We start from the raw sequence: 230,686 nt of genomic DNA, 5'->3' as shown, positions 1-230,686 counted from the left end.
TTCAGCATCCGGGCGACCGTGTCGACCTTGCTGCGGATGGCCTCCTTGCCGATCCGCAGGGTTTCGAGCGCGAAACCGATATTCCGCTCGACGCTCATATGCGGATAGAGCGCATAGGACTGGAAGACGAAGGCGACGCCGCGCTTGGATGCGGGCACGTCCGTCACGTCCTCGCCGTCGATGAGCACCTGTCCGCCGGAGGCGGGAACGAGCCCCGCGACGATCCGAAGCAGGGTCGATTTCCCGCAGCCGGACGGACCGACGAAGACCACGAACTCGCCGTTGGCGATTTCGAGATCGACGCCGCGAATGACCTTGTGCGTGCCATAGGCTTTGGTGACGGAGGAAAGGGCGATGGATGCCATGGCAGGTCCGATCAGAATAACGAAGATACGCCGACGCACCTGCGCCGCTGCAGGCCCGCGGTCATGCGCAAAGGTGGACATACGGGGGAAAGCGGATGATAGCGCTGTCGCGCTTCCGTTCCCGGCTCGCGAGGCGCCGGGAACGGAGGCCGTCTTGGGAGACTTAGCGACTTTCCTTCAGCTTCTCCAGCCGGGCCGCCAGATCCTTCAGGCCGCTCTCGACCTCCTTGCCGCCGGACAGCATGTCGTGGACGCTGCGATAGAAGGCCTGGGAGACGCGGTTGTAGCTCGTGCCGGTATAGCCGGACGGCCGGATGGCGCTGTCGGCAAAGGCCTGCTGATTGTCCTTCAGGAACGGGATTTTCTTCAACACATCGGCGTCGGTGTAGAGCGCCGTGATCGACGGGTTGAAAGCGGCATCGACGGCGCGCATCTTCTGCATCTCGGGGCCGGTGATGAAATCGACGAAGTTCGCCGCCACATCGGGCTTGGTCGAGAATTTCGAGACGCCGTAATACATCGGACCCAGGCAGCCGGACGATTTCTCTCCGGCCTTGCCGACCGGAAGCGGCATCATGCCGACCTTGTCGATCACGGCGCTGCCGGTGGTCTGCGACGTGCCCCAGACATAGGGCCAGTTGCGGTGAAAGACGGCGTTGCCGGACTCGAAGACCGCGCGCGACGCCTCTTCGTCATAGTTCAAGACGCCTTCGGGGCTGATCGTGCCGATCCAGCTTTTTGCCAGCGTCAGGGCGCCGGCCGCGGCCGGATTGTCGATCGTCACCTTGCCATCGTCGGAGATGATGCTGCCGCCGCCGCTGGAGCTGATCAGCTCGAGCGCATCGCAGGTCAGGCCCTCGAAACTCTTGGCCTGCCAGGCATAGCCCCACATGTCGGCCTTGCCGCCGGCGCGCTCCTTGTCCTGGATCTCCTTTGCGGTCGCCGTCAGCTCTTCCCAGGTCTTGGGCGCCGGCTTGCCGTATTTCTCCAGAAGATCCTTGCGATAGAACATCAGCCCGACATCCATATAGGCGGGCATGGCCACCAGCTTGCCATCGAGCTTTGCGGCGTTCAGCGTGGAGGCGAAATGCTGGTCCTGGTCGGGCTTGGGCACGAGCGTCGAAAGGTCGAGCAGGTTGTTCTTGAACATGCCGAGCCAGATGACGTCGAGGAAGAGAACGTCGACATCGGTAGATTTGGCCGCAAGCAGCTGCTGATAGAGCGGGATCGCGTCATCCAGAAGGGCGGGCATCTTGTTGATCTTCGCCTCGTTCCCGGTCTTCTCCTTCCAGGCGGCGGCGGCCTTGGTGCAGAGCTCGAATTCGGTCGATGCGCAGAAGACCGATACCGTCTCGGCATGGGCCGCACCGGCGCCAAGAAGCGCGAGAAGTGGAAGGCTGAAGGCAAGTTTTCGATTGAACATGACGGTCGTTCCCCTGTTCGAATTTTCCTCTGACGGCCTCTACCTTTTGGTTTTTGTCGGCCGTTGGGGGCGATTGGACTGGATATGACCAGTTATGTCAATTGGCCTCCACTTTTATATTTCAGGCGTGTGACATTCTCTGTAGTGTTGCGGGAAGCAGGAAGGGAATCCGGTTGGGCGACAGTGCGGCAGCAGAGATATCGGTGGAAGGACTTGTCGGTTCTCAGGGCGACGCGCTGCTCGCAGCCGTGGTGCGCCACGACGATCCGCGGCCGCTTCACCAGCAGGTCAAGGAAGCGCTGCTCCGTGCGATAGAGGACGGCCGCCTGCCGCACAACGGAAAGCTGCCCTCGGAGCGCAAGCTCGTGGAAGCCTTCGGCGTCAGCCGGATCACGGTGCGGCATGCCATCCAGGATCTCATCCGCCAGGGCATGGTGAAGAGCCAGCCCGGCAAGGGCCTCTACGTGACGCTGAGCCCGCGCGGCTACGAGCTGCAGGTGCTGGAGAGCTTTACGGCAACAGCCCTGTCCACCCATCGCCAGCCCGGCAGCATGCTGGTGGAGGTCCAGGTCTACAAGCCGGCGGCCGACATCACCCGACCCTTGTTCCTGCCGGAAGGCGCCGAAGTGGTGATCCTCAAACGAATCCGGCTGATCGACGGCGTGCCTGTCGCCATCCAGACGGACTGGTTGCCCGCAGCCCAGGTGCCGGGGCTGGCCGATCTCGACTGGACGGGCGCCAACCGCTCGCTCTACGCCGAACTTCGGGATCGCTACCATATCCAGCCCGGGCGCGGGCATACGACGCTCAGCGCCCGCATGGCGACCGCATGGGAGGCCGAGCGGCTGGAACTGGTGAGCCCCGCAGCCGTCCTCACCGTCGACCAGATCGTCTTCGACCGGCGGAACCGGCCAATCAACATGACGGCGCTGGTGCACCATCCGGAGCGCTATCCGCTGACCTTGACGCAGTCTTGAGGCTGGCGCGTCGATGGGTCGATCTCTCGGGCGAACTGCGCTAGAAGCCGGCGGTCACACCGGAATGCCATCGTGGAAACCACGCTCTATCTGCCCGTCAAAACGTTTCTCGAAAGCTTCGGCTTCGAGGTGAAGGGCGAGGTCGCGAGTTGCGATCTCGTCGGCGTGCGGGCGGGCGAGCCGGACATCGTGGTCGTTTGCGAGCTGAAGCTGACCTTCAATCTCGAACTGATCCTCCAGGCCGTGGATCGCGCAGCGGCCTGCGACGAAGTCTGGATCGCCGCGCGGGTTTCGGCCAGGGGACGCGGCCGCGAGGCGGACAAGCGCTACCGCGATCTCTGCCGGCGGCTCGGCATCGGCATGCTGGGCGTTGCGGATACCGGCACCGTCAGCGTCATCGTCAGTGCCGTCTCGCCGATGCCGCGCACCAATCCGAAGCGCCGGGCGCGATTGGTGAAGGAACATCGCGCGCGCCATGGCGACCCCACCGCCGGTGGCGGCGCCCGTGCCCCGATCATGACCGCCTATCGGCAGCAGGCGCTTCTCTGTGCCGCCGCGATCCGCGCCGGCCGCGTGCGGCCGGTCGAGATGCGGCCGAGGGCGCCAAAGGCGGCCGCCATTCTTCAGGACAATGTCTATGGCTGGTTCGAACGTGTCGAGCGTGGGGTCTATCGGCTGACGGACGCCGGTGCAAAGGCGCTGGAGCGATGGCCGCAGATCGACGACGCAGCGGAGTGACGGGATCATCGACCGGGGCACCGACGGGGCGGAAACTGTCATAAAATGGTGATAGACCGACGGCGACAGGAGATTGGGACATATCATGACGACCATCCGCACGATCGAACAGCTTGCCGAAATCTATGACGGCGTCTCCGAAGCCTCCACCGCGAAGGTAACCGTTGCGCTGACGCCGGGTTACCGCGCGATGATCGAGGCTTCGCCGTTTCTGGCGCTCGCCACGATCGGCCCCGAGGGCATGGACTGCTCGCCACGCGGCGATGCGCAAAGCGTCGTGCGGGTGCTGGACGAGAAGACGGTGCTTTTGCCCGACTGGCGCGGCAACAACCGCATCGATTCACTGCAAAACATCGTGCGCGATCCGCGCGTCGCTCTCATGTTCCTCATTCCCGGCTCCAACACGACCATGCGGATCAATGGCACGGCAGCGGTGTCGATCGATCCCGAGCTGCTCGAAAGCTTCGAGATGGATGGCAAGCATCCGCGCAGCGTCATCATGGTCGAGATCAACGAGGTCTATTTCCAGTGCGCCCGCGCCTTGATGCGGTCCGAACTCTGGAACCCCGCGCGCTTTCAGGATCCGGCGATGCTGCCGAGCGCAGGCGAGCTGTTGAGACAGGCGAAAGCGAGCTTCGACAAGGAAACCTATGATCGCGAATGGGCGGCCCGCGCCGCCCGGACGATGTGGTAGGCTGCTCTCAAAGAGACCGCGTGATGCCGCCGTCGACGCGGATGCTCTGGCCGGTGATATAGCCCGCCCCCTCGGAGGCGAGGAAGGAAACGGTCGCGGCGATCTCCTCGCTTCGGCCGTAGCGGCCCATGGGAACGCGGTCGCGAAACACCTCCTTCTCCGGAAGGCTGTCGATGAAACCGGGAAGCACATTGTTCATCCGCACGTTGTCGGCCGCGAACTGGTCGGCAAAGAGCTTGGTATAGGCGGCAAGACCGGCGCGGAAGACGGAGGATGTCGGGAAGACCGGATCGGGCTCGACGGCACTGAAGCTCGATATGTTGATGACGACGCCGGATTTCTGCGCCCGCATGATGGGAGCGACCAGCCGGACCGGGCGGACCACGTTCATGAAATACACGTCCATGCCGCGCACCCAGTCCTCGTCGGTGATATCCGCCACGGGCGCACGCGGTCCGTGGCCCGCGCTGTTGACGAGAACGTCGATGCGGCCCCAGCGCTCCATGGTGCGATCGACCAGCGTTTTTAGATCCGCGTTCGACTGGTTGGAGCCGGTGACGCCGAGACCGCCGAGCTCCGTGGCCAGCGCTTCGCCCTTGCCCGAGGACGAGAGAATGGCGACCTTGAACCCATCGGCGGCAAGCCGGCGGGCAGCGTCCGCGCCCATGCCGCTTCCACCGGCGGTGATGATGGCGATCTTGTCGGTCATGGCGTCTGCCTTTCGGTTTCGAAGCGTTTTCAAGGTTTATGCCACTCCGCCCGCATGTGGCGAAGTGGTTTTTTCAGCCTCGGCTCCTCGGCGTGAGATCAGGCAGGCTGTTGCAGGCGAGCCCGTCCGGCAAAGACGATGACGAGCGCGCCGAGCACGGCCGAGAGGCTGGTGAAGCCGAAGACCGCGGTCGCGCCGTGGGTATCGACCAGCAGCCCGCCGAGGACGGCGCCGCTGGAGATCGCGATCTGGAACGTGCTGAGCATCAGCGCCCCTGCGCTTTCCGCCTCGTCGCCGGCCGCCCGCGTCACAAAGCTCTGCACGCTGACCGGCAAGGCGCCGAAGGCAAAGCCCCAGAGCGCGGTGGTGACGGCGGCGATGACGGGCGACGCGCCGGCAAGCGCCAGAACCAGCGCCGTGACGGCGATACCGCCTGCGGCAAGCGTGATCGACAGCGACGTATTCCGCTCCGAGACGAAGCCACCGAAGATGTTTCCGAGGAATCCGCCGATGCCATAGGCGAGCAGGATCGCCGACAGGGCTTCCACGCCGAAGCCCGGAACGGTTTCGAGGTAGTAGCGGATGAAGGTAAAGCCAGCGAAATGTCCGGCGACGACCAGAAGCACGGTCAACAGCCCGACGCGGATGGCCGGGCGGCGCAGGACAGCGAGCAGCGTCGAAAGCCCGGCGACGCCCTTGGACGGCATGGCCGGAAGGCTTGCCGCCTGCATGATGATGGCGACGACGCCGAGTGCGGCGGAGATGCCGAAGGCGGTTCGCCAGCCATAGGCCTCGCCGATCCAGGCACCGAGCGGCGCCGCACAGACGGTGGCCAGCGACACGCCGGTCATGATGATGGCCATGGCGCGCGGCATCAGGCGGCCAGGAACGAGACGCATGGCGAGCGCCAGCGACATGGCCCAGAAGCCGCCAAGTCCGATGCCGAGAAGGGCGCGCGACAGCAGGAGCATCGGAAGGCCGCTGGCAACGGCCGCCATCAGGCTCGAGACGATCAGCAGCGCGGTGAGAACGAGCAGCGTGGCGCGACGATCCCAACGGCTCGTTCCGATGACGACTGCCGGTCCGGCAACCGCACCGACGATAGCCGTCATCGTCACCGATTGTCCCGCGGCGCCGACACTAACACCGAGATCGACCGACATCGGGGTCAGCAGGCTGGCGGGAAGAAATTCGGCCGTCACCAGCGCAAAGACGCCGAGGGACAGTGAGACGACGCCGGCCCATGCCGCCTGTTTGACGTCCCCGCTTTCGGGCACGGACGGGATGTCGTCTTCGATATAACTGTTCATGAGAAAGGTCTCCGGGAGGGATATGACCTATGGTTAAGCGCGACAGGCTGGGGAATCTATGCTAGGAAATCCATAACACATGACCATTCGTCCAAAACGAGGCGCCTCACCATGAGCGATCCGCTGACAGAAATGTTAAAAGGGCTTCGCCTCGATGGCGTCGATTATTGCCGTTGCCAGCCGAATGCGCCGTGGGCCACGGCCTTTCCGAAGCGGGATGCCGCCCAGTTTCATTTTCTTGCCGCCGGCTCCGCCTACTTTCAGGAGCCCTCCGGCGCGTGGAGCGAGCTCTTTCCCGGCGATGCCGTGCTTCTGCCGCGCGGCGATGCGCATGTCATCGCCAGTGGCTCCGACGTGCCGGCCACGCCCGTGGCCGCCCTGCCCCGCAAACCGCTTTGCGACGGCATCGTCGAGCTGGAATGCCGTGGCTCCGACAGTCGGAATGTCCTTTTCTATGCCGTGATGCGCTTCAATGTCGATACGCTTCACCCGCTGCTGCAACTGATGCCGGACGTGATGCGCGCCAGCGATCTCGCGGCAAGCGAGCCGTCCATTCGTCCGCTGCTCGATGCCATGCAGCGCGAGGTCGAGATGAACCGGGTCGGTGCGGGCGGCATCCTGTCGCGTCTGGCCGATGTTCTCACGGCGACCCTGATCCGCACCTGGGTAGAGCATGGCTGCGGTGATTCGACCGGTTGGCTTGCTGCCTTGCGCAATCCCGAGATCGGCCGGGTGCTGGCGGCGATCCATCTCGACCCTGCCCATGACTGGAGCGTCGAGGAACTTGCCCGCCATATGGGTGCCTCACGCTCGGCCTTTGCCCAGCGCTTCGCCGATGTGGTCGGCGAGACCCCTGCCCGTTACGTCGCCCGCATGCGCATGCATCAGGCCCACCAGTGGCTTGGCGAGGGCCAGCGCGTGGCAGCGGTGGCCGAACGGCTCGGCTACGAGTCGGAAGCCTCCTTCAGTCGCGCCTTCAAGCGCATCACCGGCAGCCCGCCGAGTCACGTTCGGGATGTGGCGAAACGCCAGCCACGGTTGTCTGAGGCGCAAAGTCTCGCGATGCGGCAAGAGGCCTGATCGGCGCAACGTTCGGCCTGCGTTCGATCAGACGTCGGTGACCGGCCGCTCAGCGTTGCCCGCCGTCCAAAATCTTCGCGACCGTCTCGGCGCAGAGCGCCAGCGAAACCGCACCGGCATCGCGGTGGCCGATGCTGCGCTCGGCAAGGGGACGCGCCCGGCCGAGGCGGGGGGTCAGGGCCCGCGTTTGTTCCGCGGCCGTCGTCGCGGCGGCTGCGGCGCTGTTCCAGGCGCGCGGCAACGATCGTGTTTCGGCAAACGCCGCCTCGAGCGTATCGACGAAGGGCACGAAGGCATCGACCAGAGTCTTGTCGCCGACCTTCGCGCCGCCGAGCCGCGTCACAGCAGTCAGCGCCAGCCGCGCGCCGGCAACGACCGCCGCTTCATCGCGGGCTTCGGTGTCCGAGAGTGCCGTGCTCCAGGCACGCAGCAGCACGCCCCAGATCACGCCCGAGGTGCCTCCGGCGCGGTCGGCCCAGGCGTCTGCGGCAGCGGCGAGCACGCTGTGTGCACCGGCGCCTGCCGCAACGGCGGCGTCTGCGGCGGATCGCGCGGCTGTGACGCCGCGCACCATGCCCTGCCCGTGATCGCCGTCCCCGGCCTGCGCGTCGATCCGTCCGAGTTCGGTCTCCGCCGTGTGGAGCACCTCGGCCATTTTCCCGAGGATCCCGGCAAGGCAGCGCCCGGTCTCGCGCGACGCGTCGGATGCTTCCGGGAAGGTGAGCATTTCCTCGGCCTCCTCCGGGATCGGTTCGGCCAGTTCAGGCTCTTCGCGGCGAACGAGGACGGCGGTTTCGCAGGGCGCGCACCAGAGGCGTTCGAGGTCGTCATCGAGCCAGAGCACGCTCAGCGAGCAACCACGCATATCGAGGCTCGTCACGAACTCGCCGACCTCGGGCCGCACGATCTCCAGTCCCGCTGCCGTGAGCCGCGCCGCGATCTGGGGCCAGAGAACGAAAAGCTCCTCATACTTCGTGGCGCCGAGACCGTTGAGCAGCGCGGCGACGCGGGTGCAGTCGGCTGGCCGCTCCGCTAGAAGCCGATGCGTCAGGAGATCGGCCAGGGCCGAGGCCGGAAGGATCTCGGTCTCGCTGATCCCCGGCTCGCCATGAATGCCGAGTCCGAGCGCCATCCGGCCCTTCGGCACCGTGAACAGCGGCTCGTCCGAGCCCGGAAGGGTGCAGCCGCCGAACGCCACACCGAAGGATACGGTGCGGGCATTGGCATGCTTTGCCACGGCCTCGACGGCGTCGAGCGAGCGCCCCTCTTCGGCCGCCGCACCGGCAATCTTGAAGACGACGAGATCGCCGGCGATCCCGCGGCGGCTCAAATGATCGTCGGCCGGGCCGCTTGCCACGTCGTCGGTGACGGGGAGTACGCGCACGTCCAGACCCTCGGCCCGCAGTCGCTCGGCTGCAGCGCCGAAGTTCAGGACGTCGCCGGCATAATTGCCATAGCCGAGAAGGACGCCACCGCCACGATGCGCCAGACGGCAGACACGCGCCACGGCGGCGGTCGATGGAGAGGCGAAGACATCGCCCGCGACCGCCGCATCGGCAAGGCCCGGACCGACATAGCCGGCAAAAGCGGGGTAGTGCCCCGATCCCCCGCCGACGACGACCGCCACCTTGCCCTCGACGCGCGGCGTCGATCGCACCACGCCACCTTTCACCGCGCGCACGAAGCGTCCGTAGACGGCGGCATAGCCTTCAAGCGCACTTGCCGCGAACTCTTCCGGTTGATCGTAAATCGTCGTCATGCAGGTCTTCTCCTCCGGCCAAATGCTTTCCCGGTATCCTGGGCCTTGCTCATCTCAATGAGCGAAAACGCCCTCGAAATCCTTGAATCCCTTGACCTCGATCGGGTTCCCGCTCGGGTCGAAGAAGAACATCGTGCGCTGCTCGCCCGGTTCGCCCTCGAAGCGGACGACCGGTGGAATGTCGAAGGCGATGCCGGCTTTTTCGATGCGGCTTGCCAGTTCGAACCAATCGTCCAGCGCCAACACGACGCCCAGATGCGGCATCATCACCATGTGATCGCCGACCTTTCCGGTGCGCGTGACCGCGAAAGGCGTGCCGAGATGCAGCGAGATCTGGTGGCCGAAGAAGTCGAAATCGACCCAGGTCTCCGTCGATCGGCCTTCCGCGCAACCAAGGACATCGCCGTAGAATCGCCGCGCTGCGTCGAGATCGGTGACGTGATAGGCGAGATGGAAGAGAGAGCGCATGGGGTGTCGGTCCTGTCCGTCTATCGGGGCGGCGCGCGACTCGGGCGCCGCATATCGGCAATATGGACCGGCTTCGCCATAGGCGGCAACATGCGTGCGGGTCCATACAGCCCGGTGGCTTGACAGACAGGGGGCGGCAAAGGCATCGCTGCCGGCAGGCGCCTTTCATCAACGCGGCGCCGGCAAGGAACCGGAACCGTGAAGGTGAACGTGAACAGGATCGTCTATCTCGACGGCGCGTGGCTTGAAGAGGCCGAGGCCAAGGTTTCGGTCTTCGACCGCGGCTTTCTCTTTGCCGATGCCGTTTACGAAGTGACCGCCGTCATCGGCGGCAAGCTGATCGATTATGCCGGCCATGCCGCGCGGCTACAGCGCTCGCTCGACGAACTTGCCCTTGCCTGCCCGATGGCCCCAGAAGACCTCCTCGCCATCCACCGCGAAATCGTGGCGCGCAATGCGCTCGACGAAGGCCTGATCTATCTGCAGATTTCGCGCGGCCCGGCAGATCGCGACTTCGCGTTCCCGGGCACGGCGAGCCCGACGCTCGTGCTCTTTACGCAGGCGAAAGCCGTGCTCGACAACCCTTACAACCAGACCGGCATCAAGGTGATCACCGTGCCCGACCAGCGCTGGGCACGCCGCGATATCAAGACGGTGCAGCTGCTTTACCCCTCCATGGCGAAGATGGAAGCCTTGCGGCAGGGCGCGCAGGATGCCTGGCTGGTGGAAGACGGCTTCGTCACGGAGGCGACCTCGGCCAATGCGCATATCGTGACCGTCGAGGGTCGCCTCGTCACGCGACCGCTGTCGCATGCGATCCTCCCCGGCATCACCCGCGCGACCATCGTCGCGCTGGCACGCGCGGCCGGCATTCCGGTCGAGGAGCGCGCCTTCACGCCGGAAGAGGCGAAACAGGCGAGCGAGGCCTTCGTGACGTCGGCCACGAACTTCGCCCTGCCGGTCGTCTCGATCGACGGCGCAGAGGTCGGCAACGGGCGGCCGGGTCCGATCACGGGACGCATGCGCGCGCTTTACATCGCCGAGCGCCTGTCGCTGGCCGAACCTGTCACCTGACAAGGAAGGCCCGGTGTTCCGCGCGTCCTACACGTGGCGCTCAGCGATGGGTCAGGCAGCGCGCGACGCAGTCTTTCCACCCGTCGATGCCCGCCTGACGCGCGCCATCGTCATCGCCCGGCTTGAACCGGCGGTCGCATTGCCAGGCTTCTGCAAAGCCGGCCCGATCCGGCCAGAGCCCGGCGCGCGAACCGGCGAGCCAGGCCGCACCGAGGATCGTCGTTTCCAGGATCACCGGGCGATCGACGGGGGCCGCGAGAATGTCGGCGAGGCGCTGCATCGTCCAGTCTGACGCAACCATGCCGCCATCGACCCGCAGCACGGTGCGTTCGCCCTTATCGCCCCAGTCTTTCTTCATTGCCTCCAGAAGATCGTGGGTCTGGTAGGCAACGCTCTCCAAAGCTGCCCGTGCGAATTCGGCGGGTCCTGTCGCGCGCGTGAGCCCGAAGACGGCGCCACGGGCATCGGGGTCCCAATGCGGCGCGCCCAGGCCGGTGAAGGCCGGCACGAGGTAGACATGCTGGTTCGGGTCGGCGGTCTTTGCCAGTTCCTCGGCCTCCGAGGACTTCGAGATGAAGCCCATCTCGTCGCGAAGCCACTGCACGGCGGCGCCGGCGATGAAAATGGAGCCTTCCAGCGCATAGGTCGTCTTGCCGTCGAGCCGGTAGGCGATCGTCGTCAGGAGGCGGTTGGAGGAGACGACGCGATCCTCGCCCGTGTTCAGAAGCGCGAAACAGCCCGTTCCATAGGTCGATTTCAGCATGCCGGGCTCGAAGCAGGCATTGCCGATGACGGCGGCCTGCTGGTCGCCGGCCACGCCGAGGATCGGAATTTCGGCACCGAAGATCGCGGGATCGGTGATGCCGAAATCGGCGGCGCAATCCTTCACCTCCGGCAGCATGGCGCGGGGAACGGACAGGATGTCTAGAAGCTCGTCGTCGAAGCGGTTCTCGGAGATATCGTAGAGCAGCGTGCGCGAGGCGTTGGTGGCGTCGGTCACATGGACGCGGCCACCGGTGAGCTTGTAGATCAGCCAGCTGTCGATGGTGCCGAAGCATACCTCGCCCTTTTCGGCGCGGGCGCGCAGGCCCTCCACCGTATCGAGCAGCCAGGCGAGTTTCGTGCCGGAAAAATAGGGATCGATCAGAAGGCCGGTCTTTTCCGTGAACAACGGCTCAAGCCCGCGCGCCTTCAAGTCGTCGCAGAAGCGCGCCGTGCGGCGGTCCTGCCAGACGATGGCGCGATGGACGGGCTTGCCGGTCTCGCGGTCCCAGACGACGATCGTCTCGCGCTGATTGGTGATGCCGATCGCCTTGATGCCGGCGGCGGTAATGCCGGCCTTCTCGATCGCCTTGCGGCTGGTCGAGAGCACGCTCTCCCAGATCTCGTCGGCATCGTGTTCGACCCAGCCGGAATCGGGAAAGAACTGCTGGAATTCCTGGCCCGAAACCCCGGCAATCGTCATGTTCGCGTCGAAGATCATCGATCGGGTGGATGTCGTGCCCTGGTCGATCGCCAAGATGTAACCGCTCATTCGTCCTCGTCTCCCCATCGACCCTGCAGGTGCCTGTACCGTCGCCTGCAATAAGAGGCCGGGGCGCATGGTGCGCCCCGGCCCTTTTCTACCGTTTCAGGCCTACTTCTGCCAGCTCTTGACGAGCTCGTCATAGTTGACCGTGATCGGCTTTTCCTTTTCGTTCTCGATCTTCAGCTGCGGTGCAAGGTTGCCCTTTTCTGCCGCATCCTTGTTCCAGTATTCGATATCGTGTTCCTCGGCGAGGTTCGGACCGATATCGCCCTGGACGCCGGCACGCTGCAGGCGCTGGAGAACCTTTTCCTGTTCGGCGCAGAGCGAGTCCATCGCTTCCTGCGGCGTCTTGTTGCCGGCGGCGGCATCGCCGATCGCCTGCCACCAGAGCTGTGCCAGCTTCGGATAGTCCGGAACGTTGGTGCCGGTCGGCGACCACTGGACACGGGCCGGCGAGCGATAGAATTCGACGAGACCGCCGAGTTCGGGCGCACGCTTCGTGAAGCTCTTGTCCTGGATGGTCGATTCGCGGATGAAGGTTAGGCCGACATGGCTCTTCTTCACGTCCACAGTCTTCGAGGTCACGAACTGGGCGTAGAGCCAGGCGGCCTGCGCGTTCTTTTCCGGCGTGGACTTCATCAGCGTCCAGGAACCCACGTCCTGATAGCCGAGCTTCATGCCGTCCTTCCAGTAGACGCCATGCGGCGACGGTGCCATGCGCCACTTCGGCGTGCCGTCCTCGTTGACGACGGGCAGGCCCTTCTTGACGGCATCGGCGGTGAAGGCCGTGTACCAGAAGATCTGCTGGGCAACGGTGCCCTGTGCGGGAACCGGGCCGGCTTCGCCAAAAGTCATGCCCTGGGCTTCCGGCGGTGCGTAGGCCTTCAACCAGTCGAGGTACTTGACGATGGAGTAGACGGCGGCCGGGCCGTTGGTATCGCCGCCGCGCGCGACGCAGGAGCCGACCGGCTGGGACTTCTCGTTGACCTTGATGCCCCATTCGTCGACGGGCAGACCGTTCGGCAGGCCCTTGTCGCCGTTGCCGGCCATGGACAGCCAGGCATCGGTGAAGCGCCAGCCGAGCGACGGGTCCTTCTTGCCGTAGTCCATGTGGCCATAGACTTTCTTGCCGTCGATTTCGCGACCGGTGAAGAACTCGGCGATATCCTCGTATGCAGACCAGTTGACGGGAACGCCGAGGTCGTAGCCGTACTTCGCCTTGAAGTCCGCCTTGTTCTTCTCGTCGTTGAACCAGTCGTACCGGAACCAGTAGAGGTTGGCGAACTGCTGGGTCGGCAGCTGATAGAGCTTCTTGTCCGGCGCGGTCGTGAACGAGGTGCCGATGAAGTCCTTGATGTCGAGCGTCGGGGACGTCACGTCCTTGCCTTCGCCGGCCATCCAGTCGGTCAGGTTGCGCACCTGCTGGTAGCGCCAATGCGTGCCGATGAGGTCGCTGTCGTTGACGTAGGCGTCGTAGATGTTTTCGCCGGACTGCATCTGCGTCTGCAGTTTTTCGACGACGTCCCCTTCGCCGATCAGGTCGTGCGTGACCTTGATGCCGGTGATGTCGGTGAAGGCCTTGGCGAGCGTCTTCGACTCGTATTCATGCGTCGTCAGGGTTTCGGAAACGACCTTGATCTCCATGCCGGCGAAAGGCTTCGCCGCATCGATGAACCACTGCATTTCCTTTTCCTGGTCGGCGCGCGAGAGCGTCGAGAGATCGCCGATCTCGGCGTCCAGGAACGTCTTTGCCTCGTCCATGCCCGCATAAGCGGAGCCTGTCAGAGCCAGCAGCATGGCTGCCGTCGATGTTAAAAGGTGCCGTCGCATGCGTAGTCCTCCCTTTGAGATATCTGCGATTGCTGTCACGGGCGCCCCGGACCTCCCCTGGGCTTGCCCGTCTCGTTCACGTGCCTCAGACCAGCTTGAAAACGCCGACGGCGTAGACAACGGACAGGGCAAGAGCCCACCACACGTTGGGGCCGATGAGCCCCAGCCATGCCAGGTGAATGAAGGCGCTGCCGAGCAGCGACACGAAGAGGCGGTCCCCCCGTGTCGTCTCGAAGCGCAGGATGCCGACGCGCGGATTGCCGCCGGGCGAAAGGAATTCCCAGACGCCCATGCCGATGAGCAGCACAAGGATCGTCACGAAGAACAGGACCGTCGGCAGCGTCCACGCCATCCAGGAGAAGTTCATGTCGGTCTCCTTACACGCGGCCGAGGGCAAAGCCCTTGGCGATGTAGTTGCGGACGAAGTAGATGACGATGGCGCCGGGGATGATGGTGAGCACGCCGGCTGCGGCCAGCACGCCCCAGTCCATGCCCGAGGCGGACACGGTGCGCGTCATGATCGCGGCGATCGGCTTTGCGTCCGTCGTCGTCAGCGTCCGGGCGATCAGAAGCTCGACCCAGGAGAACATGAAGCAGAAGAACGCGGCGACACCGATGCCGGAGGCGATTAGCGGAATGTAGATCTTCACGAAGAAGCGGGGGAACGAGTAACCGTCGATATAGGCGGTCTCGTCGATCTCCTTCGGCACGCCGGACATGAAGCCTTCGAGGATCCAGACGGCGAGCGGCACGTTGAACAGGCAATGGGCCAGCGCCACGGCGATGTGCGTATCGATGAGGCCGAAGGCCGAATAGAGCTGGAAGAACGGCAGAGCGAAAACGGCCGGCGGCGCCATGCGGTTGGTGAGCAGCCAGAAGAACAGGTGCTTGTCGCCAAGGAACCGATAGCGCGAGAAGGCGTAGGCTGCGGGAAGCGCCGCAAGCACCGAGATCACCGTGTTCATGACGACATAGATGATCGAGTTGATATAGCCCTTGTACCAGGACGGATCGGTGAAGATCACCGCATAGTTCCGCAAGGTCGGCTGGTGCGGATAGAGCGAAAAGGTGCTGGTGATCTCCATGTTCGTCTTGAAGCTCATATTGACGAGCCAGTAGATCGGCAGCAGCAGGAAGACGATGTAGAGCGTCGGCACCAGCCAGGACAGGCGTATGCCCGTCGACTGTGCCGCGGCGCGGCTTTCCGTCGTTGAGGTCGGCGCGTTGATGGCCGGATCGGTCATTGCGGTGGTCATGGTTTCTCCTCCCTCCCCGGATCAGTTCTGCGCGTCGCTGGTGGTCATCACGGTGTAGAAGATCCAGGAGAGCAGCAGGATGATGAGGAAGTAGATGAGCGAGAGGGCGGCGGCCGGCCCGAGGTCGAACTGCCCGATGGCGGTCTTGACGAGGTCGATCGACAGGAAGGTCGTGGAGTTGCCGGGGCCGCCGCCGGTGATGACGAAGGGCTCGGTGTAGATCATGAAGCTGTCCATGAAGCGGAGCAGGAAGGCGATCAGCAGCACGCGCTTCATCTTCGGCAGCTGGATGTAGCGGAACACGGACCAGCGCGAGGCGCCGTCGATCTTCGCTGCCTGATAATAGGCGTCCGGGATCGACACGAGGCCGGCATAGCAGAGCAGCACGACGAGGCTCGTCCAGTGCCACACATCCATGACGATCAGCGTGACCCAGGCATCGAAGACGTTGTTGACGTAGTTATAGGGGATGCCGAGGGCTGCGAGCGTGTAGCCGAGCAGGCCGATATCGACGCGTCCGAAGACCTGCCAGATCGTGCCGACCACGTTCCACGGAATGAGCAGCGGCAGCGACATCAGGATGAGGCAAACCGGCACGCCGAAGCCCTTTTTCGGCATGTTCAGCGCGATCAGGATGCCGAGCGGGATCTCGATCGACAGGATGATGACCGAGAACAAGAGGTTGCGCTGCAGTGCATCCCAGAAGCGGGACGAATGCAGCACCTGGATGAACCAGTCCGTGCCGGCCCAGAAGAATTCGTTGTTTCCGAACGTATCCTGAACCGAATAGTTGACGACTGTCATCAGCGGGATGACGGCGGAGAAGGCGACCAGCACCAGCACCGGCAGCACCATGAACCAGGCCTTGTTGTTCCAGGTCTTTTCCATGGCTCAGGCCCTCCCGTTGGCGATTGACGGATCGGAGACCCGCCAGCTGTCGGCATAGATATTGACGGCTGCGGGATCGAAGGTGATGCGCGGCTCCGACGGGATCTCGCCGTTTTCCCCGAGCACGATCGCCATCGGCCGGTCGGCGAACAGCGCGCGGACGATCTTGTGGCGGCCGATATCCTCGACCTTGGAGATCGTCACCGGCATGCCCTCGCGGCCGAGCCGCACGAATTCCGGACGAATGCCGAGCTCGACCTTGGCGCCGCTCGCGATCTCGGGCCTGAAGCCCAGCGCGACCTGTCCGCCGCCGAGATCGGCGGTCGTGCCGTCGATGCGCGCCGGAATGACGTTCATGCCCGGCGAGCCGATGAAGTAACCGACGAAGGTGTGGCGCGGCCGCTCGAACAGCTCCGCCGGCGTTCCGATCTGCACGATCTCGCCGTCATACATCACCACCACCTTGTCGGCGAAGGTGAGTGCTTCCGTCTGATCGTGCGTGACATAGACCATGGTGAAGCCGAACTGCTTGTGCAGACGCTTCAGCTGCGAGCGCAGCACCCACTTCATATGCGGATCGATGACGGTCAACGGCTCGTCGAAAAGGATGGCGCTGACATCGTTGCGCACGAGGCCGCGACCGAGCGAGATCTTCTGCTTCTGGTCGGCCGTCAGCCCGCGGGCGGTCTTCTTCGCCCAGGAGGAAAGATCGATCATCTCGAGGATTTCCTTGACCCGGCGATCGACCTCGGGTTCCGGAACGCGGCGGTTGCGCAAGGGGAAGGCCAGATTGTCGTAGACGGTCATCGTGTCGTAGATCACCGGGAACTGGAACACCTGCGCGATGTTGCGGTCCTGCGTCGGCAGATTGGTGACGTCGCGCCCATCGAACAGGATGCGGCCTTCCGACGGCGAGACGAGGCCGGAAATGATGTTGAGCAGCGTGGTCTTGCCGCAGCCGGAGGGGCCGAGCAGCGCGTAGGCGCCGCCGTCGTCCCAGTCGTGATGGACTTCCTTCAGCGAGTAGTCGGCCGGCGATTTCGGGTTCGGGCCGTAGGCGTGGCGGATATGGTCGAGGCTGATGCGGGCCATGTCTGTCTCCTCACGCCGCTCTGTCGAGACGGCCGTCGATGGCGCGTCCGTCGGTGGAAAAGGCCATGAGATGGCGCGTGTCGAGCATCAGGTTCACGGCCGTTTCCGGCTCGATCATGCGAATGCCGGGCTCCAGCATCACCCACCGGGCGCCGGCGCACTCCACATGCACGAAGCTTTCCGAACCGGCGATCTCGCTGATGATGATGCGGGCCGGAAGCACGGCCGCGGCTTGCGAGCTTGCGTCCAGCGACAGATGATAGGGGTGGAAGCCGATGGTGCACGGGCCGTCGGCGATGCTCCGGAGATGGGCGGGAACCGGCAGCAGCGGCGTGCCGTCCTGCAGGAAGCTTTCGCCGGATTTCACCACGGCCAGCGTGTTGAGCGGTGGATCGGCAAAGGTCTTGGCCGTGACGAGATCGGCCGGCCGGCGGTAGACCTCGATGGTCGGGCCGAACTGGCTGATCGTGCCCTGGTGCATGGTGGCGGTATGGCCGCCGAGCAGCAGTGCCTCGCCCGGCTCGGTCGTCGCATAGACGAAGATGGCGCCGGAGGCTGCGAAAATTTTCGGCAGTTCTTCGCGCAGTTCCTCGCGCAGCTTGTAATCGAGGTTGGCGAGCGGCTCGTCGAGAAGGACGAGGCTCGCATTCTTGACGATCGCCCGGGCGAGCGCCGTGCGCTGCTGCTGGCCACCGGACAGATTGAGCGGCGTGCGGCCGAGATAAGGCGTAAGCTTCATCAGCTCGGCGGCCTTCTTCACCTCGCGGTCGATGGTGGCCGCATCCTTGCCGGCGATCCGCATCGGCGAGGCGATGTTTTCATAGACCGTCATGGCGGGATAGTTGATGAACTGCTGGTAGACCATGGCGACCGAGCGATCCTGCACGCGAATGCCGGTCACGTCCTTGCCATCGAAGCGGATCGTGCCGGATGTCGGCTTGTCGAGCCCTGCCATCAACCGCATCAGGGAGGTCTTGCCGGACAAGGTCGGCCCGAGCAGTACGTTCAGCGAACCGCGCTGCAGCACGAGGTTCGTCGGGTGGATATGCGTATCCGCTCCCACGACCTTGGTGATATCGGTCAGTTCCAGCATGTCTTTCCTCCCAGCCCTCGCTTCCCCACCTTCGACGCTCCCTCCTTGGAGCAGCCTCAGGCGACGCAGCGCGCCGTCAATTCCTGCATATCGTCCGCGAGCGCGCTCGCCTCGGTCTTCGTGAGATTCAGCCCGAGCTTCGTGCGGCGCCAGAGGATATCCTCCGCCGTGCGCGCCCACTCCTGCTCGATCAGATAGCGAACCTCGGCTTCGTAGAGATCCGCGCCATAATGCCGCCCGAGCGCCTCGATCGACGGAGCCTCCCCGACAATCTTCCGGGCCAGCGTTCCGTAGAGCCGGACCAGCCGCCTTGCGTGGCGATCGGTGAGAAAGGCGGCTCGGGATTTCAGGTCCGCCACCTGGGCCTCGTACCCCGTCGGCGCGAAATCGCCACCCGGAAGCGTGCTCTTGCCCGTCCAGGGCGAGCCCTTGCTGCCTATCGCCTCGCCGATCTTTTCGAGTGCATGCTCGGCAAGGCGGCGATAGGTGGTGAGCTTGCCGCCGAAGACGTTGAGCAAAGGCGCCGCGCCATCCTCGCCCTCGACCTTCAGCACGTAGTCGCGCGTTGCTTCCTGCGCCTTCGAGGCGCCGTCGTCGAACAGGGGGCGCACACCGGAATAGCTCCAGACGATGTCCTCGCGACGCACCGGCTCGGCGAAATACTCGCTCGCCGCCTTGCACAGATAGTCCGTTTCGGCGTCGGTAATGCGGATATCCTTGGGGTCGCCTGTGAAATCCTGGTCCGTGGTGCCGATCAGCGTGAAATCGCGCTCGTAGGGGATGGCGAAGATGATGCGGCCGTCGGGGTTCTGGAAGAAATAAGCCCTCGGATCGTTGAATTTCTGGCGAATGACGATGTGGCTGCCCTGGACGAGACGGACATTGTGGACCTGATTCTTGCCGACCGCATTGGACAGAACCCGATCGACCCAGGGACCGGCCGCGTTGATCAGCATACGGGACGTGACGCGCCGCACCGGGCCGCCCTTGCCGTCCTGAATATCGATGGCCCAGAGCGCGCCCTCTCGGCGGGCCGAGATGACGCGGCTGCGCGACAGGATCTCGGCGCCACGATTGGCGGCGTCGCGGGCGTTCAACACCACGAGGCGGGCATCATCCACCCAGCCGTCCGAATATTCGAAGGCCTTGGTGAACAGCGGCTTCAGCGGCTTTCCCGCGGGATCGCGCCGCATGTCGAGCGTCTTCGTCGCCGGCAGAAGCTTGCGCCCGCCGATATGGTCGTAGAGGAAGAGGCCGAGGCGGATGAGCCAGGCCGGACGAATGCCGCCCTTGTGGAACGGCAAAACGAAGCGCATCGGCCAGATGATGTGCGGGGCCATGGCCCAGAGCACTTCGCGCTCCATCAGGGATTCGCGGACGAGCCGGAACTCGTAGTGCTCGAGGTAGCGCAGGCCACCATGGATGAGCTTGGTGGCACCGGACGAGGTGCCCGAAGCGAAATCGTTCATCTCGGCAAGGCCGACCGAATATCCGCGACCGATGGCATCACGCGCGATGCCGCAGCCGTTGATCCCGCCACCGATGACGAAGATATCGAATGGTTCCTGCCCTGCCATACTTCTCCACCCCTTTCGCAATGCAGCATAGGAGCGCATCTGCGAAACAAGATCATCTAAAACGAAATCGAAACGAATGTCAAATGAAAGTGAATGTAAATTGATGCTTTCGGACTGGAAAAGGCGTCAAGCCGTCTCCATCAGCTCGACTTTGTGCTCGCGACAGATGGCGCGGACGCTGTCGGAGGGGCAGCGGTCGGTGATGAACGTATCGACCTGGGAGATATGGCCGATGCGGACCGGCGCCGTGCGATCGAACTTGGACGAATCGGACACCAGAATCACGTGGCGTGCATTGGCGATGATGGCCTGCGCGACTTTGACCTCGCGAAAGTCGTAGTCGAGCAAGGCGCCATCCTCATCAATGGCGGAAACGCCGATGATCGCGAAATCGACCTTGAACTGGCGGATGAAATCGACCGCAGCCTCGCCGACGATGCCGCCGTCCGAACCACGGACCACGCCCCCGGCAATCACCACCTCGATCTGTGGATAGACCCGCAATCGATTGGCAACATTGATATTATTGGTGATCACCATCAGCGATGCATGGTCGACCAGCGCGTCGCCCACCGTTTCGGTCGTCGTGCCGATATTGATGAAGAGCGAGGCGTTGTCGGGAATGAGGGCTGCGGCGGCCCGGCCGATCGCCTGCTTCTCCAGCGCGGCCATCGACCGACGCTCTTCATACTCGACGTTTTCATTGCCCCGCGGGAAGACCGCGCCGCCATGAATGCGGTTCAACGTTCGCCCGTCACAGAGGTCGTTCAGATCCTTTCGGATCGTCTGGGGCGACACGGAAAAACGGAGCGCAAGATCCTCGACCAGAACGCGGCCCTGCTCGCGTGCAATCGACACGATCTCGCTCTGGCGCGATGATAGCAGCACGGTTTCCTCCTCTTTCGTTTTCTTCAGTCTAGGCAGAAAACGAAAGGAGCACAATCGGCCGCGTCAGCCGCGTGCGAGAACAGCTTCGATCTCGTCGAGAGACGGCATCGCTGGCGCCGTTCCGCGCCGAGTGACCGAGATGCCGGCCGTTGCGCAGCCGAAGCGCACGGCGTCCAGGGGATCGCGCCCGACGGACAATGCAGCCGAGAAGCCGCCGACGAAAGCATCGCCGGCACCCGTCGTATCGATGACGGGCCCGACGCTGAAAACCGGGAGGTGAACCGACTGCGCTGACGTGTGCAGTAGCACGCCGCGACCGCCGAGCGTGATCACAGCCGCCCGCGCACCGCGCTTCATCAAGGCGTCGCCCGCGCGCCGCGCATCGTCGAGCGTTTCGATGCCAAAGCCGACGAGGGCCGCCGCCTCGGTTTCGTTCGGTATGATGTAGTCGCTCAAACCATAGAGCGCGTCGGGAAAGGTCTCGGCCGGCGCAGGATTGAACAGGGTGACGACACCGGCGCCGCGCGCGATTTCCAGCGCCCGCTGCGCGGCCGCCACCGGCTGCTCCAACTGGGTGACGAAAACGGTGGAACCCTCGATCGTCGCGCGCGCCGCCTCGACATCCTCGACGGCGATCGTGCCGGCCGCGCCGGGATAGACGATGATCGCATTGTCGCCGTTGCTGTCATTGACGTAGATGAAGGCCGCACCGGTCGGTTCCGTCTCCATGACGGTCAGAACCGGCGTGACGCCAGCCTCCGCATAGGTTTTTTGCGCGAGATCGCCGAAAGTATCGCGACCGATCTTCGAGATGAAGGACACAGCAGCACCAGCACGCGCTGCCGCGACTGCCTGGTTGGAGCCTTTTCCGCCCGGCCCGACGGCAAATCCGCTGCCGCGGATCGTCTCGCCGATCACCGGCATGCGGGCCGCGAGGTAGGCCGTGTCGGCCACGAAAATACCGAGAATGGATACGCCGTTCTTCACTTCAGTCTCCTCACCCTATCGTCCCAACCAGCGACGCGCCCAAGCGATCGGGCGTCTCCTCTCCCGATCGCTCTCGCCCGCCAGTCTGCGGGGTCCGTCGACCCACGCCGCTGCAGAACCTATTCCTTGTTCTTCGCTGCAGCGTCCTTCATCTCTGCGCGGAGCGTCGCATTGACCCGCTCCTGCCAGCCCGGACCGCCCGCCTGGAAGTGTGCGAGAACATCGCTATCGATTTTCAGCGTGACCATCTCCCGGGTCTTCGGAACGAGCTGACGCTCGACGGCCGGCGCGACCGGCTTCTTGACGGGTTTGAACAGCGCTTCGGCTGCATCCTTGGCGCTCATGGGCCGGCGGGGGGTGATCGCCATCAATCATGTCCTCGTGTGGAATGTAAAACGCGACACTAGCAGCAATTCCGCATTGCGGTCATGGAATCGACGGCGTTTCGAAAACGTCCACAAGCGATTTCGCGGACACGCTCACCGACAGGTTGCGTCCGTTTCGCAGTTCTATGACAGTATTTCGGAGCCTCCTCTTTGTTATTCTGTGTGCGCCCTCCCGCATTTTTGCCTGCCGCGTTTGACAAACCGTGTCTTCTGCCGTACACGGTGTTCATCGATACTTTGTTTGCAGATCGTTTTTTTGCTGCGCCTCGCGCCTCGTGATAAAATCCCCTCTCAAAAGTCGACAGAAATCCTGCCATGCGTCGTATGGTGGGCAACGAATATTGCACTGAAAGGGTTTGTCATGACCACAGGCACCGTAAAATGGTTCAACGCCACCAAGGGCTTCGGCTTCATCCAGCCGGACGACGGCTCTGCTGACGTTTTCGTCCACATCTCGGCCGTCGAACGCGCTGGCATGCGCGAAATCGTCGAAGGCCAGAAGCTCGGCTTCGAGCTCGAGAAGGACCGCAAGTCGGGCAAGATGTCCGCCGGTTCGCTCCAGGCGGCTTAAGTCTTTCGCTCCCCCTGACCGCGGATGTACCGGCAGTGGAAGCATGAGATGATGAAAGGTCAGGCGGATGCCTGGCCTTTTTGCGTCGGCTGACAATCACGATTGGCAGCGTTTCCGGCACGCGCCGACGACGCACGTTCTTTCGGTCGGCGCGGATTTGAGGCATGATGCGACGGCTGGCTACATGAGGGCCGGCAGGTCGCCGACCCGCTAAGCGTGGGATGCCACGGATCCGGTCCGTGACGGAAGACGCGGCAGCTCGGCTGCCATCGAGAAAGTAGAACAAGGAAGACACGTTGAGACACCCGAACGACAATGGCTTCAACGAACGCCGGAAGACGGCGATCGAAGCCAAGAAGCAGCTTCTCGCAAAATTTGCTGCAGCCCCCAAGCCGACCGATCCTGAAATGCAGGCACAGCTTGCGGCCCGCGAAGCGACCGCAAAGGCGCGCGAGGCGCGTCGCGCCGAACGTGACGCTCTCAAGAAGGCAGAGAACGACCGGCTGATGGCGGAAGCGGCGGAAGCGGCTGCGGCGGCGGAAGCCAACGAGCGCGCGGAAGCCGAAGCCAAGCAGGCGGAAGTCAACGACCGCGTTGCGCGCGTCGTGGCCGACGAGGCAGCCCGCAAGGCCGAACGCGACCGCCGCTATGCGGCCCGCAAGGCCCGCCAGGGCTGATTGCCCGACAATCGGTCGATGGCGGTGCCTGTCGCCGCCATCCCGTTGTCTGATAGAATGAACACAAGTGCCGAACACTCTAAGGTCGGCATTGGCAAGGGCAAGGTGCCGCATCTCCTCTGATCGATCGCGGTTATCGGAGCTCGGGCCTCGCCCGACCGACGATCCGGCGGGCTTCCCCGCCGAAGCCCCGACGTTCGGTGCAGCACGTTAAATCGCTGTATCAAGCGACAGATCCGACGGCGTTTCGCAAGGCCCGCCTGCTCTACCCTTTCCATTGGCGGGCAACCGCTGGCAGACTGCCGTGCCCGTGAGATCGCGAGATCGTGGCCCATAGATGTGGGATGGGCGCATATCCCACTTGAAGGACCAGACATGACCACTCTTACACTGACGCCGACCCAGATCCGGGGATTGAAGCTTGCCAAGGACGGCAATCTCTTCCCGCAGGAGGCCAAGAAGTGGACGCATGAGAACGCCACCATCACCTATGCGAAGACCGACCGGTTCAAGGAACGCCCGCAGAAGATTAAGTTCGTGACGACCACGACGCTCGACGAACTGCGTGGCATGGGCCTTCTCCGCGCTATCGAGGCCGACAGCGCGCCGTTGGAAACCCCGCATGAAATCACGATGGCCGGCAAAATCTGGTTGCTCCAGAACAAGTAACCGGCGTCTCGCCATTTCGTCGCCTCTCGACTTGTCTCCACTGCGACGTCGATTGCGACATCAGGGCTTGCAGGCACGCGTCGGTCGTTCATATAGGGATGGGATGCACGGCGTGGCCGTGCATCTGCCCGATGGACTCACGAACACCAGCACCGAAGGCCCGGCCATGATATCGCTCACCTTTGTTCGGACGCGGCTTTGACGGCCTTCGGCGAAACGGACCGCCTGCGCCTGATGGGCTGGTCCGACGCGTTTTCCGAACAATTGTCGTCTGACGAGATCGATCTGCGGGTTCTCCGCGTGTCCTCGGTTCATCGCTCGCGCATCGATGTCATCGATGCGTACGGCCCTGCCGATGTCAACCTTCCGCCGAATACGAACACGGCCGATTTCGCCGTTGGAGACTGGGTGCTCTCGTCGCCGCTGACCGGCGATTTCGTGCGGCGGCTGGAGCGCAAGACCGTGCTGCAGCGCCGGACCGAGGGGAGCCACGGACAGCAGCTTGCCGCCGCCAATGTCGATACGCTCTTTATCGTCACGTCCTGCAATGCGGATTTCAACCCCGCGCGGCTCGAACGCTACCTCATCATGGCGAACCAGGCGGGAACCCGACCCGTGATCGTGCTGACGAAGGCCGATACCGTAGAGGATGCCGCGACCTTCGAGATGCAGGCGCGCGCGCTGCAGCGAGAGCTTCCGGTCGTGGTCCTCAATGCCCGCTCGCCGGATGCCCTGGAGAAGCTCTCGCCCTGGTGTGGCCCGGGCGAAACCGTCGCCCTCGTCGGCTCCTCGGGCGTCGGCAAATCGACGCTCGTGAACACGCTGGCCGGTTCCGGGGTCGAGGCCCAGCAGAGGACCGGCGAAATCCGCCAGCACGATGCGAAAGGCCGCCATACCACGACCGCCCGCTCTCTTCATCCGATTGCCGGCGGCGGATGGGTGATCGACACACCCGGCATCCGGACGCTCTACGTCAGCGACGTCACGGATGGCATCGATACGCTGTTTGCGGAGATCATCGAGCTCGCACCGCTGTGCCGTTTCCGCGATTGCACCCACCAGCACGAGCCGGGCTGTGCCGTGCAGGCTGCCATTGCCGCGGGCACGCTGGACGCCGGGCGCCTGGAACGCTGGCGCGGGCTCCTTGCCGAAAATCGCGAAAAGACGCCTGTTTCGACCGGGCCGAAGGGCAACAAGATCTTCCGGAAGAAGAAGTACTGACGCACGGCGGAAACACCCGGGAAGCCCGTCCCGTCAGGCCCTCCTGACCGCGCAACCCATTGCCAAGTCACCGATTTAGGCGCAAGATGATGCCTTCGGCAGCATATGATGCGGGCGCTGCCGCTTCGGGGTGATGACACCCTGGCCCCAAGCTAAGGGGGACATCATGTCTTCCACGTCGACCGCATTCGTTCCGACTGTCACATCCCAGACGGCGCTCTTCCTCGTGAAGGTAACGCCCGCTCTGTCGCTGATCTTCATCACCTACTGCACGCTCATGGGCTTTGTCTGGTAAGCCAGCCGAAGCCCCAATCACTTTCGGAGGACACCATGGCCAAAGGTCAAGTTCGCGGCAACAAGGAAACCCGCAAGCCCAAGAAGGACAAGGCAGCCGCAGCCCCTGCACCGACGCTGGGTTCGCAGGTCAAGGCCGCCACTTCGGGCAAGAAGGGCTAATACGCTGACGACCGTGCCGGATGCGCCAGGCGCAGCGGCACGGTCACCCGATCTCTGACGGATCACCAACGCGACGGCCGCTGCATGGCGACGCTGCCGGATCCCCTCCCCGCAGAGCGCTGGGACCGCAAGACGGGCCCGCTGCGCACCGCACGCCACCTCTGTGCTTGAAGCCGGAACGACGTGGCACACTCCCCTCGACGAAATTTCCGAATGGCCCTTGCTGGCCTCGATCTTTGCGAACCGTGCTCTGAGCGGCCTGTAGACCGCGTCTCCTGAAGCGCCGATGGTCCTCTGCGAGAGGCAGAATTGCCCATGGTTTATGCGTGTGCAGGTCAAATTTTCAGCACGCTGCCAACAGGTTACGCATAATTTTACCGGACGATAAAAATTTTACCTTTTGATAAATTTATCGCTGGTGCCTTCGTTTTTTTCGGTGCAGGTTTGTCGCGGAAACCGAGCCCAGAGGCCGGATTCAGGCGGACAACGAGAGGATCGCACCTTGGAAATTGGCATCTTCATCCCGATCGGCAACAATGGCTGGCTGCTCTCGGAGAATGCTCCGCAGTACAAGCCCACCTTCGAGCTGAACAAGGAAATCACGCTGAAGGCCGAGAAATACGGTCTCGATTTCGTGCTCTCCATGATCAAGCTGCGCGGCTTCGGCGGCAAGACCGAGTTCTGGGACCACAATCTGGAATCCTTCACGCTGATGGCGGGCCTTGCCGCCGTCACCACGCGCATCAAGCTGTTTGCGACGGCCGCCAGCCTCGTCATGCCGCCGGCCATCGTGGCGCGCATGGCCTCCACCATCGACAGCATTTCCCATGGCCGCTTCGGCCTCAACCTCGTCACGGGCTGGCAGCGTCCGGAATATTCCCAGATGGGACTGTGGCCGGGCGACGAGTATTTTTCGAAGCGGTATGAATATCTGGCCGAATACGCGACCGTCCTGCGCGATCTGTGGGAAACCGGAACGAGCGACCTCAAGGGCGAGTTCTTCCAGATGGAGGATTGCCGCCTGTCTCCCCGCCCCCAGGCCGACATGAAGATCATCTGCGCCGGCTCGTCCACGGCCGGAATGGATTTCTCGGCGCAGTATGCCGATTACAATTTCTGCTTCGGCGTCGGCGTCAACACGCCCAAGGCCTTTGCGCCCGCCGCCGAACGGTTGATCGCCGCGACGGAAAAGACAGGCCGGGAGGTCTCGTCCTTCGTCCTCTTCATGATCATCGCCGACGAGACCGACGAGGCCGCCCGCGCCAAGTGGGAACACTACAAGGCCGGCGCCGATCAGGAGGCAATCCAGTGGCTCGGCATCCAGGGCGCTGCCGATACGCGCTCCGGCACGGACACCAACGTCCGCCAGATGGCCGATCCGGTCTCGGCCGTGAACATCAACATGGGAACGCTGGTCGGCTCCTTCGAAACGGTGGCCCGCCTTCTCGACGAGGTGCCGACGGTTCCCGGCACGGGCGGCGTGCTGCTCACCTTCGACGACTTCCTCAAGGGCGTCGAGGATTTCGGAACGCGCATCCAGCCGCTGATGGCCTGCCGCCAACATGTGCGCACGATGACACTGGAGGCCGCACAATGAGCGACACCGTCACCGCCGGCTACCAGTTGCCTCGCCGCCACGTGCAGAGCGTGACCCTGCCGGCGCGGCCAGAGCCGATCAGCCTGAAGCCGAACGAAACGGCCGTGGTGGTCGTGGATATGCAGAACGCCTACTCGACCGAGGGCGGCTATGTCGATCTCGCCGGCTTCGACATCGCCGGCGCCAAGGGCACGATCGCCAACATCAAGAAGACGCTGGATGCGGCCCGCGCGGCCGGCGTGCTCGTCGTCTATTTTCAGAACGGCTGGGACAAGGATTATGTGGAGGCCGGCGGCCCGGGTTCACCGAACTGGCACAAGTCGAATGCGCTGAAGACGATGCGCGCGCGCCCGGAATTGCAGGGGCAGCTCCTCGCCAAGGGCACCTGGGATTATGCGATCGTGGACGAGCTGCAGCCCCAGCCGGGCGATATCCTCGTGCCGAAGACGCGCTATAGCGGGTTTTTCAACACCAATATGGACAGCGTGTTGCGTGCGCGCGGCATTCGCAATCTCGTCTTCGTCGGCATCGCCACCAATGTCTGCGTGGAAAGCTCGCTGCGCGATGCCTTCCATCTCGAATATTTCGGGATCATGCTGGAGGATGCGACGCATCATCTCGGCCCGGATTTCATCCAGCAGGCCACGGTCTACAATGTCGAAAAGTTTTTCGGCTGGGTATCGACCGTCAACGATTTCTGCGGCGCGATCTCGCAGGTCGCACCCGACAAGATCTGAACCCGGAAACCACAATACACAACGTCCGTTCAAGGAGACACCATGCCGAAGTCCATCATCGTCCCGGAAGGCACGCACAAGCCGATCGCCCCGTTTTCGCCAGGCACCCTTGCGGATGGCGTCGTCTATGTCTCGGGCACCCTGCCCTTCGACAAGAACAACGACGTGGTCCACATCGGCGACGCCGGCGCGCAAACGCGCCATGTGCTCGAAACCATCAAGTCGGTGATCGAGACCGCCGGCGGCACGATGGACGACGTGACCATGAACCACATCTTCCTCACCGATTGGGCGAACTATCAGGCCGTGAATGCCGTCTATGCCGAATACTTCCCGGGCGACAAGCCGGCCCGGTTCTGCATCCAGTGCGGCCTCGTCAAGCCCGACGCGCTGATCGAGATCGCGACCATCGCCCATATCCGTTGACGGCACGCCCAGAAAACGTGCGACGCGTTTTCGCGGTTCGAGGACAAGCAGAAACGCTCTGGAAGGGCCAGGACATGCATTTCGAACTCCACGGCCGGACGGATCCGGCCGCCCGCACCCTCCTGCTGTCCTCCGGCCTCGGCGGGTCTGGCACCTATTGGGCGGAGCAGATTCCGGCATTGGCGGATGATTTCCGCATAGTGACCTATGATCATCGCGGCACGGGGCGAACGGGCGGCGAAGTGCCGGAGACCGGCGGCATCGCGGCGATGGCGGATGACGTGCTGGATCTTCTCGATAGGCTGGAGATCGACCAGGTCGATTTCGTCGGTCACGCGCTGGGCGGGCTCATCGGTCTCGATCTCGCGCTGCGCCAACCGGGCCGCGTCGGCCGTCTGGTGCTCATCAATGCCTGGAGCAAGGCCGATCCGCATTCGGGCCGCTGCTTCGACATCCGCATCGAACTTCTGGAAAAATCCGGCGTGCCCGCCTTCGTCAAGGCGCAGCCGCTGTTTCTCTACCCAGCGGTCTGGATGGCGGAACATGCCGACCGGATTGCGGCGGACGAAGCGCATGGTATCGCGCATTTTCAAGGCAAAACGAACGTCCTGCGCCGCATCGCCGCGCTCCGCGCGTTCGACGTCGATGCCAGGCTTTCCGACATCCCCCACGAGACGCTGGTGATCGCGACCAAGGACGATCTTCTCGTTCCCTGGACACGCTCGCAAAGGCTGGCAGATGGGCTACCGAATGCCGCACTGGATCTCGTCGATCACGGCGGCCATGCCGTCAACGTGGTCGATCCCAGCCTCTTCAATCTCCGGCTGCAGCGGTTTCTCACGGGTTCGAACCACACGAAGGTCAACGCTTCATGAATATTGCCGCTTCCATTCGAACGGATCTTGCGGAGATCACAGACAGCGATGCACGGCGTGCGGCTTTCCGCGGCGCGATGGCGAAGCTTGGCGCCGCGGTCAACATCATCACCACGGATGGCCCGGGCGGACGGACAGGCTTTGCGGCGTCCGCCGTCTGCAGCGTCACCGACGACCCGCCGACCCTCCTCGTCTGCCTCAACCGCTCGGCCTCGGTCTACGGCGCCGTAACGTCCAACAAGGTGCTCTGCGTCAACACGCTGACCGCCGGGCATCAGGCGCTGTCGCAGCTCTTCGGGGGAAAGACCCCGGCGGATGAGCGCTTCGCGGCCGCCGACTGGTCTGTCCTCTCAACGGGCGCCCCGGCACTGGACGACGCGCTCGTCTCCTTCGACTGCGTGATCGAAAGTACGGTCGCGCAGGGCACGCACGACGTTCTGTTCTGCCGCGTGGTCTCCACCGCGTCCCGCGCGGAGGGCAAGGCGCTGTTCTACTTCGACCGCGCCTATCACGCGGTGTAGACGCCGACCGCCGATACCCCTGGGGCACCGGCGGTCGGGATGCTTTTGATGTCTAGAAGGCCAATGAAGCATTTTCGGCCGAAGCGGGATCGCTTCGGTGTCGCACAATGCTTTCACAAGAAAGAACTAGAGCGATCGGACGCCTACCATTCGGCAACGCTGCCGTCGGAATGACGCCACAGCGGGTTGCGCCAGCGGTGACCCTCGGCGGCGCGGGCGATCACATAGTCCTCGTCCACTTCGATGCCGAGGCCCGGTCCCTGCGGAATGGAAACGAAGCCGTCCTCGTAGTGGAAGACCTCCTTGTTGGAGATGTAGTCGAGGATATCGTTGCCCTTGTTGTAGTGGATGCCGAGGCTCTGCTCCTGGATGAATGCGTTGTAGCTGACGGCATCGACCTGCAGGCAGGCGGCCAGCGCGATGGGTCCGAGCGGGCAATGCGGCGCCAGCGCCACATCATAGGCTTCGGCCATCGCGGCGATCTTGCGGCATTCCGTGATGCCGCCGGCATGCGACAGATCCGGCTGGAGAATATCGACATAGCCGTCGGAGAGCACCTGCTTGAAATCCCAGCGCGAATAGAGCCGCTCTCCGAGCGCGATCGGCGTCGAGCAATGATTGGCGATTTCCTTCAGCGCCTCGCGGTTTTCCGAAAGCACGGGCTCTTCGATGAACATCAGATTGTAGGGCTGCAGCTCCTTTGCCAACACCTTGGCCATCGGCCGGTGCACGCGGCCGTGGAAATCGACGCCGATGCCGATATGCGGACCGATCGCCTCGCGGATGATGGCGATCGTCTCGACGGCACGCTCGACCTTGTCCCAGCTATCGACGATCTGCATTTCCTCGCAGCCGTTCAGCTTGATGGCCTTGAAGCCGCGTGCGACGACCTCACGGGCATTGTTCGCGACATCGCTCGGACGATCGCCGCCGATCCAGGAATAGACCTTGATCTTGTCGCGGACCTGGCCGCCCAGCAGCGAGTGGATCGGCTGGCCGAGCGCCTTGCCCTTGATGTCCCACAGCGCCTGGTCGATGCCGGCGATGGCGCTCATGTGGATCGCGCCGCCGCGGTAGAAGCCGCCGCGATACATCACGTTCCAGTGGTCCTCGATCAGGAACGGGTCCTTGCCGATCAGGTAGTCTTCAAGCTCGTGGACGGCCGCCTGCACGGTCAGCGCCCGGCCCTCGACCACGGGCTCGCCCCAGCCCGTGATGCCCTCGTCGGTCTCGATCTTGAGGAACATCCACCGCGGCGGCACGATGTAGGTGGTCAGTTTCGTGATTTTCATGAGGGTTGTCTCTAGGTTGGCGTTTGACGGTGACGGGGTCGGTTTCAGGACGAGGGATGGCGCGGATGTTTTCGCAGTGCGGTTGCGAGATCGCGAGCCGCAAGATCCAGCATCTGCAACGACGAGGCCCGAGCGGCGGCCTTGTCCCGCACCCTCAAGGCTTCGATCAAGGCGCGATGGATCTCCACCGCCTCGTCCCTGGCATCGACAGCCTCGTTGGAGGCGTGAAGGGAAAATTCGAGCGCGGCCTGGATGATGCTCGACAGTTGCATGAAGACCTGGTTGTGGCTCGCCTTCATCAGATTGGTGTGAAACGCGACATCGGCCGCCGTAAAGGCTTCGACATCACCTTCGGCCTCTTTCATGCGCTGCCACGCGCTCTCGATGTCCGCGATCTCCTGCACGGTCGCGCGCTCGGCAGCCAGTTCCGCGGCATAGGGCTCCGTCGCGCGGCGCGCGTCGAGGATGCTCTGGAGAAGATCGAGATCGAAGATTCGGGGGCCGATCCATTCCAGCACCTGCCGGTCGAGGAGGTTCCAGTCCTCACGCGGGCAGATCTGGGTGCCGATGCGCGAGCGCCCGCGCACCATACCCTTGGATTCGAGAATCTTGAGCGATTCCCGGATCACCGTGCGGCTGACACCGTAGCGGATACAAAGCTCGCCTTCCGTCGGCAACATGCCGTTGGGCGGAAAGAGATCGTTGCAGATATCGGTGGCCAGAGACCGCGTCACGTTCTTCTGCACGCGCGGACGCTTGACCGCGGCGTCGCTGCTGGGCGTCTCCGTCAGAAATACGACACGATCCCGCGGTCTTCTCATCAACGCCTCCAACTGGGTTCGATCCGATCCCGCCGCACCGCGGCAAGTCTGCTTCACGACGCGGGGGTCTGCGTTCGCCGATCACCGCGCTTGGCGACGATAACAGCAGATATCCAATCATCATACAAGACGATTTATGAATATGATGATATCGACAGTGTGTCTGGGACGGCCGTCATGCCTGCCAGCCGCAGCTTGCGGGCCAAACCTGCGTTAAAACGCATCCGTCGATGGTGACCGAGCCGCCGGCCGCGCGGAAAAGACGTCCCTCTGGACGGACAGTCGTATATATAAGGTATTTCTTAAAGAAACGTGGTGGAATGTCGATGAGGGTAACACACGCCTGGATCGGCACGAAGGCGCCGCGATTGCACATCATCGTCCAAACGCCGGGAGGCGTGCGTCCACGAATGGCTCGTCTATGATGATTTTACAGGATGATAATAACTTCAGATAGAAAAGCGCGACACATGCAAGGAAAGGGGGCTCGACAGTTAACGGCCCATTAGACAATTAAGCGCAAACTTACGATTGACCGAGGGGGCTTGGTTGAACGGCAACTTTGAGGTTTGGGGATGTTGAACATGTCACGTCTTTTGCGTGACGCCGCAGCGCCTGCTGCGGTCAGACCCGCCATTGGCGCGGGCCTCGCGTTTCGAGACATTGCTTGGCATATCCCGACTGACCGACCGCGACGGTCTCTGCAGATCACTCAGGGACGGCGGTCGTCCATGGGGTTTCATTCTTCGAACGGCAGCAACTGAAATCGGCGACGGTCTGCGGCGCGCGGGAGCTTCGCGTCGACAGAGTGACGAACCTTTGAGAAACGAGTGGGGCACATGTTTGGATTGAACCAGGCCGCGGGACAGGGATCCGATATCTCGGATGCGCTCTCCAAATCTCAGGCGATCATCGAATTCGACCTTGAGGGGAACATCCTGCGGGCGAACGAGAATTTCTGCCGGGCGCTTGGCTATACGATGGGGGAGATCGTCGGCCAGCATCATCGTCTCTTCTGCGATCCTCAGACGACGGCCTCCTTCGAATACGTGGCATTCTGGAAGCGGCTGGGCAGCGGCACCTTCGACGCCGGAGCCTACAAGCGCATCGGCAAAGGCGGTCGCGAGATCTGGATCCAGGCGACCTACAATCCCGTGATGAAGAACGGAAAGCCTTACAAGGTGGTGAAATTCGCCGCTGACATCACCGCGGCGAAGGAAAAGGCCATCGAGGATGCCGGCAAGCTCGATGCCATCTCGCGCTCTCAGGCCGTCATCGAATTCCACCCGACCGGCGAGATCATCACGGCAAACGAGAATTTCTGCAAGACGCTCGGCTACGCGCTGAGCGAGATCGCCGGACGGCACCACAGCATGTTCTGCCGAAAGGATCATGTCTCCACGCCGGAATATAAGAGCTTCTGGACCAGGCTGGCCGGCGGAGAGTTCATCGCGAACGAATTCGTGCGTATCGGCAAGGGTGGCAAGGAAATCTGGATTCAAGCCGCTTACAATCCGATTCTGGATTCCCGCGGTAAGGTCTGCAAGGTCGTCAAGTTCGCGACCGACGTGACCGAGCGCATGAGCGCCATCGCCGAGATCGGCAGCGCGATGAAGGCCATGTCCGATGGCGACCTGACCCACACGCTGGACAGGTCGTTCGTCCCCTCGATGGAGGACCTCCGCCATCACTTCAATGCGACGATGGCGCAGTTGCGCAGCACGATGGAGAATATCGGCATCAGCGTCGCTGCCATCGCAGACGGATCGAACGAGATCAGCCAGAACGCCGGCAGCCTGTCGCGCCGTACCGAACAAAATGCGGCAAGCCTCGAAGAGACGGCCGCAGCACTCGAAGAGATCACCACCACCGTCAACGACACGAGCGCCCGTGCGCAGGAAGCCGGCAGCCTCGTCAACCAGACGCGCAGCGGCGCCGAGCGTTCCGGCGCCGTGGTCGAGCGCGCCGTCTCCGCCATGGCCGAAATCGCCTCTTCGTCGCAATCGATCACGAGCATCATCGGCGTCATCGACGAGATCGCGTTCCAGACGAACCTGCTCGCACTCAACGCCGGCATCGAAGCCGCACGTGCCGGCGAGGCGGGCCGAGGGTTCGCCGTCGTGGCGCAGGAAGTTCGCGAACTGGCGCAACGTTCGGCGCAGGCAGCCAAGGAGATCGGCGCCCTGATCGCCGCTTCGAACGGCATCGTGCGCAACGGCGTCGATCTGGTCGGCCAGACCGGGCGCGCGCTGGAGGACATCGTCAGCAAGGTCGGCCTGATCGACGTCAACATTACAGCGATCGTCCAGGCGGGTCGGGAGCAGGCGGTCGGCCTTCGCGAGATCAACATCGCGGTCAACGCCATGGACCAGGCGACGCAACAGAATGCCGCCATGGCGGAAGAGAGCACGGCTGCAAGCGTGGAACTGGCGGCGCAGACGACGGCGCTTCGCCAGCTTCTCGCAGCCTTCACCTATAGCGAACCGCGACTGCGCCGCGTCGCCTGACGGCCGGACATCACGCCCGGAGGGACCCCGCCGGCGTAATGGCGGTTGTGGCGCGAACAGAGGATCGCGCCATGCCACCCAGACAGAACACCGATCCACCGCTCGACCGACCGAAGCAGGTCGCCGCGAATGTCTGGATCGTCGACAGCGGCCCGATGATGGCCATGGGCATTCTTCCCCTGCCGGTGCGGATGACGATCGCTCGATTGGCAGACGGTGGGCTCTGGGTGCATTCGCCGACCCGGTTTTTCGCCATGCTTCTCCGGCAACGGGAAGAGCTCGGACCGATCCGCCATTTCGTCGCGCCGAACAGTGCACATCGGACCTTTCTTGGGGAATGGCAGACCTACGTCCCCGGCGCCACGACCTGGCACGATGACATCGAACGGATCGTCGTCGATGGCGGTGGCTTCTATGAAATGTGCTTCTTCCACCGCCCGTACGCGGCGTTCCTTCCGCGCACGAAAAAGCCGGGCTGCGAACAGCCCGGCTTCGGAAACTCACGAGAAGCAGAGCCCTCGATCAGCCCTTGAACGTATAATCCGCGATCGACTGCGCCTTCATCTCGATGGAGAATCCCGGCTGGGTCGGGGGCATGTAGGCGGCGTTTTCGATCACGCAGGGCTCGAGGAAATGCTCGTGCAGATGATCGACATATTCGATGACGCGGTCGGTCTTCGTGCCGGACACGGCGATATAGTCGATCATCGAGAGATGCTGGACATATTCGCACAGCCCGACGCCGCCGGCATGCGGCCAGACCGGCAGCTCGTATTTCGCGGCGACGAGCAGGACGGCGAGAACCTCGTTCAGCCCGCCCATGCGGCAGCTGTCGATCTGCACGATGTCGATCGCGCCCTCGGCGATGAACTGCTTGAACATGATGCGGTTCTGGCACATCTCGCCGGTTGCGACCTTGACCGGCGCGATCGCCTGCCGGATCTTGCGGTGGCCGGCAACATCGTCGGGGCTCGTCGGCTCCTCGATGAAGAAGGGTTTGCAGAAGGCGAGTTGTTTGACCCAGTCGATCGCCTCGCCGACCTCCCAGACCTGGTTGGCGTCGATCATCAGATAGCGATCGGGGCCGATCACCTCACGCGCGATCGTCAGGCGACGGATATCGTCCTCGAGATCGCGGCCCACCTTCATCTTGACGTGGTTGAACCCCGCATCGATCGCCTCCTGGCAGAGCCGGCGCAGCTTGTCGTCGTCATAGCCGAGCCAGCCGGCCGACGTCGTGTAGCAGGTGTAGCCTTCCTTCCGCAGCACGGCCATGCGCTCGGCCTTGCCGGGCTCGGCGCGCGTGAGGATGCCGATCGCCTCGTCGCGGGTCAGCACGTCGGTGAGATAGCGGTAATCGACGATGTCGGCGATCTCTTCGGGCGACATCTCGCCGACCATCTGCCACACCGGCTTGCCGGCTTGCTTGGCGAGCAGGTCCCAGACGGCATTGACGACCGCGCCGGTTGCCAGGTGCATTGCGCCTTTCTCAGGCCCGATCCAGCGCAACTGGCTGTCGCTCGTCAGATGCCGCCAGTAGCGGCCGGGGTTTTCCAGAACCTTGGAAAGCTCGGTGCCCACGACGAGATGCCGCATCGCCTGGATGGCCATGCAGCAGATCTCGTTGCCGCGGCCGATGGTGAAGGTCAGGCCATGACCCGAGAGACCGGGCGTGTCCGTGTCGAGAATGACATAGGCTGCCGAGTAATCCGGATCGGGATTCATGGCATCCGAGCCGTCGAGGCTCTGGGACGTCGGAAAGCGCAGGTCGAACACGCGCAGGTCTGTAATGCGGGTCATGGGGGCTCCGGAGAGGGTTGAGGGAGATCAGGCGTCGGCGCGGGCGGTCTGGCGCTGCGAACCGAGACCGTCGATCCCCAGTTCGATCACGTCGCCGGGCTTGAGGTAGCGCGGCGGCTTCATGCCCATGCCGACGCCGGGCGGCGTGCCCGTCGAGATGATATCGCCCGGTTGCAGCGACATGAACTGCGAAAGATAGGACACGAGATAGGCCGCGCCGTAGACCATGGTCTTCGTCGTGCCGTCCTGCATCGTCTCGCCGTTGACCGTCAGCCAGAGGCGCAGATCCTGCGGATCGGGAACCTCGTCCTTCGTCACCAGCCAGGGCCCGGTCGGCCCGAACGTGTCGCAGGACTTGCCCTTGGTCCACTGGCCCGAGCGTTCCGTCTGGAAGGCGCGCTCGCTGACATCGTGGATCGTGCAATAGCCCGCGACATAGTCGAGCGCTTCCGCCTCGCTCACATATTTCGCCTTGCGGCCGATGACGATGCCGAGTTCGACCTCCCAGTCGGTCTTCTCCGAGCCGCGCGGGATGAGGAGATCGTCGTTCGGGCCTGAGATCGCCGAGGTCGCCTTCATGAAGATGATCGGCTCGGGCGGCACGGTCGCGCCGGTTTCGGCGGCGTGGTCGGAATAGTTGAGGCCGATGCAGATGAACTTGCCCGTGCCGGCCACGCAGGCGCCGAGCCGCTCGTCGGCAGAGACCAGCGGCAGCGATGCCGGATCGACCGAGGAAAGTTTCGCCAGCGCATCGGGATCGATGGCGGCGCCGGAGAGATCGGAGATATGACCTGAGAGGTCGCGAATGGCGCCGGCTGCGTCGATCAGGCCGGGCTTCTCGGCGCCCTCGGCACCGTAACGAACGAATTTCATGGAATTATCCTTGCAGTTCTTTGAAAGGGCGGGCGGGCGGTCAGATCGACCAGCCACCGTCGATGGCATAGGCCTGGCCGGTCGTATAGGTGGCGCCGGCGAGATAGACGGCGAGATCGGCGATCTCCTCCGCCGTGCCGAGCCGGCCCATCGGCTGGCGGGCGATGAAGGCGGCGCGCGCCGTCTCGTAGTCGCCCTGGGCGCGCATGCGTCCTTCGAGCGAGGGGCTTTCGACCGTGCCCGGGCAGATCGCATTGCACCGGATGCCGGCCGAGACGTAATCGGCGGCAACCGCCTTGGTGAGGCCGATGACGGCGGCCTTCGTCGTGCCATAGGCGAAGCGGTTCGGCACGCCCTTGATGCTGGAGGCGACGGAGGCCATGTTGATGATGGCGCCGTCCTTGCGCTCCATCATGGCCGGCAGGACCGCCCGGATGGTGCGGATCATCGCCTTGACGTTGAGGTCGAAGGCGAAGTCGAGATCCTTGTCCGGCATATCGAGGATCGAGCCGGAGTGAACGACGCCGGCGCAATTGAAGAGCACGTCCACGGCACCGATCTCGGCGACGATCGCCTTGACCGCGGCTTCGTCGAGGACGTCGAGCTTGTGCGTGAGGATGCCCGGCTCATTGGCGATTTCGGACAGGATGTCGAGGTTGATGTCGGTCGCGTGAACGGTCGCGCCCGCCTTGGCGAAAGCGAGAGCCGTCGCCCGGCCGATCCCCTGGGCCGCGGCGGTGATCAACACCGTCCTGCCCGTCATTGTCGTCGTCATGGGTTTCTCCTACTTCTGTTTTCGTTCGACGAGCAGAATATGGTCTGCGGCCAGCACCACCTCGTTGCGCTGGTTCAGCACCTCGCAGCGTTCGATGACCCGGCCCCTGTCCGCCCGCTTGGGATCGTCCTCCTTGGCGCAGATCGTCACCCGGGTCCTGATCGTATCGCCGATATGCACCGGGCGCACGAACCTCAACCTATCGTAACCGTAGGAAAAGGCGACCGGATTGATGAGCGATGCCGTCATTCCGATGCCGATCGAGAAGATCATCGTGCCATGCGCGATCCGCTGTCCGCCGGGCAGCGTCTTTGCGAATTCGCTGTCCATGTGATGCGGAAAGAAATCGCCGGTATGGCCGGCATGCACGACGAAATCCGTCTCGGTGATGGTCCGCCCCGTCGTCAGCCGGGCGTGGCCGAGGTCGTAATCTTCGAAATACAGCGTCTGCTCGATCATCTCAGGCCTCCGGCAGCGGACGTACGGGCGTCGCCGGCTGTGCGCTCGATTGATAGGCGGCGTCCACCAGTGCCATGGTCCGCCAGGCGTCGTCCACCGCGCCGACCAGCGTCTCGTCCTCGCCGAGCGCGAAGCGCTGCAAATTCGCCATCCGGCCGATGAAGGCGTCGGGAAACCAGGTGCCTTCAAGCGGGATCTCGACCCAGCCATCACCGCCGGCGGGAAAGATCCAGAGTTCGTCCGGCTCGCCCCTGGGATAGTCGAGATTGACCCCGAGCTTCACATAGGCCGCACCGTTGGTGCCGCAGATGCGGAATTCGCTGGCCTGAAACGTCCGTCCGAAATCCTGGTCGTGATTGATCGACAGGGCGCAGCGCACGTGGTCGCCATAGTCGAGGATCGCGCTCGTGCGCGTCTGCGCGACATCGTGGTTGGGATGGCCGATGGTCTTTGCGTGAATGCCTTGGGGATCGCCGAGCAGACCGCGGATGAGATCGAGATAGTGGATCGAATGCATGGCGATCTCGATGCGTGGCAGGCCTTTGAGAAACGGCCACAGGCCCCATGGCGTTGCGAGCGCGAGATGCGCATCGAAATCGACGACCTCGCCGAGCCATCCAGACTGGATGGCATCGCGCAGCGCCAGCATCATCGGCGCGAAGCGGAGCTGGAAGTTCACGGCGGCCTGCAACTTGCGCCGCCGGCAAAGATCGAGGATCTCGGTCGCAGCATTCAGATCCGCACCCATCGGCTTCTGGATGAGGACATAAGCGCCTTCAGGGAGCAGAGCGAGACTGCGCGCATGTGCTGCGGGCGGTGTCGCCAGATCGAAGATCGCGCCCTCGACGGCGGCGGCCTCCTCGGCGGAGGCGAAGACCTCGACCCCAAAGCGGGCGGCCATCGCACGGGCCTTCTCCAGGTCCGGATCGTAGATCCCGGCGACGGGGAAGCCTGCCTTCCGGTAAGCAGGCAAATGTGCATCGCCGACGATGCTGCCGGCGCCGAAAATGACGATCGGACGCGGCCGGCTCGGCTGCGGCCACCATTGCTGCAAGCTCGCGGGATCGAAGTCCGGGCTGCGTTCAACCTCATCCGTCATGATGGAAGACCTCGTCCATCATTGCCCATTCGCGAATGCGTGGGTCGCACGGCTGCGTCTTCATGAGGCGTTCTCCACCGAATGCCTCCTCGGAAGCCGTTCCTCCCATCCACGAGAAGTTCATTCATATACAAACGCTATTCTCACGCGGCGTCAAGCACAAGTTTGTTTTGTCGGCCTCTCGATCTTCGTATATGGAATTCGATATTCACAGGGGATCCGACATGTCGGACGCAGAAGACGATCGCTACCGCGCACCGGCGCTGGACAAGGGGCTGGATATCCTCGAGCTTCTGGCCGGTGTCGATGGTGGGCTGACACAGGCGGAGATTTCCAAAAAACTCAATCGCAGCCCCAACGAGTTCTACCGGATGCTCGATCGCCTCGTGCGGCGCGGCTACATCACCCGCATCGATGGCGACCGATTTTCGCTGACGCTCAAGCTGTTCGGGTTGGCGCAATTGCACGCGCCGACGCGTCGTCTCGCCGCCTATGCGACGCCGCTGATGCGCGATCTCGCCCAGCGGACGCGGCAGGCAAACCAGCTCGCGGTGTTCGACCGTGGCTCGGCCGTCGTCATCGCGCAACAGGAAGCCCCGGATTACTGGGGCATTTCCATTCGTGTCGGCTCGCATATCAGTCTGTTCGATACCGGCTCGGGCCATGTGCTCCTCGCCTTTCGCCCGCCGGAGGAACGGGAGATGATGATTTCCGAGCATGTGAAGAGCCGGACGGAGATCGGGCTGACGCCGGAGTTCTTCGTGCGCCTGGACGAAATCCGCGCCCGCGGCTACGAGATGATGGCGAGCGCCCAGACGGCTGGCGTGTTCAACCTGTCGGCGCCCATTCTCGGGCCGGACCGCCGCAGCATCGCCGCTCTGACCGTTCCCTATATCAGCCTCGTCAACGCACCGACGGCGCCGGACATCTCGACCACGATCTCTCTCCTGCAGAAGACCGCCGAGCAGCTCTCCCTTCTGGCAGGCTCCGATGTGCAGCACGATGCGCCGGCAGAGGCTTGAGGCTCCGCACTGTCGGCGGGCGACTGCATTCTTATTTGAAACCTCTGCCTGCCTGTGAGAGTGTTGCGCGCGCATTGCCCGGGGAGGAGCATCCATGATCATCGACACCCATCTTCATCTGATCGACAAGACGGCGCTCACCTATCCCTGGCTTTCCGCAGTGCCGGCGCTCGATCGGGACTATCTTTATGAAACCTATCGCCAGGAGGCGCTCCGTTGCGGTATCGCCGCAAGCCTGCACATGGAGGTCGATGTCGCCGCTGACGAGATCGAGGCGGAGACGCGGCATGTCGGGCAACTGGCAGCAACGCCCGAAAGCCTGATCGTCGGCGCTATCGCCGCCTGCCGGCCGGAGGATGAGACGTTTCCCGCGATGCTGGAGCGCCAGCGCGACAATCCGCTCGTCAAGGGGTTTCGCCGCGTCCTGCACGTCATGCCGGACTCGCTTTCGGAAAGCGCCGTTTTTCGTGACAACATCAAACGTCTCGGGGGTACCGGCCTCACCTTCGATCTCTGCACCCTGCCGCGGCAGCTGGGTCATGCGGCCGCGCTGGCCGACCTCGCGCCGGACGTGACGTTCATCCTCGACCATTGCGGCGTGCCCGATATCCGTTCGGGCGACATGTCGCTGTGGCGGGACGAGTTGAAGAACGTTGCACGCCGGCCGAACGTCGTTTGCAAGATCTCCGGGCTGATCGCCTATACGGATCCCGACAGCTGGTCGGTGGAAACGATCCGACCTTACGTGGAAACTGCGATCCTGCAGTTTGGCTGGGACCGGGTGGTCTGGGGCAGCGACTGGCCGGTCTGCACGCTCGCCGGCAGTCTCTCGACCTGGGTTGCCGCCACGCATGCTCTGCTGGCAACCAGCAGCGACGCCGAGCGCCACGCGCTGCTCGCCGGCAACGCCCTGAAGCTCTGGAGCCTCGACCTCCCCAGGCGGGGATGAGGACGAGGTGACTAGCGCGCCTTGAAACTCTCGCGAAAAAGGCCGTTGAGGTCGGCGACGACCGCCGAGGCCGGCCGCCTTTCCAGAAGGCCGCGATTGATCGTCTCAGACGCCGCCTGTTGGAACGCTATGTAGCCATCATGGCGTGGCCGAACCCAGGCCGCCTCCAGCGTTGCCCGCGTGGCACGATAGAAATCGGCGGTCGCGGCGTTCACCGTCTCGTCTTCCCAGGCTGCGGCGTGTCCCGGCTGCCCGCCGGAAGCCGCATAGGCGGTCTTCTGGACATCGCCGCTCGCGATCCAGTAGGCGAAATCGAGCGCCTCGCGCGGCGAGGCCGAGAAAGCGGAGACAGCGATGCCGGTGCCACCGAGGGCAGAGCCGACCGGCCCTTCGTGACCCGCGGACGGTATGTCGTGAAAATGGATTGGCTTTTCCCGGAAGCCCTTCATGGCATAGCTGACATAGCCGTAGATCAGCGGCGACAAGGCATGCGCCGAGCGGTTATCCGCCATGGCTTCGAGGACGGCGATCGGGTCCATCTCGAAACACGACGAAGGCACGAGCGCGGCAAGCTCCCGCAGCGCCTCGAACGCAGCCGCGCCGGCCTCGGGTGTGATCAACATGTCGCCATCGACAACGCACGGCGTGCCGAGGTTGGCCGCCAGCGTGTAGAAACTCATGAGGCTGTGCGGCGGACGAAGGGGCAGCAGCACGCGGCTCGCACGAGCGAGCTCCAACACCTCGCCCCATCGCTGCGGGGGTGCGGACAGGAGATCCGGCCGGAACGCCTGCACCTGCGTCGCGGCGTCGATCGGGAGCGCCCATTGCCGACCTTGCCAATGATAGCTCGGAAAGGACGCACCGACACTGCCGGCACGAAGCGCTTCGGCCTCGGCTGCCTTGCCGGGCACGTCGAGCGGCGCGAGGCAATTCTCGCGCGTGATCTGGCCGACATGCGGATGGTCGATGACGATGAGATCGTAGGCGCGCGCCAGCTCCTCGACAGGATAGGTCTCGAAATCCTGCAGGGACCGTTTGTCCCAGGTAACGGTGACACCCGTCCGTTCTTGCCAGAGACGCGCGCAGGCGACCAGGGGATCATAACCGCGCGGATGGTTCCAGGTCATGCCCTTGAGCGTGATGGATTGCGCGCTCACAGGCCGAACTCCTTGCGGATGGCGGCACTCTGCTCCCCGATCTTCGGGGCGGCACGCGCGAACGTCGGGCGCACGCCGTCGATGCGCAGCGGCGAGCGCGTGGTGTGGATGGAGACGCCATCGTCGCGCGTGACCGTCTGCAGCATGTCGAGATGCCGGAAGCCGTCGCTTTCCATCAGCTCGTTCCAGTCCATCACCTTGGCGCACCAGATATCGGCCGGCTCCAGGATGGCGAGCCATTCGTCGATGGTCTTTTCCAAGATGCGTTTGGCGATCAGCGCCTTGATCGCGTCGCGGGCGGTGAACCAGCTCGCGGGGTCGTCCCGGAACGGCGCGAGCTCGTCCATCTCCAGAAGGTCCGCGAGCTTAGGGATCGGCGTCATCGCGATGGCGAGATAACCGTCGGCTGCGGGATAGACGCCGTAGGGGGCCGAGAGATAGGCGTGCGCGCTGCGGAAATCCGAGCGCTTCGGCAAGCGACGGCCGTCGTTCAGATGCGTGGTCAGGACTTCGAACTGCAGATCGACCAGCGCTTCGAGCAGACTGGTTTCGACATGGCTGCCCTTGCCCGTGACGCCGCGGCGAACGAGTGCTGCGAGAATCCCCTGCGCTGCGGCCGCGCCGGCCAGCATGTCGCCGATGGCAAGCCCGAAGGGCACCGGCCCCTGCCCCTCGTCGCCGTTCAGCCACATGACGCCCGACCGCGACTGCGCCAGAAGATCCTGGCCCGGCCGCGATACCCATGGACCTTCAGTGCCGTAGCCGCTGATCGAGCAGAACACGATGCGGGGATTGATCGCCCTGACCTTGGGATAGTCGAGCCCCAGCCGCTCGATGACGCCGGGGCGGAAATTCTGGATGACGACGTCGGCGCGCTCCAGCAGCTTGCACAGCGCTGCAAGGTCGTCCGTGTTCTTCAGGTCGATCGCCAGGCTTTCCTTGGCACGGTTGATCGCATGGAAGATCGTGGAATCGCCGCCGATCTCGGTGTCGCTCAGATAAAGCCGCCGCGAAAGGTCGCCCCCATCGGGACGCTCGATCTTGATGACGCGGGCGCCGAGATCCATCAGCCGCAGCGAACAATACGGGCCGGACAGGAACTGGCTCATGTCCAAGACGAGCAGTCCGCTCAAGGGAAGGTCTGAACCATCTCTCTCCGCTGTGGTGGCGAAGGAGGAAACGGAGGTCGGGAGATCGGACAGGGGCATGACGCTGACTTTTCGATGACGGCGAGATCGCCGAGGTTTTCAGAGGAGCGATCGGACGGCTGGCCAGACCGTTCCAGGCGGGAGCGTGCCAGCAGCAAGGCTGCTGTACATCTCCCGATGGCCCGCCTCATGCCTTCTTATGTGAATATAGTGTTCACATATGGATGACATTTACAAGGGGTGACGATCACACAGGAGCGTGCCGCTCCGGACCGCGAGGGACTCGGAAAAACGCGGCTGAACGCGACAGTCTCTCCGTCATCTTGGACGGGCACGACATCAACGGCAATTCGGAAGGTTTTCGGCTAGGCGGAGAGCCTGACCTCGGCGTCGTCCTTCGCCAAGGAGACGGGACGACCAGACCCGCTCGGCATGCCGCCGGCGCGCGGCAGCATCACGGCGCATCATACGCGTTCAGATGATGGCAAATGGCTGCCCGCCATCGAACCGGGGCCATGACAGCATCGTCACGTTTGGCGGCGATGCCGAGACAAGCAGGCGGGCATCCGCCAAGAAGACGATCGCGAAGGACACGCCGACGCGCATCCGCTTCGCAAGATGGCTGCGAGGGGTCCGGCAGGACAGCGCCTGCCGGTCCCCTCGCACCTTCAGAAGCTTACTTGCCGTCTTTCAGTTTGCCGACCTCGTCGGCACTCAGTTCGCCCACGGTGGTGACGTCGCCATTGGTGATTTTCCACAGGCGGAACGGACCGGTGATATCGCCGTACTGGTCGAAGCTGACGGGGCCGATGACGCCTTCATATTTCACCGGCTTGCCCTCCTTGATCAGGGACAGGGCCTTGACGAACTCCTCCTTGCCCGCATGGATCGGCGTGCCGCCCGCGGCCACGACCTCGCGCATCGCGGTCTTGATGGCCGCCGCATCCGATTTGCCGGCCTTGGCAATGGCGAGGCCGACGATCGCGCCGGCGTCATAGGACCGATCGGCGGCCGGCGCCGAGGGTGCGATACCGCCGGAGAAGGCCTCATAATTGGCGTTGAAATATTCGGTCGAGGCCGTCGGGCTGGTGCCCGAGGAGGTGCCATAGGCGTTTTCGAGATATTGCGCGCCGACGCTCTCAATGAAGTCCTTGGAGTTCATGCCGTCGTTCAGGAGGAAAGTCTGTTTGCCGCCGCCGGAAATCCAGGCGCGGGCGATCGTGGCGCCGTCCACCGGCGTGCTGACGAGATAGAGCGCATCCGGTTCGCCGGCCATCGCGGCACTCGCCTCGGAGGCGTAGCTCGACTGTTTCTCGTTATAGGGGGTCGTCGTGGTGATCGTGCCGCCAAGCTTTTCGTAGGCCGTCTTGAATTCGCGCACCATGTTGACGCCGAAGTCGTTGTTGACGTTGATGATGGCGATCTTTTTCAAACCCTGGTCGATCGCGTATTTCGCCGCCGCCGTTCCCTGCAGCGCGTCCGAGGTGATGGTGCGGAAGAAGACGCCGTTGGTCTTGCCGTCGCGACCGAGCGCGGTGAGCGTCGGCGAAGAAGAGGCCGGGGACACCTGCACGACGCCGGCCGGCGCGGTCACCGAGGTCAGGATCGGAATGGAGACGGAGGAGATGATGCCGCCGATGATGACCGGCACTTTCTTGATGTTGACGAGCTGCGTCGCCTGATCGACGGCAACGTTGCCCTGGCTCTGGCTGTCGCGCGTGTCCGCCACCAGCTTGCAGCCCGCCACGCCGCCGGCCTCGTTGATGTCGCGGAAGGCCATCTCGACGGATTTCGCACCTGCCTGGCCATACTCGCCGGCCGGCCCCGTCAATTCCATCACCAGACCGACCGTGATGTCGCAATCGGCGGAAAGGGCGGGCGATGCGGATGCGGCCAGCGTCGTGAACAGGGCGGCGAGCAGATAGGACGATCTCATTTTGATTCCCCTTTGTTGAGATTGTATTTCATGATGGAACCGTGGCGACCCGTGCGGTCGCGCTCCAGCGCATAGACATCGCCGTCCAGCGGCAGCGCCTCGGCCAGCACGGCATCGAGAGCCGCATGGTCGCTGCCATCGAGCGCGATATCGGAGATGGCGAGATTGGCCGGCAGATGGCTGCGGTTACGGGCGCCGACGATCACGGCAGCGACGGCGGGCTTCGTCAGCAGGGCAGCGCTCGCAACCGTCGCGATATCGGTTCCATGGCGGTCGGCGATGCTGCGCAGCGTGGCGAGCAGGGACTGGAAGAGATCCCATCCGCCGAAATCGTCGATGATCAGCTTGTACTTCGTCAGCGATCGATTTTCGAGCGGATGCTCGGGTTCCAACTGCCCCAGCCAGCGATCGCTGAGAAAGCCGCCGGCGACCGTGCCGTAGCAGAACAGGGCAAAGCCCTTGTCGCGGGCGAGATCGACCATGCGCTTTTCCGGCCGTCGGTCGAGCAGCGAATATTGCAGCTGCAGCGAGGCGACGGGAACGCCGGCCTCGATGATGGCCGCCACGTGGTCGGTATCGAAATTGGTGAGACTCACCTTTCCGATCCGGCCTTCCTCCGAAAGCTCCCGCAGCCATCCCGCCGTCTCCAGCCAGCCGGGAACATCGAGCGCCCACCAGTGGAACTGGACCAGGTCGAGCGTTTCGAGGTTCAGCCGCTTGCGCGAGGTATCGATGACGCTCTCGACATAGGCCTTGTCGATGGTCGGGAGGACCGTGAGATCGGGTACGAACTTGGTATGGACACGAATGCGCGACAGGGCTTCCGCACCGCGCAGGCGACCATAGGCAAGCCGGAAGCGGCCGATCAGCTCTTCGACGCCGGTGTAGATATCGGCACAGTCGAACGTCGTGATGCCGGCATCGGCAAAGGCGATCATGTCGTCCACCGCCGCATCGGCATCGATGGCTCCATGGCCGCCGGCCAGCTGCCAGCCGCCGCGGATGACGCGGGAAATCTCGTAGTCGGGGGCGATGGCAAAGCGTTGCATGTCGGGAAGCCTATGTTTCGTCGGTCAGGGGGACGGCGGTGGTGGCGGCATGGCTGAAACGCCGGTGGCGCAGCCGCGTGATCCGCAGTCGGGTCGAGCAGTTGGGGTCCGGGCAGGCGATCTCCGTGTCCGTCGTCATCCAGTCGTTGCGATGCGTCGGCCTCTGCTTGGCGGCGAGGAGCGGCAGCACGGATGCGAGGGAATAGATCGAGAAACCCTGCCCCTCCGGCAGATGCAGCATCTCGCCGCGCAGCTCGAAATGGTCTCCCGGCCTCGCGCCGCAATAGACGACGCCGCCCTCGGGAATGACGATATCGACGCGCAGATCGTAGAGGTCGAAACCGTCGTCGCCAGCCTCAGCCATATCGCACCTCCGCTGTCTCCTGCGTGTCCAGCCGTCCGCGGATGAGGTTGAACGAGCGGCTGATATCATTGGTGAGCGATTGCAGCGCGGCCGCCTCGTCGCCGGCTTCCAGGGCTGCAATCAGCGCCCAGTGATGGTCCGTCGCGGCCAGCCCGCCTTGCGCGTCGTGGATCTGCGCCGCCTGCCGGATGATCGCGCCGGATTGCAGCCAGAGGCTCTCGACGATCGACAGGAGTACAGGCGAGCGCCCGACGCTGTAGAGGTGGAAATGGAAGCGCTGATTCAGCGCGGACGTAACTTGGCCGATATCCCGGCCATGTTCCTCGAAGGCCGCATCGCAATCGAGATTGGCCTGCTTCAGAACGGAGAGATCGTCGCGCGTCAGATGCGGCAGCGCCAGCGAGACCATCCGCCCTTCGATCAGGATACGGGCGCGGGCGAGATCGTCAAGCCGGGAGCGGGTGATCAACGGCACGCGAACGGAGCGGTTGGGCAGGGATTCCAGCGCCTTTTCCGAGACGAGACGCCCCAGCGCCTCGCGAACCGGCATGGTGCTCGTCTGAAGCCGTTCGGCGAGATCGACGATGCGCAGCACGTCGCCGGCATCGAACATGCCGTTGATCAGCGAATGGCGAAGCTGGGCGTAGACGCGATCCTGCAGCGTCTCGCGCCCGACCGGAGAGAGCGCGACCTCCTCCCTGCCGTCATCCGAGCGATCCGATCCCACGATGCCACGCACCTTCGTCACCACAAGCCAAGCTCCTCTAGGCAGAAAGTTTGATCAAACATCACCGATCAAAGCAAGCCGATTTCGAGGTTATGAAAGGTGAACGCTTGATCCGGAGAGACAGCAGTCCCGTATCTCGCAGACACCGCGATCAACCTTCGGGCCTGCTGGGCCACGCGGCTTCTGGAGTTCCGAGGCATGGTCGAGACCGTCACCGTCTGGTTCGATAGCAGCTGCCCGCTCTGCCAGCGCGAGATTTCGCTGATGCGACGGCTCGACCGGAGAGGTGCCATTCGCTTCGTCGATGCCTGCGACCCCCGTGCGTCCTGCCCGATCGACAGAGGCGAGATCCTCGCACGCTTCCATGCCGAAGAGAACGGCCGGCTGTTGTCGGGCGCGGCGGCCTTCGCGGCCATGTGGCGGGCGATCCCGGTGCTGCGGCCGCTTGGCATCGCCGCCGGCTGGAAACCGGTAACGCCCCTCTTCGACATGGCCTATCGGGGATTCCTTCGGGTCCGCCCGCGTCTGCAGCGCCTGTTTCGATGAAGCGTCATCCCGGCAGTTGCCGTCACGGGCGGCGGCGTTAGATCGTGGATCAGCGGCTCGCCACGTGCGCAGAGGCGCAAGAACGGATCGGGAGAAAGATGAGCAATCCGAAACGCGTGGCGATCATCGGTGCGGGAATGGCCGGGCTGACGCTCGCAAGGGTTCTCTCCAGCCACGCCTCCGTCCGTATCTTCGAGAAGAGCAAGGCTGTCGGCGGCCGGATGGCGACGAGACGGATCGGGGGCGTGTCGTTCGATCACGGGGCTCAATACTTCACCCTCCGCGACCCGCGCTTTCGCAGCCTGCTGGACGGGGCGATCGCGGACGGCGCTGCAGACCGTTGGAACGCCGACATCGTCTCTCTGCCCGCCACACCCGCAGACGGTCCTGCGACGGCAAGCGCGCCGCGGCAAAGCGAGGCGCGATATGTCGGCGCGCCATCGATGAAAGCCTTGCCGGCCTGGATGGCGAAAGACTGCGATATCGCCTTTAATGTCGAGATCGCGTCGATCACCGGGACGCCACGAAACTGGATCTTAAAGACGGAAACGGGAGACATCGGCCCCTTCGACTGGGTGATCGCAACCGCACCGGCACCACAGTCGGCCAGGCTGTTGCCATCGACCTTCGGTCATCGCGATGCTGTGCAGAAAACAGCAATGAATGCCTGCTTCACCCTGATGGTGACCCTGCGCGCCGGCGCTGACACGCCCTTTGCAGCTGCGCGCCTCGATGATCCGGTCCTCAGCTGGATCTCGCGCAACGATCGCAAACCCGGCCGTGGGGAGCCGCCGTGTCTTGTCGTGAATGCCAGTCCGCACTGGTCGGACGCGCATATCGAGGCGCCGCTGGACGGTGTGAAGGCGGAGATGATCGACGCCCTGCGTCGCTATGTGCCGCTCGATGCCGGCGAGGCTGCGGGCGCCGTCATCAAGCGCTGGCGCTATGCCAATGTCGCACGGTCTGCCGGCCGGCCGTTTCTGCTCGATCCGGAGCGCCACCTCGCCTGTTGCGGAGATTGGTGCATCGCCGGCCGCGTCGAAGCCGCCTTTCAGAGCGCCAGCCAGTTGGCGGACGCGCTCGTTCCGATGCTGAGGAAACCAGCCGAATGACGCCGATGTCGAAAGCCACATCCACCCTGCTGACCTATGCCGGCGCCCTGCCGTTCTGGTTGCTGCTCCTGGCGCCCGCGAGCCTCTTCGGCATCGATATGGTGGAGGCATTCCTTGCCTATGGCGCCGTCATCTCGGCCTTCATGGCCGGCACGCTCTGGGGTGTGGCGCAGAGGGGCGGGGCGGGGCTTGCGACCATTATCGCGAGCAATGTTCTCGCACTCCTCTCCTTCGCCACGCTGCTTCTACAGCAGCCCGCGCTCTCGGCCGGGCTTCAGCTGATCGTCTTCGGCCTCCTGCTTCTCGCCGACAGGATCGTCTTTGCAGCGGATGTCGGACAGAGATGGTATGTCAGGCTTCGCACCGGCGTGACCGTCGTCGTCGCGATTGCCTATGTTGCGATGCTCTACCGACTGGCTTAGACCCGCACCGGATAACGACAGGAGCGAGAAGACATGCTGCTACTGAACAAGCCGCGCGGAAAAGGGCCTTATCCCGATAGGGACATCGCCTGCCAGGAAGCCGTGGAGCAGACGTTCCTCGACATCGCCAAGGGTCTGACGCCGGAAAACATCGTCGAGACCGCCTCCGGCCGCCTTCCGCCGCCGTTCCAGCGCTTGGCGAAAGAGGCCGAGAAGGTCGGCTGGGGTCTCGAAGAAGCCGAGGTCGCCATCAGCGAACTCGCGCAGAACCTTCTGGACGATATGTCGGCCATGTAGTCGGCCAGGTAGTCGCCGCTGGAGACACGATACCTCAGACGGGACGCGCGCCGTCGAATGCATCGACGGCGGCGATGACGCCGCGCAGCTCGGCCAGCCCCTTGAGCCGACCGATGCAGGAATAGCCCGGATTGACGGTCTTCGCCTGATCGTCGATCAGGAGATGGCCGTGGTCGGGGCGGAAGGGGATGACGCTGTCTGTCCGTCCCGCCGCTTCGCGCCGCCGTTCTTCGCGCCGCAGCGCGGTCGCCAGTGCGACCATATCGACATCGCCATCGAGATGATCCGACTCGATGAAAGACCCGTCCGCTTCCTTGCGGACGTTGCGCAGATGCACGAAATGGATCCGGTCGGCAAACCGCGTCGCCATCTGCGTCAGGTCGTTGTCAGGTCGCGAGCCGTAGGAGCCGGCACACAGCGTCAACCCGTTGGCCTCATGATCGACACTCTCAAGGATGGCCGAGATGTCTTCGGCGGTCGAGACGACACGCGGCAGGCCGAACAGCGAGAACGGCGGGTCGTCGGGGTGGATCGCAAGGCGAACCCCGTGCTCGGCCGCAACCGGCACGACCTCTTTCAGGAACGCGATGAGATTGGCGCGCATGTCGGCCGAGGAGATCTCGTCGAAACTGGCAATCTGGGTGCGGATACCCTCGCGCGTATGCGTATCCTCCTTGCCCGGGAGGCCCGCGATAATATTGGTCTCGAGCCGCAGCAAGGCGTCGTCGGACAGAGCCTCGAAGCGCCGGCGCGCCGTTTCCACGAGATCGGGCCGGTAGCTTTCCTCAGCTCGGGCGCGCTTCAGCACGAACAGATCGTAGGCGGCAAAATCGGCCATATCGAACCGCAGGGCGAGCCCGCCGGTCGCGGTCGGATACCGCAGATCCGTACGCGTCCAATCGACCACCGGCATGAAATTGTAGCAGACGACGGGAATGCCGGCGCGGCCCAGATTGGCAAGACTCACCTTCCAGCGATCGACATAGTCGCGCCATTGCCCGTTGCGCAGCTTGATCGCGGAGTTGACCGGAATGGATTCGCAGACCGACCAGACCATGCCGGCACGCTCGATGGCAGCCTTCCGCTCGGAAACGTCCTCGAGAGACCAGGCGCGACCGTCATAGATGTGGTGCAGGGCCGTGACGATGCCCTGCGCACCGGCTTGGCGCGCATGCGACAGGGTCACCGGGTCGCTCTCGCCGAACCATCTCCAACTTTCCAGCATTGACGTCTCCTCGATTTAATGTAGGACAATAAACACATCAGAGGGATGGAAATGCAAGATCAAACCATTTCCAGGCGAAAATGCCTAACATAACGTCGAGGCCGTCGAGATGGCTGCAAGAGTGACTGCGACATCCCACATGCCGGACACGAAGGCGTCGGCCGTGGATGAAGTGGTGATCCAGATCCGCGCCATGATCCGCGACCGCCGCATGGGCATCGGCGACGTCCTGCCGGGCGAGGTCGAACTTGCCGATATGTTCGCGACCAGCCGCGGCACGATCCGCGAAGCCATCCGCACACTGAAGGCCTACGGCATTGCGGAATCCCGCCAGAAGCTCGGCGCGGTCCTCACAGACGGGCACAACACGGCCATGCAGGACCTCTTCGCCTTTGCGATGGAGGTCTCGACGGATGCGTTCCAGGACATTCAGGGCTTTCGGCGCCTGACCGAGATGAACCTCTTCGACCTGCTGATGGCGCACCTTGATGCGGAGGCTCTGGCCCGGCTGGAGGCCATCAACGCCGCCATACCCACGGCCGGCAGCGCCGACGAGGCCTCGGAGCGCGATTATGCCTTTCACATGGCGCTCGTCGCTGCGGCTGGCAATCGCACGCTGACGGAGACCTATGGCATGCTGAAACCGGTCATCCGCCGGCTGATGATGGCGGGCAAGACCAAGCGATCCACGCTGGAGCACGTCTTCATCGAGCATCAGGCGATCGTGGAGGCGCTGCGCAGCCGCGACCGGATCGGCTTTGCCTACCACATGGACCGGCACTTGAGTGCAGGGCTCGTCTTCATGCCCGGCGCTGAGACATATCGATCCGGACAGCAGCAGGAGACGGAACGTGAGTGAAGAGATGCGCGCGTTGGCGGGAAAAATCGCCGTCGTCACCGGCACGACCGGCATCGGACGGGCCGTTGCCCTTAATCTCGGCGAGAGCGGAGCGACGGTGTTTGCTCTCGGGATCGACCAGGCGGCCAATGCGGCGCTGCGCGACGACGCCGGTTCGATCGGCCTTGCGATGTCGGTGCTCGACGTCGATGTGTCCGTCCCCACAGCCGTCGAACAGGCGATCGCGACCGCTGCTGCGCCCGGCGGCGGCATCGATATCATCGTCAATGCCGCCGCGATCCATCCCTATGGTAATGCGACGCAGACGCCGTTCGAGGATTTTCTGCGCTGCATGGCGGTCAATGTCGGCTCCATCCACCTGACGGCACAGTTCGGCGTGCCCGAGATGCGCAGGCGCGGCGGCGGCGTTATCGTCAACCTGTCGAGCGTCCAGGGCCATGCCTGCCAGAGCGGCGTTTCCGCCTATGTCGCCTCCAAGGGCGCCATTCACGCGATGACCCGGGCGATGGCGCTCGATTTCGCCGCGGACCGCATCCGCGTCGTCTCGATCAGCCCCGGTTCGGTGCGCTCGCCCATTCTGGCGCTGGCGGCGCGCACATTCGAGGGACCGGACGCGGATATCGAAGAGGTTTTCCGCCGGTTCGGCGCCGCCCACCCGATCGGGCGGATCGGCGAGCCGGAAGAAGTGGCGGATCTCGTCGCCTTCCTCGTCTCCGACAAGGCCGCCTTCATCACAGGCTCCGACCACCGCATAGACGGCGGTCTCACCGCCGGCATCGGCGTGCGTTGAAACATCCGGGAGAACTGCCATGACGAACAAGCTGCTGAGAAGCGACATCAACCGCATCCTGCGTGAGGCCCAGGCCTTCATGGCCTCCCACGGTTACATCCTGCCGCCCTTCGCCAACTGGACGCCCGCCGAGATGCAGGCGCGCCGGGGCGAGATCGGCAACATCATCGATGCGGGTCTCGGCTGGGACATGACCGATTTCGGCCTCGGCGATTTCGCGCGAACCGGGCTTCTTCTGTTCACGACCCGCAACGGCCGACTGGCCGACCTGAAGCGCGGCGGCGGCATGCTCTACGCCGAAAAGGCGATGATCTCGCGGGAACATCAGGTCACGCCCAGCCACACGCATGTCCTGAAGACCGAGGACATCATCAATCGCGGCGGGGGAACGCTGGTCATCGAGCTCTTCGGCGACACCGACGGGCGCTGCGACCGGACCCGGGGCACGACCGTGCTCTGCGATGGCATCGAGCGCGTGCTGCCGCCGGGCGCAAAGCTCGCGCTTGCCCCTGGAGAGAGCGTGACGCTGCGGCCTGGCGACTGGCATGCCTTCTGGGCGGAAACGGCGGACGTCTTCGTCGCGGAGGTCTCGACCGTCAACGACGATACCGCCGACAATATCTTCGAGAACCCCGATGTGACCCGGTTTTCCGGGATCGAGGAGGACGAGGCCCCGGCCCGGCTGCTCGTTTCCGACTATGCGGCCTGGCTCTCCTGAACGCAGGATGGAGGAATAGGATGAAAGCGCTTTTTCTCGATGATGTCGGACAATTGGCCTTGCGGGAGACCGCCAGGCCCGAGCCCGGTCCGCATGACCTCCTCGTACGCGTGGAGGCCTGCGGCATTTGCGGCACGGACCGGCATCTCTATCTCGGAGAGTTTCCCGCAAAACCGCCGGTCACGCTGGGGCACGAATTCTCCGGTGTCATCGAAGCCATCGGCGAGCACGTCTCGGGTTTTGCGCCCGGCATGCGCGTGACCGGCGATCCGAACATCGCCTGCGGCCGCTGCCCGGAGTGTCACCGGGGCCGTGTCAATCTCTGCCACAACCTTCAGGCCATCGGCATTCATCGCAATGGCGGCTTTGCGGAATTCGTCATCCTGCCGGAAACGCAGGCTTTCGTCCTGCCCCAGACGCTCGATTCCCTGCATGGCGCCTTCTGCGAACCTCTCGCCTGCTGCCTGCACGGCGTCGATCTGGCGGAGATCAAACCGGGAGCCTCCGTCATCGTCATCGGCGGCGGCGTCATCGGGCTGCTCGTCGTGCAACTCGCACGGCTGGCGGGCGCAACCGATGTCGTCCTCGTCACGCGCAGCGAGAGCAAGCGCAGACTTGCCGAAAATCTCGGCGCGACGGCAACGCTCGATCCTTCTTCGGGCGATGTCATCGACCGCACCGTCGGGGCTCAGGGCGTGATAGCCGGTGGGGCGGATGTGGTGTTCGAATGCGCCGGACTGACTGAAACCGTCGAACAGGCGCCTCACCTCGCGCGACGCGGCGGAACCGTCATCCTCCTTGGCGTTCTCCCGCAGGGCACGACGGTCGCGTTCTCGCCGTTCGACCTCCTGTTTCGCGAAGTCAGGGTCATCCCCTCGTTCCTGAACCCGTTTACCCATGCCCGGGCGGCCGCCCTCATCGCCTCGGGCACGGTCAAGGTCGCCGAACTCGTCAGCCGCACGATCCGCCTCGATGATGCCGCCGAGGCCATTTCCCACCCTGCCGGAAACGGTGAGATCCGCGTCCTCGTCGTGCCCTGAGCTCCGTTGGCACGTGTCCTCAGGGCCGACGGAACCGCCGTTTGAGGAATTTTGCCGTCTTGTATTTGACACCGGCCGGCCGTTCGGGATCGGCGATATCCGACTCCGCCATCAGTTCCTCCGCCGTCGTGAGCTCCCGCATGACCACCGGCACCAGCCGCCGTCCCGTCTCGGCCGTGAGCCCCTCGATGGCCTTGATCAGCGAGCCATGCTCGGTGATGGCCGCGGCCACCTCGTGCTCGGTGCGCCCGAGATGTTCGCCGATCAGCGCGTTGCGACAGGCCAAGATCGTCTGCGCCGTCTCCGGCCGGTTTTCCGGCGCTTCGATCAGCACGTCGCATTCCGTGTCGTAGCCCATGGACCGATTGTTGAGGTTGGCGGAGCCGAGCTTGAGGATGCGGTCGTCGGCGATCATGATCTTGGCGTGGACATAGATCGGCGTACCCGCATCGTTGACCGGATAGAGGATGCGGAACCTGTCGAACCCGTCGGCATCGCGCACGAGCTTCATCAGGCGGATACGGGCGGAGTCCATGACCTGCGCCTCGAGCCAGCCGTTCGCGCCTTCCGGATTGATGACGACGATCTCTGGGCCTTCCGGCTCCGCCAGACGCCCGGCCAGGGCTTCGGCGATCCGACGCGATGCGAAATACTGGCTTTCGATATAGAGTGTCTTCTGCGCCGCGGCGATGATCGCGAGCGTTGCCGTCTCGATCTCGACCACCTGCTGGCGCTCGTCGTATTGCGGCAGAGTGCGGGCGATGCCCAGATCGATATCCCGAAAACCCACGGCGAGATCGTCCGGCCAGGCGTCCGATCCGCTCTCGACGGGCTCCAGAGTTTCCCACGTGGCCTCCTGCCAGCGGGAGCGCGCGAGTTCGGCCAGAGCCGCCGCGGCCTCACCGGAAAAGCAGGTCGTCGCGTCATGCCAGGGGTCCTGCGGAAAGCCGAGCGGCGAACGGCGGCGCTTGTCCTTTTCGATGTGATCCGTCGTGTCCCACCGTCCGACCGTCATGTCGATGCCGCCGCAGAAGGCGACCGCGTCATCGATGACCAGCAGTTTCATATGATGCGCGGACATGGCCGGGTGGGCGCTGTCGAGCTTCAGGCTGACGCGATCCGAAAACAGCCAGCCCAGCATGTAGACCGGGGTCTCGCCCCGCACGAGCGAGGCAAACAGGCCCATGTCCCATTTGAGGATGCGGATGTTCAGCGCGTCGTTGCGCTTGGCGAGCCAGTTGAAAAACCGGCCGAGCTTGTCAGGCGAACCGTCCGTGCTCTTGCCCGGCACCAGGTCGATGCGCGTGTCGAAATCCCAGCCGATCAGCACGATCGATCGTTTGGCTTTCATCATCGCCGTCCGCGCATGGCGAAAGAAGGCCTCGGCATCGACGATGACCGAAAGCCTGTCAGCGCGGGCGGTCCGCCAGCAGGTCTCACCTTCCGCCAGAATTGTCTGCATCGCACCCCGCTCCCTGAACTTTTCAGCAGCAGAGATAGGGTCGGTTCGTCGCCTGGCCATCTCCGAACCCGGAAGTTGTCCTCTTCATCCGCGACGGATTGATCCCAAGCACTTGATGGTCGAGGATACTCCGGTCAAAAACGCGAAAGAACGGAGTCGGGACGATGCAGGACGAGCGGGACGAGCTGCAGCAGCGGATGACGATCCTCGGCGACCTCGATATCGCCGCCTTCCTCCCCTGGATCAACCGGCATGCCGCCAAGCTGGGTTTGCGCCAGACGATTTCCCATGCCGATAACCGGCGGATCGAACTCGACCTGCGTGGACCGGAAGAGCTGATCGACATGCTGGAGGTCGGCTGCCTTCTGGGTCCGATCGATGTCTGGGTGGAGACGATCGACCGCCAGCCACTGGAGACGCGACGACTGGCGTGAAAACAACGGCTTGGCCGGGGCGTACAGAATCTTGTTGCCCGTTATTTGACCATGATTGCCAATGCGGTTTTTATATGCAAACCTAAGCCGGACGGAGCTGAGGGTCCGGCGGCACGAGCCGTATCGTCCCCTTGAGAGAGTTGAATCTTCCCGGGAAATGAACGCATGCGCTCCGATACGACAGGCTTTTGGACGCCAGTCGCCCTTTCTGCCGACATTCCCTCCAGAACTGTCATTCCGGCCCATGTCTCCGCCGGCACCATCGCCCTGTGGCGAAGCCAGGCCGGACAGATCGCAGCTTCGGCGGATCGCTGTCCCCATCGCGGCATGAGCCTGTCGCATGGTTTTGTCCGCGGCGAGGCGCTTTCCTGCATCTATCATGGATGGAGCTACGGGATGAGCGGACACTGTGTTCGCATTCCCGCGCATCCCGGCCTGACGCCGCCCGAGACGATCCGCGTGGCGACACATGCGGTGCGAGATGCCGGAGGTGTCGTCTGGGTCGCGGAAGGCACGCCCGCGTCGGATCCGCCATCGCTGGACGGGTTGACCCCCTTGCGCTCGCTGACAATCGAGGCCGACCGCGCAGCGATCGAGGCTGCTGCCGGTGTACCGGCAAACGCCGACGGCTTGATCGAGATTACGCGGGACGGCGAGGATCTCTGTCTGCTGCTGTCCGGTTCGCAACAAAGCCAGACCGGTGTCCGGACGGTTGTCCATGTGCTGGTGGCGACGGGAAGCCACGCGCCTCAACGCATCGCGGCTTCGCGCAACGTCGAGAGGCTGCGGCGGATGGCGGAGACGGCCTCTGCAAATGGGAACGTGCAATGACAGGATCTGATCCCGCCCCCTACCGTCAAGCCATGCTCGACGAATGGTATCCCGTCGGCCTCGTCAGCCAGCTCGACAGGGCCGGCCGGCACACGGCGCTCATGGGCGAGCCGATCGTGGTCGCCGGCGATGCCGACGGCCGTCCGATCGTCACGGGCGGCAACGGTCGCATCCTGCCGGTCAAGGTCCGCTATGGTCATGTCTGGTCGTCGGTCGGCGCACCGACGAAGGATATCTTCCCGATTCCGGAGGCCGATCAGCCGGGTCGGCGCTTTGTGGATGTCGGCGTCGTGCGGGTGCGCTGCTCGCCGCTGCGCGCGGTCGAGAATTTCCTCGACATCGCCCATTTTCCGTTCGTCCACACCGATGTGCTCGGCGCCGAACCGCATACCGAGGTCTTGAACTACACGGCCGAGATCCGGCCCGATGTGGACGAGGTCTGGGCGACCCAGGTCAAATTTTACCAGCCACAGGCCTCGAAGTCGGCCAGCGGGGGCATCACGACCGAATATATGTACCGCGTGCCCGCGCCGACCTGTTCCGTGCTCTACAAGACCTGCCCGCCGCGGCCGAGCGAATGGGATGTGATCACGCTCTTCGTCCAGCCGCTGGCCGAGGATCGGTGTGACGTCTGGCCCTGGATGGCGCTGTTCGACGATGAGACATCGATGACGGATCTCATCCATTTCCAGCAGATGATCTTCCTGCAGGATCGCTCGATCCTTGAGAACCAGATCCCCCGGCTCCTGCCGCTCGATCCCGGCATGGAAATTCCGACACGGGCCGACCTGACGTCCATCGCCTATCGGCGCTGGCTGAAGCGGCACAATTTCACCTACGGCGCTCAGCTGGTGGCGCGATAATGAAACTCTACGACTATATCCTCTCGCCCAGCTGCTACAAAGTTCGCCTGATGGCAGCGCTTGCCGGCGCGACACTCGACCTCAGGGCCGTCGATTTCCACCCCGGCGGGGAGCATCGCGGCCCGGAACTGCTTTCGCTCAACCCGGGCGGCTCCATCCCGATCCTGGTCGATGGCGACCTGATCCTCACGGAGTCCGCGGCGATCCTCGTCTATCTCGCCGCCAAAGCAGCGCCGGAATGGCTCGGGCGCGCCTCGGCGGAAGATGCTGCGCGCGAGCAGCAGTGGCTGTCCTTCTCGGGCCGGCTGACGACGAGCCTCGGTGGTGCGCGTCTGCACGAAATGTTGCTGCGTCCGGGCGATCTCGCCGCTTTGCAGGCGGCGGGCATCGCCGCACTTCGCGAACTGGAGGCGGGTCTCGTCGAGCAGCGGCTGCGGGGCCGGAATTTCCTCGTGTCCGACCGGCCGACCGTCGCCGATATCGCCTGCTTCCCTTATGTGGCGCTGGCGCCGGACGGCGGCGTGTCGCTCGATCCCTATCCGGCGATCCGCCTCTGGTCGCGCGCGCTTCGCGCGCTCCCCGGCTTCATCGAGATGCCCGGCATTCACCGCCTGCATGAGCTGAAACCCGAACCAAATCTCGAACAGAGCGAGGTCTGACATGAGCGGCTATCTCCTCAGAAATTGTGCGGCCGTGATCGTGGACGAGGGCGACGGTCCTTTCGTGCGCCGCAATGTCGATCTCCTCACGCGAGGGTCCGCCATTTCCGCCATCGGCGCCGATCTCGCGCTCGGATCTCTGCCGGCCGGCACCGTCGAGCAGGATGCCAGCGGCTGGTTCGTCTACCCCGGCCTCGTGAACACGCATCACCATTTCTTCCAGTGCTTCGTGCGCAACCGGGCCGACCTCGACTGGACGAAGCTGTCGGTGATCGAATGGCTCGATCGCATCTATCCGATCTTTTCACAGCTCAACGAGGCCTGTTTCTACCAATCGTCGCTGACCGCCATGGCCGAACTGATCAAGCACGGCTGCACCACCGCCTTCGACCACCAGTACAATTTTCCCCGCCACGCCGGAAAGCGGCTGATCGACCGTCAGTTCGAGGCTGCCGATCTCCTGGGCATGCGGTTCCACGCCGGTCGCGGCGGCAATACGCTGCCGAAATCGGAGGGATCGACGATCCCCGACGAGATGCTGGAGACGACGGACGAATTCATCGCCGATTGCGACCGCCTGATCGACACCTATCACGACGCCGGCCCGTTCAGCATGCGGCAGGTCGTCGTCGCGCCCTGCCAGCCGGTCAATTGCTACCGCGAGACCTTCGTGGAGTCCGTGGCGCTGGCGCGGGACCGCGGCGTGATGTTGCACACCCATGTCGGCGAAGGCGAAAGCCCGGTCATGCAGGCGCGGCACGGGCGGCGCACCGTCGATTATCTGGAAGACCTCGGCTTTGCCGGGCCGGACACCTTCTACGCCCATTGCTGGGAGCTGACCCATGACGAACTGCGGACGATGGCGGCGAGCGGCACGGGTGTCTCCCATTGCCCGGAACCGGTCTATCTCGTCGGCGCCGAGGTGACCGATATCCCCGCCATGTCCGCCTTCGGCCTGCGCCTCGGGCTCGGCTGCGACGGTGCGGCCTCCAACGACAATTCCAACCTGATGCACTGCCTGCACTCGGCCTACATGCTCCAGTGCCTGGTTTCGTCCACCCGCGCGCATCCCGTGCCGCCGCCGGTCGATTTCCTGCGCTATGGCACGAGCGGCGGGGCGAGCCTGCTCGGTCGCCGCGACATCGGCCGCCTCGCGCCCGGCATGGCCGCGGATCTCTTCGCCATCGACACGCGCCGCATGGACTATGTCGGCACACGGCACGACCCGCTGAGCCTGATTGCGCGCGTCGGCATCGGCGCCACGGTGGACATGACGATGATCAATGGCCGTGTCGTCTGGCAGAACGGCGAGTTTCCGGGGCTGGACGAGGCGAAACTGGCCGCCGAAGCCGAAGCCGCGCTCGCAACCGTTGAATTCTAAGAACGATAACAAAGGGAACCGACAATGGTGAACACCGAACTGACACGCCGACACATGATGAAAGCCGCTGCGGCAACCGGCCTTGCCGGTGCGCTGGGCAGCCGCCTTGCCTTTGCCGCCGACGAGCCGCTGGGCATTGCCCTCGTCATCCCCTCGCCGGTCGGCGATGTGGGCTGGGGCCACGCGCTCGCCGCCGGCCTCGAGCCGATCAAGGCCGCCTATGGCGACAAGGTGAAGGTCACTATTCTCGAAAACATCGCCGAAGGCCCCGATGCCGACCGCATCATGACCAAAACGGTTGCCGACGGGAACAAGGTGCTGATCGCCGGCTCCTTCGGATACCAGAACGGGGCGCTGCAGATCGCCCGCCGCGACCCGAGCGTCACCGTTCTGCACGCCTCCGGCTTTCAGGTTGCGCCGAACTTCTCGCCGTTTGCCGCCAAGTATTTCCAGGGCACCTACCTGCTCGGCATGGCCGCCGCCGCCCTGTCCAAGACCGGCAAGCTCGGCTCGGTCTCGGCCTTCGCCATTCCGGAACTCATCACCTCGATCAATGCCTTCACGCTCGGCGCGCAGGCGGTCAATCCTGCGATCGAGGTCTCCGTGGTCTGGGTCAATTCCTGGTTCGACCCGGCCAAGGAGCAGGAGGCCGCCAAGGCGCTGATCGCACAGACATGCGATGTGATCTTCTCCAACGCGCAGGACACGCCCTCGGTGGTCGCAGCCTGCGAAGAGGCCGGCATTTACGCCTTCAACCTGAATTCCTCGATGAAGAAATATGCCGAGAAGACCTATCTCGGCTGCGTCGCGACCGACTGGTCGCCCTTCTTCAAGGCGTCCGTCGATGCCCATGTGGCCGGCACGTTCAAGGGCGCGAACGCGTTTCTCGGCGTTGCGGAAAAGGTCGTGGAGGTCGTGGACTGGAACCCGGCCATCCCCGCCGACACCATGGCGAAGATCAAGGACCTGGAGGCCAAGATCGCGGCCGGCAGCTTCTCGCCGTTCACCGGGCCGATCGCCAAGGCGGATGGCAGCGAGGGCGTGGCAGCCGGCGCGACGATGGCGGATGCGGAAATCATCGCCATGAACTGGCACGTCAAGGGTGTCGCCACCCCCTTGCCCAAGTAAGTCATGACAGCCCCGCTTCTGTCGCTTCGCGGCATTTCGAAGAGCTATGGTCCGATCAAGGCCAATCGGGAGATCGATCTCGATGTGGGCGAAAGCTCGATCCATGCGATCCTCGGCGAAAACGGGGCCGGCAAATCGACGCTGATGAAACTCATCTACGGCGTGGAAAAGCCGGATGGCGGAGCCGCCGTCTGGCAGGGCGAACCCTTAAGCCTTGCGTCGCCGGCGGACGCGCGGCGCAAGGGCATCGGCATGGTCTTCCAGCACTTCTCGCTGTTCGAGACCCTGACGGTGGTCGACAACATCCGGCTCGTCGTGCCCGGCCGCAAGGCCGCGCTGGTCGACCGCATCCGCACGCTCGGGCGCAGCTTCGGCCTCGACGTCGATCCGCTGGCCCAGGTACATGCGCTCTCCGTGGGGGAACGCCAGCGGGTGGAGATCATCCGTTGCCTGATGACCGATCCGAAACTTCTGATCCTCGACGAACCCACCTCCGTGCTGCCGCCGCAGCTGGTGGAAAAATTGTTCGAGACGCTGCGACGCCTGCGTGACGGTGGCGTCTCCATCCTCTTCATCTCCCACAAGCTGGACGAGATCCGGGCGATCTGCGATCGGGCGACGATCCTGCGCGGCGGCCGGGTGACGGGCCACGTCGATCCGCGCGAGCACGATGCGCAGGATCTCGCGCGGATGATGATCGGCCGCGACATGCCCGAGCCGATCCCGGCCGTGCCCTTTGCGGACGGAGACAAGCAGCTGGAGATCATCGGCCTCGACCACACGCCCGATGATCCTTTCGCCGTCCCCCTCTCCCAGATCACGATGTCCGTCCGCGCCGGCGAAATCCTGGGCATTGCCGGCGTTTCCGGCAACGGCCAGAGGGAGTTGGCGGGCCTGATTTCGGGCGAGACCCGGCTCGGCCGCGAGCATCCGGACCGCATCTTCATGATGGGCCGGGATGTCGGGCCGCTGCGCCCGGCGGAGCGGCGTGCCCTTGGATTCGCTTTCGTGCCGGAAGACCGCCTGGGCCGCGGCACGGTCCCCGAAATGTCGCTGGTGCTCAACAGCCTGTTGACGGCGCATCCGCTGAACCTCCTGAAACGGGGCCTCGTCGATCGCGCCCGGGCGCGCGCGTTCACGACCGACTGCATCCGCGACTTCGACGTCCGCACGGGCGGGCCGGAAAGCGAAGCCGGCTCGCTCTCGGGCGGCAATCTCCAGAAATTTATCGTCGGACGCGAGATCATGCTGGCGCCGAAGCTGCTCTTCGTCGCGCAACCGACCTGGGGCGTGGACATCGGCGCCGCCTCGGCCATCCGCCAGCGGCTCATCGCGCTGCGCAATGCCGGCATGGCCATCCTCGTCATCTCCGAGGAACTCGAAGAGCTGTTCGAGCTCTGCGACACGATCCAGGTGCTCTACCACGGAACGCTCAGCCGGCCGTTGATCACGCGGGACACCCTGCCGGAGGAGATCGGCCGCTACATGATCGGCGCACAGGCGCAGGGCGGAAAGACCACGGCATGACACGATCTCTCCTCGATCTCTTCCCCTCCCTCGTGCGCCGCGACCGTGCGTCGCTGACCGCAACGCTCATCGCACCGCCGATCGCGCTCGCCGTTGCGATCCTTCTCAATCTGCTCCTGTCCGTGGCCATCGATCGGGATCCGGCCACGGTGCTGCACGCGATGCTTCTCGAGCCTTTTCTGTCCTGGGCCTCCTTCTCCGAGGTGCTCCTGAAGACGGGGCCCCTGCTGCTGATCGCACAGGGGCTTGCGATCGGCTTTCGCGCGCGGGTCTTCAATATCGGGGCGGAGGGCCAGTTCGTGCTCGGCGCCATTTTCGCCTCGGCCATTCCGGTCTGGTTTCCGCAGGCGACAGGCGGCTGGATCTGGCCATCGATGCTGCTGCTCGGGGCCGTCGGCGGTGCACTCTGGGCCTCGATCGCGGCCTTCTGGCGGGTCCGGCTGAATGCGAACGAGATCCTCGTCTCGCTGATGCTGAGCCTGGTGGCGATCCAGTTTCTCTATTTTCTGCTGCTCGGGCCCTGGAAGGACCCGAACGGCTTCAACTTTCCCCAATCGGTGCTGTTTCAATATGATGCGATGGTGCCGACCCTCATCCCGGGCACCCGGGTCAACGTCTCGCTGCTCCTCGCCTTCGCCGCGTCTCTCGCCGCCTGGGTGTTCATGCAGAAGAGCTTCATGGGCTACACGCTGCAGGTGGGCGGCATGGCGCCGCGCGCCGCGCGCTATGCCGGCTTCAGCGAAGGCCGCGCGATCTGGCTGTCGCTCCTGATCGGCGGCTTTGCGGCGGGTCTGGCCGGCGCGGCGGAGGTTGCCGGCCCGCTCGGGCAGTTGCAGCGCTCCATCCCCACGGGTTACGGCTATGCCGCGATCATCGTCGCCTATCTCGGGGCCCTGCATCCGCTCGGCATCATCGTTTCCTCGCTGGTCATGGCGGTCATCTATATCGGCGGCGACAATGCGATGGTGTCGGCCAACCTGCCCATTGCCGTGGTGCGGGTCTTCCAGGGTGTCCTGCTTCTGTCCTATCTGATCGCGGTGTCCTTCGTGCGCTACCGTCTCGCCTGGCCGACCGCCACAAGGAACCCGACATGAACGCGATCGAGTTCATCCTGGCCGGCATGCTGGCCGCGGCCACCCCCTTCCTGCTCGCAGCGCTCGGCGAAATGGTGGTCGAGCGCGCCGGCGTCCTCAATCTGGGGGTGGAAGGCCTCATGGCGCTCGGCGCCGTCATCGCCTTCATCACCGTCTATCACGGCGGGGGCCATATCCTCGGGTTCCTCGCGGCGGGTGCGGCGAGTGCTCTCCTCTCGCTCGTCTTCGCCTTCGTCGCTCTCGGCTTTCGGGCCAATCAGGTCGCCACCGGTCTTGCTATCGGCATTCTCGGACAGGGCCTCTCGGCGCTGTTCGGCAAAAGCTACGAGAGCCTGACGATCAAGGGCCTGCCGAAACTTGCCGTGCCCGGCCTGTCCGAAATCCCGATCGTCGGCGGTCTCTTCGTGCAGGACATGGTCGTCTGGCTGTCCCTTGCCGCGACGCTGGCGATCTGGGCCACCTTTGCCTTGACCCGGGTCGGGCTCGTCCTTCGCGCGGTCGGAGAGAACCCGAAGGCGGCCCATGCGATCGGCTATCCCGTGATCGCCGTGCGGGTCGCGGCCATCGCCTTCGGCGGCATGATGGCGGGCTTTGCCGGCGCCTATGCGGCCGCGGTCTACACGCCGCTCTGGGCCGACGGCATGATCGCCGGCCGCGGATGGATCGCGATCGCGCTCGTCGTGTTCGGCACCTGGCTCGCCGGCCGCATCTTCCTCGGCGCCTGCCTGTTCGGGGCGGTGTCGCTGATGTCGCTTGCCGCACAGGCCACAGGCCTCGACCTGCCCTCGCAACTCCTGTCCAGCCTCCCCTACCTCGTCACCATCATCGTCCTCGGCATCATCTCGGCCGACCGGCGCCTCCTCAAACTCAACGGCGTCGCCTCGCTCGGCGAGCCGTTCGAGCGGTAGAGGTAGCAACGACGTCGCAAGCGTGATTGCGTTTGGATTGCTCTCGGACGAGCAAACAGTGCTGCATCGGCGTTTGCCTCATTCAAGGCTTTGCGCTCAACTTGGACTCAAAGCATCGCCTTGATCAGTCGAAAAGTGCCCACGGCATCACCGATGTGTTCATCAGCGTGACTCACGCAAAATACCGCAGCTTCAGCGGCAGGACGGCGGCGCCGATGGCGGCGGGGTCGCCGGCGGTTTCGCTGAGCACGAGTTGCGCCTCGGGCGGCCCGATGCCGTAGCGGTGGATGCGCGCGGAGGGAAGATGGGCGCGCTCGATCATCATGCGGCCGAGGGCGGGCGGAAGCTGGCCGCCGAAGACGATGGCCTGGGGGTCGAGCACGGCGATGAGCGTTGCGATCAGGCGATCGACCTGCGGCATGGTGTCCGTCAGCCAGGCCTCGACGCCCGGCCATGATGGGTCGAAATCCCGGCGCAGCACTTCCACGCTATCGATGTCGATGCCGTTCTCCTGCAGCCGCGCCAGAAGATATTGCAACGCCGGGCGTCGTTCGGATTCGCCGGGCATGTAGATGCCGCTGAGCTCGCCGGCATTGCCATGGAAGCCGTGGAACGGCTTGCCGTCGAGGATCAGACCGCCGCCGAAGCCATAGTTGAAGGAGAGGAAGGCGAAGGTCCGGCACCAGAGGCCGACGCCCCGCATGCTCTCGCCGATCGCCGCCGTCGTCGCGTTGTTCTCCAGCCAGACCGGCAGGCCGAACGCCTGTTCCAGCTCCGGGCGCAGATTGCGCAAGGACCAGTCGGCGAGCGGTTCCGGTGCATTGAAGGCGCGATCCTCCGACACGAAGAAACCCGACATCGAAAAGCCCAGCCCGGCAAGGGTGCTTTTCGGAACCCGGTATTGCTCCAGCAGCGCGTCGAGCCGTGTGGAGATCGCCTGCAGGGTCGTTTCCCGGTCGCTCGGGTTCAGGTCCATCCTCTCGTGCACGATGATGTCGCAGGCAAGATCGGTGATGCAGAGGACGACCGAGTCCGTGTTGACGGAGAGGCCGATCGCGCTTGCCCCGCCGCGCGCCAGTTCGATCGTCGGGCTCGGCTGACCCCGCATGCCGCCGATCGGCGCCCCGGTTCGCAACAGGCCACGCTCTACCAGCCCCTCGACCAGCCGGTGGACCGACTGCTGCGTCAGGTTCGTGTGGCTCGTGATGGTCGATCGCGCCATCGCGCCGTGGCGACGCAGGACATCGAGGATCATGCGCTCGTTGTCGCTGGCCAGCGGCATCTGCGAAAGCGCGTCCCGTTCCGCTGGCATGTCCTCGTCCTCCGGCCGTCTCGGCTCTCACGTCACGGCCGCTGGATATCGCGCCGGGTCCCGCCCGGCAACGACCGGCAAGGCAAATCGTGAAATTCATCAAACCGTCATAAATATTACACTCAAGGCGTAGTATTACTCCGCCGACGTCAACGCGCATGCCTCCAGAGGCACGACAGCCCCATCACGACCCTTCCTCGGATCACAGGAGACCCCATGTTCCGGACCCTTCTTGCAGCGACTGCCTTGATGCTGACGGCAGCCACCGTGCCCGCACGTGGCGCCGAAACCAACATGAAGAACCTCAGCTTCGATCTCTCGTCGGTCACCCGCGAGAATTTCTACGACATCGTCGTGCCTGCGGCGAAGGCCGAAGGCGCGGTGACGATGTACAACTTCGCCGGCAGCTTCGGCGATACGTGGAAGGAACTCATCCGCCGCTTCGAGGAGACATACGGCATCAAGGTCACCTATAGCGACGTGAAGGGCGACCAGGCGAACCAGCAGCTCATCGCCGTGCAGGCCGCCGGCCAGGATTCTCCGGTCGATGTCTATTTCGCAGGGGGCGGCGGTTATCCGCTGCTGTCGTCCAAGGGTGTCGTCGGCAAGATCGCGTTGACGAAGATCCTGCCCAATATGGACCACTACGACCCGGTTCTGAGCGACAGCGTCTTCGGCAAGCCCCATGGCGGCAGCTTCCCGCTCGTCCATCTCAACCAGACCGCCATCGGGTATGACAGCGCCGTGGTCGCGGCTTCGGACGTGCCCGGGACCTTCGAGGATCTGCTCGTCTGGGCAGAAAAGAACCCCAAGCGCGTCGGCATCACCTCGCCGGCCAAGGGCGGTTCGGGCAGCGGGTTTCTCTATTCGTTGGCGCTCGACCGTCTCACCGGCGACTGCAAGACGCAGCTGACCGACACGCGCCAGACCGCGCAAGAGGCCGAGGACTGGGCCATGGACACGGATTGCCTCGACCCGGTCTGGGACTATTACCGTCGTCTGCTGGCCGTCGCCGAACTGACCAACGGCAATGCGGATACGCTGAACCTCATCAACAATCGCCAGCTTGCCATGGGTACGGTCTGGGAGGATCAGGTGATGACCTTCCTCGGGACGAAGCAGCTCCCGGAAACCATGCGGCTGACCCTGCTCGAAAAGGGTCAGGTCGGTTCGGGCGATGCGATGTTCGTGCCGGCCAACGCCCGGCATGTGGCCGCGGCTCTTCTCCTGATCGACCTGGCGATGAGCAAGGATTTTCAGCTCTGGAAGCTCGAGACCAAGGCCTCGCGCTCGCCGCGCACGGATGTGACGAGCGCCCAGGTGCCGGCCGACAAGCAAGCGCAGATGCTGCCGGCCAGCGTCTATCCGCGCCTCACCGTCACGCCCTTCTGGGACATGGCCACCGCGCTGTCCAACGTGCTGGATGAGAAGGTCCTCAACCAATAGCCGTTCGGCCATCCCCGGCGGCGGCATGTCGCTGCCGGGGCTGCGCAAGCCGCGATCCTCCCTCGACGCCGCCCCGATCGATCCATCAGGAAACCGCCATGAGCATGCTTGAGATCACCGATATCACCAAGGATTACGGCGCCAGCCGTGCCCTTCATCCGGTCTCGCTGTCCGTCGACGAGGGCGAGTTCGTCACCATTCTCGGCCCGTCCGGATGCGGAAAGTCCTCGCTCCTGCGGATCGTTATGGGCATCAGCCAGCAGAGCGGCGGCGAGATCCGCCTTGCCGGAAAGCGCATCGATATGCTGCCGCCGGAACGGCGCGACATCGCCATGGTGTTTCAATCCTACGCCCTCTTTCCGCATATGACCGTGGAGCAGAACCTTCGCTTCGGCCTGCGAATGAAGAACGTGGCCAAGGCGGAGCAGCAAAGGCGGATCGCACATGCCATGGAGATCTGCACGCTGACGGGCCTGTCGAGCCGCATGCCGCGCCAGCTTTCCGGCGGGCAGCAGCAGCGCGTTGCGCTGGCCCGCGCCATCGTCATGCAGCCGAACCTGCTGCTCTTCGACGAGCCGCTGTCCAATCTCGATGCGAAACTGCGCGACACGCTGCGCCACGAACTCGTTGCGCTGCACCGGCGCATCGGCGCGACCAGCCTCTACGTCACGCACGACCAGGCCGAGGCGATGGCCATGTCGGACCGGATCGTCGTCATGAATGCCGGCCGCGTGATCGAGGTCGGGACGCCGCTGGAGCTCTACCGATCGCCGCGACAGGCCTTCACGGCCGGTTTCCTCGGACAGACCAACCTTCTCGCCGTCACCGCGTCCGGCCGCAAGGCGCACCTGCCCTGGGGACAGTTGGTCGATCTGGCCGAAGACGCCGCAGGCCCGGGCCAGGTGTCCGTGCGCCCCGAAAGCATCGGCATCCGCGCCTGCGATCGCGGCGGGCGGGACACCGGCTCATGCGCGCCGGCAACGGTCGCCGGCGTTTCCTTCATGGGTGCGAGCGCGCTCTACACGGTGGCCATCGGCGATACGCTCCTGAAGGTGAGCCAGGCGGGCGGCGATGCGCTGATCGAGCCCGGCCGCACCGTCGCGCTGAGTTTTCCGGACCGCCTGCCGCTGCTCGAGGACCGCGCCCCCGACCGGGAGGCGGCATGATGTCGATGCTCCTGCGCGATCGGCGCATGCTCCTGCCGCTGCTTCTGGCGCCCGGCGTCGGCTATCTCCTCCTCTTCTTCGGCGGGCCGCTCGCCTCCGCCTTCATCGGCAGCCTGCGCCTGGAGGACGGCAGCTTCACGCTCGACTGGTACAGCCGCATCTTCACGCGGCCCTCCATGCTGCGCGGTCTCGGCACGTCCATCTATTTCGGGGTGGCGCCGGTCGTCGTCTCGCTCCTCGTCTCCGTGCCGTTGTCGCTGGCCATCCGGCGGCATTTCGTCGGGCGAAAGCTGTTCAGCGGCCTCTACAAGCTGCCACTCGCGGTGCCGGGCATCATCGTCGGCCTGATGATCATCGTGCTCTTCGAACGCGGCGGTTTTATCGATCGGGCGATCGCCCCGCTCGGTTTCGGCCTGCCGAAGCTCGTGCGGGACGATTGGGGCGTCGGCGTCATTCTCGCCAGCGTCTGGAAGCAGATCCCCTTCATGACGCTGATCATCACCAGTGCCTTCGCCGCGATCCCGGAAGATATCCGTTTTGCCGGGAGAACGCTCGGGGCGTCACGCCTTGCCACGTTCTTCTTCGTGGAGGTCCCGCTTGCGATGCCCGGTATCACGGCGGCCGTGCTCCTCACCTTCATCGGCTCCATGGGCTCCTATGCCATCCCCGATATCGTCGGCCCGCCGACCGCAAGGCCGCTGTCGGTGCTGATGGTCGAGGAATTCAACCTCGGCCGCTTTCCTCAGGTTTTCGCCATGGGCATGGTGCTCAGCGCCTTCGCGGTCGCCGTACTCGTCGCCTACTACACCCTCACATCGCGCATCGGCGATGCGCATGGACGCGGAGACGCCCGATGACCGCCCTTTCAGACCACGCGCCAGCGCTTCGCCAAGCCCGCAGCTTGCGCTTCACGAGCGACGACCGGCTCCCGGTCGCGATCAGCCTCTATGCCTCGCTGTTCCTGGCGATCGCCCTTCCGCTCGGCCTGATGTTCCTCTGGAGCATCGCCGACGGCTGGCGCCCGCCGAACCTGCTGCCGCAGGCCTATACAGCGGCGAGATGGGCGGACGTGCTCGCCGATGACGGGCTGTTGCGCGCGGCGATCAACAGCGTCGTCATCGCGATCGTCGTCACCTTCGCCACGGCGATCATCGCCTTGCCCACGGCCTGGGCCATGGCGCGGTTTCCCTTTCGGCTGAAACGGGTGGTGGAGGTCTTCATCCTCGCGCCGATCATCATCCCCGGCATCGTGGTGGCCGTCGGCATCGGGCAGATCTTCCTCGCGCTCGGGCTCGCCTATTCGGTGGCCGGAGTCATCCTCGTCCAGATCGTCGGCACCCTGCCGCTGATGATCCGCCTGATGACGGCCGCGCTCGAGACCATTCCCGACGACCTGATCCACGCCGCCCGCTCGCTCGGCGCCGGCACGCCCGGCATCGTCAGGCACATCGTGCTGCCGCTAGCCGTGCCCGGCCTTCTCGCCGGCGGTCTCATGTCCTTCGTCGGCAGCTTCGAGGAGTTCGACAAGTCGTTCATCGTCGGCGCTCCCGTGGTCGAGACCCTTCCGATCAAGCTCTACATGTATCTCGATCCCTATTCGATGCAGCTGCCGCTCGCCTCCATCGTCTCCTTCCTCCTGCTCCTGCCCGCCCTCATCGTCTTCGTCATCGCCGGCCGCGTGCTGCGCGACGACCTGATGGCCGCGGGCATGGGCAAGATCTGATGTCCACAAGCCTTCCCACCAGCCGAAAGCAAGACCTCATGCCCAACTCGCAAAGCCGCCTCGCCGCCACCCCGTCGCACCGGCCCGACGTCCTCCTCATGGCCTCGCGCGACAATCCCGGCATCCTCACCATCGCCCATCGCGGCTTCTGGAAGACGACGGCGGAGAATTCGATCGCCTCGATCGAAGCCGCCATCGCGCTTGGCGTCGAGATGGTCGAGATCGACACCCAGGCAACCGCCGACGGGCACCTCGTCGTCATCCATGACAAGACGCTGGAGCGCACGACGACCGGCTCCGGCATCGTCGCCGAATTGCCGTTCGAGATCGTCCGGAAGGCCCGACTGAAGGTCGGCGCCGGGGGCAAAAACGCCGCGCCGGCGGCCGAACCCGTGCCGACGCTGGAAGAGATCCTGGAGGCCGCACGCGGGCGCATCGCGGTCAACATCGACACGAAGTTTGAGCGCGATCTTCCGCGCGTCATGGAAACGGTGCTTCGCCTCGGCGTCGCAGCGCAGGTCCTCGTCAAGACCGATATCGACATCGACGCGACGACCTTCCCGCTGCTCGGCGAGGACTGGTTCGGCCAGATCCCGCACATGCCGATGTTCCGGGTGCGCAAGGGGCGCTTTGCCGAGGATCTCCGGCGCATCGCGCCGCTCCGCGCGCCGATGATCGAGGTCCGGTTCGACGATCTCGACGATGTGGCCGCGGCACGCGACGAACTCGACCGCCAGAACATCCGCGTCTGGATCAATACGCTCGATGTTTCCCACTGCCTCGACTACAACGACAGCCGGGCCCTTCGCGATCCACAGTCGGTCTGGGGCCGGCTGGCTCAGGCGGGCGTCGGCGCCATCCAGACCGACGAGGTCGAGGCCTTCCGGGCCTGGGCGACCCGACAGGAGGGAGCTTCGGCATGACGGAGGCAGAAAACCGCCTGGCAAGGGCGACGGGCATCGTGGAAGAGGCCCTGCACGAGGCGATGACCTTCTTTGCCGCCCGCGAGACGATCGCCACGCGGGAAAAGGGTTTCCAGGATTTCGTTTCCGAAGCCGATACCAGTATCGAGACCCTGATCCGGAAACGGCTTGCTGCAGCCTTTCCGGGAGAAGCCATCGTCGGTGAAGAGCTCGGTGGCGCGGGTGGAAACGCCTACTGGATCATCGATCCGATCGACGGCACCGCGAACTTTCTGCGCGGATCGCCGCTCTGGGGCATCTCGCTCGGGCATGTCACCGACGGGCGTCCCGATCTCGGCGTGGTCGCCCTCCCCGTGTTCGGCGAAGTCTACGGCGCCGCCGAGGGTACCGGCCTGCTGCGCAACGGCGCGCCACTTGCCCGCGGAGCGCCCCTCAGCGACGTCCGCGTCGTCTCGCTCGGCGACAGCGCAAAGGACGACATCGCGGAGATCGGGGCGCTGCACACCGGCCTGCGCGAAGCCGGATGGGTGGTCGAAGCGCTGCACACCACGTCGGTCTCGCTGGTGTTCGCCGCCCGCGGCATCTTCGACGGGCACCTCCAGAAATTGACCACCATGTGGGACATCGCCGGCGGCGCCGTGCTTGCCCGCGAGGCCGGTCTCGACGTCCGCATCGGACTGCGCACCGGCCCGGACGGCGAGACCGACATTCCCTGGATCGCGGCAGGCACCGCATCGCTTCTGGAGGCCACCGCCGCATTGTGGCCGGAGGTGACGGAGGGATAGCGGCGAGCCTTTCGCCCGGCCATCGCATCACCCCTTCGTTCGAGACGCTTCGATGTCCCGGACGAAGGCCACCCGATCGAAACCTGCAGAGCCGCCGTTGAAAACAGGCCGCGCGGATGTAGTTTTCCTGTGGGATGAGGTTGATGCGATGCGGAGGAGATCATCATGTTCAAGCTATTGCCGGGCTTTTTGGCGGCGGGTTGCGCTGCGGCCATGATCATCAGCGCGCCAGCTTTGGCAGCGGAACCTCAAGCGCCTGCGCCAGCGGGGCCCGCCTCTCCGCCGGCAGACAAGCCGCTGAAGGCGTTCGTCACCTCGGTCGAGGCGGACGGGTCGATCACCTTCCGCCTCTTCGCCCCGGCCGCGAAAACGGTTTCCGTCGTCCTCGGGCAGCGTGACCCCATGACGATGACACGGAGCGAGAACGGCGTCTGGACAGCCAAGAGCGACAGTCTCGCGCCGAACCTTTACGAATATTATTTCAACGTCGACGGTTTCCGCAGCATCGACACCGGCACAAACCAGCCGAAACCGCAGAGGCAGGTGAACACAAGCCTCGTTCTCGTGCCAGGCAGCATTCTCGACACGCGCGACGTGCCGCATGGCGATCTACGCCTAGTGACCGTGTCGTCCAAGGCCCTGAAATCGCAGCGCCAGATGCATGTCTACACGCCACCCGGCTACACCGATGCGTCCGAGCCCCTGCCCGTCGTCTACCTCTATCACGGCTTCGGAGACACGGTCGACTCCTGGGTCACACAGGGACGCGCGCCCCAGATTCTCGACAATCTGCTGGCGGAACAGAAGATCCGGCCGATGATCGTGGTCATCCCGGATACAGAAGCCGACATACCCGACGCCATCGCCGAGAATTTTCCGGCGGCCCAGCGCCGCAAGGACTTCTATCCGATCAACGCGGACGCGATCGACCGCGAGCTGATCACGGATCTCATTCCCTATATGGAGAAAACCTACCGCGTGCGCACGGATGCCGACGGGCGTGCCGTCGTCGGCCTCTCGCAGGGCGGCTATCAGGCCCTGGTCTCCGGCCTGTCGCATCTCGGCACCTTTGGCTGGGTCGCGACCTTCAGCGGCGTCTCCACCACCACGGTGCCCAACACGGCGGTCGATGCGGCGCTGAACGCACCGGACACGATCAACAAGGCGCTGCGCAACTTCACCGTGACCGTGGGATCGAAAGACATGGTGACAGGCAAGGACATTGCCGGGCTGAAGGCGAAACTGGACGAGAAGAAGATCACCCACGCGTATCACGAGTACAAGGACCTCCAGCACGAAATGGACGTCTGGAGGCCCTCGCTGATCGCCTTCCTCGAAAAAGCCTTCAAGGAATAGCCTTCAAGGAATAGCCGGGCGGCTTGTTGCCTGAAGCCTAGCGACCGCTCTTCCGAGCCATGTCCGTGCCCGTCGCGCCGCCATATTCGTCCGGCACGTACATGTCCGTCGGCACGGGCTTGCGGTAGTAATCGGCATTGCGGGTGCGATCCGGCAGTTCGATCGACGTCTTCGGCACGTCCTCGTAGGGGATCTGCTGCAGGAGATGCGAAATGCAGTTCAGGCGCGCCTTGCGCTTGTCGACGGCATCCACCACCCACCAGGGGGACTCCGGGCGGTGCGTGCGCTCCAGCATATCCTCCTTGGCCTTGGTGTAGGCCTCCCAGTGAATGCGGCTCTCCAGGTCCATCGGAGACAGCTTCCACTGCTTCAAGGGGTCGCGGATCCGCATGTTGAAGCGGAAGGCCTGCTCCTCGTCGGTGATCGAGAACCAGTATTTGATGAGGATGATGCCCGAGCGAACGAGCATGGTCTCGAACTGGGGAACGGACTGGAAGAACTCCTCCAGCTCGTCGGGCGTGCAGAAGCCCATCACGCGCTCCACGCCGGCCCGGTTGTACCAGCTGCGGTCGAACAGCACGATCTCGCCGGCGGTCGGCAGATGCTGCACGTATCGCTGGAAATACCACTGGTGACGCTCGCGCTCGGACGGCGCCGGCAGCGCGACCACGCGGCAGACGCGCGGGTTGAGCCTCTGCGTCACGCGCTTGATGGCCCCACCCTTGCCGGCGGAATCGCGTCCCTCGAACAGCACGACGACCTTCAGCTTCTTGTGCTGGACCCAATCCTGCAGACGCACCAGCTCATGCTGAAGGCGGAACAGCTCTCGGAAATAGACCTTGCGATCGAGCAGCTGCTCGGCCGTCGGCTCCACGCCATCGTCAAGAAGATCGTCCAGGCGATCCTCTTCCATCTGCATTTCCAGCTCTTCGTCGAAACTGTCGATGATTTCCGCCTTGATTCGTGCGAGCTGGGCCGGGTCGTTGATGTTCATGGAGGCTCCGGAAAGGATAAGGTCAAGCAATGCGGGACGTTACAGCCTTTCCTGTGTCAGCAGAATGACGATCGTCTCATGGCCGACGATGCAAGGCCGCATTGTCCTGATTTTTGCGGATCATCGTTCGAATGCAGAGACTTGGACGTTGACTCGAAAGCCGTCTTGCGGCCCTGTCTGCGTGCGCAGCCAATAACGCTGCACAGCGATCGAAACTGCAATTGCATTGCGATGCCAGCATGTTCCCGGGTCCGGGTCCGGCATCGGACGGGAAAGGACGTTGCGTTGGCGACAGGCTTGATAGCGCTACTGGATGACATCGCGGCCATCGCAAAGCTTGCGGCCGCCTCTCTCGACGATGTCGGGGCGCAGACCGCGAAGGCCAGCATCAAGGCCGCAGGCGTCGTCATCGACGATACCGCGGTAACACCGACCTATGTGGTCGGACTGTCGCCAAGCCGGGAACTGCCGATCATCTGGCGGATCGCCAAGGGCTCCTTGCGCAACAAGCTCGTCTTCCTGCTGCCCGCCTGTCTGCTCATGGGCAGCTTCGCGCCGTGGCTGATCACCCCGCTGCTGATGATCGGCGGCACCTATCTCTGCTTCGAGGGCGCGGAGAAAATCCATTCCGCGCTGTCGGGACACGGCCATGCCGACGCGACCGCGGCCTCGACCGTCGATCCGGCGACGCTCGAAGAGCAGAAGGTCTCCGGCGCCATTCGGACGGACTTCATTCTTTCGGCCGAAATCATGGCGCTGACGCTTGCCGGCGTCTCCGCCTCGAACCTCGTGACGCAGGTTGCGGTGCTGGCCGCCGTCGGCATCCTGATCACGGTCGCCGTCTACGGTGTCGTGGCCTTCATCGTCAAAGCCGACGATATCGGCCTGCATCTGGTCGCGACAGGCGGCGGTATCGGCCGGTCCGTCGGGCACGGCCTCGTCAAGGGCGTTCCGGTCTTCCTGCAGATCCTCGCGATCGTGGGAACCGCCGCCATGCTCTGGGTCGGCGGGAGCATCGTCATTCATGGCCTTGCCGAATTCGGCATCGCGCAGCCGGAACATATCGTCGAGGCAACCGCTGCGTTTGCGCAGACGGTCGTTCCCGTCCTGCCCGACGTCGTCCATTGGCTGGCGGCAACGCTGGTGCAAGCGGTTTTCGGCGCGATCCTTGGTGGCATCGTCGTCCTCCTGGTTTTGGCCGCCGCACCACTCTTCGCAAAGCACAAAGCCTGAGAGATCGACCCGCGCCGCGCGACATTGTGAAGTGCTGAACCGCCAGAGAATGATCTTGACCCCACAAAGCGGTCTTGCGGGATCGCGCGTCTGATCGCATAAGCCCTGCATGTCTGATTCACGAATTTTCGTCGGCCTCAAGTCGGCCAAGAAGAAGTCCAAAGCCTCTGAGGCGCCCACGGGGCCGCAGTGTCAATGGCAGGGGTGCGAGAAGACCGGGACGCATCGCGCACCGGTCGGTCTCGGCGGTGAAGGCCTGTTCCTGATGTTCTGCCTCGACCACATCAAGGAATACAACAAGGGCTACAACTTCTCACCTGATCTCTCCGACCCGGTCGTTGCGCGCTACCAGCGCGACGCGATCAGCGGCGCGCGGCCGAGCTTCGGCAAGCCGATCCAGGAAGCAACCGAACTGCCGATGCCCTTTACCGTGCGCTCGGGTTCGGCAAAGTCCCTGAACGCCCGGAAGAGTGCGGCCGAACGCCTGATGCAGAAGCGGGAGGCACAGGCGCGGAAACTGAAAGTGCTCGAAGCGAAGGCCTTCGAAACGCTCGGCCTGCCGCACGATGCCACGGCGGATCAGATCAACCGGCGCTACAAGGAGCGAATCAAGCTCCATCACCCCGATGCGAACGCCGGAAACCGCTCCTCGGAGACCGACCTTCAGGCGACGATCGAAGCCCACAAGATCCTGAAGCTCAACGGATTCTGCTGAGAACCGATCGGCTTTCCATTCTTCCCCCACGCGTCAATAGACCCGTGCGCCATGGCCGGTGCGACAGGCCCCGCCGTGCCGATGCGCATGCCTTGCTTCCGCCGCGAGACAAGCGCTTGACAGACGGGCGGCGAGCGCCCACCGTTCCGGCATCGCTAAAATAGCGATCCGGAATGGGAGGCCGCGATGGGAGGGAGGATCCACGTGACCGTGACGCCCGCAGGAGAGGTGCGATCTGCGCCATGGCGCCGAGCCCTGGCGGTCGCGTGCCGTGAGCAGGGTTGGCGGTGGAGCGCCTCTGCCGACAATCTGAAACCGTCGCTGCCGATGGTAGACGCCGTCCGGTTCTCCCGTCCGAGGAGACATTGCCGGGTCGAAATCCTGCGGCGCGCGGCATGAGCGCGGATGTTTTCGACATCATCGTGATCGGCGCGGGCCCCGGAGGTTGCGCGACGGCGGCGCGGATCTCGGAGGCCCGGCCCGACTGGCGGATCGCACTGGTCGAGACGGGGCCGGCAACGGGCAACATGCTGGTCTCCATACCGGCCGGCATCAGCGGCCTCGTCGGCCGTCGCAATCGCCACAATTATGCCTATGAGACTGTTCCGCAGCCGGAACTCAACGGTCGGCGCGGCTTCCAGCCGCGTGGCCGCGGCGTCGGGGGCAGCAGCCTCATCAATGCGATGATCTACATGCGCGGGCAGGCGGAAGACTACGATGGCTGGGCGGCCGCGGGATGCATCGGCTGGGGCTGGCGCGACGTCCTGCCGCTTTTTCTGCGCGGGGAGGACAATACCCGCGGAGCGGACGCCTTTCACGGAAAAGGCGGACCTCTGCACGTGGACGACCTGTGGACGGATGTCGCGCTGACCGGCGATTTCATCACCGCGGCAGAACAGGCGGGCTATCCGCTGAACAGCGACTTCAACGGGCCGACCCAGGAGGGGTTCGGTGCATACCAGCTGTTCCAGAAAGACGGCCGCCGCTTCGATGCCGGCCGGGCCTATATCCACACGCGGCGCGGCCCGAACCTCGCAGTGCTGTCCGATACGCAGGCCGTGCGCCTGACCTTCGAGCAGAACAGGGCCACCGGAGTGGAGGTCCGACACGGCGGACGAACCCGCACCATCACCGCACGCGGCGAAATCGTGCTGGCCGGCGGCGCCTTCGGTACACCGCAACTTCTCATGCTCTCCGGCGTCGGCCCGGCGGAAAATCTGCGCCGGCATGGGATCGCCGTCATCTCCGACAGGACGCAGGTGGGTGCCAACCTGCAGGATCATCTCGACCATATCAGCAGCAGGCTCATCCGCGGCGGCGGAGCAATCGGAACGACGCCTCTCGGATCGATTCCGCTGGTGCGCGGCATCCTGCCGTTCCTGCGGAGACGGCGGGGAAGCCTCTCCAGCAACTTTGCAGAAGCGGGCGGGTTCGTGCGATCCTCGCCCCTGGTGGATCGGCCGGATCTTCAGTTTCATTTCACCATCGGTCTGGTGGACGATCATGCGCGCCGCATCCTCCTCAAGACAGGCATCTCGCTTCACGTCTGCGTTCTGCGTCCCGCCAGCCGGGGCACCGTAACGCTGGCGAATGCCGATCCGACGCGCCCGCTCCTCATCGATCCGCGCTATCTCTCCGATGCCGGCGACCTTCGGACGCTGATCGAGGGCGTGCGCATCGCCGAGCATATCCTCCGGCAACCGGCTTTCGAGCAGCACAGGGGTCGCCCGTTCCGTGCGCTCGATCCGCAGGACGATGCAGCGATCGAGGCAAGCATTCGCAACCACGCCGATACGATCTACCACCCTGTCGGTACCTGCCGGATGGGCAGCGATCCGGCGTCCGTTGTCGATCCGGAGCTGCGCGTCCGCGGCGTCTCGGGCCTGCGTATCGCAGACGCTTCGATCATGCCGACACTCGTCAGCGGCAATACCCAAGCGCCGAGTGCCATGATCGGCGAGCGGGCCGCCGACTTGATCCTGCGCTCCGTGAACCGATAGAGTCAGCCATGACCGATCTCGACGCCCTTCTCGCCAAACAACGCCGCGCCTTCCTGACCGCCCTGCCGGAGCCGGTCTCTCTTCGCATTGATCGACTGAAGCGCGCGGCATCGATGATCCGAGACAATGCCAAAACCTTCTGCGCAGCACTCTCGGAGGATTTCGGGCATCGCAGCGTCGAGCAATCCATGCTGACCGATATCGCCGTCTCGATCGGTGCGCTCGACCACGCCGCAAAGAACCTGCACGCATGGTCGAAGCCGGAGCGGCGGCCCCTGCAGTTTCCGCTCTCACTGCTCGGCGCGCGGGCACAGGTCGAGTATCAGCCGAAGGGTGTCGTGGGGATCATCGCGCCCTGGAATTTTCCGATCAACCTCATCATGACGCCGATGGCCGGCGTTCTCGCGGCCGGCAACCGCGCGATGGTCAAGACCAGCGAATACACACCGGCAACCAATGCCGTCTTCTCGGCGGTGGCCGGTCGCTATTTCGAAGACGATGAAGTGAGCTTCGTGACAGGGGGTGCCGACGTCGGCCGGACCTTCTCGGCACTCCGCTTCGATCATCTGATCTTCACCGGGGCAACGGATATTGCCCGCCATATCCTTCATGCCGCCGCCGACAATCTTGTCCCGGTCACGCTGGAACTCGGCGGAAAATCGCCGGTCATCATCGGAAGCGGCGCCGATATCGCCCGCGCGACCGGACGCGTGGCACTGGGAAAAATGCTGAATGCCGGACAGGTGTGCCTTGCACCCGATTACATGCTGGTGCGCGATGCGGATGAAGACGCCGTCGTTGCGGGGCTGAAAGCCGCTGTCGAGAGGATGTACCCGACCATGCTCGACAATCCGGACTACACGTCGATCATCAGCGACCGGCATATCTCACGCCTGACCGGCCTGATGGACGACGCTCGCGCAAAGGGCGCCGAGATCGAGGTCGTCAATCCCGCCAAGGAGGATTTTTCCCGTGCGAACGGGCGCAAGATGCCTCTGCACATCATCCGCGGCGCGACCGACGACATGCGGGTGATGCAGGAAGAGATTTTCGGCCCGATCCTTCCGATCCGGCGCTACCACGATATGGCGGACGCGATTGCGCAGGTTCATCGACGCGCGCATCCCCTCGCCCTCTATTACTTCGGAGAGGACACCACGGAACAGCGCCACGTGGTCGAGCGCACGATTTCCGGTGGCGTGACCATCAACGACGTTCTTTTTCACGCGCTTCCGGACGACCTTCCCTTCGGTGGCATCGGCCCCTCGGGGATGGGCGCCTATCACGGACGGGACGGGTTCCGGACCTTCAGCCATGCAAGGTCGATCTACATCCAACCCCGCATGGACATTGCGAGGCTCGCTGGCATGATGCCGCCCTATGGGCGGCTCGCGCGGCTCTCTGCGTGGCACAAGATCGGCCGCCTGTCGAAAGCGCGCAAGCCGGGCCCGGACGAGGGCCGCTGAGGCCTCTCCGGGTCGGACCGCGATCCGGTCTTTTATCGCCCGATCCGCATTTCCTCTCGCGCACCACGGCAGGATGCCTATACTCCCCTCACGGATGCAACGAGCACCATTCACGGGGAGGAGAGACCGTGTCGCAACCCATCGCCTTTCTGCCGCCGCGTGCCGCAGTGTTGTCGCAGCGGGCGCGGATCATCGCCGATCTCGCCGCTCTTCTGCCGGATGGCGGACTGGTGCACGAAGCACGCGAACTGGTGCCGTTCGAGACGGATGCCTATGTCGCCTATCGCCAGCTGCCGCTCGCCGTCGCCCTGCCCCGCACGACGCAGGAAGTGTCCGCCGTACTCGCCTATTGCAACCGTCACGGCATTCCCGTCGTGCCGCGCGGCGCGGGCACCTCGCTCTGCGGCGGAGCCATTCCGCAACCGGATGCCGTGGTGCTCGGTCTGTCGCGCATGTCCGCCATCCTCGACGTCGATCTCGACAACCGGGTCGCGCGGGTGCAGGCGGGGGTCACCAACCTGTCGATTTCCGAGACGGTCGGGCCGGAGGGCTTCTTCTATGCGCCGGACCCCAGTTCCCAGCTTGCCTGCACCATCGGCGGCAATATCGGCATGAACTCGGGCGGCGCGCATTGCCTCAAATATGGCGTCACCACCAACAATCTGCTCGGCGTGACCATGGTGCTGATGGATGGTACCGTCATCACGCTCGGCGGCGCCCATCTCGATGCCGCAGGCTACGACCTGCTTGGGCTCGTCTGCGGCTCGGAAGGGCAGCTCGGCATCGTCACCGAGGCGACTGTGCGGATTCTGGCGAAAGCCGAGGGCGCCCGGCCGGTGCTGTTCGGCTTTGCCACATCGCAGGAGGCCGGCGCCTGCGTCGCCGAGATTATCGGCGCCGGCATCATTCCGGTCGCGATCGAGTTCATGGACCGCCAGGCGATCGAGATCTGCGAGGCCTTTGCCAAGGCGGGCTATCCGCTCCATGTCGGCGCGCTGCTGATCATCGAGGTCGAGGGTTCGGAGGCGGAGATGGAGGCGATGCTGGCCGCGATCGTCACCATCGCCCGCCGCCACAGCGTTATGACGGTGCGCGAAAGCCAGTCGGCAACCGAGGCCGCGCTGATCTGGAAGGGTCGCAAGTCGGCGTTCGGCGCGACCGGGCGCATCGCCGACTATATCTGCATGGACGGCACGGTGCCGCTCGGCAAGCTGTCGCACGTGCTGCAGCGGACGGAGGAAATCTGCACCGGGCTCGGCCTGCGCGTCGCCAACGTGTTCCATGCCGGCGACGGCAATATGCATCCGCTCATCCTCTTCGACGCCAACGACCCGGCGGAAGCCGCCAAGGCCGAAGATGCGGGCAACGAAATCCTCAAGGTCTGCGTGGAGGCGGGCGGCTGCCTGACCGGCGAACACGGCGTCGGCATCGAGAAGCGCGACCTGATGCGCTTTCAGTTCTCGGATGCCGATCTCGCCCAGCAGATGGCCGTGCGCTACGCCTTCGACGCGGACTGGCTGTTGAACCCGTCCAAGGTCTTCCCGCTGGAAGGACGGCCCGCAGCATGAGCGATGTCCATCGTCCGCAAACCGAGGCGGAAGCCTGCGAGGTGATCCGCCATGCGGCCGGCACGGGCACGGCCCTCTCCCTCCTCGGCGGCAACACGCGGGCGGGTCTCGGCAATCGCGTGCAAGCGCGGGCCGTGCTCTGTTCCACCGGCCTTGCCGGCATTGTCGATTACGACCCCGGCGAGATGGTGATGACGGCTCGGGCCGGAACGCCGCTGTCCGACCTAGAGGCGGTTCTTGCCGCCAACAACCAGATGCTCGCCTTCGAGCCGATCGACCATCGCGGCCTTCTGAACACGCAGGGCGCTCCGACCATCGGCGGCGTCTTCCTCTCCAACGCCTCGGGCCCGCGCCGCCTGTCGGCCGGGGCGGCGCGCGACAGCCTGCTCGGACTGCGTTTCGTCAATGGACGCGGCGAGGCGATCCGTGCCGGCGGGCGGGTGATGAAGAATGTGACGGGCCTCGATCTCGTCAAGCTCCTGGCAGGATCGCACGGCACGCTCGGCTTCGTTACCGAGGTGACCTTCCGCGTGCTGCCACGGCCGGAAACGGAAGCGACGATCCTCTTGCCGGGCCTCGATGACGCGACGGCCAGCCAGGCGATGGCGGCAGCCATGGCGCAGGCAAGCGACGTTTCCGCTGCGGCCCACATTCCGCAGGCCTTGGCGCAGCCGTTCTCCGATATCCTTGGCCGGAAGACAGTTTGGACGGCTCTGCGCCTCGAAGGCCTGTCGGCATCGGTTGCCGTGCGCGTCACCGCGCTCGCAGCGAGGCTCTCGGCTTTCGCATCCGTCGAGACGCTCGATGCCCTGGCCAGCAACACCTTATGGCGCGCCATTCGCGACGTGACGCCGTTGCAGGTGCGACAGGATCTGCCGCTGTGGCGGGTATCCGTCGCGCCGACCGCCGGCCACAGGCTGGTGGCCGCACTTCGGCAGCAAGCCGACATCGCCGCGCTCTACGACTGGCAGGGCGGTCTCGTCTGGCTGCAGATGAGCGGGCAGCCGCAGGCGGACGTCGTGCGCCGGACGATCGCGGCCGTCGGTGGCGGACACGCGACGCTGATCCGCGCATCCGATGACCAGCGATCCGGCGTTTCCGCGTTCGAGCCGCAGCCGGAGCCGATCGCGGCCCTCTCCGCGCGCATCAAGGCCAAGCTCGATCCGGCCGGCATCTTCTCACCGGGGAGGATGGCGACCGTTCTTGGCGCGAAAGCCGGGCCGATCGGAATGACGGGATAGCCAGAGATGCAAACCTCCTTCACACCCGAACAGCTGGCAGACCCGCATGTGGCGGAATCCGAAAAGATCCTGCGGCGTTGCGTCCATTGCGGCTTCTGCACCGCCACCTGCCCGACCTATGTCACGCTCGGCAACGAGCTCGACAGTCCGCGCGGTCGCATCTATCTCATCAAGGACATGCTCGAGAACGACCGGCCTGCGGATCGCGAGGTCGTGACGCATATCGATCGCTGCCTCTCCTGCCTCGCCTGCACGACGACCTGTCCGTCCGGCGTGGACTACATGCACCTGATCGACCACGCCCGTGTGCATATCGAGCAAACGTATCAACGCCCGCTCGGAGACCGGATGATCCGCGGCCTGCTGGCGGCCGTCCTCCCCTATCCCGCCCGGTTTCGCGCAGCGCTCGCACTGGCGCGAGTGGCCCGACCCCTCGCTCCGCTCCTGCGGCGGGTAAAACCTCTGGCGCCGCTTGCGGCCATGCTCGATCTGGCGCCGCGTCGCGCGGCGAAGCGCAGACCGGCGCCTGCATCAGGCGATCATCCGGCAGCCCATGGCCGCGTGATCCTGCTGGAAGGCTGTGCCCAGCCCGCGCTCGACCCCGGCATCAATGCCGCCACAGTCCGGCTGTTGACCCGGCGCGGCGTTGCCATCGCCACGCCGAAGGGCGAAGGCTGCTGCGGTGCGCTGGTGCATCACATGGGCCGCGAGCCACAAGCGCTCGATTTCGCCCGCCGCAATATCGATGCCTGGACGCGGGAGATCGAGGCGGGCGGGCTTGACGCCATCCTCATCACCGCGTCGGGCTGCGGCACCACTATCAAGGATTACGGCCACATGCTGCGCCTCGATCCGCTCTATGCGGCGAAGGCGGCACGGGTGTCGGCGCTCGCCAGGGACATCACCGAATATCTCTCGACGCTCGATCTCGAACCCCTGCCGAAACGCGATCTCGTCGTCGCCTATCATTCCGCCTGCTCGCTGCAGCACGGTCAGAAGATCACGGCCCTGCCAAAACTCCTTCTGAAGACGGCTGGGTTCACCGTTCGCGATCCGGCGGAAGGTCATCTCTGCTGCGGCTCGGCCGGAACCTACAACATCCTCCAGCCGGAGATATCGGCGACGCTGAAGCGGCGAAAGGTCAAAAACCTTGAAGCCACGAAACCCGATGTGATCGCGGCCGGAAACATCGGTTGCCTGACACAGATCGGCTCGGGAACGGCGATCCCGATCGTCCATACGGTCGAGCTCCTCGATTGGGCCTATGGCGGGCCAAGGCCTTCCAAACTGGGCGGCTGATCCGGCCAGCGACGCGCCGGGCGTCGGGTTCCCCGACCTTGTCACCGCAAGTGTGGCGCGATAGGGGAGGCTCACCTCGAACAGGCGAAAACGATGACGGATGCAAACCCGGGAACGGCCGCAGGCGGCTCCATTCACTGGAAGCGAAACCTTGCGGTCTCGCTTGTCGGCTCGTTCACCACCATCATCGCGATGACGCTGCTGCTTCCGTTCCTGCCGCTTTATGTCGAGGAGCTCGGCGTGACCGATCACGCGGCCATCGTGCAATGGTCGGGGATCGCCTATGGCGCCACCTTCTTTGCGGCCGCGCTCGTCGCGCCCCTCTGGGGACGTCTCGGCGATATCTACGGGCGCAAGCTGATGCTGGTGCGGGCAAGCCTCGGCATGACGGTCGCCATCGGGCTGATGGGCGTTGCCGAAAACGTCTGGCAGCTTGTTGCCTTGCGGCTGTTCGTCGGTCTTGCCGGTGGCTATTCCTCGGGTTCCATGGTGCTCGTGGCGACGCAGACGCCGCGGGATCGCTCGGCCTGGGCGCTCGGCATGCTGTCGTCCGGCATCATGGCCGGCAACCTCGTGGGACCGCTGATCGGCGGCGTGCTGCCGCCGCTGATCGGCATCCGCAACACCTTCCTCGCCGCAGGCGGGCTGATCTTTCTCGCCTTCCTCGCAACAACTTTTCTCATCAAGGAGGAATCCGTTCCCGGCCGCAGGCAGGCAGCCAAGGCGGGTGGCGGCTGGGCCGCCATACCGGACAAGGCGCCCGTCATCGCCATGCTCGCGACAGGCATGCTGCTGATGCTCGCCAATATGTCGATCGAGCCGATCATCACGGTCTATGTGGCGCAACTGGTCGCGAGGCCGGAAACGGTGACGATGTGGGCCGGGCTGGTCATGTCGACGGCCGCCCTCGGCAGCATCCTGTCCGCCTCCCGTCTGGGGCGGCTTGCAGACCGCATCGGCCATTGGCCGGTCATCGCCGGTGCCCTTGTTGCCGCCGGTATTCTGTTGGTGCCGCAGGCCTTCGTCACCAGCGTCTGGCAGTTGATCCTGCTGCGCTTCCTGATGGGTGTGGCGCTCGGCGGCCTCCTCCCCTGCATTGCGGCGGTCATCCGGCACGCCGTGCCGGATCGGTCCGCCGGAACCGCACTCGGTCTCTCCGTTTCCGCGCAATATGTCGGCCAGGTCGCGGGACCGTTGTTGGGCGGTTTCATCGGCGGCCATATCGGCATGCCCGTCGTCTTCATCGGCACCAGCATCCTGCTTCTTGCCGGTGCCGCACTGGTCTGGTCGGCAAAGCCGCCCCTGATGAGACAGGCAAAGCCGAAGCTTTAGCGCCCGTCGGGGTCGTGTCCGAACCGGACGATCTGTTCTGCATCAGGGATGACAGACACAGACCCGGCTGACCATCTTCCAGTCGCCCTCGATGCGGCGCACCGGACCCGTGACCTCGATTTCCCCGCGCAGATGAATGGCCGCGCTCGAGGAACCGACCATCAGTTCGAAGGTGCCCGGCTCGACGATGCGAACGCCCTCGGGCCCCGTGAAAGACAGCATATCCGTTGGCACGCGGAAGGTGACGCACGCGCTTTCGCCCGGTTCCAGATGCACGCGCCTGAACGCCTTCAACTCCTTGATCGGGCGGACGACGGAACTCTGGAGGTCCCGGACGTAGAGCTGCGGCACCTCGAACCCGGCTCTATCGCCCGTATTGCGCAGCGTGAAGGAGAGCCCGACGCTGCCGTTCTCGCTCTGGACGGTCGAGCGGTCCAGCGCCACGTCCTCGTAGGCGAAACTCGTATAGGAGAGCCCGTGGCCGAAGGGGTAGCGGCTGCCGAAATGGCGCGCGACAGGCGTGCCCGCGCTCTTGAACTTGTGGTTATAGAAATAGGGTGCGGCGCCGCCGCTGCGCGGCACGGAAACGGTCAGGCGGCCGGACGGTTCGACGGCGCCGGTGAGCACGTCGCACAAAGCGGGACCGCCCTCCTGGCCACCGAAGAAGGCCATAACCTGAGCCGCCACACGATCCTCGAGCCCGCCGAGATTGTAGGGTCGGCCGGAGGTGATGACGACGACGACGGGTGTCCCCGTCTCCACCACCGCCTGCAGCAAGGCCTGCTGGACGCCGGGCAGTGCCAGGGTGTCGGTGTCCGAGCCTTCGCCCACCGTGCCGGTCTGGAAGATGCCCGAGAGATCTCCGACGCAGACGATCGCCACATCGGCCTGTCGCGCAGCCGCGACGGCGGCAGGAATAAGATCGAGGCTGGTCGAGATCGGAGAGGTCTGCGAGAGCGTCGTCATGTCAGGAACGTCGCCCGGAAACACCGGCGCGCCGGATTGACGGGACTCCAGAATGTGGCAACCCTTGGCGTAGCGAATGCTCTCCTTGCCGAACCGCGCTTCGAAGGCTGCGCGCGGCGTGACCACGGCCGAAGCGGAATCCGCGATATCGCTGACGATCAGGTGGACAGGGAAGGAATAATCTCCAAGCAGCGCCAGCGGATCGTCCGCCGTCGGGCCGATCAGGGCGATGGTCCGTCCTTCCGCCAGCGGAAGAACACCGTCGTTCGAGAGGATGGTGATCGACTGGTCGGCCACGCGGCGCGCGACGTCGATCGCCTCCGGGGTCTGCAATGCGATCCCGCCCTCGTCCGTGTAGGGGTTTTCAAAAAGACCGAAGCGCATCTTTTCGGTGAGGATCCGCCGCACGATCGCATCGATCGTGTCGATGCCGATCAGGCCCCGTTCCAGAGCCTGCTTCAGATGACGGGCGCAGTCGTCGCCCGGGAGCTCGACGTCGAGCCCCGCATTGAAGGCAAGGGCGGCCGCTTCTGCCGGATCGGCCGCGACGCCGTGATGCTTGTAGAGCAGGCTGATGCCGATGTAGTCCGCAACGACGAGACCATCGAAACCCCAGTCCGACCGCAGGACCTTCGTCAGCAGATGATGGGAGGAATGGCACGGCTCGCCGTCGATATCGTGATAAGCGGGCATGACCGATCCGGCATCCGCAAGCCGCACGGCCATTTCGAAGGGGAGCAGGAACGTATCGTTGAGTTCCCGCCAGCCGAGATTGACTGGCGCATGGTTTCGCGCGCCCTCCGAAAGCGAGTGACCGGCATAATGCTTGAGCGTCGCCAGGAAGTCGCGGTCGCTGCCCTGCAGACCGCGGACATAGCTGGTGGCCATCAGGCCGACGAGATAGGGATCCTCGCCGAACGTCTCTTCCGTGCGACCCCAGCGGGCGTCGCGTGCCACGTCGAGAACCGGGGCAAGCCCCTGGCGACAGCCGATCGAGCGTGCCTCCTGGCCGATGACCTTACCGACCTCCTCGATCAGGAGTGGATCGAAGGTTGCGCCGAAGGCAAGCGAGGAGGGGAACAGCGTACCGCCTTGCGCCATGATGCCGGACAGACATTCCTCGTGAGAGATTACGGGGATGCCAAGCCGCGTTTCCTCGACAAGGAACTTCTGGAGGCTGTTGAGTGCCCGAACGCCGGCAGCCGGCGCGACCGGGCGGCTGCCGAGGGGCCGGGTGATCTGCCCGAGACCGAAAGAGAGCTTTTCCTTCAGTCGGTCCGCATCGGCAGCACCTGTAAATTCGTCCGCGCGCACCGCGTGCTTTCCATCTTCCGACAGAAGCAGCCAGAAGGCATGCATCTGTGCGATCTTTTCCTCGATGCTCATTCGGCCGAGAAGATCGACAACACGGTTTTCAATGGATTGGGCAGAACTCTTATACAATGCGGTCATCGTTACAGGTCCGAAGCTGGAAATGGCGGGAAGGCATTACGTGTACAAGCGTTAGCGAAAACACACGTTAAGGTCAAGCTACCATGGTAGTGTAGCACCACGGAAACAACGACTTGGCAGCCTTGGAGAGCGTGTACCACCGCGAGCAATTAACCCTAGATTAAGGGAATTTTTCCGGCTCGCTGAGGCAGGCCGTTCCATAGCGAGCCAAAAAAACAGCTAAAACTACAACCATCGCAGCGCCAGCTTTACGAGCTTCGCATAATTCGTGTGGTTTCCTCCGCGAAATTTTTTTCAGAGACAGAGTCAACACGCCGATGTCTTTTCTGCAGTTGCCCTCACGAAGGCCGCCTTATGCAAGCCATGAACCGCCGAGCCACCGGCTTCGCGGGTGCCCTTGTTAAATGATCATCGTCATATTAAAACGTCCTCACAGATGACGGGAGGAAGCGAAGCCGTGGTTCCGGCTACAGCGGTCGTGGCACCGATGTCGAGCCGATGAGGCGCCAACTCTCGAAAAGATTCCGCTTACCCTCGTCCGCGCCCGCTTCGTAATCGCTCACCGTGATGCGCCTCGCATCTTCGAACCCTCTCGATAGTCAGGAACAAGCATGGACGTCCTCAGGAACAATCAGGCGGGCCTTTCGGGTCTCGCCCAGTTGCAGGCCTTGCTGGCAACGAATACGCCGCCGCCGATCAACGAGACGATGAAGTTCGTGCTGACCGAAATCGAGGAAGGTCGAGTCGTCTTCGAAGGAAGCCCGGATCGCAGCGTCTACAATCCGATCGGTTCGGTGCATGGCGGTTATGCCGCAACGCTGCTCGACAGCGCCTGCGGCTGCGCCGTCCATTCCAAGCTATCCGCCGACCAGGGCTACACGACGCTCGAACTCAAGATCGCCTATCACCGCCCGCTGACCGAAGCGAGCGGCCCGGTTCGTGCCGAAGGTCGCATTCTGTCGATCGGGCGGCGGGCGGCGTTTGCCGAGGCGACGCTGACCGATCGCGACGGGCGGCTTTGCGCCAGCGCGACATCGACCCTCCTCGTCTTTCCGCTCGAGCGCCCGCCCTCGGCCGTCTGACGACGAAGCGGCCCTCAACCCTTCAGCGCTGCTGCGGGCGACTGCCGATAGGCGAGCACGGCCGGGACGATGGCAAGCACCGCTACAAACGCCGTGACCGAGGCCGCAAACGCGATGTCCTGCCGGTCGAACGCCACGGGCATGGTGAAGCCGTTCTGGCGCGAGACGATGCCGCCGATGATTTCGGAAACGAGGTAGCCGAGGCCGAAGCCGAGAAGAATGCCGGCCAGGCTGATTGCAAAAAGCTGCAGCCAGACGATCCGAAACACGACCGTGCGCGGCGCGCCGAAGGCGCGCAGTGCGCCGATCTGGCGCCGACGCTGCCCGACATGCATGATCGTGACCAGCAGGAGGGCTGCGGCGATCAGGATCTGCGTGCCCACCGCAACCGCCAGCAGCAAGACCTTGGCGTCTCCGAGCGTCGCATAAAGCCGCGTCAGGACCTCGCCGGGGAAGACGGCAAGCGTCGTGTCGCGGCGATAATCCTGGCGAAGCTTGTAGGCGTCCGAAATCGTCTTCGGCTTGACCAGCACGGCCGGGAGGCCGGCGGCGTGTTCCGCCCAATCCTCATCGACCGCGGCCGTCGCGTCCGCGCTGTGCTCCTGATCGCCCTCGGCGTGTGCAGGCTCCGAGTGATCCGTCTCCGTATGGCCCATCCCGTGCAGCTCCCACACGGCCTGGATGGGCACGAGGATCGCCCGGTCCCAGGGCGTGCCGGTCGGCTTCATCCGGCCGACGACGGCATAGGCAAGGCCGGTATGGGTATGGCCACCCTCCTCCGCCGTGCCATGCATCGGCTTGATCACGGCACCCAGGGTGAGATCGACCGCCGAGCCGATGACGGCGTCACCCTCCTGCCGGAAGCTTGCGCCGTCCTGCAACTGCGGTGAAAGATGCGCCACGAGCGCCGTCGAGGTGCCGACCAGGGGATAGCCCGAAAAGCTGTCTCCAAAGCCGATCGGCGCTGCGAACGCCACCCGCGGATCGGCTGCGAGCCGCTGCAGCACGGCGCCGTCCATCAGCGGCAACGGCGCTGCCTGAAGGAACACCGAGGAGAGAACCAGCTGCGTCTCGCTCCCCGCGGCGCCGATCACGAGGTCGAACGCGTTTGCCGCCCGTGCGCTGCCGAGCCGCAACGCCCGCTCCTGCAGCGTCACCGAGACGGCGAGCGCCACCGCAAAGGCGACCAGCAGCAGAATGGCGATGGTTCCAGCCTTGTGCCGGCGGATGTCTGCTAGAATGAAGCCGATCATGGCGTTACCGCCCGGCTGTCATGCGCGATCTGCCCGCTTTCAAGGGTGATCCGGCGCGGCAGGCGCGCGATCAGGCCGGGATCGTGCGAGACCACGATCAGCGTCGCCCCGGCTGCACCGGCCAGGCAGATCAGAACGTCGGCGATGACCTGTCCGCTCTCTCGATCAAGGCTTGCCGTGGGCTCGTCGGCAATGACCACGCCCGGTGCGCGAACCAGCGCGCGCGCAATGGCGACGCGCTGCATTTCGCCGCGCGACATCGTCTCCACCGCCTGCCCGGGCCGATCGAGCCCCATTTCGGCGAGGAGATCGCGTGCCCTCCGCTTCACCGCGGCCGACGCCTGCGCGGCAAGGCGCGCCGGCAACAGCACGTTATCGAGCGCCGACAGCCCGGGGAAGAGATGGAAATCCTGCATGACGAGACCGACATGCTCCCCGCGCCACCGGTCACGCCGATGCTCCGCAAGGCGCACGAGGTCGGTTCCGCTCCACTCCACCTGCCCCGTACGGACAGGCTCCAGACCCGAGATGAGATTGACGAAGGTGCTCTTGCCGGAGCCCGAGGCGCCCGTCACCGCAATACTCTCCCCCGCGTCGACCTGCAGACGCGGGACGGAGAGGACCGGTGCGACAAGCCCGGAGTAGGACACGGTAATGTCCTTGAGCGTCAGAGACAGCATCGTTCACACCGACCAGTAGTGGGCGTCGCGCAGGCGCAGGCGACTGACGAAGCCGGTCTCGGGATCCGTCCACGTGCCGACGTCCAGCGTACCGGAAACCGAGATCCGCGTGCCCGGCTGAACGAAGGTCTGTGCCGCGTCGAGATAGACGACGACGATATTGTCCGGCCAGTCGGAGTCCGACGAGCAGAAGGGGCAGATCGACATGGGGATTTCGGTGAGGACGAAGAAGGCCGCTTCGGCCTTGAGCGGCGGCGCCATGAAGCCGCTCATCGTCACGCCCTTGCCGTTCAACGCCTTCACCGTGTCGGAAAAGGTCAGGCCGAGAACGCCGACGCTGCCATAGAGATCGTCAAAGCCGATCTCGGTATCCGCGGCAGTGGCCGGCGAAAGCGCGGCCATCGCCGGCAAAGATGCGAGCAAGCCGAGGAACGTGCGGCGTCGCAGAGCGTCAATGTTTGTCATAGCGTATCCTCGATCGGACGCCGTGCACTGTGCCATCCCCATTCGAAGCGACTTCGCTTCGGTGCGGGATCCTGCGGCACAAGCCTTGAATCGAGGCACTTCCGGCGTGCCATGCGCGCCGGAAGTGCCTTATCGTGCCAGATCGATGCTTACTTCGCGCCGATCTTGTCCGGCGAGCCGAGAGCGAGACTGTCGGCCAGCACGCGGTAGATGTCGCTTTCTTCCATGTAGCCCTTGAACGCTTCCGAACCGGGACCGGTTGCCTGCAGCACGACGTCATCGACCGCGTGGACCGCGCTGTCGGACGTCTTCGGCAGGTTGCCTTCGCGCAGCACGGCGCCGGGAACGTCCTTATAGGCCGGGTTGGCGACGTATTCCTTCTTCTCGTTCTGGATGGCCGGCTCGAAGGGGCCGTCGAGCTTCGGGCGGAACGTCTCGTAGTAGTCCGGGAAGTTGCTGGAGAAAACAGCCAGGCGGCGCGTCGGATCGACCTTGTCGGGATAGCCGTCGCCGTCCTTGTCCTCATAGTTCGGGAAGCCGGCATCGGCGTAGACGCCGACCTTCTGGCGCATCTCGGTGCCCGGCTTCTCGTCGTCGATGGTGCCGATGACCGAAACGCCGTGCGTGTGGTCGCCGGTGACGACGATCAGCGTATCCGGGTTCTTGGCAGCAAACTCCCGCGCGACGCCGACGGCCTTGTCGAACTCGATCGTTTCATACATCGCCCGGTCCCAGTCCATCGGATGGGACATCTTGTCGATCGAGGCGCCCTCGACCATCAGGAAGAAGCCGTCCTGGTTCTTGGACAGTTGCGTCAGCGCGGCGTTGGTCATGTCGACCAGGCCGGGCTGGTTCGGGAACTTGGAGACCGTCCCCTTCTTCAGAATGTTGCGATCGAGGACGGTGTCCATATTGCCGGTGTTGAACAGGCCGAGCAGCTTGGCGGCGTTGGTGCCGGACGAGGCTTCGAGCTCGGTTTTGTCGGTCGCCAGCGCATAGCCGGCATCCTTGAACAGCTGGATATAGTCCTTGTCGTCCTTGCGCTTTGAGCCCGGCGTCGCCTGCGGCAGGAAATAGGCGGAGCCGCCGCCGAGGATGACGTCCGGCTGCACGGTGTAGAACATGCCGACGATATCGGCCTTGTCGGCGCGCTTGCGGGTGTGGGAAACGACGGCGGCGGGCGTCGCGTCCTCGATCTCGGCGGTGGAGACGACGCCGATCGCCTTCTTCGTGGTGCGGCGCAGAGCTTCGGCGATGGTTTCGACCTTCGGGTCGTCGAGGCTCGCCGGCGTACGGTCGGCATAGACGCCCAGCGCGTTGACGGCGGTCTTGTGGCCGGTCATGTAGGCCGACATCGTGTTGGCGCTGTCGGTCGCGATCGCGTCGGTTGCCGATGTGCCGACGAAGGCCATGTGGTCGAGATCGTCCATGGCGAGACGGCCATTGGCCTTTCCTTCGGTCATGCCCTTGGACATGATGCGGGCGCCGGTGCGGTGCGCGACGGACAGGCCGTCGCCGAGCAGGAAGATCACATTCTTCGCCTTCGGCTGCGCGGTGGTCTCGTAGACCTCCCAGGTCACCGATTTCGTCTCGCCACCGGCGGTCACGTCGACCTTGTAGCTGCCGGCCTTGAGGATCCGCGCGCCGCGCAGGATCAGGGCGGACCCGAGAACCTTGTCGTCCTTGCCCTTTTCCTCGGCGACGAATTCGGCAGTCGAGCCGAGCGTTGCGGTGTAATCCTCACCGTTGACAGTGACCTTCACATCCTCCGCCTTCACCACGGCGGGCAGCTCGATTTTGAAGTCGAACGGCGATCCGGCGAGGATCGTCGCACGGGACAGCGGGTAGACGGTCGTGGCCTGGGCCGTGCCGGCAAGGATGGTGGTCGCGACAAGCGCTGCAAGAAGGGTCCGCATGAAAACCTCGTTCGGGTGGAGAGGAGACTGGATGCGGCAGCCATAACCGCCCTGTGTGACGGTTGGATGATGGTCGTCACGCCGGTTGCAGAAAGAGGACGGTTCGTTGCTCGGTTCGGGGTGCCGCAGACGGGCTCGCCGCTACGCGTCGTCCTCGTCCTCGTACTCGTCCTCGTCGATCACGCCGGCAAGCCGCATGCCCTCGATCCAGGTTGCGCCGTCCTTGCGGATGACGCGCTTCGCGCGGATTCCGCAGCGCTGCGAAACGGCGGCGGCCAGTGCTTCGGAGTGCGTGACGATCCAGATCTGGCTGGCCGCCGCAGCCGTCGCGATCATGTCGGCGAGCGGCAGCAGCATATCTGGATGCAGGCTCGCCTCTGGCTCGTTCAGCTCGATCAGCGGCGGCTGCCGGCAGGACATGAGCGCTGCGGCCAGAGCGAGAAAGCGGATCTGCCCGTCGGAGAGTTCGCGCGGCTGGAAGACGCGTTGGGGAAAATCGGGAAAGATCAGGCCGAACGCCGCGAATTCCCCGGGCTCCGGCACGTGCAGCCTCGCGCCGCCAAGGGCTGCGGCAATCGCCCGGTCGAGTTCGACCGTGTCGCCGCGGGTGTGGACGAGCGTCGCAAAGACCGCGGCCAGATTTCCGCCATCCTCGTCGAGAAGGGGTGCCGTGACGGCAAGACATGGTCGGCGCAGTGGCGCATCCCGGTCGGTGCGAAAGCCGTGGAAGAAGCGCCAGCCATCGACCAGCCGGCTTAACGCGCCGATCTCCGAATAATGTCCGGCATCGCCGAGCATGGCGATCGCCGTCTCCGAGGTCATCGCCGGCTGCGGATATTCCTCCATCCGCCCGCGTTCGCCGCGCACCATCACGCCCGGCCCGGTGCGCTTCATCATCGTGACCGGTCTTGCGCCGGCTTCGACCGACAGCACCTCTTCCTTGATCTGCGGCTCGAAGGCGAAGCCGGCTGCGGCCTTCGGCGGCCGCAAGCCCGCCTCGACGCCGTAGCGGAACGTCACCGCCCGCTCCTCGTCCAGCACTTCGACATCGAGCTTGATGCGGAAGTTCTTCTCGATTCGTCTTGGGCCCGACCAGAGCGCGGAGGCCATCCCGCCTTCCGCCGCGATCTCGTAGGCGAGCGAGCCCTTCACGGCAGCCTGCACGAGTTGCAAAGCGCGATAGAGATTGGACTTGCCGACGCCGTTTTCGCCGATGAACATGTTGACGCTTCCCAGATCCATGCGGATCGAGCGAAGCGAACGGTCGTTCCGGGCGGACATCGAGCGGAGCATCATGATCGTTGTCTACACCGGGTCCGATGCTTGATGAAAGCGCTTGGCGTGACCAAATCCCCGGAATGCCGTCACCGTTGCAAGGCTCGATCAGGCCCCTTCCCGCGCAGTAGTCCCGGCAGCGTGCGGATCGCGGAGCAGCGCGATGACGGCGTCCTGCAACAGGACGCGATGGCGGCCGCGCATCGTGGCCTCGCCGAGATCGCGGCCGAAGATATGGCCGAAGGTATGGCGGTTGGAGATGCGGAAGAAGCAGAAGGACGAGATCAGCATATGCAGGTCGATGGGATCGACCTCGCGGCGGAACACGCCGGTTTCCTGTCCCCGCCGGAGGATCGCGGCGATGGTGTCGATGATCGACGTGTTGAGCCGGCCGAGGCTCGAGGACTGGCGCATGTGGCTGGCGCGATGGATGTTCTCGATCGTGACCAGACGGATGAAGTCGGGATTGGCCTCGTCATAGTCGAAGGTAAAGCCGATCAGGCGGCGCATGGCATCGACAGGGTCTCCATCCGCCAGCCGCAGCTCCGCCTCCACCTTGCGGATGTCGGCATAGGCATGTTCGAGCACGGCGAGGTACAGGCCCTCCTTCGAGCTGAAGTGATAGTAGATCATCCGCTTGGAGGTGCGCGTGCGCTCCGCAATGGCATCGACGCGGGCCCCCGAAAGACCGTTGGCCGCAAACTCCTCGCGCGCGACAAGCAGAATATCGTCGCGCGTTTTCGTCGTGCGATCCCGCTGCTTCACGCGCCGTTGACCGGCGCGCAGACCACTTTCCGCATCCCCGGTCTCGTCAACACGGTCCGTGTCGGCAATATCCGTCGTCATTCTCCCCGATCCCCTCCCCTGGGCGTGGCCAACCGAAAGCATCGGCCGACCTATCCTGCACGTTATCCCCTGCCGCGTCATTCATCGAGTTGAAAGCCGGAAACTTTCGCATTGACTTAACGAACCAGTTCGTACACTTTTACATCATGAGGCGCTGGCCGGGAAGTGGCCTTTGCGGTCTCGTCATCAGACGTCATGTTTGCCGGACGATCAAACGTCTTCCGGCCCAACAGAGCGACGGCTGGACATGACGACGGTGACAGAGGGTCTGGAGGGATCCGCATCGGCGATTGGGAGCAGACGAACCGGCAGGGAGTGTCGGGTCGCATGGGAGGACTTTCATGAAACGGATCGTCGATCTGTATTTTGCGCTTCTGCGCGTCTCCATTGCCCTGCTCCTGGCAGCGATGGTCATTCTCGTTTTCACCAATGTCGTCCTGCGCTATGCGCTGAACAGCGGCCTGACGATTTCGGAAGAAATGTCGCGGCTGGCCTTCGTCTGGCTGGTCTTCCTGGGCGCGGCCGTCGCGCTGCGCGAACATGCGCATATCGGCATCGACACCATGATCCGCGCCCTGCCACCGAAACTGGCGAAAGCGGCGGTGCTTCTCGGTTATCTCCTGATGCTGCTCGCCTGCGTCCTTCTTCTCCAGGGCGCCTGGGCGCAGTCGGTTCTGACCTGGAGCGCGGTCACGCCCGCGGCGGGCATCTCCATGGCCTGGTTCATGATCCCCGCCGTCGTCTTTTCGGTGACGGCCCTGCTGCATCTCGGGGCCGAGATGCTCGCAATTCTCACCGGCCGCCTCGATGTCGCAAATATCGTTCTTGTGCAGGAATCCGAGGATCTGCCGCCACCGACCGCCACGCCCGCACCGCCGCTTCCGGCGGCATCCGGCTTCGGTCGCTGAGGGGGAGACGACAATGGTCATCGCGGTTTTTCTCGGCTCGCTTCTCGGCACCATGGCATTGGGCATGCCGATCGCCTTCGCACTGATCCTTTCGGGGATCGCGCTCATGGTCCACATGGATCTTTTCGACGGGCAGATCGTCGCCCAGACGATCCTGCAGGGCGCCGACAGCTTCACGCTCATTGCCGTGCCTTTCTTCATGCTGGCCGGCGAGGTCATGAACCAGGGCGGGCTTTCCAAGCGCATCGTCAATCTCGCGATTGCGCTGGTCGGGCATAAGCGCGGCGGTCTGGGCTTCGTCTGCATCCTTGCAGCCTGCGTTCTCTCCAGCCTGTCCGGCTCGGCCGTGGCGGATGCGGCGGCGCTCGCCGCGCTCCTGATGCCGATGATGATAAAGTCCGGTCACGATCCGGCCCGTTCGGGCGGCCTCATCGCTTCCTCGGCCATCATCGGCCCGATCATCCCGCCCTCCATCGGCTTCATTCTCTACGGCGTCGTCGGCGGCGTCTCCATCACCAAGCTTTTCCTCGCGGGCATCGCGCCCGGCCTGATGATCGGCGCGGCGCTGTGCATCGCCTGGCTGGTGGTGATCCGCAAGGAGACCTTCGCCATGCCCCCGAAAGCCTCGTGGGCGGAGCGCCGGCATGCGCTGGTGTCGAGCCTCTGGGCGCTGATGCTGCCGGTCATCATCATCTTCGGACTGAAGCTCGGCGTGTTCACGCCGACCGAAGCGGGCGTCGTTGCTGCCGTCTATTCGCTGTTCGTCGCCATGGTCGTCTATCGCGAACTGACGCCCGGCATGCTGCTCGACGTCTTCATCTCGGCCGCAAAGACCACCGCCATCGTCATGTTCCTGGTGGCCGCCGCCTCGGTTTCCGCCTGGCTTATCACGATCGCCGACCTGCCGGGTGCCATGGTGGCGCTGCTGGAACCGCTGATGGGCAACCAGACCCTGCTGCTGATCGCCATCATGGTGCTGATCGTCGCGGTCGGCACCGCAATGGACATGACGCCGACCATCCTCATCCTGACGCCGGTGCTTTTGCCGGTCGTCAAGCAGGCCGGCATCGATCCCGTCTATTTCGGCGTGCTGTTCATCATCAACAATTCCATCGGCCTCATCACGCCGCCGGTCGGCACGGTGCTCAACGTCGTCTGCGGCGTCGGCAAGATCTCGATGGAAAAGCTCATCAAGGGCGTCTGGCCGTTCATGATCGCGCAGCTGATCGTGCTCATCCTGCTCGTCCTGTTCCCCGTCCTCGTCACCGGCCCGGCGGCTTTCTTCGCCGGCCGCTGACCCCACGACCTGCCGCGCCGGCGTCCAAGGGAGGGCCCGGCGGGGAAACCATAAGCAACCAAGGCGTCGGGAGGCGCCGATACCCGGAGGAAACCCCATGAGACTGACCCAAACGATCGCCGCCCTGCTGGCGGCCGCATCCATCTTCGGCGCCGCCGGCGCCCATGCCGAGATCAGCGAACGGACCATCAAGTTCGCCGCCCAGAACTCCAAGGGCCACCCCCAGGTCATGGGCATGGAGCGCTTCGCGGAAATCGTGAAGGAAAAGAGCGGCGGCAAGATCGAGGTCAAGCTGTTCCCCGGCGGCACGCTCGGTGGCGACGTCCAGACGCTCGCCTCCGTACAGGGCGGCATCGTCGAGATGAGCGTCATGAATGCCGGCATTCTCTCCGGCACCATCAAGGAATTCGGCGTGGTCGACCTGCCGTTCCTGTTCGGCACGCCCGAGGAAGCCGACGCCGTCATGGACGGGCCGATCGGCACGGATCTGGCGAACCGTCTGCCGGCCCAGCGCCTCGTTGGCCTCGGTTTCTGGGAACTCGGCTTCCGCCACCTCACCAACAATCGCCATGCCGTCAACACCGTCGAGGATGTGAAGGGCCTGAAGATCCGCACCGTCCAGTCCGCGGTGCCGCTCGCCACCTTCAACACGCTCGGCGCCAATGCCATTCCGCTCCCCTATCCCGAGCTCTACAGCGCATTGGAAACGGGCACCGTCGATGGCCAGGAAAATCCGCTTGCCAACATCGTCAACGCCAAGTTCACCGAGGTTCAGAAGTATCTGACGCTGACGGGCCACCAGTACAATCCGCAGATCGTCATCATCTCCAAGGTGTTCTGGGACAAGCTCGATCCCGAGGAACAGGCGCTGCTGCAGGATGCCGCTACCCAGGCCCGCGACTATCAGCGTAAGGCCTCGCGCGATGCCAATGCCGGCTTCCTCGCGGAGATCAAGAAGAGCGGCATGGAGGTCGTCGAACCCAATGCCGAACAGCTCGCCGGCTTTCGCAAGGCCGTCGAACCGGTGGTCGCCCAGTTCCGCGACACGATCGGTGCGGAAACCGTCGATGCCGTCTTCGCGCAGCTGAAGACCATTCGCGGCCAGTAACGCGATCAGCGGCAGGACGGGTCGATCCGTCCTGCCGCCCCATCCGCCCGATGAAGGACGTCAACATGCTCGAACGATCTACCCGCACGATCCAGGTCGGCCTCATCGGCAGCGGCATCCAGCTCTCACGCTCGCCCGCCCTTCACGTGGCGGAAGGCAGGGCAAACGGGCTGGCGCTTTCCTATGAGCTGATCGATCTCGACCTGCTTAGCGAAAAAGCGGGACATACGGTCGGCATCGAGGCGCTCGGCGACATCCTGCGCGACGCGGAGCGTCGCGGCTTTGCCGGCGTCAACGTCACGCATCCGGCAAAACAGGCCGTGATTCCGCATCTCGACAGCCTCTCTCCGGAGGCCGAAGCGCTCGGCGCCGTCAACACGGTCGTGCTTCGGGATGGCCGGCGGATCGGTCACAACACGGATTGTTCGGGATTTGCCGAGGGCTTTCGGCTTGCGCTGCCCCGGACCGACATTTCCGCCACGGTCCAGCTCGGCGCCGGCGGTGCCGGTGCGGCCGTCGCCCATGCCATGCTCCAGCTCGGCACGAAACACCTGACGATCTTCGACAACGATGCCGCCCGCGCCGAGGCGTTGACGCAAAGGCTCGCTCCGCTTTTCCCCCAGGCGCGCATCGCGCCCGGCGATGACCTTGAAGCCGCCATGGCCGGCGCGAACGGTCTCGTCCACGCGACGCCGACCGGCATGGCCGCGCATCCCGGCCTGCCGTTGCCGGCCGACCTGCTGCGCCCCGAGCATTTCGTCGCCGAAATCGTCTACTTCCCGCTCGAAACCGAGCTTCTGCGGGTCGCGCGCGCCAAAGGCTGCGCCACGGTCGACGGCGGTGGCATGGCAGTGTTTCAGGCGGTCGGCGCCTTCCGCCTCTTTACGGGGATCGAGCCCGATGCGCCGCGGATGCTCGCCCATTTCGCCGCGATGGGCACCAGCGGCACCTGAGGAGATACGACCATGACGCCGATCGCTGAACAGGGAACACGCCGATGAAAACCTCCATTGCCACCGTGTCCATCTCCGGCGATCTTTCGGAGAAACTCGCAGCCATCGCCGCTGCCGGCTTCGGCGCCGTCGAGATTTTTGAGAACGACTTCCTTGCCTTCAACCATGGTCCGCGCGATGTGGGCCGGATGGTTCGCGATGCCGGCCTGGAAATCTGCCTGTTCCAGCCGTTTCGCGATTTCGAGGGCCTGCCGGAGCCGCAGCGCAGCCGCGCTTTCGAGCGTGCGAAGCGCAAGTTCGAGACGATGAACGACCTCGGCACCGACCTTGTCCTGATCTGCTCCAACGTCTCGCCGCTCGCGCTCGGCGGCATCGATCGTGCGGCGGACGATCTGCGCGCGCTCGGCGACGTCGCCCGCGAGCACGGCGTCCGCATCGGCTACGAGGCGCTGGCCTGGGGACGCTACATCAACGATCACCGCGATGCCTGGGAGATCGTACGGCGCGCCGACCACGAACAGGTGGGGCTGATCCTCGACAGCTTCCACTCGCTCGCCCGCGGCATCGACAGCGCCTCGATCCGCTCCATCCCCAAGGACAAGATCTTCATCGTCCAGATGGCTGACGCGCCGAAGCTCGATCTCGATCTCCTGTCCTGGAGCCGGCATTACCGCAACATGCCCGGCCAGGGAGATCTTCCCGTCGCCGACTTCATGGCCGCGATCGAGGCGACGAGCTATGACGGCTACTACTCGCTCGAAATCTTCAACGACCAGTTCCGCGCCGGTTCCGCGCAGCAGACGGCGGTCGATGGCCGACGCTCGCTGATCTACATGATGGACCGGCTGAAGGCCGAAGGCCGCGCGGTCAAAGGCCCGTCCGAACCAAGCCCCCTGCCGCCGCCGGCGCGCACCGCGGGCATCTCCTTCGTCGAATTCGCCACCGACATGCAGTCCGCCGTGCCGCTGTCCACGTTGCTCGTCTCTCTCGGCTTCCGCCATGCCGGCCGTCATCGCTCGAAGGATGTGGATCTCTATACGCAGAACGATCTCCGGGTCGTGATCAACACGGAAACGGAAGGCATGGCGCATTCGGCCTATGTCGTCCACGGCACCAACGTTTCGGCGCTCGGCCTGCGCATGGCCGATGTGGAACAGGGGATGGCGCGTGCCGCCGGTCTGCTGGCGACGGTCTACACGCCGCCTGCCGGCCCCGGCGAACTGGAACTGCCCGCTTTGTTCGGAATGGGCGGCAGCCTGCTCCATCTCGTCCCCGAGGACGCGGCGCTCGATCGGCAGTGGGAAACGGACTTCGCGCTCGAACCGGGCTGGAACCGGCATTCCGGCGCAGGGCTGGCCTCGGTCGATCACATCGCCCAGACGGTGCGCTACGAGGACATTCTTTCCTGGACGCTGTTCTACCGGTCCATCTTCGACCTCAAACCGCTGCCGCCCGTCGAGGTGCCCGATCCCGGCGGTCTCGTGCTGAGCCAGGTCCTCCAGAACGACGACGCCAGCCTGCGAATCGTCCTCAACGGCTCGCAGTCCATGCGCACGCTCTCGTCGCGCTTCGTGTCGCAATTCGTCGGCCCGGGCGTGCAGCATGTGGCCTTTGCGACGGCCGACATCTTCGCGACGGTCGAAGCGCTGCGCGCCAGCGGCGTCTCGCTGCTGCCGATTTCCGGCAATTATTATGACGATCTCGATGCCAAGTTCGACATCGCCCCGGAGACGCTCGCCGCGATGCGGGCGGGCGACATTCTCTACGATCGCGACGAGGACGGCGAGTATTTCCAGATCTATCTGGGAACACTCGAAGGCGGCTTCTTTTTCGAGATCGTCGAACGGCGCGGCTATCGCGGGCTCGGCGCTGCGAACGCCGCGATCCGGCTGACGACGCAGGCGCGCCAATCCCCCGTGCCCACCTCGGCCTTATAAGTGCCGCGAGCAGGCGCCTCGCCTCAGGCAAATGTCCGTTTCAGCACCGGCACCCGTCGGATCACGAGGACGTCGAGGGCGATCATCGCGATGATCAGCAGGCCCGAAAGCGGAAACAGCACGCCGAACACCAAGGCCATGCCCCACAACGCGCCGTAGACCCTGCGGCTCGTGGGATAGGGAGGCACGCCGAGGCGACCGGCCGGCCGCCGCTTGAGCCACATGACGACGGCGGCGACCGAGGAGAGGATGATCGCCAGACACGTCGCCAGCATCAGCAGCTGGTTCGGGAGCCCGAATTCCTGCCCCATATGGACGTTGATCCCGAATTCCGTGACTTTGGCGACAGGGCCGTAATCGGCATAGCCGATATCGACCAGCGGCTTGCCGCTATATTGATCGATATGGATCGTGCGCACCTGGGAGAGATCGTCGGGGTAGACCGCCGTCGTGAAAACCCCGGTCGCATCGCTCGGAAGCGTGACCTCGAAGCCCGGCGCCATCCCGCGCTCGCGGGCGATCTCGACGATCCTGTCGATGCCGAGAGGCGCGGCTTTCGCGGCGTCGCCCATCATTCCATCGCCCATGGAATGCTGCGACATCGGCATCGGCGAGGCCTCCATCGTCCATCCCACCGTCTGCATGGCATGCTGAGCATGCTCGCCCGATGTCGGCACGTTGTCCCAGAGCGCGGCGGGATAGCCGGTGCCGGTCGCCACCGTCAGTTCCGTCAGCTTGCCGCCCCAGAAAGAAGACCAGGGCAGGCCAGAGAGCGCAAGAAAGGCAATGAAGCCGCCCGCGATCGCCCCGGTCACGGCATGCGTGTCACGCCAGAACACGCGACGCGACGGCGTTCCCCGCACGCTGAGGACGCCGCCCGTCTGCCGTCGCGGCCACCAGAGATAAAGGCCGGAGACCACGAGGATGATCGCAAATCCCGCCATCGCCTCAATCACCCGGTTGGCGTACGTGCCGAAATATTCAAGGCTGTGCAGTTTGCGCACCACCTCGTTGAACTCCTGCGTTTTCAGCATCGTCGCAAGAATGGCGCCGGAATAGGGATTGAGAAACACGTAGGCCGCGCCTGCATCGGTGTCGAGCGTCACCCGCGCCGATGCCGTCGGGCTGACGGGCGGTCGATAGGCTTCGACACGCGCGGCCGGGAAGGCCGTCTGTGCGGTGGCGATGAGAGCACTCGGCACCTGCTGCGGCGTCGTCGCCTCGGCGACGATCGTGCGGGAGGCAAAGGCCGTGCGGTCGATCTCGTCTCGGAAAAGATAGAGCGAACCGGTGACAGCCAGCAGGATCATGAAGGGCACGGCGATCAGGCCGGCGTAGAAATGCCAGCGCCAGATGGCGCGGTAGGTATCGACGGTCAGCGTCGAAACGCCTGCCTGCCGGGATACGGTGAGGTCTGTCATGGTCATTCCTGGATTGAGGGCGCAGACCGGCGCGGAAAGACGCGCGGGACCGGCCGAAAAGGCGTGGGGAGCGCAGGACATCGTCGGCGCCTGAAAGCACGCAGCCGCGATATGCTGGGCATCCATGAAACGAGCACGATGGCCCGTCAGGTGCTTTTTCGGTTCAGGCCGGAGGCCCTTGCGCGTCGTATCGCCTGACCTCCGTCGAGGCGGATCGGATCACGGCGACGTCGGTGCTGCGGTCCACGGAGACGGAGAAGCGGATCGGCAGGCCGTGAACGTCGGAAGGTGCCAGCATGGGCTGCATCTGCACGCCGGCATGGCAAAGCTTGCTGCAGGGGCAATCCTGATGCTGATGGCGATCGGCCGGGCGGTGTGCGCCAAGCTCCGAGGTGCAAATGACCGAGAGGGGATCCGGCGCCGCCATCGCAGCGCTCGACCATCCCGTCAGCAGCGTCTGGATCGCGAACGACAGGGCCAGCAGGACGCCGAGGAGTCCTCCCGATTGTCGGTCTGCGATGATCCGGCGCCAGAATGTCATGCCTCCCGAATGCCATACTTCCTCTCGCCTGTCATCGCGACATCTTGTACGCCCGTCCTTCTGCCAGGGAGCGATGGATCGCACGCCGCGGCGGCGGGACAAGCGCAACCGTTCACCTGAAGGCAGTTGACACGACACTCGTTCGTAATGTTATTACATTCATATCTTAGGAGCGACTCTCTTGTCGCACCATCGTTTTTACATCCAGGGAAAACCCGGCTAGATAACCCTACAATCGCCGCCACCGCGTTTCTTCGCCCCTGACGACGCGTTGCCTGCCGAAGCAAAAGGACATTGCGTGCACGATTCGACCCTGTCAGCGAGTGGTCTTGGATGGTCGATCCGGTCGATGCCGATCCTGCAGGATGTCTCCCTCAGGCTTGCGCATGGCAACCGGCTGGCCATCGTCGGACCCAATGGTGCCGGCAAGACGACGCTGCTTCGGCTTCTCTCCGGCATGCTGCAGCCGACGACGGGCAGCGTCTGCCTCGTCGGCCGGCCGCTGGCATCCATGACCCCACAGGAGCGGGCGCGGTTGACGGCCGTTGTCGGGCAATCCGACCAGCCGGACCACCGCATCTGCGTTCGCGACTATGTCGAACTCGGCCGCATTCCTCACGCCATGCGGACGACACGTACCGAGGGGCGCCGGCTCGTGGAAGACGCTCTTGCACGAACCGGCCTCGCCGCTCTCGCGACGCGCGCCATGGGGTCGCTTTCCGGCGGCGAGCGGCAGAGGGCACAGATCGCCCGGGCGCTGGCACAGGCGCCCCGCATCCTGTTCCTCGACGAGCCGACCAATCATCTCGATCCGCTGGCACGCCGCACCTTGCTCGCGCTGGTCGCGGATCTCGACATGACCGTCGTCGCGGTCCTGCACGATCTGCATCTCGTTCCCGATTTTGCCACCCATGTGGTGGTGTTGAAGGATGGGCGTTCAGTCGCAAGCGGGCCCGTTGCCGAAACGCTCACGAAAACCGTCGTCCGCGAGGTCTTCGGCATCGACCTCCTGCGCCTGCCGCACCCGCATGAAGACCGCGAACTGACGGTCTTCGACATCGCCGCCCCTCTCTGAACCCGGATTCTCCTCCATGAAACGCCTCCTCCTCGCTGCCGTCCTCTCGTTGACAGGCTCTGCGGCCTTCGCTTTTCCCGTCACGGTCGATAGCTGCGGACAGATGCTGACCTTCGAAAAAGCGCCGGAGCGTGCCGTCGTGCACGACATCAACATGGCGAAGATGGCCTTCGCCCTTGGTCTTCAGCCGAAGATGGTCGGCGTCACCGGCATCAGCGGCTGGTACAAGCTGGACGATGCGTTTCGAACGGAGCAAGGCGCGATCCCGGAACTGGCACCGAAATATCCGACGCTGGAAAATCTCGTTGCCGCCGAGCCCGATTTCTTCTTCGCCGGCTGGTATTACGGCATGAAGCCCGGCGGCGACGTGACGCCGGAGACGCTGGCGCCGCACGGCATCAAGACGCTCGTTCTAACCGAAAGCTGCGTGCACCTCGACAAGGCCCGCCCCGCGGCTTCCATGGATCTGCTCTATGGCGACGTTGAAAAACTCGGCGTCATCTTCGACCGGAAGACGCAGGCCGACGCCCTGATCAAGGGATGGAAAGCGGCGCTTGCGGACATCGAGGCGAAGGTCGCCTCTGACGACGGCACGCGCGTCTTTCTCTACGACAGCGGCGAGGACAAGCCGTTCACCGCCGGCAAGTTCGCCATTCCCACAGCCATGATCAAGGCGGCCGGCGGCGTCAACATCATGGCCGACATGGAAACGAGCTGGGGCACCACGGATTGGGAAACGGTCGCCATGCGCAATCCGCAATTCCTCGTGCTCCTCGATTACCAGACAGACACCGGCCACCGAAAACTCCTCGATTTCCTTAAAGCCCATCCCGCGATGAAGGAAACGGATGCCGTGAAGAACGAACGCTTCGTGGCGCTGCGATACGAGGAACTGACGCCCGGACCGGACAATATCGCGGCCGTCGGCAAGATCGCCCGTGCGCTGCATCCCGAGGCTTTCTGACGGTGCGAGCCGCATTTCCGCTCGGCGTCCTCCTGGCGTCCCTCGGCGTCGCAGCCCTTGCCTGCATCTCCATCGCCTATGGCTCGACCATCATCCCGCTGCCGCAGGTTTTCGCTGCGCTCGCCCGCGCCGCGGGCATGACCCAGATGGATCCGGCCGGCGTGGTCGACCGGATCATCGTCGATCTCCGGCTGCCGCGCGCGATCCTTGCCATCGCCGTCGGGGCGGGCCTCGGCGTCATCGGCCTGCTGCTGCAGACGGTAACGCGCAACGATCTCGCCGATCCGTTCCTGTTTGGCTTGTCGGCGGGGGCGGCCGCCGGTGCCGTCATCGTCATCACCCGGCTTGGAGACCGGCTCGGCGTGCTGACGCTGCCGATCGCGGCCTTCGTCGGCGGCATGTGCGCGACCGCGATCGTGTTGATGCTGATCCGACGTGCCCAGGGTTTCGGTCCCGAGCGGCTGATTCTCGCCGGTCTCGCGGTCTCGTTCCTGTTTACGGCACTGACCAACTATCTGGTGTTTTCGGGCGACCAGCGCGCCGCACACTCCGTGCTGTTCTGGACCATGGGCGGTCTCGGACTCGCAAGTTGGCAGAACATCGGCATCGGGATACTGGGCTCGTCGGTTGCGATCGGCTATGCGATGGCGCGCCACCGGCAGCTCGATGCTCTGCTCGGCGGCGAGCAGACGGCGGAAAGTCTGGGGATTTCCGTGCGACGACTGCGGCGGGAGACGTTTCTGGCGGCAAGCTTCGCCACCGCTCTCCTCGTCTCGATCACCGGCGTCATCGGTTTTATCGGCCTGATGATCCCGCATGTCGCACGCACACTGGTCGGCCCGCTGCACAAGCGCCTGACGATCCTCTGCGCTCTTTTCGGTGCAGGCCTGCTGCTCGGCAGCGATCTTATCGCCCGCACGCTTCTTCCGCCGCAGGAACTGCCCGTCGGCATCGTCACGAGCTCGATCGGCGCTGCCTTCGTCGTGATCGTGCTCCTGCAGAAAGGCCGGGCGGCCTGAGTTTCCAGGCCGCACCGACGTCGCAAGGGAGGCCTCAGCTTCTCGGCTTCAGGTTTTCCGGATCGTAGAGCGGCTTGTAGCCGACGGCGACGATCTCGACCGGGAAGCTCTCGTTGAAATATTCGACGTTCAGCGTCCGGCCGACCTCGCAATACGCGTGCGGGATATAGGCGAGCGCGATATTTTTGCCGATCGTCGGGCCATAGGCGATCGAGGTCGTGTAGGAGCGGCGGCCGAGCTCATCGACCAGCACGGCGCCCGTTTCCGGATCGATGACCGGCAACGATCCGACGGGATAGCGCTTGACGCCGCTCGCATCCGTGTTCTCCGTCATCACCAGCGTGCAGAGCATGGCCGGCTGATGCGCGCGCGCCTTGTATTCGAGGTGCTTGGCCTTGCCGCGGAAATCCGCCTCCTTGACCTTCGGTCGGGCGAGATCCGCCTCGATCAGATTGTACTGGGTCAGGAGGTCGCCATTCTGCAGGCGCAGGCTCTTTTCCATGCGGCGGGAGTTCGCATAGGTTTCCACGCCGAAGGCCATGACGCCGGTCGCGCGCAACGCATCCCAGACGGCCAGGCCATCCGCGTAGTTCATATGCAGTTCCCAGCCCTGCTCGCCGACATAGGAAATGCGGAAGGCGGTCACGGTCACGCCCGCGATCTCGATGGGCTTGATCGCCGCGAAGGCGAAGTTCTCAGCGTCGAGCGCTGCCGGATCGGCCACGACCTTCTTCAGCGTCTCGCGCGCGTTCGGCCCCCAGATGCCGATGGTCGTGAACTTTTCCGAGACGTCGGTAATCACGACGTCGAGGCCGCGATCCTCCGCCACCCGCTTCATGTAGTGGAAGTCGCGCGGGCCGGCATCGGCGCCGTTGATGAGACGGCAGCGGTCGGCCATGCGGATGACGGTGAAGTCGGCTCGCACCATGCCTTCGTCATCAAGGAAGTGGGTGTAGATGCCCTTGCCGATATTGCCATCGCCGCCGATCTTGGCGGCGCAGAGCCATTCGAGCAGGTCGACATGGTCCGGGCCTTCGATGTCCACCATGTGAAAATGCGAGAGATTGACGATGCCGCAATCCTCGCTCATCGCCAGATGCTCGGCATTGGAGACGCGCCAGAAATGGCGATTGTCCCATTCGTTCTCGCGCACCGGCACGCGGTCGCCATAGGTTTCCAGCAGATGCTCGTTGGCCTTGTAGCCATGGGCCCGCTCCCAGCCGCCAAGCTCCATGAAATAGCCGCCCAGCGCCTTTTCGCGCTCATGGAAGGGCGAGCGCTTGGCGCCGCGGCCCGAGGCATAGGGTTCGCGCGGATGGATTGCCGGGAAGTAGATCTTCTGCGCCGCTTCGTAGCTGCGGCTCTCGATGAACTCTTCCGTCAGCTGGTGCGGGTAGAAGCGCGCATAATCGATCGAGCTGTGATCGACCTCGGTGCGCCCGTCGGTCATCCAGTCGGCGATCAGCTTGCCGTAGCCAGGGCCGTCCTTGACCCAGATGGCGACGCAATACCAGAGGCCACGCACCTTCTGGCTCTCGCCGCAGGACGGGCCGCCGGCGGCCGAAACCTGCAGGAGGCCGTTGAACGAATGTCCCTCGTTGTAGCCGAGTTCGCCGAGAATCGGCGTCAACTCCATCGCGCGTTCGAGCGGCGCGAGGATCTGCTCCATGTCCAGATCGCGCTGGGAGGGCGACAGGCGCGCCTCGTGCTTTTCGAGGATCTCGCGCGGATGGCAGAGGCGCGGGGTCTCGGCCTCGTAATAGCCCCACTCGATCTGACCGCCCTCGGTCGTGTTCGGATCGCCGGTGTCGCGCATATAGGCGGAATTGCCCTGGTCGCGCAGCAGCGGAAAACCGATTTCTTTGCCGGTGCCGGCGAATTCGTTGTAGGGGCCGAAGAAGGTCAGCGGGTGATCGACCGGCATGACCGGCAGGTCCTCACCGACCATTTCGGCGATCAGGCGGCCCCAGATGCCGGCGCAGACGATGACGTGATCCGCGAGAATGGTGCCGCGATGCGTGACCACGCCCTTGATGTGGCCGTTCTCGACGATCAGCGAGGTCGCAGGCGTATTGCCGAAGATCTTCAGCTTGCCGGATTTCTCGGCCGCATCGATCAGCTTGCCGGCGACGGTCTGCGAGCGGGGAATGACGAGGCCGGCATCCGGATCGAAAAGGCCGCCCTGCACCTGGTCCTCCTCGATCAGCGGAAACATCTGCTTGATCTCGGACGGACTGACATAATGCGCCCGCGTACCGAAGGCCTTGGCGGAGGACAGCTTGCGCTTGATCTCCTCCATCCAGCTGTCGTCGCCGGTGCGGGCCACTTCCAGCCCGCCGATCCGGGCGTAGTGACCCATCTTCTCGTAGAAATCGATCGAGTACTGCGTGGTCCAGACCGACAGGTAATCATGGCTGGTCGTGTAGCAGAAGTCCGAGGCGTGGGCCGTCGAGCCGATATCGGTGGGGATGCCGGACTTGTCGATGCCGACGATATCGTCCCAGCCGCGCTCGATCAGATGATGCGCGATGGAGGCGCCGACGATGCCGCCCAGCCCGATGATGACGACCTTTGCTCTGCTTGGAAACTCTGCCATTGCGTGCCTCGTATCTCTGATGTCGCGCGATTGTAGAGCTTAGCCCGTGTGACGCCTGATCTGAAAGCGACAAGGACTGGCCGCGATCACAGTGCTGGACGGTGCAAATGCGACATGATGGCTGATGCCCCGCCAAGCATGAAAGCAGATCGTTGATAAACTTGCCCTTTATGAGAAACCTTTGATCACCTTGCGCGTTCCGGAGCGGAATTCTCAAACCGACATAACGTCCCAGCACAGGAACTCCTCGATGAGTACAATGGCGGCAAGCGCACATGTGGCGCCTGTACAACCTCGCTCGCGGTCGGTTAAGGCCCTCAGCGCGGTCAATTTCTTCCTCGCGGACGTCCGCGACGGGCTGGGACCTTTCCTCGGCATCTTCCTGATCGGCCAGGGCTGGAGCACGGCGACCATCGGGGTCGTCATGACGATCGGCGGAATTGCCGGCATGCTGGCGACCACGCCGCTCGGCGCGCTTGCCGACGCCTCCAAGGCCAAGCGCTTCATGGTCGGCTTCTGTGCCGCGCTCGTCATCGTCGCATCGCTCGCCATTCTGTTCGTGCCCACCCTCACCTTCGTCGCGGCCTCGCAGATCGCGACCGGCATCGCGGGCGCCGCCATCGGCCCCGCCGTTGCCGGCCTGACACTTGGGCTTGTCGGACAAAAGGGGCTTGCCCCACAGCTCGGGCGGAACGAGGCCTGGAACCACGGCGGCAACGTCTTCGCGGCGGCCGGCGCCGGCTTCTTCGGCTACGAATTCGGCCTCACCGCCGTCTTCATCCTCATGACCGCGATGGCCGCAGGGTCGATCATCGCCGTTCTCATGATCAAGCCTGAGGATATCGACCACGATGCCGCCCGCGGCATCGAGAAGAAGGAGGGCCAGGACGCCGAGGCGCCCTCGGGCTTCAGCGTCTTGTGGAAATCCACGCCGCTGCTCATCCTTGCGGCAACGCTGATGCTCTTCCATTTCGGCAATGGCGCCATGCTCCCCCTCCTCGGACAGCAGGTCGCGACGCAGGCGGAAAGTTCCGGTGCGCCCACCGACGACGGCACGGCGACGACCAACACCACGACCACCACCGGGGAGAACAACGGCACTGTCACGACGCTTCCCCCCGGACAGAGCAAGCCGGGCCAGCCCGCGGCGCAGCCGGTCAGCCAGCCCTCGTCGCTGCAGAGCCTCTTGTCGGATCCGGTCTCCTACACGGCTGCGACCGTCATCATCGCGCAGCTGACGATGATCCCGATCGCCCTTCTCGCTGCCGGTTTCGCCGGACGGCGCGGTTACTTCCTGCTTCTAGTTGCCGCTCTCGTCGCCTTGCCCGTTCGCGGCCTGATCGCGGGCCTCTGGCCGAGCCCCTATGCGCTTATTCCGGTCCAGATGCTCGACGGCGTCGGTGCCGGTCTTCTGGGCGTCGCCGTGCCCGGTCTCGTCGCGCGTATGCTCAAGGGAACAGGGCATATCAATGCCGGCCTCGGTGCCGTCATGACGGTGCAGGGCATCGGCGCTTCGCTCAGCCCCGCCATCGCCGGGGTGATCGTCTCGCACTACGGCTTCTCCGCCGCCTATCTGACGCTCGCGGGCTTTGCCGTCTGCGGATTGGTCATCTGGCTCGTCTCGATGAAGAAGGTGGCCGTTGCCTGCGCCGGCGACTGATAGAGAGCGATGCGTCGCGGATTACGAGCGCTCCGGTCAGCCGACCGGGGCGTTCACCGTTTCCGCTGCTCGCGGACCACACCAGCCTCTCCGCGCCTTGCGAGATAAAGCTCGATCGCCGCCCGCGTCAGGAACGAGGCGAGGCCGACGAGGATTGCGACGATGCGGATGCGCATCTCGTCGCGATCGACCTCTGACTGACGCGCGGAGAGAAGCGCCTTCTCGCTCTCGGTGATCGAGCCGATCGCACGACGGATGCCGTCCATCGTGGCGCGCTCCATCATCGCGATCTCCAGCTTTCGAGCCGCCTCGAAACCGTCCGTGTCGTGGACGTCGATCGATCGCTTGAGCTCGCCGAGCTTGTCGTTGATCATCCCGTTCAGCGTCTCCACCCGGGTGATCTGTTCGGGATTGTCGGAGATGTGCGCTCGGAGGGTGATGCGCAGATCCGAAAGACGGCTGAGCGCCTTGTCGTAGGGGTCGAGATAGCGGCGGTCGCCACTGAGCAGGTAGCCGCGCTGGCCCGTCTCGGCATCGTCGAGGCCGATCAGTACGTCCTTGGTGGTGTCGATCGCCTCATAGGTGTGGATGACGAGGTCCTGATGATCGCTGAGCAGCATGTGCGTCCAGGTGGTCGCGACCACACCGGCGGCAATGACAATGCCGACCGGGATGGAGCGCAACAGAACAGGTGTCGTCAGGTATCGGGCGCGCAACGCATCGAAGGAGAGGTCCACCATTCACGATTTCCCCATGGCCGGGCGGGCGGCGGGCGCCCGCGTCCCGGCAACGACGACCTATCTGCAACATATCGACCCAGCGACAGTCGATCGACCGCCGTGCCGTCCGCCATGAAGTGGGACAAGGACCGCATCGGACAAGCCCGTTCATGACCGAGGGCGAAAATATAATCTGCCCGCCCTCATGTCGCGGGGTTGTCGATCAATTCCCGCTCTTCTGCGCCTGCCGCGCAAAGTCGTTCAGCGTCGCGAGCGTTTCGTCGAAGCGCTTTTCCGCCTCGGCAAAGCGGAGGAAGCCGACCTTCTCCACCAGGATCTCGGCAGGCGTCGGCTGCTGCGAGAACAGCGCCATGACCTCGTCCATGAAGTCGTTCAGCGGCATGTAGCCGGCGCGCGTGGACTGTCCGGGCGTCAGCTCCGTCTGCACCGCAGGCGGCGCAAGCTCGATGACCTCGACCTTGCCCTTCAGCACGTCGCGCAGGCTGACCGTATAGGAATGGATCGCCGCCTTCGTCGCGGAATAGGTCGGCGTCGAGACCAGCGGCACGAAGGCGAGGCCCGAGGTGACATTGACGATGGCGGCATCCGGCCGCGTCGTCAGGTGATCGATCAGGGCATTGGTCAGCCGGATCGGGCCGAGGAGATTGGTCGCGATGGTCGCGTCCGCGTCGCTCAGGTCACGCGACCGCGTCAGATCCTCGAACATCATTACGCCGGCATTGTTGACGAGGACGTTCAGCTCCGGATGGTTGCGCACGACCGTCGCCGCGAAGGCATCGATGCTGTCGGGATCGGCGATATCGAGCGCGTAGCCGACGATGCCCTCATGGGCGGCGGCAACCTCGTCCAGGCGCTCCTGCCGGCGGCCGGCGATGATGACGGTGTTGCCCTGCGCGTAAAAGCGCTCGGCCAGTTCGCGGCCGATGCCGGACGCGCCGCCGGTGACGAGAATGGTGTTTCCGCTGGTTTTCATGTCCTGCCTCGCAAGTGATGGATGGAGTTGGCGTTGATTGTTAATCGAAGCTAACGTTGCTACTCTCCATCGAACAGAAGGCACCGAAAAGATTTATACGCACCCGAAGGAGAGTGTCGATGCCCAGCCTCCACCGTCGTCCCGCCGATGCGCCGCCGCGTATCATTCCCGAGGTCGTGGACCCGCGTGTCGAAGCGCTGGTCCACGAGCTGATCGGCCGCGTGGCGGACAAGTGGACGATGCTAATCCTGGAAACGCTGGAGGAGAAGGGCGAACTGCGGTTCACGCAGCTCAGCCGTGAGATCGGCACCATCAGCCAGAAGATGCTGACGCAGACGCTTCGGCAGATGGAGCGCGACGGGCTGATCAAGCGCACGATCCACCCCGTCGTTCCGCCCAAGGTGGAGTATCGGCTGACCGCGCTTGGCCAGAGCCTTGGCGCGGCCTTCTGTGGCGTGTGGATCTGGGCCGAAGAGAACCTTGCCAAAGTCCATGATGCGCGCGAAACCTTCGAAAAAGCCGCCAGGGCGTGAGCGCAGATGACGCGCTTGAAGACGAAACGGGAGCCGGCATGGCAGACGCACGGGACGATACGGAAGAAGGCCGGCGTGTCGCGGATGCCGAGGCCGGGGGCTGGCGGCGATGGGGGCCGTTTCTCAGCGAGAGGCAATGGGGCACGGTGCGGGAGGACTACAGCGCCGATGGCGATGCCTGGTCCTCTTTTCCGCACGACCATGCGCGCTCGCGCGCCTATCGCTGGGGCGAGGACGGGATCGCCGGCTTTTGCGACGAACACCAATATCTCTGCCTGTCGCTGGCGCTCTGGAACGGCGCGGACCCGATCATCAAGGAGCGGATGTTCGGTCTCGCCAATGATGAGGGCAATCACGGCGAGGATGTGAAGGAAGTCTGGTGGTATCTCGATGCGACACCGTCGCACAGCTACCAGACGATGCTCTACCGCTATCCGCAGGCAGCCTTCCCCTATGACGATCTCGTGGCGGAGAACGCCCACCGCAAGGGCGGCGACCTGCCGGAATACAAGCTCGAGGACACCGGCATTCTCGATGGGCACCGCTATTTCGACGTCGCGGTGAGCTATGCCAAGGCGACCGCCGACGACATTCTGATGCGCGTCTCGATCGTCAACCGGGGGCCGGACGCCGCGTCGCTCCGCGTCCTCCCGCAGCTCGTCTTCCGCAATATCTGGAGCTGGGGCGCTGCGGGCGAAAAGCCCGCGATGACGCTGGTCGAGGACAACAGCGTCGCGACCCGCCATCGCGCATTGCCACCCCGGCGCTTCCGGGCGCTGCAGCCGGCGCAGATGCTCTTCTGCGAGAACGAGACCAATATCCGGCGCCTCCCCGACGGCGGCCAGCTTTTCCAGAGCGACGACGGAACGGCTTTCAAGGACGCCATCAACGATCACCTGATCGGCGGCAAGGCGACCGCCCTGCCCGACCATGGCACCAAATGCGCAGCACTGTCGGACCATCGCATCGCCGCCGGCGACACGCTCGTGCTCCGCTATCGCCTGTCACCGGAGGAGAGCACGCCACTATCGGTCGAGGACTTCGACGCGGTCTTTGCGCAACGCTTGCGGGAGGCGGATGATTTTTACGCCTGCGTGCAGGCCGACATCTCCGACCCGGACGCCCGGCTCGTGCAGCGTCAGGCGCTGGGAAGCCTGCTCTGGTCGAAGCAGGTCTATCGCTACGACGTCAAGCGCTGGCTCGATGGCGATCCGACGCGTCCCTCACCGCCCGAGGCGCGCCGCAGCGGCCGCAATGCCGACTGGACGCATCTCGCCAATACAGATGTCGTGCTGATGCCGGACAAGTGGGAATATCCCTGGTACGCCTCCTGGGATCTCGCCTTCCACGCGATCAGCGCCGCCCTCGTCGATCCCGCCTTCGCCAAGGGCCAGCTCCTCCTCCTCACCCGCGAATGGTACATGCATCCGAGCGGGCAGCTGCCGGCCTATGAATGGGCGTTCGACGATGCCAATCCCCCGATCCATGCCTTTGCCGCCCTGCGCGTCTACAGGATGGATGCGGCGCTGACCGGCACGGCCGACCGGGCCTTTCTGGAGCGGATCTTCCACAAGCTGATGATCAATTTCACCTGGTGGGTGAACCGAAAGGATGCGGCCGGCCGCAACCTGTTCCAGGGCGGGTTTCTCGGTCTCGACAATATCGGCGTGTTCGACCGATCGAAACCGATCCCCGGCGGCGGCTACATCGAACAATCGGACGGCACCGCCTGGATGGCGATGTATGCGCTGAACCTCATGCGGATGGCGCTCGAACTTGCCCGAGAGAACGCGGTCTATGAGGATGTCGCATCGAAGTTCTTCGAGCATTTTCTGACCATCGCCTCGGCCATGACCCATGTCGGCGGCAGCGAGGCCGAGAAGGACGAGAGTGGCCGCGGCCTGTGGGATGACGACGACGGCTTCTTCTACGATGCCCTGGTGCTGCCGGACGGCAGCGAGACCACGTTGCGCGTCCGTTCGCTGGTCGGGCTGATCCCGCTCTGCGCCGTCGAGGTGCTGGATGCCGATATCGCGACGCGGCATCCAGGTTTCGCCGCACGCCTCGGCTGGATGCTGAAGCACCGGCCGGACCTCACCGGTCAGGTCTCCCGCTTTACCGAGCCCGGGCAGGACAGGCGCCTGCTGCTCTCGCTTCTGCGTCGCAGCCGCATGACCGCACTTCTGACGCGCATGCTGGACGAGACCGAGTTCCTCTCGCCCTTCGGCCTGCGGTCGCTGTCCAAAGCGCATGAGGAAGCCCCCTTCGCGCTCGATCTGGACGGCGCGCGCTTCGAGGTTCGCTACGAGCCGGGACTGTCCAAATCGGCGATGTTCGGCGGCAATTCCAACTGGCGCGGACCGGTCTGGATGCCGCTCAACGCCATGATCATCGATGCGCTGCGCGAGTTCGACCGCTTCTATGGCGACGGCTTCGCGATCGAGTTTCCCGCCGGCTCCGGCCGGATGCTAGGCCTGCCCGCCATCTGCGACGAGCTTTGCCGCCGCCTCTGCGCGCTGTTTCTGAAAGACGATGAGGGCCGGCGCCCGGCGATGATCCGTCCCGGCGACGCGAGCGACCCCGCCGATATCGACCGCATCACCTTCAACGAGTTCTTCCATGGCGACACCGGACAGGGCCTCGGCGCTTCGCACCAGACCGGGTGGACGGCGCTGGTGGCCCTGCTGTTGAAACCCGACCGGCGCACGTGACGCGCAACACTGCCGTCTGCCGCGCGGGAGGCATCAGTTGAGGATGCGGAACAGCTCCTGTCGCACATGAAGAAGGGGGTCAAGGAACCTCTCCTGGGCTTTCTCCATCGTTTCCGAGGACGCGGGAAACCCTGTATTCAGCGCGGCAACGGTCGCTCCGCGGGCGTTGACGATGGGAACGGCGATCGACCGCAGTCCGAGTTCGACCTCCTCGTCGACGACCGCATATCCCTCGGTCCGAACCCGTTCCAGCGCGCTCATCAGCCTGTCGATCTCCGTGATCGTCCGCGGTGTCCGCTGGGGGAGCGGCGCTGCGAGAAGACGGTTTCGCGCGGTCTCGGCCGGCAGGGCCGCCAGCAGCACGCGGCCCATCGAGGTGCAATAGGCCGGCAGGCGTGAACCCGGCATCAGCGCGATCGACATCACCTTCCGTTGCGCCGCCCGCGCGACATAGACGATCTCGGCCTCGTCAAGGATGGCGACCGAGGTGCTCTGGCCGATCTCTTCCGAGAGCGCGTCGAGCCATGGCTGGACGATGCGTGGCAGCGGCATTGTGGCAAGGCAGCCCGTGCCGAGTCTCAGCACCCGCGGCGTGACCGTAAAGTACTTGCCGTCATAGGCGCAGTAGCCGTGTTCCGCGAGCGTCAGCAGGCAGCGGCGGGTCGTCGCCCGGTCGAGCCCCGCAATGGCCGACGCTTCGGAAATGCTGAGGCGCGGCGTCTCGACCGTGAAGGCCTCGATGACCCGCAAACCCTTGGCGAGCCCGCCCATCATGTCGCTCTGCTTCGTCTCCACGGCTCAACTCCTTTGTGCGATATCGCAACAAATACACGATATCGCACAACGCCATTGCCGTCGATGGGCGATCGCCTTATCGTTTCGCATCGCCGGCTGATGGAAGATCCGGTTCCCCGAGGAGGACGCAGTGGACAAGACGGTCAAGAACACGGCCGACGCGGTCAAGGATATCGGCGATGGCGCCACCATCATGATCGGCGGCTTTGGCGGATCGGGCGCACCGATCGAACTCATTCATGCCCTGATCGACAGGCGCCCGACCGGGCTCACCGTGATCAACAACAATGCCGGCAACGGCCGCATCGGGATTGCCGCGATGATCGACGCCGGCATGGTGCGCAAGATGATCTGCTCGTTTCCGCGCTCGTCCGATCCCCGTGCCTTCACGGATCGCTATCTCGCCGGCGAGATCGAGCTGGAACTCGTGCCCCAGGGCACGCTGGCCGAACGCATCCGCGCAGGCGGCGCCGGCATTCCCGCCTTCTACACCCCGACCGCCTATGGCACCGAGCTTGCCGAAGGCAAGCCGATCGCCGAATTCGACGGGCGCCACTACGTGCAGGAGCGCTGGCTGAAGGCGGATTTCGCCATCGTCAAGGCGTATTTGGGCGATCGCCACGGCAATCTGACCTACAACAAGGCCGGACGGAACTTCAATCCGCTGATGTGCATGGCCGCGACGACGACGATCGCGCAGGTGTCCCGGATCGTCGCGCCCGGCGAGATCGATCCGGAGCATGTCGTCACGCCGGGCCTCTTCGTGAATCGCATCGCAGAGGTCGAACATCCGCAGCAGGAAGAAGACCTTATTCGGGCCGGAGTATCCTACGCATGAGCACCGAAAGCCTCGACGACATCAAACTTTCCAACGCCCAGATCGCCTGGCGTGCCGCGCAGGACATCGAAGACGGCGCCTATGTCAATCTCGGCATCGGCTTTCCCGAAATGGTGGCGCGCTATCAGCCGCCCGGTCGCCGGGCGATCTTCCACACAGAGAACGGCATTCTCGATTTCGGCGAGCCACCGCCGCCCGGACAGGAAGACTGGGATCTGATCAATGCCGGCAAGCGAGCCGTGACCTTGAACCCGGGCGCCGCCTTCTTCCACCATGCCGACAGCTTCGCCATGGTGCGCGGCGGACACCTCGACGTCGCCATTCTCGGCGCCTATCAGGTCGCCCAGACCGGCGATCTTGCCAATTGGCGGGTCGGCTCCAAGGGCGTTCCCGCCGTCGGCGGCGCAATGGATCTGGTACACGGCGCCAAGCAGGTCTTCGTCATCACCGAGCATGTGACGAAGGATGGCAAGCCGAAGCTGGTCGAGGCCTGCAGCTTTCCGTTGACCGGCGTCGCCTGCATCACGCGGGTCTATACCAGCCACGCCGTCATCGACATCGCGGATGGCCGCTTCTTGGTGCGCGAGAAGCTTGCGGCCCTGTCGATGGACGATCTGCAGGCCATGACGGGTGCGCCGCTCCATGTCGCCGCCCCGGTCGTCGATCTCGTCGTGCCCGAACTCTAGAAGGAGCTGAGCCCATGCCAGAGGCTTTCATCTGCGACTATATCCGCACGCCGATCGGCCGCTTCGGCGGCGCGCTCGCGTCCGTCCGCCCCGACGATCTGGGAGCCGTGCCGCTGAAAGCGCTGATGGCACGCAACGCCGCCGTCGATTGGGAGGCCGTCGATGACGTGATTTTCGGCTGCGCCAATCAGGCCGGCGAAGACAATCGCAATGTCGCCCGCATGTCGCTCCTGCTCGCCGGCCTGCCGCTCACGGTCGGCGGTACGACGATCAACCGCCTCTGCGGCTCCGGCATGGATGCGGTGATCAGCGCTGCGCGGGCAATCCGCTCGGGCGAATCCGAGCTGATGATCGCCGGCGGCGTGGAAAGCATGAGCCGCGCCCCCTTCGTCATGCCCAAGGCGGAGACGGCCTATTCCCGTCAGGCGGAAATTCATGACACGACGATCGGCTGGCGTTTCGTCAACCCGCAGATGAAAGCGCTTTACGGCGTCGATTCCATGCCGGAGACCGGCGACAACGTCGCTGCCGATTTTCACATCTCGCGAGAAGACCAGGACCTCTTCTCGGTCCGTTCGCAGGAGAAGGCCGCCGCCGCGCAGGCGAATGGTCGTCTCGAGCGCGAGATAACCCCGGTCAGCGTTCCCCAGCGCAAGGGCGATCCGCTCGTCGTCGCCAAGGACGAGCACCCCCGCGCGACGAGCCTTGCGGCGCTTGCGGGCCTGAGATCCGTCAGCAAGACGGGCACCGTCACGGCGGGCAATGCGTCCGGCGTCAACGATGGCGCGGCGGCGCTGATCATCGCGTCCGAAGCCGCGGCCAGACGTCATGGCCTGACCCCGATCGCGCGCATCCTCGGGGGTGCTGCGGCCGGCGTTCCGCCGCGGGTCATGGGCATCGGCCCCGTGCCGGCGACACAGAAGCTGACGGCACGCCTCGGCCTCTCGCCGACAGACTTCGACGTGGTGGAACTGAACGAGGCTTTCGCCTCCCAGGCCATCGCCGTCCTGCGGGGGCTCGGCATTCCGGAGGATGCCGCCCATGTGAACCGCAACGGCGGCGCCATCGCTCTCGGGCATCCCTTGGGAATGTCCGGTGCCCGCATCGCCGGAACGGCCGCACTCGAACTCTCGCTCGGAAGCCACCGCCGCGCGCTCGCGACGATGTGCATCGGCGTCGGCCAGGGTATTGCAGTGGCCTTCGAACGCGTCTGAGGCAAGAACCGCCTGCCCCGCAGCGACGATGGCGGGTCACGGTCTTCATCACATGAGACCTTTTCATCTCCGGTCCGTCGCGCTCTTCAAAAAGCGCGATCGAGAGCTATCTTGAAAAGCGATCGTTGATGGAGGGTTACATATGGCCGGGGGTTCGGGGCGCGGTGCGCGGATTTTGGGCGGCGCTGTTTGGAAGCGCTGATCTCCGCCTACGGCATCTGGGCCGTTCTCATCGGCGCGGGTGTCGAGGGGGAGGCCGTTGCCTTCCTCGGCGGCGTCCTCGCCCATCGCGGCCTGCTCGTCTATTGGCAGGTCGCAGCCGCTGCGGCGTTCGGCTCGTTCGTGGCCGACCAGCTGTTTTTCCTGATCGGTCGCCATGCCGCGCGGTTTCGCTTCGTCGCGCGGCTTGAGGCGACCCCGGCCATGCGCCGCGCGAAAGGTCTGCTGGAGCGGTATCCGGTCGGCTTCATCCTCGCCTTCCGCTTCATCTACGGCATGCGCATCATCAGCCCTCTGCTGATCAGCCGGACCAATATTTCCGCGCTGCGTTTTCTCGTGCTGAACGGCATTGCCGCCTGTCTCTGGGGCGCCGCGATCACCGCCATCGGCTTCCTCTTCGGCAATGCCGTGCAGACCCTGTTCGGCCATCTGCGCCTGCACATCCACCTTCTCATCGCGCTGGCGGCTCTGGTCCTTGCGATTGTGGCAACCACCATGGTCGTCCGCTCCCAGACCCGATAGCCGTTCCTGCCTCCGCCGCATCAACCGGAAGACCAACATGCCCGAACGCCTGAAAGCCCCGAGCCTCGACCGAGCCACCCTTCAGGAATTCCTCGGCGGCATCAGCGAAGGCGTCATCTTCCTCGATGAGAAGGGTCGCATCACCTTCGCCAACGCCGCTGCGCTCGCGATGCACCGCGTCGAGACCATTGCCGACCTCGGCGGCGACGCGAAAGGCTATCGGCGGACCTTCACCCTGCGCTACCGCAACAATCACCCGCTGGAGGAAGGAGAGTATCCGATCGAGCGTCTTCTGGCGGGCGAAACCGTCGAGGACGTGACCGTGGAGATCTCGCCGGCGAGCGATCTCGATACTGCCTGGGTGCATACGAACCGGAGCATGGCGATTGCCGGCAAAGACGCGGACGAGGCCGTTCTGGCGCTGGTCATCCGCGACGAGACGCCCCGCTTCGAAGCGGAGGAGCGGTTCGAGCGGTCCTTCAATGCCAACCCCGCCCCCGGCCTCATCTGCCGTCTGGACGACCAGCGGTTCATTCGCGTCAACCAGGGCTTTCTGGAAATGACCGGCTTCATGAAGGAAGACATCATCGGTCGCACGGTGGAGGCGATCGGGCTGTTTTCCAACTGCGAGAGCGGCGAGGACGCGCTGACGAAGCTCGGCGAGGGCCGCGTCATCCGGCATCGCGAGGCGCTGGTGCCGCTGCCGGCCGGTGGCGACCGGCTGGTGATCGTCGCCGGCGAGCCGATCGCCGTGGTGGAGGAGCCGTGCATGCTCTTCACCTTCGCCGATCTGGACGCGCGCCGGAAGGCGCAGAACGCCCTGCGCCAGAGCGAGGAGCGTTTCTCGAAATCCTTCCGCCTGTCGCCTGCCCCCGCAGCCATCTCGCGGCTGGACGATTTCGTCTTCACCGAGGCGAACGACGCCTTCCTGCAGATCTCGGGCTATGCCGCCAGCGATGTCATCGGCCGGACGGCCGGCGAGCTGCACCTGTGGGACGATGTTGTCGCGCGCCGTGGCCTGGAACAGAAGCTGCGCGACAACACCTTCGTGCGCGACGAGCCGATGCGTATGAAGCAGAAGGACGGTGCCTTCGCCGAATGCCTCGTCTCGGCCGAGCGCGTCGAGATCAACGACGAGCAATGCGTCATCTGGGCCCTCCAGGACGTGACCGAACGCCGCCGGAGCGAAGCGCAGCTGGTGGAGGCGATCGAAAGCGTGATGGCCGATACCTCCTGGCTGAGCCGCTCGATCGTCGATCGACTGGCAACGTTGAAGCAGACCTCGACGGCCGCACCGTCGGCGCAACTCGTGGCCCTGAGCGACCGGGAACGAGAAATCCTCGGCCTGGTCTGCAGTGGGCAGACCGATGCGGAGATGAGCGACACCCTGCACCTCTCCAAGAACACGATCCGCAATCACATTGCCTCGCTCTACGGCAAGATCGGCGTCAACCGCCGTGCCGCAGCGGTCATCTGGGCGCGGGAGCGCGGCTTCACCGGCCTGCCGGATGCCAAGCTCGCCAAACGGCCCGGCCGACAAAAATAGCGAAAAATCGTCGGCAACCCTGAAAAAAGGTCATTTGATACTAGGCGGACTGGTATTTTCCGCTCTGAAATCCCCGATCCAACCTCCTTATGTCCGTGTCATGACAGCGGCACCCTCGCTGCCATCTGAACCTGAACACGTGTTTCAAGGAGAACCGGAATGGACAAGAACCGTATCGAAGGCGGAGCCAAGGACGTCAAGGGCACGATCAAGGAAGCCGTCGGCAAGCTGGTCGGCAACGAGCGCCTCGAAGCCGAAGGCAAGGCCGACAAGGTCGAGGGCAAGACCCAGAGCACGATCGGCAAGGCCAAGGATGCCGTCAAGGACGCGCTGAAATAAGCCGCCATGGCTCCCGGCTCCCGCCCCCTCGGGAGCCGGGTCGCAGGCGAAACGATCTTACCTTGAGCGACCGGCCGAAAGTTCGACCAAAAGCCCGATTGAGAGGCAGAGCCATCATGTTGTTCCCCGTTCTTTCGAACGGCGTCCTGACGCCGGACCTCGGCTCGACCGAAGCGACGATCGCCTGCGTCCTTGCCTATACCTATGGGCTGGAAGAGTGCCGGATCGACGTTTCCGTCCGCGACGACCACGTCCTCCTCTCGGGCACAGCCCCAAGCTGTGAGGCGATCGAGATGGCCATCGGCATCGCGGCCGACCTGTCGCCGCGCCGCGTCGTCAGCGACATCGAGATCGTCGCGCCTACAGCGGCCTGAGACTGCGGCCCGATCACGGGCGCGTTTCGGCGCTCGGCTCCCCAACACACATCACACACGACCACAACGCACATCGTCAATATCGGAGTATCCTATGAAGAAGACCCTCATCCTCGCCCTTGCTGCAACCCTTGCCGTCGGCACCACCGCGTCGGCGGCGGACATGACGCCTGCCAAGACGCCTGCCAAGAAGCATCACAGCCGCGTCGTTGCAGACGAGCCGCGTGAGCGCCTGGGCACGCTGTCCTGCGAGGTGGCCGGCGGCATCGGTCTGCTGATCGGGTCGAGCAAGGCCGTCGATTGTACCTTCGCGCAACGCGGCGGAAAGACGGAACGGTATACGGGCACGATCGGCAAGCTCGGCATCGACGTCGGCATCACCGGCACGTCCTATCTGCGCTGGATCGTCGTCAACACGGTGCCGACCACGGTTGGTCAGGGCAGCCTCGCCGGCACCTATGTCGGCGCGTCGGCCAGTGCCGCCGTCGGCCTTGGTCTCGGCGCCAACGCCCTTGTCGGTGGCAACGCCAAGAATTTCGGCCTCCAGCCGCTGAGCACGCAGGCCGGGACCGGCCTTAACGTCGCCGCCGGCATCTCCCGCCTGCAGCTGCGTCCCGCAAGCTGAAGGCTATGATCTGACGGCGAATTGACCTGAAAGAGAACGATGGGGGTGGGGCCGAAAGGTCCCGCCCCTTTCACATGCCACGACGGAAAGAGTGCTGCCGACGGGAAAGATGCGGGGTCCCCTGCGCATCAGCGCTTGAGGTGATCGATGAAGGCCCGGAGCTTCGGCGCCATATTGTGGCGGTTCGGATAATAGAGGTAGAAGCCGGGAAACCGGGGACAGAACGGCTCCAGCAGCGGCACCAGTTCGCCGCGCGCGACGGGCGCGCGAAAACTTTCCTCCAGGCCGAACGTGATGCCCGCCCCGGCCACGGCGAGGCGGATCATCAACGCCATGTCGGTCGTCGTGATGGCATCATCGACCGCAACCGAGAACGCTTTTCCGTCTTCCTCGAACTCCCAGCGATAGGGCGCAAGATGGACGCCGGCGCGCCAGCCGATGCAGCGCCGGTCGCTCAACTCGCGCGGATGGGACGGGGTGCCATGGGCGCGAAGATAGTCCGGCGATGCGAACGGCAGCTGACGCTGCTCGGCCGAGACCGGTATCGCGATCATATCCTGCGCGATCACCTCGCCGAGCCGGACCCCCGCATCATAGCCCTCGGCCACGATGTCGAACTCCTCGTCCGTCACCGTGATATGCAGCTTCACCTGACGATGCGCCTCCGCGAAGGTCGCAAGCAGCGGCCCGGTCAGAAAGCTCTCGGCGATGGAGGAAACGGCAAGCCGCAGCCGTCCACGCGGCGGGCCGGAGGGAACGCTCGCACTTTCCATGGCCGCATGCATCTCGGCCACCGCCGGTGCCGCACTCCGATAGAGCTGCTCGCCCGCCTCGGTCAAGGTGACGCTCCGTGTCGTCCGCGTGACGAGAGCGATGCCGAGCGTCTCCTCGAGCCGGCGGATCGTCTGGCTGACGGCGGATCGGGTGACGCCCATGCGATCCGCAGCGGCGCGGAAATTTCGCTCTTCGGCAACGAGAACGAAAACGGACAGCGCGTTCAGATCGACGTTCATTGGTTAGAATTCCTTACCTTGGTAGATACGGATAAGCGGCTTCTCGCTACAATCGCCATGATCTAGTCTCTGTCCATCGAAACCTGCAACGAAAAGGCAGAGACTATGGAAAAGATCGTTCTTATCACAGGCGCTTCCAGCGGCATCGGCGCCGGCATTGCGCGTGAACTCGCGAAATCCGGCGCCACCCTGGTGCTCGGTGCCCGGCGCCTCGACCGGCTGGAAAGCCTCGCAACCGAGCTTCGGGCCGAAGGCGCCAAGGTCATGGTCCGGACACTCGACGTGACCGACCGCGCTGACGTCGCCGCCTTTGCCGAGGCCGCCAGAGACGCTTTCGGTCGCATCGATGTCATCATCAACAATGCCGGCATCATGCCGCTGTCGCTGATGGCCTCGCTGAAAGTAGAGGAATGGGATCGCATGATCGACGTCAACATCAAGGGCGTTCTCTACGGCGTCGCCGCCGTTCTGCCGGAGATGACGGCGCGCGGCTCTGGCCATATCATCAACATCGCCTCGATCGGCGCGCTGAGCGTCTCGCCGACGGCCGCCGTCTACTGCGCAACCAAGTTCGCCGTCCGGGCGATCTCCGATGGGCTGCGGCAGGAACATGACGATCTTCGCGTCACCTGCATTCATCCCGGCGTCGTGGAAAGTGAACTGGCCGCGACGATCACCGATCCGGTCGCCGTGGATGCGATGAAGGCCTACCGTGCCATCGCCCTCACCCCGGACGCCATCGGCCGCGCCGTCCGATTCGCGATCGAGCAGCCCGACGACGTGGATATCAACGAGATCGTCGTTCGCCCGACACGGTCGCCGAACTGAGGACACTCACGCCAATGGAACAATCATTCCATCCTTACCTCGGTCTTTGGCAAACGGACGACGGCCAGATTCGCCACCGGCTGCTGCCGAACGGTCGTTACGACGAAGCGCGGGGAACCCGTGAGAGCGCTTACCAGGGACGGTATGTCGTGAGCGGCGACCACATCGACTACGTGGACGATACCGGTTTCACAGCGGATGGCGATTTCGGAGACGGCAGTCTCCACCACGCCGGAATGGTGCTGCGCCGCAAGCCGTAGCGCATGACCGGCGGCTGAAGACGACGCATTGATATGGGCGGGGCGATCCTCGTGATCCCGCCGCCCATCTTCGTTATCTGTCGCCGGGAGACCGCCCGCCGCCCATGTGCCATCGCTTCTCAACAACCTGCGAAAATACAATTTGACGGCGATCCTAAAAAGTGGAATAAAAATTCCAAGAGGATTTATTTTGTATGTTTTGTACCGTTTTGGCATTGCCCGACGGACATGCCAGGACCCGTTTTGGGGAATCCGGAAAAAAAGGTGCCACCGGACACCGTCTGAGGAGGAAACATGAAAAAGGTCATTTTCAGCGCGGCTCTCGCCGTTATGCTTTCGACGGCTGCCCATGCCGAGACGATCGGCGTGTCCATCGCCAAGTTCGACGACAACTTCCTGACCGTTCTGCGCAACGGCATGAGCGATTACGCGCAGACGCTGAACGGCGTTTCGCTGCAGGTCGAAGACGCACAGAACGACGTGGCCAAGCAGCAGAGCCAGATCCAGAACTTCATCGCGGCCGGCGTCGATGCGATCATCGTCAACCCGGTGGATACCGACGCGACCGCCGCCATGTCGAAGATCGCCTCCGACGCCAAGATCCCGCTCGTCTACGTCAACCGCCAGCCGGCAAACCTCGACACCCTGCCGGACAAGCAGGCCTTCGTCGCGTCGGAAGAAACGGTCGCCGGCACGCTAGAAGCGCAGGAAGTCTGCCGTCTTCTCGGCGGCAAGGGCAAGGCCGTCGTGATGATGGGCGAACTGTCGAACCAGGGTGCCCGCATGCGCACCGCCGCCGTTCATGACGTTCTGGCGACCGACGCCTGCAAGGGCATCTCCATCGTCGAGGAACAGACCGCCAACTGGCAGCGCACCGAAGGCGCCGACCTCATCACCAACTGGCTCTCCGCCGGCACGGAATTCGACGCCGTGATCGCCAACAATGACGAAATGGCCATTGGCGCCATGCAGGCGCTGAAAGCCGCCGGCCGTCCGATGGACAAGGTCGTCATTGCCGGCGTCGATGCGACGCAGGATGCGCTTGCCGCGATGGCAGCCGGCGACCTCGATGTGACCGTGTTCCAGAACGCCGCCGGCCAGGGCAAAGGCGCCGTGGATGCCGCGCTCAAGCTGGTAAAGGGCGAGACCGTCGAGAAGAAGGTCTACATCCCGTTCGAACTCGTCACGCCTGCCAACCTCAAGGACTACCAGGCCAAGAACTGAGGCCTGAAAGGGACTGCGGGCACCGTCCGCAGTCCGGTCCACGCCCATGTCCCCCGCCCACGTCCCCCCACCAAGGCCGCAGCCTTGAGTCCGGACAGGATGGCGGTGAACTGGAGAGACGGCCCGTCCGGCGAGGTTTGGTCTTCGGACGGGCTCCACGATCTTTCGAGGAGGATAGCGATGGTCAGCCCGTCGACGATGGCCGCTGTGCGCAAGAGTGGCGCGGTTCCCAATGCCGAATTCCTGCTGACGGCCGAGGGCGTTCGCAAGGAATTTCCCGGAGTCGTCGCGCTTGACGACGTCACCTTCCGGTTGAGACGCGGCACGGTTCACGCGTTGATGGGCGAGAACGGGGCGGGCAAATCGACGCTGATGAAGATTCTCGCCGGCATCTATACGCCGGATCGCGGGCAGGTTCGCCTCAAGGGTGTCGATATCGAGTTGTCCTCGCCGCTGGACGCGCTCGAAAACGGCATTGCCATGATCCATCAGGAACTGAACCTGATGCCCTTCATGACGGTTGCCGAAAACATCTGGATCCGCCGCGAGCCCAAGGGGCGCTTCGGCCTGATCGATCACGGCGCCATGAGCCGCCAGACGGCCGACCTCTTCAAACGGCTGAACATCGCGCTCGATCCGGAGGCGCTCGTCGGCGATCTCTCGGTCGCAAACCGCCAGATGGTCGAGATCGCCAAGGCCGTCTCCTACGAATCCGACGTCCTCATCATGGACGAGCCGACATCCGCGCTGACCGAACGCGAGGTGGAGCACCTGTTCGCCATCATCCGCAGCCTGCGGGAACAGGGGATCGGCATCGTCTACATCACCCACAAGATGAACGAGCTGTTCGAGATCGCCGACGAGTTCTCCGTGTTCCGCGATGGCAAGTATATCGGCACCCACGCGTCCACGGACGTCACGCGCGACGACATCATCCGCATGATGGTCGGGCGCGAGATCACCCAGATGTTTCCGAAGGAAGATGTCCCGATCGGCGAGACCGTGCTTTCGGTCCGCAATCTGTCGCTGCGCGGGGTGTTTGCCGATATCTCGTTCGAGGTGCGCGCGGGCGAAATCCTCGGCATCGCCGGCCTTGTCGGCTCGGGCCGCTCGAATGTCGCGGAAGCCCTCTTCGGCGTGACGCCGGCCTCCTCGGGCACCATCGCCATCAACGGCCGCGACGTCGTGATCGATACGCCGACCAAGGCCATCGCCAACCGCATGGCCTTCCTCACGGAAGACCGCAAGGACACCGGCTGCCTGCTGATTCTCAACGTTCTCGAGAACATGCAGATCGCCGTTCTGCAGGACAAGTTCGTCAAGCACGGCTTCGTGCAGCAGAAGGTGCTTGCGGAAAAATGTGCGGACATGGCGCGCAAGCTGCGCGTCAAGACGCCAAATCTGGAGGAGCGGATCGAGAACCTCTCGGGCGGCAACCAGCAGAAAGCGCTGATCGGGCGGTGGATGCTGACCGATCCCCGCATTCTCATTCTCGACGAGCCGACACGCGGCATCGACGTCGGCGCAAAGGCCGAGATTCACCGCCTCGTCACCGAGATGGCCCGCAACGGCGTGGCGATCATCATGATCTCGTCGGAAATGCCGGAAGTTCTCGGCATGAGCGATCGCATCATGGTGATGCACGAAGGGCGCGTCACCGGATTTCTCGATCGTGCCGAAGCCACGCAAATCAAGGTGATGGAGCTGGCAGCGCGTTGAACGCGCCGTTCACACCGCTTTCCATCGCGTCAGGGAGGACTATCAATGACCAACAATGAAGCCTTGCACGGAACATCGCCGGTCTCGCCGCCGTCGCGGCGGAAACTGCCGTCCGAGTTCAACATCTTTCTCGTGCTGGTCGCCATTGCGCTCGTCTACGAAATTCTCGGCTGGATCTTCATCGGCCAGAGCTTCCTGATGAACACGCAGCGCCTGACGATCATGATCCTGCAGGTCTCCGTCATCGGCATCATCGCCGTCGGCGTCACCCAGGTCATCATCACCGGCGGCATCGACCTGTCCTCCGGCTCCGTCGTCGGCATGACCGCGATGATCTCGGCGAGCGTCGCGCAGGCCTCCACCTGGCCGCGCGCGGTCTATCCGTCGCTGACCGACATGCCGTTCGTGGTGCCGATCGCGCTCGGCATCGGCATCGGCCTGCTCGCCGGCTTCGTCAACGGGCAGTTGATCGCCCGCACCAAGATCCCGCCTTTCATCGCCACGCTCGGCATGATGGTCTCGGCGCGCGGCATTTCGAAATGGTACACGAAGGGCCAGCCGGTCTCCGGTCTGACCGATCAGTTCAATTTCATCGGCACGGGCATCTGGCCGGTCGTCGTCTTTCTCGTCGTCGCGCTCATCTTCCACATCACGCTGCGCTACACCCGCTACGGCAAGTTCACCTATGCGATCGGCGCCAACATGCAGGCCGCGCGGGTGTCCGGCATCAATGTCGAAGGCCATCTGATCAAGGTCTATGCCATAGCCGGCATGCTGGCGGGCCTCGCTGGCGTGGTCACCGCGGCCCGTGCCCAGACGGCACAATCCGGCATGGGCGTGATGTACGAGCTCGATGCCATCGCCGCGACCGTCATCGGCGGCACATCGCTGAATGGCGGCGTCGGCCGGATCACGGGCACCGTCATCGGCACGGTCATCCTCGGCGTCATGACCTCGGGCTTCACATTCCTCAGGGTCGACGCCTATTATCAGGAGATCGTCAAGGGTCTCATCATCGTGACGGCCGTCGTGGTCGATGTCTACCGCCAGAAGAAGCGCTCCAAGGCCTGAGGGCCGACGGCGTTATACGACCCAAAGACTTTCGCATTCAAAACGGCGGAAACGCGTACCGCCAAGACATATCGGGAGACAGACATGAAAGCTCTAGGCGTCGGCCTCATCGGAACGGGTTACATGGGCAAGTGCCATGCACTGGCCTGGAATGGCGTTCGCCAGATCTTCGGCGACGTTCCCGCGCCGCAGCTGGTCGCGCTTGCCGAGTCCAATGCCGAGATGGCGGCGAGCCGCGCCAGCGCCTTCGGCTTTCGCAAGTCCACCGGCAACTGGCGCGATCTTCTGGCCGACCCGGAGGTCGATGTGATCTCGGTCACGACGCCGAATGCCTTCCATCCGGAAATGGCGATTGCCGCTCTTCAGGCCGGCAAGCATGTCTGGTGCGAAAAGCCGATGGCCCCGGCCCTTGGCGATGCGGAAGCCATGCTGGCGGCTGCGCGCAGCACCGGCAAGATCGCCATTCTCGGCTACAACTACATTCAGAACCCGGCGATCGCGCAGATCCGCCGCCTGATCGAGGATGGCACGATCGGCACGGTCAACCATGTGCGGGTCGAGATGGACGAAGACTTCATGGCCGATCCGGAGGCGCTGTTCTACTGGAAGAGCGAGGCAAGCTCCGGCTATGGCGCGCTCGACGATTTCGCTGTCCATCCCCTGTCGCTGCTCTGGCATCTCTTCGGCCATGTGCAGGAGGTCATCGCCGATCTCGGCAAGCCATATGCAGACCGTCCGACGAAGGCCGGCGAGCGCCGGGAGGTCGAGAACCATGATATCGCCAGTGTCCTCCTGAAGCTGGAGGGTAACGTCTCCGCCGTTCTCATGGCGAACCGCTCGGCCTGGGGCCGCAAGGGTCGCATCGCCTTGCAGATCTTCGGCTCGAAAGGATCGATCCTCTACGACCAGGAGCGGATGAACGAATTCGAACTCTACACGACCACCGGTCCCGAGGCGACGCGTGGCTTCGCCCGCGTCCTCACGGCCCCGATCCACCCGCCTTATGACCGCTTCATCCCCGCCCCCGGCCACGGCCTCGGCTTCAACGATCTGAAGATCATCGAGTGCCACCAGCTTCATCAGGCCATCGCCGGCAAGCCCTTCACCGCCGTGACCTTCGAGGATGGGCTGCGGATCGAGCGCAGCGTCCACGCCATGGCGCAGTCTTATCGGGAGAAGCGCTGGGTGGTCGTCTGATCATGGGTCTTTGACGCCGGTCGTCTGCAGCACCGCGAACGACCCTGAACTACCTCCAGGCAGCGGCGGCAGCTGTTCACCGCTTGTTGCGGGTCGTGCGCACCCGCGGCGATGGTATGTCATTGCTCCCCGACACTCTGTCGTGCGACAGATCATCGATCGGATCGCGTCCCGATCCTGGTCGAGGTGAACGTGCCCCATGCTTGAATGGCTTCAACTTCACATGTCCGCAGCGCTGCCGGGACGCGTCCCATCCGACGAGCAGTTCAAGCGCCTGCACGATGCGGAGCTGGAGGGGCTGGCGGTGGCCTTCCGCGTCCGGCTCTGCGCCGTGGCCGTCATCGCCGCGTGGCTGCTCGTCAGCACCGCCTGGCCGCGAAACGTCTACTACCTCGCTGTCAGCCTGATCTTTCTGGCTCTGAGCTATGTTCCTTACGCGACGCGGCATCACCGGGCCGCGTGGACGATCAAGCTCGCCTGCACCATTCTGGATGTCGCGCTGATCACCTCCACCATTCTTCTGCCACCCATCGGCGGCATCGCGTCCGACTGGCCGATCCAAACCCGCACGCGCGGCCCGGAATTTCTCTATGTGCTCCTGCTGCTGGCGGAGTCGGCCCTCACCTATTCGCCCATCCTCGTCGTCTGGACGGGCGGCATCATCATCGCCATCTGGTCCTTCGGCATCAACGCCCTCTATGACAGGCCGGAGACGGTCCGGTTCGACACGACCGCGGGCATGTCGGAAATGCAGGCGCTCGAGCGGTTCCTCAATCCGTACTTCGTCGGCCTGCTTCAGATGTGGGTTCAGGTGGTGGCGACCGGGCTGTTCACGCTCATGCTTGCCATCGCCGTCCTGCGAAGCCGCAACACGCTCATTGCCCAGATCAAGGACAACACGGTTCGAGCCTCGCTCGCCCGCTATGTTTCACCCGATGTCGCCCATGCCATGGGCGATGGCGCAGACAGCTTCGGCGTGCCGGCGAAACGCGAGGTCGCCGTCATGTTCGTGGATATCGTCGGCTTCACGCGCATGGCCGAAATGCGCTCGCCGGAGCAGGCGCTGACCCTCCTGCGCAGCTTCCAGGAGCGCGGCTGCAATGTAATCTTCCCGTGCGGCGGTACGCTCGACAAGTTTCTGGGCGACGGGTTCATGGCGACCTTTGGCGGCGTGCAGCCGCAGGACGATGCGGCGGAGCGTGCGCTTTCCTGCGCCTTCCAGCTGCTCGACACCTATGCCGCGTGGTCGGCGAAAAGGACGCGGCGTGGCGCCGAGCCGATCCGCATCGCCATCGGCCTCCACTTCGGCGAAGTGATCGTCGGCAATGTCGGCACCAGCGAACGCCGCGAGTTCACCGTCATCGGCGATGTCGTGAACGTCGCAAGTCGCCTGGAGCGCGCAACCCGTGACCTAGAGGGACGCCTCGTGGTGTCGGACGCCTGCCTGCAAGCCGCCGGCGGGACGCCCTCGGGGCGCGAGGTCGCCCACGCATTGACGATCGATATCAGAGGCCGCAACCGCAGCGTCTTGGCGCATGTTTTCTAGCGCGCTCGCGCTAGCGATATCCCCTGTCACGCCGCTCTACGACCTGGTCGCCGACAAGGACGCGTTATCGACGATGTCCCACAGTAAAAACTTACCGTCTTAGGTGCGTCTTGGTCACCATTTCTTGATGGCTTACGATTAAATCTGTCTCCAATGAACTCCGACAGCGTTGCTGCCGGAGGGGAGGAATAAACGGATGATGCTGCCCCATACCGATAACCGGCGACGGCGACGCGCGGTCCTGGCCGTGGCATTCCTGTTTATTCTCGTCGCCAGCATCTTTGCCGGCATCGTCTTCCGCTCGGTCGACGCCATGAGGGACACGGCGAACCGGATCGACGACGAGCGTGCGCTGGATGCGACGACGGCGGCCGTGGATGCGCTCCGCACGCAACTGTTCGGCATTCTCCACGACAATGCCACCTGGGACGGGGCCTATAAACAGCTCAATTCGATCAATCGCAAGTACTGGGTCATCGAGAACTGGGCCAATACGGGTGCGGACAATCCGGCCTACGATACCGCCGTCGTCACAGACGCACGCGGCAAGGTGATCGTCGCCTATAAGGACGGCGAAGAACTGACCGAGCCGCCGGCGGTGTTTTTCGGCGATCACTTTACCACCATCGTGCGCAATGCCGATCAGCTGGGCGAACAGGCCGGCATCACCCCGGTCTATGCCGTGCGTTCCAAGAGCGGCATCGCGCTGATGGCTGCGGCCAAGATCCGGCCGAGCAGCACCAACACGCGGATCGAGGAGCGCAATCTCTACACGCTGTTCATGGCGCGGCATCTGACGCCTCGGGTGATCGGCGATCTTGCGCAGAGTTTCCGGATCGAAAAGCTGAATCTCAGCCTGGCGCGGGCCGAAAATGCCTTGAACGTGCCGCTGACCGATCTCGACGGCACGGCAATCGCCTATCTCAGCTGGCCGTCCAAGCTTCCCGGCAGCCGCAGCTTCCTCACGGTCAAGACGCAGCTTGCGGTCGGCGCCGCCATTCTCTTCGTCTTTCTGACCGGCATCGCGGTTGCGGGATGGGTGGCCGTTCGAAAGCTCCGGCAAGACGAGGCCGCGGCGCGGCACGCCGCACTTCGCGATGCGTTGACGGGCTTGTGGAACCGGCGTGCCCTGCTGGAGCACTTGGCCGACCTCACCCGGAGCGAACGGGAGGGAACCGTCGAACTGTGTCTTCTCGACCTCGACGGGTTCAAGCGCGTCAATGACGCCTGGGGCCATGCGGCGGGCGACGAACTGATCGCGACCGTGGCCGCCCGCTTGCGAAACGTTCTCCCGCCGGAGGCCTTCATCGCCCGTCTGGGCGGAGACGAATTCGCGATCGTTGCGGCGAGAACGTCGGACTCGAACATCGGCGATGACGTTGCGGATCGTGCGCTCGCGGCGACATGCGACGTCTTTGCCCTAGGGACCCGGCAGATCCAGGTCGCGGCGAGCATCGGGCGGGCGACGGCGCGGTTGGCCGATGTGGATATGGGCGACCTGATGCGGGCGGCCGACGTTGCCCTCTATCGGGCGAAGGATCTCGGCCGCGGCCGCATCGTCACCTTCGACAGCGAGCTCGAGCAGCGCCGGCGCGACGACATGACCATGGAGCAGTATCTGAAGACGACCTTGGAGACCGAAGGGATCGACGTCTTCTACCAGCCGCTGTTCCGAAGCATCGACCAGTCGATCTGCGGCGTCGAGGCTTTGGCACGCTGGAGCAGCTCGCCGCTCGGCCGCGTCCCCCCTGATGTCTTCATCTCCGTCGCCGAAAAGGCAGGCCTCATCGAGACGCTCGGCTTGCAGGTTCTGCGCAAGGCCATCCGCGCGTCTGCAGGCTGGCCCGATATCGGGGTCTGCGTCAACGTTTCGCCGGTTCAATTGCAGGATCATGGTTTCGCCACCGCGGTCGCATCGATCCTCTCGGACGCCGGGTTCGATGCCAGGAGACTGACGCTCGAGATTACGGAGGGCGTCCTGATCAGCCATCCGGAGCAGGCTCTGAAAGCCATCACCGCGCTGAAGGACCTCGGCATCGGCATTGCCCTCGACGACTTCGGCACGGGCTTTGCCAGCATCGGCATGTTGCGCAGCTTCCCCTTCGACCGCGTCAAGGTGGACAAGTCGCTGGTGGCGGCTCTCGACACGAAGAACGATACGGCGCCCGTGCTGCAGGCAACCGTTGCGCTTGCCAACGCCATGGGCATCGCGGTCACGATAGAGGGCATCGAAACGGAGCTTCAGTCCAGCATCGCCCGCCTCTACGGCTGCGATGTCATGCAAGGCTATCTCTACAGCAAGCCTCTCTCGGAGGCCGACATGTCGGCGCGCTACTTCCAAAGTCCAGAGCGGCGTTACGGCAAAGCTTCGGGTGCATAAACAGGCCCGACATCGCTATCCGGGGAGCGAGATTCCTATGGAATCTTTATATCTTTGCCCCGTCCTCCGTCTCGAATTCCTACGCCGATCGGTCGCATAGTTTCTGCGACCGCGGTGCTAAAGCGCCGGGTTTCGACAGAAACGACAGGTGCGACATGACATTCGACTATATCCTCAGCGGCGGCGTGGCCCTCTTCATCACGGCCTATCTCGCCTATGCCCTCTGGCGGCCGGAGCGCTTCTAGCGCCATGACCCGCCGGCTTTCGCGGTTCAGACACGCGGTTCTCCCGCGTCTCGACCGTCACGAGGCCTGCCGGGGGACGACCATCATCATCGGCATGGTTTTCGTTCTCGGGGCCGTTGCCGCGCTCTCGGAAGCGCTCGCGATCCTCTTTGCGTCCGACTGATCCGGCCTTCTTCCATCCAACCATCATCCGGGGTCTCTCATGAGCAAACCCACATCTGCGAGCCTCCTCGATGCCCGCATCCTCGTGCCGGCCATCGGCGGCGCGTTTCGCAAACTCGATCCGCGAACCCTGGCCAGGAACCCGGTCATGTTCGTGGTCGCCGTCGTCTCCGTGCTGACCACGGTTCTCTTCTTCAAGGACCTCGCAACCGGGGCCGCAGGGCTCGGCTTCTCGTTCCAGATCATCCTCTGGCTGTGGTTCACCGTGCTGTTTGCCAATTTCGCCGAAGCCGTGGCCGAGGGCCGGGGCAAGGCGCAGGCCGAGTCGCTCCGCCGCACGCGCTCGGAAACGCAGGCGAAACGCCTGACCTCCGCCAATAGCCGCGACTGGACGGATGTCCCCGGCGCGGCGCTGAAGGTCAACGATATCGTGCTTGTGGAAGCGGGCGACATCATTCCCTCGGACGGCGAAATCATCGAGGGGATCGCCTCCGTCAACGAAGCGGCGATCACCGGCGAATCCGCGCCCGTCATCCGCGAATCCGGCGGAGATCGCTCCGCCGTCACCGGCGGCACGCAGGTTCTGTCCGACTGGATCAAGGTGCGCATCACCGCGGCTGCCGGCTCCACCTTCATCGACCGCATGATCGCGCTGGTCGAGGGGGCCGAGCGCCAGAAGACGCCGAACGAGATCGCCCTGAACATCCTGCTCGCCGCCATGACGCTCATCTTCGTGATGGCGACGGCGACGATCCCGGCCTTCGCCAGCTATGCCGGCGGCTCCATCCCGATCGTCGTGCTCGTCGCGCTGTTCGTCACGCTCATCCCCACTACCATCGGCGCGCTGCTCTCGGCCATCGGTATCGCGGGCATGGACCGCCTCGTCCGCTTCAACGTGCTGGCCATGTCCGGCCGCGCGGTGGAGGCTGCGGGGGACATCGATACGCTGCTGCTCGACAAGACCGGGACGATCACGCTCGGCAATCGTCAGGCGACCGAATTCCGTCCGGTCACCGGCGTGACGGAACAGGATCTCGCCGATGCCGCGCAGCTCGCCTCGCTTGCCGACGAGACGCCCGAGGGCCGGTCCATCGTCGTCCTGGCCAAGGAGAAATACGGTCTTCGCGCACGCGACATGAAAGACCTCAACGCGACCTTCGTCCCCTTCACCGCCCAGAGCCGGATGTCCGGCGTGGATCTCGAGGGAAGCTCGATCCGCAAGGGCGCGGTAGAGTCCGTGCTCAGATATCTGCGATCCGAGACGGGCAGTGCGGGACCGGACGCGCGGGCGCGAGAAGGCCAGGCCATCGCGGACTCGATCGCCAAGGCCGGCGGCACGCCGCTTGCCGTTGTCCGGGACGGGAACCTGCTCGGCATCATCCACCTGAAGGACATCGTCAAGGGCGGCATTCGCGAGCGCTTCGCGGAACTGCGCCGCATGGGCATCCGGACGGTGATGATCACCGGCGACAACCCCATGACCGCCGCGGCCATCGCGGCCGAAGCCGGCGTTGACGACTTCCTTGCCCAGGCGACGCCCGAGAACAAGTTGCAGCTCATCCGCGACGAGCAGGCAAAGGGCAAGCTGGTCGCCATGTGCGGCGACGGCACCAATGATGCGCCGGCACTGGCCCAGGCGGATGTGGGCGTCGCGATGAACACGGGCACGGTCGCCGCCCGCGAAGCCGGCAACATGGTGGACCTCGACAGCGATCCGACCAAGCTCATCGAGATCGTTGAGATCGGCAAGCAGTTGCTGATGACGCGCGGGTCGCTCACCACCTTCTCGATCGCAAACGACGTCGCCAAGTATTTCGCGATCATCCCGGCGATGTTCGTCGTCCTCTATCCCCCGCTCGATGCGCTGAACGTCATGGGCCTCGCCACGCCGCAAAGCGCCATCCTATCGGCGATCATCTTCAACGCGCTGATCATCATCGCGCTCATTCCGCTGGCCCTGAAGGGTGTTGCCTACAAGCCGATCGGTGCGGGACCGCTCCTGCGCCGCAACCTGCTGATCTACGGCCTCGGCGGCCTCGTCGTGCCCTTTATCGGCATCAAGCTGATCGACATGATCGTCTCAGCGCTCAACCTCGCATGACCGGAGCAGACCATGACAATCCTCACCTTCCTCCTCGGCATGGTCCTGTTCGGACTCCTCTTCGCCTTGGCATCCGCCCTCGACAAAGCCTGACGCCGGAGACACGACAATGATACAGGCAATCCTCTTCGTCATCATGATCATCGGGGGCACCGCGCTGCTCTCCTGGCCGCTCGGCCGCTACCTGAGCTGGGCGATGGACCCGAGCGCCGGCCAGGGAAGACCGAACCGCGTCACCGCGGCATTCCAGACGATCGGCGGGACGGCGACGACGCAGATGCAGGACTGGAAGCGCTACGTCCTCTCCCTCCTCGGCTTCAATGTCGTCATGTTCGTCGTCTGCTTCGCGCTGCTTGCCTTTCAGCACGATCTGCCGCTCAATCCCGACGGCAGGCAAGCGCTGGAAGGCAGCCTGATCTTCAACACCACGAGTTCCTTCGTCGCCAACACCAATCTGCAGCATTACTCGGGCGAGGTGGCGATGAGCTACCTGTCGCAGCTGGCCGCGCTGATGTGGCTTCAATTCGTCTCGGCGGCCGTCGGCCTTGCGGCGCTCGCGGCGCTGGCGCGCGGACTGGCGGGACGCCAGCTCGGCAATTTCTTCATAGACGTGCAGCGCGCCACCTTCCTCGTCCTCCTGCCGCTTGCCCTGGTCGTCGCAATTCTCCTTCTCTTCACGGGCGTGCCGATGACCTTCCAGGGCGCGGCGGTCGCGACCACGCTGGAGGGCGTCCAGCAGACGATCGCGCGGGGCCCGGTCGCAGCCTTCGTCGCGATCAAGCAGCTCGGCACCAATGGTGGCGGCTTCTTCGGGCCGAACAGCACCCATCCGCTCGAAAACCCGACCTTCTGGTCGAACGTTCTGCAAACCGTTTCGATCCTCATCATTCCCATGGGCTGCGTCTGGATGTTCGGCCGCATCATCGGGCGGATGAAGCATGCCGCCGTTCTCTTTACCGTGATGCTCATCCTCATGGGCGCCCGCATCACCGGCGCGATCGGCTTTGAGTCGGAGCCGACCCATGCTTTCGCATCCCTGCCGGTCACGCAGGATGTCGGCAATCTCGAAGGCAAGGAACTGCGCTTCGGTTCGGCGGCAGGTCCCGTCTGGGCGGTCGTGACGACCTCCACCAGCAACGGTTCCGTCAATGCCATGCATGACAGCCTCAATCCGCTGACGGGTCTCATGCCGATGATCGGCATGTGGCTCAACGAAGACTTCGGCGGGGTCGGGGTCGGCATGATCAACATGTTCCTCTACATCGTCGTCGGTGTCTTCATCGCAGGCATGATGATCGGCCGCACGCCGGAATATCTCGGCTGGCGCGTCGAGGCGAAAGAGGTGAAGTTCGCCATGATGGGCCTGCTCTCACACGGATTCTTCATACTCGTGGGCACGGCGATCTTCGCAGCGACGCCCTGGGGGACGGCGACGCTCAACAATATCGGTCCGCACGGCTTCAGCGAAATCCTCTACGAGTTCTCGTCCGCCGCCGCCAACAACGGCTCCGGCTTCGAAGGGCTCGGCGACAATACCGTCGCCTGGAACATCGCCACCGGCGCGGTCATGCTGCTCGCCCGCTTCATCCCGATCATCCTGCCGCTCGCCATCGTCGGTTCGCTCTCCGCCAAGCGCCGCGCAACCGAATCGAGCGGCACTCTTTCGGTCGAGGACGGCACCTTCGCCGGCATGCTGACCGTCACCGTCGTCATTGTGGGCGCGCTGACCTTTTTCCCCGCTGCCACGCTCGGCCCCATCGCCGAACACGTCATGTTCATGAAATGAGACCGCCCATCATGGAATTTTTCCTCTCCAGCATCCGCATCGCCTGCGCAACCATGCTCGTCTGCGTCGGCGGCTATACGAGCGTCGTCTGGGCCGTTGGCGCGGCCGTCACGCCCCAGACGGCGCAGGGTTCGCTGATCACCACTCTCGATGGCCGGGTCATCGGCAGCCGACAGGTCGCACAGGCCTTCACGCAGCCGCACTATTTCTGGCCGCGTCCATCGGCGGTGGATTACAACGCGGCAGCAGCCGGCGGTTCCAACAAGTCGCCGACGAGCACCGACCTGACGGACCGTGCCTCGAAAACCATCGCCGCCTTCGGGGCGACGCCGGAGAACCCGCTTCCGGCGGACCTCGCCGCGGCATCCGGTGCGGGTCTCGATCCGCATATCACCGAACGCGCGGCCCGCTACCAGGCCGAGCGGATCGCCCGCGCACGCAACGTCCCGGTCTCTGTCGTCAACACGCTTATCGATCGCAGCGCCGTCTCGCCGGGCGGCGTCCTGACGCCGGACAGGCTCGTGAACGTGCTGGAGATCAACCTTGCACTGGACAACGTCGCGATCCGCTAACACAAGAGCTGTCGGCAGCCCGTGTGACGGGCTGCCGATCCGGCGTGGAGCAAATCATGGCCAACGACAACCAGGGCTGGGAACGGCGACCGTCTCCCGACGCGCTCCTTGCCAAGGCCGACCGGGAGGACCGTGGCAAGCTGAAGATCTTCCTCGGCGCTGCGCCGGGCGTCGGCAAGACCTATGAGATGCTGATGTCCGCTCGCGCCCGACAGGCCGACGGCACTGACGTCGTCATCGGTGTGGTGGAAACGCACGGGCGAAAGGAAACGGAAGCGCTCGTCGCCGGACTGGAGACGGTCGCCCGGACGTCCGTCGTTTACAAGGAACGGGCGCTGGATGAAATGGACATCGACGCCATCCTCGCGCGCCGCCCGACCCTCGCGCTCGTGGACGAGCTGGCGCACACCAATGCCCCCGGCAGCCGCCATCCCAAGCGCTATCTGGACGTGCTGGAGCTGCTGGCAAGCGGCATGGATGTCTATACCACGCTCAATATCCAGCATGTCGAAAGTCTCAACGACATCGTCGCCCAGATCACCCGTATCCGCGTGCGCGAGACGGTCCCGGACTCGATCATCGATCGTGCCGACGACATCGAGATCATCGACATCACGCCGCAGGATCTGATCAAGCGGATGCAGGACGGCAAGGTCTACGTTCCCAAGACGGCGCGGCGCGCCATCGAGAATTATTTCTCGCCGGGAAACCTCACGGCCCTGCGCGAGCTCGCTCTCCGGCGAACGGCGCAACGGGTGGACGACCAGCTTCTCAACCATATGCAGGCGCACGCGATTTCTGGGCCATGGGCGGCCGGCGAACGCATCCTCGTCTGCCTCGATCACGGGCGGAACGGGGCGACGCTCGTCCGCTACGCCCGGCGCCATGCCGACAGGCTGCGGGCGCCCTGGACGGTGATCCATCTGGAAACAGCGAAATCGGCTTTTCTCGGGGAAGCCGACAAGGACCGGCTGGCAGCCTGCATGCGGCTCGCCGAGCAGCTCGGGGCGGAAACCGTGACGCTGCCGGCGGCGAGCGTCTCTCGCGAGCTCCTCGCCTATGCGACGGCCAACAACTTCAATCACCTCATCATCGGCAAGTCCGAACGGAGCTGGTGGCGGGAGCGGCTTGAGGGGTCCATCACGCACGACCTCATTCGTCACGCCGGCACCATCAGCGTGCACGTCATGTCGGGCGGCACCGAGGAGGTCGCGCCGAGGGGCGTGCGGACCGCCAAACCCGCCAACCGAATCAAGCCGAAGGACTACCTGTTCAGTCTCGCTTTCGTCTCGGTGGCCGTGGTGACCGGCATCCTGCTCGATCAGGTGCTCAATGTGCAGAACCTTGCGCTGGTCTTCCTGATGGGGGTTCTCGCCTCCGCCGTCCGAGGCGGGCTCGGCCCCGGCCTGTTTGCGTCTTTTCTCGGCGCGACCGCCTTCAACTTCTTCTTCCTCGAGCCGCGCTACACGCTGACCATCCGCGACCCGGAAAGCGTCGTCGCCCTGCTCTTCTTTCTTGGAACCGCTCTCGTCGCGAGCAATCTCGCGGCCGCCGTTCAACGCCAAGCCATGGCGGCGCGGCAGCGCGCGCGGACGACGGAGGACCTTTATCTCTTCTCGCGAAAGCTGGCCGGTACCGGCACGCTGGACGACGTTCTCTGGGCGACGGCCTACCAGATGGCCTCGATGCTGAAGGTTCGCGTCGTTCTCCTGCTGCCGGAGGACGGCACGATCGCCGTCAGGGCGGGATATCCGCCGGACGATACGCTTGTCGATGCCGATATCGCCGCCGCGCGCTGGGCATGGGAGCACGATCGCCCCGCAGGCCGCGCGGCGGATACGCTGCCCGGCGCGAAGCGGCTCTATCTGCCGCTGCGCACGGGCCGTGGTGCGATCGGCGTGGTCGGGCTCGACAATGACCGGCAGGGGCCGCTCCTGAACTCCGATCAGCAGCGCCTGTTCGATGCGCTTGCCGACCAGGCCGCCCTTGCCATCGAGCGCATCCAGCTCGTCGCGGATGTCGACAAGGCAAAGCTTGCCGCGGAGACCGACCGCCTGAGAACGGCGCTCCTGACCTCGATTTCCCATGACCTGAAGACCCCGCTGGCGGCGATCATGGGCTCGGCCGGAACGATCAAGGATTTCGGCGGCGGCTTGTCGGAAGAGGCGAAGACCGAACTGCTAACAACCGTGATCGAGGAATCGGAGCGCCTGCATCGTTTCATCGCAAACCTTCTGGACATGACCCGCATCGAATCCGGCGCGATGATACCGAACAGCGCGCCGCACTTCGTCGGCGATATCGTCGGTTCGGCTCTCGCACGCGCGGCAAAGATCACGGCGGAGCATCGCGTGGAGACGGCGATCCCAGACGATCTGCCCATGGTGAAGGTCGATCCGGTCCTGCTCGAACAATCGCTCTTCAACCTGATCGACAATGCTGCCAAATACGCCCCGGACGGCACGACGATCCGGATCGACGCTGATGACGCTGGGAGCACGGGCGGCAGGATTTACCTCCGCGTCATGGACGAAGGACCGGGCCTGCCGCCGGATGATCTTGAGCGCGTGTTCGACAGTTTCTACCGCGTCCGCAAGATCGACCACGTCAAAGCCGGGACGGGTCTCGGCCTGTCGATCTGCCGGGGTTTCATCGAGGCGATGGGCGGGAGCATCGTCGCCGCAAACCGCTCGGGCAGACCGGGCGCCGTCTTCGAGATCGGGCTCCCCGCCGCGACGATGTCAAAAGGACCGACATCATGACCCATGCCACCGTCAAGATCCTCGTCGTGGACGACGAGCCTCCGATCCGCAAACTCCTCGATGTCGGCCTGTCGTCGCAAGGGTTCGCGGTCAAAGGCGCGCCGAACGCCCGGTCGGCGATCGAGATGGCGCAGTCGGACGTTCCCGACCTCGTGCTGCTCGACCTCGGTCTCCCCGATATCAGCGGGCATGACCTTCTGGCGAGATGGCGGTCGGAGAAGGTTCCCTTCCCCATCGTCATCCTATCGAGCCGCACGGACGAGGCCGGCATCGTCCAGGCGCTCGAAATCGGCGCCGACGACTATGTCACCAAGCCGTTCGGCATGAACGAACTCGTCGCGCGCATCCGCGTGGCCCTGCGCCATCGGCTGCAGACACAGGGCGAGCAGCCGATCTTCCAGGCGGGCGACCTCTCTGTCGATCTCGTGAAGCGGATCGTCAAGGTCCGCGGAACGGACGTGAAGATGACGCCGAAGGAATACGACATTTTGCGGCTGCTGGTGCAGCATTCGGGGCGGGTTCTGACCCATCGCTTCATCCTCGAAAAGGTCTGGGGCGAGATCAGCGATGTGCAGTATCTGAGGGTGTATATTCGCCAGTTGAGACAGAAGATCGAGGAAAACCCCGATCAGCCGCGTTACATCCTGACGGAGACCGGCGTCGGCTACAGGCTGGCCGAATGGTCCTGAATTGGCCCGGCCGCAGCCTGACCCTTCGCCTCGACCCGGCCCTGCTCGATCAGCCAGGTCACGGCTTCCTCGACCGCTTGAAGAGACGTGTGCCGGGGGACAAAGCCGAGAAGCCGGCGCGCCTTTTCCATCGAGCAGTTCGGACTGCGCGCAATATGCTCCCAGGTGGCTTTCGCATCTTCCGGGTCTCGCTCCGCCGCCCATTGCTCAAAGGGGAGGAATGCCAGATTGGGCTCGCGACCGAACCAGCGTGATACGCTCTCGGCATAGCCGCGCAGCGTCAGCGCCTTCCCGGACACCGCGTGGAAACTCTCGCCGATCGCGGCCGATCGGGACGATATCGCGGCCATGAAAAGGCGCGCGACATCCTCGGCATGGACGTGATGCACGGTCTCCAGGCCGAAGTTCGGCAAGGCCAGCCTGTCGCCCCGCGCAAGCGCCGAAAACACATGCGGATTGAAATTGCCCTGGGGATTGAGCGGGTTCCAGCCCGGGCCGACGATGTGTCCGGGATGAACAATGGTCGCCGGGAACCCATCGGCATGCGTGCGCTTCAAGAGGTAAGTTTCGATCTCTGCCTTCCCGATGCCGTAGTCTCCGAACGGCTGTTTCGGTGCGTCTTCGGTGGTGGGAACAGCAACGGGCGTGCCATGCGTCCAGATCGTGCCAGTGTGCAGAAAATGGCCGACTTGGCCCGTCAGGGCATCGACCAGCAGCTCGGCACTGCGTCTGGTGAAGCAGATCATGTCGATGACGATATCCGGCTTCAAAGACCGGATCTCCCGACCGAACGTCCCGGCGCTCTCCAGCGCCTCGCGGTCCATCTGTCGCTGTTCGACGTGGCGCCAGGCGGCGTGCGGCCTGTACGGCTGGGCGACGCCCCGACTGATGGCGACGACCTCATGTCCAGCCTCGATGAGGGCGGGGATGAGATAGGTCCCGACATGTCCGGTGGCTCCGATGACGATGACACGGGACATGAAAGGGCCTGACGTGTTGGTTGAGGGGGCTCGTGGTCGGAAACGCGCGTCTCTGGCGCAGGTTCCGACCGGAGATCCGGCCCACGCCAAAGGATGCGATTATCTTGCTCCTCGTCGCGGTACGGTGCGGCTTTAGAGGCCGGCAATTCTCCGCAGATCGTCTATGGCGCCCGGGGCCGCGGCGAGGACGGGGGATCCCTTGGTCAGTTGCTCGCCTTCGACCGGAAAAGGATGGTGCCAGCCGCCGGCTTCCGTCACGAGGCAGTAGCCCGCAAGGCAATCCCAGGCATGCATGTAAGGCTCGTAATAGCCGACAAGCCGACCGGCCGCGACATAGGCGAGCATCAGCGCGCCGGAGCCGTTGCGGATGAAATTGCCGCCGGACTCCAGGAGCGACTCGACCATTTTTCCGACGAAGGCCGGCGTCACGTAGTTGTTGGCGCCGATGCCGGTGACGGCGTTTCGGATGGTGCGCGACGGATCGAGCGTCAGCACCCGCCCGTTCAGCGTAGCGCCCTTGGCGGCGGCGGCAGCGTAGAGCTCGTCGAAGCAGGGCGCATAGATCACGCCGATGACGGGCTTGCTCTCCTTGAGGACGGCGATGGAGACACACCAGCTCGGCATGCCGTTGACGAAAGGGCTCGTTCCGTCGATCGGATCGACCACCCAGGTGTAACCGGACGTACCGGCGGCAAGGCCGTATTCCTCGCCAAGGAACCCGTCATCGGCGTGGGCGTCCGCCACCGCCGCGCGGATGAGGTTCTCCACCTCGCGGTCGGCGATCGAGACGACGTCCTGGGCGTCGCGCTTGGTTTCGATGACCAGCGTCTCGCGCCGGTTGAAGTAGTCGAGGGCGACAGTGCCGGCCTTGCGGGCGATCGTTTGCGCGAGAGCGAAGCGGGCGTCGAGATCGTGCGTCATGGAAAGTCCTTGTGTGCAATGCGGCTCAGTCGTTGATAATGGCAATGCCGCGGCCTTTGAAGCCCACGGAGACTTCGGTTGCCGGCGAAAGCGCCCGTTCCACGGCGGGATCGACCACGAACAGCCGGCCCGTGCCGGTTTCCACCTCGTATTCCACATGGTCGCCGAGATAGGCGGCATGGGTGATCCGCCCCGGCAAGGCCGCGGCCGATGCCGGCTCCAGCGTGATCGAGTTCGGCCGCACGGCCAGCTTTGCCGGCCCCGGCCGGGCATTGCGGCTGGGCACGCGATGTTCGAGCGCGCCGATGCGGATCGTGGCGTCCGCCCCCTCGACGCGGATGACGTCGCACGCGATCACGTTCGCCTCGCCCATGAAATCGGCGATGAAGGCGGAGGCCGGGGCCTCATAGAGATCGCGCGGCGACCCTTCCTGCGCGATCACGCCGTCCTTCATGATGACGATGCGGTCGGAGACGGCGAGCGCCTCGTCCTGATCATGCGTGACATAGACGGCCGTGAAGCCGAGACGCTGTTGCAGCTCGCGGATTTCGGTGCGAACCTGCCGGCGCAGGCGCGCGTCGAGATTGGAGAGCGGCTCGTCGAGGAGGAGCACCTGCGGCTCCAGCACGAGCGCGCGGGCAACGGCCACGCGCTGCTGCTGACCGCCGGAAAGCTCGGCCGGAAGCCGCGCGCCCATGCCGGCGAGACCGACGAGCTTCAGGCCTTCTTCCGCGCGTTCCCGCGCCTCCTTGCGCTTCATGCCGGAGGATTCGAGCCCATAGGCGACATTGTCGAGCGAACTCATATGCGGAAACAGCGCATAGGACTGGAACACCATCGACACGTCGCGCTCGTTGGCCGGCAGCATCGTCACATCCTTGCCGCCGATGAGGATCTGCCCCGAGGACGGATGTTCAAGGCCCGCCAGCATGCGCAAGGTCGTGGTCTTGCCGCAGCCGGAGGGGCCGAGCAGGGTCACGAGCTGGCCGGGCTCGATGGTGATGGACAGGTCGTGAATGGCGGTGAAGGCACCGAACTGCTTCTTGACGTGCTGGAAGACGACGGAACCGGCGCGGGGGTGGATCATGCTGTTTTCTCCTGAACGAGAAGGGATGAAGACGCGGGGCCGAGACCTGCAACGCGGTTTTCGCGGCGCAGCCGGCGTTCGCCGACGAGAAGCTGGAAGCCGGCGATGACCACGATCATCACGACGATCAGCATGGAGGAATAGGCGATCGCCACGCCGTACTCGCCGTTTTCGACAAGGCCGACGATGTAGGAGGTCGCCATGTTGTATTCGGCGCTGACGAGGAAGATGACGGCACTGATAGAGGTGATGGCCCGCACGAAGGAATAGACCAGCGCTGCCGTGATGGCCGGACGCAGCAGCGGCAGGATGACCTTGCGCACCGTGCGGAAGCTGGTGGCGCGCAGCGTCAGCGAGGCCTCGTCCAGGCTTTTGTCGAGCTGGCTCATGGCGGCCACCCCGCCGCGTACGCCGACCGGCATGTTGCGGAAGACGAAGCAGGCGATGAGGATGAGCGCGGTGCCGGTCATTTCCAGCGGCGGCAGGTTGAACGCCATGATGTAGCTGATGCCGATGACGGTGCCGGGAATGGCAAAGCTCATCATCAATGCGAATTCGAACACGTTGCGGCCGACGAATTTCTGGCGGACGATGATGTAGGCCGTGAGCAGCCCGACCGCCGCCGTCAGCGGAGCGGAAATCAGCGCGATCTCCATGGTCGTCCAGAAGGAATTCCAGGCGACGCCCGTCCAGGCGATGACCCCGTCACGCAGCTCGATCGAAAACGCTCGGGCGTAGTGATCGAGCGTCAGGGAATTGTCGAGGCCCCAGGTCTTCACGAAGCCACCGAAGAGAATCATGCCGTAGATGACGATGGTGAACACCATCCAGGGAACGACGAGCGCATGGACGCCGATGGAGATTGATTTCGGCAAAGCAATGTGCGAGCCGCTATCGCCCTTGCCGGTGACCGTCGCGAAGTTCTTGCCGGACAGCCAATAGCGCTGCGCGAGAAAGGCGGTGAGCGTGAAGCAGAGCAGGATGATCGCAAGCACGGCGGCGCGCGACGGGTCGTTCTGCGAACCGACGACGGCAAAGAAGATCTCCGTCGAGAGCACGCCATGGCTGCCGCCGAGCACCAGCGGATTGCCGAAATCGGCCATGCTCTCGATGAAGCCGATCAGGAACGCGTTGGCGATGCCGGGTTTCATCAAGGGCAGCGAGACCCGCCAGAAGGTGCGCCAGCGATCGGCGCGCAGCGTCTGAGACGCCTCTTCCATGGAGGGGCTGACGCCTTCGACCACGCCGATGAGCACGAGGAAGGAGATGGGCGTGAATGACAGAACCTGCGCGATCCAGATACCCGTCATCCCGTAGAGCCAGCGGCCGGGCTCGATGCCGAACAGGCTGGACAGCGCTTCGGTGACGACGCCGGCGCGGCCGAACAGCAGCGTCAGCGCGAGACCGATGACGAAAGGCGGCGTGATGATCGGCAGGACGGTGAGGAGGCGCAGGCCCTTCTTGAAGGGAAAGCGCGTGCGCGTGGCGACCAGCGCGAAGGCAAGCCCCATGATGGTGGAGCCGCCCGCCGTCATGATCGCCAGGAACAGCGTCCGCCAGGCGACACCGCAGCGTTCGCCGCCGACGACGCAGCCGAGGCTCCAGATGGCGGGGTCCTGGATGTTGCGGGTGAAGCCGTCCGGGTTGAGCGAGCCGTCGAAATCCTGAAACGCGCCGACCAGCATGCTGCCGACCGGGTAGAACACGAAGATCGCGACCAGAAAGACGAGAAGCGCGATGGAGGCGACGACGAAGGCATCGCCTTTCATGGCGCCCCGCTCGGCAAGGCCGAAGGAAAAGAGCAGCACGAAGACCAGCGCCGAAAGCATGGCGCCGGCCCCCATCGACGGCTGCCCGTCCGACATGGCGCCGAACAGCGTCTCGCTGATCGTCCAGGACCAGCCGGAATAGCCGATGGCGAGACCCTGCAATGTCAGAAACACGGTGCCGATGGCGCCGGATGCCACCAGAAGGGCTCCGCGCATTCTTGGGTCCGGCGTGAAGCGGGCGATACCGGCAACCGCCAGCATCAGCGCCGGGACGGCCAGCCACCAGCGGCCATGAAGAAGGATCTGCAGAAGACCCGGGGAAACCGGGGCTTCTCCGGGAAAGCCCGACAGCCAGCCGAATGCCAGAAACCCGCCCTCGATCCTGTACCAGGGAACGACGAGGAAGGCCAGAATGCCCAGCCCGAGCGCGATATCCAGTCTGCGGTTGCGATTGTCCTTGTCGGTCTTCATCCCGATCCCCTCCTCAAGCCATGCCATGTTTCAAGACCCCGTGCCGGCCGACACCTCCGCCGGCCGGCACGGGACGCGCCTCAGTTCGCGTTGGCGCTGATCTCGCGGTCCCAGCGCTCCAGCAGTTCCTTGCGCTTGGCCGGATCGCCATAGGTCTTGAAGTCGTAGTCGATCAGCTTGATGTCCTCGAAGCGGGGCGCTTCCTTGGGGATCTCGGCCGACTTGTTGGACGGCAGCTGGAAGGACTTGGCGTCCTTCATGCGCGACTGGACGGCGGGCGTCAGGGCCCAGTCATACCAGATCTTGGCATTGTCGAGGTTCTTCGCGCCCTTGACGATCGACATGGAGCCGATCTCGTAGCCGGTGCCTTCACAGGGCGCGACAGCCTTGACCGGGAACCCTTCCGCCGTCTGCGCCACGGCGTCGTGCATGAACACGATGCCGATGGCGGTCTCTCCGCGGGCCGCCGCCTTGACCGGGGCCGAGCCGGACTTGGTATATTGCGAAATATTGGCGTTGAGCTTCTTCAGATAATCGAAAGCCTGATCCTCACCCATGATCTGGGCGAGCGAAGCGAGGGCCGTATAGGCCGTGCCGGACGAGTTCGGATTGGCGATCTGGATCTCGCCTTTGAAAGCGGGATTGAGAAGATCGGCCCAGCACTTCGGCTCGGTGAAGCCCTTGGTCTTGAAGATCTCGGTATTGTAGCCCCAGCCAAGCGCGCCGGCGTAAACGCCGACCGTCTTGAAGCCGGAGCCTTCGGCCTGTTTCTTCGCCCAATCCTGCAGCTGATCGAGCAGCGGCGACTTGTATTCCTGCGTGAGCCCGTCGGAGGCTGCCTGCATATGGGGATCTCCGGTGCCGGCCCACCAGAGGTCCGTCTTGGGGTTGCGGGCTTCCGCACGGATCTTCGCATAGGTCTCGCCGGACGAGAGGCGCACCATGTTGACCTTGATGTCGTGGTCCTTTTCGAAGTCGCCCTTCATCTGCTCGCAGATGACGACGTCTGCCGAGCAGATGAGATTGAGCGTGCCGGCCGCCTGCGCCGACGTGGCGGTCAGTGCGGTCGCGGCCATCAGCAGCATGCCGGCTGTATAGGTTTTCATGGTCTTTCCTCCTGGTTGAACATTTTTGAAAAGTGAACGGGCTTCCGGACGGCATGGCGCTGCCGTTCCCCTCTGTTACCGAGAGCGGGATGCCGTGTTTCGTCCGGTCCTTGCTTGAGGTCAGGGGATCCCGCGGATCTCGCTGTCGAAGCGTTTGAGAAGCCGACGTCGCTCGTCGGGCGAGCCGAAGGTCGCGAAATCGTAATCGACCATCCGGATCATCGAGATATCGGGCGCACCGGGGGGCAACGACGCACCGGCATTGGACGGAACCTGGTTCTGGCCGGCAGCAGCCCCCGTCGCCTGCCCCTCGGCGCTGAGCGCAAACCCGAGGAAAGCCCGGGCTGCCTCGATGTTCTTTGCACCCTTCACGATGCTGACCGCTCCGATCTCGTAGCCCGTGCCTTCGCAGGGCGCGACGATTTCGAGCGGATAGCCCGCCTGCCGCAGCGTCACCGCATCATGGATGAAGGAGATGCCGATCAGCGTATCACCATGGGCGGCATCCTTGACCGGTGCAGAGCCCGACTGCGGAAAGGCGCGGATATTGGCGCCGAGCCGGCCGAGATATTTGAACGCTTCGTCTTCCCCGAACAGCTGAACGAGCGTTGCCAGGGCGGTATAGGCCGTTCCCGACGAGTTGGGGTCGGCAAGCTCGATCGCACCCGCATAGGTCCCGTCGAGCAGGTCCTTCCAGCAGGCAGGCGCTTGCAGACCTTTTTGCTTTAGGAGATCGGAATTATAGGCAAAGCCGAGGGCTCCGGCATAGATCCCGGCGGAGTGTCCGCCCGAGAGATCGAAGAAATTGTCCGCCCACGGCAACATCGTCAGGGTCGATGGCGGCTGGTAGGCTTGCAGCAGACCTTCGGCGCCTGCCTGAAGATGCGCGTCGCCCGTGCCGCCCCACCAGACGTCCGTCTGCGGATCGGCCTTTTCGCGGCGCACCTGATCGAGGATTTCGCCGGTGCTCTTGCGCGTCACGGTGGCATCGATGTTCAGCCGGGTCAGCACGGCCTTTTTCATCGTCGCGCACCAGGCCTCGTCTACGCCGCAGAGGACGTTCAGCCGCACCGATGGCTCTGCGCGTGCGGTGGCGCCGAACGACAGAGACGCCGCCGCGACCAGACAGATGAACGTCCTCACCAAAATCCTCCACTTCCCGGAACGATGCCGTTCCGACCTCCGCCGTCAGAATGGCAGATACGGCGAAGGCTTCAAGAAAGGAGTGGTTACGGTTGTTACAGCCGAACATCCGGAGGGTTGCGAGCCTTACAGATATTACATTTGTGACAGATCCCGTCATCGGCGAGGATTTGAACAAATCTTTCTGAAGCCTATGATGCGGCAGGAGGACTATCGACATGCAGGTGAAGATTCTGATCGTGGAGGACGATCCGGATATGGCGGAGATGTTGTTCGATCTCGTGGAGGCCGAGGGTTGGACGCCCTTCGTCGCCGGCTCGGCCGAGGAGGCGACGGTCTTTCTCTCACAGGAGATCGTGCATCTCATCCTGCTGGATCATAACCTTCCCGGTGCATCTGGACGAACCTTTGCGCAGCGCATCCGCAGCAGCATGGATGTCGGCATCATCATGGTGACGGCGGCCGGCAGTTCGGCCGAACGCGTGCTGGGTCTCGAGACCGCGGCCGACGACTATATCGTCAAGCCGTTCGAGCCCATCGAACTTGCGGCCCGCATGAAGGCGGTGTTGCGCCGCTCGATCCTGATTCCGAAGCACGAGCGCGCGCCGGAACCGGCACCACCGTCCGCATCCGACCGGGCGCCCCAGACGTCGGCGCTGCATCTGGGAAACTGGACGATCGATCTGGCCCGCAGGCTGGCCATTTGCGAAGCGCAACCGGGAAAGACGCTGACGACCGCCGAGTTCGCGCTTCTGGAGCTGCTGGCCGAAACGCCCAATCTGGCCGTGACCCGCGCGCAGATTCTGGAGCGGCTGGGCAGCGGCACGGAGCGTTACGTCGACCGCAATGTCGACGTGCTCGTTCTCAGGCTGCGCCGCAAGATCGAGCAGAACCCCGAATTGCCGCGCTATATCAAGACCCGCCGCGGGCGAGGCTATGTGCTCGAGACCGCGCGCCGCGAGACGGAGCAATGACCCGTGGGGCCTTCTTCTCCTCGATCGCCTTCCGTCTTCCCGCGGCCATTCTCATTATCGGCGCCCTCGTTCTCGGCATTTCCACCATTGCCATCTTCGGCCTGCTGAAGGCGCGCAACGAAATGGCGACGTATGGCACGCAGGCCTTCGTCAGCCTCGGCAAGTCTGCCGTCGTTTCCAAGCAAGTGTCCGACCTCGTTTCCAGCGCGCCCTTTCTCATGAACGCGACCTCGCCCTATCGCATTTCCAGCGAAAGCCGCGCCGTCCTGACCCAGGTCGAGGCCCTGATGAGCATGATGCCGCCGCGGCGCGAGCGTGCGACCGTGCCCACCGATACGGGCGACGTCCGCGCCCTGCTCGGCACGATCCGGCAACAGACGCTCTCCATGCTTGAAAACGCCGAAGCCGCGCAGGGGCACAAGTCGGACGCCGCGATGGCGCTGAGCCAGATTGCGACGCGGGACATGTCCACGGTACGCAATCTGCCGCCCACGCTCAGCGCTCTCGCCCAATCCGCCTCGACATCCGACAGCCTGTTCCAGCTCGGGGAGCTGCAGAGGCGGTATGTCCGCGACCTCGCGATTGCCGGGGCGGCGCCGGTGCGTATGGACCAGGCGGCGCTCGATGCACACCGTCGCATCTTCGCGGCGCAGACCCGTTATCTCCGGGAGATGTTTTCCATCCGCGCCGCGATCACGCGGCTCCACGCGGTCTCGCGCGAGCTGTCGCTCGCCGTCGAGGCCCAGAACGACAGCGTCGTGCAGAAACTCGGCGACGACGTCCAGGCGATCTCGCAGATGCTCCAGCGTTTGCTCAGCATCGTCGTCGTGACCGCCCTTCTGATGCTGATCGTCGCGGCACTCGCCATCCGCTCCGTCATCCGGGTGTCGCGCGGGATCGTCGATCTCTCGGCCGGCATGAATGCGCTCGCCGGAGGGCAGAAACACATCGCCGTGCCGCGCTATCGCGGCGACGAGACGGAACTGATCCGGCTGGTCCAGGCCTTCAGCGCCTTTCGCGAAAGCGTCGATCGCGTCAGCCAGATGCGCCGCAAGGCGGACACCGCGGCCAAGACGATCCGCGCGATCTTTCGCAGCATGAACGAGGGCATCGCCCTGTTCGACTCGGCCGGCAAGCCGCTCGCCATGAACCGCCGGGTGATCGAGCTTGTCGGCCGTGGCGGCGCCTCGCGAAAGCTGCCCCTGCCGCGCTTCATGGAGGGTGTCCCCGACGTCGATGTCAAAGGCGTTGAGGATGCTCTGGCAAACGAGGATCGGCCCGGCAGGCCGTTCGTCTCGCGCCTGCGCCGGCCGGATGGGCAGGTGGTCGAGCTGTCGCTCTCGCGCCAGCGGGACGGCGGCTTCGTCCTTCTCGCCCGTGACGTCACCGAAGCAGACCGGCAGGAAGCCGAGGCTGCCAAGGCCCAGCGGCTCGATGGCATCACGCGCATGACCCACCAGCTGGCCCACGAGGTCGGCAACATGATCGGAATCGTCACCGGCAGTCTCGGCTTGCTGGAGCGCGAGGACGGCGTGACCGATCGCCAGAAACGCCATCTCAACCGCATTCGCAAGGCAGCCGACCGTGGCCGGGCACTGTCGTCCAGCATGCTCTCGGTGGCAAGCCAGCAGCAGATCTTCCCTGTCTCCGTCGATCTCAGGGCCGTTCTGACCGGCATGATCGATGTGCTCGAAATTGCGGTCGGCGAGACCTGCCGCATCGGCCTGAAGAGCGCAGGCGATCTGCCGCCCGTCTACCTCGATCCCGCGCTGTTCGAGCAGTCGATCCTCAACCTCTGCCTCAACGCCGCCGCCGCCATGCCGAACGGAGGCGACATCACGATCTCCGCCTTTCACGAAGGACCATCCGTCATCGTCTCCGTCGCAGACGAAGGGATCGGCATGACGCCGGAGGCCATCGACAAGGCCTTCGAGCCCTATTTCACCACCCGCCTCAAGGACGGCGGCGCCGGTCTCGGTCTCGCAACGGTCTACGGCTTCGTTCGCCAGTCGGGCGGCGATGCCSCCATCCAGTCGCGGCTGGGCTCTGGTACGGAAGTAACGCTGACGTTTCCCGATCAATCCGGTGGAAAGGGTTGAGGGTCTATGCCGTCCGATCCCCGGTCTGCGTCGTCACCATCGAATGCTGCCGCAGGAAGCGGCTCAGGTGATCGCTGACGCGGTCGGGTTCGATGTCGGGGAAGAAATGTCCGCCCGGGATGGCGTGTGCCTCAAGCTTGGCACAGAAACGCTCCCAGACCGCCGGGATGTCGTAGAGCCTCCCCATGGCGCCCGACGCCCCGTAGAGAATCATGGCAGGCGCCTCGATCAAGCCGCCTCGATCCGCGAGATCATCGGCAAAATCCACCTGCAGGGCCGCGCGATAGTCGTTGCAACCGCCGGCAATGGCATCAGGGTCGTGCCATGAGGCGCGATAGGCGGCGAGCTGGTCCGGCGCAAAATCCGCTGCCTTGGCACCACCCCAGCCAAACAGGCAGGCTTCATAGAAAAGGTCCGGGTTGGACTGGATCACCTGCTCCGGAAACGGGGCCGGTTGGGCCAGGAAGAACCAGTGCCAGTAGCTTTGCGCCACCTCCTTGCGCAGATCGGCGAGCAATTCCAGCGTCGGCACGATATCCATGAGAGTCACACTTGCTACGGCGTCCGCATGGTCCAGGCACAGCCGGTGCGCCACGCGGGCGCCGCGATCATGCCCCACCACATGGAACTTCGGATATCCGAGACGCGTCATCAGCGCGATCTGATCGCCGGCCATGGCGCGAAAGCCATAGTTCGAAAGATCCGGCGCCGCGGCAGGCTTGGACGATTGCCCATAGCCGCGAAGATCCGGGCAAATGACGCGGTAGCCCTGCGCCACGAGCGTCGGGGCGATTTTCGCCCAGAGCGCGCGGTTCTGCGGAAAACCATGCAACAGCAAGACGGGCTCGCCCGCACCGGCGGCGACATAGGAGATGTCGACATCCTCCAGTGCAAGGCTGCCGCTTTCGAAGGTTTCGAACATCTGGATCTCCTCGGATCGGGCTGGCTACAGCGTTTCCAGCGCCAGAGCGATCCCCTGCCCGCCACCGATACAGAGCGTCACCATGCCCCGCTTCACGCCATCGCGCCGCATCGAATGAAGAAGACGCGTCACCAGAACGGCCCCGGTTGCCCCGATCGCATGTCCGTGAGCGATGGCACCGCCATCGACATTGACGATATCGTCGGGAAGACCGAGTTCGCGGATGACGGCGAGCGGAACGGCGGCGAAAGCCTCGTTGATCTCGATGCGCTCGATATCGCCGAGCGACCATCGGGCATGGTCGAGCGCCCGGCGGACCGCCGGAACAGGCCCCAGTCCGAAGAGACCCGGCTCGACCGCGCCGACGCCGTAACCGACCAGGCGGGCAACCGGCTCGACGCCCATCGTCTCGGCAAAGTCCCGCTCCGCAACGACCATCGCTGACGCGCCACTGTTGAGGCCCGGCGCGTTGCCGGCGGTGATGGTACCGTCCTTGCGAAACGCGGGCTTCAGCCTGGACAGCGTTTCGGTCGTCGTATCGGGCCGCGGCGCTTCATCGGCGGCGAAAATCTCCGGGCCCTTGCGGCCCTTGATCTCGACCGGAACGATCTCGTCCTTGAAGGCACCTGCCGCCTGGGCCGCAGCGAAGCGCTGCTGGGAGCGTGCGGCGAAAACGTCCTGCGCCTCGCGCGTGATCTGCAGGCGCGTCACGAGATCCTCCGTATGCCAGCCGGAGTGCTCGCCGGAGAACGCGTCTTCGAGCCCGTCCGTCAGCATGCTGTCGAGGATCTGGGCCGGGCCCATGCGATAGCCCCAGCGCCCGCCATCCATCAGGTAGGGTGCGCGGTCCATATTCTCCATTCCACCGGCAACCGCCGCCTTGATCTGACCGGATCCGATGTCCTGGGCGGCGCTGACGATGGCCTGCGCGCCCGAGCCGCAGACCCGGTTGACAGTGAATGCCGGGACGGACACGGGCAGCCCGCCATTGATGGCGGCCTGCCGGGCCGGGTTCATGCGATTTCCGGCCTGGATGACATTGCCCATGACGACCGAGCCGATTTCGTCGCCGGAAAGGTTCGCGCGCCGCAGCGCCTCGCGCACGACGACGGCGCCGAGCTCCGTCGCGGCAACGCCCTTGAGCGCGCCATTATACGCCCCGATCGCGGTGCGCACGGGTCTCGCCAGAATGATCTCTCTGTTTGCCATTGCGTTTCTCCCTGTGATGTCCATTCGATGAAGCGAACCGTCAACGAAGCGCTGACGGTGTTCTTCTGTGTTTCAGCCAACCGCGGCCGGGCACCGCCATCTGCCTTTGCTCTAGGCAACGACCCTGACGGGCGTGACACTGGCGTCCTGAGAACTTGCCGTGAGCGCAGCCCCCGGGGCCGCGAGGTCACTGGCCTCGTTCAGGCGATGGATGTGATCCTGGGAGAGCGCGATCGACACCGCGCCGATATTGGCCTTCAGCTGATCCAGCGATCTCGGACCAATGAGCGGGATGCTCCCATGGCTGGCGGACCAAGCAATGGCCACGCGATCCGGGGTCGTTTCGAGTTCTTCCGCGATGCCGAGGACCGTGTCGAGAATGCGGGTGCGCTGCTCGCTGTTTTCGGCCTGGAAGACGCGTCCGCCCATCTTTTCCGCACGCCCGATTTCGCCCTTCCGATACTTGCCTGTCAACACACCGCCACCGAGCGGAGACCAGGTGACGATGCCGAGGCCCAGCGCCTTGGCCGCCGGAAACAGATCGGCCTCGGGTTCGCGGCGCACGAGGCTGTGCTCGAACTGCGCGGCCGCAATCGGGACGGCGCGCGTGAGTTCGGCAATGGTCACCGCACGCGACAGTCGCCAGGCGGGGAAATTCGAGAGGCCCGCATAGAGGATCTTGCCGGCGCGGGCGAGATCGTCCAGCCCGCGGACGATCTCCTCGGACGGGGTCAGCCCATCGGGATGATGAACCCAGAACAGATCGATGCGGTCGGTCTTCAGCCGTTTCAAGCTGGCTTCCAGCGAGGCGACCATGGCCTTGCGACTGTTGCCCGTCACGAGCCGATCGGCGTCGGGGGCTGCCCCGCTGGTGTATTTTGTCGCCAGCACGAAATGGTCGCGCCGATCGTGCAACAGGTCGCCCAGGATCTCCTCCGACTGGCCGAACTGGTAGATATCGGCCGTATCGATCATGTTGCCGCCGGCCTCGGCATAGGTGTTGAAGATCTGCGCGGCCTCCTCCGGCGTCGCGCCGTGACCCCAGCGTGTGCCGAAATTAGCGGTGCCAAGCGCGATCTGTGAGACCCGCAACCCTGTGCTTCCAAAGGACGTGTAGTTCATGATGCTTCCTTCCCTGTCAGGTCATCAAGCCGATTGCGGCCGATGGATTGTCGATGCGTTTGGATGGCGAACGTGGCAACGGCGGCGACCGCCTTCGTGCCGATCCGATCGCCGAAGCACACAGCGGAGGGTGATCGTCGTATTGCTACGGACCGCGATGCAGGCCGTGCTGCCAAGCGTCTTCGCCATGAGTGGTCACGTGGCGTTGATGTCGAAACCATTCCCATATACGGGTATATACACGTATAGAGCCGTGAAAAAATTCAGATGGAGCGAAGGATCTCCTCCAATGCGGTAATCTTCACCGGCCCGAGCCGCGCCTCCATGGCTGTCTGACACGCACTCCAGACCGGGCCGGCCTCCGCAAGCAAACCGGCACCTGCTTCGGTCAGCGTAATCGTCGCTTCCCGTTGGTCCAGATCGCCACGCCCTGCGCCGACAAGCCCCCTCTTTTCGAGGACTTTCGCGTTCCGCCCGATCGTCGAGCGATCGAGCCGAGCACTCCGAGCGAGATCGGTCATGCTGACCGGCTGAAGACGCTCAATGCGCCGGAGGAGTGAAAACTGGGCGATGTTGATCCCGAGAGGCGACAGGGCTTCGTCATAGATCGATGAGACCTTCCGGGAGGCTTCTCGCAACATCACTGAATAACACGGGTTCATGATTGCGTGTATATACCCATATATACCCCATGTCGAGATCCTCAGTTCCGGTTTCGGTGGCAACTTGAGGTGCATCCGCCTCATCCGTCACACGACACCCATTGAGTAAGATGCCAATCATCATATATAATGGGCGTCCAGGCAAGAGAGATCAGCCATGAAAGTCACGAAGGAAAAGGCGGAGGAAAACCGGCAGCAGGTCATCGAGACCTCCAGCCGGTTATTTCGAGAAAAGGGATTCGACGGCGTCGGGGTCAGCACCCTGATGCAGGCCGCCGGCCTCACCCATGGCGGCTTTTACAAGCAGTTCGACTCCAAGGACGACCTCATCGCCAAGGCGACACGCGCGGCGCTCGATCAGACCGCGCAACGGATGTCGTCCCTGATCGGAAATGACACGAGCGAAGCTTTGGAGAAAGCCGTCAGCTTTTATCTGTCGGATCAGCATCGTGATGGCGTCTCGAAAGGCTGTGCCTTTGCGGCGCTCGGCTCGGATGTTGCGCGCCACGGCCCGGAGGTTCGCCGGGTCATGCAGCGCGGCGTCGAGGAACAACTGGCTTTGCTTCAACCCATTGTCGAGACGAAGGGCGAGGCATCCGACCGCGAGGTCGCGATTGCGACCATGGCGACGATGATCGGCGCTCTGGTTCTGGCGCGGGCTGTGGAGAGCAAAGCGCTTTCGACGGAAATTCTGGATGCAGCCGCCAAAGCTGTCCTCGCAAAATAAAGGCGTCAGCCGTTCGGCGGACACGGCGCCTCCAGGGCTCCGGTCTCGGGATCGGTACTCGCGACGGGCTTGATGCTGGATTCGACAAAGCGACGTGTCTCGTCGAGAATCCGGTCTGACAGCGCGCCGTCATCGACGGCCCTCGCAATCATCATGGCTCCGACCATTGCCGCCCAGTTGCCGATCGCCGTCTGACGCTCCGCCGTTTCTGCGCTGGCCGGGATATCGGTCGACATCATCTCGATGATCTGGCGAGCGCCTGCCGTCATCACGGCGCGAGCCTGCGGGCTCTGATGTCGCATCTCCGACGCCAGGGCGGCGAACGGGCATCCCTCCGCAGGATTGTCCCGATGTTCGGCGGAGAGATATTGCTCCAGGTAACCACGAAGGCTGAACGGCGCGTCGCCGTCCGACGTCAGGATATGGGCGAGTGCCTCGGCGACCAGGTCGTCCTTGGAGGCAAAATGGCGGTAGAAGGCGCCATGGGTCAGGCCGGCGCCTTGCATGACGTCCGCCACACTGACGGCGTCCACGCCCCTGCTTCGGAAAAGCCGGCTCGCCGAATCGAGGATACGCCGTCTGTTTTCCGCAACCTGTTCACGCGTGACCTTCATGACGCTTTTCTCCTGCTTGGAGGCATCTCGTCGGATGACCCGCAGATGATCGCGACGGTGACTGCTGCGCGGCGGCAAGGACGAGGTCCCGTCGCCGCGAAGCCGCTCTCAGGCGTTCACGTCGACGACGGTTCGGCCCTGCACCTCACCCTTCAGGATCTTTGGAGCGAGCGCCGCGACGTCCGAAAGCCCGACCATCGTCACCGTTCTCGCCAGCTTCTCGATATCGAGATCGATGGCAAGGCGACGCCAGGCTTCGAGCCGCACGGCCTGCGGCGCGTTGACGGAATCGATGCCGGCAAGCGTGACGTTTCTCAGAATGAACGGCAGGACCGTCGCCGGCAGGTCGAGCCCCTGCGCCAGCCCGCAGGCGGTGACAACCCCGCGATACGTCGTCTGGGCCAGCACATTGGCAAGCGTGTGGCTGCCGACCGAGTCGACGGCGCCGGCCCAACGCTCGGAGGCGATCGGACCGCCGGGTTCCGAAAGCGTCTTGCGATCGATGATCTCCGCCGCCCCGAGCGTCCGCAGGTAGTCCGCTTCCTCGGGCCGGCCGGTCGAAGCGACGACGCGATAGCCGAGCTTCGACAGAAGCGCGATCGCAATCGAGCCGACGCCGCCATTGGCGCCCGTGACCAGAATATCGCCGCGCTCCGGCGTCAGGCCACCATGTTCGAGCGCGAGAACGCAGAGCATCGCCGTGTAGCCGGCCGTCCCGAGCGCCATGGCGTCCTTCGTGGAAATATTGCCCGGCAGCTTCACCAGCCAGTCGCCGCTGACACGCGCCTTCTGGGCATATCCGCCATGATGGGTCTGGCTCAGGCCCCAACTGTTGGCGACGACACGGTCGCCAACCTGGATGCCCGGATAGGACGAGGCCTCGACCACGCCGGCGAAATCGACGCCGGCGATCAGCGGGAAGGTCTGGATGATGGGCGCAGCGCCCGTCAGGGCCATGCCATCCTTGTAGTTGACCGTGGAGTATTCGACGGCAACGGTCACATCGCCTGCCATCAGATCCTTCTCATCGAAATCCACAATGCTTGCGGAAATCGCATCGCCGGCCTTGTCTGCCAGCAGAGCCTTGAAACTCATCTCATAGATCCCTTCACTTCCAAAAGCCTGTTCGCATCACTTCGATGCGGCATATCGGGCGGCGGCCGTTATGTGGCCCGTATCCTGCAGCAACACCTTGCGGGCGGCCTCCAGGGCCTGCCAGTGCGCCTCGTCGTGCAGATGCGGGATCGTCACGGCCTCGCGGCGATCGAAGCCGACCAGGGCGGCATCGACCAGTTCGGAAACCTCCATCAGCGGGGGACGCTTGTCCTCCTCGACCAGATTCCAGAGGTCGGTTCGGGTTGCGGCCGGAGCCACGGCCTGGACGTAGACGCCGCGCGGTGCAAGTTCGCCGTGAAGCGCCTGGGACAGAGACAGCACGAACGCTTTCGTCGCGGTGTAGACGGATGTGGCCCATTCGGGCGCCAGCGCCAGGACGGAGCTGATGTTGATGATGGCGCCCTCACCCTTTTCCGCAAAACGCGGCGCGACCGCATGAGCAAGACGCAACACGCTGGTGGCGTTCAAGGTCACCAGCTTCGTCAGATCCGCAATGTCCTGCGTGACGAATGTGCCGCCGACATTGCCGCCGGCATTGTTGACGAGAATGCCGATCGAGGCGTCGTCGCGCAGCCGCGTCTCGACCGACGAAAGCTGCGCCTCGTCCGTCAGATCAGCGGGCAGCAGTTCGATCGAAACACCGGTCTCTTTCCGGAGCCTTGCGGCACTCGCCTCGAGCTTCTCGACGCTTCTGGCAACGAGCACAAGGTCATGTCCACGCTCCGCGAACCGCTGAGCGTATACGGCGCCGATGCCGGTGGAGGCGCCGGTGATGAGAACTTTGGGTTTGGACGTCATGCGAAAAACTCTCTGCTTGCCTGGATTCAATGATTACGGTCGTAATCATTGAATCCGTAAGTGATGATCGACATCCGGGATGTCAAGAACGAGGATCGGATTTCAGTCTGGCTTCGAACAGGCCCCTGCCAGGATCGACCGGGATCACGCCCGGTCGATCCTGAAGCCTGCTCCGCAACGACAAAGCCGAAGAGGGATTCCGACGGATCTCGACCGATTGCTACTGCACCTCGATGACGACCTTGCCTCTCGCGCGGCCGGTCTCGACATAGGCCAGTGCATCACCCGTCTGCTCGAACGGGAAAACCTTATCCACGACAGGCTTGATGACGCCGCTCTCGATCAGAGCCGCAATCTCGGCCAATTGTCGTCCGTCGGCGCGCATGAAGAGGAAGTCGTAGCGGACGCCGAGCTTTCGCGCCGCCTTGCGCGCACCGCGGCTGAGCAGGGTGAAAACGAGTTTCAGAAAGCCATTCAGGCCCTGCGCCTTGGCGAAGGCTGGGTCCGGGGGACCGGAAATCGAAATGAGGTGACCGCCGGGCTTCAGCACCCGCAGCGATTTCTCCAGCGTTTTCTGGTCCTGGCTGTGCAGAACGAGGTCGTAGCGGGACAGCACGGACTCGAAATCCTGGGTCTTGTAGTCGATCACCACATCGGCGCCCAGGCTCTTGACGAGTTCTGCGTTCTTCGCACTCGTGGTGGTGGCGACGGTCGCACCGAGATGTTTGGCAAGCTGGATGGCGAAGGTACCGACACCGCCGGAACCGGCCTGGATGAAGACCTTGTGGCCTTTCCCGACCCTGCCCAGCTCGACCAGCGCCTGCCAGGCCGTCAGCCCCACCAGCGGAATGGAAGCCGCTTCCGTCCAGTTGAGGTTCTTCGGCTTGAGCGCGACATCGCTTTCATGGGTTGCAATGCGCTCCGCAAAAGTGCCCACGCGGTGATCCCGCGGCCGTGCATAGACCTCATCGCCCACCTTGAAACCGCGAACATCGCGGCCGACGGCCAGCACCGTGCCGGCAAGGTCGTGGCCGAGAATGAAGGGAGGCTTATACGGGAGGATCAGCTTGAACTCGCCGTCTCGGACCTTGGAATCCAGCAGATTGACCGCCGTCGCCTTGATCTCGATCAGGACGTCGTTGACCCCAACGACGGGTTCGGCCGCATCGGCTCTGCGCAGGGCGCCGTTCTTCTTGTACTTCTCAACGATGAAAGCCTTCATAGGCCTGTTCTCCAAGGTAAAAGTGAATGGGCCGTCAGGCTGCAAGAAACGTCAAGGCCGTCTTGCTGAAGGCGTCATGATTCTGGAAGATGCCGCCATGTCCGGCATCGGGATAGATCACAAGCTCGGCGCCGGCGATGCGTTGCGCCATGTCGATGCTGTTTTCCGTCGGCACCATGATGTCGTTGTCGCCGTTTGCGATCAGCACCGGGATCTTGAGAGCGCCGAGGTTCTGGGGCGCATGGCGGCCCCAGGCCGTGATCGCCTTCAGCTGCCGCAGAAACACCTTCGGCGTCACGTCCTTGTCGCGATCCGCCTTGCGCTCTTTCAAACGCGCCAGAAAAGCCTTGGCGGCGTGGCGGCCGTTGGCCGTCGCGGTGAAGAACAGATAGAACTTGGGGTCGCGCAGCGTCAGCATACCCTTGAGGATCAGCGGCCAGGAGACCCGACCGACCCGGTCGATGCCCTTGCCGCCCGCGGGACCGGTGCCGGCGAGGATCAACTTTCGCACCAGACCCGGCGCCTTCAAAGCGACATCCTGCGCGACGAAGCCGCCGAGCGAAAAGCCGAGCAGATCGACCGTCTCCAGGCCCATCTGCCGGATCAGGCGGATCGTGTCCTGCGTCATCTCGTCAACGGTGAGCGGCGCATTGCCGCCCGATCCGCCGATGCCGCGATAGTCGATCGCGATCACCCGGTGATGAAGGGCGAGCGCGTCCACAACGCGCGGGTCGAAATTGTCGAGCACCGCACCCCAGTGGTTGAGGAGGACGATCGGGACGCCGGTTTTGGGACCGAGCTCACGATAGGCAAACGGAACCCCGTCAATCGTGATGCTCTGATTGGGTGCGTCGATGTAGCGATGGATGGTGCGTGAAATGCTGGTGATACTGGACATGTCTTGCCCTCTTTCATTGCAGACTTTTGGCGTTGCAGACGTTTGGCGACGGATATCGGCAGGAGAACAGGGGCAGGTCGGCGGCCTAGCCCAAGCCGAACTGCTTGTGCAGCACCTTGTCGAAGAGCGACCGCGGCAGAAAGCGACGGGCAAAGGCGCCTTGCTGCGCCACCTTGCCCGAGGGATAGCGCAGCTTCGGCTTCGGATCGGTTGCGGCACGCAAGATGGTGTCCGCAACGCTTTGCGCCGTATCGGCCGCCTTCATCGACTTGTCATAGGCAACGGTGTAACCCGTGCGAAGACGATCATAATCCTTCAGCGGCGCATCGGCAGGTACAGAGCTCGACTCGAACGAGGTGTTCGTCGCACCCGGCTCGACCAGCAGGACACGGACGCCGAAGCCACGAACCTCATGATCGAGGGCTTCGGAATAGCCTTCAAGGGCGTGCTTGGTCGCGGAGTAATGTGTATTGAACGGCGCCGGAATGAAGCCGAGCCCCGATCCGACGTTCAGAATGCGGCCGCTCCCCTGCGCGCGCATGATCGGCAGGACAGCATTGGTGACACGCACGACACCCAAAACATTGGTGTCGTAGAGCGCTCGAACCTGTTCGAGAGAGCTCTCTTCCGCTGCGCCAACGATCCCAAAGCCCGCATTGTTGATGACGAGGTCGATGCGGCCGAGTTCCGCATGCGCTTCCGCGACGGCGGCAGCCACCGAGGCGTCGGAGGTTACGTCGCACGCGATCAACCGGATGCCGTCGCGAACTTCGCCGGGCCCGGCCTTACGGCTCGTGCCGATGACGCGGTAGCCGGCCTTGGTCAACGTCATTGCCGTCATCTTGCCAATGCCACTCGATGCGCCTGTCAAAAACGCCGTTTTCTGATCGTTGCTCACGCCACACACCTCTTGCTGTCTGTCGATCGGGTTCGACGCCACGAAAGAGCTCGACCCGGTTTGATGATGCTCGTCATCATTAAATATGACGATCGTCATCATTAAGTCAAGAGGCTTGCTTGATGACATCCGAATATTCGGCAGGTGCAGCGGTGCACCGTTCGGCAGGTGCAGCGGTGCACCGTGTCGATCGGTCACCCCGGGTGCCCGAGTTTCCTCAGCCGATACTCCAGCTTGGCGCGCGTTATCCGGAGTTGACGCGCCGCGGCGGAAATGTTGCCGCCTGCGGCGGCGAGCGCCGAGCGGTAGAGCTCTGCCTCAGCCTGCCTGAGCGCGTCCGCTGTCGTCATCGGATGCCCCGCGCCCTCGCCGCGCTCGGAAGACGGCGAAGTCGCGGTGATGCGACCGCCTTCGGTCAGTTTCAGCGCCAGCGACGGCAGCGTCTCGAAACCGGTGAACATGTGCTGCCAGTCGATCAACGACCCGCTCCCGGAAAAGATGACGCCGCGCTCGACGAGATTCTGAAGTTCGCGAATATTGCCGGGGAAGTCATAAGCCAGAAGCGCGTCCATGGCGCGGCGGGTAAAACCGGCGACATCGCGCCGATGGCGCTCCCGGAAGAGCTTGAGGAAATGCGCGGCCAGCAGCGGGATATCGTCGCGGCGGTCGCGGAGCGGCGGGATGACGATCGGGAAGACGCAGAGCCGGAAATAGAGGTCCTGTCGGAAGCGCCCGCCCCTCACCTCTGCGGCGAGATCGACATTCGAGGCGACGACGACGCGGACGTCCACCGGTATCGTCTTCGTGCCGCCGACACGCTCGATCTTCCGCTCCTGGATGGCCCGCAGCACCTTGCCCTGCGCCGAATAGGTGAGAGAGGCGATCTCGTCGAGAAACAGCGTGCCGCCATGGGCGCGTTCGAAATAGCCGGCACGGGACTGGATGGCGCCGGTAAAGGCGCCTTTCTCGACGCCGAAGAGTTCCGACTCGACCAGGGTTTCGGGGATCGCGGCGCAGTTGATCGGCACGAAGGGCTTGTCCCGGCGCGGGCTGAGCCTGTGCAACTCGTTGGAGAACAGCTCCTTGCCCACGCCGGACTCGCCGATGAAAAGCACCGTCGCGTCCGTGTCGGCCACCTTTTCCAGCATCAGCCGGGTCCGCAGGAAACTTGCGGAAACGCCCACCACCTGACCGTCCGCGACCTCGGGAGATTTCGCCGTCGAGGGCGGCACCCTCGTCTTCACCGCGACGGGACGCCGGCCGGTCCAGTCGAGGCCCAGATAGTGGCGTTCCGGGGCGTCGTCCCCCCAGGCATCGGCATGCTGGCCGACAACGAAGCAGCGCGGTGCACCCATGGCGGCGCATTCGATTTCGCGGAAGACGACCGGCTTGCCGAAGAGCGTGCTGGTATAGCCCGAGGGATAGCCGGTCTGCATCCAGCAGACGGGCTCGCTGGCGATGCCATAGCTCGAGAGATGTTCCGCGGCTTCCGAGGAATCGTCCCAGTAGAATTCGCCGAAATAGGTGCCCTTGCGCAGATCGAACTGGAACTGCTTGGTGGTCACCTTGACGAAGCCTTCGAGCGTATGGACGCGCGGACCGGCGGCCAGGGCATGGGTCAGATCTTCCTGCGCAAAGCGCTTCTGGATCAGCTCCGCATCGCGAACGCCCTGCATGTAGCCGACACGCATGAACAGACCCTTGGCGGCCTCCATCCCGAAAGCATCGATGATCTCCTGCCGAAGCCGGCCGAGAACGAGCGACTGGATCAGGAGCATACGCTGGTCGTTAAGCCAGATCCGGCCGTCGCCCAGCGCAAAATGCAGCGCTTCGGCGAGGTCGGAGAGCGTCGGGCTCGCCCCCGTATCGAGTTCGCTGAAGGCGCCGCGCGTCAGGATCTTGCCTGTCTTGCGGGAGGCCTCGGCAAGGGAAATCAGGTGATCGGACGCCTGTCGGTCTTTCATGATCAGATCGATACTTTCATGAATTTCGGAAAGCGTATTTCACAATTTCATGAAATTCAAGATGCCGGACCTGGCATCGTGCGGAGTGATTGCTGCCCCTGAAATCAGGAGCGTCCGCAATGACTTGCAGCTTCCCCCACCAGCATGACGCGTCGGCCAGAGCATCTGGCACGGCCTTTGCAATACCAGTCGCGACCGCTGGAGGAAGCGGCAGGAGGCTTGGAACCAGGCAATACGACCGCAGTGCGACGAGACAGCCGATCTCGTGACGGCGGAGCCGTGCCTTTGCTTTGGATGCCTTTGCTTTGGCGCACGGCGCGATTTTTGAGGAGGAACACGATGAACATCGAAAACCAGAATTTTCTCGATAGCGAGCGCTGGCAGGGTCGCGCTTTGTTCGGCGATTGGCAGACGACCGCGGCCGGCGTGATGGATGTGACGGATGCGGCGACCGGCGCGGTCATTGCCTCCGTCGGCCTCGGCGGACCGTCCGACATTGCGCGCGCCGCTGCCGAAGCGCGCGCGGCCCAGAAAGCCTGGGCGAAAACCCTGCCCACCGAGCGGGCGCGCATTCTGTCCAGGGCCGCCGACCTTCTTGAAGAAAACCGCTCGGAGCTGATCCCCTGGATCATGCGGGAATCCGGCGCGATCTATCCGAAGGCCGGCATCGAGATCGGGGATGGTGCGCTCTTCATTCGGCATGCGGCGAGCCTGGCGACCCAGCCGATGGGCCTGTTGATCCCGTCGATCGACGAGCGGACCAGCTATGCCAAGCGCGTGCCGCACGGCGTCGTCGGCGTGATCTCGCCGTTCAATTTTCCCCTCGTGCTGTCGGTCCGCTCGATCGCTGCGGCCCTGGCCTTCGGCAATGCCATGGTCCACAAGCCCGATCCGCGCACGCCGATCTCGGGCGGCATCATCATTGCCCGGATCTTCGAAGAGGCCGGCCTGCCCAAGGGCGTGCTTCAGGTCGTCCCCGGCGGCGCGGATGCCGGCGAGGCGATGTGCACCGATCCCAATATCGCGATGATATCGTTTACGGGTTCGGCGCGAGGCGGCTCCAGGGTCGCGGAGATCGCAGGCAAGCACTTCAAGAAGGTGCAGCTCGAACTCGGCGGCAAGAATTCGCTCATCGTTCTCGACGATGCCGATCTCGATATCGCGGCGTCGAACTCGGCCTGGGGTGCCTTCCTGCATCAGGGCCAGATCTGCATGGCGACGGGTCTCATCCTGGCCCATGAAACCATCGTCGATGCCTTGACGGAAAAGCTCGTCGCCAAGGCATCTCGTCTGCCGGCAGGCGACCCCTCGAGCCAGCAGGTGGCGCTCGGCCCTGTGATCTCGGATGGGCAGGTGGCAGCCATTGAGGCGATCGTCGCCGACGCCGTCGCCAAAGGCGCCCGTCTTCTGGCAGGCGGCACGCATGACGGCCGCTTCTATGCAGCGACGGTCCTGGCGGGTGTCACGCCGGACATGCGGGCCTTCGAGGAGGAAATCTTCGGACCTGTCGCCTGTATCGCCAGCTTCAAGACGGATGCGGAAGCCATCGCCTTGACCAATGACAGCGACTACGGGCTTGCCGCCGGCATCATCTCGTCCGACACGGCCCGGGCTCTCCGGATCGCGGACGAGCTTGATGTCGGCATGGTGCATGTCAACGACCAGACGGTCAATGGCGGACCTTTCGCGCCGTTCGGCGGTCCACGCAAATCCGGGAACGGCACCCGCATCGGCGGCCCGGCCGACATCGAGGAATTCACCACCTGGAAGTGGATCTCGGTCAAGCACGCTGCCACGGCCTATCCCTATTGACCCCTCCCAGCGGCGGGATGCGGGGCCCTGCGCGCCCGCATCCCGCGCCAGCCACACCTCATCTCGGAGACCCGCCATGCAGATCACAGCCGCCATCGCCCGCACTCAGGGCGCAGACCTCAGCTTGGAAATCATCGATATCGAAGAGCCGAGAGACAATGAAATCCTCGTCAAGGTCGTCGCGACCGGCGTTTGCCATACCGATATCGTCGTGCGCGACGGCATGTTGCCGACACCGCTGCCCGTCGTGCTCGGTCATGAAGGCGCCGGCGTGGTCGAAAAGGTCGGCCGTGCCGTCTCGAAGGTCAAAGCCGGCGACCGGGTAGTGATGACGTTCAATTCCTGTGGCCACTGCCCGACCTGCCAGGACCAGCATGCCAGCTATTGCCACGAGTTCTTTCCGCGCAATTTCTTCGCCGCGCGGACGGATGGTTCGAGCGCGCTGTCTGTCGGCGACGAGCGCATCAACGGCAATTTCTTCGGGCAGTCCTCCTTTGCCACTTATGCCATCTGCCATGAGGTGAACGTCGTGAAGGTGCCGGAGACGGCGCCGCTCGAACTGCTCGGGCCGCTGGCCTGCGGTATCCAGACAGGGGCCGGTGCCGTGATGAACGCGCTCAAGGTCTCGGCCGGAAAATCATTCGCCGTGTTCGGCTCGGGTTCGGTCGGGCTCTCGGCCATCATGGCCGCCAATGTCGTCGGCGCGACGACGATTATCGCGATCGACATGAACGATGAGCGGCTGGCGGTCGCGCGGGACCTCGGCGCCACGCATGTGATCAATCCCGGCAAAGTCGATGCGACGGCGGAGATCCTGGCGATCACGGGCTACGGCCTGAATTTCGCGCTCGATACGACGGGGATTTCCAGCGTCATTCGCGGCGCGGTGATGGCGCTGGCGCCCATGGGCACCTGCGGCATTCTCGGGGCGTCCGCCATGGGAAGCGAAATCCATCTCGACGAGGTCCATTTCATGAGCGGCGGCCGCCGGCTCATGGGCATCGTCGAGGGTGAATCCAATCCGGATACTTTCGTTCCCGTGCTCACCGAACTCCATGCTCAGGGACGCTTCCCCTTCGACAGACTGGTGACGTTTTACGACTTCGCCGACATCAACCAGGCGATCCACGATTCCGAGAGCGGACGGACCATCAAGGCGATCGTGAGGATGCCATAGCCGAAAAGGCGCCCAATGACGAAACACGGCGTCACGGGACAAATCGACCGGGCCTGACAATGCCCGGTCGATGGCTGCCTGAAACGGTCGCCTCAGAGATCGTCCCCCCGAGAGGTCCGACTCGTTTCGGAAACGCCACCCTTCCGATGTCGATGCCGGCAAAATCCTAGAAAGGATAATGCTGGTTCGGGTCCTCGATAGTCACCCAGCGCAGCTCGGTGAATTCGGCGATCGCGGCCTTGCCGCCGAAGCGGCCGTAGCCGCTGCCTTTCACGCCGCCGAACGGCATCTGGGCTTCGTCGAACACGGTCGGGCCGTTGATGTGGCAGATGCCGGATTCGATGCGTCCGGCAACCGAGAGGGCGCGCTGGATATTGCGGCTGAACACGGCGCTCGACAATCCGTATTCGGTATCGTTGGCGATGCGGATGGCATCCTCCTCGCTCGATACGCGGATGACGGGCTTCACGGGACCAAAGCTTTCCTCGGAGTACAGGCGCATGTCGGGCGTGACGCCATCGAGCAGCGTTGCCTCCACGACGCTTCCATCGCGCTTGCCGCCGGCCACCAGTCTCGCGCCCTTCGATATGGCGTCGGCGGTCAGATCGTCCATCTTGGCGGCGGCTGCCGCGCTGATCATCGACCCCAGCACGACATGGCCGCGCGGATCGCCCGCCGGAAGGCTTTTCGCCTTGGCTGCCAGCTTTGCGACGAACTCGTCCGCCACCGCCTCGTGCACGATGAGGCGTTCGGTCGACATGCAGATCTGCCCCATATTGGCGAAGGCGCCAAAGGCTGCCGCATTAACGGCGCCGTCGATATCGGCGTCGTCGAGCACGATCAGCGGTGCCTTGCCGCCGAGCTCCAGGAGAGCCGGTTTCAGGTGCCGGCCGCACAGTTCGGCGATGATCCTGCCGACCTTTGTCGAGCCCGTGAAATTCACCCGACGGACCCTGTCGTCGGAAATCAGATGTTCGACGATCCCGGCCGCATCTTCCGGGGCGTTGGTGATCACGTTGATGACGCCGGCCGGCAGTCCGGCATCGACCAGGCACTGGGCGATCAGACGATGCGTTCCCGGGCACTGCTCGGAGGCTTTGAGGATGACGGTGTTGCCGCAAGCCAGCGGCATGGCGACGGCGCGCGTGCCGAGGATGACCGGCGCGTTCCAGGGCGCGATCCCGAGACACACCCCGGCCGCCTGCCGCATGCCCATGGACAGGGAACCCGGCTTGTCGGAGGGAATGACCTCGCCGGAGATCTGCGTCGTCATGGCCGCGGCTTCGCGCAGGATGCTTGCGGCAAACATCACGTTGAAGGCACCCCAGGGACCGGTCGCGCCGGTTTCCACGGTCACCAGTTCGGAAAATTCCGCGACGCGGGACGCCATGACATCTGCGGCTTTCAGAAGGATCTTGCGCCGTTCGCCGGGCCCTGTCTTCGACCAGGCAGGGAATGCCGCCGCGGCCGCATCGATCGCATCCTGGGCATCGCGGAGACTGGCCGCGGCGGCCGTCGTCGCGACACCGCCGGTATAGGGATTGATGCGGTCGAAGGTATGCCCGCCTTCGGCGTCACGCTCGGAGCCGTTGATCAGCAAAGGAATGGTTGTCGTCATGGGTGTCGTCTCCGTCGATGAATAGGCAGGTTTCAGTGCGATGTTTTCGGAAGAGGTCGAGCAGGCGGCGGCTCATGGCGCAGATGCACGCCGCATAGTGCGCGCAGTCCCGGCCTCACACGCGGCGATGCCGTCCGCATCGCCGGGCTGCATCCGTTTCTAGGTTCGATAGCCGATATCGATCACGGCGCGACCCCCGGTGAACCGCGAGACGCAGGCGCACATATGCTCGTTGCTGGCCTTTTCCGCCTCGTTGAAGAAGACGTCGCGGTGATCGACGTCGCCGTCCGCTTCGACGATGCGCACCGCGCAGAGCCCGCATTCGCCTCGCTGGCAATCGTAGATCATATCGACCCCCGCGCCGATCAGCGCATCCAGCAGCGACTGGTCGGGCCTGACCGTCGTCTGGATGCCGCGATTGAGCACGGAGACCTCGAAGGCGGTCTCGGTGAATGTCCCATTGTCGCCGAACACTTCGTAGCGCAGACGGCTGACCGGACGACCGCTTTCGAGCCAGACCCGCTTGACGGCCTGCAGCAGTCCGAGCGGGCCGCAGACATAGGCTTCTCCATTCTCCGGCAGGGCAGCGATCTCGCGGGCGAGATCCAGAGTCCGGCCCTCGTCCGCGGGAAAGACCTCGATCCTGTCGGCCAGAAGGTCGGAGAGTTCATCGATGAACGGCATGACGCTGCGCGAGGCACCGCCATAGATCATGCGCAGGTCCTGACCGGCTGCCGCCAGCGTACGCGCCATTCCGTAGATGGGGGTGACGCCGATGCCGCCGGCGATCAGCAGATAGCGGCTGGCACGCCAGGACAGCTCGAAGCGGTTTTCCGGCGCCGTCACCTCGACCGCATCGCCCGGTCTGAGCGATGCGATGAAACGCGATCCCCCGCGGCTGTTGGGATGCCGCTTGGCCGCAATCGCCAGACAGCCTGCCGGGGCCGGCAGACAGGTATAGGTGCGGATGGCGCGGGCGCCGTTGATGAGAACGGCGATATTGGTATGCGAGCCGGGATCGAAGGGGGGAAGCGTGCCCTGCACGTCGAACTCGACCCGATGGACCCCTTCGGCGATTTCCGCGGTCGAGCGGACGCTTGCCTGCCGCCACTCCATGTTCATGCGCATCGTGTCTCCTCCCAGAGTTTTTTACGCGACAACCAGTGCGAGGCCCGGCACTTTCAGGATCAGACTGCGATCCTCGCTCATGATGAATTCGAGATTTTTGCGCGCCAGCCGCGCATGTTCGCGACCCAGAAATTCGGCGCGCGCGCCTTCGCGGCCTTCCAGCGCACTCACCATGTCCCGATGCTGCCGCTGCGCGAAAACCAGCGACTGGCGAAAGGCCGGAACGTCCTCCTGCTTCTCCAGAAAGGCGCTGGGCGAGGCGAAGGGCAGTTGCACGATCCGTTCCAGCTCGCGCCGCATGGTCTCGCTGCCCGGCAGCAGGGCCAGCGCCGCGTGAAACTCGGCATTTCGCTCGACATATCGCTCGAAATGCATGTTCTCCAGACGGTCGGTAAACGCCTCGTCGAGCGCGCGGACCAGCGACCGGAGATGCCCGAGCCGCGCTGCCGGCACGCCGCGTTCGGCCGCCAGCCGAAGCGCCGTTCCCTCCATCAGCCCGCGCAGTTCGATCGCATCGAAGACGTCGGCCGTGGTGAAGCTGCGGATGGCATAGCCGCCCGACGGGATCAGCTCCAGCAACCCTTCCTGCTCCAGCCGCGACAGCGCGGCCCGGAGCGGCGTGCGGGACACGCCGAGCATTTCGGAGAGGGCGACTTCGGAAAGGCGCTCGCCGGCAGCCATGCTTCCGCCGAGCACAATGTCGCGCACACCGAGCAGGGCTTTCAGCGTCTGCGTGTCCCGCTTCGGCTCCATGTCCTACTCCGCGGCCAGCCGGACGGCCTGTTCGCCGTCGATCATGCGGTCGATCAACTTGCGCGCCCACATCGATCCGGCATCGATGTTGAGATTGTAGAAGACATGGTCGGGGTTTGCCTCGATGGCCTTCTGCTGGGCTTCGAGAATGTCTTCGTCCTCGCGGAAGACGCCCGCGACCGCCTCGCGCAGCTTATGCGTCCAGGCCTGGTTGCCGATGTCCCAGTTGCGCGCGAAGGCCCAGAAATAGTGACAGGTGGAGTCGGTCTCCGGGGTCATGGTGTTGAGCACGAAACCATTGACGCCCTGGCTCCTGTCGCCCTGCGGCGCGCCCGTGCCGGCAACCGCGACACCGACGTCGATGGCAACGGTCGACGGCGCCTGGAAGTGGATGATCTGCCAGCGATCGACCTTGCCGGGCCGGCGCAACTGATCCGACCAGAAGGGCGGCGCATCGATCCCCTCCATCCAGCGTGTCACCGTCGCGGTCGTATCGGAATGCGTGACCGTGAAGGGCGCTTCCGCGACGGCACGGTTGCCGATCGATGAGCCGTGCACGAAGGTCTCGTGGGTGAGGTCCATGAGATTGTCGACGACGAGCCGGTAGTCGCATTTCACATGGATGACCTTGCCGTCGCCGGCCCATTCCGGATCGTCGTTCCAGTGCAGGTCGGGGATTTTGGCCGGATCGGCAAGAGCCGGATCGCCCATCCAGATCCACAGGAAGCGATGGCGCTCCTCCAGCGGGTAGCTCTTGACGCAGGCCGAAGGATTGATGGTTTCCTGAGACGGCATGTAGACGCAGCGGCCCGTCTCGTCGAATTCCAGCCCGTGATAGCCGCAGATAACGTTATCGCCGTGCAGCTCTCCCTTGGAGAGCGGCAGCAGCCTGTGCCAACAGGTGTCGGCGAGTGCCGCGGCCTTCCCGTTCTGCTTGCGAAACATGACGACGGGCGTGCCGCAGATGGTTCGAGACAACAGCGCCCGCTTGACTTCGACGTCATAGGCGGCAGCGTACCATGCGTTCACAGGAAATGTCTGAGGTTTCATCGCTTCACTCCTCCAAGCGTTCGCTAAAGCATACCACCTGTATACAGAGAATGTCAATTATCGATGTAATCGGCGATAATCAGCAGATTAATCGCATTCCTGTACACATTCCTTATCGGAAATGTTTGCCGCAAGCCTTGAGCGGGACGCGCCCGCGCCTCTCGGGCGTGGCGAAATTTCGGCGCCATCGACGCTTTGCAGGCTGTCCTCGTGCCTTGAAATTTGACGTGGACCCGCCCTCAGCCTTTGGTGTCGCTGCCCATGGAAGCGATAGAGGCGGTCAGGCGGATGGTCGTTGACAAGGCGACACCGGTCGCAGCCACCATGTGGGGCAGGCTCAACCATTCCAGCATCCACGCCGCGCCGGATCGTTCCTGCTCGTGCACAAGCGCCTGGTGCATGGCCGACACCTGCGTGGCGTTGAAACGGGCGAGCGTGACCAAAAGCTCTGCCGTTACCGGGTTCTGCTTGTGCGGCATGGCGGAGGAGCCGCCACCGCCGGTCAAACGGATTTCGCCACCCGCTTCCGCCATCAGAGCCACATCCTGCCCCAACTTGCCGAGACTTCCGGTCAGAAGCGACAGAAGACCGGCGAACTCCGCGATGCCATCGCGCTGGCTTTGCCACTGCGCGCGGTCGGACAGGCCGAGGCGCGCGGCAAGCGCGGCGCGAACCGCCTCGCCCTTGCTGTCGAGCTTCTCCAGCGTGCCCGCGGCGCCACCGAACTGCAACGCGAAGCCCTGTGCTGCAAACGCCGCAAGCCGCGTCTTCGATCGCCGAAGCGGGGCCACCCATGAACCGATGCGATCGGAGACGGCGATTGGAATGGCCGCCTGCATCCGGGTGTAGCCCATCATGCTCCGCTTGCCATCGCGCCGGTCCAGCGCCTCAAGCGCACCGATGCAGTCTGCCAGCCGCGAGGCCAGAATATCTGTCGCCGTCTTCAACCGCAGCATCAGGCTCGTATCGATGACATCCTGGCTGGTGGCGCCGAAATGAACCTTGTCCGCCACAGGGCCGCCGACAGCCATGCGCAATTGCCTGACGAATTCGGGGATGACGACGCCATCCCGGGCGACGCCCTGCGCGAGGAGGGCCATGTCCGGCGCGAAACCGGCAAGCCGTGATGCGATGAAGGCCGCATCCTCGTCCGCAAGGACGCGACAGTCGGCCTGCGCCTGCGCCAGCGCGACCTCGAACCTCAGCATCGCCTCGATATCGGCCTCACCGGAAAACAGGCTGATAATCTCGGGATCGCCGAGAAGGCCGGACAGGAACGGATGTTCGAAAGGAGAAAGGCTCATGGTTCAGATATCGAAAAACACGGTTTCGCCTTGGCCCTGCAGCCGGATGTCGAAACGATAGGTGTTCTCCCCTTCCCGCTTGGCGATCAGCGTCGGTATGCGATCCTTGTGGTCGATCCGGGCAAGGACCGGATCCTCGCTATTGGCCGTCTCCTCCTCCGGAAAATACAGGCGGGTCTGCAGGCCTAAGTTGATGCCGCGGGCCACGATCCAGACCGTGATATGCGGCGCCATCCAGCGCCCGTCCTTGAAAGGCACCCGGCCTGGCTTGATGGTTTCGAAGACGAATTCGCCGGTATCCATATCGCCCGGCGAGCGGCCCCAGCCGAGAAAATGCGGATCGGCCGCACCGCGGGTTTCGCTCGGACTGTTGTAGAAGCCGGCATCGTCCGCTTGCCAGATTTCGACCAGCGCATCCTTCAGCGGATATCCACCGCCGTCAAAAACCGTACCACGTACGGTAATGCGCGTGCCGCGCGTCTGCTCGTTGTAGAGGGCGCCCGAACCAAGATCCTTGTCGAAGACGCCGGTAATGCCGGCGAAATTCGGCGTGCAGCCGATATGAACATAGGGACCGGCGGTCTGCGAGGCGGTTTCCTTGAGATACTGGAGCGGTTGGACCATCTCAATTGCCCTCCGGGCGGTTCTCGAACAGGGTGGAGCGACGGCCGCGCAGTACGATGTCGAAACGATAGGCGCGCATATCCATGGGGATCGTCGCATTCATGTCGAGCGGCGCGATCAGCCGGCGGACGGCATCCTCGTCCGGAATCGTCTTGACGATCGGACACATCCAGATAAGCGGATCGCCCTCGAAATACATCTGCGTGATCAGACGCTGCTGGAAACCGTGGCCGAACACGGAAAAATGGATATGGGCCGGACGCCAGTCATTGACGCCGTTCGGCCAGGGATAGGCGCCGGGCTGGATCGTCTTGAACCAGTAGCCGCCGTCCTCGTCGGTGATGGTCCGTCCGACGCCGCCGAAATTCGGATCGATGGCGGCGAGATAGCTTTCCTTCTTGTGGCGATAGCGACCGCCGGCATTGGCCTGCCAGAACTCCAGCAGGGCGCCGGCGACACCCCGTCCGCGCTCGTCCAGCACGCGACCGTGGACCAGAATGCGCGGACCGATCGGCATTTCGCCGGGCGTGGCATAGTTGAGGATCAGGTCGTTATCGAGCGGGTTCAGCATGCCGTGACCGAAGACCGGCCCGGTGATCTCGCTCTTCGTGCCTTCCAGCGAAATCAACGCGCGCTGCGGCGAACGCAGGATCGAGGTCTTGTAGGACGGCGTATATGCCGGCGGATGGACGGCGCGGTCGCGGGCGAAGAACGGCGTGGTTTCGGGCGGACGGTTGGTCATGTCCTCTCCTCCGGTATCTCTGGTTGCGCTGCACCTACTGAACGTTCCGCCAGCGCAGCGCGCGCGATCTTGAAAGCGTGGTTTGCTGCGGGAACGCCGGCATAGATCGCCACATGCATCAGCGCTTCGCGAATATCGTCTTCGCTCGCACCGGTCTGAGCCGTGGCACGCACATGCATGGCCACTTCCTCGTCATGCCCCAATGCGGCCAGAAGCGCGATCGTCACCATCGAGCGCTCGCGCTTCGTCCAGTGCGTGTTCGACCAGACCGTTCCCCAGGCCGCTTCGGTGATCAGCGTCTGGAACGGCTGGTCGAAGGGTGTGGCCAGACCGCTCGCGCGGTCAACATGGGCATCACCCAAGACCGCACGTCGTGTCTCCATGCCTTTGAGATAGCGTTCGGACGGCGCGTCGTTCATCGTTTCGTCTCCGGCAAGGTCTTCAGAAAAGCAGCGACGGTCGCCGCATAGGCGTCCGGCTGCTCGATGCAGGGAATGTGGCCACAGTCGGACACCTGCGCGAACACGCTGCCCGGTATCAGAGCGGCCAGGGAGCGGACGAGATCGGGCGGTGTCGAGCCGTCCTGGTCGCCGGCAATGCAGAGCGTCGGCACCGCAATCCGCGGGGCGTCCTCGGTGAAATCTGCGTCGCGGATGGCAGCGCAGGTTCCGCAATAGCCATCGACCGGCTGACGCGCGAGCATTGCCCGGCACCCGGCATACAGCGCGTTGTCCGCGGTCCGGAAGGGGGCCGTGAACCAGCGCTCCATCACGGGATCGACCATCCCGTCCAATCCTTCTGACATGATCGCGGAAATGCGGGCGTCCCACATCTCCGGCGCGCCGATCTTGTGGGCGGTGTTGGAGAGCACGAGCGCTTGGACGAGATCGGGACGGCGGACAGAGAGCGACTGCGCGATCAGCCCGCCCACGGACAGGCCCCAGACGATGGCTTTCCCGACCTTGAGATGGTCGAGCAAGGCGGCAAGGTCGTCCGCATGCGTTTCGATCGTGTAAGGCGGCGTGCCGACACCGGACAGGCCGTGGCCGCGCTTGTCGTGCAGGACATAGGAAAAAGCCGGGCCGAGCGTCGCCAGTACGGCATCCCAGATGCGGAAATCGGTGCCGAGCGAATTGGCGAAGGCAATCACCGGCCTGTCATCGGCAAGGCCAGCCGGATCGAGGCCGACCGTCCGATAATGAAGTGCGGCATCGCCGACCTGCAGGAAATCCATCGCCTCACCCTCCCAAACGCGATATTGCAACGACGATCCGGTTCAGTAAAATGAGTTTTTGTCCTCAAAGGATAACCATACAGTTATGCTTGATAGCGTCGATCCCCGGATCAAGTTCCGCCACCTGCAAAGTTTCGTCGAAGTGGCGCGGCAGAAGAGCGTCAGCAAGGCCGCCGCCATCCTGCATGTCAGCCAGCCGGCCGTGACCAAGACGATCCGCGAACTGGAGGACATTCTGGGCGTCGCGCTTCTCGAGCGAGATGGACGGGGTGTACGCACGTCGAGCCATGGCGACGTCTTTCTCCGCCATGCCGGGGCGACCCTGACCGCCCTTCGCCAGGCGATCACGTCGGTCTCGCAGGAGACGATGCACCACGGACCGCCGGTGCGCATCGGCGCGCTTCCCACCGTGTCCGTGCAGATCATGCCACAGGCAATGGCGCTGTTTCTTGCCGAAAAGACCGGCAGCCCCACCAAGGTGGTGACCGGCGAGAACGCCGTCCTGCTCGAACAGTTGCGCGTCGGCGATCTCGACCTCGTCGTCGGTCGTCTGGCGGCCCCCGACAAGATGACGGGCCTGGTCTTCGAGCACCTTTATTCGGAACACGTCGTCTTTGCGGTGCGCGCAGGTCATCCGCTTCTTGCGGGTGGCGCCGATATCTTTGCCGGATTGCGCACCTGCCCCGTGCTGATGCCGACGCGCCAATCCGTGATCCGGCCGATCGTCGATCAGTATCTGATCGCCAATGGCGTGCCGACGCTGCCCACACAGATCGAGACGGTGTCCGACGCTTTCGGTCGCGCCTTCCTGCGCATCAGCGATGCCGTCTGGATCATTTCCGAGGGCGTCGTCGCCGGCGATATCGCCGATGGCGTCCTCGCCGCCCTGCCGCTCGACACGGTCGACACGCAAGGACCCGTGGGCCTGACCATGCGGGCGGACAGCTTGCCCACCCTGCCGCTCACGCTGTTGATACAGGCCATCCGCGCGACCGCATCCGCCGGGCGGACGGCTTTCGAACGGCATCGGACAGTTCGGACATGACGGGATAGTCGGCTCACGCCGAAACTCCGACACGGACGGCCCATCCGGCTGATACGAGCTTATCGCAAACGTTTCTGCTGCTCCCTCATGCAGCCCGTTGGCATTCAAGGCGCGCGGTCATGGCAGGTCGACGATTTCGACCCAGTTCGCGCCCTTGCCAACGGGATAGCGGCCATGTTCCGTCAGCGCGCCGGTCTTCCGGTCGATGGAATAGACCGAAAGCTTGTCGGATTTCTCGCCCGACGCGATCAGGAATCGACCCGCAGGGTCGATCCGAATGCCACGCGGTTGCTTCTCGGTGCCGACGCTGTCCAGCCGCTTCAACGCGCCGGTTTCGGGCGTGACCGCAAAAGCCGTAATGATGCTTGTCGAACGCTCGGTGGCATAGACGAAACGGCCATCGGGGGTGATGGCGATATCGGCAGCCCAGATCCGCGGGGGCGGCGCGACGGCGCTGGCAGGGGCCGGCGGTGGCGCCAGGGGCGCAGTGAACGGCGGCGGTGGCGGTGGGGCAACGCCCGGCTCCAGCGTCGAACCGGGCGGGAGGATCATTGCGGTATCCCTTTCGGTCAGCGTCCCCATGGACGCATCCAGTGTGTAGTGAATGATCTCGCCGGTGAGTTCGGTCAGAATATAGACGGACCGGTTGTCGGGCGAGACGATGATATGGCGCGGCCCCTGCCCCGGCTTGGTCTGCACGGATGCCGGATCGTTCGGTTCCAGCAGGCCCGTCTCGGCATTCAGCTTGTATTGAAGCACCGTATCGGACCCGAGATTGGTTGCGAACACGTACTTCCCGCTTCGGTCGGTGACGATGGCGTGCGCATTCCGCCCCGTCAGAACGACCTGCTTGGCGCCATCCTTGACCAGACCACCATATCCGACCGGCAGAGTGGCGATCTTGTTGCCGCCATAGGAGGCGAAGAACAGAAGCTTGCCCGCGGGGTCGATCGAGACATAGGGCATGCTGTCGGGAAGCGCGGCCGATGCCTTTTCCGTCAGGCTTCCGCTCGAAGGGTCGATCGCGTAGGTCAACACGCGGTACGGCTGGGATCTGACCACGGCATAGAGATGCGTCCGGTCCGGGCTGACGGTCATGGGCATGACCGCGTTGCCGGCCGCGACATCCCCGATCGCCGTGAGTGTGCCGCTCGCTTCGTCCATTTTATAGGCGTCGATCTTCCCCTCCGTCGAGGCGGAGACATAAACGAAGGTGTCAGCACGTGCGAGTGTCACGGGCGCCATCGAAGCGACGCCGATCGTGAAACAAAGGAATGCGGCTGGGCGGATCTTGGACATGGGCGTTCCTCGACGTTTGAAGGGATGAGCGTTCGCCGCCGCAGAAGAGCGCCAAAGTCTCTTCCGCCGACGGAGGTCGTCTGCAAGGCCTATGCCGTTGGCTGGCGCCCGTCTGTCAGCATGGCCTGAAAGTCGTAATAGCTCTGCTTGGGCTGCCGGTCGCGCGTCACCGGGTCCATGCCGACGAGGCCGAATTTCGGGTCGTAGCCTTCCGCCCATTCGAAATTGTCGATGAGGGTCCAGGCAATGTGTCCGCGGACGTCGGCACCCTGCTGCTGCGCCGCGCGAATTGCGGCGAAATGCTTGTCGAAGAAGGCGATGCGTTTCGCTTCGTCTGTTTCGGAGATGCCGTTCTCGGTGACGTAGATCGGCAGGCCGGGATAGTCACCGGCGGTGCGAAGCAGGAATTCCGTGAGTGCCTGCGGGTAGATCTCCCAACCGACATTGCTCTTCTCCAGATCGCCACGGACCTGGACGAACGGAAAGACGGGCACGCTGGCATCGTGCCTGTAGAGAAAGCGCGTGTAGTAGTTGATGCCGATCCAGTCGATCGGCGGGCTGATCGCCGGGAGATCATCCTGCCAGTTGGTCGGCAGATACGGCTCCAGGATATCCGTGACGCGCTGGGGATAGCGCCCCTTGATGGCGCCATCGAGGAAGAACCGATTGAAGATATCGTCTCCAAGAGCCGCCGCTTCGATATCCTCGGGCGTCTGGCTGTAGGGCTCGGCTTTCTCCATATTGACGACGATGCCGAGCTTGGCGCCCGCAGCTTCCTCGCGCATGGCGGAGATCCCGAGACCATGCGCCAGAAGAACATGATGCATGGCGCGTGCCGTCGCCCGAACATCCCTGTAGCCGGGTGCGTGCACGCCCATGAAATGGCTGAGCACGGTGATGCACCAAGGCTCGTTGAAGGTCGCGATGCTCTCCAGCCGATCGCCGAAATGCCGGCCGACCATGGCCGCATAATCCGCAAAGGCCTTGGTGGTATCGCGGTTCATCCAGCCGCCGCGATCCTGCAGGGCGCTCGGCAGGTCCCAATGATAAAGCGTGGCGAAGGGCTTGATGCCTCGCTCCAGCATGCCGTCGATCAGCCTGTCGTAAAAATCCAGACCGGCGCGATTGACCGTGCCGACCCCTTCGGGAAGGAGGCGCGACCAGGCAAAGGAGAAGCGATAGGCATCGAAGCCGGCATCGCGGATGAGGGCGAGATCTTCAGGCCAGCGATTGTAATGGTCGCAGGCGATGACGCCGGTATCGGCATTCCTCGTGTTGCCGGGTGTCGCGGCGAAGGTGTCCCAGATCGACGATCCCCGGCCATCCCTCTGGCCGCCTTCGATCTGATGTGCGGCCATGGCAACGCCGAAGACGAAATCCGGGCCGAAATCGGCGCGTTTGTGAGAAAACATGGTGCGCTCCCAAGTCTGGTACCGCCGTCGGCATCATCGGCACGACAGGCTCTCCAAGCCGATCCGTCAGACCAGCTTGTCATGATCGGCCGCCGCACGGACGGCCGAAGACAGTATCAAGCGCCGAAGGCATCCAGTGCCTGCAGCAGGCCGGCGGTGTATCCGTAGCAATAGGCGAAGGCGACACCCTGCGGGTCGCGGCCGGCAATCGCCGGTACATGATCCGGCATGATCATGTAGGGATAGCCGACCTCCTTGTAGACTTTCAGCGAACGCGCCATGTCCATGTCGCCCTCGTCCGGAAAGGTCTCCGTGAAGGAAAGCTTGCGACCGCGAATATTGCGGAAATGGAGGTTGAAGATCTTCTTCCGGCTGCCGAACCAGCGAATGACGTCTTCGATTTCCTCGCGCGGATTGTCGAGCATCTCGCCAACCGTGCCCTGGCAGAAATTGAGGCCGTGATAGGCGCTCTCCCGCATCGTGACGAATTTCTTCAGCCCATCCACCGTGCCCAGCACGCGCGTCACGCCCTTGTAGCCGGGCGGCGTGTAGGGATCGTGCGGGTGGCAGGCAAGACGCACGCGATTGGATTCGGCAACAGGCACGACGCGTTCCAGAAAGTAGTCGATCCGCTCCCAGTTTTCCTCTTCGGACAGGACGCCGGCAAGACCGGGGGCGGCGTTCTGATCGGTCTTGTCCCAGCGGAAGGACGCGTTGAGTGAGCCGCCCCGGCCCTTTTCGTCCGGCGTGCGGGGAATGCCGATCAGATTGAGATTGTATTTGGCGGCGGGAATGCCGGCTTTGGCCAGGTTTTCGATCAGCGCGCAGATCGCATCGATCTGCCGGTCGCGATTCGGCCCCGCCAGAAGGATGTCGGGATAGGTCGCCGTTTCGATGGGGCTCGAGGGCAACGGCAACTGGATCATGTCCAGGACAAGTCCGAAACTCTCGACTTTCTCGCGCAGCCGCGTCAGGTCATCGAGCGACCAGCGGTCGAGGGGACCATCCGGATCGGCGCAGATGTGGTTGACTCCGAGTTGCGACCAGACGCGATAATCATCGTCGTCACGCGCGGCAAGTTGCGTTCCTACATACATGTCATGCCTCCTAAATGTGGTATGACATAATATGAATTTCAGCTCTTGTCGAGGGCGCCGGGCATGCTCCCTTCAGCGTGCAAGACGCCGATATCGCTTCTGGCTTGCCACGAGATGGTCCCGCATCGCAAGCCGGGCCGCCTCAGGATCCTGATCGGAAATGGCGTCGAGAACACGTTCATGCTCGGCCAGGACACCCGCGAGATAGGTCTTGCTATTGGCATCGGGAAGCGTGGGAAACTGCCCGCGCGGAATGGATCGCTGGCCATAGCGATTGAGCGCTTCGGCGAAGTACCGGTTGTTGGTGGCCGTGGCGATGGCCCGGTGGAAGAGGAAGTCTGTCTCAACGGTCGGCTCGCTCAACTCGACCCGTCGCGCCATCTCGTGATGCGCCACACGAATAGCCTCCTCTTGCGAGGCAGAGCGCCTATATGCAGCAATTCCAGCAGCTTCCACTTCGACACCCATCCGGAATTCGATCAGTTCGAGCGTCTGCGGGACGCTTTCCAGCTCGATCGGGGTGAGGAGAACAGACGGCCGGCTGATGGCATCGGTCACGAACATGCCTTTGCCCTGAATCGGCGTCACCAGCCCCGCGGCGCGCAGTTCGGCGATCGCTTCGCGCACCACCGTGCGGCTGACGGAGAACTGCCGTTCCAGTTGCGGCTCTGTCGGCAGTTGCGATTTGGGCGGCAGGATTCCCGTCCCGATCTGGCGCTTCAATTCGTCGATCACACCCTGTGCAAGACGCGGTCTTCGGTTCGCTACCATCTTCAATGCCCTGTTCCCTCGCCCCTGGTGTCTCGCCCAACCGGTTATCACATTTTAAGACTTGCTATTGCGGCTTTCTCAAAATCGACATATTCATCATACGACATACCACGTGACTTACTAGATGATCTCCGGGAGGAATTTCGATGAAGCCTTTTTGTTCACCGCTTCTGGTGGGGGCGGCGCTTGGCCTGTCTCTCGGCAGCGCGACGGCCGTGGTGGCGGAGACCCCGAACGATCAGTTGATCATCGGCACCTCGCTTGCACAGGTCCTGTCCCTCGATCCCCAGCAGGGCACGGAGGTCAAGACGCAGGAGATTCTGGCGAATACGTATGATCGCCTCGTCTTTTCCGACCAGACGGATGGCTACAAGATCAAGCCGCAGCTGGCCGAGAGCTGGACCGTGGACGACAAGGGCATCACCTTCAAGCTGCGCGACGCCACCTTCACCTCGGGCAATCCCGTCACCGCGAAGGACGTGGTGTTCTCGATCGTGCGTCTCATGAAGCTCGATCAGTCGGCATCGACCAACTACAAGACAGCCGGCTACACCGCAGACAATATCGAGAGCCTCGTCTCCGCCGTGGATGACAAGACGTTCCGGATCGAACTGACGGACAAGGTCATTCCCGAGGCGCTGCTCTATCGTCTCGCCATGGGCGTTTCGAGCGTCGTCGACAGCGTCGAAGTCGAAAAGCACGTGAAGAACGGCGATTACGGCAACGAATGGCTGCGAACGACGGCCGCCGGTTCCGGGCCCTACACGCTGCGCCGCTGGACGCCGAACGACATCGTCCTGCTGGAAGCCAACAAGGACTATCGCGGCGGCGCGCCGGCGATCCGCCGCATCGTGATGCGGCACGTTCCCGAGAGCCAAGCGGCCCGCCTGATGCTCGAGCGCGGCGATATCGACATTGCCAATGCGCTGACGGCCGCCGACGTCAAGACCTTCGAAACGAAGGCCGGCTTTGTCATCGATCAGGTCAAGACCGGCGGTTACTACGTGCTGGCGATGAATGCCGGCCGAGAGGCTCTCGCCAAGCCCGAAGTGCGCGAGGCCATCGCCTACGGCATCAACTACAAGGGCATCGCGGATACGATCCTCGGCTCCTACGGCCGCTGGAGAAACGTGCCCGTTCCCGAGGACTGGGCAGGTGCGATCCCCAATCCCGACTGGTCGTTCCAGCCGGAGAAGGCCAAGAAGCTTCTGGCCGATGCCGGCTATCCCAACGGTCTGTCGCTGACGTTGAAGACGATTTCCCAGACGCCGCGCGTCGATATGGCGACGGCCATCCAGGCAAGCCTTGCCGAAATCGGCATCACGGTGACGATCCAGCAGGGCAATGGCGCGGATATCGTCGCGGCGCACCGGGCACGCGATTTCGATCTGCTCCTGCCGCAGACCGGCTCCTTCATGCCGACGGCGCTGGGCTCGCTCGACAATTTCGCGTCCAATCCGAACAATGCCAAGGAAGCCAACAATGCCGGCAACTTCGTCTGGCGCTCGGCCTGGGACATTCCGGACCTCAACGCGCTACGCGAGCAGGCAAACCGCGAACGCGACGATGCCAAGCGTCTGGACCTCGTCCGGCAGATCCAGGAAAAGTTCATCGCGCTGAAGCCCGCGGTCCTGCCGATGTTCGAGCGCTTCGAGCCGATCGTCGTCAGCGGGCGCGTAAAGGGCTACAGCGGCCACCCGTGGTCCCTGACCCGCGTCGAGGCCGTCTCCAAGACAGACGCCCCGTGATCAAGGCGATCGTTTCATGAAAGAGTTCACCCTCATCGAGCTCGGCAAGCGGCTCGGCCAGCTTTTGCTCAGCCTCTTCGTCCTGCTCGTCGTCACCTTCGTGATCGGTCGCATACTGCCGACCGATCCCGTCGGGGCGATCGTGGGCGAGCTGGCCGATCCCGCTGCCTACGAGGCGATGCGGGCAAGGCTCGGGCTCGACCTGCCGGTCTACCAGCAGTTCTGGCTGTACCTCACCTCGCTCCTGCACGGCGATCTCGGAACGGCGATCCTCACCGGCAACCCTGTGCTGCATGATCTGGCGCAGGCCTTTCCCGCGACGCTGGAGCTGGCGACGCTCGCCGTCATCCTCTCGACGCTCGTGGGCGTGCCCCTCGGCATGACGGCGGCGTTCTTCCGCGATACCTGGATCGACAAGTTCACGCGCGTCGTCTCGCTCGTCGGCCACTCGATCCCGGTGTTCTGGTTCGGCATCGTGGGCCTCGTGATCTTCTATGCGGGGCTGGAATGGGTCGGCAGTCCCGGCCGTGTGGATGTCTATCTCGAGGGTCTCGTCGAACCGCGTACCGGTCTTCTCCTGGTCGACAGTCTTCTTGCCGGCGACACCGAAGTGTTCTGGAATGCCGTCCACCACATCATCCTGCCCGCCTGCATCCTTGCCTATTCGGCCATGGCCTACATCACCCGCATGACCCGCAGCTTCACGCTGGAACAGCTGAACCAGGATTACGTGACCGCGGCGCGCGCCAAGGGTGCATCGACCATGCGGATCGTCACCGGCCATCTCCTGCCGAACATCGCGGTCCAGCTGATTACGGTCCTTGCGATTTCCTATGGCGGGCTGCTCGAAGGCGCCGTCGTCACGGAGATCGTGTTTTCCTGGCCCGGTATCGGCCAGTACATGACCAACGCCTTGATGACCGGCGACATGAACGCGATCCTGGCGGGTACTCTCATTATCGGATTGATCTTCATGCTCCTCAATTTCCTGTCGGATCTCGCCTATCTGGTGTTCGATCCCCGCACGCGCGAGGTGACGGCATGAGCACCGGCGACGTTCTCTCCCCTCCCCCGACGGCAGACGGCGTGACCACGCAAAGTTCGGCGAGCCGCTTTGCCGGCAGCCTGCGCACCTTCCTCGTCAAGCTGGCCGACGAGCCGCTCGGCATGTTCGGCTTCGCGGTTTTGCTCGTCCTCGTCATCGTCGCCATTCTCGCGCCGTGGATCGCGCCCTACAGCGCCACGTCGCAGGATCTCACCCAGGCGCTCCAGCCGCCGAGCTTCGCCCACTGGGCAGGAACCGACGAGTTCGGCCGGGATATTCTCTCCCGCCTGATCTACGGCACGCGGATCACCATCCAGACCGTGCTCGCCGTGTCGCTGATCATCGGGCCCATCGGCCTTCTGATCGGCATCGTCGCCGGCTTTGCCGGCGGGCGCACCGACGCGATCCTGATGCGCGCAACGGATGTCGTGCTCAGCTTTCCCTCGCTCATTCTGGCGCTGGCCTTCGCCGCAGCGCTCGGCGCCGGGCTTAACACCGCCATCATCGCGATCTCGCTCACCGGCTGGCCACCGATCGCGCGTCTGGCGCGGGCGGAAACGCTGATCGTGCGCAACACGGACTATGTGGCCGCGGCGAGGCTCTACGGCGCGTCGCGCACACGGCTTCTGCTGCTCTACATCGCGCCGATGTGCATCCCCTCCGTCGTTGTGCGGCTGACGCTCAGCATGGCCGGCATCATCCTCACGGCCGCCGCCCTCGGCTTCCTCGGGCTCGGCGCCCAGCCGCCCGCACCCGAGTGGGGCGCGATGATTTCCAACGGCCGCAAGTTCATGCTGGACAACTGGTGGGTCGCGGTCATGCCCGGTCTTGCCATCCTGATCACCAGCCTTGCCTTCAATCTCGTGGGCGACACCCTGCGCGACATATTGGATCCCCGCCATGCCCGTTGATCACCCCATCCTTGAGATCCGGGACCTCTCGGTTCGCTTCGGCCGGGCGAAGATCCCGGCCGTGAACGGCGTCAGCCTGACGGTGGGCGCCGAGCGCGTCGGCATCGTCGGCGAGTCCGGTTCGGGCAAATCGACGCTCGGCCGCGCCGTCATGCGCCTCCTGCCGCCGGCCGCCCGGATCGAGGCAGCGGCGATGGACTTCGAAGGCGCGCCGCTTCTGACGCGCAGCGAAAAGGCGATGCGCGGCCTGCGCGGCAACCGCATGGCGCTGATCATGCAGGACCCGCGCTATTCGCTCAATCCGGTCCTGACCGTCGGCAAGCAGGTGGCGGAAGCCGCGACGCTGCACCAGAAGATCAGCCGCAAGCAGGCCACTGCGCTGGCCGCCGACATGCTCGGCCGCGTCCGCATCGCCGATGTCGAGCGGACGATGGCGCTCTACCCGCACCAGATCTCCGGCGGCATGGGCCAGCGCGTGATGATCGCCATGATGCTGCTCTCCAAACCCCGCCTCGTCATCGCGGACGAGCCGACCTCGGCCCTCGACGTCAGCGTGCGCGGCGACGTACTGCGGCTGCTCGACGAACTGGTGCGGGAAAACGCCTCGGCCCTCCTGCTCATCAGCCACGACATCCGCATGGTCGCCTCGTTCTGCGAGCGGGTTCTGGTCATGTATCAGGGGCGCGTGGTGGAAACGCTGACGCGGCTCGAAGAGGCGAAGCATCCCTATACGCGCGGCCTGATCGCCGCCATGCCCGACCCGAAACATCCCGTCTCCCGACTGCCGGTTCTCGATCGTCGGGCCATCAACGAAGCCGGAGCAGCGCCATGATCGATGTCGAAAACCTCTCCGTCTCCTTCGGGCAGGGCACCGCCCGCACACAGGTCGTCAAATCCGTGTCCTTCTCGGTGCGCAAGGGCGAAACGCTCGGGATCGTCGGCGAATCCGGCTGCGGAAAATCGACTGTTCTGCGGTCGCTCGCGGGCCTCGATCGCCATTGGGAAGGTTCGATCCGCCTTGGCGGTGAACCCGTCGATCCCGATCGCCGGCGCGAGCAACTGCTGCTCGCCCAGATGGTCTTCCAGGATCCCTACGGCTCGATCCATCCGCGCCATCGCATCCAGCGGGTTCTGGCCGAGCCGATCCGCGCCATGGACAAGGGGCCGGGATGGGACCGTGTCGGCCCTGCCCTCCGCCAGGTCGGCCTGCCAGAGACGTTCGCGGACCGCTTCCCCCACCAGCTTTCCGGCGGCCAGCGTCAGCGCGTCGCGATTGCCCGTGCCCTGATGCTCGAGCCGGAGATCCTCCTCCTCGACGAACCGACGTCGGCACTCGACGTCTCCGTCCAGGCCGAGGTGCTCAACCTCCTCTGCGACCTGCGCGACGAACGCAATCTCACTTATGTCCTCGTCAGCCACGACTTGTCCGTGATCGCCCATATGTGCGACCGCGTGCTCGTCATGCAACGCGGCACCTTCGTGGACGAACTGACCAAGGACGACCTCCAACGCGGCATCACGCATCACGCCTATTCGCAGATGCTTTTCGAGGAAGCCGTCAACGGTCTCAGAACGGTAAACGAGGTTGCGCCCGTCCTGAACTAGGCAGATCGGCGATGGCTCAATGTTCAAGCTATTCGCGCTGTTCGAGCTCTGATGAACCGGAATGGATCGTGTCGCCCGATCGATCAGCATCCGCCGCATCTGTCTTGTGGCTTCCGGCAGGCGGGCGGCCACCGCCGATAGCCGCATCCGGGTTCCCAGCGTCCAGGCATCATCGGCCGTGAAGCGGGCGACGGTCCATGCTCGCTCCTACATGAGAAGGTCGGCGCATGTCCTATTATCCGGCTGGGTCACAATGGCAGCCACGAAAGTAACAAGCGGGCGACGGACCGAAATGTCAGAGTAGTTGGGAGCCTAGACCAGCAGAAAGGCCCTGAAGTCGTTGACGTTCGTGCCGGTCGGGCCTGTCTCGAACAGGTCGCCCGATGCAGAGAAGTCGGACCAGGCGTCGTGTCGCGCGAGGTGGGCGCGCGGCTCGCCGCCAGCCGCCCGGATACGCGCGGCGGTTCCGCCATCGCAGAAGGCGCCGGCATTGGTCTCCGAGCCGTCGATGCCGTCGGTGTCGGCCGCAAGCGCGGTGATGCCGGAGGTGCCGTCGAGGTCGATGGCAGCGGCCAGCAGCAGTTCGGTGTTTCGCCCGCCTTTGCCCGCACCCTCGGGTCCGATCGTGACGGTCGTTTCCCCGCCCGAGAGCAGAACCATCGGGCCCTCCTGCGGCGGACGGCTTNGTGTTTCGCCCGCCTTTGCCCGCACCCTCGGGTCCGATCGTGACGGTCGTTTCCCCGCCCGAGAGCAGAACCATCGGGCCCTCCTGCGGCGGACGGCTTGCCTGAAACTCCATCGCCAGCGCCGCATGCATGCGGCCGATATCGCGCGCTTCCCCCTCGATCCGGTCGGACAGGATCAGCGGCGTCACGCCGGCCTCAAGGCTCAAGCGCGCCGCTGCCTGCAACGAGACACGGGCGGACGCGATGACATGGGCCTCGTGCCCTGCAAAGGCCGGATCGTCGGGACGCAAAGTCTCCGCCGTGGCGATATGTTGGAGAATGCGGGGCGGAACGTTCATCCGGTAGTCGCGGATCGCCCGCAGCGCATCTTCGCGACCGGCGGCATCGGGAATGGTCGGGCCGGAGGCGACGAAGGCCGGGTTGTCGCCGGGAACGTCGGAGACGACGAGGCTGACGACGCGGGCCGGAAAGGCGAGCGCTGCGAGCCGCCCGCCCTTGATCATCGAGACATGCTTGCGCACCACGTTCATCGCTGAGATCGGCGCGCCGGAGGCGAGCAAGGCCTCGTTCAGCGCCACCTCGTCGGCAAGCGCGAAGCCCGGCGGCGGCGACGGCAGGAGCGCGGAGCCGCCGCCGGAGATCAGCGCAATGACGAGATCGTCCCCCGTCAGGCCGCGCACCGCCGCCATCAGGGCCTGCGCCCCGGCGATGCCCGCCTCGTCGGGAACCGGGTGCGCCGCCTGCAGCACCCGGATGCGCGAGCACGCCGCAACCGGGCCGTGCCGCGCAACGACCACGCCTTCCAGCGGCCCATCCCACACGCTTTCCAGCGCCTGCGCCATCTGGCTCGCCGCCTTGCCCGCGCCGATCACCACCGTGCGACCCCTAGGTCGCGCCGGGAGATGGGCACGGATCGCCTCCAGCGGATCGGCCGCGCGAACGGCGGCGTGGAAGAGCGAGGCGAGGAAAGCGCGCGGGTTCTCAAGTGGCATCAGGGTCCGACCTTCCTGGGCATGGCGACACCTTTTGTGGCAAAGCCGGCGATGGAATGCAAAGCCTTCGTTCCCTCAAAATCCCGCACTTCGGAACATGCGAATCTTTCTGCCGCGATCTCTTCAATCCGAACACGGCAAAAGCCAAATCGTTCTGCACCAACCGCTGAGAACAGGGTAGGACTTGCCGGAAGCGGCGCTTTTGACGGATGACAATCTCGAAGACGGACGGCTGTCGATCGATCTCGTCCGTGAAATCCCCGACGCCCTTTGACCTCCTGGGTTGAAGACATCGAGGGTCGGAAAGGTCGACGACCTCAGTTCCCTATACGTCTTGTCTATTCCGGCTCGATTTTCCCACTTTTGGATTCCAGGCGGTAGCGGCTGGCTGGGTAGACGAGGCGGGCGACGGAGACGTTGTTCTGCAAGGACCATGTCCGCCGCCGAATGGTCAGGCAGGGTTCGGACGGCAGAATAACCAGCAGCTTGCACTCCCATGGCTGCGGCATCGCCGCCTCAACCACGTGTTCCGACCCGCTGAGCGGCGCGGCGATCATGAGATAGGCGTTCGGGGTCTCCACCGCGAAATCCTGCGCCAGATAATCGGGCGCCATCTGCGGATTGACGAACCGATCCTCGATCTGCACCGGCACGCCGTTTTCACTGTGCACGATCAACGAATGAAAGACGTCGGCCCCGATGGGAAGACTGAGCGCATCGGCAATCTCGGGCGACGCGTTCTCGCCGGCGAGAACCACGACGCGCGCCCGGTGTACATGGCCCCGCGCCTTAATTTCGTCGGCGATATTGCGAACCTCGAACAGCTCGGAATAGCCCTTGCGTTCCGCCACGAACGAGCCGACGCCCTGGATGCGCACGAGCTCGCCTTCGCTCGCCAGTTCGCGAAGCGCCCGGTTGGCCGTCATCTTGCTGACGCCGAGTTCGGCCACCAGTTCGTTCTCGGAGGGCACGCGGTGGCGCGGCGGCCATTCGCCGCTCTGGATCCGGCCGAGGATCATCTGCTTGACACCGGCATAAAGCGGCGCACCATCCCCTTCGGTGCCGTCCCAGCTTAGCGCCGGCGACTTATCGGATCTGCGACTCATCTGGCTAATCCTTGAGCAGAAAAAAATGTGCTTCTCAATAAAGCCTTGCCTCTTGCTTACCACAAGAAAATACATATGGTCCCATATACAACATCGCTTCACGAGAACGTGCGCAGCGTTGTTCTCAAGCAAGCCGGCGCAGATCGGCCAAGGGAATGCCATCAAACTCCGAGAGGAACCGGATCATGAAGTTCACACGCATTCTGACGGCGGGCGCGCTTGCGCTTGCGTCCCTGTCTGCCGCCGCGCTGACCGCATCGGTCGTGACGGCGAAAGACTGGAAGACCGTTACGATTACCCTTGAGGGCGCCTATGCGCCTTGGAACCTCACCAATCCCGACGGCACGCTCGGCGGCTTCGAACCGGAGCTTGCCAAATATCTCTGCGATCACATGAAAGTGGACTGCAAGCTGGTCGCGTCCGACTGGGACGGCATGATCCCGGCCCTGACGGCCGGCAAGTACGACGTGATCATGGACGCGCTATCGATCACCGAAGAGCGCAAGAAGATCATCGACTTCACCATCCCCTATGCGCATACGCACGCCGCCTTCGCGACGGCGAAAGACAGCCCGCTGGCCAACGCCACGGGAACCGGCACGGTCATCAAGCTCGATCCCGGCGCAACCGGCGTCAAGGAGATCGACAGCCTCAAGGAGGCCTTTGCCGGGAAAACGATCGGCATTCAGGCCGCAACCGTCTATTCCAAGTTCATCTACGACAATTTCGGCTCCATCGCCACGGTGCGGGAATACAAGACGGGCGCCGAGCGGGATCTCGACCTCGAGAGCGGCCGGATCGACCTTGTCTTCGACGATGCCGTCTATCTGATTTCGGCCTTCGAGAAATCGAACGGCACGCTGGCTTTCACCGGCCCGGAAATCGGCGGCACCATCTTCGGCAGCGGCGAAGGCCTCGGCCTGCGCCAGGCCGATACCGATCTGCGCGACCTGTTCAACAAGGCGATCCAGTCGGCCCTCGACGACGGCACGATCAAGACGCTGTCCATGAAGTGGTTCAAGACGGACGTCACCCCCTGAAGCACGACAGTCGCCGCCCCGATCTTGAGGATCGGTGGCGGTGGCCTTGGGTGTGCAGTGCATCGATCCATGATCCATCCCGGTGCCCAAAGCGGCGCGCGCAACGGACAAGAAGGGCGGCTCGCGCATGACAATTCTGCAAACCATCGGCTTCGGCCCGAGCGGCTGGGGCGGGCTGCTTCTGATCGCCGCGCTGATGACGCTCTGCGTGACGGCGACCGCGCTGTTGATCGGCATGGTCTTCGGCACGCTGATCGCCTGGGCCAAGCTTTCGGGCAGTCGTCTGGCCCGCGGCCTCGGCAGTGCCTACACCACCATCTTCCGCGGCGTGCCGGAATTGCTGATCATCTATCTCGTCTATTTCGGCGGATCGAGCCTCGTGACGGCGATCGGGGCGGCCATGGGGTTCGAAGGCTTTCTCGGCCTGCCCTCCTTTGCCGCCGGCGCCTTGGCCGTCGGCATCATTTCCGGCGCGTACCAGGCAGAGGTCTACCGTGGCGCCTTTCTCGCCATTCCCAAGGGCGAACTGGAGGCGGCGCAGGCGATCGGCATGCCACGCCTGCTGCGTTTCCGGCGTATCGTCGCACCGCAGGTGTTCCGTTTCGCGATCCCCGGCATCGGCAATGTCTGGCAGCTGAGCCTCAAGGATTCCGCGCTGGTCTCGGTCACCGGACTGGCCGACCTGATGCGCACCAGCCAGATCGCCGCAGGCTCGACGCGCCAGCATTTCCTGTTCTTCATCGTTGGCGGCTGCCTTTACCTGCTGCTGACCAGCCTGTCCGACAGGGTCTTCAACCGTGCGGAGCACCGCGCCAATCGCAGCATGCCGAGCGGCATCGGCCAGGCCTGAGGAGGCATTTCTATGGATCTCGACTTCATGGCCTCCACAATGGTGACGCTGATTGCGGCCCTGCCGATGACGCTCGCCTTGTTTTCGCTGTCCGTCGTCTTTGGCGGGCTTCTGGCCCTGCTGGTGGTCTGGATGCGGGTAGGCGGTAACCCGGTCGCCCGCGGTTTTGCCAAGGGATACATTTTCGTCTTCCGTGGCTCGCCGCTGCTGATCCAGATGTTCCTGATCTTCTACGGCCTCGGCCAGTTCGGCTTCATCCGCTACAGTTTCCTCTGGCCGGCGCTGCGGGAGCCCTTCGTCTGCGCGGTCATGTCGCTGGCGCTCTGCACGGCCGGCTATACTGCCGAGATCTTTCGCTTCGGTCTGCGCTCCATTCCGGCAAAGGAGATCGAGGCGGCGCGCGCCGTCGGCATGTCCGGCTTCCTCCTGACCCGCCGCATCCTTGCCCCTATCGCCTTTCGCAACGCCCTGCCCGCCTATTCGACAGAAGTGATGATGATGGTGAAGTCCACCGCGCTCGCCAGCCTCGTGACGGTCTGGGAGGTCACGGGCGTCGCACAACGGCTGATCGCGCAGACCTACCGGACCATGGAGGTCTTTCTCTGCGCCGCTGCGATCTACCTCATCCTCAACTTCCTCATTCTCCAGGTGATGGCGTTGCTCGAATATCGACTGACGCCGCATCGTCGCACGGCGCCGCTCTTTCCGGTGGCGCAGCGATGACCGCCGCGAATGCCCCCACGATTGGAACAGCCATGGCCAGCGCAACCCGCCTTTCCGTTCGCAATATCCGCAAGAGCTTCGGGCCGCATGAGGTCTTGCGCGGCATTTCGCTCGATGCCCATGACGGCGACGTCATCTCGCTGCTCGGCGCCAGCGGTTCGGGCAAATCGACCTTTCTGCGCTGCATCAACATGCTGGAGATCGCCGATGCCGGCGAGATCGTCGTCGATGGCGAAACGATCCAGATGGAGCAGCGGCGCGGCAAAACGGTGCCGGCCAACCGGCGGCAGGTGGACCGCATGCGCTCGGAACTCGGCATGGTCTTCCAATCGTTCAATCTCTGGTCCCATATGACGATCCTGCAGAACGTCATCGAAGGCCCGATGCATGTGCTGAAGCGACCGCGTGCCGACTGCATCGCCGAGGCGGAAGCGCTGCTGGAAAAGGTCGGGATCGCCGACAAGCGGCATGCCTATCCGGCCCACCTCTCCGGCGGCCAGCAACAGCGCGCAGCGATTGCCCGTTCGCTCGCCATGAAGCCCAAGGTCATGCTGTTCGACGAGCCGACCTCGGCGCTGGACCCGGAACTCGTCGGCGAGGTGCTGCGCGTCATGCGCGCGCTTGCAGAAGAAGGCATGACCATGCTGGTCGTCACCCACGAAATGAGCTTCGCCCGAACGGTCTCCAACCGGGTCATCTTCATGAAATCCGGGGAAATCAACTGCGACGGACCGCCCGAACATGTCTTCGGTGCCGGTGCCTCCCCGGAGTTTCGCCAGTTCATCGGCCATTTCGGGAGCTGATCATGCAGGAAATTCCGCTGAACAAGCGTCTCGGCTGGCGCGAGATCGCGGCAATTGCAGGCGGCGCAACGATCGTGCTGTCGCAGGCGGCCCGCGAGCGGGTGGAGATGGCAAACCGGATCGTCGCCGCGATCGTCGAGAGCGGCGTCCGGGCCTATGGCATCACCACCGGCGTCGGCGCGCTGGCCGATACGGTGGTCGATCGCGCGTCGCAGAGCCGTCTGTCGCGCAACATCGTCCTCAGCCACGCCTGCGGCATCGGCCCTCTCCTGGAGGCATCCTCGGTGCGTGCCATCATCGCGGCACAGATCGGCAATCTGTCGCACGGCCATTCCGGCGTTCGTCCCGACCTGGTCGAAAGGCTCTGCAACTTCCTGCGCGAAGACTGCGTGCCGGATGTCCCCTCCCGGGGCTCGGCCGGCTATCTCACCCACAATGCCCATATCGCCCTGGTGCTGATCGGCGAAGGTCGGGCACGCCTGAAGGGTGCGGCGATGACGGGCGCGGACGCCCTGATGGCGCTCGGGCTGAAGCCGCTGGTGCTGGAGGCGAAGGAAGGCCTCAGCCTCGTCAACGGCACCGCCTGCTCGACCGGCCTCGGCGCCCTGGCGCTGGCGCGGGCCGAAGCTTTGCTCGATTGGGCGGACGCGATCGCCGCGCTGACGCTGGAGGCGCTCGGCGCGCAGATGACGGCGTTCGACGCCGAGGTGCTGGCGCTCCGGCCGTCACCCGGACTTCTGCAGGTTGGCGGAACGCTGCGGCACCTGCTCGCCGGCAGCGGTCTGATTGCGGCCGCGGCCGGCGCGCGGACGCAGGATGCGCTCAGCCTGCGCTCGGTTCCCCATGTCCACGGTGCCGCCCGTGATGTCTTCGAGGCGACGGCGGTCGTCGTGAACCGCGAACTGGCATCCGTCACCGACAATCCGGCGATCGGCGGCACGATCGAGCAGCCCCTGGTCTTCTCCGAAGCACATGCCGTCTCACCGGCTCTGGCACAGGCGCTGGACGGTCTCGCGATCGCGATGGCGCAGGTTGCAGCCATCAGCGAGCGCCGGACCGACCGGCTGGTCAACCCGCTGGTCAGCGGCCTGCCCGCCTTCCTCGCCGCGGATCCGGGCGCCGGCTCCGGCTACATGATCGCCCATTACACGGCCGCCGCCCTCGCCGCGGACAACCGCCGCCTCGCCCTGCCCGCCAGCCTCGACGGCGGCGTGACCTCCGGCAATCAGGAGGATTTCCTCGCCCACCCCACTGCCGCCGCCAACAAGCTGCTGGCCATCATCGACAATGCCGAGCAGATCCTTGCGATCGAATATGCAAGCGCCGCGCAGGCACACGAATTCCGCCACGCGATCGCCCCCCGCGCCGAGGGCACCGATCGCCTTTACCGCTATTTCCGCTCCAGTATCCCCCCTTACGCCGACGACCGTCCGCTTGGATGGGACCTTGAAGCGGCGCGCGAATTGATCGTGCAGAGGCGGCCGGAAGATCTCTGAAGAGAGAACGCGGCGACGAAGGCGGCAACATCGCTCGCCCGAGCGACCGACAGCACCGAAATCGACCTCCGCTGCCAAGCCTTCTCCCGCAAGTTCAGGCGCGGGGACCTCACCGACAGCGCGATGGGCTGACGCCGTATCGCTCGCTGAATTTGTGCGAGAAATGCGCGAGGCTTTTGAAGCCCCATTTGTAACAGACATCGGAGACGCTCATCTTGCAGGCGCCGCTCTGCAGGAGATCGCGACGGGCGCCTTCGAGCCTCTTCTCCTGGATATGGGCGACCAGCGACAGCCGCTCCCCCTGAAAAAGACGGTTCAGCTGGCGCAGACTGATGCCCATGAAATCGGCGATCGCCGTGGGATTGAGATCCGGATCTCCAAGGCGATCGGCGATGTACTTGCGAGCCCGCAGCAGCAACTGGGCGTGATAGGTGGAGCGCTCGCCGCCATTGACGAGGGAATAGGCCGTCTCCATGACGTCCCAGACCTTCTTCTCGAGCGCGGCACCGACCCTTTCGCCCGTGATACTAGAGGATTGCACCTCGCGCATCACGTCGTGCAGCGCCAGCGGAATCATCCGTGCGGGATTGGTCGAACCGCCGAAGTGGACGACGTCCCGCAAACTCCAGTCGCCGAAACGATCCCGAAAATCCTCCCCGGGAATTTCGAAGATAGCCTGGCGGGCGAAAGCCGGGAAACCGTGCATATAGGCCTGATTGGTGTCGTAGAGGACGACGTCGCCCGCTTCCGCCACCAGACATCGTCCTGCCCGGTTCACGAAGACCTTGCCGTCGAGGATCACCGTCAGGAAGGCGCTGTCCTTTTCCCGCCGACGCAGCAGGCTGGGCGTCCGCTCGATGAAGTGCTCGTCGCCGGCGATGTCGATCATCTTCATGCGCCCGAGGTCGAAGTAATGGTAGCGCGCGTTCAGCCCCTGTTCGGACAGGCACGAACATCGCAGCCCGACGACCTGCTCGGCGCAATGCTCCTCCCAGAGATCGATCCGCTCATGTGGCGCGACGACGCGCGTGTCAAAGGTCACCCCTCCCGAGACGGCGCTCGGGAGGGCGACAACGCCCGGCCTTATATTCAATGTATCCTCCCTGCCCCGGCCACGGCTCCCAAGGGGTCCGCGGAGGGCCAGGGGAGTGTGACAAAACGCAAGTCTTCCGTCAAACCTCTTGCGCGGCGGATTGTCAGTCGACTGCACATTTTCTAATGGACCGGCATGCATCAGACGGTGAGGTAGCCGCCATCGATCGGGAGGATCGCTCCGGTGATGTAGCCGGCCGCAGGGCTCGCCAGATAGACGATCGGATCCGCGATCTCTTTCGGCTCACCCCAGCGGCCGAAGGGGATGCGGGCGAGAATCGGTCCGGAGGCCTCCGTGTCCGAGAGAAGGGTCTTCGACAGCGGCGTCACGATCCAACCCGGTGCGACGGCATTGACCCGGATCGCCGGCGCATATTCCTGCGCCAGCGATTTTGTCAGCTGCACGACGGCGCCCTTGGAGGACGCATAGGCCGGCCGATCCCCCGAGCCGAAGGTGGAATACATCGACGCGATGTTGACGATCGCGCCGCCGGCCGGCATGCGCGGACGCGCGGTGCGACAGGCTGTCAGGATGGAGTACAGGTTGATCGACATCACCTCGGCAAAGGACTGGGACGTCCACTCGTCCCGGTCGCGGCTGACCCCGGCGCAGTTGACCAGCACATCGATGCTCTCGAAGGCGGAAATGTAATTTTCCAGATCCGCGGTCGACCGGACATCCATCTCGGACGCGGTGATGCCGGCCAAACCCGCCTTCGCGCCCGTCATCAGCCCGGCGACATGCGTCCGGGCACCGAGCGCGCTGAAGGCTTCGGCCGTCGCGGCACCGATACCGGACGTTCCGCCGATGACGACGACGGTCTTGTCTGAGAACAGTTTTGGTTCAAACGTCATGGGGTTCCTCCAACCAGGCCATGGGTCGATGCACGTCGTGCCGGTCGCTACGGAACGACCAGCACCTTCACGTCGTCGTTCGGCGCCGCCAGTCTCTCGAAGGCGCTGGCCACCACTTCGGCGAGCGGCACTTCCCGGGTGACGATCAGCGAGGGATCGAACAGTCCGCCGGCGATCATGCCGATCAGGTCGGCATAGACATGCCGGTAGCCGCACGAAGGTATGATCTCCACCTCGCGGTTGACGAGGTCGAAGGCATCGACGCGGGCGGGTGCGCCGAACAGCCCGACCAGCACGACCTTGCCACCCTTGCGGACAGACTGGATGGCATCGTCGAGCGCCGGCTGCACGCCGACGGCCTCGAAAGCCACGTCCACGCCGCGGGCCTGCGTCGGCAGATGGCCCGACAGGCTGTTGACGGTTTCGGTCGCGCCCAGCGCCCGCGCGCGCGCAAGCCTTGCATCCGACACGTCGCTGACGACGATCCGTTTCGCCCCGGCAACGGCCGACAGCTGCACGAGCAGAAGCCCGATGGGGCCGGCACCGACAACGGCGACACTTTGTCCCGCCGTCAGGCCAGAGCGTCGCAGCGCATGCAGGGCAACCGCGGCCGGCTCCAGAACGGCAGCCTGACGGTCGGTCACCGCATCCGGCAGGATGTGCAGCATGTAGTGGGGAACGACGGCCTCCTCCGCCATGCCGCCATGTCCCATCAACCCAGCAAATCCCATCTTTTCACAGAGATTGTAGTCTCCCTGCAGGCAGGCGGCGCATGCGCCGCAGCGGTATTCCGGCTCCACCGCCACTCTCTGTCCGACCTTCACGGCTCCGCAGGCGCCGTAGATCTCGACCACTTCGCCGGTGAACTCGTGGCCGAGGACCAGCGGCGCAACCACGCCCGAAATCGGATGTGGCTCTTTCACCGGGATGGCATGCGGGCCGTTCAGGAATTCATGCATGTCGGAACCGCAGATCCCGCAGCGCGTGACACGCAGGCGCACCTCGCCCGGCTCGAGGGCGGGACGAACCCGCCGCTCGATCCGGATGTCTTTGGCCGCGTGCCAGACCGCGGACAGGATGCCCTTGTCGTTTGCCCGATCCGCTGGTGCCCGATCCGTCAGTGCCCCGTCCATCAGCGGAAAAGACCGTCGATGTAGGCGGCACCGAGGCCGACCTTTTCGTAATGGGCCCGTGCCAGCGCGATGTAATCATGCACATCGAAGGTGCCGGCCGAGTTGCCGTCCTCGTCCAGCCAGATGAGCGGTCCCGTCACCTTGAAATGGACGCGCATGGGTTCGTCGCTTTCATAGGCGACGAGCGTATGCCCCTCGCCGGGCGTCTCGTAGACGAAGTCGCCAGCTGAGGCGGTCCAGTCGTGCTCCAGATAGCCCCACTTGCCCGAGATCGTATAGGCGAAGACTTCGTGCGGATGATAATGGCGGTTTACCAGACCCGCCTTCTTCGCCATCAGGATATCGCACCACATGTTGCGGTCCGGCGAGATCCACAACGGGCGGGTCGAGACCGTTTCGGTCAGGGGAACGTAATAGCGTTCGTCATCGGTCGCGGCGTTGGGAAGATAGACTTCGGGTTTCGCGTCCGGCTTGAACACGTTCTCGATCGGCTTGATGTCGCGCCAGAATTCGTTCGTCGCAGCTTCGGGCATGTCGGTTACCTCCCAGTAGATCCAGGGCTCAGTCGCCCCGACAACAAGAATAGTGATTACGACGGAGGAGGCTTGACGGGCAGGGACACTTGTTTTGTCTCTCCGCGCCCAAACGTCCAAAGGGGTGGGAGGTGGGTGGGACAGGATAAATTGCCGCGTCTAAGCTCCTGTCCACCGCAGTGCCCGAGTGGGTCGCGGTCCGCGCTTGGAGGGCGCGGCATCTGGGAGAGCTGTCGATCGACGCGACGCATCAGGGGATGACGCGCGATCGGCCAAGGGAGGTTTCGATATGACATTCCGGTATCAGACTGGCAGACATGAGAGTGGTCCGCAGGACGGTGGCGTGACGCGGCGCACGACCCTCAAGGCACTCGCCACGGGCGCCGCGGTCCTTGCGGCGCCATCCTATCTGCGCGCCCAATCGGCACAGACCATCAAGATCGGCTTCATCACCCCCCAGACGGGACAGATGGCGCCCTTCGGAGAAACGGACGCCTTTGCGGTCGAATTCATCCGCAAGCATCTGGCCAAAGGTCTCGAGATCGGCGGCAAGACCTACGCGCTCGAGATCATCGAACGAGACGCACAGTCCAACCCCAACCGTGCAGCGGAGCTGGCCGGGGAATTGTGCCAGAACGACGGCGTCCACATGCTGATACCGGCCTCGACGACGGATGTGACGCTTCCCGTCTCCGAACAGGGCGAATTGTTCGAGGTGCCCACCCTCTCGTCCAGCGCGCCCTGGCAGGCCGTCATCATGCCGCGCGGCGGCGCCGATCAGAGCTTCAACTGGACCTACCACTTCTTCTGGGGCCTGGAAGACATCGTCCAGACCTTCGTCAACATGTGGAACGGCCTCGAGAGCAACAAGAAGGTCGGCCTTCTGCTGCCGCGCAACGCGGACGGCGAGGTCTGGGGCGACGACAAGATCGGCCTGCCCCCGGCCATGCGCGCCGCCGGCTTCGAGGTCATCGCACCGTCGAAATTCGAGATCCGGACCAATGACTTCTCGTCGCAGATCAGTGCCTTCAAGGAAGCCGGCTGCGAAATTCTCGGCGGCCTGGTCTTCCCGGCCGACCTGAGGACGGCGACCATCCAGATGGCGCAGCAGGGTTTCAAGCCCAAGATCATGACCGTCGCGGCCGGCCTTCTATTTCCCTCCGCCGTCGAGGCCATGGGAACGCTCGGCACCGGCATGTCGACCGAGGTCTGGTGGACGCCTGCCTTCCCCTACAAATCCACCCTGACCGGCGAGAGCTCCGCCGATCTCGCGGCAAACTGGGAAAAGGCGACCGGCAAGCAGTGGACCCAGCCGCTCGGCTACAGCCATGCCATGTGGGAGATCATCGTGGACACGCTGAAGCGTTCCGGCGACCCGATGGACCGTGCCGCCATCCGCGACGCGCTGAAGGCAACAAACCTCGACACGGTGGTCGGCAACGTCAACTGGAGCAAGGGACCTCACCCGAATGTCTCGAAGACGCCGGTTCTGGGCGGGCAGTGGCGCAAGGGCGAAAAATGGCCCTACGACCTGAAGATCGTCGAGACCGGGCTTTATCCCATCATGAAGCCGGAAAGCAGCCTGGAGATGAAGTCTTGGTGACGCCATCCGGACAGCAGACGCAAGCGGACGGAAAGGAGGTTCTTCTTTCCGTTCGCAACCTTTCCAAGAGTTTTGGGGCTCTGAAAGTGGTGCAGGACGTCAGTTTCGAGCTTGCCCGCGGGGAAGTCCTGGGCGTTCTCGGGCCGAACGGGGCCGGCAAGACCAGTCTGTTCAACCTCATCTCGGGCGACATCGCCTTCGACACAGGCGCGATCACGCTCAGTGGCACGCCGCTCGGTCGCGAACCCTCCTACAGGCGGGCCATGAGGGGGATCGGGCGGACCTATCAGATCCCCCGCCCCTACGCCAAGATGACGACCTTCGAAAACCTGCTCGTCGCCGCCCGCTTTGCAGCCGGTCGCAGCGAGCGCGAGGCCTATCTCTCCTGCGCCGCGCTGCTGGAGGATTGCGGGCTCGCCGGCAAGGCCAATCTCCCCGCCGGCGGCCTGACCCTGCTCGATCGAAAGCGGCTGGAACTGGCCCGGGCCCTTGCGGGCGAGCCGAAACTCCTTCTTCTCGACGAGATCGCCGGCGGGCTCACGGAAGCCGAAGCCGGGCAATTGGTGTCGCTGATCCGGCAGGTGCGCGATCGGGGCATCACGATCATCTGGATCGAGCATGTCCTGCACGCCGTGATGGCCGTGGCCGAGCGTCTTCTCGTTTTGAGCTTCGGCGAGAAGATCGCTGACGGCAAACCGCAGGAGGTGATCGACAATCCCGACGTACGCCGCATCTATATGGGGATCGAAGCATGAGCGCGTCTCCTCTTCTGACGGCGCGCGCGCTTTGCGCCGGCTATGGCGATTTCCAGGCCCTGTTTTCCATCGATTTCGATATCCAGCCCGGCGAGGTGGTCGCCCTCATCGGTGCCAATGGTGCGGGCAAGTCCACGCTGCTGAAAACCTTCGTCGGCCTCGTGCCGATCCGGGACGGGTCGCTGACATTCTGCGGCCTGGACGTGTCGAAAACCCCGGCGCATGCGCTGGTCTCGCGCGGGCTGGCGCTGGTTCCGGAAGGCCGCCGGCTGTTTCGGGGCATGACGGCGGAGGACAATCTGCGGGTCGCGGCGGATCACGCCGGCCAACCGGCGGCGGGCACGCGCCCGTGGACGCTGGAGCGGCTCTACGACCTCTTTCCGATTCTGGCCGAGCGCCGGGCACAAGCCGTCGAGGACCTCTCGGGCGGGCAGCAGCAGATGGTCGCGATCGGCCGCGCCCTGATGACGCAGCCGAAGCTGCTTCTCTGCGACGAAATCAGCCTCGGCCTCTCGCCGAAGGTGATCGCGGAAATCTACGACATGCTGCCGGTCATCCGGCAGGCCGGCACCGCGATCGTCCTGGTCGAGCAGGACGTCTCCCTCGCCAGCCGGAGTTCCGACCGGGTCTACTGCATGCTGGAGGGACGCATCACGCTGTCCGGCCGATCGTCCGAGGTGACGCGAGACGAGATCACCCAAGCCTATTTCGGAGTGAAACATGACCTGGGTTGACGCCGTTATCCAGGGGCTGCTGCTCGGCGGCCTCTATGCACAATATGCGATCGGCCTGTCGCTGATGTTCGGCGTGATGCGCATCGTCAATATCGCGCATGGCGATCTCGTGATCCTCCTGGCGCTGATCGGTATCTCGGTCTCGGCAGCCTTTGGCCTCGGGCCCGGCTTCATCATGCTGCTGATGATCCCTCTCGGCGCGCTGATCGGTTGGGGCCTGCAACGCGGTATCCTCAACCACCTCGTCGGCAACGATCCCCTGCCCTCGCTCATCGCGACCTTCGGGCTGTCGCTGGCGCTGCAGAACCTGATGCTGACGATCTGGCAGGCCGACACGCGCTCGCTCGATGCCGGCGCGCTCGCCATCCAGTCGATCGACCTCGGCGGGATCCATGTCGGCGTCCTGCCCCTCGGCATCGTCGCGGTCGCGGCCCTGCTGACCTGGGGCCTGCATGTCGTCCTGAAGACCACCCGCTTCGGCCGCGCCTTGCGGGCATCGGCGGCGGACAAGGACGCGGCGACCCTGAGCGGCATCGACACCAAGATCGTCTACGCCAAGGCGACGGCCATTGCGGTGGCGATCCTCGGCATCGCGGCCGTCTTCCAGGCCGCCCGCACGACGGTCTCTCCGGCCGACGGCGGGGCGCAACTGATCTACGCCTTCGAGGCCGTGATCATCGGCGGGATGGGTTCCATCTGGGGCGCTTTTGCCGGCGGCCTGATCCTCGGCGTGGCCCAGGTGGTCGGCTCCCGCATCGATCCCGGCTGGGGCATTCTGGCCGGCCACCTCGTCTTTCTCCTGGTTCTCGCCTGGCGCCCCCAGGGCATCATGTCCCGTCGATAGGAGGCAGACTTGACCGCGTCCACCATTCTCGTCCACCGGCACACGCTTTCCAGCCGGATCGCCATCACCGTCGCGCTCCTTCTTCTGGCGGCGATCCCCACCATGCCGTTCTGGGCATCCAGCGGCCAGATCCGGTTGATCATCGAACTCTCCTGCCTGATCGCGATCGCGCAGATGTGGAACCTGCTGGCCGGCTATGGCGGCATGGTCTCCGTCGGCCAGCAGGCCTTCATCGGAGCCGGCGGCTATTCGCTGTTCGTCCTCTCGGTCTATGCAGGTCTCAATCCCTTCTGGTCGGTGCCGCTGGCCATGATCCTGCCCGCTCTGCTCGCAGCCCCCTCCTACCTGCTGCTGCGCAAGCTCGACGGCCCGTATTTCGCCATCGGAACCTGGGTGCTGGCCGAGGTCTTCCGGCTGGTGACGGGCAATCTCCAGGTGGTCAATGCCGGGTCCGGCATGACCTTGCGGGCGATGGGTCAGTTCACCGCCCACCAGCGGGAGATCGGCCTCACCATCCTCTGCGCCCTGCTGCTGCTCATCACGGTCGGCGGCACCTTCCTGATGCTGCGCTCGCGACTGGGCCTCGCCATGACGGCCATGCGCGACGATCCCGTCTCGGCCGCGAGCCAGGGCGTGAATGTCGGCCGCATGCGGTTCGGCATCTATGTGGTCGCCGCCATGGGAACGGGCCTTGCCGGCGCCATCTATTACATGGCGCAGCTGCGGATCTCTCCGAGTTCGGGCTTCGACCCCTACTGGTCGTCGATCTGCATCTTCATCGTCATGGTCGGCGGCATCGGGCGCCTCGAAGGGCCGATCGTGGGCGCCCTTCTCTACTTCACCGCAACCCGCCTTTTCGGCCATTACGGCGCAAGCTACATGATCGTTCTCGGCCTGTTGACCCTGCTCATCGCCCTCTTCTCGCCGGGCGGCCTCTGGGGCCTGTTCGGCAAGCTGCGGGACTGGCCCTGGTTTCCGGTCGGTCACAGGCTGGAATACCGACAGCGCGGCGATGCCTGAAGACGCCAGGCATCGCAGTCGATGGATGCGTTCCGGCATTTCGATGAGCGATGGCGGATGAGCGATGGCTAGAGTTTCGCGCGCTCGGCCTCACGCCACATGCGCGGGGTCGAGCCGGTATGCTTCAGGATGAAGCGTGAGAAATAGGCAGGATCGGCGAAACCCAGGCGGTCGCTGACCTCCTGAACGGTGCCGAAGGTGAAGACCAGCTCTCGCCTGGCCTCGTCGAGCAGCCGGCCGGTCAGCCGTTGATGGGCTCCCTGCCCGCTCATGGCCTTCACCACGCGATTGAGATGCGTCGGTGAAATCCCGAGTTCGGCAGCATAGAACGACACCGGCCTGTGCGCCCGCAGATGACGGTTGATCAGGGCGTCCAGCTGCTCCATCCGCCGGCTTCCATCATCGGCCGTCCCGCCCTCCCCGCCCTGCGACAGGCGGGCCGTCAATTGCAAGGCTTGGGTGACATAGGCATCGAGCAGATCGTTTCGGCCGTTGCGGTTCCCGGCATATTCCCGACCAAGCCGGAGCAGCGTTTCCCTGACATAGGCGGCGTCCGGGTCGGTCCGGTCGAGCCGCGTCACCCGCGGTTCGCTGAGCCAGCCACCCAGGGGACTTCTCCCGCCGGGCACCGTCTTCAGACGGGATGCGAGGATGGTGATGACGAGCCCGTCCGTATCCCTGGAAAAGCGGAAGCCGTGACTGACGCCGGGAGGCACGGTGATCACGGTATCCGGCTCGATCCTACGCCGCTCGTCGCCAAAGACGGCATCGCCCGAACCCGTCTGAAAGTACAGGATCTGTAAAAAGCGCTCATGCTGGTGGGCGCCAATTTCCCAGTGATGCAGACGGCTGCGCGAGGGAATGCTTTCGCAGTGAAGCCAGAGGCCCGGCACCTGACCGGCCCGTTCGCCATAGAGCTCATAGGTGGGCACATCGCGCGGCATGATCGTTTCTACCATGTTCGATATGTGCAATTTCCGGCCGGGATTGTCCATTGTCGGCCTGTTTTCTCTCGCCCACAATCGGCGCCGAACGTGACACCGGGAGAGGAAGCGTGGGAGGAAACATGCGCACCCAGATCGCCATCATCGGCTCCGGTCCTTCGGGGCTTCTGCTGGGCCAGCTTCTGACGGAAGCGGGAATCGACAACGTCATCATCGACCGCGTCGACCGGGAGTACATCCTCGGGCGCGTTCGTGCCGGGGTGCTGGAGGAAGGCACGGTCGCGCTGATGGACCATGCGAAGGCCAGCCGTCGGCTCCACGCCGAAGGCCTTCCGCATGATGGGTTCTCGCTGGCCTTCGACGGTCGCGATCACCGCATCGACCTTTTTGGTCTGACCGGCGGCAAACGCGTCACGGTCTATGGGCAGACCGAATTGACGCGCGATCTGATGGATCGTCGCGAAGCCGGCGGCGCAACCACGATCTACGACGCGACCGACGTCCAGCCGCACGATTTCGAAACGGCAAAACCCTACATCACCTTTCAGAAGGACGGCACGGCGCATCGTATAGATTGCGACTTCATCGCCGGCTGCGACGGGTTTCACGGCGCAAGCCGCAAGGCGGTGCCGGACAGGGCGATCACCGGCTACGAGCGGGTCTATCCCTTCGGCTGGCTGGGCATTCTCTCGGACGTCGCGCCGGTCAGCCATGAACTGATCTATGCCAATCATCCGCGCGGATTCGCGCTCTGCTCCATGCGCTCGGAAACGCGCAGCCGCTACTATATCCAGTGCGCGCTCGACGAGACCGTGGAGAGCTGGACCGACGACCGCTTCTGGGACGAACTACGCCGGCGCCTCCCCGCCCATCATGCCGAGGCCTTGGAGACGGCGCCCTCGTTCGAAAAATCGATCGCGCCCCTCCGCTCCTTCGTGGCCGAACCCATGCGCTTCGGTCGCCTCTTTCTTGTCGGCGATGCCGCCCATATCGTTCCGCCGACAGGCGCCAAAGGCTTGAACCTTGCCGCGAGTGACGTGAACTATCTGTTTGCCGGCCTGCTGGAGCACTATGCCGAAAGCTCGAACGCCGGCATCGACGCCTATTCGCAGCGCGCGCTCGCCCGCGTCTGGAAGGCCGTACGCTTTTCGTGGTGGATGACGACGATGATGCACCGTTTTCCCGACTCCGGGCCGTTCGACCAGAAGATCCAGGAGGCCGAACTCGACTACCTCACGCATTCGCAAGCAGCTTCGAAAGCGCTCGCCGAGAATTATGTCGGCTTGCCTTACTGAGCTCTGCGGCAGCGCGACGCTCCCGCGATGAAAGCGTTGTCGATGTGCGGGCCTAAGACGAGCGATCAACACGCAGGACCATATCGAGGCTCATGGAAGATCGTGCATCCGTCTTCTGTCGAAGACAGGCGTCGGCACGATCCCTTCCAGATCAATGCCAGGGGCCGCGGACCGCCCAATAGGAGAACTCGACGTCGCGCTCGGTGAGATCCCGGTCGTCATCACGAGACTGTGGACGTTCAGAGGGCTGCGTCGTCGCGGTATGCTGCCGCTGAAGAACCCAGCTGATCCCCGATTTCAAACTGCCGATCAGATCCAACGTCATGGGACACTCCTTCGTTGATCAATCTTCCTGTCAGCAGAGGGCAGGTGCGCTCCTCTGTCGGACCGGGTCCGTCGTTCGACATCGCGAACGCCTTCCGCCTGCTGGACGTGAGGTTCGCCCTCTTCTCGTCTGGACGAGCCCGGCGATCGAAAGCCCAGGATCCCGACCGCAATTATTATCGACTAATTTTCTATACAAAAGGAAGAAATCGCTGATGCGGCAGACCTTTGGAGAATATTCGTTCTCTTAGGAACACCTCGAGAGCGGTCGCTTTCCAGACGAAACAGGCGATCACGGTCGGCAATCGCGGCTGGATTGCCTCATGCGGTCTTCCCTGATGAAAATCTATTCCTGCTGTGTGGAACCCCGGCCGCGACAAGACGAGAAGCGATCAAGGCGTCGGCGCACACAAGGATAGCGGCTTCGTCACGCTTCTCCCGCAGGATGCCGTCGACGGCCTGGAAGGCGATGCTGGCAACGGCGGCTGGATACCAGCAGCCGGTGCCGGGCACGTTTGTCGTCAACATCGGCGAACTGTTGGAGCCTGCCTCGAACGGCGACCTGCGCGCCAATGTTCACCGCGTCACGACGCCTCCGGCAGGCCGGGAGCGTCTGTCGGTTCCGTTCTTTCTCGGCGCCAATCTCGCCGCCAGCATTCCGCTCCTGAAACTGCCGGACTGTATGGCGGCAGATGGGCGCTGTTTGCCGCAACGCTGAGGAATTTCGGCATCGCGACCCGCTTGGTCGACAGCGCCGACCCCGAAGCCTTTGCCTGGGCAACGGATGACCGGACAAGAGCCTACTATGCAGAATCTCTGCCAAATCCGAATCTCAAGGTTTTCCCGATCGCCGAGGTGGCGGAGGTCGGTCGCCCCCCGACAGACATCGGCTTTCCAGCCGAATGCTTCACATTCGATCCGATCCATCACATGCCAGGACGAGACGCCCAGCTTGCGAGCCGTTCGCGACGGCGCGGGCGCGGGCGCTGGCGTGACCGCAGGAGTTACAGACTTGTGTGAAACCCCACCCTCGGCATTGCCATGCTCTTCCGGATGATAAGACGGCTTGGAATGACCCTGCGGGCGGGCGCAGGCTCTCCGGTCTTTTCGATGGCGTCCAGGAGCATGGCGACGGCAGCCTTGCCCATTTCTTCCACCGGCTGCTCGATCGTCGACAAAGGCGGGAAGCAGAAGGCGCAGACGGGGGAACCGTCGAACGAAACGATAGAAATATCCTCCGGAACACCGAAACCCATCTCACCGATCCGGCTCATGAAGGATATCGCCATGTCGTCGCTCGTCGCGATGACGGCGGTCGGCTTGTAGCCAAGCCTCACAAACTCTTCGGCCGCCCTGAGGCCGATCTCGAAGCTCTGTTGATAGTCGAGTTTGCCGCCTGACCGGACCACCGCCGTTTCCGGGAGCCCCGCCGCCTGAAAGGCCTCCAGCACGCCGCCGAAGCGCTCGATATCGTGATAATTGCCTTCCGGTCCGGCCAGATAGAAGAACCGGCGGTGGCCGAGACGAATGAGTTCGGCCGTTGCCGCGCGAACGGCTTCGCGATCGTTGGTAACGACGCTCGGCACGCCGGACGCGCTCATATCCAGCAGCATCGAGACGATCGGCAGACCGGCATGGGCAAGCGAGCGCCCGTCCACCTCCGGCAGCTTCGACGCCAGGATGATCGTGCCGCGCGCCGTGCCGCCGAAGGCGAGGTTGAGGATATGCCGTTCCGACGCCTCGTCGCGGGCGAGGTTGGCGATCATCAGGGTGTAACCGCTCTCGAGCAGCGAGACATTGATGGCCTGCAGCACCTGGGGAACGATCTGGGAGGCGCCGTGATAGAGCGATCCAGGCAGGACGATCATGATCACGTTGGACTTGCCGACCCTCAGGCCCCGGGCCATGGCGTTCGGCGTGTATCCGAGCTGCTTTGCCGCATCGTCGATCTTGGCGCGCGTCTTCTCGTTGACCCGGCCGGGGTTGGCAAGCGCGCGGCTGACCGTGGAAATGGCGACGCCCGCCAGTTTCGCCACATCGGCCATCAGCGGCCCGGATGGCTCCATGTCGAGCATCTCCTTCGTCTTCTTCACCACCGTCTTCCTTGCAGCCTGCCTTGATCCGAAACTCTAAGCCAACAGACCGGCAATGACAAACGTTTGCCAAAAACGGCTTGCATAAAAAACAAGCCTGTCTATTATATGGTCATGGCAAACGATTGCCATAGACTTATCTGTTGAAATCGCATGGCTTTCAGAATGCGAAAGCAAGATTTTCGCACGCTGCGCGCCGTGTCTCTCGGGAATGGCTACCCATGACGACTGGTGACAGGCTCCGCTTCGGCGTCGATCTCGTAACGTTCTTCCATCCCGGTTTCTGGGCGGTCGAGACCTATGATGCGATCATCGACTACGCCCGCGCCGAACCCCGCGCATTCTGGGACAAGATCCTCGACAGCGTTCAGGCATCCGGTGTCACCGGCGTCGAACTGACCTTCTCCCCGTTCAACTGGCAGGATGCCGTCAGGACCTACGGCTCCGTCGAAGCTTTCGCCGCCGAACTGTCGCGCCGCGGGTTGACGCTCTGCAGCGGCTTCTTTGCCGAACTCGAAGCCGCCGGCGACTTCACAAACGCAGAGGCCCAGGCGGCGATCATCGCCAAGGCCGAGAAATATGCCGATTTCCTCCGGGCCTGCGGCAGCGACATCCTGGTGATCGGCGCGCCGCTTCGTCAGACACTCGGCGCCCAGCCGGTCGCGTTTCACGACTTCGATCGCGCCAAGGTCATCGCCGATTTCCTAAACCGGCTCGGGGCGCTGCTTCATGCGCGCGGCGTTCGCCTCGCCGTGCATACCGAGGCGCATTCGATCTTCGCCGCAGCGCGCGATGTCGATCTGATGATGCTTCTGACCGATCCGGCCTATGTTCACATGTGCCCGGACACCGCGCATATCGTCGTTGCCGGATCGGATCCGGTTCAGCTCGTCGATCGCCACCATGAACGCGTGATCATCGCTCATTGGAAGGATGCGATCGGCCCGATGCCGGCGGACACGCCGATCGACGAACAGATCCATGAGCGCCATCACCCTTACTTCTGCGGCCTCGGGCTCGGCAGGGTCGATTGGCCGGCCTGGGTCAGACTGCTTCGGGATCGCCGCATCGAGGGCTGGGCGATCCTCGAACTCGATGCCGCGCCGGACCCGGTGCGCGACATTGCCAACGGGCTGACGCTCGTCCGGCAGGCACTCCTACCGATCTATCGCTGACCGATCACTCCCAAGTCGATGAACGCCCCGCCAAGAGGGCCTTTTTCAAGAGGTGGAACGATGAAAACCATGATCAAGCTTTTCCTGGCCGGCGTCGCATTCGCCGGTGTCCTGACCCCGGCCCAGGCCGAGGACAAACCGACGATCGAAATCCTGTCGTCGTGGACGTCGGGCGGCGAAGCCGCAGCGCTCGACGTCTTCAAGACGGAATTCGAAAAGCGCGGCGGCGTCTGGAAAGATTCCTCGATCGCCGGCTTCGGTGCGGCGGATGCCGCCTTCCAGAACCGTATCGTTGCCGGCGATCCGCCGGGCGCCAAGCAGGGCATCATCGGCCTTGCCGCCGCCGATTTCGTGGGCCAGGGCCTGTTCAACGCCGTCGATGACATCGCCAAGGCCGGAAAATGGGCCGATGTGCTGCCCAAATCGATCCTCGACCTCAGCTCCTTCGGTGGCGAGACCTATCTCGCGCCGACCGGCGCCCATGGCGAAAGCTGGGTGTTCTACTCCAAGGACGCCTTCGCGAAAGCGGGCATCGCGGACGAGCCGAAGAGCTGGAAAGAATTCTTCGCCGATCTCGACAAGCTCAAGGCTGCCGGGCTCGTGCCCGTTGCCTGGGGCGGCCAGCCCTGGCAGCAGTCCAAGGTCTTCAACATGATCCTCCTGTCGCAGGTCGGAATCGACGGCTTCCTGAAGATCTACGTCGACAAGGACAAGAGCGAAGCCTCGATAGCCGGCGTCAGGAAGACGCTCGACATCCTGCGCAAGCTGAACGGATATGTGGACGAGGCCGCCGCCGGCCGCAACTGGAACGATGCGACCGCGATGCTGATCACCGCCAAGGCCGGCGTTCAGTTCATGGGCGACTGGGCCAAGGGTGAATTCACCGTCGCCGGCAAGGTAGCGGGCAAGGATTACGGCTGCATGATCGTTCCGGAGTCGCCGGGCATGGTCTACATCGCCGACTCCTTCTATTTCCCGAAGACCGGCACCGCCGCCACCGACAAGGGGCAGAAGCTCCTGGCCGAGATCGTGATGGACCCGGCGGTTCAGGTCGCGTTTTCGCAGAAGAAGGGCTCGATCCCCGTTCGTCTGGATATCGACAAGACCAAGCTCGATGCCTGTGCGCTCAAGGGTGCGGCGTTGATGAGCGCCGGTGCGATCGTTCCGGACCAGGCCATCGTGCTGACACCGCAGCAGGTCGGCGCGCTCGACGACTTCGTCGATGAGTTCTGGAACAACGGCTCCGAGGATGCGACGGCTGCGGCTGAAAAATTCTTCGACGTCTTCGAATAAGTCGATGCAGGCGGCGCCGGACCCGCACCGGCGCCGCATCACGCCTCTTTGCGGGGCGACCCCGGCCGCCCATCCGTCAACGAACCGGCGATGTCCATGAAACGCAAGACCAATCTCGCAGCGACCGTCGCGCTCCTGCCCACCTGGCTCGTGGCCGTCGTGGTGTTCATCGGCACCATGGGCTGGTCGATCCATCTGTCGTTCACGAATTCCACGATCTTCCCATCATCGACCTATGTCGGTCTCGCGCAATATCAAAAGCTGTTCTCCTCGGCCAAGTGGCTGGCCTCGCTGCAAAATGTCGTCACCTTCGGCATCCTCTATGTCGGCGGCTGTCTCCTTCTCGGGTTTTTGCTCGCCACGGCGCTTGATCGCAAGATCCGTTTCGAAAGCGTCTTCCGGACGATCTTCCTCTATCCCTATGCCATGTCCTTCGTCGTGACCGGCCTCATCTGGCAATGGATGCTCAATCCGATGCTCGGCATTCAGGCGAGTGTGCGGTCCCTCGGCTGGGATAGCTTCGTGCTCGACTGGGTGGTCAACCGCGACATGGCGATTTACGCTCTCGTGCTGGCCGGGGTCTGGCAAGGTGCAGGGCTCGTCATGGTCATCGTGCTTTCCGGCATGCGGGGCATCGAGGCCGAGCAATGGAAGGCGGCCAGGATCGACGGCATCCCCGTCTGGCGCATCTATCTCTCGATCATCCTGCCGCAACTCGGCCCGGCCCTCGCCGCAGCCGGCCTGCTCCTTGCCATGGGGGTCATCAAGACCTACGATATCGTCGTTGCCATGACCAATGGCGGCCCCGGCAATGCCACGGAGGTGCCGGCCAAATTCATCATGGACAATCTCTTCGGGCGCCAGAATCTCGGCCTTGCCACCGCCGGCGCCACCGTCCTCGTGCTCGGCGTCCTCATGATCGTCGCGCCGTTCCGCTACGCCATGCATATGCGCGGAAAAAAGAGAGGTGCCCGCTGATGGCCCGCCTCCACCCCAACGGCCCGAGACCGACACAGATCACGGCCGGCCGGATCGGTCTCTATCTCTTCCTGATCGTGGCGGTGCTGTTCTTCACTCTGCCGCTCTACACGATGGTCGTCACGTCACTGAAAACGATGGACGAAATCCGTCTCGGTCAGATCTTCTCCCTGCCGTCGAAACTGGATGTCTCGGCCTGGATCACCGCCTGGTCCGGCGCCTGCATGGGCACGGTCTGCGTCGGAATCCGCAGCGGCTTCTGGAATTCGCTGGCGATCACCCTTCCGTCCGTCGCGCTCTCCGTCTTCATCGGCGCCGTCAACGGCTATGCTTTGTCGCTCTGGCGGCCGCGCGGGGCGAGCGTGCTTTTCGGCCTGCTTCTGGCGGGTGGCCTGATTCCGTACCAGATCTTCCTCTATCCGATGGTTCGCGCCATGGCGACTGTCGGCCTCTACAACTCGCTTGCCGGCATCATCCTCGTCCATGTGATCTTCGGCCTGCCCTTGGTGACGCTGCTCTTCCGCAACTATTTCGTCAGCGTGCCGGAAGAGCTGTGCAAGGCGGCGCGCGTCGATGGCGCCGGATTCTGGCGTATCTTCTTCGAGATCATGCTGCCGATCGCCGTGCCGATGGTCGTCGTCGTTTCCATGCTGCAGTTCACCGGTATCTGGAACGACTTCCTTCTCGGGCTGGTCTTTGCGGGACGCGACAACCTGCCGATGACGGTTCAGCTGAACAACATCGTCAACACCACCATGGGCGAGCGCACCTACAACGTGAACATGGCGGCGACGATCCTGACCGCGCTCGTTCCGCTCGCCATCTATTTCCTGTCCGGTCGCTGGTTCGTCCGCGGCATCGCCGCAGGCGCAGTCAAGGGGTAGTGCCGCCATGCAGTCCGCTGTTTCCATCAAGAACCTGAAGATCGCCTATGGCGACCAGACCGTCATCGAAGAGATGTCGATCGACATTGCGCCGAAGGAGTTCCTGGTCCTCCTCGGCCCCTCGGGCTGCGGCAAGTCCACGCTGCTGAATGCCATTGCCGGGCTGCAGGACATCACCGCCGGCGAGATCTGGATATCCGGAAAGAACGTGACCTGGGAAGAGCCCAAGGATCGCGGCATCGGCATGGTCTTCCAGTCCTATGCGCTCTATCCCCGCATGTCGGTGCGCAAGAACCTCTCCTTCGGGCTCCGCGTCGCCGGTCTGCCAAAAGCCGAGATCGAAGCCCGGGTTTCGCGCACCGCGGCTCTCCTCCATCTCGACACGCTGCTCGACCGTCGCCCGGCCGAACTGTCCGGCGGCCAGCGCCAGCGCGTCGCCATCGGCCGGGCGCTCGTGCGCGAGGTCGACGTCTTCCTCTTCGACGAGCCGCTGTCCAATCTCGACGCGAAGCTGCGCAACGAACTGCGCGTCGAGATCAAGAAGCTGCACCAGAGCCTCGGCAATACGATGATCTACGTCACCCACGACCAGGTGGAAGCCCTGACGCTCGCCGACCGCATCGCCATCCTGCGCGACGGCGTGATCCAGCAGCTCGCATCGCCGGCGGAAATCTATCAGCGCCCGGCAAACCTGTTCGTCGCGGGCTTCATCGGCGCGCCGATGATGAATTTCATCGAGGGCCATATCGAGACAGGCGATGGCGCACCGGTCTTCGAGAGCCATGGGCTGCGCGTCGATCTCTCCGGCTATGGCTTCAGGACGCCTCCGGCATCCGGACCCGCGACCCTCGGCTTCCGGCCGGACCATCTGATGCTGGACGGCGCCGCAAGCGGGATGCCCACCCTTCCCGGACGCATCTCCGTCGTCGAACCGATGGGGTCGGAAGCCGTACTCTGGTTCGACTGGGCCGGACATAGCCTCTCCCTGCGGCTGATGGGGGATGTGACGCTTCGACCGGGGGACGGGCTTTCGCCGGGGCTCGACATCGCCAAGGCTTCGCTTTTCGGCACGGACGGATCGCGCCTGTAACGCCGATCGCATTTCAATTCCTGCAATGGTTGGGAGGTTTTTTCTCCGACATTGCGCCACGACAGGACGAGGACCGAGATGACGGACTTGACGTATGATGCGCTGGTGATCGGCTCAGGCGCGGCGGGCTCGTTTGCCGTGAAGGAATTGACGGCGCAGGGGTTGACGGTGCTCCTTCTCGAAGCCGGTCCCAATGTCGGCCCGAAGGACTTCGATCCTGCCTGCAAGAAGGCACCGGCGAGCAGCATCAATATCTGGGAACGGGCCCGCGCGACATTGAAAGGCCAGCCGGTCCAGGCCCGCGCCGCCTTCTTCACGGAGCGCTTCAGCCATTTCTTCGTCAGCGACCGCAAGAACCCCTATACGACCCCGAAGAACGAGCCTTTCCTCTGGATTCGCGGCCGTCAGAGCGGCGGCCGGCTGCACAGTTTCGGACGCGTGCTGCTGCGCTGGACGGACGAGGATTTCAAGATCCGTTCGAAAACCGGCAAGGGCGTCGATTGGCCGATCTCCTACGAGGAGATCCGTCCGTATTACGACGAGGTCGAAACCTATCTTGGGCTTTACGGCAACACGGACGACGTGCCCACCTTGCCGGATGGCGTCTATGCCAGGCCGGCCAGCCTCTCGCCGGCGGAAGAGACGTTCAAGCATGCGGTCGAAAGCCGCTGGCCGGACAGGCGCGTTGTGTCTTGGCGGTACATCGCGCCCGATGCCGAGCGGGTCCCGAAACCCCTCCGGGAGGCGCTTACGAGCGGCAATCTGACGGTGCAGTACGACGCCGTCGTCCGCCGCATCACAACCGACGAGACGACCGGCCGTGCCTCCGGTGCCGAATTCATCGACCGCAGCACAGGCGCGCTGTCGAGTGTGCGCGCCGCGATCGTGGTTCTCGCGGCGTCGCCGATCGAAAGCGTCCGGCTCCTCCTGAATTCCGCCTCGGTGCGGCATCCGGAGGGGCTTGGCAACAGCTCGGGCGTCCTCGGACGCTATTTCATGGACCAGCTGCCCTGCCTCGCCTTCGGCTCCTTCTCTCGGGCAAAAGGTTGGGCAGCGGATCAATCCGCGCCGACCGATCCGTTTTACAACCCGTCCGGCGGCATCTTCATCCCCCGCTTCGGGGAGGCCGATCCGGCGCGCGGCGACTTCGACTATCAGGGCAGTGTCGGGCGTGCGCCGGTTTCGGAAAAGGACGCTGCCCGCCTCTCCTTTTTCGGCTTCGGCCGCATGCTACCTTATGCCGACAACCGGATCACTCTGGATAGGCGGCGCAAGGATGCCTGGAATATCCCCGTCCCGCATATCCGCTGCGTCATGCAGGCGGAAGAACATGCTCTGCTGAAAAAGCAGGAACAGGTGCTGACTTCCATGATCGAGGCGGTCGGCGGAGACCTGGAGTTCATCGGCTCGCCCACGGGCCTGAAAGAAATGGGCAAGGGCGCCTTTCCCGAGGCGAGCGCATTCAGCCGCTTCATGTTCCGAACATGGTTCAAGAAAACCATGTGCATGGGGGCGGCCATTCACGAGACGGGCGGCGCCCGCATGGGCGAAACGCCGGAGGCATCGGTGCTCAACCCCTACAACCAGCTCTGGGATGCGCCAAACCTGATCGTCATCGACGCAAGCGCCTTCCCCGGCAGCGGCATCGCCGGCACAACCCTCACCGTCATGAGCCTCACACTCCGCGCCTGCAGGAACCTGGTCGAGCAGTATCGGCGGGGAAGCTTTTCAGCACGTTGACGTTCGTCAAATGAAAGTCGGCGTGTCGACATCATGGTCGTCGATCGGTACGATCGGGCTTCCTGCCTGTGCACGATCCGTTTCAGCGACGTGACCGGCGCGGGAACATGGGGATTGCCCACGCCGATAGTCATGTTGATCGATCGGAATGGTATCGTGACATTTGCCGATGTCAGTCGGACTGGCTTGTGCGGATCGAGCCGGGCGCTATCATTGATCCCGCGCGCGATATCGACTCCGCGCCGTGCCTGACCGTCCAGACCAGAACCGGAATTCCTGCCTTGACCGACCATCATCACCATGACGATCACGCGCACGACCATTCGCATCCGCACGAGGAGCGCTGGAAGCATGATGGCATCCGCGTCATCAAGGGCGACCAGCTCGATTCCAACACGGTCCAGACGCCTGGCATGTTTCGGCAGGCGGCGATCAATCATGCCCGCGTCGGCGCGCAGAAAATCTGGGCCGGAACCGTGGCGATCGAGCCCAACGCCAAGACCGGCGTGCATCATCACGGCGCACTCGAAAGCGTGATCTTCGTCATCCGCGGCAAGGCGCGCATGCGCTGGGGCGAGCGGCTGGAATTCGTCGCGGAAGCCGGTCCGGGCGATTTCATCTTCGTGCCGCCCTATGTGCCGCACCAGGAAATCAACGCGGATCCCGACAATATCCTCGAATGCGTCCTCGTCCGCTCCGACAACGAGGCCGTCGTCGTCAATATCACGGATGTCGATCCTGTCGAGGATCCCCAGGAGGTCTACTGGGTCGATCCCATACACGGCCATCCCGACGGTCGGAAATAGGCAGTCTTCCTCGGTTCTGGAAACGGCTTGTGGGCGCGATGTTTCGTCCGAAGCCGATCCCAAGCGATCCGTCGGAAAAGGCTTGCTCCAGCGTTCCGCTCTTGCTTGCCGGTCGGCCAGAGATCCTGCGGGTCTGCGGACGATCGCGCCCATCGCAACCAGTGTCTGCCCCGTCTTCCCGATCTTTTCGGAGCGGTTCAGGCGGTCCCGATGCGGCGCGTTGGACGACTATTGGAGAGGGCTATAAACGGTCGCTCGACGAGGTAGTAGAACGCCGTCGCGACGGCGATGCAGAGGGACACGACCACGAGGAGGCCCAGAGCCTCGGTGTGTGGCGAGCGGCCGACGAGCGCATACCACAGACGAAAGCCGATGCCCGAGACCGGATTGTGGGTCAGGTAAAGCGAATAGGAAATCAGGCCCAGGAACTGTAGCGGCCAGATGCTCGAGAAGCTGCCGAGCTTGCCGGCCATGGCCATCGCGACGAGACCGAGAGCTGTGAGCACGCAGGCGACACCGAAGAGATTGCCGTTGATGACGGAGGCCACCAGGATCACGCCGGCATAGCCGGCAAACCAAAGGCGGACGCCCTGCCGCTGCCAGGAGAGATAGGCTCCGACACCTAGCAGGAACGCATAGAAGAGATTGACGAACAGGCCGGGAACGTCCGGGCCGATGCCGACAGGCCACAAAAGGCTGAGCACGAAGGCCGCGATGAGGACATCCGGAGACCGTGTCGCCAGGAGCAGGGCAAAGACGATATAGAACTGGATTTCATAGGCCAGCGTCCAGAAGGCAGCGTTTACAAGGGGGTAGCCGAGGATATCCTGCGCATAGACCATGTGCGCGAGGAGCTGGTCGATCGTGTGGAGATCGGCCGTCAAGTTCGGGAGAAAGGCCGCCGCGAACCAGGACAGAGCCGCTGTGCCGATCAGAACGGCCCAGTAAGGCGGATCGAGCCGGATCGATCTCTTCAGCATGAACTGTCCAAGCCCGGCCGCGGACATGTCGATGTTCCGGAGAGAATGGGTGATCACGAAACCGCTGATGACGAAGAACACGGGAACGCCCAGTTCCCCGAAGTTCAGGATCTTGAGGACGATGTCGGGAAGCCTGTCGATATGCCCGCCGGCACCGGCGTGGAAGAAAACGACCGCGAGCGAGGCCAGCCCGCGCAGACCGTCGATGAACGAAAAACGGACTTTCGGTGAAGGCTCCACCACGCAGCTTCCGTCCTGTTTCCCGACAACCGGTCTCGATCCTATCTCGGTCAAACGTGCCGGGCACGTGCCGGCAGATGGATTGAGGCCGACCTTATAGCGCCAATGATGACGCAATCAGGTCGGCCCAAGCTATCGGTCGTCCGTACTGTCGTCTCACATCACCGTGCGCGGGGCGTCGCGGGGGAAGAGATCGTTGAGCTTGTAGGCGACCTCCGTGCGATTGGTCGCCTTGAGCTTCTTCATGATGTTGCGGATGTGAACCTTCACGGTGCTTTCCCGCAGATTGAGCTCATAGGCGATGATCTTGTTCGCCTTGCCCTTCCGAAGGGCCTGCACGACCTCGGCCTGACGAAGCGTAAACATTTCGGAGACCCGCGGCGCCTCCTGCGCGTCGGAGTCGATGAGGTGGCGGATGGAGATCACGCTGCTCGCCGGCACGAAGATACCTCCGGCAATCGCGAGTTCGATCGCGACAATGCACACGTCGATCCCGACCGAGGTCGGAATATAGCCGCTTGCGCCGTATTCGAGCGCCTTGAGGATCTGCGTCAGATCATCGGAATCGGCGAGGACGACGACGGGAACCGACTTGAACTCGCCGGTCAGCCGCGAAATCTCGTTCATCGTCGCCACGTCGCTCATCTTGCGACCGCCGACATTCAGCAGGATGGCGCTGACCGGGGGATGAAGATCCTTCACCTTGCGCCACTGGTCCACCGTCGCGACCGCGCAGAAATCGGAACCGAGACCATTGCTGATCAAGGCTCTCGCCAGGCATTCGCGATCGAGCGCCCGGCTGTCGATAATCAACAGGCAGGAATCTTTCGACTGCGACTTTCTCAGGCCATCGGCCCGCATGCTGGAACGGGCAGAGGCATCGCTTTTGTTCACGTACTCCGACGCAAAATCACTCATCTTAACGCAACCCCCTGAGGATAAGTCTTGGCTACCTGCTCTTCGCGGCAATGTGATTACCGTCGAGCAATTATTGCCTCATTGACCTATAAATTAGATTTTACTGAATTAATATATGTATGCAGTCTGAGCTTTTACGTATAGATCCGGAAACCCGGGCGTCTATTGCCCCTCTTAATCAAGTATCCCGACTTTAACACATAACCTACAGAATAAAAGCAATTTTAATCAACGCGGCATCAGCTTTTCCTCTTAATTTGCCGGAATCGTATTGTCATTTGCAGAATCTTTTTTTGATTTCACGGAATTTTGATTGGAATTCATCTAACCTTCATGCAGCGAAGAGTCATTCCGCAGCATGTCCCCGCACGCTAAACCGACTGTCCGAGAATATGCATGCGAGAGGGGGCCGCTGCCGTCCAGTCCTCGCGCTTCTCCGACCGGAGGATTCTGAACACGGCCACGCTGATGCCTGCGAGCGTCCAATATATATAGGGAATGACGGATACGCCGCTGGTCGTTCCGATGGTGATCAGCAACGCCACCATCGTGCCGAGTAATGCATTGATATTGAGGGTAGGCGTTTCTTCGGAAAAACACGCGCGCAGAAGATTAAAGACGATCGTGCCGAAGATCATGGCAAACAGGAACAGGCCGACAAGGCCATAGCCCAGCGCCAGCGCGATGTAGGAGTTGACGATGTCGATGATGCCTTGCCCCTGGATCATCTTCTGCATCTCCGGTTCCGCGAGATAGTCGTCCGAACCGAAAAGCGGGTATCGCTCGATGACGATCAGGGAGTTTTCCATCAGCATGACGCGATAATCGGAGGTCTCCACGTCGACGGAACCGACGAAAGGCAAGAGCCGGTAGACCCGCTCCCCGGCTGGCGTCAGCATCAGTGCGGAAATCACGACCAACCCCGCGACGGAGGCCACCGACAGATTGACGAGGCCACGTCTCGATATGGTGATCGAAATCAACACCACCATGGCAAAGCCGAGCCATGGTCCACGGGAGACGCTCGCATAGAGGCCTGCGAGAATGATGCAGAGGGCCGCGAGCACGACGACGCTGGACAATCTATGGCGCATCGTTGCGAGGAGGCATCCGCCCGCGGCAACGAAGACGACACCGAGACCGATGGGCTCGATTGCGGTGACGGCGGCGCGCAGCTGGCCGTCACGGAACAGGTAGGGCGCGATCAGGTGGACGCCCCACTGGTCGATGACGCTGTTGTAGAGGCGCCAGGTCTTGCCCATCTCGACCACCGCGGCCAAGGCCAGAGGCAGCGACGCCACCACCAGCGCCAGCATGGCTTTACGGACATCGTCCAAGCTCGTCAGCGCCCGGCTGAAAACGTAATAGGGCAGCACGATATCGAGGACATGGATCACGCAGGTGCGGATACCGACGGTGACGTCGCCGCTGCGAAACGCCAGCACGCAGATGAGGCCGACAAAGAGGATGACCAGCTTGTCCGTCGTGCTGATCGGGCCCGGACGATCCTTGCGCATCAGCGCGATGGCCGTCGGCAGCAGGAAGACCAACGCCAGTATCCGGGCCGGGTTGAAATCGAGAATCTTGTTCATCAAGCCGGGCAGGCTGACGGTGATGTCGATGGCCGGCGCCGCAAACAGCAGCATCACGTAGAAGTAGACAGGCTTCGTCGGATCGCGATGGAGGACGATGGCGAGCAGGGCGAGGAACAGCGAGAAGAGAACGAAGTTTCCCGACGTGAAGACGACGACCACGGTCGCCATCCAGACATTGCGCCAGAGAGAAAATTCAGCCTCGGGGATCATCCCGTTGACCGCGCGCCGCCCGACCATGAAGGCGGGTATCGCGACGACGACGACAAAGATCAGCGCCTTGATATATTCCGGCATATTGGCCCCATGTCGGCCGACATGCGCGGCCATTGTCCCGGAGTGGGCAGCTTTAAGCCCCCGCCCTCGTCCGTTAAGAGGTTATTGGGTACGCCGGCACACGACAACTTAACCGTTCAGGTAGATGACTCGGGGTTACCCCTCCGCCATAAGGCGTAAGCCTGAACGATCGAGGGGCGCGTTCCGGGCTCACAGCACGAAGGAGACGTGCCTGACCAGCATTTCGAACGCGTGTCCGACAAGATAGCCAACCGGCCATGCCAGAAGGATCACGCACTCGAACTTCACGCTGTTCAGCCGGTAGCGAATGTTGAAATACAGAAGGATCGGCAGGGTGAGAACGCCGTGCAGGGCAATCGCCCACAATGCACCTTCGAAGCCGAACAACCAATTGGCAAGCGGCACGAGGGTAAAGAGCGCCGCCGTCTTGACGAAGCTCAGGATCGTCAGGTTCTGCGGCCGGCCGGCCGCCAGATAGACCGACGACGCGACGCCGAACCGGGTGACGAGCAGGCTGAAGGACAGGATTTCGATAATCAACCCCGCCTCGGCATAGCGATGATCGTAGAGCAGATCGATGATCGCCCTGCCCCCGCCGTAAAGGGCGCCGGCGCTGCCGACGAAGAAGAGATCGAAGGGCAGGCGGAAGTTATAGTAGACCTTGCGGATCTGCTCCGGGGTTTCCCGCGCCACCCGGCTGAGGGCCGGTGTTGCGACGGCTGAGAACAGCCGCCCGCCCGCGCCCTCGATCATCGCGACGAGATTGAACGCCAGGACATAGAAGCCCAGCACCGTGGGCGTCACCCAGCCTGCCAGCAGAAGGCGGTCGCCATTGGCCGCGAGCACGCTGAAGGTCGATGCGAGCATGATCCACCGGCCGAAGCTCATCATCTCGCCCAGCGCCTTCCGGTCGATATGGACGCGATTGTTGGTGCCCGGCAGGCTGGTGTGGCTGAGGACGGTGAGCACTAGGGCATTCACCCAGCTGGAAATGACGAAGGACCAGATCGATCCCGTCGCCCAGCAGAGCAGGATGGCGACGACGAGGCTGATGACAAGCGCGATGAACTCGATGATCGTCAGTCGGGACAGATCCAGGTTGCGGGCGCGCGTTATCGCCTTGGTGGATTGGAAGCCCATGATGACGGCGGCAAAGCCGACAGCGCCGATGATCAGGGAGAGATCCGGATACTGGTACACCCCGCCCGTCGTCAGCCCGTAGACATTGGCCTGATCGATGGCGATTCCGACACCGATGCAGATCAGCCAGATCAGGACGCCACGGACCATCTGAAGCGTCCAGGCGGTGTCGAGGAAGGACTGGACATTGCCGTTGGGGCTCTGGATCACCGCCTGCCGAAGGCCGACATCCGACAGCAGCGTGATGACGACGAGAACCATCGTCGCAACGGCCATGACGCCGAAGACTTCAGGCACGAGCAACCGGGTCAAGACCAGGTTCGAGAGAATCCGCAGGATCTGCCCGAGCACGTATCCGCCCATAGACCACCCGCTCGCGCGCAGGACCACGGCCCGGAAGCCGGTGCGGTGCGATGTCGTCGCTGGATCTGCGGGTGGTTTCGCCGGCCTGAAAGGGCCTGCTCCATCCATGGCTTGAGGAACGGTCAAGACGCGGAAGCCTCCATGCTGTCCTCAATCAAGCTGGTGTAACGGACCCTTGCGCAAGACGCGTTCCTGAACCTCATGCGAGCTGCGAGACAAAGGGTTCGGCCTGCCGCACATCCGGGCCGACAGGCTCGGCTGCAACGGCGATGCCTGCCTGCGCACCGACAGTCCCGGCTTCGGCTTCTGAAATCGCGGCGCGCATCCGTCCGGCAAGGACGCGAACATAGGGCTCGAGCACCATGCTGTCGTGATCCCCAGGCACCTCTATGACGCTCAGGCGGTCGATATGGGGTGTCCAGCCATTGTCGTCGAGAATGGTGTCGCGCGTCGCGTTCAGACGCCGGCGGCCGGGAAGCACATAGTGGACGGCAGGCTTCGGGCGCAGCAGCGTCACCGAGCCGTCATATCGGTTCAGCTCGTAGCGCAGCAAGGCGCGACGGAAGGCGCTTTCGATCCGCTCGTTGTTGAACGCCTCGGCCGGCAGCCCCTGCCCTTCCGCATCTTTCTTGCGCTGCTGTTCCAGCTTCCAGGCGGCGTGGTCGCCGAGCCATGTCGTGAGGAACCTTCCCTTGTGCCGCCGGATATCCTGCAGCTTCATATGCAGCTTGTCGCGAACCGAAAGACCGGGTTGCGTCGGCAGCGGCGTGTCCAGCATCACCACATGCGACACCGTTTCACCGGCCGCCTGCAACTGCCGGGCAATTTCGAGCGCTGCCAGTCCGCCGCCGGAATAACCGGCGAGAAGATAGGGACCGGCCGGCTGGACGGCGCGGATCTCGGCGATCGCATCGCGCGCCGCCTCCTTGAAGCATTCATGCGGCGCCTGATCGCCAAACAGCCCCTTCGCCTGCAGCCCGTAGACCGGCCGCGTCGCACCGAGGATGGCGGCGAGGTGACGAAGATTGAGCACGTTGCCGAACATGCCCGCACAGATGAAAAGGGGTTGTGCGGCCTGACCCGGGCCCGCATTCCGGCCGGGACCCGAATGCATCCCCACGACATATTGCGGCCTTGCGGCCGGAAGCGCGTCGACGCTTTCGGACGCCGGAGCGTCGGTCTCTCCAGGCTTCATCTGCGCGCGGACGATGTCCGCGCAGCGGGCGATCGTCGGCGCCTCGAACAGAACGGAAATAGGGAGATCGACGCTGAAGCCCGTCTTGATCATCCGAAACAGGCGAACCGCGATGAGCGAATGCCCGCCGAGTTCGAAGAAGTTGTCGTCCACGCCGATCTGGGCGACACCCAGAAGCTCGCGCCAGTATCCTGCGATGGTTTCCTCCACGGGATCGCGGGGTGCGACGTAACCGGTGTCGACATCGGGCCTCTGGAAGCCGCTCTCGGTGGGAGCGTCCTTCCGCGCGGCAACAGCCGCATTCTCGCGCAGGCGTTGAAGGTCGATCGAGCTGATGACCGGCTGGATCTCATTCGTCGCGAGCGCCCGCAAAAGAGCGTCGAAACCCTCCGTCTTCATGATCCCGAGGCTCGTCTGCACCCTGAGCCGCAGCAAGGCGGGCGACAGATGGCCTTGCGATGCGGCCGGGTTTTCGACCGCGCTCTCGTGACGCACCGGTGCCGGCATGGTCCGATCCTCGAGCTGCTTCATGACGAAGCGGCGTATCTCCAGCACGGGGTCTCCGTCAGGCTCGGTGATCAGGACGTCGAAGACGGCATATCCCGCGCCGAATTCGTTCACGTCCGACAGGCGCACCCGGCTGACGATGGATGCCGGCAAAGGTTTATGAACGGTGATGAAGCCGTAGGTCATCGGCACCCAGAGGCGAGCAGCGCGATCCGGCGTTCCAACCAGCGCCATCCCATAGCCGGTGGCGATGTCGAGCAGGGCGGGATGCATCAATGTCTGCGCGTCGCTCAACCGATAGGCGACGTCCAGTTCGAGTTCCGCGATGGCCTCCCGGCTTCCGAGCGTCAGCGATTTCAGCACGTCCCAGCGCCGGCCGAAGCGAATGTTCTCAGCCTGTGCGGAGACGAGCGTGGCGCCGGGGTGCGCCACCTGGCGCACCATGCCGTCCATCGAGGGGCCGGGAATGTCCAGCACGGGCGATACGGCGCCCGATCGCGTCACCAGAACGGCCTCTGCATAGGTTTCGAACGGCTGGTCTGCGGAAGACCTCGCCGTCACCACCGCCCGGTATCCGCCCGTGCGCGGCGCGAGCCGAACGCGAAGCTCCGTCGGCGCGCGATCGTCTACCAGAAGCGCTTTCAGGAACATGAGGTCGCGAATGTCGAGCTGCAGCGCAAGCCCGTATTCGCGCGCCGCCTGAAGGATAAGCTCGATATAGCCCGTTCCCGGAAGAACGGCCTGGCCGTTCGTCAGGCGGTGCTCGTCCAGCATCCAGTGGCTTTGCGGGCTGAGACCGAGCGTCAGCCACGGCCGGCCCTGCTCGTCCTCGGTCCATCCCTCGAAGCACGGGCCCTCAGCCGGACCGGCGACCGGAATAAGATCGAGATCGCGCATTTCGGATCCCACCGCGCGCGCGGCGAGCCCGACATCGTTCCAGATACCCCAATGGATCGCGCGGGTCCTGCGACCGGAAATGTCGGACATGCTCTCCGCATAGGCGTTGAGATAGGCGTTTGCCGCGACGTAATCCACCTGGCCGGCCGGAGCGGTGTCCGTACTGGTCGAGGAGAACAGAATGACGAGATCGAGCGACACGTCCCGGAAAACGTCGTCCAGAACGGTGGTTCCCAGCAGTTTCGGTGCCAGGACGCGCTTGATGCTGTCCTCGGATTTCACCTGGAGCGGGGCATCGTCCACGAGGCCTGCCGCGTGGAAGACACCGTTGATCTCGCCGAACCGGGCGAGCGCGAGGCTTACCGCCTGCTTCATCTCCTCCGGATTGGTGACGTCGGCCTTGATATAGAGAACCTCGCCACCGCGTTGCTCGATCTTTCGGATCGCCGAGGTCGCGCGCCGGATGGCGTCGTGCCCGTGAAGACGGTCATAATCGGTCCAGGTCTCCCGGGGCGGAAGCTCCAGCCGTCCGGTCAGAACAATACGGGCCTGATAGCGGTCGGCGAGATCGCCGGCCAGAACGAGGGCGATGTCCCCGAGACCTCCGGTGAAGAAATAGACGCCCCGGCGACGGAAGTCCGAGCCGAGCCCTTCGCCGGCCGCAAGCGACATCTTCTCGTAGACGCGCGACCAGCGATGATGCTGCCGGTACGCGACAGTCTCGCAGGCCGGCGCCGCCAGAATGTCTTCCCACAACTGCTCGACAAGCAAGGCGGGCGGCGCGTCGGCAGCCACGGGTTTGCGCGGCTGCCCAAAGAACGTCTTGGGCGCGGATGTTTCCCCGAAGGGCAGTTGAACATCCACGAGCTTGACCGTGACACCGTTCAGCTCCTTGGGAATGACAAGGCCCGGTCCGAGGACGGTCGCCTTTTCCGGATAGGGCACGGGTTCGGGGCCCACACGCTGCATGCCGTTGGTGACGACCGTCATGTGGATGTCGGACGTGCTGCCGCCCTCGCTGAGGGCCTGCGCCAGAAACAGAAGACTGTCGAACCCGCATTCCTGATTGCGATGGAAGACGTTCGAGCCGGGCCGGAAGCGGTCCTCACGGGTCACGAGCCACAGATGTACAATGTTCGAGGGAAGGCAGCCGTCGCCGGCAAGGCCGGCAATGAGAGCGTCGTAGCCCGGCCGCCCCATTTCGGCGCAGAGAACATAATCGTCGGCGCTCCGGCGGGCGAAGGTGTCCGCCAGCGTGACGGTGACGACGCGTGCGCCGCCCGTCCGCAACCTATCCACGAGGCTGCGGCCGAGACCGGCCTCATCGAGAAAGACAAGCCACGGGCCCGACGGGGTCGGCGCCCCGTCGATGAAGTTGGACACCGACTTCTTCCAGGCAGGACGATAGCCCCAGTCTGCGATATCGGCATTCTTGACGAGCGCCACATCCTTGCGGCCGGCGCTCTGCGTTGCCGGCTCAATGAAATAGCGTTTGTGTTCGAACGCATAGGTGGGCAGCGATACGCGTCGCGGCGCGCTGTCCTGCCACAGGGCATCGATCGTCACCGGCAGCCCGGTCGCCCAGGCGCGACCGAGAGCTGCGTGAAAATGCAGCCGGTCGTCGGTGAGGTCGCTCGCATGCGGCAGCGTGTTGATGACCCGGTTGGCGTCGATCCCGCCCTGCGCCTTGGCAAGCGACGAGAGGGTGCGTCCCGGGCCGACCTCGATGTAGATCCGGCCCGGATCCTGCGCCAGTGCCGCCATGCCCGTCGCGAACTCGACGGTCGAACGGAGATGTCCGACCCAATAGAGGGGATCCGTCGCCTCGCGCGCGGTCAGCCAGGTCCCGCTTCTGTTGGACATCACCGGAATGGCCGGCGGACGCAAGACGAGCGTTCTGAGAAACGCTTCGAACCGCCCGAGGATCGGGGCGAGCATGCGGGAATGCGCCGCGATGTTGATGGGAATGCGCGATGTATCCACGCCGCGTTGCGCAAGAACCGCACCGAACGCTTCCAGATCGGCATCTCGTCCTGACACGACGCAGAGACCCGGCGCGTTGACCGACGCCATGTCGAGCGTCGGCGGGAGCAGCTTGACAAGGTCCTCCGCATCGAGCGAAACGCTCAGCATGCCGCCGGCTTCCACCGTGTCGAACAGTTCGCCGCGCAACCGCACGAGATTGACGGCATCGCGATAGGACAGAACGCCCGCGACGCAAGCCGCGGCGTTCTCGCCCATGGAGTGGCCGATCAGGGCCTTCGGCATCACGCCCCACGACATCCAGAGGCGGGAAATGGCGACTTCGACGATCAGGATCGCCGGCAACTGCACGGAGGGACGCAGGAACGAGACGGGATCGGCCTCCTCCGCCAGCCAGGCGTGGTGCACTTCGGACGCCGCCGCCGCGGTCAGATAGGACAGACCTTCATCGACATGGGCGCGGAAATCGGCATTCGCACGGTAGAGCGCCCGCGCCATGCCCGGATGCTGCGCGCCGCCGCCCGGAAAAAGGAACACCGCACCGGACACAGCCTCGACCGGCGTGTGAACGAAGGTTCGGCTCGGCGCCGGATCGGACAGCGTCGCGATCGCATCGTCCCGGCCCTCGACGGCCACGACCAGCCGGTGCTCGAAATGCCGGCGTCCGTGGAACAGCGTGTAGGCGACATCCGCGAGAGCCTGCGCCGGCTGACCGGAGAGATGGGCCGCCAGTTGCGCCCGCGCGCGGTCCAAGCCCTTCCGATGGCGCGACGACAGCATCAGAACCAGCGGATGGTCGCCTGCCTGCGTGCCGGGTGCCGCGACGGGAATGGGGGCCTGCTCGAGGATGGCGTGCGCATTCGTGCCGCCGACACCCAGCGAGTTGACGGCGCCGCGTCTCGGACCCTGGACCTGCGGCCATTTCGACAGTTTGTCGTTGACGAGGAAGGGGCTTCCCGCGAAATCGATCGACGGATTGGGCTTCTCGAAGCCAAGGGTCGGCGGCATCTCGCCATGTTTCAGGGACAGCGCAACCTTGATGAGACCCACCACGCCGGCCGCGGTGTCGAGATGTCCGATATTGGATTTGACCGATCCCACGCGGCAGAAGCCGGAGCGGTCGGTGCTCTGCCGGAACGCCTGCGTCAGGGCCGCGATCTCGATGGGATCTCCGAGGTAGGTCCCGGTGCCATGGCATTCGACATACTGGATAGACGCCGCATCGATGCCGGCGAGGCCCTGCGCCTCGATGATGGCTTCGGCCTGCCCTTCGACGCTCGGGGCGAGATAGCCCGACTTGCCGGCGCCGTCATTGTTGACCGCCGTGCTCTTGATGACCGCATGAATGATGTCGCCTTCGCTGATCGCGTCCGAGAGCCGGCGGAGTACGACGACCCCGGCGCCGCTGCCGAATACGGTTCCGGCGGCGCGATGGTCGAACGGCCGGCAATGTCCGTCGGGCGACAGGATTTCGCCTTCGTTGAACATGTAGCCGCGGCGATGCGGCATCTCGATCGTGACGCCGCCCGCGAGCGCCATGTCGCTTTCGCCGTTGATCAGGCTCTGGCAGGCGTAGTGAACGGCGACGAGCGACGTCGAGCACGCGGTCTGGATGTTGATGCTCGGCCCGTGCAGATCGAAGAGATAGGATGCGCGCGTCGCCAGGAAGTCCTTGTCGTTGCCGGTATGGCGCAGGAGGAACATGCCGACCTGATCGACCAACTGGCGGTTGCTGCAGATGTTGAAGTAGAAATAGCTGCCCATGCCGCATCCGGCAAAGACGCCGACCGGCCCGGTTTCGCGGTCCGGCGTCCTGCCCGCATCCTCCATCGCCTCCCACGCGCATTCCAGAAACTGGCGATGCTGCGGGTCCATGATGGCGGCGTCCTTGGGGCTCATGCCGAAGAACTCGGCGTCGAACATCTCCATATCGGGGAGATCCGCCGTCCGCTTGACATAGTTCGGATGGTGGATCCGCTCCGGATCCTCGCCCGCCTCGGCCAGATCGTCCGCCGAAAGCGTGCGCACGCTTTCCACGCCATTGCGCAGGTTCTGCCAGAATTCCGCTGTCGTCCGGGCGCCGGGCACCCTCAGCGCCATGCCGACGATCGCGATGTCACAAGGACCGATTTGAGACGAATTTTCCAGCATCTGGACCCTACTATCAACACCGAGGGGAAGAATGACCGAGCGCGGCCATGACGGCACGTGCAGCGCGCGGACCCCACCCGCGTTCACCTCGTGATTTTCCCCTTACCGTCTGCGATCTCAAGTACACCTTCTGAAGACACCCTCATCCAAAGGGATGTGGCGTCATCTGCAAGGGGATGTCCGTTGGGTGATCGAAGGGGGAAACACACCCGAACGGGTGCTTTGCCAGAACTTGATAATTGGGCGCGCAACGGTTGGAATAATCCTGTTCTTAACTGCGAGGTGACCTCATGACGCGTGTTGATTGTGCATTGATCGGCGACGAATTGCTGCTGGTGCAGTGCGCCGAAATTCTGCTCGGACGCGGTCATGCCATTGCCGTCATCACCACCGCGAACCCGCGCGTGCGCGACTGGGCCGAGCGGCAGGCGATCCGGACGATCGACCCGACCCACGGTTTCGCCGAAGCGCTTGCCGGCCTCGATTACGGCTGGCTGTTCAGCATCGCCAATCTCCGGGTGATCCCCGAGGCGGTCTGGCGGAAGGCCCGGTCTGGCGCGATCAACTTCCACGACGCGCCACTCCCCGCGCGCGCAGGGCTGAACACGCCGTCCTGGGCCATTCTCGAGGACGAACCCCGCCACGGCGTGACATGGCATGCGATCACGAGCGGCATCGACGAAGGTGACGTCTATGCCGCAGAAACGTTCGAGATCAGCGCCGACGAGACGGCCCTGACCTTGAACAGCAAATGTTTCGAGGCCGGCATCAAGAGCTTCGCGACGGTCCTGCAGCAGATCGAACAGGATATGCTGCGCCCGCAGCCGCAGGACATTTCGCAGAGACGCTATTACGGCCGGAACCGCCGTCCCAGCGCGGCCGCGACCCTCCGGTTCGACCAGAGTGCCGACGCACTGTCGCGCATCGTGCGCGCGCTCGATTTCGGCGCCGGCTACGTCAATCCGCTTGCGCTTCCCAAGATCCGCACCGGCAGCGGCCTGTTTGCCGTCACCCGCTTCGAGATCCTGTCGCATCTTCCCTCAGAGCCGGCAGGCTTGGTGATGACCGTCGGCCCTCAGGGGGTGACGATCGGCACTGGCGATCGCCCGGTCCTGGTTGAAGGCGCGACTCTTGCGGCCGGCCGTGATGACAAGCTTTCGGATGTCCTGCGGCCCGGCATGGTTCTGCCGCTGATGAGCGAGGAGGAGGCGCAATCCCTGTCGGAGGCGGTCGAGGCCATTGCCCGTCATGAGCCGGGTTGGCGCCGGCAGTTGCTGGAAATCATCGATATCGAAACCGACGGTATCCGCATGGCCGAAGACGGCCGGGCTGCCGACATTCAGGTGCTGACGCTCAATCTGCCCGCAGCCATGATGCCGGGCGATGCGGCCTCCGTCATCGGTGCCTTTCTGGCGCGACTGTCCGGACAGACGGCGTTCGATATCGCCTATCGCGGTCCGGCGCTGCAGACGCTCCAGGACAGCCATCCCGGATTTTTCACGGCAGCCGTTCCCTTGCGCATCTCCGCGCCCGAGGACGCTCCGGTAACGGATCTCGCGCACCAGATCCGCACTTCGAGGGATCGGCTGGCGACGGCCGGCGCCTTCGCGATCGATCTCGTTCAGCGGGTTCCCGGTCTCCGGCACCCGATCCTGTCCTTCGGCCTTGCG

Annotated in this window: 208 protein-coding genes and 4 pseudogenes (2 of these 212 cut by a window edge); 119 read left to right on the top strand and 93 right to left on the bottom strand. The window is 64.1% G+C overall.

Annotation, left to right across the window (positions count from 1 at the left end; genetic code table 11):
- Positions 1-365: the beginning of an ABC transporter ATP-binding protein gene (locus ASG39_RS21620; protein ID WP_062597080.1), read on the bottom strand. Its footprint begins 763 nt before the window's first position; the window shows 365 of its 1,128 coding nt (coding positions 1-365); its start codon is at positions 363-365; the stop codon falls past the left edge of the window.
- A 163-nt stretch (positions 366-528) separates the two neighbouring features.
- On the bottom strand, positions 529-1,788 hold the full coding sequence (locus ASG39_RS21615) for an ABC transporter substrate-binding protein (protein ID WP_062596998.1): 1,260 nt from the start codon (positions 1,786-1,788) through the stop codon (positions 529-531).
- A gap of 203 nt (positions 1,789-1,991) precedes the next feature.
- Between ASG39_RS21615 and ASG39_RS21610 the strand changes: the two genes are divergently transcribed.
- From ASG39_RS21610 to ASG39_RS21600, 3 genes are all read left to right on the top strand, one after another.
- Positions 1,992-2,765, top strand: coding sequence for a GntR family transcriptional regulator (locus ASG39_RS21610; RefSeq protein ID WP_244481294.1), 774 nt, complete (start codon positions 1,992-1,994; stop codon positions 2,763-2,765).
- Between the two features lie 72 nt (positions 2,766-2,837).
- On the top strand, positions 2,838-3,503 hold the full coding sequence (locus ASG39_RS21605) for a DUF2161 family putative PD-(D/E)XK-type phosphodiesterase (RefSeq protein ID WP_062596997.1): 666 nt from the start codon (positions 2,838-2,840) through the stop codon (positions 3,501-3,503).
- An 85-nt stretch (positions 3,504-3,588) separates the two neighbouring features.
- Positions 3,589-4,197, top strand: a complete 609-nt coding sequence (locus tag ASG39_RS21600; protein WP_062596996.1) for a pyridoxamine 5'-phosphate oxidase family protein — start codon at positions 3,589-3,591, stop codon at positions 4,195-4,197.
- Positions 4,198-4,204: 7 nt separating this feature from the next.
- On the opposite strand, the gene ASG39_RS21595 is transcribed toward ASG39_RS21600, so the two are convergent.
- Positions 4,205-4,906: an SDR family oxidoreductase gene (locus ASG39_RS21595; RefSeq protein ID WP_062596995.1), complete on the bottom strand. Its 702-nt coding sequence runs from the start codon at positions 4,904-4,906 to the stop codon at positions 4,205-4,207.
- 98 nt (positions 4,907-5,004) lie between these two features.
- Complete coding sequence (locus tag ASG39_RS21590) at positions 5,005-6,216, bottom strand: MFS transporter (RefSeq protein WP_062596994.1); 1,212 nt, start codon at positions 6,214-6,216, stop codon at positions 5,005-5,007.
- A 111-nt stretch (positions 6,217-6,327) separates the two neighbouring features.
- Here ASG39_RS21590 and ASG39_RS21585 point away from each other — a divergent pair, with 111 nt between their 5' ends.
- Positions 6,328-7,296: an AraC family transcriptional regulator gene (locus ASG39_RS21585; RefSeq protein ID WP_082477413.1), complete on the top strand. Its 969-nt coding sequence runs from the start codon at positions 6,328-6,330 to the stop codon at positions 7,294-7,296.
- Between the two features lie 49 nt (positions 7,297-7,345).
- Here the strand turns inward: ASG39_RS21585 and ASG39_RS21580 are convergent, their stop codons facing one another.
- Both ASG39_RS21580 and ASG39_RS21575 read right to left on the bottom strand, forming a co-directional pair.
- Entirely contained in the window at positions 7,346-9,055 is a 1,710-nt protein-coding gene (locus ASG39_RS21580) for a dihydroxyacetone kinase family protein (protein WP_062596993.1), read from the bottom strand.
- Positions 9,056-9,109: 54 nt separating this feature from the next.
- Positions 9,110-9,523 (bottom strand): VOC family protein, encoded by a 414-nt coding sequence (locus tag ASG39_RS21575; RefSeq protein ID WP_062596992.1) that lies wholly within the window; start codon positions 9,521-9,523, stop codon positions 9,110-9,112.
- Between the two features lie 204 nt (positions 9,524-9,727).
- On the opposite strand from ASG39_RS21575, the gene ASG39_RS21570 reads away from it, so the two are divergent.
- Positions 9,728-10,597: a D-amino-acid transaminase gene (locus ASG39_RS21570; protein ID WP_244481302.1), complete on the top strand. Its 870-nt coding sequence runs from the start codon at positions 9,728-9,730 to the stop codon at positions 10,595-10,597.
- Positions 10,598-10,637: 40 nt separating this feature from the next.
- Here the strand turns inward: ASG39_RS21570 and glpK are convergent, their stop codons facing one another.
- From glpK to ASG39_RS21515, 11 genes are all read right to left on the bottom strand, one after another.
- On the bottom strand, positions 10,638-12,131 hold the full coding sequence (glpK, locus tag ASG39_RS21565; RefSeq protein ID WP_062596991.1) for a glycerol kinase GlpK: 1,494 nt from the start codon (positions 12,129-12,131) through the stop codon (positions 10,638-10,640).
- A 102-nt stretch (positions 12,132-12,233) separates the two neighbouring features.
- A complete protein-coding gene (locus ASG39_RS21560) occupies positions 12,234-13,955 on the bottom strand; it encodes an ABC transporter substrate-binding protein (protein ID WP_062596990.1) in 1,722 nt (573 codons plus the stop codon).
- Between the two features lie 85 nt (positions 13,956-14,040).
- Complete coding sequence (locus tag ASG39_RS21555) at positions 14,041-14,322, bottom strand: DUF2160 domain-containing protein (RefSeq protein ID WP_062596989.1); 282 nt, start codon at positions 14,320-14,322, stop codon at positions 14,041-14,043.
- Between the two features lie 10 nt (positions 14,323-14,332).
- Complete coding sequence (locus tag ASG39_RS21550; RefSeq protein ID WP_244481293.1) at positions 14,333-15,211, bottom strand: carbohydrate ABC transporter permease; 879 nt, start codon at positions 15,209-15,211, stop codon at positions 14,333-14,335.
- Positions 15,212-15,232: 21 nt separating this feature from the next.
- Complete coding sequence (locus ASG39_RS21545) at positions 15,233-16,099, bottom strand: sugar ABC transporter permease (RefSeq protein ID WP_062596988.1); 867 nt, start codon at positions 16,097-16,099, stop codon at positions 15,233-15,235.
- Between the two features lie 3 nt (positions 16,100-16,102).
- Positions 16,103-17,191, bottom strand: coding sequence for an ABC transporter ATP-binding protein (locus tag ASG39_RS21540; RefSeq protein WP_062596987.1), 1,089 nt, complete (start codon positions 17,189-17,191; stop codon positions 16,103-16,105).
- Positions 17,192-17,201: 10 nt separating this feature from the next.
- Positions 17,202-18,284: an ABC transporter ATP-binding protein gene (locus tag ASG39_RS21535; protein WP_062596986.1), complete on the bottom strand. Its 1,083-nt coding sequence runs from the start codon at positions 18,282-18,284 to the stop codon at positions 17,202-17,204.
- 56 nt (positions 18,285-18,340) lie between these two features.
- Positions 18,341-19,861, bottom strand: a complete 1,521-nt coding sequence (locus tag ASG39_RS21530; RefSeq protein ID WP_062596985.1) for a glycerol-3-phosphate dehydrogenase — start codon at positions 19,859-19,861, stop codon at positions 18,341-18,343.
- A gap of 126 nt (positions 19,862-19,987) precedes the next feature.
- A complete protein-coding gene (locus ASG39_RS21525; RefSeq protein ID WP_062596984.1) occupies positions 19,988-20,749 on the bottom strand; it encodes a DeoR/GlpR family DNA-binding transcription regulator in 762 nt (253 codons plus the stop codon).
- A 63-nt stretch (positions 20,750-20,812) separates the two neighbouring features.
- Positions 20,813-21,736 carry a ribokinase gene (locus tag ASG39_RS21520; protein ID WP_062596983.1) on the bottom strand — a complete coding sequence of 308 codons (924 nt, stop codon included), beginning with the start codon at positions 21,734-21,736 and terminating at the stop codon, positions 20,813-20,815.
- A 119-nt stretch (positions 21,737-21,855) separates the two neighbouring features.
- Positions 21,856-22,104 (bottom strand): BrnA antitoxin family protein, encoded by a 249-nt coding sequence (locus tag ASG39_RS21515; RefSeq protein WP_062596982.1) that lies wholly within the window; start codon positions 22,102-22,104, stop codon positions 21,856-21,858.
- Between the two features lie 379 nt (positions 22,105-22,483).
- On the opposite strand from ASG39_RS21515, the gene ASG39_RS21510 reads away from it, so the two are divergent.
- The 11 genes from ASG39_RS21510 to ASG39_RS21470 all read left to right on the top strand — a co-directional run bounded on the left by ASG39_RS21510 (position 22,484) and on the right by ASG39_RS21470 (position 29,872).
- On the top strand, positions 22,484-22,693 hold the full coding sequence (locus tag ASG39_RS21510; protein ID WP_062478651.1) for a cold-shock protein: 210 nt from the start codon (positions 22,484-22,486) through the stop codon (positions 22,691-22,693).
- 296 nt (positions 22,694-22,989) lie between these two features.
- Complete coding sequence (locus ASG39_RS21505; protein ID WP_062596981.1) at positions 22,990-23,370, top strand: DUF6481 family protein; 381 nt, start codon at positions 22,990-22,992, stop codon at positions 23,368-23,370.
- Positions 23,371-23,745: 375 nt separating this feature from the next.
- The gene (locus tag ASG39_RS21500; protein ID WP_062596980.1) at positions 23,746-24,039 is read left to right on the top strand and encodes a hypothetical protein; all 294 of its coding nucleotides are present in this window, start codon (positions 23,746-23,748) and stop codon (positions 24,037-24,039) included.
- A 234-nt stretch (positions 24,040-24,273) separates the two neighbouring features.
- Complete coding sequence (gene rsgA, locus ASG39_RS21495) at positions 24,274-25,260, top strand: ribosome small subunit-dependent GTPase A (protein ID WP_156468238.1); 987 nt, start codon at positions 24,274-24,276, stop codon at positions 25,258-25,260.
- A gap of 166 nt (positions 25,261-25,426) precedes the next feature.
- The gene (locus ASG39_RS24730; RefSeq protein WP_277995981.1) at positions 25,427-25,555 is read left to right on the top strand and encodes a hypothetical protein; all 129 of its coding nucleotides are present in this window, start codon (positions 25,427-25,429) and stop codon (positions 25,553-25,555) included.
- Positions 25,556-25,590: 35 nt separating this feature from the next.
- Entirely contained in the window at positions 25,591-25,716 is a 126-nt protein-coding gene (locus ASG39_RS24725; protein WP_277995980.1) for a hypothetical protein, read from the top strand.
- A 502-nt stretch (positions 25,717-26,218) separates the two neighbouring features.
- A complete protein-coding gene (gene rutA / locus ASG39_RS21490; protein WP_062596978.1) occupies positions 26,219-27,313 on the top strand; it encodes a pyrimidine utilization protein A in 1,095 nt (364 codons plus the stop codon).
- Entirely contained in the window at positions 27,310-28,050 is a 741-nt protein-coding gene (gene rutB / locus ASG39_RS21485) for a pyrimidine utilization protein B (protein ID WP_062596977.1), read from the top strand. Before rutA ends, rutB begins: the two co-directional genes overlap by 4 nt.
- A 42-nt stretch (positions 28,051-28,092) precedes the next feature.
- Positions 28,093-28,476, top strand: coding sequence for a pyrimidine utilization protein C (rutC, locus tag ASG39_RS21480; protein WP_062596976.1), 384 nt, complete (start codon positions 28,093-28,095; stop codon positions 28,474-28,476).
- Positions 28,477-28,550: 74 nt separating this feature from the next.
- Entirely contained in the window at positions 28,551-29,351 is an 801-nt protein-coding gene (rutD, locus tag ASG39_RS21475) for a pyrimidine utilization protein D (RefSeq protein WP_062596975.1), read from the top strand.
- 77 nt (positions 29,352-29,428) lie between these two features.
- The gene (locus tag ASG39_RS21470; protein ID WP_244481301.1) at positions 29,429-29,872 is read left to right on the top strand and encodes a flavin reductase; all 444 of its coding nucleotides are present in this window, start codon (positions 29,429-29,431) and stop codon (positions 29,870-29,872) included.
- A 143-nt stretch (positions 29,873-30,015) separates the two neighbouring features.
- Here ASG39_RS21470 and dgoD read toward each other — a convergent pair whose 3' ends face one another.
- Together dgoD and ASG39_RS21460 are read right to left on the bottom strand one after the other, a co-directional pair.
- Positions 30,016-31,164, bottom strand: a complete 1,149-nt coding sequence (gene dgoD, locus ASG39_RS21465; RefSeq protein ID WP_062596973.1) for a galactonate dehydratase — start codon at positions 31,162-31,164, stop codon at positions 30,016-30,018.
- A 44-nt stretch (positions 31,165-31,208) separates the two neighbouring features.
- Positions 31,209-31,985, bottom strand: coding sequence for a FadR/GntR family transcriptional regulator (locus ASG39_RS21460; protein WP_132536918.1), 777 nt, complete (start codon positions 31,983-31,985; stop codon positions 31,209-31,211).
- Between the two features lie 839 nt (positions 31,986-32,824).
- Here ASG39_RS21460 and ASG39_RS21455 point away from each other — a divergent pair.
- Both ASG39_RS21455 and ASG39_RS23510 read left to right on the top strand, forming a co-directional pair.
- The gene (locus ASG39_RS21455; protein ID WP_082477412.1) at positions 32,825-34,492 is read left to right on the top strand and encodes a methyl-accepting chemotaxis protein; all 1,668 of its coding nucleotides are present in this window, start codon (positions 32,825-32,827) and stop codon (positions 34,490-34,492) included.
- A 38-nt stretch (positions 34,493-34,530) separates the two neighbouring features.
- Positions 34,531-35,025, top strand: coding sequence for a DUF4336 domain-containing protein (locus ASG39_RS23510; RefSeq protein WP_347360169.1), 495 nt, complete (start codon positions 34,531-34,533; stop codon positions 35,023-35,025).
- On the opposite strand, the gene ASG39_RS21450 is transcribed toward ASG39_RS23510, so the two are convergent.
- From ASG39_RS21450 to ASG39_RS21430, 5 genes are read right to left on the bottom strand one after another with little or no spacing between them, the layout of a single operon-like run.
- Positions 35,015-36,292, bottom strand: a complete 1,278-nt coding sequence (locus tag ASG39_RS21450) for an L-fuconate dehydratase (protein ID WP_062596971.1) — start codon at positions 36,290-36,292, stop codon at positions 35,015-35,017. The two genes, ASG39_RS23510 and ASG39_RS21450, sit on opposite strands and share 11 nt — an antisense overlap.
- Positions 36,293-36,319: 27 nt before the next feature.
- Positions 36,320-37,165, bottom strand: a complete 846-nt coding sequence (locus ASG39_RS21445; RefSeq protein WP_062596970.1) for a fumarylacetoacetate hydrolase family protein — start codon at positions 37,163-37,165, stop codon at positions 36,320-36,322.
- Positions 37,166-37,205: 40 nt separating this feature from the next.
- Positions 37,206-37,940 carry an SDR family oxidoreductase gene (locus tag ASG39_RS21440; RefSeq protein WP_062596969.1) on the bottom strand — a complete coding sequence of 245 codons (735 nt, stop codon included), beginning with the start codon at positions 37,938-37,940 and terminating at the stop codon, positions 37,206-37,208.
- A 9-nt stretch (positions 37,941-37,949) separates the two neighbouring features.
- Entirely contained in the window at positions 37,950-38,399 is a 450-nt protein-coding gene (locus ASG39_RS21435) for a MaoC/PaaZ C-terminal domain-containing protein (RefSeq protein ID WP_062596968.1), read from the bottom strand.
- 1 nt (position 38,400) lies between these two features.
- A complete protein-coding gene (locus tag ASG39_RS21430; protein ID WP_062596967.1) occupies positions 38,401-39,498 on the bottom strand; it encodes a Gfo/Idh/MocA family oxidoreductase in 1,098 nt (365 codons plus the stop codon).
- 224 nt (positions 39,499-39,722) lie between these two features.
- Between ASG39_RS21430 and ASG39_RS21425 the strand changes: the two genes are divergently transcribed.
- Both ASG39_RS21425 and ASG39_RS21420 read left to right on the top strand, forming a co-directional pair.
- A complete protein-coding gene (locus tag ASG39_RS21425) occupies positions 39,723-40,520 on the top strand; it encodes an IclR family transcriptional regulator (RefSeq protein ID WP_062597076.1) in 798 nt (265 codons plus the stop codon).
- 94 nt (positions 40,521-40,614) lie between these two features.
- Entirely contained in the window at positions 40,615-41,469 is an 855-nt protein-coding gene (locus ASG39_RS21420) for an amidohydrolase (RefSeq protein WP_062596966.1), read from the top strand.
- Positions 41,470-41,480: 11 nt separating this feature from the next.
- Here the strand turns inward: ASG39_RS21420 and ASG39_RS21415 are convergent, their stop codons facing one another.
- The 6 genes from ASG39_RS21415 to ASG39_RS21390 form a co-directional block, all read right to left on the bottom strand.
- Positions 41,481-42,596 (bottom strand): extracellular solute-binding protein, encoded by a 1,116-nt coding sequence (locus ASG39_RS21415; RefSeq protein ID WP_062597075.1) that lies wholly within the window; start codon positions 42,594-42,596, stop codon positions 41,481-41,483.
- A 26-nt stretch (positions 42,597-42,622) separates the two neighbouring features.
- On the bottom strand, positions 42,623-43,759 hold the full coding sequence (locus ASG39_RS21410; RefSeq protein WP_277995979.1) for a CaiB/BaiF CoA-transferase family protein: 1,137 nt from the start codon (positions 43,757-43,759) through the stop codon (positions 42,623-42,625).
- A 691-nt stretch (positions 43,760-44,450) separates the two neighbouring features.
- The gene (locus ASG39_RS21405; protein ID WP_062596965.1) at positions 44,451-45,710 is read right to left on the bottom strand and encodes an ABC transporter substrate-binding protein; all 1,260 of its coding nucleotides are present in this window, start codon (positions 45,708-45,710) and stop codon (positions 44,451-44,453) included.
- A complete protein-coding gene (locus tag ASG39_RS21400) occupies positions 45,707-46,759 on the bottom strand; it encodes an aldo/keto reductase (protein WP_062596964.1) in 1,053 nt (350 codons plus the stop codon). Before ASG39_RS21400 ends, ASG39_RS21405 begins: the two co-directional genes overlap by 4 nt.
- A gap of 10 nt (positions 46,760-46,769) precedes the next feature.
- Positions 46,770-47,123 carry a TIGR04076 family protein gene (locus ASG39_RS21395; RefSeq protein WP_062596963.1) on the bottom strand — a complete coding sequence of 118 codons (354 nt, stop codon included), beginning with the start codon at positions 47,121-47,123 and terminating at the stop codon, positions 46,770-46,772.
- The gene (locus ASG39_RS21390; RefSeq protein ID WP_347360168.1) at positions 47,116-47,871 is read right to left on the bottom strand and encodes a GntR family transcriptional regulator; all 756 of its coding nucleotides are present in this window, start codon (positions 47,869-47,871) and stop codon (positions 47,116-47,118) included. The genes ASG39_RS21395 and ASG39_RS21390 overlap by 8 nt, the downstream gene beginning before the upstream one ends.
- Before the next feature lie 177 nt (positions 47,872-48,048).
- Here ASG39_RS21390 and ASG39_RS21385 point away from each other — a divergent pair, with 177 nt between their 5' ends.
- The 4 genes from ASG39_RS21385 to ASG39_RS21370 all read left to right on the top strand — a co-directional run bounded on the left by ASG39_RS21385 (position 48,049) and on the right by ASG39_RS21370 (position 50,227).
- Positions 48,049-48,396 (top strand): DUF393 domain-containing protein, encoded by a 348-nt coding sequence (locus tag ASG39_RS21385; RefSeq protein WP_062596962.1) that lies wholly within the window; start codon positions 48,049-48,051, stop codon positions 48,394-48,396.
- Positions 48,397-48,494: 98 nt separating this feature from the next.
- Positions 48,495-49,508, top strand: a complete 1,014-nt coding sequence (locus ASG39_RS21380) for an FAD-dependent oxidoreductase (RefSeq protein ID WP_062596961.1) — start codon at positions 48,495-48,497, stop codon at positions 49,506-49,508.
- On the top strand, positions 49,505-49,930 hold the full coding sequence (locus tag ASG39_RS21375) for a DUF3429 domain-containing protein (protein WP_062596960.1): 426 nt from the start codon (positions 49,505-49,507) through the stop codon (positions 49,928-49,930). The genes ASG39_RS21380 and ASG39_RS21375 overlap by 4 nt, the downstream gene beginning before the upstream one ends.
- Before the next feature lie 33 nt (positions 49,931-49,963).
- Entirely contained in the window at positions 49,964-50,227 is a 264-nt protein-coding gene (locus ASG39_RS21370; protein WP_062596959.1) for a hypothetical protein, read from the top strand.
- Between the two features lie 34 nt (positions 50,228-50,261).
- Here ASG39_RS21370 and uxuA read toward each other — a convergent pair whose 3' ends face one another.
- Entirely contained in the window at positions 50,262-51,452 is a 1,191-nt protein-coding gene (gene uxuA, locus ASG39_RS21365; protein ID WP_062596958.1) for a mannonate dehydratase, read from the bottom strand.
- Between the two features lie 139 nt (positions 51,453-51,591).
- On the opposite strand from uxuA, the gene ASG39_RS21360 reads away from it, so the two are divergent.
- The 4 genes from ASG39_RS21360 to ASG39_RS21345 are packed head-to-tail and all read left to right on the top strand — an operon-like array spanning position 51,592 to position 54,859.
- Entirely contained in the window at positions 51,592-52,311 is a 720-nt protein-coding gene (locus ASG39_RS21360) for an FCD domain-containing protein (RefSeq protein WP_244481292.1), read from the top strand.
- A gap of 4 nt (positions 52,312-52,315) precedes the next feature.
- Positions 52,316-53,101, top strand: coding sequence for an SDR family oxidoreductase (locus ASG39_RS21355; protein ID WP_062596956.1), 786 nt, complete (start codon positions 52,316-52,318; stop codon positions 53,099-53,101).
- Positions 53,102-53,132: 31 nt separating this feature from the next.
- On the top strand, positions 53,133-53,819 hold the full coding sequence (locus ASG39_RS21350; protein ID WP_062597072.1) for a D-lyxose/D-mannose family sugar isomerase: 687 nt from the start codon (positions 53,133-53,135) through the stop codon (positions 53,817-53,819).
- Positions 53,820-53,839: 20 nt separating this feature from the next.
- Positions 53,840-54,859: a zinc-dependent alcohol dehydrogenase family protein gene (locus ASG39_RS21345; RefSeq protein WP_062596955.1), complete on the top strand. Its 1,020-nt coding sequence runs from the start codon at positions 53,840-53,842 to the stop codon at positions 54,857-54,859.
- A 19-nt stretch (positions 54,860-54,878) separates the two neighbouring features.
- Here ASG39_RS21345 and ASG39_RS21340 read toward each other — a convergent pair whose 3' ends face one another.
- Entirely contained in the window at positions 54,879-56,321 is a 1,443-nt protein-coding gene (locus tag ASG39_RS21340; protein WP_062596954.1) for a phospholipase D-like domain-containing protein, read from the bottom strand.
- A gap of 164 nt (positions 56,322-56,485) precedes the next feature.
- Here ASG39_RS21340 and ASG39_RS21335 point away from each other — a divergent pair, with 164 nt between their 5' ends.
- The 9 genes from ASG39_RS21335 (at position 56,486) to ASG39_RS21295 (ending at position 65,146) form a co-directional block, all read left to right on the top strand.
- Complete coding sequence (locus ASG39_RS21335; protein WP_062596953.1) at positions 56,486-56,755, top strand: hypothetical protein; 270 nt, start codon at positions 56,486-56,488, stop codon at positions 56,753-56,755.
- 165 nt (positions 56,756-56,920) lie between these two features.
- Complete coding sequence (locus ASG39_RS21330; protein WP_062596952.1) at positions 56,921-57,586, top strand: Rieske 2Fe-2S domain-containing protein; 666 nt, start codon at positions 56,921-56,923, stop codon at positions 57,584-57,586.
- On the top strand, positions 57,583-58,449 hold the full coding sequence (locus tag ASG39_RS21325) for an aromatic ring-hydroxylating dioxygenase subunit alpha (protein WP_062596951.1): 867 nt from the start codon (positions 57,583-57,585) through the stop codon (positions 58,447-58,449). The genes ASG39_RS21330 and ASG39_RS21325 overlap by 4 nt, the downstream gene beginning before the upstream one ends.
- Entirely contained in the window at positions 58,449-59,108 is a 660-nt protein-coding gene (locus ASG39_RS21320; protein ID WP_062596950.1) for a glutathione S-transferase family protein, read from the top strand. The genes ASG39_RS21325 and ASG39_RS21320 overlap by 1 nt, the downstream gene beginning before the upstream one ends.
- A 1-nt stretch (position 59,109) precedes the next feature.
- Positions 59,110-60,489: an amidohydrolase gene (locus tag ASG39_RS21315; protein ID WP_062596949.1), complete on the top strand. Its 1,380-nt coding sequence runs from the start codon at positions 59,110-59,112 to the stop codon at positions 60,487-60,489.
- Between the two features lie 24 nt (positions 60,490-60,513).
- Positions 60,514-61,617, top strand: coding sequence for a BMP family ABC transporter substrate-binding protein (locus tag ASG39_RS21310; protein ID WP_156468231.1), 1,104 nt, complete (start codon positions 60,514-60,516; stop codon positions 61,615-61,617).
- 3 nt (positions 61,618-61,620) lie between these two features.
- Positions 61,621-63,144 carry an ABC transporter ATP-binding protein gene (locus tag ASG39_RS21305; protein WP_062596948.1) on the top strand — a complete coding sequence of 508 codons (1,524 nt, stop codon included), beginning with the start codon at positions 61,621-61,623 and terminating at the stop codon, positions 63,142-63,144.
- Positions 63,141-64,238 carry an ABC transporter permease gene (locus ASG39_RS21300; protein ID WP_062596947.1) on the top strand — a complete coding sequence of 366 codons (1,098 nt, stop codon included), beginning with the start codon at positions 63,141-63,143 and terminating at the stop codon, positions 64,236-64,238. Before ASG39_RS21305 ends, ASG39_RS21300 begins: the two co-directional genes overlap by 4 nt.
- Positions 64,235-65,146 carry an ABC transporter permease gene (locus ASG39_RS21295; protein WP_062596946.1) on the top strand — a complete coding sequence of 304 codons (912 nt, stop codon included), beginning with the start codon at positions 64,235-64,237 and terminating at the stop codon, positions 65,144-65,146. Before ASG39_RS21300 ends, ASG39_RS21295 begins: the two co-directional genes overlap by 4 nt.
- Before the next feature lie 172 nt (positions 65,147-65,318).
- Here the strand turns inward: ASG39_RS21295 and ASG39_RS21290 are convergent, their stop codons facing one another.
- Positions 65,319-66,458 carry an ROK family transcriptional regulator gene (locus ASG39_RS21290; protein ID WP_062596945.1) on the bottom strand — a complete coding sequence of 380 codons (1,140 nt, stop codon included), beginning with the start codon at positions 66,456-66,458 and terminating at the stop codon, positions 65,319-65,321.
- 249 nt (positions 66,459-66,707) lie between these two features.
- Between ASG39_RS21290 and ASG39_RS21285 the strand changes: the two genes are divergently transcribed.
- The 7 genes from ASG39_RS21285 (at position 66,708) to ASG39_RS21255 (ending at position 73,857) form a co-directional block, all read left to right on the top strand.
- Complete coding sequence (locus tag ASG39_RS21285; RefSeq protein ID WP_062597070.1) at positions 66,708-67,904, top strand: extracellular solute-binding protein; 1,197 nt, start codon at positions 66,708-66,710, stop codon at positions 67,902-67,904.
- Between the two features lie 98 nt (positions 67,905-68,002).
- Positions 68,003-69,070, top strand: coding sequence for an ABC transporter ATP-binding protein (locus ASG39_RS21280; RefSeq protein ID WP_062596944.1), 1,068 nt, complete (start codon positions 68,003-68,005; stop codon positions 69,068-69,070).
- Positions 69,070-69,927: an ABC transporter permease gene (locus tag ASG39_RS21275; protein ID WP_156468237.1), complete on the top strand. Its 858-nt coding sequence runs from the start codon at positions 69,070-69,072 to the stop codon at positions 69,925-69,927. Before ASG39_RS21280 ends, ASG39_RS21275 begins: the two co-directional genes overlap by 1 nt.
- A complete protein-coding gene (locus ASG39_RS21270; RefSeq protein WP_062596942.1) occupies positions 69,924-70,793 on the top strand; it encodes an ABC transporter permease in 870 nt (289 codons plus the stop codon). The genes ASG39_RS21275 and ASG39_RS21270 overlap by 4 nt, the downstream gene beginning before the upstream one ends.
- Positions 70,794-70,831: 38 nt before the next feature.
- Complete coding sequence (locus tag ASG39_RS21265; protein WP_062596941.1) at positions 70,832-71,716, top strand: glycerophosphodiester phosphodiesterase family protein; 885 nt, start codon at positions 70,832-70,834, stop codon at positions 71,714-71,716.
- Positions 71,713-72,501: an inositol monophosphatase family protein gene (locus ASG39_RS21260; RefSeq protein WP_062596940.1), complete on the top strand. Its 789-nt coding sequence runs from the start codon at positions 71,713-71,715 to the stop codon at positions 72,499-72,501. Before ASG39_RS21265 ends, ASG39_RS21260 begins: the two co-directional genes overlap by 4 nt.
- 165 nt (positions 72,502-72,666) lie before the next feature.
- Complete coding sequence (locus ASG39_RS21255; RefSeq protein WP_062596939.1) at positions 72,667-73,857, top strand: esterase; 1,191 nt, start codon at positions 72,667-72,669, stop codon at positions 73,855-73,857.
- Between the two features lie 37 nt (positions 73,858-73,894).
- On the opposite strand, the gene ppk2 is transcribed toward ASG39_RS21255, so the two are convergent.
- Positions 73,895-74,851 carry a polyphosphate kinase 2 gene (gene ppk2, locus ASG39_RS21250; protein WP_062597069.1) on the bottom strand — a complete coding sequence of 319 codons (957 nt, stop codon included), beginning with the start codon at positions 74,849-74,851 and terminating at the stop codon, positions 73,895-73,897.
- A gap of 285 nt (positions 74,852-75,136) precedes the next feature.
- Here ppk2 and ASG39_RS21245 point away from each other — a divergent pair, with 285 nt between their 5' ends.
- The 8 genes from ASG39_RS21245 to ASG39_RS21210 all read left to right on the top strand — a co-directional run bounded on the left by ASG39_RS21245 (position 75,137) and on the right by ASG39_RS21210 (position 85,705).
- Entirely contained in the window at positions 75,137-76,084 is a 948-nt protein-coding gene (locus ASG39_RS21245; RefSeq protein WP_062596938.1) for a DUF808 domain-containing protein, read from the top strand.
- Between the two features lie 109 nt (positions 76,085-76,193).
- The gene (locus tag ASG39_RS21240) at positions 76,194-76,799 is read left to right on the top strand and encodes a J domain-containing protein (protein WP_062596937.1); all 606 of its coding nucleotides are present in this window, start codon (positions 76,194-76,196) and stop codon (positions 76,797-76,799) included.
- A gap of 395 nt (positions 76,800-77,194) precedes the next feature.
- Positions 77,195-78,799: a GMC family oxidoreductase N-terminal domain-containing protein gene (locus ASG39_RS21235; protein WP_062596936.1), complete on the top strand. Its 1,605-nt coding sequence runs from the start codon at positions 77,195-77,197 to the stop codon at positions 78,797-78,799.
- Positions 78,800-78,807: 8 nt separating this feature from the next.
- Complete coding sequence (locus ASG39_RS21230) at positions 78,808-80,265, top strand: coniferyl aldehyde dehydrogenase (RefSeq protein WP_062596935.1); 1,458 nt, start codon at positions 78,808-78,810, stop codon at positions 80,263-80,265.
- Between the two features lie 128 nt (positions 80,266-80,393).
- The gene (locus ASG39_RS21225; RefSeq protein WP_062596934.1) at positions 80,394-81,833 is read left to right on the top strand and encodes an FAD-linked oxidase C-terminal domain-containing protein; all 1,440 of its coding nucleotides are present in this window, start codon (positions 80,394-80,396) and stop codon (positions 81,831-81,833) included.
- Positions 81,830-83,074 (top strand): glycolate oxidase subunit GlcE, encoded by a 1,245-nt coding sequence (glcE, locus tag ASG39_RS21220; protein ID WP_062596933.1) that lies wholly within the window; start codon positions 81,830-81,832, stop codon positions 83,072-83,074. The genes ASG39_RS21225 and glcE overlap by 4 nt, the downstream gene beginning before the upstream one ends.
- Positions 83,075-83,080: 6 nt before the next feature.
- On the top strand, positions 83,081-84,373 hold the full coding sequence (gene glcF / locus ASG39_RS21215; protein WP_062596932.1) for a glycolate oxidase subunit GlcF: 1,293 nt from the start codon (positions 83,081-83,083) through the stop codon (positions 84,371-84,373).
- A 93-nt stretch (positions 84,374-84,466) separates the two neighbouring features.
- The gene (locus ASG39_RS21210; protein ID WP_062596931.1) at positions 84,467-85,705 is read left to right on the top strand and encodes an MFS transporter; all 1,239 of its coding nucleotides are present in this window, start codon (positions 84,467-84,469) and stop codon (positions 85,703-85,705) included.
- Between the two features lie 42 nt (positions 85,706-85,747).
- Here ASG39_RS21210 and ASG39_RS21205 read toward each other — a convergent pair whose 3' ends face one another.
- Positions 85,748-88,123, bottom strand: a complete 2,376-nt coding sequence (locus ASG39_RS21205) for a glycoside hydrolase family 3 N-terminal domain-containing protein (RefSeq protein WP_062596930.1) — start codon at positions 88,121-88,123, stop codon at positions 85,748-85,750.
- Between the two features lie 611 nt (positions 88,124-88,734).
- Here ASG39_RS21205 and ASG39_RS21200 point away from each other — a divergent pair.
- Positions 88,735-89,205, top strand: coding sequence for a PaaI family thioesterase (locus ASG39_RS21200; protein ID WP_062596929.1), 471 nt, complete (start codon positions 88,735-88,737; stop codon positions 89,203-89,205).
- A 14-nt stretch (positions 89,206-89,219) separates the two neighbouring features.
- Here the strand turns inward: ASG39_RS21200 and ASG39_RS21195 are convergent, their stop codons facing one another.
- The 6 genes from ASG39_RS21195 to ASG39_RS21170 all read right to left on the bottom strand — a co-directional run bounded on the left by ASG39_RS21195 (position 89,220) and on the right by ASG39_RS21170 (position 95,640).
- Positions 89,220-90,458, bottom strand: a complete 1,239-nt coding sequence (locus tag ASG39_RS21195; RefSeq protein WP_062596928.1) for an ABC transporter permease — start codon at positions 90,456-90,458, stop codon at positions 89,220-89,222.
- Positions 90,455-91,138, bottom strand: a complete 684-nt coding sequence (locus tag ASG39_RS21190) for an ATP-binding cassette domain-containing protein (protein WP_062596927.1) — start codon at positions 91,136-91,138, stop codon at positions 90,455-90,457. Before ASG39_RS21190 ends, ASG39_RS21195 begins: the two co-directional genes overlap by 4 nt.
- Before the next feature lie 3 nt (positions 91,139-91,141).
- A complete protein-coding gene (locus ASG39_RS21185) occupies positions 91,142-91,540 on the bottom strand; it encodes a hypothetical protein (protein WP_244481299.1) in 399 nt (132 codons plus the stop codon).
- A gap of 212 nt (positions 91,541-91,752) precedes the next feature.
- A complete protein-coding gene (locus tag ASG39_RS21180; protein ID WP_062596925.1) occupies positions 91,753-93,519 on the bottom strand; it encodes an alkaline phosphatase in 1,767 nt (588 codons plus the stop codon).
- 141 nt (positions 93,520-93,660) lie between these two features.
- Positions 93,661-94,815, bottom strand: a complete 1,155-nt coding sequence (locus ASG39_RS21175) for an AAA family ATPase (RefSeq protein WP_062596924.1) — start codon at positions 94,813-94,815, stop codon at positions 93,661-93,663.
- Between the two features lie 87 nt (positions 94,816-94,902).
- Entirely contained in the window at positions 94,903-95,640 is a 738-nt protein-coding gene (locus ASG39_RS21170; RefSeq protein WP_156468230.1) for a TetR family transcriptional regulator, read from the bottom strand.
- Positions 95,641-95,981: 341 nt separating this feature from the next.
- Here ASG39_RS21170 and ASG39_RS21165 point away from each other — a divergent pair, with 341 nt between their 5' ends.
- The 5 genes from ASG39_RS21165 to ASG39_RS21145 all read left to right on the top strand — a co-directional run bounded on the left by ASG39_RS21165 (position 95,982) and on the right by ASG39_RS21145 (position 101,843).
- Positions 95,982-96,548, top strand: coding sequence for a TRAP transporter small permease (locus tag ASG39_RS21165; RefSeq protein ID WP_082477408.1), 567 nt, complete (start codon positions 95,982-95,984; stop codon positions 96,546-96,548).
- A 13-nt stretch (positions 96,549-96,561) separates the two neighbouring features.
- Entirely contained in the window at positions 96,562-97,845 is a 1,284-nt protein-coding gene (locus tag ASG39_RS21160; RefSeq protein ID WP_062596923.1) for a TRAP transporter large permease subunit, read from the top strand.
- Between the two features lie 97 nt (positions 97,846-97,942).
- Positions 97,943-98,953, top strand: coding sequence for a TRAP transporter substrate-binding protein (locus ASG39_RS21155; RefSeq protein WP_062596922.1), 1,011 nt, complete (start codon positions 97,943-97,945; stop codon positions 98,951-98,953).
- A gap of 65 nt (positions 98,954-99,018) precedes the next feature.
- Positions 99,019-99,906 (top strand): shikimate dehydrogenase, encoded by an 888-nt coding sequence (locus ASG39_RS21150; protein ID WP_062597067.1) that lies wholly within the window; start codon positions 99,019-99,021, stop codon positions 99,904-99,906.
- A gap of 44 nt (positions 99,907-99,950) precedes the next feature.
- Entirely contained in the window at positions 99,951-101,843 is a 1,893-nt protein-coding gene (locus ASG39_RS21145) for a sugar phosphate isomerase/epimerase and 4-hydroxyphenylpyruvate domain-containing protein (RefSeq protein ID WP_062596921.1), read from the top strand.
- Positions 101,844-101,866: 23 nt separating this feature from the next.
- On the opposite strand, the gene ASG39_RS21140 is transcribed toward ASG39_RS21145, so the two are convergent.
- Both ASG39_RS21140 and ASG39_RS21135 read right to left on the bottom strand, forming a co-directional pair.
- A complete protein-coding gene (locus ASG39_RS21140) occupies positions 101,867-103,264 on the bottom strand; it encodes a PepSY domain-containing protein (protein ID WP_062597066.1) in 1,398 nt (465 codons plus the stop codon).
- 163 nt (positions 103,265-103,427) lie between these two features.
- Positions 103,428-103,805, bottom strand: coding sequence for a hypothetical protein (locus tag ASG39_RS21135; protein WP_062596920.1), 378 nt, complete (start codon positions 103,803-103,805; stop codon positions 103,428-103,430).
- A 298-nt stretch (positions 103,806-104,103) separates the two neighbouring features.
- On the opposite strand from ASG39_RS21135, the gene ASG39_RS21130 reads away from it, so the two are divergent.
- From ASG39_RS21130 to ASG39_RS21120, 3 genes are read left to right on the top strand one after another with little or no spacing between them, the layout of a single operon-like run.
- The gene (locus ASG39_RS21130; RefSeq protein WP_244481291.1) at positions 104,104-104,880 is read left to right on the top strand and encodes an ABC transporter ATP-binding protein; all 777 of its coding nucleotides are present in this window, start codon (positions 104,104-104,106) and stop codon (positions 104,878-104,880) included.
- A gap of 16 nt (positions 104,881-104,896) precedes the next feature.
- A complete protein-coding gene (locus ASG39_RS21125; RefSeq protein ID WP_062596918.1) occupies positions 104,897-105,844 on the top strand; it encodes an ABC transporter substrate-binding protein in 948 nt (315 codons plus the stop codon).
- Positions 105,845-105,846: 2 nt separating this feature from the next.
- On the top strand, positions 105,847-106,863 hold the full coding sequence (locus ASG39_RS21120; RefSeq protein ID WP_244481290.1) for an iron ABC transporter permease: 1,017 nt from the start codon (positions 105,847-105,849) through the stop codon (positions 106,861-106,863).
- A 34-nt stretch (positions 106,864-106,897) separates the two neighbouring features.
- Here ASG39_RS21120 and ASG39_RS21115 read toward each other — a convergent pair whose 3' ends face one another.
- Positions 106,898-109,459, bottom strand: coding sequence for an FAD-dependent oxidoreductase (locus ASG39_RS21115; RefSeq protein WP_062596916.1), 2,562 nt, complete (start codon positions 109,457-109,459; stop codon positions 106,898-106,900).
- A 250-nt stretch (positions 109,460-109,709) separates the two neighbouring features.
- On the opposite strand from ASG39_RS21115, the gene ASG39_RS21110 reads away from it, so the two are divergent.
- The gene (locus ASG39_RS21110) at positions 109,710-111,119 is read left to right on the top strand and encodes an MFS transporter (protein WP_062596915.1); all 1,410 of its coding nucleotides are present in this window, start codon (positions 109,710-109,712) and stop codon (positions 111,117-111,119) included.
- A gap of 53 nt (positions 111,120-111,172) precedes the next feature.
- Here ASG39_RS21110 and ASG39_RS21105 read toward each other — a convergent pair whose 3' ends face one another.
- Both ASG39_RS21105 and ASG39_RS21100 read right to left on the bottom strand, forming a co-directional pair.
- Positions 111,173-111,859: a CHASE3 domain-containing protein gene (locus ASG39_RS21105; RefSeq protein WP_062596914.1), complete on the bottom strand. Its 687-nt coding sequence runs from the start codon at positions 111,857-111,859 to the stop codon at positions 111,173-111,175.
- A gap of 202 nt (positions 111,860-112,061) precedes the next feature.
- On the bottom strand, positions 112,062-112,832 hold the full coding sequence (locus ASG39_RS21100; protein ID WP_062596913.1) for an SDR family oxidoreductase: 771 nt from the start codon (positions 112,830-112,832) through the stop codon (positions 112,062-112,064).
- Between the two features lie 119 nt (positions 112,833-112,951).
- Here ASG39_RS21100 and ASG39_RS21095 point away from each other — a divergent pair, with 119 nt between their 5' ends.
- Both ASG39_RS21095 and ASG39_RS21090 read left to right on the top strand, forming a co-directional pair.
- Positions 112,952-113,365: a helix-turn-helix domain-containing protein gene (locus tag ASG39_RS21095; RefSeq protein ID WP_062596912.1), complete on the top strand. Its 414-nt coding sequence runs from the start codon at positions 112,952-112,954 to the stop codon at positions 113,363-113,365.
- Between the two features lie 38 nt (positions 113,366-113,403).
- A complete protein-coding gene (locus ASG39_RS21090; RefSeq protein ID WP_062596911.1) occupies positions 113,404-116,076 on the top strand; it encodes a hypothetical protein in 2,673 nt (890 codons plus the stop codon).
- A 33-nt stretch (positions 116,077-116,109) separates the two neighbouring features.
- On the opposite strand, the gene ASG39_RS21085 is transcribed toward ASG39_RS21090, so the two are convergent.
- Entirely contained in the window at positions 116,110-116,847 is a 738-nt protein-coding gene (locus ASG39_RS21085; protein ID WP_062597065.1) for an IclR family transcriptional regulator C-terminal domain-containing protein, read from the bottom strand.
- A gap of 154 nt (positions 116,848-117,001) precedes the next feature.
- Between ASG39_RS21085 and ASG39_RS21080 the strand changes: the two genes are divergently transcribed.
- The 8 genes from ASG39_RS21080 to ASG39_RS21045 all read left to right on the top strand — a co-directional run bounded on the left by ASG39_RS21080 (position 117,002) and on the right by ASG39_RS21045 (position 123,234).
- Positions 117,002-117,709 carry a 3-oxoacid CoA-transferase subunit A gene (locus ASG39_RS21080; RefSeq protein WP_062596910.1) on the top strand — a complete coding sequence of 236 codons (708 nt, stop codon included), beginning with the start codon at positions 117,002-117,004 and terminating at the stop codon, positions 117,707-117,709.
- A complete protein-coding gene (locus ASG39_RS21075; protein WP_062596909.1) occupies positions 117,706-118,395 on the top strand; it encodes a 3-oxoacid CoA-transferase subunit B in 690 nt (229 codons plus the stop codon). The genes ASG39_RS21080 and ASG39_RS21075 overlap by 4 nt, the downstream gene beginning before the upstream one ends.
- A 14-nt stretch (positions 118,396-118,409) precedes the next feature.
- Positions 118,410-119,609, top strand: coding sequence for a 3-oxoadipyl-CoA thiolase (pcaF, locus tag ASG39_RS21070; protein WP_062596908.1), 1,200 nt, complete (start codon positions 118,410-118,412; stop codon positions 119,607-119,609).
- A 189-nt stretch (positions 119,610-119,798) separates the two neighbouring features.
- Positions 119,799-120,350: a VTT domain-containing protein gene (locus ASG39_RS21065; protein WP_062596907.1), complete on the top strand. Its 552-nt coding sequence runs from the start codon at positions 119,799-119,801 to the stop codon at positions 120,348-120,350.
- Positions 120,351-120,387: 37 nt separating this feature from the next.
- Complete coding sequence (locus tag ASG39_RS21060; protein ID WP_062596906.1) at positions 120,388-121,896, top strand: helix-turn-helix transcriptional regulator; 1,509 nt, start codon at positions 120,388-120,390, stop codon at positions 121,894-121,896.
- A 159-nt stretch (positions 121,897-122,055) separates the two neighbouring features.
- On the top strand, positions 122,056-122,235 hold the full coding sequence (locus ASG39_RS21055) for a CsbD family protein (protein ID WP_062596905.1): 180 nt from the start codon (positions 122,056-122,058) through the stop codon (positions 122,233-122,235).
- 116 nt (positions 122,236-122,351) lie between these two features.
- A complete protein-coding gene (locus tag ASG39_RS21050; RefSeq protein WP_062596904.1) occupies positions 122,352-122,609 on the top strand; it encodes a BON domain-containing protein in 258 nt (85 codons plus the stop codon).
- A 94-nt stretch (positions 122,610-122,703) separates the two neighbouring features.
- On the top strand, positions 122,704-123,234 hold the full coding sequence (locus tag ASG39_RS21045; RefSeq protein WP_062596903.1) for a DUF992 domain-containing protein: 531 nt from the start codon (positions 122,704-122,706) through the stop codon (positions 123,232-123,234).
- 128 nt (positions 123,235-123,362) lie between these two features.
- Here ASG39_RS21045 and ASG39_RS21040 read toward each other — a convergent pair whose 3' ends face one another.
- On the bottom strand, positions 123,363-124,247 hold the full coding sequence (locus ASG39_RS21040; protein WP_062596902.1) for a LysR family transcriptional regulator: 885 nt from the start codon (positions 124,245-124,247) through the stop codon (positions 123,363-123,365).
- A 105-nt stretch (positions 124,248-124,352) separates the two neighbouring features.
- Here ASG39_RS21040 and ASG39_RS21035 point away from each other — a divergent pair, with 105 nt between their 5' ends.
- From ASG39_RS21035 to ASG39_RS20970, 15 genes and pseudogenes are all read left to right on the top strand, one after another.
- Entirely contained in the window at positions 124,353-125,075 is a 723-nt protein-coding gene (locus ASG39_RS21035) for an SDR family oxidoreductase (protein ID WP_062596901.1), read from the top strand.
- 20 nt (positions 125,076-125,095) lie between these two features.
- Positions 125,096-125,335: pseudogene (locus tag ASG39_RS21030) on the top strand (Atu4866 domain-containing protein); the annotation flags it as partial.
- A 294-nt stretch (positions 125,336-125,629) separates the two neighbouring features.
- Positions 125,630-126,559 carry a sugar ABC transporter substrate-binding protein gene (locus ASG39_RS21025; RefSeq protein ID WP_062596899.1) on the top strand — a complete coding sequence of 310 codons (930 nt, stop codon included), beginning with the start codon at positions 125,630-125,632 and terminating at the stop codon, positions 126,557-126,559.
- A gap of 180 nt (positions 126,560-126,739) precedes the next feature.
- Complete coding sequence (locus tag ASG39_RS21020) at positions 126,740-128,278, top strand: sugar ABC transporter ATP-binding protein (RefSeq protein WP_062596898.1); 1,539 nt, start codon at positions 126,740-126,742, stop codon at positions 128,276-128,278.
- A gap of 45 nt (positions 128,279-128,323) precedes the next feature.
- A complete protein-coding gene (locus ASG39_RS21015) occupies positions 128,324-129,349 on the top strand; it encodes an ABC transporter permease (RefSeq protein WP_062596897.1) in 1,026 nt (341 codons plus the stop codon).
- A gap of 84 nt (positions 129,350-129,433) precedes the next feature.
- Positions 129,434-130,546: a Gfo/Idh/MocA family oxidoreductase gene (locus ASG39_RS21010; protein WP_062596896.1), complete on the top strand. Its 1,113-nt coding sequence runs from the start codon at positions 129,434-129,436 to the stop codon at positions 130,544-130,546.
- Between the two features lie 199 nt (positions 130,547-130,745).
- Positions 130,746-132,092, top strand: coding sequence for an adenylate/guanylate cyclase domain-containing protein (locus tag ASG39_RS21005; protein ID WP_062596895.1), 1,347 nt, complete (start codon positions 130,746-130,748; stop codon positions 132,090-132,092).
- 247 nt (positions 132,093-132,339) lie between these two features.
- Entirely contained in the window at positions 132,340-134,472 is a 2,133-nt protein-coding gene (locus ASG39_RS21000) for an EAL domain-containing protein (RefSeq protein WP_162242466.1), read from the top strand.
- 155 nt (positions 134,473-134,627) lie between these two features.
- Positions 134,628-134,717: a potassium-transporting ATPase subunit F gene (locus ASG39_RS20995; RefSeq protein ID WP_062596893.1), complete on the top strand. Its 90-nt coding sequence runs from the start codon at positions 134,628-134,630 to the stop codon at positions 134,715-134,717.
- Between the two features lie 4 nt (positions 134,718-134,721).
- A complete protein-coding gene (locus ASG39_RS24010) occupies positions 134,722-134,880 on the top strand; it encodes a hypothetical protein (RefSeq protein ID WP_156468228.1) in 159 nt (52 codons plus the stop codon).
- A gap of 39 nt (positions 134,881-134,919) precedes the next feature.
- On the top strand, positions 134,920-136,980 hold the full coding sequence (gene kdpB / locus ASG39_RS20990; RefSeq protein WP_062596892.1) for a potassium-transporting ATPase subunit KdpB: 2,061 nt from the start codon (positions 134,920-134,922) through the stop codon (positions 136,978-136,980).
- Between the two features lie 109 nt (positions 136,981-137,089).
- Complete coding sequence (gene kdpA / locus ASG39_RS20985; RefSeq protein WP_200943909.1) at positions 137,090-138,766, top strand: potassium-transporting ATPase subunit KdpA; 1,677 nt, start codon at positions 137,090-137,092, stop codon at positions 138,764-138,766.
- A gap of 11 nt (positions 138,767-138,777) precedes the next feature.
- The gene (locus ASG39_RS20980) at positions 138,778-139,338 is read left to right on the top strand and encodes a potassium-transporting ATPase subunit C (RefSeq protein ID WP_062596891.1); all 561 of its coding nucleotides are present in this window, start codon (positions 138,778-138,780) and stop codon (positions 139,336-139,338) included.
- A gap of 56 nt (positions 139,339-139,394) precedes the next feature.
- Entirely contained in the window at positions 139,395-142,100 is a 2,706-nt protein-coding gene (locus ASG39_RS20975; protein WP_062596890.1) for a sensor histidine kinase KdpD, read from the top strand.
- A complete protein-coding gene (locus tag ASG39_RS20970) occupies positions 142,097-142,789 on the top strand; it encodes a response regulator transcription factor (RefSeq protein WP_062596889.1) in 693 nt (230 codons plus the stop codon). Before ASG39_RS20975 ends, ASG39_RS20970 begins: the two co-directional genes overlap by 4 nt.
- Here the strand turns inward: ASG39_RS20970 and ASG39_RS20965 are convergent.
- The 6 genes from ASG39_RS20965 to ASG39_RS20940 form a co-directional block, all read right to left on the bottom strand.
- Complete coding sequence (locus ASG39_RS20965; RefSeq protein ID WP_062596888.1) at positions 142,765-143,769, bottom strand: NAD-dependent epimerase/dehydratase family protein; 1,005 nt, start codon at positions 143,767-143,769, stop codon at positions 142,765-142,767. The genes ASG39_RS20970 and ASG39_RS20965 overlap by 25 nt on opposite strands.
- Before the next feature lie 132 nt (positions 143,770-143,901).
- A complete protein-coding gene (locus ASG39_RS20960; protein WP_062596887.1) occupies positions 143,902-144,690 on the bottom strand; it encodes an inositol monophosphatase family protein in 789 nt (262 codons plus the stop codon).
- A gap of 25 nt (positions 144,691-144,715) precedes the next feature.
- Positions 144,716-145,777: an ABC transporter ATP-binding protein gene (locus tag ASG39_RS20955; protein ID WP_062596886.1), complete on the bottom strand. Its 1,062-nt coding sequence runs from the start codon at positions 145,775-145,777 to the stop codon at positions 144,716-144,718.
- Entirely contained in the window at positions 145,774-148,017 is a 2,244-nt protein-coding gene (locus tag ASG39_RS20950; protein ID WP_062596885.1) for an iron ABC transporter permease, read from the bottom strand. Before ASG39_RS20950 ends, ASG39_RS20955 begins: the two co-directional genes overlap by 4 nt.
- Before the next feature lie 80 nt (positions 148,018-148,097).
- Positions 148,098-149,123 (bottom strand): ABC transporter substrate-binding protein, encoded by a 1,026-nt coding sequence (locus ASG39_RS20945; RefSeq protein WP_062596884.1) that lies wholly within the window; start codon positions 149,121-149,123, stop codon positions 148,098-148,100.
- A gap of 120 nt (positions 149,124-149,243) precedes the next feature.
- On the bottom strand, positions 149,244-150,146 hold the full coding sequence (locus ASG39_RS20940; protein ID WP_082477420.1) for an ABC transporter substrate-binding protein: 903 nt from the start codon (positions 150,144-150,146) through the stop codon (positions 149,244-149,246).
- A 338-nt stretch (positions 150,147-150,484) separates the two neighbouring features.
- Between ASG39_RS20940 and ASG39_RS20935 the strand changes: the two genes are divergently transcribed.
- Entirely contained in the window at positions 150,485-151,240 is a 756-nt protein-coding gene (locus ASG39_RS20935; protein ID WP_062596883.1) for a response regulator transcription factor, read from the top strand.
- A complete protein-coding gene (locus ASG39_RS20930) occupies positions 151,237-153,339 on the top strand; it encodes a PAS domain-containing sensor histidine kinase (protein WP_062596882.1) in 2,103 nt (700 codons plus the stop codon). Before ASG39_RS20935 ends, ASG39_RS20930 begins: the two co-directional genes overlap by 4 nt.
- 4 nt (positions 153,340-153,343) lie before the next feature.
- Here ASG39_RS20930 and ASG39_RS20925 read toward each other — a convergent pair whose 3' ends face one another.
- The 4 genes from ASG39_RS20925 to ASG39_RS20910 all read right to left on the bottom strand — a co-directional run bounded on the left by ASG39_RS20925 (position 153,344) and on the right by ASG39_RS20910 (position 157,254).
- Entirely contained in the window at positions 153,344-154,261 is a 918-nt protein-coding gene (locus ASG39_RS20925; protein WP_062596881.1) for an alpha/beta hydrolase, read from the bottom strand.
- A 24-nt stretch (positions 154,262-154,285) separates the two neighbouring features.
- Positions 154,286-155,470 carry an acetyl-CoA C-acyltransferase gene (locus ASG39_RS20920; protein ID WP_062596880.1) on the bottom strand — a complete coding sequence of 395 codons (1,185 nt, stop codon included), beginning with the start codon at positions 155,468-155,470 and terminating at the stop codon, positions 154,286-154,288.
- A 111-nt stretch (positions 155,471-155,581) separates the two neighbouring features.
- Complete coding sequence (locus ASG39_RS20915) at positions 155,582-156,592, bottom strand: aldo/keto reductase (protein WP_062596879.1); 1,011 nt, start codon at positions 156,590-156,592, stop codon at positions 155,582-155,584.
- A 263-nt stretch (positions 156,593-156,855) separates the two neighbouring features.
- On the bottom strand, positions 156,856-157,254 hold the full coding sequence (locus ASG39_RS20910) for a MarR family transcriptional regulator (protein ID WP_062597062.1): 399 nt from the start codon (positions 157,252-157,254) through the stop codon (positions 156,856-156,858).
- A gap of 157 nt (positions 157,255-157,411) precedes the next feature.
- Here ASG39_RS20910 and ASG39_RS20905 point away from each other — a divergent pair, with 157 nt between their 5' ends.
- A complete protein-coding gene (locus ASG39_RS20905; RefSeq protein ID WP_062596878.1) occupies positions 157,412-157,981 on the top strand; it encodes a TetR/AcrR family transcriptional regulator in 570 nt (189 codons plus the stop codon).
- A 5-nt stretch (positions 157,982-157,986) separates the two neighbouring features.
- On the opposite strand, the gene ASG39_RS20900 is transcribed toward ASG39_RS20905, so the two are convergent.
- The 7 genes from ASG39_RS20900 to ASG39_RS20870 form a co-directional block, all read right to left on the bottom strand.
- A complete protein-coding gene (locus ASG39_RS20900) occupies positions 157,987-158,595 on the bottom strand; it encodes a TetR/AcrR family transcriptional regulator (RefSeq protein ID WP_082477406.1) in 609 nt (202 codons plus the stop codon).
- A 108-nt stretch (positions 158,596-158,703) separates the two neighbouring features.
- Entirely contained in the window at positions 158,704-159,690 is a 987-nt protein-coding gene (locus tag ASG39_RS20895) for an MDR family oxidoreductase (RefSeq protein WP_062596877.1), read from the bottom strand.
- A 36-nt stretch (positions 159,691-159,726) separates the two neighbouring features.
- The gene (locus tag ASG39_RS20890; RefSeq protein ID WP_062596876.1) at positions 159,727-160,509 is read right to left on the bottom strand and encodes an SDR family oxidoreductase; all 783 of its coding nucleotides are present in this window, start codon (positions 160,507-160,509) and stop codon (positions 159,727-159,729) included.
- A gap of 220 nt (positions 160,510-160,729) precedes the next feature.
- Positions 160,730-161,731, bottom strand: a complete 1,002-nt coding sequence (locus tag ASG39_RS20885; RefSeq protein ID WP_062596875.1) for an NADP-dependent oxidoreductase — start codon at positions 161,729-161,731, stop codon at positions 160,730-160,732.
- 34 nt (positions 161,732-161,765) lie between these two features.
- A complete protein-coding gene (locus ASG39_RS20880; RefSeq protein ID WP_062596874.1) occupies positions 161,766-162,629 on the bottom strand; it encodes an alpha/beta hydrolase in 864 nt (287 codons plus the stop codon).
- Positions 162,630-162,714: 85 nt separating this feature from the next.
- Positions 162,715-163,725 (bottom strand): oxidoreductase, encoded by a 1,011-nt coding sequence (locus ASG39_RS20875; RefSeq protein ID WP_277995978.1) that lies wholly within the window; start codon positions 163,723-163,725, stop codon positions 162,715-162,717.
- On the bottom strand, positions 163,722-165,491 hold the full coding sequence (locus tag ASG39_RS20870; RefSeq protein ID WP_062596873.1) for a sigma-54-dependent Fis family transcriptional regulator: 1,770 nt from the start codon (positions 165,489-165,491) through the stop codon (positions 163,722-163,724). Before ASG39_RS20870 ends, ASG39_RS20875 begins: the two co-directional genes overlap by 4 nt.
- 339 nt (positions 165,492-165,830) lie before the next feature.
- Between ASG39_RS20870 and ASG39_RS20865 the strand changes: the two genes are divergently transcribed.
- A complete protein-coding gene (locus ASG39_RS20865) occupies positions 165,831-167,303 on the top strand; it encodes a benzaldehyde dehydrogenase (RefSeq protein WP_062596872.1) in 1,473 nt (490 codons plus the stop codon).
- Positions 167,304-167,379: 76 nt separating this feature from the next.
- On the top strand, positions 167,380-168,480 hold the full coding sequence (locus ASG39_RS20860; protein ID WP_062596871.1) for an NAD(P)-dependent alcohol dehydrogenase: 1,101 nt from the start codon (positions 167,380-167,382) through the stop codon (positions 168,478-168,480).
- Positions 168,481-168,646: 166 nt separating this feature from the next.
- On the opposite strand, the gene ASG39_RS20855 is transcribed toward ASG39_RS20860, so the two are convergent.
- The 9 genes from ASG39_RS20855 to pcaD form a co-directional block, all read right to left on the bottom strand.
- The gene (locus tag ASG39_RS20855; RefSeq protein ID WP_062596870.1) at positions 168,647-170,098 is read right to left on the bottom strand and encodes an aldehyde dehydrogenase; all 1,452 of its coding nucleotides are present in this window, start codon (positions 170,096-170,098) and stop codon (positions 168,647-168,649) included.
- A gap of 159 nt (positions 170,099-170,257) precedes the next feature.
- Positions 170,258-171,226, bottom strand: coding sequence for a PDR/VanB family oxidoreductase (locus ASG39_RS20850; protein ID WP_062596869.1), 969 nt, complete (start codon positions 171,224-171,226; stop codon positions 170,258-170,260).
- Between the two features lie 21 nt (positions 171,227-171,247).
- Positions 171,248-171,979 carry a GntR family transcriptional regulator gene (locus tag ASG39_RS20845; RefSeq protein ID WP_062596868.1) on the bottom strand — a complete coding sequence of 244 codons (732 nt, stop codon included), beginning with the start codon at positions 171,977-171,979 and terminating at the stop codon, positions 171,248-171,250.
- A gap of 3 nt (positions 171,980-171,982) precedes the next feature.
- Positions 171,983-173,029, bottom strand: coding sequence for an aromatic ring-hydroxylating dioxygenase subunit alpha (locus tag ASG39_RS20840; RefSeq protein ID WP_062596867.1), 1,047 nt, complete (start codon positions 173,027-173,029; stop codon positions 171,983-171,985).
- Positions 173,030-173,268: 239 nt separating this feature from the next.
- Entirely contained in the window at positions 173,269-174,333 is a 1,065-nt protein-coding gene (locus ASG39_RS20835) for a 3-carboxy-cis,cis-muconate cycloisomerase (protein WP_062596866.1), read from the bottom strand.
- Between the two features lie 3 nt (positions 174,334-174,336).
- A complete protein-coding gene (pcaG, locus tag ASG39_RS20830; RefSeq protein ID WP_062596865.1) occupies positions 174,337-174,957 on the bottom strand; it encodes a protocatechuate 3,4-dioxygenase subunit alpha in 621 nt (206 codons plus the stop codon).
- A 1-nt stretch (position 174,958) separates the two neighbouring features.
- Positions 174,959-175,699 carry a protocatechuate 3,4-dioxygenase subunit beta gene (gene pcaH / locus ASG39_RS20825; protein WP_062596864.1) on the bottom strand — a complete coding sequence of 247 codons (741 nt, stop codon included), beginning with the start codon at positions 175,697-175,699 and terminating at the stop codon, positions 174,959-174,961.
- On the bottom strand, positions 175,696-176,118 hold the full coding sequence (pcaC, locus tag ASG39_RS20820; protein ID WP_062596863.1) for a 4-carboxymuconolactone decarboxylase: 423 nt from the start codon (positions 176,116-176,118) through the stop codon (positions 175,696-175,698). Before pcaC ends, pcaH begins: the two co-directional genes overlap by 4 nt.
- Entirely contained in the window at positions 176,115-176,933 is an 819-nt protein-coding gene (gene pcaD, locus ASG39_RS20815) for a 3-oxoadipate enol-lactonase (RefSeq protein WP_062596862.1), read from the bottom strand. Before pcaD ends, pcaC begins: the two co-directional genes overlap by 4 nt.
- Before the next feature lie 85 nt (positions 176,934-177,018).
- Here pcaD and pcaQ point away from each other — a divergent pair, with 85 nt between their 5' ends.
- On the top strand, positions 177,019-177,978 hold the full coding sequence (gene pcaQ / locus ASG39_RS20810) for a pca operon transcription factor PcaQ (RefSeq protein WP_062596861.1): 960 nt from the start codon (positions 177,019-177,021) through the stop codon (positions 177,976-177,978).
- A 117-nt stretch (positions 177,979-178,095) separates the two neighbouring features.
- Here pcaQ and ASG39_RS20805 read toward each other — a convergent pair whose 3' ends face one another.
- The 4 genes from ASG39_RS20805 to ASG39_RS20790 form a co-directional block, all read right to left on the bottom strand.
- Positions 178,096-179,277, bottom strand: a complete 1,182-nt coding sequence (locus ASG39_RS20805; protein WP_156468227.1) for a lactonase family protein — start codon at positions 179,275-179,277, stop codon at positions 178,096-178,098.
- A gap of 89 nt (positions 179,278-179,366) precedes the next feature.
- A complete protein-coding gene (locus ASG39_RS20800; RefSeq protein ID WP_062596860.1) occupies positions 179,367-180,689 on the bottom strand; it encodes a GH1 family beta-glucosidase in 1,323 nt (440 codons plus the stop codon).
- Positions 180,690-180,805: 116 nt separating this feature from the next.
- Positions 180,806-181,786 (bottom strand): mannonate dehydratase, encoded by a 981-nt coding sequence (locus ASG39_RS20795; RefSeq protein WP_062596859.1) that lies wholly within the window; start codon positions 181,784-181,786, stop codon positions 180,806-180,808.
- Positions 181,787-181,858: 72 nt separating this feature from the next.
- Positions 181,859-182,563 (bottom strand): FadR/GntR family transcriptional regulator, encoded by a 705-nt coding sequence (locus ASG39_RS20790; protein WP_162242469.1) that lies wholly within the window; start codon positions 182,561-182,563, stop codon positions 181,859-181,861.
- 140 nt (positions 182,564-182,703) lie between these two features.
- Between ASG39_RS20790 and ASG39_RS20785 the strand changes: the two genes are divergently transcribed.
- From ASG39_RS20785 to ASG39_RS20765, 5 genes are read left to right on the top strand one after another with little or no spacing between them, the layout of a single operon-like run.
- The gene (locus ASG39_RS20785) at positions 182,704-184,305 is read left to right on the top strand and encodes an ABC transporter substrate-binding protein (protein WP_062596858.1); all 1,602 of its coding nucleotides are present in this window, start codon (positions 182,704-182,706) and stop codon (positions 184,303-184,305) included.
- 16 nt (positions 184,306-184,321) lie between these two features.
- Positions 184,322-185,350, top strand: a complete 1,029-nt coding sequence (locus ASG39_RS20780) for an ABC transporter permease (protein ID WP_062596857.1) — start codon at positions 184,322-184,324, stop codon at positions 185,348-185,350.
- Positions 185,347-186,261 carry an ABC transporter permease gene (locus ASG39_RS20775; protein WP_082477405.1) on the top strand — a complete coding sequence of 305 codons (915 nt, stop codon included), beginning with the start codon at positions 185,347-185,349 and terminating at the stop codon, positions 186,259-186,261. Before ASG39_RS20780 ends, ASG39_RS20775 begins: the two co-directional genes overlap by 4 nt.
- Complete coding sequence (locus ASG39_RS20770) at positions 186,251-187,093, top strand: ABC transporter ATP-binding protein (protein ID WP_062596856.1); 843 nt, start codon at positions 186,251-186,253, stop codon at positions 187,091-187,093. The genes ASG39_RS20775 and ASG39_RS20770 overlap by 11 nt, the downstream gene beginning before the upstream one ends.
- Complete coding sequence (locus ASG39_RS20765) at positions 187,090-187,866, top strand: ABC transporter ATP-binding protein (RefSeq protein ID WP_062596855.1); 777 nt, start codon at positions 187,090-187,092, stop codon at positions 187,864-187,866. The genes ASG39_RS20770 and ASG39_RS20765 overlap by 4 nt, the downstream gene beginning before the upstream one ends.
- A gap of 312 nt (positions 187,867-188,178) precedes the next feature.
- On the opposite strand, the pseudogene ASG39_RS24610 reads toward ASG39_RS20765, so the two are convergent.
- The 3 genes and pseudogenes from ASG39_RS24610 to hutC form a co-directional block, all read right to left on the bottom strand.
- A pseudogene (locus tag ASG39_RS24610) lies at positions 188,179-188,551 on the bottom strand (MOFRL family protein); the annotation flags it as partial.
- A 1-nt stretch (position 188,552) separates the two neighbouring features.
- Positions 188,553-189,544 (bottom strand): glycerate kinase (locus ASG39_RS20760; RefSeq protein ID WP_244481289.1); only part of this gene is annotated, 992 nt, incomplete at its 3' end.
- A 338-nt stretch (positions 189,545-189,882) separates the two neighbouring features.
- Positions 189,883-190,650, bottom strand: a complete 768-nt coding sequence (gene hutC, locus ASG39_RS20755; RefSeq protein ID WP_062596854.1) for a histidine utilization repressor — start codon at positions 190,648-190,650, stop codon at positions 189,883-189,885.
- Positions 190,651-190,835: 185 nt separating this feature from the next.
- Here hutC and ASG39_RS20750 point away from each other — a divergent pair, with 185 nt between their 5' ends.
- The 5 genes from ASG39_RS20750 (at position 190,836) to hutH (ending at position 195,562) form a co-directional block, all read left to right on the top strand.
- Positions 190,836-191,690: a transporter substrate-binding domain-containing protein gene (locus ASG39_RS20750; protein WP_062596853.1), complete on the top strand. Its 855-nt coding sequence runs from the start codon at positions 190,836-190,838 to the stop codon at positions 191,688-191,690.
- 127 nt (positions 191,691-191,817) lie between these two features.
- Positions 191,818-192,540 (top strand): ABC transporter permease subunit, encoded by a 723-nt coding sequence (locus ASG39_RS20745; protein WP_062597057.1) that lies wholly within the window; start codon positions 191,818-191,820, stop codon positions 192,538-192,540.
- 12 nt (positions 192,541-192,552) lie between these two features.
- Positions 192,553-193,263: an ABC transporter permease subunit gene (locus ASG39_RS20740; protein ID WP_062596852.1), complete on the top strand. Its 711-nt coding sequence runs from the start codon at positions 192,553-192,555 to the stop codon at positions 193,261-193,263.
- Positions 193,264-193,295: 32 nt separating this feature from the next.
- On the top strand, positions 193,296-194,066 hold the full coding sequence (locus ASG39_RS20735) for an ATP-binding cassette domain-containing protein (RefSeq protein ID WP_062596851.1): 771 nt from the start codon (positions 193,296-193,298) through the stop codon (positions 194,064-194,066).
- Between the two features lie 2 nt (positions 194,067-194,068).
- Positions 194,069-195,562, top strand: coding sequence for a histidine ammonia-lyase (gene hutH, locus ASG39_RS20730; protein WP_062596850.1), 1,494 nt, complete (start codon positions 194,069-194,071; stop codon positions 195,560-195,562).
- Positions 195,563-195,671: 109 nt separating this feature from the next.
- On the opposite strand, the gene ASG39_RS20725 is transcribed toward hutH, so the two are convergent.
- From ASG39_RS20725 to ASG39_RS20710, 4 genes are all read right to left on the bottom strand, one after another.
- The gene (locus tag ASG39_RS20725) at positions 195,672-196,604 is read right to left on the bottom strand and encodes a helix-turn-helix domain-containing protein (protein WP_062596849.1); all 933 of its coding nucleotides are present in this window, start codon (positions 196,602-196,604) and stop codon (positions 195,672-195,674) included.
- 191 nt (positions 196,605-196,795) lie between these two features.
- Positions 196,796-197,509 carry an SDR family oxidoreductase gene (locus ASG39_RS20720; protein ID WP_062596848.1) on the bottom strand — a complete coding sequence of 238 codons (714 nt, stop codon included), beginning with the start codon at positions 197,507-197,509 and terminating at the stop codon, positions 196,796-196,798.
- Positions 197,510-197,556: 47 nt separating this feature from the next.
- The gene (locus ASG39_RS20715; RefSeq protein ID WP_200943908.1) at positions 197,557-198,642 is read right to left on the bottom strand and encodes a 2,3-butanediol dehydrogenase; all 1,086 of its coding nucleotides are present in this window, start codon (positions 198,640-198,642) and stop codon (positions 197,557-197,559) included.
- Entirely contained in the window at positions 198,642-199,175 is a 534-nt protein-coding gene (locus ASG39_RS20710) for a 2,4'-dihydroxyacetophenone dioxygenase family protein (RefSeq protein ID WP_062596847.1), read from the bottom strand. The genes ASG39_RS20715 and ASG39_RS20710 overlap by 1 nt, the downstream gene beginning before the upstream one ends.
- A gap of 343 nt (positions 199,176-199,518) precedes the next feature.
- On the opposite strand from ASG39_RS20710, the gene ASG39_RS20705 reads away from it, so the two are divergent.
- The 5 genes from ASG39_RS20705 to ASG39_RS20685 are packed head-to-tail and all read left to right on the top strand — an operon-like array spanning position 199,519 to position 204,131.
- Entirely contained in the window at positions 199,519-200,778 is a 1,260-nt protein-coding gene (locus ASG39_RS20705; RefSeq protein WP_244481288.1) for an ABC transporter substrate-binding protein, read from the top strand.
- On the top strand, positions 200,772-201,533 hold the full coding sequence (locus tag ASG39_RS20700; protein WP_244481287.1) for an ABC transporter ATP-binding protein: 762 nt from the start codon (positions 200,772-200,774) through the stop codon (positions 201,531-201,533). Before ASG39_RS20705 ends, ASG39_RS20700 begins: the two co-directional genes overlap by 7 nt.
- Entirely contained in the window at positions 201,530-202,267 is a 738-nt protein-coding gene (locus ASG39_RS20695; protein WP_062596845.1) for an ABC transporter ATP-binding protein, read from the top strand. Before ASG39_RS20700 ends, ASG39_RS20695 begins: the two co-directional genes overlap by 4 nt.
- A complete protein-coding gene (locus ASG39_RS20690; RefSeq protein WP_062596844.1) occupies positions 202,254-203,111 on the top strand; it encodes a branched-chain amino acid ABC transporter permease in 858 nt (285 codons plus the stop codon). Before ASG39_RS20695 ends, ASG39_RS20690 begins: the two co-directional genes overlap by 14 nt.
- Positions 203,112-203,120: 9 nt before the next feature.
- Entirely contained in the window at positions 203,121-204,131 is a 1,011-nt protein-coding gene (locus tag ASG39_RS20685; RefSeq protein WP_062596843.1) for a branched-chain amino acid ABC transporter permease, read from the top strand.
- Positions 204,132-204,199: 68 nt separating this feature from the next.
- On the opposite strand, the gene ASG39_RS20680 is transcribed toward ASG39_RS20685, so the two are convergent.
- A complete protein-coding gene (locus ASG39_RS20680) occupies positions 204,200-205,075 on the bottom strand; it encodes a helix-turn-helix domain-containing protein (protein ID WP_062597054.1) in 876 nt (291 codons plus the stop codon).
- Positions 205,076-205,197: 122 nt separating this feature from the next.
- Here ASG39_RS20680 and pobA point away from each other — a divergent pair, with 122 nt between their 5' ends.
- Positions 205,198-206,370, top strand: a complete 1,173-nt coding sequence (gene pobA / locus ASG39_RS20675; protein ID WP_062596842.1) for a 4-hydroxybenzoate 3-monooxygenase — start codon at positions 205,198-205,200, stop codon at positions 206,368-206,370.
- 151 nt (positions 206,371-206,521) lie between these two features.
- Here pobA and ASG39_RS24005 read toward each other — a convergent pair whose 3' ends face one another.
- Complete coding sequence (locus ASG39_RS24005; RefSeq protein ID WP_156468225.1) at positions 206,522-206,695, bottom strand: hypothetical protein; 174 nt, start codon at positions 206,693-206,695, stop codon at positions 206,522-206,524.
- A gap of 365 nt (positions 206,696-207,060) precedes the next feature.
- Between ASG39_RS24005 and ASG39_RS24605 the strand changes: the two are divergent.
- Both ASG39_RS24605 and ASG39_RS24600 read left to right on the top strand, forming a co-directional pair.
- Positions 207,061-207,382, top strand: a pseudogene (locus ASG39_RS24605) (2OG-Fe(II) oxygenase family protein); the annotation flags it as partial.
- Positions 207,373-207,570: pseudogene (locus ASG39_RS24600) on the top strand (PLP-dependent transferase); the annotation flags it as partial. The pseudogenes ASG39_RS24605 and ASG39_RS24600, both read left to right, overlap by 10 nt.
- A 128-nt stretch (positions 207,571-207,698) precedes the next feature.
- Here ASG39_RS24600 and ASG39_RS20665 read toward each other — a convergent pair.
- Complete coding sequence (locus ASG39_RS20665; protein ID WP_062596840.1) at positions 207,699-208,787, bottom strand: LacI family DNA-binding transcriptional regulator; 1,089 nt, start codon at positions 208,785-208,787, stop codon at positions 207,699-207,701.
- A gap of 221 nt (positions 208,788-209,008) precedes the next feature.
- Between ASG39_RS20665 and ASG39_RS20660 the strand changes: the two genes are divergently transcribed.
- The 7 genes from ASG39_RS20660 (at position 209,009) to ASG39_RS20630 (ending at position 216,753) form a co-directional block, all read left to right on the top strand.
- The gene (locus tag ASG39_RS20660) at positions 209,009-209,962 is read left to right on the top strand and encodes a sugar phosphate isomerase/epimerase (RefSeq protein WP_062596839.1); all 954 of its coding nucleotides are present in this window, start codon (positions 209,009-209,011) and stop codon (positions 209,960-209,962) included.
- Between the two features lie 60 nt (positions 209,963-210,022).
- Positions 210,023-211,255, top strand: coding sequence for an ABC transporter substrate-binding protein (locus ASG39_RS20655; RefSeq protein WP_062596838.1), 1,233 nt, complete (start codon positions 210,023-210,025; stop codon positions 211,253-211,255).
- Positions 211,256-211,345: 90 nt separating this feature from the next.
- Positions 211,346-212,233 (top strand): sugar ABC transporter permease, encoded by an 888-nt coding sequence (locus tag ASG39_RS20650; protein WP_062596837.1) that lies wholly within the window; start codon positions 211,346-211,348, stop codon positions 212,231-212,233.
- The gene (locus tag ASG39_RS20645; RefSeq protein WP_062596836.1) at positions 212,233-213,117 is read left to right on the top strand and encodes a carbohydrate ABC transporter permease; all 885 of its coding nucleotides are present in this window, start codon (positions 212,233-212,235) and stop codon (positions 213,115-213,117) included. Before ASG39_RS20650 ends, ASG39_RS20645 begins: the two co-directional genes overlap by 1 nt.
- 7 nt (positions 213,118-213,124) lie before the next feature.
- Entirely contained in the window at positions 213,125-214,207 is a 1,083-nt protein-coding gene (locus ASG39_RS20640) for an ATP-binding cassette domain-containing protein (RefSeq protein ID WP_062596835.1), read from the top strand.
- A gap of 78 nt (positions 214,208-214,285) precedes the next feature.
- The gene (locus ASG39_RS20635) at positions 214,286-215,947 is read left to right on the top strand and encodes a GMC family oxidoreductase (RefSeq protein WP_062596834.1); all 1,662 of its coding nucleotides are present in this window, start codon (positions 214,286-214,288) and stop codon (positions 215,945-215,947) included.
- A gap of 281 nt (positions 215,948-216,228) precedes the next feature.
- Entirely contained in the window at positions 216,229-216,753 is a 525-nt protein-coding gene (locus ASG39_RS20630) for a cupin domain-containing protein (RefSeq protein WP_062597053.1), read from the top strand.
- A gap of 197 nt (positions 216,754-216,950) precedes the next feature.
- On the opposite strand, the gene ASG39_RS20625 is transcribed toward ASG39_RS20630, so the two are convergent.
- The 5 genes from ASG39_RS20625 to ASG39_RS20605 all read right to left on the bottom strand — a co-directional run bounded on the left by ASG39_RS20625 (position 216,951) and on the right by ASG39_RS20605 (position 229,016).
- A complete protein-coding gene (locus ASG39_RS20625) occupies positions 216,951-217,976 on the bottom strand; it encodes an acyltransferase (RefSeq protein ID WP_162242465.1) in 1,026 nt (341 codons plus the stop codon).
- A 153-nt stretch (positions 217,977-218,129) separates the two neighbouring features.
- On the bottom strand, positions 218,130-218,834 hold the full coding sequence (locus tag ASG39_RS20620) for a response regulator transcription factor (RefSeq protein WP_244481296.1): 705 nt from the start codon (positions 218,832-218,834) through the stop codon (positions 218,130-218,132).
- Positions 218,835-219,262: 428 nt separating this feature from the next.
- Positions 219,263-220,780 carry an O-antigen ligase family protein gene (locus tag ASG39_RS20615; protein ID WP_165915137.1) on the bottom strand — a complete coding sequence of 506 codons (1,518 nt, stop codon included), beginning with the start codon at positions 220,778-220,780 and terminating at the stop codon, positions 219,263-219,265.
- A 189-nt stretch (positions 220,781-220,969) separates the two neighbouring features.
- Positions 220,970-222,310: an oligosaccharide flippase family protein gene (locus ASG39_RS20610; protein WP_062596831.1), complete on the bottom strand. Its 1,341-nt coding sequence runs from the start codon at positions 222,308-222,310 to the stop codon at positions 220,970-220,972.
- Between the two features lie 172 nt (positions 222,311-222,482).
- The gene (locus tag ASG39_RS20605; RefSeq protein ID WP_062596830.1) at positions 222,483-229,016 is read right to left on the bottom strand and encodes a type I polyketide synthase; all 6,534 of its coding nucleotides are present in this window, start codon (positions 229,014-229,016) and stop codon (positions 222,483-222,485) included.
- A gap of 290 nt (positions 229,017-229,306) precedes the next feature.
- Between ASG39_RS20605 and ASG39_RS20600 the strand changes: the two genes are divergently transcribed.
- Positions 229,307-230,686: the start of a MupA/Atu3671 family FMN-dependent luciferase-like monooxygenase gene (locus tag ASG39_RS20600; protein WP_062596829.1), read on the top strand. 3,267 nt of this gene lie beyond the right edge of the window; only the first 1,380 of its 4,647 coding nucleotides appear in the window; the start codon lies at positions 229,307-229,309; its stop codon lies off the right edge, out of view.

This window comes from Rhizobium sp. Leaf371 (assembly GCF_001424045.1).
Taxonomy (GTDB): Bacteria; Pseudomonadota; Alphaproteobacteria; order Rhizobiales; family Rhizobiaceae; genus Ferranicluibacter.
Note: the sequence above shows the minus strand (reverse complement) of the source record. Positions and strands in the feature narration are given on the sequence as shown.

Excerpts from the sequence above, each read along its gene's own strand:
- ASG39_RS21615 (WP_062596998.1), bottom strand. The coding sequence starts at position 1,788 with ATGTTCAATCGAAAACTTGCCTTCAGCCTTCCACTTCTCGCGCTTCTT.
- ASG39_RS21600 (WP_062596996.1), top strand. The coding sequence starts at position 3,589 with ATGACGACCATCCGCACGATCGAACAGCTTGCCGAAATCTATGACGGC.
- ASG39_RS21595 (WP_062596995.1), bottom strand. The coding sequence starts at position 4,906 with ATGACCGACAAGATCGCCATCATCACCGCCGGTGGAAGCGGCATGGGC.
- ASG39_RS21590 (WP_062596994.1), bottom strand. The coding sequence starts at position 6,216 with ATGAACAGTTATATCGAAGACGACATCCCGTCCGTGCCCGAAAGCGGG.
- ASG39_RS21585 (WP_082477413.1), top strand. The coding sequence starts at position 6,328 with ATGAGCGATCCGCTGACAGAAATGTTAAAAGGGCTTCGCCTCGATGGC.
- ASG39_RS21580 (WP_062596993.1), bottom strand. The coding sequence starts at position 9,055 with ATGACGACGATTTACGATCAACCGGAAGAGTTCGCGGCAAGTGCGCTT.
- ASG39_RS21575 (WP_062596992.1), bottom strand. The coding sequence starts at position 9,523 with ATGCGCTCTCTCTTCCATCTCGCCTATCACGTCACCGATCTCGACGCA.
- glpK (WP_062596991.1), bottom strand. The coding sequence starts at position 12,131 with ATGAGCGGTTACATCTTGGCGATCGACCAGGGCACGACATCCACCCGA.
- ASG39_RS21560 (WP_062596990.1), bottom strand. The coding sequence starts at position 13,955 with ATGCGACGGCACCTTTTAACATCGACGGCAGCCATGCTGCTGGCTCTG.
- ASG39_RS21555 (WP_062596989.1), bottom strand. The coding sequence starts at position 14,322 with ATGAACTTCTCCTGGATGGCGTGGACGCTGCCGACGGTCCTGTTCTTC.
- ASG39_RS21550 (WP_244481293.1), bottom strand. The coding sequence starts at position 15,211 with ATGACCACCGCAATGACCGATCCGGCCATCAACGCGCCGACCTCAACG.
- ASG39_RS21545 (WP_062596988.1), bottom strand. The coding sequence starts at position 16,099 with ATGGAAAAGACCTGGAACAACAAGGCCTGGTTCATGGTGCTGCCGGTG.
- ASG39_RS21540 (WP_062596987.1), bottom strand. The coding sequence starts at position 17,191 with ATGGCCCGCATCAGCCTCGACCATATCCGCCACGCCTACGGCCCGAAC.
- ASG39_RS21535 (WP_062596986.1), bottom strand. The coding sequence starts at position 18,284 with ATGCTGGAACTGACCGATATCACCAAGGTCGTGGGAGCGGATACGCAT.
- ASG39_RS21530 (WP_062596985.1), bottom strand. The coding sequence starts at position 19,861 with ATGGCAGGGCAGGAACCATTCGATATCTTCGTCATCGGTGGCGGGATC.
- ASG39_RS21515 (WP_062596982.1), bottom strand. The coding sequence starts at position 22,104 with ATGGCGATCACCCCCCGCCGGCCCATGAGCGCCAAGGATGCAGCCGAA.
- ASG39_RS21510 (WP_062478651.1), top strand. The coding sequence starts at position 22,484 with ATGACCACAGGCACCGTAAAATGGTTCAACGCCACCAAGGGCTTCGGC.
- ASG39_RS21500 (WP_062596980.1), top strand. The coding sequence starts at position 23,746 with ATGACCACTCTTACACTGACGCCGACCCAGATCCGGGGATTGAAGCTT.
- rsgA (WP_156468238.1), top strand. The coding sequence starts at position 24,274 with ATGGGCTGGTCCGACGCGTTTTCCGAACAATTGTCGTCTGACGAGATC.
- ASG39_RS24730 (WP_277995981.1), top strand. The coding sequence starts at position 25,427 with ATGTCTTCCACGTCGACCGCATTCGTTCCGACTGTCACATCCCAGACG.
- ASG39_RS24725 (WP_277995980.1), top strand. The coding sequence starts at position 25,591 with ATGGCCAAAGGTCAAGTTCGCGGCAACAAGGAAACCCGCAAGCCCAAG.
- rutB (WP_062596977.1), top strand. The coding sequence starts at position 27,310 with ATGAGCGACACCGTCACCGCCGGCTACCAGTTGCCTCGCCGCCACGTG.
- rutC (WP_062596976.1), top strand. The coding sequence starts at position 28,093 with ATGCCGAAGTCCATCATCGTCCCGGAAGGCACGCACAAGCCGATCGCC.
- rutD (WP_062596975.1), top strand. The coding sequence starts at position 28,551 with ATGCATTTCGAACTCCACGGCCGGACGGATCCGGCCGCCCGCACCCTC.
- ASG39_RS21470 (WP_244481301.1), top strand. The coding sequence starts at position 29,429 with ATGGCGAAGCTTGGCGCCGCGGTCAACATCATCACCACGGATGGCCCG.
- dgoD (WP_062596973.1), bottom strand. The coding sequence starts at position 31,164 with ATGAAAATCACGAAACTGACCACCTACATCGTGCCGCCGCGGTGGATG.
- ASG39_RS21460 (WP_132536918.1), bottom strand. The coding sequence starts at position 31,985 with ATGAGAAGACCGCGGGATCGTGTCGTATTTCTGACGGAGACGCCCAGC.
- ASG39_RS21455 (WP_082477412.1), top strand. The coding sequence starts at position 32,825 with ATGTTTGGATTGAACCAGGCCGCGGGACAGGGATCCGATATCTCGGAT.
- ASG39_RS23510 (WP_347360169.1), top strand. The coding sequence starts at position 34,531 with ATGGCGGTTGTGGCGCGAACAGAGGATCGCGCCATGCCACCCAGACAG.
- ASG39_RS21450 (WP_062596971.1), bottom strand. The coding sequence starts at position 36,292 with ATGACCCGCATTACAGACCTGCGCGTGTTCGACCTGCGCTTTCCGACG.
- ASG39_RS21445 (WP_062596970.1), bottom strand. The coding sequence starts at position 37,165 with ATGAAATTCGTTCGTTACGGTGCCGAGGGCGCCGAGAAGCCCGGCCTG.
- ASG39_RS21440 (WP_062596969.1), bottom strand. The coding sequence starts at position 37,940 with ATGACGACGACAATGACGGGCAGGACGGTGTTGATCACCGCCGCGGCC.
- ASG39_RS21435 (WP_062596968.1), bottom strand. The coding sequence starts at position 38,399 with ATGATCGAGCAGACGCTGTATTTCGAAGATTACGACCTCGGCCACGCC.
- ASG39_RS21430 (WP_062596967.1), bottom strand. The coding sequence starts at position 39,498 with ATGACGGATGAGGTTGAACGCAGCCCGGACTTCGATCCCGCGAGCTTG.
- ASG39_RS21425 (WP_062597076.1), top strand. The coding sequence starts at position 39,723 with ATGTCGGACGCAGAAGACGATCGCTACCGCGCACCGGCGCTGGACAAG.
- ASG39_RS21420 (WP_062596966.1), top strand. The coding sequence starts at position 40,615 with ATGATCATCGACACCCATCTTCATCTGATCGACAAGACGGCGCTCACC.
- ASG39_RS21415 (WP_062597075.1), bottom strand. The coding sequence starts at position 42,596 with ATGACCTGGAACCATCCGCGCGGTTATGATCCCCTGGTCGCCTGCGCG.
- ASG39_RS21405 (WP_062596965.1), bottom strand. The coding sequence starts at position 45,710 with ATGAGATCGTCCTATCTGCTCGCCGCCCTGTTCACGACGCTGGCCGCA.
- ASG39_RS21400 (WP_062596964.1), bottom strand. The coding sequence starts at position 46,759 with ATGCAACGCTTTGCCATCGCCCCCGACTACGAGATTTCCCGCGTCATC.
- ASG39_RS21395 (WP_062596963.1), bottom strand. The coding sequence starts at position 47,123 with ATGGCTGAGGCTGGCGACGACGGTTTCGACCTCTACGATCTGCGCGTC.
- ASG39_RS21385 (WP_062596962.1), top strand. The coding sequence starts at position 48,049 with ATGGTCGAGACCGTCACCGTCTGGTTCGATAGCAGCTGCCCGCTCTGC.
- ASG39_RS21380 (WP_062596961.1), top strand. The coding sequence starts at position 48,495 with ATGAGCAATCCGAAACGCGTGGCGATCATCGGTGCGGGAATGGCCGGG.
- ASG39_RS21375 (WP_062596960.1), top strand. The coding sequence starts at position 49,505 with ATGACGCCGATGTCGAAAGCCACATCCACCCTGCTGACCTATGCCGGC.
- ASG39_RS21370 (WP_062596959.1), top strand. The coding sequence starts at position 49,964 with ATGCTGCTACTGAACAAGCCGCGCGGAAAAGGGCCTTATCCCGATAGG.
- uxuA (WP_062596958.1), bottom strand. The coding sequence starts at position 51,452 with ATGCTGGAAAGTTGGAGATGGTTCGGCGAGAGCGACCCGGTGACCCTG.
- ASG39_RS21360 (WP_244481292.1), top strand. The coding sequence starts at position 51,592 with ATGCCGGACACGAAGGCGTCGGCCGTGGATGAAGTGGTGATCCAGATC.
- ASG39_RS21355 (WP_062596956.1), top strand. The coding sequence starts at position 52,316 with ATGCGCGCGTTGGCGGGAAAAATCGCCGTCGTCACCGGCACGACCGGC.
- ASG39_RS21345 (WP_062596955.1), top strand. The coding sequence starts at position 53,840 with ATGAAAGCGCTTTTTCTCGATGATGTCGGACAATTGGCCTTGCGGGAG.
- ASG39_RS21340 (WP_062596954.1), bottom strand. The coding sequence starts at position 56,321 with ATGCAGACAATTCTGGCGGAAGGTGAGACCTGCTGGCGGACCGCCCGC.
- ASG39_RS21335 (WP_062596953.1), top strand. The coding sequence starts at position 56,486 with ATGCAGGACGAGCGGGACGAGCTGCAGCAGCGGATGACGATCCTCGGC.
- ASG39_RS21330 (WP_062596952.1), top strand. The coding sequence starts at position 56,921 with ATGCGCTCCGATACGACAGGCTTTTGGACGCCAGTCGCCCTTTCTGCC.
- ASG39_RS21325 (WP_062596951.1), top strand. The coding sequence starts at position 57,583 with ATGACAGGATCTGATCCCGCCCCCTACCGTCAAGCCATGCTCGACGAA.
- ASG39_RS21320 (WP_062596950.1), top strand. The coding sequence starts at position 58,449 with ATGAAACTCTACGACTATATCCTCTCGCCCAGCTGCTACAAAGTTCGC.
- ASG39_RS21315 (WP_062596949.1), top strand. The coding sequence starts at position 59,110 with ATGAGCGGCTATCTCCTCAGAAATTGTGCGGCCGTGATCGTGGACGAG.
- ASG39_RS21310 (WP_156468231.1), top strand. The coding sequence starts at position 60,514 with ATGGTGAACACCGAACTGACACGCCGACACATGATGAAAGCCGCTGCG.
- ASG39_RS21305 (WP_062596948.1), top strand. The coding sequence starts at position 61,621 with ATGACAGCCCCGCTTCTGTCGCTTCGCGGCATTTCGAAGAGCTATGGT.
- ASG39_RS21300 (WP_062596947.1), top strand. The coding sequence starts at position 63,141 with ATGACACGATCTCTCCTCGATCTCTTCCCCTCCCTCGTGCGCCGCGAC.
- ASG39_RS21295 (WP_062596946.1), top strand. The coding sequence starts at position 64,235 with ATGAACGCGATCGAGTTCATCCTGGCCGGCATGCTGGCCGCGGCCACC.
- ASG39_RS21290 (WP_062596945.1), bottom strand. The coding sequence starts at position 66,458 with ATGCCAGCGGAACGGGACGCGCTTTCGCAGATGCCGCTGGCCAGCGAC.
- ASG39_RS21285 (WP_062597070.1), top strand. The coding sequence starts at position 66,708 with ATGCTGACGGCAGCCACCGTGCCCGCACGTGGCGCCGAAACCAACATG.
- ASG39_RS21280 (WP_062596944.1), top strand. The coding sequence starts at position 68,003 with ATGAGCATGCTTGAGATCACCGATATCACCAAGGATTACGGCGCCAGC.
- ASG39_RS21275 (WP_156468237.1), top strand. The coding sequence starts at position 69,070 with ATGTCGATGCTCCTGCGCGATCGGCGCATGCTCCTGCCGCTGCTTCTG.
- ASG39_RS21270 (WP_062596942.1), top strand. The coding sequence starts at position 69,924 with ATGACCGCCCTTTCAGACCACGCGCCAGCGCTTCGCCAAGCCCGCAGC.
- ASG39_RS21265 (WP_062596941.1), top strand. The coding sequence starts at position 70,832 with ATGCCCAACTCGCAAAGCCGCCTCGCCGCCACCCCGTCGCACCGGCCC.
- ASG39_RS21260 (WP_062596940.1), top strand. The coding sequence starts at position 71,713 with ATGACGGAGGCAGAAAACCGCCTGGCAAGGGCGACGGGCATCGTGGAA.
- ASG39_RS21255 (WP_062596939.1), top strand. The coding sequence starts at position 72,667 with ATGTTCAAGCTATTGCCGGGCTTTTTGGCGGCGGGTTGCGCTGCGGCC.
- ppk2 (WP_062597069.1), bottom strand. The coding sequence starts at position 74,851 with ATGAACATCAACGACCCGGCCCAGCTCGCACGAATCAAGGCGGAAATC.
- ASG39_RS21240 (WP_062596937.1), top strand. The coding sequence starts at position 76,194 with ATGTCTGATTCACGAATTTTCGTCGGCCTCAAGTCGGCCAAGAAGAAG.
- ASG39_RS21235 (WP_062596936.1), top strand. The coding sequence starts at position 77,195 with ATGAGCGCGGATGTTTTCGACATCATCGTGATCGGCGCGGGCCCCGGA.
- ASG39_RS21230 (WP_062596935.1), top strand. The coding sequence starts at position 78,808 with ATGACCGATCTCGACGCCCTTCTCGCCAAACAACGCCGCGCCTTCCTG.
- glcE (WP_062596933.1), top strand. The coding sequence starts at position 81,830 with ATGAGCGATGTCCATCGTCCGCAAACCGAGGCGGAAGCCTGCGAGGTG.
- glcF (WP_062596932.1), top strand. The coding sequence starts at position 83,081 with ATGCAAACCTCCTTCACACCCGAACAGCTGGCAGACCCGCATGTGGCG.
- ASG39_RS21210 (WP_062596931.1), top strand. The coding sequence starts at position 84,467 with ATGACGGATGCAAACCCGGGAACGGCCGCAGGCGGCTCCATTCACTGG.
- ASG39_RS21205 (WP_062596930.1), bottom strand. The coding sequence starts at position 88,123 with ATGACCGCATTGTATAAGAGTTCTGCCCAATCCATTGAAAACCGTGTT.
- ASG39_RS21200 (WP_062596929.1), top strand. The coding sequence starts at position 88,735 with ATGGACGTCCTCAGGAACAATCAGGCGGGCCTTTCGGGTCTCGCCCAG.
- ASG39_RS21195 (WP_062596928.1), bottom strand. The coding sequence starts at position 90,458 with ATGATCGGCTTCATTCTAGCAGACATCCGCCGGCACAAGGCTGGAACC.
- ASG39_RS21190 (WP_062596927.1), bottom strand. The coding sequence starts at position 91,138 with ATGCTGTCTCTGACGCTCAAGGACATTACCGTGTCCTACTCCGGGCTT.
- ASG39_RS21185 (WP_244481299.1), bottom strand. The coding sequence starts at position 91,540 with ATGGCCGCGCTTTCGCCGGCCACTGCCGCGGATACCGAGATCGGCTTT.
- ASG39_RS21180 (WP_062596925.1), bottom strand. The coding sequence starts at position 93,519 with ATGCGGACCCTTCTTGCAGCGCTTGTCGCGACCACCATCCTTGCCGGC.
- ASG39_RS21175 (WP_062596924.1), bottom strand. The coding sequence starts at position 94,815 with ATGATGCTCCGCTCGATGTCCGCCCGGAACGACCGTTCGCTTCGCTCG.
- ASG39_RS21170 (WP_156468230.1), bottom strand. The coding sequence starts at position 95,640 with ATGACGACGGATATTGCCGACACGGACCGTGTTGACGAGACCGGGGAT.
- ASG39_RS21165 (WP_082477408.1), top strand. The coding sequence starts at position 95,982 with ATGAAACGGATCGTCGATCTGTATTTTGCGCTTCTGCGCGTCTCCATT.
- ASG39_RS21160 (WP_062596923.1), top strand. The coding sequence starts at position 96,562 with ATGGTCATCGCGGTTTTTCTCGGCTCGCTTCTCGGCACCATGGCATTG.
- ASG39_RS21155 (WP_062596922.1), top strand. The coding sequence starts at position 97,943 with ATGAGACTGACCCAAACGATCGCCGCCCTGCTGGCGGCCGCATCCATC.
- ASG39_RS21150 (WP_062597067.1), top strand. The coding sequence starts at position 99,019 with ATGCTCGAACGATCTACCCGCACGATCCAGGTCGGCCTCATCGGCAGC.
- ASG39_RS21145 (WP_062596921.1), top strand. The coding sequence starts at position 99,951 with ATGAAAACCTCCATTGCCACCGTGTCCATCTCCGGCGATCTTTCGGAG.
- ASG39_RS21140 (WP_062597066.1), bottom strand. The coding sequence starts at position 103,264 with ATGACAGACCTCACCGTATCCCGGCAGGCAGGCGTTTCGACGCTGACC.
- ASG39_RS21135 (WP_062596920.1), bottom strand. The coding sequence starts at position 103,805 with ATGACATTCTGGCGCCGGATCATCGCAGACCGACAATCGGGAGGACTC.
- ASG39_RS21125 (WP_062596918.1), top strand. The coding sequence starts at position 104,897 with ATGAAACGCCTCCTCCTCGCTGCCGTCCTCTCGTTGACAGGCTCTGCG.
- ASG39_RS21115 (WP_062596916.1), bottom strand. The coding sequence starts at position 109,459 with ATGGCAGAGTTTCCAAGCAGAGCAAAGGTCGTCATCATCGGGCTGGGC.
- ASG39_RS21110 (WP_062596915.1), top strand. The coding sequence starts at position 109,710 with ATGAGTACAATGGCGGCAAGCGCACATGTGGCGCCTGTACAACCTCGC.
- ASG39_RS21105 (WP_062596914.1), bottom strand. The coding sequence starts at position 111,859 with ATGGTGGACCTCTCCTTCGATGCGTTGCGCGCCCGATACCTGACGACA.
- ASG39_RS21100 (WP_062596913.1), bottom strand. The coding sequence starts at position 112,832 with ATGAAAACCAGCGGAAACACCATTCTCGTCACCGGCGGCGCGTCCGGC.
- ASG39_RS21095 (WP_062596912.1), top strand. The coding sequence starts at position 112,952 with ATGCCCAGCCTCCACCGTCGTCCCGCCGATGCGCCGCCGCGTATCATT.
- ASG39_RS21090 (WP_062596911.1), top strand. The coding sequence starts at position 113,404 with ATGGCAGACGCACGGGACGATACGGAAGAAGGCCGGCGTGTCGCGGAT.
- ASG39_RS21085 (WP_062597065.1), bottom strand. The coding sequence starts at position 116,847 with ATGGGCGGGCTCGCCAAGGGTTTGCGGGTCATCGAGGCCTTCACGGTC.
- ASG39_RS21075 (WP_062596909.1), top strand. The coding sequence starts at position 117,706 with ATGAGCACCGAAAGCCTCGACGACATCAAACTTTCCAACGCCCAGATC.
- pcaF (WP_062596908.1), top strand. The coding sequence starts at position 118,410 with ATGCCAGAGGCTTTCATCTGCGACTATATCCGCACGCCGATCGGCCGC.
- ASG39_RS21060 (WP_062596906.1), top strand. The coding sequence starts at position 120,388 with ATGCCCGAACGCCTGAAAGCCCCGAGCCTCGACCGAGCCACCCTTCAG.
- ASG39_RS21055 (WP_062596905.1), top strand. The coding sequence starts at position 122,056 with ATGGACAAGAACCGTATCGAAGGCGGAGCCAAGGACGTCAAGGGCACG.
- ASG39_RS21050 (WP_062596904.1), top strand. The coding sequence starts at position 122,352 with ATGTTGTTCCCCGTTCTTTCGAACGGCGTCCTGACGCCGGACCTCGGC.
- ASG39_RS21045 (WP_062596903.1), top strand. The coding sequence starts at position 122,704 with ATGAAGAAGACCCTCATCCTCGCCCTTGCTGCAACCCTTGCCGTCGGC.
- ASG39_RS21040 (WP_062596902.1), bottom strand. The coding sequence starts at position 124,247 with ATGAACGTCGATCTGAACGCGCTGTCCGTTTTCGTTCTCGTTGCCGAA.
- ASG39_RS21035 (WP_062596901.1), top strand. The coding sequence starts at position 124,353 with ATGGAAAAGATCGTTCTTATCACAGGCGCTTCCAGCGGCATCGGCGCC.
- ASG39_RS21025 (WP_062596899.1), top strand. The coding sequence starts at position 125,630 with ATGAAAAAGGTCATTTTCAGCGCGGCTCTCGCCGTTATGCTTTCGACG.
- ASG39_RS21020 (WP_062596898.1), top strand. The coding sequence starts at position 126,740 with ATGGTCAGCCCGTCGACGATGGCCGCTGTGCGCAAGAGTGGCGCGGTT.
- ASG39_RS21015 (WP_062596897.1), top strand. The coding sequence starts at position 128,324 with ATGACCAACAATGAAGCCTTGCACGGAACATCGCCGGTCTCGCCGCCG.
- ASG39_RS21010 (WP_062596896.1), top strand. The coding sequence starts at position 129,434 with ATGAAAGCTCTAGGCGTCGGCCTCATCGGAACGGGTTACATGGGCAAG.
- ASG39_RS21005 (WP_062596895.1), top strand. The coding sequence starts at position 130,746 with ATGCTTGAATGGCTTCAACTTCACATGTCCGCAGCGCTGCCGGGACGC.
- ASG39_RS20995 (WP_062596893.1), top strand. The coding sequence starts at position 134,628 with ATGACATTCGACTATATCCTCAGCGGCGGCGTGGCCCTCTTCATCACG.
- ASG39_RS24010 (WP_156468228.1), top strand. The coding sequence starts at position 134,722 with ATGACCCGCCGGCTTTCGCGGTTCAGACACGCGGTTCTCCCGCGTCTC.
- kdpB (WP_062596892.1), top strand. The coding sequence starts at position 134,920 with ATGAGCAAACCCACATCTGCGAGCCTCCTCGATGCCCGCATCCTCGTG.
- kdpA (WP_200943909.1), top strand. The coding sequence starts at position 137,090 with ATGATACAGGCAATCCTCTTCGTCATCATGATCATCGGGGGCACCGCG.
- ASG39_RS20980 (WP_062596891.1), top strand. The coding sequence starts at position 138,778 with ATGGAATTTTTCCTCTCCAGCATCCGCATCGCCTGCGCAACCATGCTC.
- ASG39_RS20975 (WP_062596890.1), top strand. The coding sequence starts at position 139,395 with ATGGCCAACGACAACCAGGGCTGGGAACGGCGACCGTCTCCCGACGCG.
- ASG39_RS20970 (WP_062596889.1), top strand. The coding sequence starts at position 142,097 with ATGACCCATGCCACCGTCAAGATCCTCGTCGTGGACGACGAGCCTCCG.
- ASG39_RS20965 (WP_062596888.1), bottom strand. The coding sequence starts at position 143,769 with ATGTCCCGTGTCATCGTCATCGGAGCCACCGGACATGTCGGGACCTAT.
- ASG39_RS20960 (WP_062596887.1), bottom strand. The coding sequence starts at position 144,690 with ATGACGCACGATCTCGACGCCCGCTTCGCTCTCGCGCAAACGATCGCC.
- ASG39_RS20955 (WP_062596886.1), bottom strand. The coding sequence starts at position 145,777 with ATGATCCACCCCCGCGCCGGTTCCGTCGTCTTCCAGCACGTCAAGAAG.
- ASG39_RS20950 (WP_062596885.1), bottom strand. The coding sequence starts at position 148,017 with ATGAAGACCGACAAGGACAATCGCAACCGCAGACTGGATATCGCGCTC.
- ASG39_RS20945 (WP_062596884.1), bottom strand. The coding sequence starts at position 149,123 with ATGAAAACCTATACAGCCGGCATGCTGCTGATGGCCGCGACCGCACTG.
- ASG39_RS20940 (WP_082477420.1), bottom strand. The coding sequence starts at position 150,146 with ATGAAAAAGGCCGTGCTGACCCGGCTGAACATCGATGCCACCGTGACG.
- ASG39_RS20935 (WP_062596883.1), top strand. The coding sequence starts at position 150,485 with ATGCAGGTGAAGATTCTGATCGTGGAGGACGATCCGGATATGGCGGAG.
- ASG39_RS20925 (WP_062596881.1), bottom strand. The coding sequence starts at position 154,261 with ATGTTCGAAACCTTCGAAAGCGGCAGCCTTGCACTGGAGGATGTCGAC.
- ASG39_RS20920 (WP_062596880.1), bottom strand. The coding sequence starts at position 155,470 with ATGGCAAACAGAGAGATCATTCTGGCGAGACCCGTGCGCACCGCGATC.
- ASG39_RS20915 (WP_062596879.1), bottom strand. The coding sequence starts at position 156,592 with ATGAACTACACGTCCTTTGGAAGCACAGGGTTGCGGGTCTCACAGATC.
- ASG39_RS20910 (WP_062597062.1), bottom strand. The coding sequence starts at position 157,254 with ATGAACCCGTGTTATTCAGTGATGTTGCGAGAAGCCTCCCGGAAGGTC.
- ASG39_RS20905 (WP_062596878.1), top strand. The coding sequence starts at position 157,412 with ATGAAAGTCACGAAGGAAAAGGCGGAGGAAAACCGGCAGCAGGTCATC.
- ASG39_RS20900 (WP_082477406.1), bottom strand. The coding sequence starts at position 158,595 with ATGAAGGTCACGCGTGAACAGGTTGCGGAAAACAGACGGCGTATCCTC.
- ASG39_RS20895 (WP_062596877.1), bottom strand. The coding sequence starts at position 159,690 with ATGAGTTTCAAGGCTCTGCTGGCAGACAAGGCCGGCGATGCGATTTCC.
- ASG39_RS20890 (WP_062596876.1), bottom strand. The coding sequence starts at position 160,509 with ATGACGTCCAAACCCAAAGTTCTCATCACCGGCGCCTCCACCGGCATC.
- ASG39_RS20885 (WP_062596875.1), bottom strand. The coding sequence starts at position 161,731 with ATGAAGGCTTTCATCGTTGAGAAGTACAAGAAGAACGGCGCCCTGCGC.
- ASG39_RS20880 (WP_062596874.1), bottom strand. The coding sequence starts at position 162,629 with ATGTCCAGTATCACCAGCATTTCACGCACCATCCATCGCTACATCGAC.
- ASG39_RS20870 (WP_062596873.1), bottom strand. The coding sequence starts at position 165,491 with ATGAAAGACCGACAGGCGTCCGATCACCTGATTTCCCTTGCCGAGGCC.
- ASG39_RS20865 (WP_062596872.1), top strand. The coding sequence starts at position 165,831 with ATGAACATCGAAAACCAGAATTTTCTCGATAGCGAGCGCTGGCAGGGT.
- ASG39_RS20860 (WP_062596871.1), top strand. The coding sequence starts at position 167,380 with ATGCAGATCACAGCCGCCATCGCCCGCACTCAGGGCGCAGACCTCAGC.
- ASG39_RS20855 (WP_062596870.1), bottom strand. The coding sequence starts at position 170,098 with ATGACGACAACCATTCCTTTGCTGATCAACGGCTCCGAGCGTGACGCC.
- ASG39_RS20850 (WP_062596869.1), bottom strand. The coding sequence starts at position 171,226 with ATGCGCATGAACATGGAGTGGCGGCAGGCAAGCGTCCGCTCGACCGCG.
- ASG39_RS20845 (WP_062596868.1), bottom strand. The coding sequence starts at position 171,979 with ATGGAGCCGAAGCGGGACACGCAGACGCTGAAAGCCCTGCTCGGTGTG.
- ASG39_RS20840 (WP_062596867.1), bottom strand. The coding sequence starts at position 173,029 with ATGAAACCTCAGACATTTCCTGTGAACGCATGGTACGCTGCCGCCTAT.
- ASG39_RS20835 (WP_062596866.1), bottom strand. The coding sequence starts at position 174,333 with ATGAGCCTTTCTCCTTTCGAACATCCGTTCCTGTCCGGCCTTCTCGGC.
- pcaG (WP_062596865.1), bottom strand. The coding sequence starts at position 174,957 with ATGGTCCAACCGCTCCAGTATCTCAAGGAAACCGCCTCGCAGACCGCC.
- pcaH (WP_062596864.1), bottom strand. The coding sequence starts at position 175,699 with ATGACCAACCGTCCGCCCGAAACCACGCCGTTCTTCGCCCGCGACCGC.
- pcaC (WP_062596863.1), bottom strand. The coding sequence starts at position 176,118 with ATGAACGACGCGCCGTCCGAACGCTATCTCAAAGGCATGGAGACACGA.
- pcaD (WP_062596862.1), bottom strand. The coding sequence starts at position 176,933 with ATGGATTTCCTGCAGGTCGGCGATGCCGCACTTCATTATCGGACGGTC.
- pcaQ (WP_062596861.1), top strand. The coding sequence starts at position 177,019 with ATGCTTGATAGCGTCGATCCCCGGATCAAGTTCCGCCACCTGCAAAGT.
- ASG39_RS20805 (WP_156468227.1), bottom strand. The coding sequence starts at position 179,277 with ATGTCCAAGATCCGCCCAGCCGCATTCCTTTGTTTCACGATCGGCGTC.
- ASG39_RS20800 (WP_062596860.1), bottom strand. The coding sequence starts at position 180,689 with ATGTTTTCTCACAAACGCGCCGATTTCGGCCCGGATTTCGTCTTCGGC.
- ASG39_RS20795 (WP_062596859.1), bottom strand. The coding sequence starts at position 181,786 with ATGTATGTAGGAACGCAACTTGCCGCGCGTGACGACGATGATTATCGC.
- ASG39_RS20785 (WP_062596858.1), top strand. The coding sequence starts at position 182,704 with ATGAAGCCTTTTTGTTCACCGCTTCTGGTGGGGGCGGCGCTTGGCCTG.
- ASG39_RS20780 (WP_062596857.1), top strand. The coding sequence starts at position 184,322 with ATGAAAGAGTTCACCCTCATCGAGCTCGGCAAGCGGCTCGGCCAGCTT.
- ASG39_RS20775 (WP_082477405.1), top strand. The coding sequence starts at position 185,347 with ATGAGCACCGGCGACGTTCTCTCCCCTCCCCCGACGGCAGACGGCGTG.
- ASG39_RS20770 (WP_062596856.1), top strand. The coding sequence starts at position 186,251 with ATGCCCGTTGATCACCCCATCCTTGAGATCCGGGACCTCTCGGTTCGC.
- ASG39_RS20765 (WP_062596855.1), top strand. The coding sequence starts at position 187,090 with ATGATCGATGTCGAAAACCTCTCCGTCTCCTTCGGGCAGGGCACCGCC.
- hutC (WP_062596854.1), bottom strand. The coding sequence starts at position 190,650 with ATGAGTCGCAGATCCGATAAGTCGCCGGCGCTAAGCTGGGACGGCACC.
- ASG39_RS20750 (WP_062596853.1), top strand. The coding sequence starts at position 190,836 with ATGAAGTTCACACGCATTCTGACGGCGGGCGCGCTTGCGCTTGCGTCC.
- ASG39_RS20745 (WP_062597057.1), top strand. The coding sequence starts at position 191,818 with ATGACAATTCTGCAAACCATCGGCTTCGGCCCGAGCGGCTGGGGCGGG.
- ASG39_RS20740 (WP_062596852.1), top strand. The coding sequence starts at position 192,553 with ATGGATCTCGACTTCATGGCCTCCACAATGGTGACGCTGATTGCGGCC.
- ASG39_RS20735 (WP_062596851.1), top strand. The coding sequence starts at position 193,296 with ATGGCCAGCGCAACCCGCCTTTCCGTTCGCAATATCCGCAAGAGCTTC.
- hutH (WP_062596850.1), top strand. The coding sequence starts at position 194,069 with ATGCAGGAAATTCCGCTGAACAAGCGTCTCGGCTGGCGCGAGATCGCG.
- ASG39_RS20720 (WP_062596848.1), bottom strand. The coding sequence starts at position 197,509 with ATGACGTTTGAACCAAAACTGTTCTCAGACAAGACCGTCGTCGTCATC.
- ASG39_RS20715 (WP_200943908.1), bottom strand. The coding sequence starts at position 198,642 with ATGGACGGGGCACTGACGGATCGGGCACCAGCGGATCGGGCAAACGAC.
- ASG39_RS20710 (WP_062596847.1), bottom strand. The coding sequence starts at position 199,175 with ATGCCCGAAGCTGCGACGAACGAATTCTGGCGCGACATCAAGCCGATC.
- ASG39_RS20695 (WP_062596845.1), top strand. The coding sequence starts at position 201,530 with ATGAGCGCGTCTCCTCTTCTGACGGCGCGCGCGCTTTGCGCCGGCTAT.
- ASG39_RS20690 (WP_062596844.1), top strand. The coding sequence starts at position 202,254 with ATGACCTGGGTTGACGCCGTTATCCAGGGGCTGCTGCTCGGCGGCCTC.
- ASG39_RS20680 (WP_062597054.1), bottom strand. The coding sequence starts at position 205,075 with ATGCCGCGCGATGTGCCCACCTATGAGCTCTATGGCGAACGGGCCGGT.
- pobA (WP_062596842.1), top strand. The coding sequence starts at position 205,198 with ATGCGCACCCAGATCGCCATCATCGGCTCCGGTCCTTCGGGGCTTCTG.
- ASG39_RS24005 (WP_156468225.1), bottom strand. The coding sequence starts at position 206,695 with ATGACGTTGGATCTGATCGGCAGTTTGAAATCGGGGATCAGCTGGGTT.
- ASG39_RS20660 (WP_062596839.1), top strand. The coding sequence starts at position 209,009 with ATGACGACTGGTGACAGGCTCCGCTTCGGCGTCGATCTCGTAACGTTC.
- ASG39_RS20655 (WP_062596838.1), top strand. The coding sequence starts at position 210,023 with ATGAAAACCATGATCAAGCTTTTCCTGGCCGGCGTCGCATTCGCCGGT.
- ASG39_RS20650 (WP_062596837.1), top strand. The coding sequence starts at position 211,346 with ATGTCCATGAAACGCAAGACCAATCTCGCAGCGACCGTCGCGCTCCTG.
- ASG39_RS20645 (WP_062596836.1), top strand. The coding sequence starts at position 212,233 with ATGGCCCGCCTCCACCCCAACGGCCCGAGACCGACACAGATCACGGCC.
- ASG39_RS20640 (WP_062596835.1), top strand. The coding sequence starts at position 213,125 with ATGCAGTCCGCTGTTTCCATCAAGAACCTGAAGATCGCCTATGGCGAC.
- ASG39_RS20635 (WP_062596834.1), top strand. The coding sequence starts at position 214,286 with ATGACGGACTTGACGTATGATGCGCTGGTGATCGGCTCAGGCGCGGCG.
- ASG39_RS20620 (WP_244481296.1), bottom strand. The coding sequence starts at position 218,834 with ATGCGGGCCGATGGCCTGAGAAAGTCGCAGTCGAAAGATTCCTGCCTG.
- ASG39_RS20615 (WP_165915137.1), bottom strand. The coding sequence starts at position 220,780 with ATGCCGGAATATATCAAGGCGCTGATCTTTGTCGTCGTCGTCGCGATA.
- ASG39_RS20605 (WP_062596830.1), bottom strand. The coding sequence starts at position 229,016 with ATGCTGGAAAATTCGTCTCAAATCGGTCCTTGTGACATCGCGATCGTC.